Raw genomic sequence first — 230,686 nt, 5'->3', positions numbered from 1 at the left:
CGCGCCGCAGCGCGCTGCTCGTCGACGAGGCGCATAACCTGCCGGACCGCGCCCGCTCGATGTACTCCGCCGCGCTGGAGAAGGATCCGTTCCTCGCGCTGCAGCGCGAGCTGAAGGCATCCGCGCCCGCGCTCGCCGCCGCCGCGAAGGCCGTGAACGCCGCGTTCATCGCGCTGCGTAAGGAGATGGACGCTGGAGGCGGGGGCGCGGCAGGGCTGCGGCCGGCCGGCGGCGGCGCGTTCGCCGCGGACGAGGCGCCGGCGGAGCTGCTGGCCGCGGCGCGCGGCTTCCTCGAGGCGGCGGCCGAGACGCTGGCCGCCGGAGGAGCGCCGGCCGCCGGCGTGCCGAGCGGCGAAGCGCCGGCGGGCGCGGCGGACCCGGCGGCGGGCGATGCCGGCCCGGCCGGGCGCTCCGGCGAGGCGACGCTCCGGCAGGAGGCGCGCGCGCCGGCGGACGGGCAGCAGCGGCTGCTCGACGCCTACTATGCGGCCAAGGCGTTCGTCGCGGCCGGCGAATGGTTCGACGAGCGGTTCGCGCTCGTCCTGGAGCGCCAGCGCGGCTCGTCGGTCAAGGCGACGCTCCAATGCCTCGACCCGTCCGCGCTGCTGCGCCAGACCGGCCGCCAATACGGCGGGCGGGTGTTCTTTTCGGCGACGCTGTCGCCGCTGCCTTTTTATATGGATCAGCTGGGCGCCGAGGAGGAGGACCGCTCGCTGACGCTGCCGTCGCCGTTCGACCCGGCGCAGCTGGAGGTGCGGGTGCTGCCGCTGTCGACGAGGTACGCCGACCGCGCGCATACGCTGCAGCCGCTCGCCCGCGCCCTCGCGGACGCCGCGCTGGAGAAGGGCGGGCATTGGCTGGCCTTCTTCCCGTCCTATGCGTACATGAATGCTGCCTACGGGCAGCTGCGCGCGGAGCTCGGCGGAGAGCGGGAGCAGGCGGACGCGCGGCCGGAGTCCGGTCCGCCGGACGAGCCTGGCCGTCGGGACTGGAGCGGCGAAGCCCCGTCGGCTGCGCCGGACGGGCCAGGCCGCCGTGAACGGGACGGCGAAGGCTCGCCGGCCCCGGCGGCCGGCGCAGGAGGCGCCGGCGAGCCGGATGCTCCCGGCGGGGAGCGGGCGTTTCCGCTGCCGGACGGCCGGGAGCTGCGGCTGCAGCTCCAACGGCCGTCGATGACGGACGAGGACCGGGACCGGTTCCTGGCCGCCTATGCCGAGCCTCCGGGCGAGGACGGGCCGATCCGGCTCGGCTTCGCCGTCATGGGCGGCATCTTCTCCGAGGGCGTCGATCTGGCGGGCGACCGGCTGACCGGCGTCGCCGTCATCGGCGTCGGCCTGCCCCAGCTCGGGCCGGAGCGCGACCTGCTGGCCGCCTACGAGCAGCGCCAGGGCCGCAGCGGCTTCGACTACGCCTACGTCTATCCCGGCATCGGCAAGGTGCTGCAGGCCGGCGGGCGCCTCATCCGCAGCGAGTCGGACCGCGGCACGCTGCTGCTCGTCGACGACCGCTACGCCCAGCCCCGCTATCGGCGGCTGCTGCCGGAAGAGTGGCTGGCGGCGGAGCCGCGTTGATTGTCCCTCCATAGCCTCGGTCCGCTTCGGCGGACGGGGGCTATTGCTTTTGGGCCCGATTGCCGAATGCCGCCATGCTCGCCAGCCTCCTCCGCCTATCCAGAGCGACGATGTGCGAGGACGGATCCCCGTTCTGTCCGTACGGCCCGGCCGCATAGAAATAAAGGACAAGACCATGACGAAGAATGATTGAAAAATTATACCGATGGGTTAATATTAGTAGACGGGCTCTGTCCCTTTCCAGGCCTTGAGCCGGGCTCGGCCAACGAAACGAAGGAAGCAGGTGGGGGAAGTGGGGAAACGAATCAAGGCGGCCGTCGTCGGCGCCGGTCCGGGAGGCTTGGCCGCCGCGATGCTGCTGGCGGCTCGCGGCCACGAAGTGACGCTGCTGGAGAAGCAGGCCTACGTCGGCGGGCGGACCTCGGCGCTTCGCATCGGCGCTTACACATTCGACCGAGGACCGACGTTCCTGATGATGCTGCCGGTGCTGGAGGAGCTGTTCGAGCGGGCCGGCCGCGACGTGAGGGACTACCTGGAGCTGAAGCGGGTCGATCCGCTCTATACGCTGAAGTTCGGCGAGATCGAATTCTCTCCCGGAGGCAGCCACGAGGAGACGGCCCGCCGGGTGGAGGAGCTGTTCCCGGGCAACGGCGAGCGCTATCTCCGCTTCATGAGCCGGGAGCGGGACAAGCTGAGCCGCGTGCTGCCGCTGCTGAAGCGGCCGTTCGGCTCGGCCCGCAGCTATTTCGCGTCCGACGTGCTGCGGGCTCTGCCCAAGCTGGATGCCGCGGACACCGTACATAAGCGGCTCTCGCGCTATTTCACCGACGAGCGGCTGCGCTGGGCATTTTCGTTCCAGTCCAAATACCTCGGCATGTCGCCGTGGGAATGCCCCGGCACGTTCACGATGCTGAGCTTCCTCGAGCATGAATACGGCCTCTACCATCCGATCGGCGGACTGAACCGCATCAGCGAGGCGATGGCGGACGTCGCCCGCGAGCACGGCGCCGCCATCCGCGTCGGCGAGGGCGCGCGCCGCGTGCTGACGGACGGCAGGCGCGCCGTCGGCGTCGAGCTGGAGAGCGGGGAGCGGCTGGACGCCGACGCGATCGTCATCGGCGCGGACTTCGGCCATGCGATGACGACTTTATTCGAGCCCGGCACGCTGAAGTCCTACACGCCCGCCAGGCTGGAGAAAAAAAAGCTGTCCTTATCCACCTTCATGCTCTACCTCGGCATCGGGGCGGAGCTGCCGACGCTGCCTCATCACAAGATCGTCTTTGCGTCCGACTACCGGCGCAACGTCGACGACATGACGAAACGGATGACGCTGTCGGACGATCCCTCCCTCTACATCCATCATCCGTCGCGGCTCGACCCGACGCTGGCTCCTCCGGGAAAGTCGGCGCTCTACCTGCTGATGCCCGTCCCCAACAACCGCTCCGGGCTCGACTGGCGCGAGGAGGCGCCGCGGGTGCGCGCCGCGATGCTGGAGCGGCTGGCGGCGGAATGCGGCCTCCCCGGCGCGGCCGCCGTCGAGGCGCTCATCGAGGAGGAGCGGATGTATACGCCGGAGGACTGGGAAAAGCAGTCGTACGTCTATCGAGGCGCGACGTTCAACCTCGCGCACAGCCTGGACCAGATGATGCATCTGCGGCCCCGCAACCGCTTCGAGGAGCTGGAGGGCTGCTATCTCGTCGGCGGAGGGACGCATCCCGGCAGCGGGCTGCCGACGATCATCCAGTCGGCGATCATCAGCGCGCAGCTGCTGGAGGAGGAGCAGCGGGAGCGGTCCGGGCGAAGCGGCGGAGCCGGACGCGGCCGCTGGAGCGGCTGGAGGCCAGGACGACGCGGCGGAGCGGCTGGAGCCGCCGGTCCCCCGGCAGCGGGCGGCTCGGAGACTCGCGGAGCGCGCGGTGCTGCTGCCGCTCCGCCGGAGGTCCGCTCATGAAGGCCGCGATCATCGGCGCCGGCGTAGGCGGCCTCGTGACGGCGCTGCTGCTGCGGCGGCAAGGGCTGGAGGTGGACGTTTACGAGAAGGAGGCCCGCGTCGGAGGGCGGCTCGGCTACGAGGAGGACGGCACCGGCCGGTTCCGCATCGACCAGGGGCCGACGATCGTGCTGCTGCCGGACCTGCTCCGCGACATTCTGGCGGAGGCCGGCGTGCCGCCGGAGGACATCGAGCTGGAGCGCATCGACCCGCTGTACGACTTCTACTACCCGGACGGCTCGCGCTGGACGAAGTGGTAGGACGCCGGGCAGCAGGAGCGCGTGCTGGAGGCGGCCTATCCCGGAGGGGCGGAGGATTTCCGGCGGTACATGCGGGACATGGAGGGGCTGTTCGACTACGGCTTCGAGGCGTTCCTCTCGCGTACGTTCCCCGGAGCGCGCTCGTTCCTGACGCCGGCCAACCTGCGCTTCCTCTATCGCTCGCGCGCCTGGCGCGGGATGCATCCTTGGACGTCGGCCTATTTCCGCGACGAGCGCATCCGCGAGGCCTACTCGCTGCAGTCGCTCTACATCGGCGGCTCGCCGCTGCAGGCGCCGGCGCTGTACGGGCTCATCCCCTACAGCGAGCACAAGCACGGCATCTGGTATGTCCGGGGCGGATACGGCCGGCTGGCCGAGGCGCTGGAGCGGGCCTGCCGCCGCTCCGGCGTGCAGATCCGCCTGTCGACGCCGGTGGAGCGCGTGCGGGTGCGGGACGGGCGCTGCGAGGGACTGTCCGCCGGCGGCGAGGAGCAGGCGTACGACGCCGTCGTCTACAACGGCGACTACCCCGCCCTGGCGGGACTGCTGGACGGCTGGCGCAGCCGGCCGAAGCGCTGGATTCCTTCCTCCGGCTGCCTGCTCGTCTATCTCGGGCTCGAACGGCGCTGGGAGGAGGCGGGAGTCCACCAGTTCTTCCTGTCGGACCGGCATCTCGACCATATGAAGGATGTGTTCGGCCGCGGACGCATCAGCCGGACGCCTTCCTTCTACGCGTTCAACCCGGTCGCGGCGGATGACGGAGCGGCTCGTCCGGGAGAAAGCGTGCTCTATTTCCTCATCCCGGTGCCCGCGGACGAGCGGCTGGACTGGGACGGGGCGGGAGTGGAGCTGGTCGACCGCGTGCTGGAGCGCGCCGAGGCGCTGCGCTTTCCCGGGCTCCGGGAGGCGATCCGCTGGCGGAGCGTACGCACGCCGCGGGACGCCGCCCGGTCCGGCCTGTACCGCGGCGGCAGCTTCGGCATCGCGCCGGTGCTGAGCCAGTCCGGCGGCTTCCGGCCGCAGGTGAAGCCGCTCCCGGTCGAGCGGCTGTACGCGGTCGGAGCGTCGGTCCATCCGGGAGGAGGCATTCCGATCGTCATGCAGGGAGCCCGCCTGCTCGGGCGAATCATCGCAAAGGAGTTGGGGACATGAACAACGGCACGACAGGACTGGATGCCGCCCTCGCCGCGGAGTGCGAGGCGGTCATGAAGCGAAGCTCGGCCAGCTTTTACGAGGCGTTCCGGCTGCTGTCCTCCCCTCGTCGGGAGGCGGTATTCGTGCTTTACGCCTTTTGCCGGATGATCGACGACAGCGTGGACGAGCCCGATACGAGCCCGTACACGCTGGATGAGCTGGAGGAGCGCTTCGAGCGGCTGGAAAGCGCGGAGGGGCACTTCATCTGGCCGGCGCTGCGCTGGCTGCTGGCGAGCTTCCCGATCGGCAAGGAGCCGTTCCGCACGCAGATGGGCGGACAGCGGATGGATCAGGTCCGCACGCATTACCGCAGCATGGAGGAGCTGGAGGATTACTGCTACCGCGTCGCGGGCTCGGTCGGCGAGATGCTGCTGCCGGTGCTGCATGAGCGGCCGGGAGCGGCGATCACCGAGGCGGGCGTGTGGCTGGGCAAAGGCATGCAGATCGTCAACATCATGCGCGATGTCGGCGAGGACCAGCGGCTCGGCCGGCGCTACGTGCCGCTCGAGCTGATGGAGCGCTGCGGCTACAGCGAGGAGCAGTTCGAGCGGGGCGTCGTCAACGAGGCGTTCCTCCGCGTGCTGGAGGAGCTCGCCTCCGTCGCCGCGGAATGGTTCCGCCGAGGACTGGAAGGCATCCACACGTATCCGGCGGACAGCGCCTTCTCGATCCGCCTGGCAGCCGCCTATTACGGCGAGATCGTGGAGGCGGTGCGGGCGATCGGCGGCGAGGTGTTCACGCGGCGGGCCTATGTCGATGACGAGGGGCGGAAGCGGCTGCTGCGCGCGGTGCTGCAGGGCATGGCGGCGGCCGAGACGGCGCGCGGCGGCGAGCGGAGCCCCGAGGTCGAGGCCGGTCGAGGCGCCGGCGGCCTGGACGGGGACGAGGCCGAGCCGTCCCGGGTGGCGCTGTGAGCCGCAGCGGCGAGGCGGGGCAGGATCAGGCCGAAGCGGCTTCCTCGCCGCCGGGCGCAGCATCCCCGCTGCGGCTCGCCGAGCTCCCGCCGCCGGTCGCCCCGGCCGCTGCGCGGCGGCCCGGTCCGCCGCTGCTCGCCCGCATCGGCCTCGGCGGCTTGCCGCTGACCGCGTTTTTCCTCGTCTGGTATGCGGTCGGCTTCGTGCTGCAGGTGTTCGCGGAGGTGCCGCCCGCGCTGTCGTTCGCGAGCGGCGTCTTCCTCGTCCTGTACGCGCTCAGCGGGCTCGAGCTGCTCGCGGTCCGTACCGGCTGGCGGCGCCTGGCGGTCCCGGCGCTGCTCATCGCCGCCGGCACGTTCGCCGTCGAGTGGGTCGGCACGCATACGGGCTTCCCGTTCGGCGAGTATGTCTACACCGACGAGCTCGGCCGCATGCTCTCCGGCGTGCCGTGGACGATGGGGCTGGCCTGGATCGGCGTCATCGCGGGAGGCGCGCTGCTGTCCGGGCGGACGAGCCGGACGCGGCGGGCGCTGGAGACGGGCCTGTGGGTCGTGCTGCTCGACCTCGTGCTCGATCCGGTCGCCGAGGCGCGCGGCTTCTGGGACTGGGCCGGCGGAGGCTTCTACTACGGCATCCCGACCGCCAACTTCGTCAGCTGGTTCATCGTCGGCGCGCTGCTCAGCCTGCTGCTGCCGGCCGTCTCCTGCGGCGCGCGCGAGCGGCGGCTGGCGCTGCGGCTGTACCAGCTCATGCTGCTGCTGTTCGGCCTGCTGGCGCTGCGCGCCGGACTGACCGCCGCGTTTGTCCTCTCCCTCTTTTGGATCGCGCTCGCCGAAGGGAGGGTCCGCCTTGATTCCCGCCGCCAAGAGCGTTCCGTTTAGACGGCTGTTCGCGCTCTACCAGAGCCTCTATCTGTTCCCCCGGCATCTGCACGGCGTCTATCTGTGGGGCGAGCTGGAGCCGGAGGCGAGCGCAGGCGCGGACGCGGCTGGCGTCGGCAAGCTGCCGGTCGTGTATGCCGCCAACCATGTGTCCTGGTGGGACGGGCTTGTCCTGTTCCAGCTGACGGAGCGGCTGACGCAGTCGGATCCGTACATCCTGATGGATGAAAAAGGCTTGAGAGAATACCCGTTCTTCCGCCGCCTCGGGGCGTTCTCGGTGAACCGGGACCAGCCCCGCGACACGCTCGCCTCGCTCGCCTACGCGGAGACCAAGCTGCGCGCCGGGCATCCGCTGTGGATCTTCCCGCAGGGCGCGATCACGCCGCCGGATCGGCCGATCGAGGCGCTCGGCGGCATCGGGCATCTGCTGCGGCGGCTCGGCCCGGCCGAGCTGCGTCCGGTGACGCTGCATTATGCGCTCGGCGACCACCAGAAGCCGGCGGCGACCGTCATGGCCGGCGAGCCGATCCGGCGCGATTGGTCCGCGCTGAGCCGGGACGAGGCGGCGGCGCTCGTCGCCGGGCTGCTGCAGCGCCAGCTGGAAGTCCATCGCCGGGAGCTGACGGATCGGCCGCTTCCGGACGGAGGGCGCTTCCGGCTCGCGCTGCGGGGAGGGCGCTCCACCTCGGACCGCTATCGCGGGTGGAAGGAGGGATGGCGCGGATGGAAGCCATTTTCGCGCTCGTAGCCGCAGCGCTTTTGCTGCAGCTCGTTTTCATTGTATGGAACACTCGGTATTACCGACCGCTTGGCGACAGGGGGAAGCGGGCATTTCCCGCACCCGGAACGGCAGAGAGGAAGGCGGAGGCAGAGAAGGATTCTCTTCCAAACGCGCTCCATCTCTCTGAATCGCGGGATTTTAATCGAAGTAATCCTGAGAATGACATTGTATTACCAAGTGATATTTCCGTTCTCATCCCTGCCCGCAACGAGGAGCGGAACCTGCCGCGCTGCCTGGAAAGCCTGCTCGCGCAGCGCGGCCGGCCGCGGGAAATTCTCGTCCTCGACGACCGTTCGGACGATGACACGGCGGACATCGCCCGGCGATTCGCCCGGCTGCCGGACTCGCGTATCCGGCTGCTGGACGGCCGCGAGCTGCCGGAAGGCTGGCTCGGCAAGTCTCATGCCTGCGCCCAGCTGGCGGCGGAGGCGTCGGGCAGATGGCTGCTGTTCCTCGATGCCGATGTCGCGCTCGAGCCGGAGGCGCTGGAGGCGGCGGCCCGCGAGGCTTCCGCGCAGCGGAGCGGACTCGTCAGCGGCTTCCCCCGGCAGGAGACCGGCACCTGGATGGAAAAGCTCGTCGTGCCGATGATGCTGTTCACGATCCTCTGCCATCTGCCGCTGCGGCTCGTGAGCCGCTCGCGCGATCCGCGCTTCGCGGCGGCGAATGGCGCGTTCATCCTGATCGCCGCCGACAGCTACCGGCGGATCGGCGGACATGCCGCGGTCCGCTCGTCGCTGCTCGACGACATGGAGCTGATCCGTCTCGCCAAGCGCGGCGGGGAGCCGGCGCGGCTCGCCCGCATCGACGCGCTCGCCTCCAGCCGCATGTACCGCGGCGCCGCCGAGGTGTGGACCGGCTACCGCAAAAACCTGTTCCCCGGCCTCGGCCGCAGCCTGCCGCTGCTGCTGGCGGTGAGCGCGGCTTATGCGGCGCTCTACCTGCTGCCTGCGGCGGGGCTGCTGGCGGGGCTCGCGGCGTGGGCGGCCTCAGGCCAGCCCCCGGCGTGGCTGCCGGCGGCCGCCGCGGCATGGGCGCTCGGCGCGCTCGTCAAGCTCGCGGTCGACGTCCGCGGAGCGGTGTCGGCCGCCTACTGCCTGCTGCTGCCGGCGAGCATCGCGCTCGTGCTGCTGATCGGGGCGGACTCGGCCCGCTGCCATTACCGCAAGCGGGGCTACGAATGGAAAGGAAGGCGATACGCATGAACGACGGGTCCAGACTCGGCCGCGGCCCTGAGCCGCCGCCCGCGCGCCCCGCAGCCTCGAGCTCCGGCCGGACCGGACGCCGCATCGCCGTCGTCGGAGGCGGGCTCGGCGGCCTGTCCTGCGCGATCCATCTGGCGGCCCGGGGCTGCCGGGTGACGCTGCTGGAGAAGGAGCCGGAGCTCGGCGGCAAGCTGCAGCGCGTCGAGGAGGGCGGCTACCGCTTCGACAACGGGCCGAGCACGCTGACGATGCAGCCCGTATTCGACGCCGTATTCGACGCCGCGGGGCGGAAGCGCGAGGACTACGTGCGCTTCCGGCCGCTCGATCCGATCGCGCGCAGCCGCTTCGCGGACGGGTCGGTCGTCGACCTGACCGCCGACGCGGAGCGGATGGAGGCGCAGATCGCCGCCTACAGCCCCGAGGATGCGCGGAGCTACCGCGCCTACATGCGGGAGAGCGCGCGGCTGCATGCGCTCGCCGAGCGGGAGTTTCTGAGCGGGCTCATCCTCGACTGGAAGGACCGGCTGCGTCCGTCGCTGCTCGCCGGCTTCGCCCGCATCCGTCCGCTCGCCTCGATGGACCGCGTGCTGCGGAGCTATTTCCGCCACCCGAACACGCTCGCGATGTTCGGCCGCTATGCGACCTACGTCGGCTCGGCTCCGCGGCAGACGCCGGCCGTCTTCAACATGATGGCGCATATCGAGGCAGGAGACGGTGGCGGCAGCGGCGTATTCGCCGCGGACGGCGGCAGCTACGCGATTGTGGAGGCGTACGCGCGGCTCGCCCGCGAGCTCGGCGTGGACATCCGCACGCGGGCCGAGGTCCGGCGCATCGCCGTCCTGCACGGCCGAGCGGCCGGCGTCGAGACGGACGGCGGCTTCGTCCGGGCCGACGCCGTCGTCCTGAACGCCGATCCGCTCGAGGCGCTGCGCCGGCTCGTGCCGGAGCTCCATCGCCCGTCGACGCCCGATCGGAGGCTCGACCGGCTGGAGCCTTCGGTAGCGGGCTTCGTGCTGCTGCTCGGACTGCGCGGAGAGCTGGGCGGCCTGCTGCATCACAATGTCTTTTTCCCGGACGACTACGAGGCGGAGTTCGACGACCTGTTCGGACGGCGGGAGCTGCCGGCCGATCCGGCCATTTATGTGTGCCGGTCGGGCGGCGGGGCGGCGGCGGGAACGGTCGGCGGCAGCGGGCGGACGAGCTTGTTCGCCCTCGTCAACGCGCCGGCCCAGCGGGACGGGCTGGACTACGAGGCGCTCAAGGACGCCTATGCCGAGCGCATCCTCAGCCTGCTCGAGGCCCGCGGCCTGAGCGGCATCGCGGAGCGGACGGACCCGCAGGCGGGCGGCCTGCGCCGCGTGCTGACGCCGGACGATCTGGCCCGGCGGACGGGCGCCTGGCGCGGAGCGATCTACGGCATGTCGTCGAACCGGCCGAGCCAGGCGTTCTTCCGTTTTCCGAGCCGGGACCGCGACATCCGCGGCCTCTGGTATGCGGGCGGCTCCGCCCATCCCGGCGGCGGCACGCCGATCGTCACGATCGGCGGGCGGCTCGTCGCGGAGCGGCTGCTGGAGGAGCTGGGCGATTAGCGCGAATTCCAATATGCGGGTGAAACTTTTTTCCAGATTGAGCCGTATCCATCTCCAGCATCATTCCCCGGCCGGCAGTCCTGAAGCGGACCCGTGGGCGAGCGGAATGAGCAACTATCGGTCAGGGAGCGTGGGCGGCATGTCCTTCTTCAAAAACATGATGGCTTCGATGGGAATCGGAGCGGCCAAGGTCGAGACGGTGCTGGAGGTGCCGTACAGCGGCGTCCGTCCCGGAGACGAGATCTCCGGGCGGATCCTCGTCGAGGGCGGAGCGGTTCCGCAGCAGATCAACGGCATTGAGCTCGTGCTCATGACGAGCTATATCAAGGAAGTGAACGACAGCAAGGTCAGAGAGAACGTCGCGCTGGCCCGCCTGCCGCTGCGCGAGTCGTTCCAGATCGGCGCCGGCAGCCGCGAGGAATTCGACTTCCGCTGGGTGCTGCCGCAGCATACGCCGATCACGGCCGGCGGCACGCAGGTGTGGATCAAGACGTCGCTCGACATCGCGAGCGCCCTCGATGCGGCGGACAACGACTACATCAAGGTGCTGCCGCATCCGCTCGTCGCCAGCGTGCTGGAGGCCGTCGAGCGCCTTGGCTTCCGCACCCGCGAGGTGGAGTGCAAGCATGTCGGGCATTCGCGCTACGGAGTGCCGGTGCTGCAGGAATTCGAGTTCGTGCCGCGCACGCGCGAGTTCGGCCGGCTCGACGAGCTGGAGATGGTGTTCCTCCCGTCCCCGGGCTACGTAGACGTGATGATGGAGGTCGACCGCCGGGGCGGCGCCTTCTCCGAATGGCTCGGCACCGACGAGACGCGCGCTTCGTTCCGCCTGCACGAGGCGGATGTGCGGCGCGGCCCCGATGCGCTGGCGCGGGAGCTCGGCGCCCGCATCCGCAGCTATATGTAGCGACGGCAAAAAGCCTCCTTTCCGACCTTCGGCCGGAAAGGAGGCTTTTTTCATGCGATGCGGGCTCCGCTCAGGCGGACGCCCGCTCGCTCGCTCGCAATCAGCGCTGGCGCGTCAGCTCGGCGTAGCGCGCGTGGATCGCGCGCGCGACCGGCCCCGGCGAGCCGGAGCCGATCGGACCGCGCCCATGGACGCCGGCGATCGGTACGAGCTCAATGCCGCTGCTCGTCAGGAACGCCTCGTCGGCGGCCAGCAGCTCCTCCGGCCCGAACGCTTCCTCGATGAACGGGATGCCCTGCTCCTCGGCGATGCGGCGCACGGCGATGCGGGCGATGCCGCCGAGGATATGGTTGGTCGCCGGATGCGTGCGGATCGCGCCGTCCCGGACGAGATAGGCGTTGGAGCTCGAGCCCTCGGTCACGAAGCCGTCCCGCACGAGCACCGCCTCGAAGCAGCCCGCCTCCACGGCGGCCTGCTTGGCGAGGATATTCGGCAGCAGGTTGAGCGACTTGATGTGGCAGTTCAGCCAGCGCTCGTCCGGATGGAGCAGCACCTGCACGCCTTGCTCGCGGACGCCGGGGGCGAGCTCGCGCCACAGCTTGATCGTCATCGTCAGCGAGGACGGCACCGACGGAAAGGCGTGGTTGCGCGGCGCGACGCCCCGCGTCACCTGCAGGTAGATGTCGCCGCTGGCGAGGCCGCTGCGCGTGACGAGCTCGTCCATGATCGCGCGCAGCTCGTCGCGGTCCGGCGCGATGTCGATGCGGATCAGGTCGGCGCTGCGGTACAGCCGGTCGAGATGCTCCTCCAGCATGAACGGATGGCCCTCGTACACGCGGAAAAATTCATAGACGCCGTCGCCGAACTGATGGCCGCGCTCCTCGATCGGCAGCACCAGCTCCTCCAGCGACACGAAGCGTCCGTTGATATAGCCGAGACTTGTCATGCTTGCTTCCTCCTTCGGATGAATGCGTTCTTCCTGCGGCACGCCTATGGGCCCGGAGCCGTCCGCCAGCCGGACGAGCGGCCAGCGCTCCAGCCAGCCCTTGGCCGCCACCCGCCGCGCGAACAGCGACGGATCGCGCTGCAGCGGGCTCGGGCGCAGCTTCATGGCGAACAGGTCGCTCAGCCCGTGCGGGGCGAGCGCCTCGACCTGATCGTCCGACGAGAGCCGCAGGGCGACGGCGGTGGCGGTCTCGGGCCAGCGGCTCATCGCGTCCGCCACGCCGGCGAACGGCTCGTCCCCGTTGATCGGGTGCATGCGCGCCTGGTTTTTGACCGACCAACGCAGGCCTGGCCTGGCCGCGGCGAGCGCCTGCTCCCACGGCTTTTCGGCAGCCTCGTCGGGGCAGGCGGGATCAAAGTAGACGACATCGGCGTCGTCCAGGGGCGTGCGCTCGGCGCGTCCGTGCAGACGGTCCCAGACGAGGTTGCGGACATAGCCGGCGGCGAGCCAGGCCCCGGGCGGACCGTGCTCGCGGACCTGCCGCAGATCGGCGAGCAGCTCCGGCTCCGAGGCCGCGAAGTCCAGCAGGCGGCGCAGCAGGGCGGCCTCGGCGTCGCGGCCGGGCGCGTTTCGTTCGGATTCACAGGCATCGGATCGGTTCGTCAGAGATCGGCCTCCTCCCGCATCGGAATCGTGATCAGCATTCAGCATACTGCGGACAGAGGGGCGTGCACAACCTCGCGCTCACGATTCGAAGCGGGCTTCGCGATTCGACTCGCTCACCTCGTAGAGCAGCTTGCCGTCCTTGTCGTACGCCTGCAGCTCCACCTGTCCTCGGTAAGGCGGCTCCCCGTCCTTCAGGGGCGTCACGTGAAAGGCTTGGTAGAATCCTTCGGCAAAAACGGGCTCCGAGCTGTTCCCGTCCGGCCAGGCGATGCGGATCGAAGCGATCCGTCCATCGCCGATCTGGCCCGCCAGCATATAGGTGCTTTTGCGGCGATCGTTGTTGATGCTCCAGAGCATATTGACGGCAATGTCCTCGTCCATCGGATGGGAGATGCCGATGGCGGAGCCGCTCCACAGCACGCCGAGGATGCGCTTCAGTTTTACCTGGTGAATCAAGCCGTGCTCGCGGTCGAGCAGCAGCGCCGCCTGCACGCGGTCCGGGCCGGCCAGGGAGGAGACCAGGGACGCCGGCGGGTACTCGAATCCGTAGAGCAGCCGATTGGCCGCGCCTTCCGGCGTGCGGGACCAGCCGCTCCAAAACGGCGAGAAGGAGAGCGCCGCGAGCAGCAGGATGACAATCCAGCGGATCAAATGGCCTTTCCAGAGGGGACGGGATGAGCGGGCTTCGGGCTGCGGGGACGAGAGGTCATGCGTCATGGGGAATCCTCCTTCGCCAGCGGAATGTGGAATGCGGCCGACTGGCCGTAGGACTCGGCGATGACGTCGACCGACTGGGCCGACTCCGGCAGGCCGCGGAAGACGAGTCCGCCCCGTTCAAGCCAGAACGAGCTCGTGGCGGCCCCGCTTGAGCGGGTGAGCACGGTGCCGTCGTCGGCTTTTACGAGAACATCTCGGGGCAGTCCGCTTCCATAGAAAAATTTCCAGGAGGTCAGATAGATCCTGATGTCCGAGCCGTTCACGGACGCCCCCTCGACGCGGAGCCTGGAGCCGTAGTAAGGCCGGTACGATGGGTCCGAGGCGGGGAAATAGCGGCCTTCGCGGTCAGCGGTCTTTTGGCCGAAGTCCTTGAAATAGGTCTCCGGCAACGGGATCAGCTGAGCGAGCAGGAAGAAGGAGAGCAGCAGGATCAAGATGGTTTCCAGAATCTTCAGACTGTAGAGCAGGCGGGATTTCAAGCGACGAGTCTCCTTTCCGAATCGCGATAGCGAATGATCCCTATCATACCAGCGCTGGGCATGAATGGAAACCGGATCGTTCCATCGCAACCTTCGCTCGATCCGGCTCGTCCTAAGGGCAGCATCGGCCCGCGCAAGAGCGGGCAAGCGGGAGAAGAGGAGGCGAGGGAATGGGCGCCATCATCTGGATCAACGGAGCGTTCGGCTCCGGCAAGACGCAGACCGCCTGGGAGCTGCATCGGCGGCTGCCGGGCTCGTTCGTGTTCGACCCGGAGAACGCCGGGTACTACATCCGCGAGAACCTGCCGGCGGAGCTGGAGGCTTCTTTTCCATGAGCGGGCTCTTCCCGAGCGGATGCCGGTCTTGGCTGCCAAGGGAACAACCGCCGCCGAGAGCGGTTGAACCAGGAAAGAAACGAAGCCGAATCGGCTTGCGGTTCGTACCCAGTTCCATGGAAACGAAACGAGGGAAAGAGGAGGAGAACCGATGAAGAAACGCGGACGCTGGATTTGGCTCGCCGTGACGCTGGCGCTGCTGGTCGCGATCGGAGGCTGCACCGCCTGGTATTTCAGCACGGAGAACGGCTCCAGGCAGCTGAAGACCTGGAAGTCGAACAATGCCGGAGGACTGGAGCGGACCGTCAAGGTGTACGACCAGAACGGAAATCTGCTACAGCAGTATGAGGGACGCATCGACATCCAGGACACGGAGTACGGCAACAAGGTGCTGTTCGACCTGAACGGCAAGCGCATCGTGATCTACAACGCCACCGTCATCGTCGAGGAAAAATAACCGGTCCCCGCCGCGCGCGGCCAGGTTTCCCCTTACTTCGACACGGGGGCTGGGTTACACTGGGTATGCCTGTACCGGCCTATGGTCCGGCTCCGTCCGCACCGGCGTCCGACAACAGCTGACCCGGCCCGACAGACGCCAGCCGACGCCAGCTTCGTTCGAAGAAGGAGGAAGCCGATGGAAACGCTTGCCGCCTCGCTGTTCTTTCTCATCTACGCGCTCGTCGCCGGAGTGCTGGTGTACCGGCTGCGCAAGGGCACGTTCCGCCGCCTGCGCAAGGAAAACGCCGGACTCGTCGCGCTCGTGCTGCTCCAGCTGCTTCTCCTGAACGGCACGGCCGCGCTCAAAACGGTGCTCGGAGCGGCGATGGCGGCGCTGTTCGCGGTCGGCTGGCTGCTGGCGGACAAGGCCCGGCAGCGCGGACAGCCGTGACGATTGCCCAGGAAATATTCCCCTGAACGGGGAACAAGCTGTGAACTTGCCGGACTACGGAAGGAAAACCGCTGCCCCTGTCGAATGATATTACCAGGCAATACCGCCTGGCCGTGAACAGGGCGCGCCCGCGCCCGGCCGGCCGAGGCCGGCCACAACCGCTCTCCCGAGCCGAGAGACGAGGAGGAACCGAAACATGAAGGTACATTTTCAGGTAGGCAACGACAACGGCAACAGCGAGCATGATCTGTTCGTCGACGGCAAGATGATCCGCCAGCCGAACGTATGCTGCCGGGTGGACAAGCTTCCGTGGAGCGACGAGCTGCCGCCGGAGAGCTTCATCCGCAACCTGCAGGACCAGCTGATCGTCACGATCGATTCCCCGGCGGCGCGCCCGGGCATGTACTATATCGGCAAGTTCGCCCTGATGAGCGGCGAGCTGCTGGAGAATCTGCAGATCGGCATCGACAACAAGGCCGACATGGATCTGCCCATCATCAACACGCTTGCGCAGGTCGCGGCGGTAGCCGTGCAGCGCGCCTACGACGAGGCCAAAGGCGTGCCGAGCGAGCCGATCGAGGTGACGGTCGACATGGCGACGGCGCTGCCGGTCACGCAGCATACCGACGAGAACGCGGCGAAGTTCGAAGCCAAGTTCACCGAGGGCACGCACCGCGTCACCGTCCACCTCAACAAGATGCGCGTGCCGGTAAGCATCGTCTTCGACTACGTCAAGGCGATTCCGGAAGCGACTCCGGTCGTATTCGCCCTGCAAAAGGACCGCGAGGGCGCTTGGCGCTCGGGCGACATTTTCGCCGAGTTCGTCGAAGCGTACGAGCTGGGGTCCAAGTTCAACGGCTCGTACTTCAAGGACAAGCGCGTGCTGCATACGGACATCGGCGACGGATCGACGGAATATCCGATCACCGAGGGCAACAAGTTCCTGCGCCAGTTCGTGCACGGCAGCCATCACGGCGCCGGCTACGCGATCGAGGAAGCGCTCGACGACTTCAACCGGCTCGTGCATCTGCCGGACAGCCCGCGCCAGTTTTTCAGCGACGTCATCAAAAACCCGCAGCATAAATACCATAGCCGCGCGATCCAGACGCTGCGCCGTCCGCTCGAGGGACAAGCCCGCCATATCGTGCAGAACCTCCGCAAGCAGCTGACCAAGGCGCGTAACGAGATCGACGTCATCTGCGTGTACGGCGGGGGCAGCGTGCTCATGAAGCCGATCCTGCAGCCGATGCTCCAGGAGCTGTGCGAGGAGCGCGAGATCAAGCTGCTCTACATTCCGGCCGAGCATGCGGTGACGATGAACGCCGAGGGCCTCGATGCCTTCGTGCGCGGCAAGATCTTCGAGGCGCTCAAGGCCAAGGGCCCGAAGCAGCCGGCCTGAGGCCGGCACAGAACGACAGCAGGCGAAGGCGCACAGGGGGTGAGGCCGGGTGAAGAAGATCAAGCAGCCCGGAGAGAATATCAGCCTGAAGACGAAGAAGAACGAGTCGCCCGAGGTGATGGACTGGATCAACGGCCAGTCGAACCTGATGGACTCGATCCGTTATCTGGTTGAAAATGAGATCCGCGCGAACGGCGTGCGGAATCTGCAATTGTTCATTCCGGCCGAGAGGGGCATCCTCGTGGCCGGAACGGCGGGCGGCGGCGCGGCCTATGCCGCCTCCGCAGGCTTGACGGCGCCGACGGAGCTTGCTGCCGCGGCCGGCGAAGCGTCGGCGGCCGCGGGCGAGGCGGCTGCGGCCGCTGAGGTTGAGATCGAGCAAAATCGCTACGCTGACGCTGAAGAAGAAGGCGAGGAAGGCGGCATCGCTGACGCCGCTAGTGCCGGCGGCATTGGCGAGGAAGGCGACGTCGCTGACGCCGCTAGTGCCGGCGTCGATCTTGAGGGAGACGATATCGACGATGACGATATCGACAGTTGGATGTAGCAGCCGCGCGGTTTTTGCGCATCCGGCTGTGCTCCGACCAGGAGCCGGCTTTGCCGGCTCGCCTATGGTTTTAGCGCATGGAACCGCTCGAGCGGTTCCATGCGCTTTTTTTACGCCTAATCCGACAAGGCCCGCATGATGTTGGATTTCGCCTCTGCCGCAATCGCTTCATTCCCGTCATCGACCGCTTGCATCAAGATCAGGATGGGGATGTATACCGCGATCAGCCGCGCCAGCAGCTTCGTTTCCTCGTCCGCTCCTCCGTACGTCTCGAAAAACGCGCCGCGAGCGCAAGGCGGCAAAAAGCTATAAGCAACGCTCAAATCGCAAGCCGGATGGCCTACGTTCAGATCGCCCCAATCAATGATGCCGGAAACGATCCCGTTCTCATTCACAAGCATATTTTTGAAATGAAGATCGCCATGCAGCAGCACATTCACCGACTCGACACGGTCCTTTTGCAGCCTGCCCATATACGCTTCGATCGCATCGGACTCCTCCGGCGACAAGTGTTCAACCACCTTCGATAGAAATCCCGTCATTTGCACTTTGCGCGACGCGATGTCCGTCAAGTTTCGATGATCTTGCCGAGCTCCGCCCTTCAGCGCCGCCTGCACGGGAAACTCATGCAATCTGCGCAAAAATTTCGCCAGCTTTTCTACCGATAAAGCCCGGCGTTCTTCCGTCAAGCCGATGGGGAAATCTCCTGGCACGTAGGCATAGCCAAGAAATGGCGCCGGGTATTCGTCACTTGCTTCGCCGTAAAACAATGGTTTCGGATAGGGAATGGTCATATAGGGCTCCAGCTTCGGCAGCAGCTTCCCTTCTATACGAATCGTGCCGATTGCAAATGTTCTTCTTGGAAACCGGAACACGTACTCATCCCCGATGAGAAAAACCGTATTGTCCCAGCCCCAGCCCAAACGCTTCACTTGCTTCGATGACAGCAGAGGGAATTGTCTGCCGATCAGCGTCCGCGCCTGCTCCTCGTCGACCTCCCACTCCGCATCCCATAAATTCGTTCCCCCCATGAATGGTCCGCCTCCTCGTTCCTTATGTTATTTAGATGTCTACATTCCCTAAAAGTTACGCATGACGGCCCGTTAGCTTAACAAGCGGCCCCGAGCCGTGTCCGCGCCGGCAATCGCCTCGCGCAAATCTGCCGCCCGCCGGGAAATGGCGCCATTTTTCCGGATGGCGTCTGCGGGGGCGCATAAAACGCTTGCGGCCTGTAAATTCTGTCGAGGGAATCCTCATTTTTCTTTTGCAGTTCCGTCGTTTAAGTTGTAAACTTACGTGTAGAAGTTCCGGGCCGTTTACGGGCCGACAACGCAAAGACCGGGAAAGCGACCGACCCTCGTCGTTCGCGGCCGGGTGCAGCAGGTCAGCGGGTACGGGCAAGATTTTGCGCCTTGTTTTGTGAAATTTGGTACAAAGCCGTCCCGGCCCGCGAGCCTGCCGATCCCGCAGCGAAGCGAATTGCCTCCCCGACCGGCCGTCCAGCGGCCGCATGGGGGCGGAACCGCATTTCCAGAGTAAAGGAGGAAGTATTTCCATGTCCGACAACCAAACCACTCCAGCGGTGGCGACGCAAGAGCCGGCCGCCGCGCAGCAGCGCGACATTCTTGACCAGCTCATGAAGCCGGAAGTGCAGCAGTCCCTTACGGTGCTCGTCGACAATCTTCCGAAGCTGGCCGAAATCGTGACCCTCATGACCAGCTCCTATGACGTGGCCAAGTCCCTCGCTACCGACAAGGTGCTGCTGAGCGACTTCGGCGGCGGCCTGGGCGAAATGGTCAAGCCGATCGTCGACAAGACGAAAACGGTCGCTCAAGCAGCGATCGAGGCAGGCGACCACGCGGCCAACGAGTCCAACACGGTCGGCCTGTTCGGCATGCTGCGCATGCTCAAGGATCCGAACGTGCAGCGCACGCTGCGCTTCACGCAGGCGTTCCTCGAAGCGCTCGGCGAAAAGGAAAAGCAGAAGAACTAGAACGAATCCCGTCCTCCCGCGCGGAGGCCGATAGAACGTGAACGGAGGATGAACATGGCCAAGCATATTCTTATCCTGGGCGGCGGCTACGGCGGACTTCTCGCTGCCACGACGGCGCGCAAGCATTTTACGCCGGAGCAAGCCCAGATTACGGTCGTCAACCGCATCAATGCGCATCAAATCATCACCGAGCTGCACCGTCTGGCCGTCGGCAACCTGTCCGAGGGCAACGTCGCGCTGCCGCTCGACAAGCTGCTGCGCGGCAAGGACATCGACCTGAAGATCGGCGAAGTGACCGAGATCAAGCCGGACGAGAAAACCGTCAAGCTCGGCACGGGCACGACGCTGTCGTATGACGCGCTCGTCATCGCCCTCGGCACCGAAACGGCCTTCTTCGGCATCCCGGGCCTGCAGGAGCACAGCTTCACGCTCAAGTCCGTCGCCGATGCCAACAAGCTGAAGGCGCATGTCGAGGCTTCCGTGGCGAAATACAAGCAGTCCGGCGACAAGGCCGACCTGACCTTTGTCGTCGGCGGCGGCGGCCTGACGGGCATCGAGCTCGTCGGCGAGTTCGCCGACATGCTGCCGGGCCTCGTGAAGCAGCACGGCATCAGCTACGATGACGTGTCCCTGTACTGCGTCGAAGCCGCTCCGACGATCCTCCCGGGCTTCCCGGCCGAGCTGGTCGAGCGCGCGACGACTTCTCTCGAGAAGCGCGGCGTCGTCTTCAAGACGGGCCTGCCGATCACCGAGATGAAAGGCAAGACCGTTTCCCTGAAGGACGGCAGCACGATCGAGTCGAGCACGGTCATCTGGACCGGCGGCGTGCAAGGCACCGCTGTCGTGGCGAACTCGGGCATCGAGGTCAACCGCGGCCGCGCGACGGTGACGGAAGGACTGCAGTCGACGTCCCACCCGGATGTCTTCATCGCCGGCGACAGCGCCGTCGTCATGGGTCCGGAAGGCCGTCCGTTCCCTCCGACGGCTCAGCTGGCCTGGCAGATGGGCGAGCTCATCGGCTACAACCTGCATGCCTACTTCAACGGCTATCCGCTCGATACGTTCCAGCCGGTATTTTCCGGTACGCTGGGCTCGCTCGGCCGCAAGGACGCGATCGGCACGATCGGCGGCAACCAGACTCGTCTGAAGGGCCTGCCGGCTACGCTGATGAAGGAAGCCTCCAACATCCGCTACCTGTCGCATATCAACGGCCTGTTCTCCCTGGCTTACTAAGCGATTCGGCAAGCAGCCGCGCGGCAAGGAATTCCGATTCCTTCCGCGCGGCTTTTTCGTTCTCAGAGCCTTGTCCGAGGCGGGCGCGGCTCTTTGCCGGGCTGCGATTCGTTTATCGCTTTCCCGTTCCGGGTAAGAAGAACCAGATGCCGCAAGGCCACCCTTACCGAAAAGGAGCGATCAGACATGGCAGATGGACTGAGCGATAAAGTAAAAGGCGCCGTCAACAAAGCAAAGGGCGAGGTCAAGGATCAATGGGGCAACGCGACGGACAATCCTCGCCTGCAGGCGGAAGGCAAGATCGACAAGGCGAAGGGCGAGGTGCAGGAGAAGATCGGCGAGCTGAAAGACCGTAGCTAGCAAGGCGCGTATCGCGCGCCGCCAGTAAGGCGCGGTCCGGCAGAGCGCCGCCAGTAAGGCGCGTATCGCGCGCCGCCAGTAAGGCGCGTATCGCGCGCCGCCAGTAAGGCGCGGTCCGGCAGAGCGCCGCCAGTAAGGCGCGTATCGCGCGCCGCCAGTAAGGCGCGTATCGCGCGCCGCCAGTAAGGCGCGTATCGCGCGCCGCCAGTAAGGCGCGTATCGGCAGAGCGCCGCCAGTAAGGCGCGGTCCGGCAGAGCGCCGCCAGTAAGGCGCGGTCCGGCAGAGTGCCCGCCTGAACTGCCGCCGCTCGACTCGGCAAGTCATTCCCGATCCCACCCGACAAGCTTCCCTGCTGCGCAAGCAGCGCGGCGGAGCTTGTCTTTTTTGTTCCGCTGCAAGCGGAGCTGCGCTCGGCTTGCGGCGTCATGCCGCCGCCTGGCTGCCTGGCTGCCTGCTGTCGGCCTGAGCGGCGCCATTTGGAGCGGGCGAGCCGTTCGTTCGGGAGGAAGAGGCGATTTTCCGCCCTGCGTTTGAAATGAGGGTTTTGAAGCGGGATATTCCGCATTATTGTTTGGTGGACCTCTACAAATGTTCGGTTTATTAGCAACCTCTCCCTCTTTTTCGACCTTTTCTTGACCAAAAAAGCCCAATCGGACGGATTTATCCGTTCGATTTCGTCGTTCTTCGCTATTTTATGCGGATTTCCTTTGATAAGGGCCATTTTTCGCACGGCGCCCGAGCCTTCGGCGTCCGCTAATGCGGTGCCTGCCCGCTGCTCCTCGGCATGCTTCGTCGCATCGAGCACGGTTGAATCGCGCCGGCTGAACGTCTGAATTCGGCGGCTGGCCGCACCCGGCCGCTCGTCCAACCGCCAACCCGGATCGTGCGGACCTGTCCTTCCTTCGTTGAGAATTGCTGCGCCGCGTATTCTATTTCGCCTAACCGGTTCGCGCGCCGCTCCATGTTTAGCGCCATTCCATTCCGCTTGCTGTCGCTTTCCCTTCCGGCTGCTTGCCGCGCCTCGCAGCGAGCCGCAATCCAACCAAACCGAAATAAGCCTCCCCATTACGGCAAGTCGGCTTTATTGACGCATGTTTCTGATCATAAAATTGTACATATCAAACCCGTTTTATTCGTGGGAACGGAAGGGGTTTTAATTGGATAAGTTTAAAATGATCAAAAAAAGAACGCCCCTAGGGGCGTTCTTTTGGCTGAGTGCGATCGCTGCTGCGAAGAAGCGGGTTCGGAAAGATCTAGTACAGGAAAGCGCGGCTGATGATGACCAGCAGAATGAAGAGAACCAGAATGGCGCCCGTGCTGGAGTAGCCGAAACCGCCATAGCCGCAACCTGGACCGACGCCTGCTCCTCCGACGGCTCCGCCGCCTACACCGTAAGACATGTGCAAATCCCCTTTCAAGTTGGATGGATTATTTCAAGTTGAATCGGTTTACGATTTCTCGATCGAGCCGGCAGGATGCCGCTCGCGGGAGTCCGCGATCCGCTCTTCGAGCGGGCTCCTTCTGTGCGAACTAGTAGAGGAACGCCCGGCTGATGATTACCAGCAGAATGAACAGAACGAGAATCGCTCCCGTGTTCGTCCAGAGACCGCCGTAACCGACTCCGCCACAGCCTGCTCCGACTCCACCTACACCGCCAACGCCGTATGACATTTGTCAAATCCCCTTTCGCTTGAGATAAGACATCATACGCATGGGACGGCCGGGATGTTTGGGCAGGGAGGGCATTCGCGCATAAATGGGCATAAGCCGAGATGGCCGGCTGCAAGGGCGGAAAAAGCACGGAGAGGCATGGGGGAGGGCGGCCGTTCGGCCGTCCTCTCTCATGGCTGTTCCGTTGTCTCCGCCGGGGGCTGCGCAGCAGCCGGCGGGACGGCTGGCGTTCGTTTCAACCTACACGAAGAAAACGCCGGAAATGACGACCAGCAAAATGAACAGGACGAGGATGATGCTGGTCGAGGAAGGACCGCGCGAAGCCGAGGCGACTCCGACGCCTTCGACAAACTCGGACATGGGGCAATTCTCCTTTTCTCGTAAGTTACCTCAGCATATGCGAGATTCGCCGGGACGTTCGGACAGGGCGGACAAATGTGCGGTTGCCGCCACGCTCTTGGTGGCGTGCGGTCCGGATCGCTGCCGCCGCTGCAAGAGCGGACGGCCCGCGTCACTGCCGCCGCTGCAAGAGCGGACGGCCCGCGTCACTGCCGCTGCTGCAAGAGCGGACGGCCCGCGGCGCTGCCGCCGCTGCGAGGCGGAAAGGAGCGCATGCAAAATCCCCCGCGGCGGCTGCCGCGGGGGAACTTCGCTTCAAGTTGGATCAAGCCGCGATTTTGTCAGGTAGTACTAGCAGAGAAATGCGCGGCTGATAATGACCAGCAGGATGAAGAGAACCAGAATGGCTCCGATGCTCGAGTAGCCCCAGCCGCCGACGCAGCCCGCGCCGACACCACCAACACCGCCAACTCCATAAGACATGGTGTCAATCCCCTTTCTTGTGGTATGCGACATCATACGAAGCGGGAGGGCAGGGCGATTGGGCCTTCGGTACAAATGTGCAGGAGCGCAATTCCAGCCATCGCCCATTCGGGTCAAGCCAGACCGGCATAGGAGCCTGGCCGAGGCGCCGAGGCCGCATCCCGGCGTTCCGGAAAAGCGGCGCCGCCGCCTGCTCGAGCGAGCTTCGGCGCCGTCGGGGAGCCGGCTTCCTAAAGCGTGGCGGACGCGGACCGCATATCGGGAGCGCCTCCCCGCATACACTGTAGTCCGCGAAGGACAAGGGGGGGACGGAGCATGGATATTTTCCGGGAAATAATTCAGGAGTCGCATGAGCAGGTCATGCTGTGCCACGATGCGCCAAGCGGGCTGAAGGCGATCGTCGTCCTGCACGATACGCGGTCCGGCCCGGCGCTCGGCGGCTGCCGGATGAAGCGCTACGGCTCCGAGGAGGAGGCGCTGCGGGATGCGATGAGGTTGGCGAAGGGCATGACCTATAAAAACGCAGCCTACCGGCTCCCGTACGGCGGAGGAAAGGCTGTCGTCTGGCAGGACGATGGAGATCCGTGGAAGGCGGGAGAGACGGACGAGGCCGCGCGCACGCGGCTTTTTCAAGCGCTCGGCACTCAGATCGAGCGTCTTGGCGGACGTTATGTCGCCGGCCTCGATCTCGGCACGACGATCCGCGACATGGATGCGATCCGGACGCGGACGAAGCATGTGACCGATACGACCGGCACGATCATGGCCACCGACGAATTCACGGCGGAAATGACCGCGTACGGCGTCTACCTGGCGATGCGCGCCGCAGTGAAGAGGGAGATGAACCTGCCGACGCTGCATGACCTGAAGGTGCTCGTGCAGGGGCTCGGCAAGGTCGGCCGCCGGTTATGCCGCTATTTGTACGAGGATGGCGCGCGGCTCCTCGTCTCCGATCTGAATCCAAAAGCCGAAGCGGAGGCGATCCGGCTTTTCGGGGCGAAAAGGGTCAGGACCGAGCACGTCGCCGGCACGGCCTGCGACATTTATGCGCCGTGCGCGGCAGGCGGCGTGCTGGACGACCGGACGATCCCCCGGCTGAAATGCCGGATGGTCGTCGGCGCGGCCAACAACCAGCTGCTGATGGAGCGGCACGGCGAGCTGCTGCACGAGCGCGGCATCCTGTATGCGCCGGACTTCATCGTAAATGCCGGAGGCATCATCATCACGGCCGGCGAGCTGCAGGGGCTCGGCAAGGCGCGGCTGAAGCGAAACGTGGAGGCCGTCGGGCAGACGCTGCTCGACGTGCTCGATCTGGCCGAAGAGCGCGGCATTCCGGCATCGGAGGCCGCCCTGCGGCTCGCGGAAGAGCGGCTCTCGGGCGGGTGACGGCAAGAAAAAAGCCTCCTCCACCGCAGAGTGCGAGTGGAGAGAGGCTTTTGGAGCTTCCGTTCCGGTAACGCCATGCAAAAAGGCTTCGCCCGGCCGGCGCCGGTCCCGTAAGGCTCGGCGTGCCACAGCGGCTCAGCCGCCGAGGCCGCGAGCCATCGCCGCGATCAGCCGTCCCGTCCGGTCGAGGCCGTACTCCCAGAACATGAGGCCGCCGAGACCGCGCTCGGCGATGTAGGCGCACTTGGCTGCGATGGACTGCTCGTCGTCATAGGAGATGAACGTCTGCCCGTCGAACAGGTACGGCGCCTGGGCATCCTCGTCCCAGTAGCGCTCGAAGCCGTTCTTTCCGATATACGCCTCGTCGAGCTCGGTGAAGTCGGGTCCGTATCCGCCTGTCGTGGCCGCCATCTGATGCAGGCCCTGCTGCCGGTCCGGCACCCCGCGCCAGAGACGGGAATAGAACGCCGCTCCGAGCACGAGCTTCTCTCGCGGCACGCCGGCGGCCTCGAACAGCCTGGCCGAAGCGTCGGCGCTGATGCGGAACAGGTCGCCCGGCGGCGTGAACAGGTTCGTGTGATGGCCGGTCAGCACCTGGAAGCCGCCGCGCATGTCGTAGGTCATGAGCTGGATGAAATCCAGCAAAGGATGGACCTCGCCCATGTCCGTGCCGTCCAGGTAGTATTGGTCCGCTCCGGCGGCGATCGTAAGCAGGTACGTCCGCCCGTCCGCCCGGCTCTTGGCGTCGAGCGCCTCGCGCAGCTCCCGCAGCAGCAGCGTGAACGTCCGCTTGTCGTCCCGATGGCCTGCGATGCCGGCGACGCTGTAGCTCGGGTACTCCCAGTCGAGGTCGATGCCGTCCAGCGGCAGCTGCTCGAGCGCTTGCAGGGCGGAGGCGGCCATGCGGGCGCGGCCTTCGGCCGTGGAGGCGGCTTCGGAGAACCCTCCGGCGCTCCAGCCGCCGACGGAGAGCAGAAGCTTGAGCTGCGGGTAGGAGGAACGGATTCGGAGCAGCGCGTCGACGTGGCGCAGATGCGAAGTCTGGATCGCGTCCTCCCGCACATGGGCGAAGGCCAGGTTGAGATGCGTCAGCTGCGCCAGATCGCGGTCCGTCAGCAGCGGCAGATGATGGTCGTTCACATATCCCGCGCGGATATAGCTTCTTGTCATGCCCCGCACTCCTCCCACAGCCGCCGCATGTTGTCCATCGCGATGCGCGATGCCGCCCGGCATTCCTCCATGCCCTCGAACTCCACCGTAATGTAGCCGTCGTAGCCGGAAGCGCGGATGAGGCGGATCAGCTTGCGGATCGGCAGGTCGCCGTGGCCGACGATCGCGCCGCGCAGATACTTGCCGTGCGAGCTGCGGAACCAGACGCCGCCGCCGGGGTTCTCGTCCTCGGGACGGACGTAGAAGTCCTTGAAGTGCACGAAGGAGGCATAGGGCAGGTTGTTCATGACGCCGACGACCGGGTCCTCGTCGACGCACAGGAAGTTGCCGACATCGAGCGTCGTGCGGAAGTTCGGCCGGCCGACGGCTCGCAGGATGCGCTGCACCCGGTCGCTCGCCTGGGCGCTGAAGCCGTGGTTCTCGATCGTCGTCGTGATGCCGAGCGGAGCGGCATAGTCGGCGATGCGCCGGGAGCCCTCGACCATCTCCTCGAAGCGGTCGTCGAACCAGCCGATGCCCATCTGCTCCGCCGGAATCGTGAACGCGGTCACGTCATGCCGCATGTGGCGCACGCCGAGTCGGGCGCACAGGTCGACATGCCGCTGCACGCGCCGCACCTCCTCCTCGAACGCCTCCGGCGTCTCCTGCGCGAAGTTGGCCGGCAGGCAGTAGTTGGACAGCTCGATGCCGCGCGCCGCGGCCTTCTCCCGCACGGCGTCCGCCAGCTTTGGATCGTCCACGAGCGTGTACCCGTACGGCACCATTTCCATATGCTCGCCTCCGTTGTCCGCGATCCAGTCGATCGCGTCCAGCACGGTCATTTCTCCCGCCTTGATCGCGTTCAGCAGGCTGTACGTGCTCAGTCCCAGCTTCATCTCATTGGCCTCCTTCTTGGGCTCCGGTCAGTCGAAAAACGAGCGCGAGCGGATTCGGCTCCGAGCGCAGGCGCTCGGGCACCGTCAGCGTCCAGCCCGCGCCGCTGCGCTCCAGCGGCGCGGGAAGCGGATCGCCGGCAGGGCCGGCGAGAGCCTCGGCCGAGACGAAGCCGCTCGGCCCCAAGGCGTCGGCGGCCGGCCCAAAGCCGTCCCGCGCCGAGGCGTGCGCCCCGACCGGCGCTCGGTCCGTCGCGGACGAGCGGCCCGCAGCCGGGCCGCAGCCGATGCCGCCCGGCAGCTCCGGCAGCTCCAGTCGCTCCCCGACCGCCTCTCCCTCGGCATAAAGGCGGATCGCATAAACGAAGCCCTGCTTCGCGGTGAAGAACCAGCTGCCGTCCCCGTAAGGCGCGATCGGACGCGTGCCGTAGATCGCCTCGCCGTTCGAGCGAAGCCACGCGCCGAGCCCGTTCATGCGCTCGATCGCCGTGCGCGGCAGCCTGCCGTCGGGCTGCGGGGCGACGTTGAGCGCCAGGTTGCCGCCTTTGGCGACGATCTCGACGAGCAGATGCACGAGCTCGCGCACGCTTTTGTACTCGTCCTCGTAACGGAAGCTGAACGCCGTGCCCATCGTGATGCAGCTTTCCCAAGGAATGAACATCGGGCGCTCCGGCAGCGTCTGCTCCGGCGTCACGACGTTCTCGTACGGTCCGCCGATCGTGCGGTCCGCCGACAGCAGCCAAGGCTGCCGCAGCCGCGCCCGCTCGACGGCCTCGCCGAGCCGGATGTCCTGGCCGCTGCGCGGGCCGACCCAGCCGGCGTCCAGCCACAGCATGTCGATCCGGCCGTAATGCGTGAGCAGCTCGTCGAGCTGCTCATGCGTGTAGGAGACGAACTTTTCCCACAGCGAGGGATGCTCGGCCGGATCGTAGGACGGCCCGCGGCTCGTGCGCTCGCGCGGCATGTCGGGCGACCAGTAGTACGGCGTATGCCAGTCCGCCTTGGAGAAGTAGGCGCTGATCGCCAGCCCGCGGGCGCGGAAGGCGTCGAACAGCGCGCGGCAGACATCGGCGTAGGGATGCGTATGGAAGGGCGTGTCGCGGCCGGTGACGGAGTAGCCGGTCGTCTTGGTGTCCCACATGCAGAAGCCGTCGTGATGCTTGGTCGTGAAGTTCAAGTAGCGGAAGCCGTTGTCGGCGGCAAGCTCCGCCCACCGCTCCGGCTGGAAGCGGAGCGGGTTGAACGTGCGGTTCAGCCCCGCGACCTCGCGCTTGATGCGCGCCGGATCGTCGGTCCAATCGACGCTTTCGCGGGACCATTCGGCGTCGACGTCGTCCAGCGCCCACGACTCGACGATGCCGAGCTGGGAGTAGGGCCCCCAGTGCATCATCAGGCCGAGCTTCTGGTCGCGGAACCATTCCAGCCGCTCGCGCAGCAGCGGTTCGTCCGGCCAGACATAGTCCTCCTCGCGGCTGTAGTTGTGGACGCCCTCCTGGACGTCTCCGTCCTCCAGGGCCTCAAGCGGGAGGCCGGCTGGAAGCGGCTCCGAGGGCTCGGATGCCGCGCCCGAGCGGGCGCTCGGATCGATTCCGAGGGTCAGGCTCGCTTCGGAAGGTCGGTCGTTCATAGGAATTCCTCCTTCGGTTCATTCGGATCGGCAGGACGGAAAGAGCGTTCAAATCGGCTTGCGGCTCTGTTATGATGAAACGGCAACCCTAGTTTGGTTCAGTTAGGCTGTTAGGTCAATTCAGGGCGAAAAGGGAGAGGCCGGCGAAAAAGGCAACCTGCATCCGGGAGGGCGGACCGTACTCATGAGCTACCTGAAATCGCGTTTGTTTCTGAACTATGCTTTGTCCTATCTGCTCATCCTGCTCGTGCCGCTGCTGCTGTTCGCGGGAGCCATCTCGCAGAGCGCGACGGGCAACCTGCAGCGCGAGGTGGAGCGGGCCCACTACAATCAGCTCGCGCAGGCTCGCCATACTGTGGACTCGAGGATGCGCGAGCTCTCGATGATCGCCACCCGCATCGCCTACGATACCCGGCTGACCAACTACCGGACCCATGACCCCTATTACGGCAGCGAGGCGATCCAGGCGCTGGACCAGTACATGGCGACGAGCGCCATGATCGGCGAGCTGTTCTTGTATTTCCATGGCGACGACCGGATCTTCTCGTCGAAAGGCATGTCCGGAATGGACGTCTTCCACGAGCGCTACGCCTTTCACAACTGGCCGTCCCGCACGGTGGAGACGGATCTCGACGAGGCGAAGTTCCCGGCCATGCGGCCGGCGGATCTCGTTCAGCGCACCGCCGGCCTCCAGCAGTCGATGCTCGCCTATATGGTGCCGATCACGCCCGGCAGCCCTAATCCGCATGCCACCGTGCTGTACCTCATCGAGGAGTCTCAGCTCGGCGGCCTGATCGCCTCGATCCTCGGCAGCTACCAAGGCTCGACCTTCGTATTCGACGACAAGGGCCAGGTGCTGACGGCGACGCGGCGGGGAGAGTCGCTCGGCCCGGACGACATCCGCCGCCTGTTCCGCCAGCCCGAAGGGACGCACAGCCTCGAGCTGAACGGCACGAAGCACTCCGTCGTCTCGGTCAAGTCGGAGCAGAACGGCTGGACCTATGTGACGGCGGTGCCGAGCAGCCAGTTCTTCTCGAGCGTCGTCGAGCTGCGCAACATTCTCGTGCTGCTGCTCGGCGCGGTCGCGGCGGGCGGGGCGGGCCTCGCGCTGATCATGGCGCGGCGCCACTACGGCCCGATCTCCGATCTGGCCGCCTATGCCAGCTCCAGCGCCCGGCAGCCCGGCGCGGCCAAGGCGGCGGACGAGCTGGGCCGGATCCGCAGCGTGCTGCAGTATTCGACCCGCATGGCGGATCTGCAGGAGCCGTATGCGCGCAATCATTTTCTCCTCATGCTGCTCAAACACGGCGGCTCCGGCAGCGTCGCGCCCGAGCTGCTGCAAGCGCTTCAGCTCGGATTCGACCGGGAGCGCTATGCGGTGCTCGTCGCCGGCTGGGAGGAGGAGCAGCCGGAGGCGGGCTCCGTCTACGGAAGGCTGCGCAGCCTCTCCATCCCGGAAGCGGATGCGGCCGTCTACGGCGTGGAGCTGCCGGAGCCGCGGCGCATGGCGTTCATCGTCGGCATGAAGGGGCCGGACGGAGAGCGGTCCGATCCGCTCGGCATTGTGCTGGGGAAGCTGCGGCCGCTGCTCGAGGACGCAGGCGCGATCCGGCCGACGATCGGCGCGGGCCGGCTGTACGAGGGGCCGGGGCCGCTCAGCCAGTCGTACATCGAGGCGCTGTCCGCGTTCGAGTCGGCCCAGGCCGCCGGAGCGGGGACGGCGCAGCGATTTGATCTCATTCCCGAGCTGCGGGAGGAGGCGAGCTGGCTGCCGGCCGGCCCGCTGCTCAAGCTGGCGCAGGCGCTCAAGCAAGGCAGCTACGAGGTGGCCGCGGCGACGATTGCCGAATGCGTGGCCGCCATCCGCGCCAGCGTCGCCTCCGCTCCGCTGCTGCGGGCGATGGGCTACGAGGTGCAGGGCACGATGCTGCGCTCTGCGCCCGAGCTCGGCCCGCTGGCTCGCCAGCTGCCTCCGCCGTCGGCTTTCCGCTCGCCGGACGCGCTGGAGCAGGCGCTGCTCGGCCTCGCCGCGCAGATCTGCTCGCAGGCGGAATCCCGCTCGCTCACGGAGGAGCGCTCGCTGATGGACCGCGCCGTGCAGCACATCCATGAGCGCTATGCCGACCATTCGCTCAGCCTCGAGTCGGTCGCCGACGAGCACGGCATCTCGCCGTCGCACTTCAGCCGCTCCTTCAAGGAGAAGACGGGCCTCAACTTCACCGCCTACGTCTGGCAGCTGCGGATCGACGAGGTCAAGCGCCAGCTCGACGCTACGGCCGATCCGCTCAAGGACATCATCCAGCGGGTCGGGTACCTCGATACGCCGAACTTCATCCGCAAGTTCAAGAAGGAGACCGGCATGACGCCGGGCCAATACCGCAAGCGCGGCGAGCCGGGAGGCGGCGCCGGCGCGGAGTAGCCCGCTCGGGCGAGCGCGTCGGCGGGCTGGCGGAACAAGGGAAGAAGTTCCCTTGTCGGAGCGCCTTGCGAGTGGGCGGCCATGGAGCCCGGCAAAAACAAGCAAGCCCGGACGAACGAAGCAGGAGCAGCCGCTGCTTGGTCCCTCCGGGCTTGTTTGCGTCCCGAGTCGCTTTTCTAACGAAACAGAGCGGCGCTATTTTGCTGAAAATCGCCGTTCGGATTTTTTAACGAAACCCACAAACGTTATTCCGTTGATAAAGCGGGTTTTTCAGCGACTTATCGCCCCATAACGCGGGTCAGTTTCGTTAGCTTTTGCATTCGCCCGATTCGGAGCGAATAGCGTCTTGTCGCCGCGCCCGCGCCTAGCGGAACGCCGCGCCCGCGCCTCGCGCCTTACTTCGAGCCGTTCCAGCGGTCGTAAGCCGCCTGGTAGATCTCGACGATGCGGTCGCTGCCCATCTTCTTCAGCTGGGCGGCGTACTTGTCCCAGCCGGAGAGCGGCTCCTGGCCGGTGATGAACTTCGCTTCCATCTGCTCGACGTACGGGTTCATGTCGGACAGCATCGCCGTCACCTCGGACTGCTCCTCTGGCGTCAGGAACACGTTCGGGAACGGAATCTTGCCGATCGGCACGAGCTTCTTCTCGTTCTCCTCGGCGATGAAGGCGTCGAAGTCCGACTGCAGCCCCTTGTTGTTCTCCGGCAGGTTGACGCCCGGAGGCAGGATGCCGTAGTTCGGCGTCAGCGTGCCCTTGTAATCGTCGCGGCTGCCGCCGCCCGGCACTTCCAGCGGCTCCTTCGTGAGCGTCGCCTTGTCGCTGTATTTCCACAGCACGTTCTCCGGGCCCTGGCTGAACAGCAGCGAGCCCTCGTAGCCGTACTGGTAGTCGGCCCAGCGCATCGTCGCCTCGGGGTTCGGGTTGGTCTTGGAAATCGCGAACACGCCGTTGGCCGACTGGCCCGGATGCTTGCCGTACACCGGCGTGCCGGCGATCTCGCTCTGCAGCGGCTGCATCATCGGATGCTCGCGGCTCGGCTCGCCGCCCATCGTGAAGTACGGATAGTAGTCGTTGAATACGGCGACCTGGTTGTTCTTGCCCTTGGCCTTCTTCTGCTCGTCGGTCTGCGAGAACGTCTCGTGGTCGAGCAGCTCCTCGCTCCACAGCTTGTTCATGAACGTCAGGTAGCCTTTGTAGCCTTCCTCCTGCGGAGAGTAGTGGACCTTGCCGTCCTTGTCGGCGTAGATGACTTCGTCGTACATGCCCCAGAAGCCGAAGAAGAACATGCGCAGGTCGTCGAGCTTCGTGCTCGTCAGCGGGATCTCGTCCGCCTTGCCGTTGCCGTTCGCGTCCTCCGCCTTCACGCGCTTGAGGTAGGCGTAGAATTCGTCGGTCGTCTTCGGCAGCTCCGAGACGCCGAGCTTCTTCAGGAAGGAGCCGTTGTACCACATCGGGCTCCGGTACCAGACGGCCGTCAGATCGACGTTCGGCAGCGCGTAGATGTGGCCGTCCGGGGTCGTGATGTTTTTGCGGATCTGAGGGTTCTCATCGAGGATCTTTTTCAGATTGGGCGCGTAGCCGCCGTCGATCAGTCCTTCGAGCGGGATGAGCACGCCCTGCGAGCCGTACGTCACCTGCTCCGCCGGCTTGAGGTCGGCCGCGTAGAAGATGTCCGGGTAGCTGCCGCTCGCGAAGACGAGGTTCTTCTTCGTCTCGAAGCTGTCCTGCGGCGCGTTCTGGAACGTCAGCTTGATGTTCGTCAGCTTCTCCATTTCCTTCAGCACCGCCATGTCCTCCCACTTGGCGTGGCCGACGTCCGGCGCCATCAGCGACAGCGTGATCGGCTCCTGCACGATCGGCATGCCTTCCTTGGCGACGGCCGAATCGGCCGCGCCGGCGTTGCCGGCGGAGCCGCCTTGGCCGGCCGAGCCGTTGTCCGCGCCGGAGTTCGTGCCGGAGCAGGCGGCCAGGGAGCCCGCCAGCAGGCTCATGCCGATGGCGGTCGTCAGCAGCTTGCTGAGGTTGGTGCGAGGTTTGGTCCACATCGTCGTATTCCCCCTTGAATGTAGTATAACGCTTTCTTGCGGCTCAGCCTTTGACCGAGCCGATCATGACCCCTTGCACGAAATAGCGCTGCAGGAACGGATAGATGACGATGATCGGCAGCGTGGCGACGATGATGACCGCATACTTGACGAGCGCGGCGATCTCGGCCTTGTTGTTGAGCGCCGAGGCGGTAGAGGCGTCGATCATGCCTCCGCCCGTCTGGGCGGACATCTCCTGCAGCACGAGGATCTGGCGCAGGATGATCTGCAGCGGGTACTTCGTCTCATCGTTGAGGTAGATGAGCGCCGAGAAGTAGCTGTTCCACTGGCCGACGCCGTAGAACAGCGCCATGACGGCGACGATCGGCATCGACAGCGGCAGCACGACGGTGAGGAACAGGCGGGTCGTCGAGGCGCCGTCGATCTGGGCCGCCTCCTCGAGCTCCCTCGGGATGGTGGACATGAAGAACGTGCGGGTGACGATGATGTTGTAGATCGAGGCGGCGCCGGGCAGGATGATCGCCCAGATCGTGTCGATCATGCCCAGATCCTTCACGAGCAGGTAGGAGGGGACGAGGCCGCCTCCGAAAAACATCGTGACCATGAACATCGCCATGAAGAAGTTCCGGCCGACGAAGTCGCGGCGCGCCAGGGCGTAGGCCGCCGGCAGCGTCACCGCGAGGCTGACGAGCGTGCCCGTGACGGTATAGAGGATCGTGTTGGCATAGCCGCTCCAGATCCGGTTGTCCTGGAACACGCGCTCGTAGCCCTCGAAGGTAATGCCCTTCGGGAAAAGCCACATCTCGCCCGAGCCGACCGCCTGCGGACTGCTGATCGAGGCGCTCAGCATGTAGAGGACCGGATAGGCGACGATGACGAGCGCGATCAGCAGGTACAGGTAGTTGGCGACGAGGAAGACGCGGTCTCCGCGCGATTCCTTGATCGCTTGGCTGGTCATGGACGGCAGGCCTCCTTTCGGCGGAATCGGATTCGCGTCACCACAGGCTGTTCTCGCTCGTGCGGCGGACGATCTGGTTGATGGCGACGAGCAGGATGCAGTTGATGACGGAGTTGAACAGGCCGACGGCGGTCGAGAAGCTGTACTGGGCATCGACGAGGCCCGCCTTGTACACGAACGTCGCGATGATGTTCGACGCTTCCATGTTGAGCGGATTCTGCAGCAGCAGAATCTTCTCGAAGCCGACGCTGAGCAGGCTGCCGATGTTCAGGATGAGCAGGATCGTCATCGTCGGCACGAGCGTCGGGATGTTGATGTGCCGCAGCCGCTGGAAGCGGCTCGCGCCGTCGATAATCGCGGCCTCGTGCAGGCCGGGATCGACTCCCGACAGGGCGGCGAGGTAGATGATCGTGCCCCAGCCCGCTCCTTGCCAGACGCCGGAGAGGACGTACATCGTCTTGAACCAGCGCGGATCGGTCAGGAAGTCGGGCGGATCGAGCCCGATCCACTCGAGCATGTGGGTGATGATGCCGGTCGACGGCGACAGGAAGGTGATGATCATGCCGGCCATGACGACGACGGAGATGAAGTGCGGCGCGTAGGTGACGGTCTGCACGGTCTTTTTGAACCAGCCGTTCTTCACCTCGTTGAACGCGAGCGCCAGGATGATCGGAATCGGGAAGCCGACGGCCAGCTCGTACAGGCTGATGCTCAGCGTGTTCCAGATCAGGTCCCAGAAATAATAGGAGTTGAAGAAGCGGGTGAAGTGGTCGAATCCGACCCACGGACTGCCGGCGAAGCCAAGCGTCGGCACGTAGTTCTTGAACGCGATCTGGATGCCGTACATCGGCCCGTAGGCGAAGATCAGGAAATAGAAGAAAGCCGGGGCGATGAACGCGTACAGCTCCCAGTTGCGCAAAATCCGCCTCCAGCCCCGGCGCTTTTGCGGCTGGGCCTGCGTCTGCAGGCCGGCGGCGGCGTTCGTCGTTCCCATCGTTGAACCTCCCTTCGAGTCTAGTTTAAGTGAGGAAAGATGACGCCACATCCCTCGTCAGGCCCGATCGGAAAGAGTGGCAGCGGTCGATCCGACAGCGGCGCATCGGGGATGAAGCGTTTGCATCAGCATAGCGGGATGCGGCCGGAAGCGTAAATATGTCGTTTCGGGAGCGGCGCCAGCCGGTCTCCGATTGGCCGAATCTGCTCGGGAAAAAGCCGGGAATGCCGCGCCTGGAGCGGTTCCCGCCTGCAAGATGTCATTTCCGCCCTGCGCCTGTCCGAGGCGGCGAAGCAGAAATGACTATCGTCGAAGCGCCAAAACGGATAAGCGCTTACAGGCATGTCAGATATGAGTCATCTTTCCGAGGGCTTGTGGGAAAAAGGATGACGCTTGTTACGAATGACATATTTACGAGGCGCGACGGCCGCCCCTAGAATGAAAGCGGTAAACCGAACCGAAAGGCGGGAAGGGCATGCAGAAGTGGTTTGAGGAAGCGAAGCTCGGCATCTTCATTCATTATGGCATCTATGCCGTGGACGGCGTGGCGGAGTCGTGGTCGTTCTACAACGGGCGGCTGTCGTACGAGGACTATATGAAGCAGCTGGACGGCTTTACGGCGTCGAGGTTCGACGCGGAGCGCTGGGCGGAGCTGATCGAGCGCTCCGGCGCGAGGTATGCCGTGCTGACGACGAAGCATCATGACGGCGTCGCGCTGTGGGACACGCGGCAGAGCGAGCTGAACGTCGTCAAAAGGACGCCGGCGGGACGGGACCTCGTCCGCGAGTATGCGGACGCGATCCGCGCGCGGGGCATCCGCTGCGGCCTGTACTATTCGCTGATCGACTGGTCGCATCCGGATTACCCGAGCGTCTTCGAGGGCGGGCGCGCGCCGGACGACCTGTCCGCCGTCAACCGCTTCTCCGCCCCGGCGGACGGCGTGCAGCGGCCGGAAGCCTGGGAGCGGTTCCTCGCGTTCAACGACGCCCAGCTGCGGGAGCTGCTGACGGACTACGGGCCGGTCGACCTGCTCTGGTTCGACGGAGACTGGGAGCGCAGCGCGGAGCAGTGGGGGCTGCCGGCGTTCAAGCAGCGGCTGCTGGAGCTGCGGCCGGAGCTTATCGTCAACTCCCGGCTGCAGGGCTACGGCGACTACAAGACGCCGGAGCAGGGCTTGCCGATCACGAGGCCGGAGGGGCCATGGGAATTCTGCACGACGATCAACGCGTCGTGGGGGTATGTGCCGACGGACCATAAGTACAAGTCGGTCGGCCAGATCATCCGCATGTTCTGCGACTGCATCGCGATGGGCGGCAACATGCTGCTCGACATCGGGCCGCGCGAGGACGGCACGATCGACGAGCGGCAGGAGGCGGCGCTGCTCGGCCTCGGCGGCTGGATCCGCGACCACGAGGAGGCGGTGTTCGGCACCGGTGAGGGCGTCATGACGCGCTACTATCCGGGCGGCAGCACGCTGTCCGCGGACCGGCGGACGCTGTATTTGTTCGTGCGCGACGAGCCTAAGGAGAGCGTCTGCCTGAAAGGGCTGTGCAACCCGATCCGCCGGGCGAGCGTGCTGCACAGCGGCCAGGAGCTGGAGTGGGAAATCCACGGCGGCGTGCCGTGGTTCGACATTCCCGGCACGACATGGATCGGCCTGAAGCCGGAGCAGACGCATGAGCAGGTGACGGTCATCAAGCTGGAATTCGACGACGAGATCGATATATACGGCGGCTCGGGCGCCGTCGTCACCCATAATTGAACGGACAGGGAGAGTGGCGCGGATGAACCGGAGCGGAGTGCCGGAGCCGGCGATCGGGAAGTATGAGCCCAAGAGCTACCGCTGCGAGCGGGCGAGCGGCCCGCTGGAGCTGGACGGACGGCTCGACAAGCCGTTTTGGGCGGCGGCGGCGTGGACGGACGATTTCGTCGACATCGAGGGGGACCGGCGTCCCCGTCCGGCGAAGCGGACGCGGGCCAAGATGCTGTGGGACGACGAGTGCTTCTATGTCGGGGCGGAGCTTGAGGACGATGAGATCTGGGCGACGCTGACGGAGCGCGACTCGGTCATTTTCCAGGACAACGACTTCGAGATCTTCATCGATGCGAACGGCAGCACCCATGGCTACTACGAGTTCGAGATCAACGCGCTCGGCACGGTGTGGGACCTGCTGCTGCCGAGGCCGTACCGCGACGGCGGGCCGCCGGTGAACGGCTGGGACATCGCGGGGCTGCGCACTGCGGTGCATGTCGAGGGCGAGCTGAACCGTCCCGGAGCGGACAACCGGCGGTGGAGCGTCGAGGTCGCGATGCCGTGGGCGAGCCTGAAGGAGTGCGCGGCGGAAGGACGGCCGCCGGCTGCGGGCGACAGCTGGCGGGTCAACTTCTCGCGGGTGCAGTGGCAGGTCGACGTCGCGGACGGCCGCTACGTCAAGCGGCTCGACCCGGAGACGGGTCGGCCTTGTCCGGAGGACAACTGGGTGTGGTCGCCAATGGGCCTCGTCAACATGCACTATCCGGAGCTGTGGGGCTACGTGCAGTTCGCGGAGGCGGACACGCCGGCGTTCGAGCTGGCGGAGGACGAGCGGATCAAATGGCAGCTGCGGCGGCTGTACTACCGGCAGCGCAACTATTATGAAGCGCAGGGCCGATTCGCGGCCGACGCGGCCGAGCTCATGACCGGCGAGGGCTGGACGATCTCGCCGCAGGTCGAGACGACGAGCGGGCTGTTCCAGCTGTCGGCGCCGTCGGAGGACGGGCGGTCGCGGCTGTGCATTCGCGAGGACGGCCGTTTGTGGAAGGAGGAGTTGCGATGAGCGGCAGAGCAGGCGGTTCGCGCTCGCCTGAGGAATCGGGGGGAGCGGACGCCGGGCGGCAGCGGGAGAGGCGGCGGGAGCCGGCCCCCTGGTCGCCGGGAGAGCGGGAGAAGGAGGGCATCGCGCGCAGGCTGGAGGAGCGGAGGCGGCTGGCGGCGGCGCGGGAGCGGGAGCTGTTCGGCGCGCTCGTCGAGGCCCGGGACGAGGAAGAGGCGTGGGCGCTCCGGCTGCTGCTCGCCTCGATGCCGGTCGGCGATCTGGCCGACTATGACGGCGCGATGCTGCTGGAGCATGCCCGGCAGTCGCTGGCGATCCGCCGCGCGATGCCGTGGGGCGGGGAGGTGCCGGACGAGCTGTTCGCGCACTTCGTGCTGCCGTACCGGATCAACACCGAGGACATCGACGGCTCGCGCGGGCTGCTCCACGCCGAGCTCGCTCCGAGGGTGCAGGGGAGGAGCATGGAGGAGGCGATCCTCGAGACGAACTACTGGTGCCACGAAAAAGCGACGTACGCCGGCAGCGACCTGCGCACGGCGTCGCCGCTGACGACGATCCGCGCCGCCCGCGGCCGCTGCGGCGAGGAGTCGACGCTGGCGGTGGCGGCGCTGCGCAGCGTCGGCATCCCCGCCCGCCAGGTGTATACGCCGCGCTGGGCGCATTGCGACGACAACCACGCCTGGGTCGAGGCGTGGGCGGACGGCCGCTGGCGCTATTTCGGGGCATGCGAGCCGGAGGCGCGGCTCGACCAGGGCTGGTTCACGCCGCCGGCGCGGCGGGCGATGCTCGTCGACACGCGGGTATTCGGCGGCTATGCCGGCTCGGAGGAAACGACGCTGGAGCGGGACGGCTATGCCGAGCTGAACCTGCTCGCGACCTACGCGCCGACGCGCGTCCTGGACGTGTCCGTGCGGGAGGAGGACGGCTCGGCCGCAGCCGGAGCGCAGGTGCGCTTCGAGCTGTACAACATGGCCGAGCTGCATCCGATCGCCGTGCTGACGGCGGATGCCGACGGACGGGCTTGGCTGCGCGCGGGGCTCGGCACGCTGCTCGTGCGGGCGGCCGGACGCGGCGGCCGCTGGGACGAGCGGCTCGTCCACGCGGGCTCGCCGGACGCGCTGGAGCTGCGGCTCGCGCGGCGCGGACAGCCGCAGGCGCCGGCGGAGCTGGACTTCGTGCCGCCGCCGGAGCGGGACGGCGAGCCGCTGCCCGAGCTGCCGGAGGCGGCGCTGCGCCGCCATGAGGAGCGGCTGCGCGAGGGCTCGGCGCGCCGCGGCGAATTCGAGGCCGGCTTCCTCGGGGAGCCGGAGGCGGCGGAGCTGGCGCGCGCGAGCGGACTGCCGGCGGAGCGGCTGCTGCCGCTGCTGGCCGGCGCGCGCGGCAACGGCGCCGAGATCGCCGCGTTCCTCGGCGAGCAGGCGCGCGCCGGGCGCGGCGCTTGGGCGCTGCGCCTCGTCGAGACGCTGAGCGCCAAGGATCGGACCGACGCGATGCGGCCGACGCTGGAGGATCATCTGCTCGGCGCGCTGGCGGCGCTCGGCGAGGCGCCGCCAGCGTCGTCGACGGATGCGGAGGACGAGCGGGAGCGGTTCGACTCCTATGTGCTTTGTCCGCGCGTGCTGCATGAGCGGCTGGCCCCTTATCGCGGCTTGCTGGCGGCGGCGTTCTCCCGCGAGGAGCGGGAGGCGCTGCGCCTCCGCCCGGCCGGGCTCGCGGCGCAGCTGGAGCGGCGGTTCGCGCTCGCCGATACGGTGCCGAACCTGCGCGGCAAGGGCACGCCGGCCGGCGCATGGAGGCTGGGCCGGGGCGATCGGGAGACGAGGGACATCCTGCTCGTCGCGCTGTACCGCAGCCTCGGCATTCCCGCCCGGCTGCAGCCGGGCTCGCATCGTCCCGCCTTCTGGCAGGACGGCTGGCGGGAAGCGCGCTTCGCGGACGAGCGCGAGCCGATGCCGGATGCGGCGGGTCGGACAGGCGACGGCGCCGGCAGCCGGCATGCGGAGCTTCGCCTCGCCGCCGTGCCGGGCGCGCCGGCAGCCGTCTACGGCGTCACGATGACGCTGGCGAGGCTGCAGGACGGCGTCTACCGGACGCTCGCCTATCCGCATGGCAGCACGGGCTACGAGGATCGGCGGCTGCGGCTGGAGCCCGGCGAGTACCGGCTCACGACCGGAACGCGCCTCAAGGACGGCACGGCGCTGGCGCGCCTGAGCTACGCCGAGCTGCGCGCCGGGGAGCTGGCCGAGCTGGAGCTGGCGTTCCGGTCGGCGGACGAGGCGGTGCCGGTGCTCGGCGAGCTGCGGCCGGCCGGCGAGCTGTGGCCGCTGGACGGCGGCGCTCCGCTCGGCTGGACGCAGGCGCTCGGCGAAGGCGCGGCGCTCGTCGCCTGGCTGGAGCCGGAGCGCGAGCCGAGCCGCCATCTGCTGCGCGAGCTGGCCGAGCAGGCCGAGCCGCTGCAGGCGGCAGGCGCGGCGGTGCTTCTGCTGCTCGCGGAAGGAGCCGCAGACGGCGGTCCGCGCGCGGCGGCGACGGCTCGGCAGCCGGACGGCGGCGACAGCCTCGCCGCCAGCGCCGTGCCGGCGGGCGGGAGGCTCGCCCGCGAGCGCGGCGGCTCGTCGCTGCCGGCGCTGGCGCAGGCCGCTTCGGCGGCAGAGGCGGGCTGTCCGCATCTGTTCGTCGTCGACGCCGAGCGGCGCATCCGCTACGCCAGCTCCGGCTACCGGATCGGCGCGGCCAAGGAAGCGCTGGAGACGCTCGCGGCGCTGCGCCGATAGGAGCCTCTTCGCCAAAGCAGCCCCCGGCCCGAATGCGGGCGGGGGGCTGCTTTTTGTGCTAGGCCGAGCGGCAAGCGCCGACGAAGGCGGCGAACAGCGCGCGGCTCGACGGCTCGCTCTCGTAGCTGAATTCGGGATGCCACTGCACGGCGGCGACAAAGGCTTTGCCGGGCAGCTCGACCGCCTCGATCAGGCCGTCGTCCGCCTTGGCCGCCGCGGCGAGGGACGGAGCGAGCGCTTTGATCCCTTGATGATGATAGCTGTTGACATGCAGGCGGTCGGACCCGACCAGGAGGCGCAGCTGCGAGCCGGGCTCGACCTGCACCGGATGGGCCGGGTTGTCGTAAGGGGGGCGCTGCTTGTGGCCGATCGCCGAGTCGAAGCCGGCCGCGCTTGGAAGATCCTGATGCAGCGTGCCGCCCAGCAGGACGTTGAACAGCTGCAGGCCGCGGCAAATGCCGAAGGCGGGCTTGTCCAGCTCCAGCGCCAGCCGGAACAGCTGCGCTTCCATGCGGTCGCGTTCTCGGCACAGCTCGCCGCAGGCTTCCGCGATCTCCTCGCCGTAGAGCGCCGGATCGACGTCATGGCCGCCGGTGAACAGGAATCCGTCCAGGCTGCGGGCCAGCGCGGCCAGCGCCTGCTCCTCGCCCGTCAGAGGCAGCATGACGGGGATGCCTCCCGCCTGCTCCACGGCTTTCATATAGCCCGGCAGCATCCAATAGCTTTCTTTCTCCGAATCGTACAGCGGCAAGATGCCGATCAGCGGCATGCTCATGATGACCCCTCCATTCGGGCGGATGGCTTTCCGGCCCTCGTTGTTCCTCCATTGTATCCGATCGCCGCAGCAGGATGGAAGAAGCCCCGACATCCGGCTGTGCCGGAGTTCGGGGCTTCTTTCGGTTCAATATTTGTACCGCTTGGAGAGCAGCTGGCTGTCGACGCGGACGACGCCCGCGATCGGGTACAGCCTGTCCTGCAGGAAGACGTCCATTTCGTCCAGGTCGGCGAACAGCGCCCGCACATGCAGGGCGCTCGGTCCGGTCAGCCGGCACACCTCCGTCACCTGCGGCTCGGCGGCCAGCCGCTCCGCCGCTTCATGCAGTCGGGGCGGCTCCACCTCGACGAGGAAAAACGCGCTCGCGCCGAGGCCGATCTTGTCCGGGCGCAGCGTGAGCGTAAAGCGCTCGATGACGCCGGACTCGGACAGCGCGTTCACGCGGGCCTGGACGCCGACGCGCGAGATGCCGACTTCCTTGCTGATATCGGTATAGGACATGCGCGAGTTGGCGCGCAGCAGCTCCAAGATGCGGCGGTCGATCTCGTCGAGCCGCGTCGCCGGGATCGGGTAGCGAGGCCGCTCGGGCGGGGATGACATGGCGATCGTCTCCTTTGGGCAGGCGGTCATCATCGGCATGGAAGAGCCTGGCAGTATCCCCTAAATGATAGCTTGAATCCGGCATCGTTGCAATGCCCGATGCAGGCGCTACAGCGACGTCAGCCGGGCGAGCGCCTCGACGAGCGTCGGCCAGCGGCCGGAGGCGGCGATGGCGGCGCGCTGCGCCTCGAAATGCGCCCGCTCCGCGCTGCCGGGCGGGCAGCCCGCATGGGCAGCCAGATGGGCCGGCTGCTGGCCGTGGCGCAGCAGGTAGCCGGCCGCCTCCAGCATGGAGCGCATCGTGCCGAGCAGCGGCAGGTAGATGCCGGCGCTTTCGGCGTCGAGCCGGTAGACCTCGTCGAGCACGAGATGCGCCTGGTAGAAGCTCATCGGCACCGGAAGATACAGGAGCAGCAGGACGAGCAGGCTGATGTCCCGGTATTTCTGCTGGAAGCGGAAGAAGTTCTCCTGCGCCTCCCGGCCGACGGAGGGCGCTACGGGATGCTCCTGGTGGTAGACGGCGGGCTCGCGGATATGCGCGAAGCGGTAGCCTTGGCGGAACAGACGGTAGCCCAGCTCCAGATCGTCCCAGCCGTAGCCCTCGTACTCCTCGAACAGCCCGCAGCGCTCGAACGCCGCTCGCCGCACGGACAGATTGCCGGTATGGCTGATCAGCCAGGGCAGATGGAAGCCCGTCAGACGGTCGCCGAAGCGCTGCAGGATCTCGGCCTCGAACACGGCCTCCATCGGCTTGGCGAACGACAGCTCCACGTACGCCTCGGCGTGGATGTCCTCCCGCCCGAGCAGCAGCTGCGGTCCGCCGCCGCCCATGAACGCCTCCCAGGCGGCATGATGGCGGGGGCGGGGAAAAATCAGGCTATACGCCTGCTGCACCTGCTCGGCCGAGAATCCGGGATGCAGATGCGTATAGGCGCCTTTCATCGTCAGCACGCCGGAGGCGAGCAGCTGTCCGTCCTGTTCGTGCAGGCGCAGATGGGACTCGACGAAGCCCGGTCCGACGAGCACCTCGGCGTCGAGAAAGATCAGCACCTCCCCCTCGGCGATGCGGATGCCCGCGTTGCGGGCGGCGGGCCGGCCGAGGCCGGCCTCCGAGCGGAGCAGGCGCAGCCGGTAAGGAAAGCTCCACGCGGCGGGGATGCCCGGCGTCGCATCCGACGAGGCGTCGTCCACGAGAATGACCTCGTAGCAGTCCGGCGGCACGGTCTGACGCTCCAGCGCGAACAGCGTCAGCAGCACGAGCGGATGCTTGTCGCGGCAGGGCAGGATGATGCTCGCCCGGATGCTCATCGGCTCCGCCTCCTTTCCTGCTTCTAGTCCTACCAGTCTATGGGGCCGGCCGGGGACGGGGCTGGCCGCCTGCCCGGCGGCATGCGCCTGATTTGCCGCGAGCGGAGGCGTTTGCCGCATCGGGAGACTTTGCCCGGCATAGGATGGACTAGACGAGCCGGACCGGCCGAAGGAGGAGCCATCATGATTCAACGAACGGCAAGCAAGGACTTTCTCGGGTTTTTGAACGGCATGATCGCGGGCGCGGACACGCTGCTTGACGTCGGCTGCGGACCGGGCGTCCTGCTGGGCGCGCTGGACGCGCGCAAAATCGTCGCGCTCGACGTGCATCGGCCCTACCTGGCGCATGTGGCCGCCCATTCGCCGCTCGTCATCCCGATCCATGCCGACGCGCTCGAGATCGGCCGCCTGTTCGTGCCCCGTTCGTTCACGGCGGTGACGATGGTCGACGTGCTGGAGCATCTGGACAAGAAGGACGGCTACGAGCTGATCCGGCAGGCGGAGTCGATCGCTCGCGAGCGGGTCATCCTGTTCACGCCGCGCGGCTTCTTCCCGCAGGCGAGCATCGACCACTACGGCCTGAACGGCGAGCAGCACCAGACCCATCGCAGCGGCTGGGAGCCGGAGGAGCTCGAGGCTCTCGGCTACGACATCCTGCTCATGGAAGGCTTCCACGACCGCTCCAACATCGCCTTCGTCGAAGCGTTCGGAGCGGAGCATCCTCCGATCGACGCGATGATGGCGATCAAGAGCCTTATTTAGCGGGCTCGCCGCCCGTCATTCGCTCGATTCGCCCGCGTCCGCGCTCCCTGCTTCGGCAGAGGGCGCGGACGTTTTCCTTTTCCGAGGGGACAGGCGGCTGCAAGTCACGAGTATTCAGATGCCGGCAAACGCATACCTATGAGCAGAACGAAGGGGAGGGGAGCGGGGAGATGGAGGATGGAAACAAGGGGCGCTTGCCGATCGGCGCCCGCAGGCCGCATAAAGGGTCCGACTGCAAGGTTTCGAAAAAGACGGGCGCCACTTGCATCGTGCCGTTCCGACCGGAACAGGCAGACCGGATGGAGGAGATCCTGGAAGGAATCGATGCCGCGCTGGCGTCTCCGGCGTCATCGCCGCCGGCCGGACGGCTGACGGCAGAGCTCAGGCAGCTGCATCAGCTGGCGGTCGATCTGGCGATGCCGAGACGGGAAAAGGCGCGTCTGCTCGCTGCCGTGGAGCTGGCGATCGGAACGGCGGAGCGCGCGGGGAGCTGGACGGATCCTGTCATTGCGGCCGTGCAGCAGCTGCTCGGGGAGCTGCTCGCGATCGTGCTGCTAAGCTGCGTGTCGAACGCGGTCAAGGACGGCTGGGTCGCGCGGCTGAGGCTTGCCGCCCTTGAAGCGTCGTCGATTCCGACCGGCGGGGGCGGCGGACCGCCGGGACCTCCCGGACCGCCAGGGCCTCCAGGGCCGCCAGGATCGACGGGCTTGCCCGGGCCGGCAGGGGCGGCCGGCGCTCAGGGGCCGGCGGGCTCGGTCGGCCCGGCGGGACCGGCAGGGGCGCCGGGACCGGCGGGTGCGCCGGGGGCGGCCGGCGCGACGGGGACGACGGGAGCGGCCGGGGCGATAGGAGCGACCGGGCCGACGGGCGCAACAGGCGCGACGGGAGAGGCGGGACTGTCGGTGACCGGAGCGACCGGCGATACCGGAGCGACCGGAGCTGCGGGAGCGCTAGGGACGACCGGTGACACCGGAGCGACGGGGGCGACGGGCGACACTGGAGCGACCGGGCCGACGGGCGTCACCGGAGTAACCGGACCGACGGGAGCGACCGGGCCGACGGGAGCGACCGGAGCTGTGGGAGCGCTAGGGGCGACCGGCGACACTGGAGCGACGGGGGCGACCGGAGCGCTAGGGACGACCGGCGTGACCGGAGCGACCGGGGCGCTGGGCACGACCGGAGCGACCGGGACGACCGGCGTGACCGGAGCGGCCGGAGCCGGGGCGATCCTTCCTTTCGCATCCGGCCTGCCTGCGGTGCTGACCACGATCGCGGGAGGACTCGTCGGGACGACTACGCTTGTCGGCTTCGGCAGCTCCGCCACGGGCGTGAGCGTCGTCGGCAATACGATCGACTTGACGGGCGCGGCGGGAACGCTGCTCAACTTCGCCTTTTCCGTTCCGCGCGACGGCACGATTACGGCGCTGTCGGCGTATTTCAGCACGACAGCCGCCCTCAGCCTCGTCGGCTCGACGATCAGCATTACGGCGACGCTGTACAGCTCCTCGACGCCGGACAACACCTTTACTCCGATTGCAGGGACCGAGGTGACGCTCGCCCCCGCGCTGACCGGCGTGATCTCGCTGGGGACGATCTCGAACGGCATCGTCACCGGCCTGGCCATTCCGGTCACGACGCAGCAGAGGCTGCTGCTCGTATTCAGCGCGACGGCAAGCGGGCTTACCCTGGTCAATACGGTGGCGGGATATGCAAGCGCCGGACTGTCCATCTCGTAAAGCGCGATCGAAATGCAAAGGGAGAGGGAGGCAAATTCAGCCTCCCTCTTTTTGACGCGCTCCGGCTGTGCTATGATAGACCAGGTTTTTTCGGCAGGCGCAAGGCGATCAGCGGCAGGAAGGATGCCGCCGCCCGCGACTACAGCTGCCGGACGCGGTTCGTGACCATCCCGCGTGACCAAAACTAGGGAGGAATCATGTTCAACTTCTATTGGGGCGTCTTTTTCGTCCTGGTCAACTTCGTGCTGTTCCTGGCCTGCTTCCGGCTGTTCGGCAAGATGGGCCTGTACGCCTGGATCGGCTTCGCCACCGTCATCGCCAACATCCAGGTGACCGAGACGATCCAGATGTTCGGCATCGTCATGACGCTCGGCAACACGATCTACGCCTCGCTCTACATGACGACCGACCTCATCAACGAGCGCTACGGCGGGGCGGAGGCGCGCAAGGCGGTGTGGTTCGGCTTCTTCACGCTGCTCGCGACGACGGTGCTCATGCAGATGGTGCTGGCGTTCGATCCGGCCGAGGGCGACTTCGCCCATGAGCCGCTGAGCGTCATCTTCGGCCTGATGCCCCGGCTCGCGCTCGCCTCGCTCAGCGCGTACCTGGTCAGCCAGTTCCTCGACGTGCGGGTGTTCTCGGCGCTGAAGCGCCGCTTCGGCGGCCGCAGCCAGTTCTGGATCCGGATCAACGGCAGCACGATCCTGAGCCAGTTCGTCGACTCGCTCGTATTCTGCACGATCGCGTTCGCCTTCCACCCCGAGTACCCGTGGGACATCTGGATCCAGATCTTCCTGACGACCTACGTGCTCAAGTTCGTCATCTCCGTCGCGTCCACGCCGGTGCTGTACGCCGCCCGCTCGTTCCGCTTCAAGGACGAGTGAGCGCCTGAGCCGGGATGCAGGATTTCTCGAGCCGTCCGGCGAAAAGAAAGGGAACTTTCTTGTCGAAGGGCGGTTTTTTCATGGACAAAAGACCCGATCCGGCCACCGTGCCGACGTACCAGATTCCGTACCTCAATCGCGTGCCGGAAGGCGACCTGATCGCGCATCTGGCGGAGCAGAAGGAGCGCACGCTGGAGCGGCTCGGCGCGCTGAGCGAGGAGCAGGCGGACCATCGCTATGCTCCGGAGAAGTGGAGCGTGCGCCAGATGGTCGGCCATCTGGCCGATACCGAGCGCATCCTGAGCTTCCGGCTGCTGTCCATCGCGCGTGGAGACCGGGCGCCGCTGCCGGGCTTCGAGGAGGATGCGTATGTCGCGGCGGCTCCGTTCGAGAGCTGGACGCTGCCGCAGGCGCTCGCCGACTATGCCGCGGTGCGCGAGGCGACGCTGTCGCTGCTGCGCGGGCTGGCGCCGGGCGACTGGGAGCGCGAGGGGACGGCCAACGGGCTGCCGCACGGCGTGCTGCAGCTCGGCTGCGTCATCGCCGGGCACGAGCTGCATCATCTCCACGTGCTGACGGAGCGTTACGGCATCGCATAGGCCGGACGGAACGGCAAAAAAGGACGGAAGCGGCAGTTGCCGCCTCCGTCCTTTTTTTGGCCTGCGTCCGCTGGGCGGCCGGTCCGTGCTGCGAGGCTCCGCAAAGACGCGGCCAAGGCGCAGCGATGCGCGGGCACGGCGGCCTTGTCACTTCTGCTCCGGCCGGCCGCGGCGGGCGGATAGCGCCGCTTGAGCGCGTACACCAGCAGCAGGCTGATGATGACGAGCAGGAACCAGCTGCTCAGCTTGCCCCAGTGGACGAGGCTCCAGCCGAGCCGCTGGTCGGGGTAGGCCCACGCGCCGAGGAACGTCGACACGTTCTCGGCCAGCCAGATGAACAAGGCGATGAGGGCGAAGCTGAGCAGCACCGGCATCTTCAGCCTTTGTCCGCCTGCCGTGTAGGACACGCCGGCTTTCCAGAACGCCGCGAAGATCGCCGCCGTCAGCCACCACCGCAGATCCGGCAGCCAGTGATGGGTGAAGAAGTTGGCGTAGACGAGCAGCGCCAGCCCCGTCGACAGCCGCAGGTCGGGCCAGCCGCGGAAGCTCAGATCGAGCCTGCGCCACGCCTGGCACATGTAGCTGGCGACGCTGGCGTACATGAAGCCGCTGTACAGCGGCACGCCGCCGATCTTGCTCCATGCCTCGCCCGGATAGCTCCAGGAGCCCATCCGCACCTTGAACAGCTCGAGCGCGAGCCCGATGAGGTGGAACAGCAGCACGACCTGCAGCTCGCGCGCCGTCTCCAGCCGCAGCAGCAGCATGGCCGCCTGGATGGCCAGGCAGAGCAGGAGGAGCAGGTCGTAGCGGGCGATGCCGGGGACGTCGACCAGCTTCGTGAAGCCGAGCGAGGCGAAGATCAGCACCGGGAACACGCAGCTGAGCGCCTGCTTCCGTCCGAAATCCAGCAGCATCGCCGCCTTGAGCCGCAGCGGCCGCTTCGCGCCGGACAGCGTTTCTTCCATCGTCGCACGCTCCTTTCAAGATCACCTATCCAAGAGAACGAGCGGGCGCGGAGAAAAGCTGGGGACAGGCCGCTGCGATGCGGACGGCGCCGGAACGCAGGCCGGCCCGGAGTCAGGCAGGCATCCGAAGGCCGCTCAGCGCCCTGCCGTCAGCAAGGCCGCGAAGCGCTCCAGGTGGATGCGGTCGGTCTCGTCGAACCGGTCCGCGGCGGGGCTGTCGATGTCGAGCACGCCGAGCAGCCTGCCGTCCTCCGCCAGCAGCGGCACGACGATCTCCGAGCGGGAGGCGGCGTCGCAGGCGATATGGCCGGGAAAGGCATGCACGTCCGGCACGACGACCGTCTCCTTGCGCTCGGCGGCCGTCCCGCAGACGCCGCGGCCGACGGGGATGCGGACGCAGGCCGGCAGGCCTTGGAACGGACCGAGCACGAGCCCCTTTTCCTCCAGCAGATAAAAGCCGACCCAGTTGATCTCGGTCAGGAACTGGCCGAGCAGCGCCGAGGCGTTGGCCAGGTTGGCGATCAGGCTCGGCTCGTCTTCGATGAGCGCCTGCAGCTGGCGGGTGACCGTCTCGTACTGCTGCTCGCGCGTGCCTTCGTAGGCCGTCGTATGGAACATGGGAATCTTCCTTCCTCTATAAGGCTTGATGGGAGCCGGTTTTTCCTACGATACCATATCCGGCGCCGGACGGGGTAATCCGCCAGTTCCGTTTAGGCCAATTTAGGCATTGACGGCCCCGGAGCGGCTGAAGTAGAGTTACGGAATGGAAGGAAGTGTTCGTGTGGAAGGGGAACAAAAAGACGGTCGGAAGATCGGCGGCTGGCACGTCTACCGCGAGATGCTCGGGCGCTACGTGCTGCCGCAGAAGCGGCTGCTCGGCTGGCTGGCCGCGCTGCTGCTGCTGTCGATCGGACTGCAGCTGGTCAACCCGCAGATCATCCGCTATTTCATCGATGCCGCCCAGGGGGACGGCGATCTGACGGCGCTGTACTGGGCCGCCGGCTTCTTCATCCTGTTCTCCCTCGTGCAGCAGGGCGTATCGGTGGCCGCGGCTTATTTCAGCGAGAATCTCGGCTGGTCGACGACGAACCGGCTGCGCGCGGAGCTCGCCGAGCATTGCCTGTCGCTCGACATGAGCTTCCACAAGACGCAGACGTCGGGCTCGCTGATCGAGCGGGTGGACGGAGACGTGAACGCGCTGGCGAACTTCTTCTCCAGCTTCATCATCCACCTCGCCGGCAACCTCGTGCTGATGGTCGGCATCCTGGCGCTGCTGTTCCGCGAGAACGTATGGATCGGGCTCGTCATGACCGCCTTCGTCATCGGCGCGGTCTACGTCATCCAGTGGATCCGCCGCTTCGCCGTGCCGGTCTGGAAGCGCTGGCGCGAGATGAACGCCGAGTTCTACGGCTTCATCGGCGAGCATCTGGAGGGCACCGAGGATACGCGCGCCAACGGCGCGGCCGGCTACGTCATGAACCGCTTCTACGAGCTGACGCGCCGCATGCTGCCCGTGCGGGTGCGGGCGTTCTTCGGCTTCTGCATGATGTGGAGCACGACGATCCTCGTCTTCGCGCTCGGCAACGCCGCCGCGTTCCTCGTCTGCGCCTGGCTGTGGAAGAGCGGGCAGGGAGCGCTGACGATCGGCTCGATCTATCTCGTGTTCTACTATACCGAGCAGCTCGCCAAGCCGATCGAGAAGATCCGCACCCAGCTGGAGGATCTGCAAAAGGCCGACGCCAGCCTGCTGCGCGTGCGCGAGCTGCTGGCGACGCAGCCCAAGATCCAGGACGGCCCCGGGGCGGAGCTGCCGGCCGGGCCGCTGTCCGTCGAATTCCGCGACATGGAGTTCGCCTACGAGGAGGGCGGGCGCAATACGCTGCACCGCCTGCAGCTGACGCTCGAGCCCGGCCAGACGCTCGGCCTGCTCGGCCGCACCGGCAGCGGCAAGACGACGCTCGCGCGGCTGCTGCTGCGCTTCTATGATCCGCAGGCCGGCGGCATCCGGCTCGGCGGCGTCGACCTGCGCGAGCTCAAGCTGCACGAGCTGCGCCGCAAGGTCGCGCTCGTCACGCAGAACATCGAGATCCTCGAGGGCAGCGTGCGCGACAACCTGACGCTGTTCGACGACTCGATCCCAGACGCCCGCATTTCCGAGGTGCTGCACGAGCTCGGGCTCGGCGCCTGGCACGACTCGCTGCCGGACGGCCTCGACACCGTGCTCGCCTCCGGCGGCGGCAGCCTGTCGGCCGGAGAGGCGCAGCTGCTCGCTTTCGCCCGCGTGTTCCTGACCGATCCGGGGCTCGTCATCCTCGACGAGGCGAGCTCGCGGCTCGATCCGCTGACCGAGACGCGCATCGAGCAGGCGATCACGCGCCTGCTGCAGGAGAAGACCTGCATCATCATCGCGCATCGGCTCGCGACCGTGCAGCGCGCCGACCGCATCCTCATCCTGGAGAACGGACGGGTGCTGGAGAGCGGCGGCCGCGAGCAGCTGGCCGGCGACCCCGATTCGAGATTCAGCCGCATGCTCGCGGTCGGCATGGAGGAGGTGCTCGCATGAAGACAAGACAATTTTTCATCTCCTTGATCCGCTACCGGCCGGGGCTGTACGCGCTCAACCTGATCGCCTGGTCGCTCATCCATATGGCTCCGCTCGTGCCGGGCCTGCTCACCAAGGCGTTCTTCGACGATCTGGAAGGCAGCTACGACTTCCCGTACGGCGTCGGCGCGATCGCCGCGCTGCTCGTCGCCGCCGCGCTCGGGCGCATCGGGCTCATCTACGCCGGCTTCCTGACCGACGTCAACGTCCGCTACCGGGTCAGCATGCTGCTGCGCCGCAACATGCTCGCCCATGTGCTCAAGGAGCCCGGAGCGAGGGCGATCCCGGTGTCGCCGGGCGAAGCGATCAGCAACTTCCGCGACGACGTCGACCATAGCGAGGAAGCGTTCAGCTGGTCGGTCGACATGCTCGGCCTCGTCGGCTTCGTCATCGTGGCGAGCTGGATCCTGCTGTCCATCGACGCGCAGATGACGGTGCTCGTGTTCGTGCCGCTCATACTCGTCGTCACGGCCGCCCAGATCGGCACGGCGCGCATCCAGAAGTACCGCGCCGCCAGCCGCGAGGCGACGGCCAAGGTGACGGGAGCGATCAGCGAGATGTTCGGCAACGTGCAGGCGATCCAGGTCGCCGGCGCCGAGAAGCGCGTCGTCGGCCGGTTCGTGGAGCTGAGCGAGCGCCGCCGCCAGACGATGGTCAAGGACAAGCTGATGACCGAGGCGCTGTCCTCCGTCTTCGCCAACTCCGTCAACCTCGGCACCGGCCTCATCCTGCTGCTCGCCGGCTACAAGATGCGCGCCGGCGGGTTCACGGTCGGCGACCTGGCGCTGTTCGTCTACTACCTGACGTTCGTGACGCAGCTCATCGGCAACGTCGGCAACTTCATGACCTACTACAAGCAGATGGCCGTCAGCTTCAGCCGCATCAAGTCGATGCTGCAAGGCGCGCCGGCGCAGCTGCTCACGAGGCCCGCCTATATCGGACTCGGCCGCCGGAAGCCTCGGGGCGGCGGACAGGCGGAGGGAGCGGGAGCCTCGGCAGGCTCGCCGCAGGACGCGGATCGCTCCGCTCCGCCAGCGGACGACGGCTTCGCGCCGCCGGTCGTGGCCCCGCCCCTGCAAGCGCTGGAGGCGCGCGGCCTGACGTACCGCTTCCCGGAGACGGGACGCGGCATCGAAGGCATCGACCTGACGCTGCGGGCCGGCTCGTTCACCGTCGTCACCGGCATGATCGGCAGCGGCAAGACGACGCTCGTGCGGACGCTGCTCGGGCTGCTGCCGGCCGAGGCGGGCGAGATCCGCTGGAACGGCGAGCTCGTCGAGCGGCCGGCCGACTTCTTCGTGCCGCCGCAGAGCGCGTATACGGCGCAGATTCCGCGCCTGTACAGCGACCGGCTCCGCGACAACATCCTGCTCGGCGAGCCCGAGCGGCCCGGCAGCGTGGAGGGAGCTCTCCATGCCGCCGTCATGGAGGAGGACATCGGCGGGCTGGAGCACGGCCTCGACACGATGGTCGGCCCGCGCGGCGTCAAGCTGTCCGGCGGACAGGCGCAGCGGACGGCCGCGGCCCGCATGCTCGTGCGCGACGCGCAGCTGTACGTGTTCGACGACCTGTCGAGCGCGCTCGACGTCGAGACGGAGCGCCGGCTCTGGGAGCGGCTGTTCCGGCAGCGGGGAGACGCGGCTTGCCTCGTCGTCTCCCACCGCAAGGCGGCGCTCGCGCATGCCGACCATATCATCGTGCTGCATGGCGGCCGCATCGAGGCCGAGGGCAGCGCCGAGGAGCTGCTGCGCACGAGCGAGAGCTTCCGCCAGCTGTGGCATGGCGAGGAGACCGGCTGAAGGCGCGGGCGAGCCGGCCGGCTTCCGCGGCTTCGCGGAGGCCCAGGGCAGCAAGCCTGAACATGCAAATAAGGGGCAGCCTTGCCGCATCCAGCGGAGGGCCAGCCCCTTTCCTTTTTCGCATCCGCTCAATGCAGATACGTATAGATGTACGTCTTGCCGCACATATGGCGCTCATCGGCGTCGTAGACGCGGATGCGCAGCAGCTCGCTTACGGTCAGCGAGTGCAGGTAGGCGTTCAGCTCCGACTGACGGCGGAACACCAGCTCCTGCGGGTCTTTCTCGCCGCCGGCATAGCGCAAGGTCCAGGTCGACATGCTCATTCCCTCCACGTTCGCTTCGTTCGCCTTTCGGCGAAGGGCTTAGGTTCATTGTATCCTTTTCGGCAGCGGCTAATCATGGGCGGCGGCGGGCTGCTGCGGATGGAGCCTCCGCAGCTCGCTCTGCACGAGCTCGCGCAGCTGCAGCTTCTCCTCCGGGGGCAGCTCCTCGCAGAGCCGGGCGGCGGCCAGCGGGAGCATCCACGCCTCCAGCTCCCTGGCTTCCAGCCCGCTGAGCCGCAGGTAGGCGCGGCGGTACTGCCGCAGCAGCATCGAGCGGATCGCGTCCAGAACCAGGCCCGAGAGGCGGGACAGCTCCGCCGGCAGCGCCGCCATCCGCAGCAGCAGCAAGGTGCGCGCGGCGTCCGCGGCCGGGTGGCCGTAGACGGCCGTCATCCAGTCGATGACCCACGGCTTGCCGCCGCTCAGCAGGACGTTGCCGGGATGGAAGTCGCCGTGCAGCAGCTGGCGGCCGGCCGGAAGCTTGCCCAGAGCCGCGATGGCGGCCGCCTTTTCGGGCTCGGAGAGCAGGGGCGCGGCTTGGATGCGGCGCTTGAGCATGTCGGACAGGCACGGCAGGCCGGAGTCCGGTCCGGCTCCCTTGCGATGGATGGAGACATGCAGCCGGGCCAGGCCGGCTCCGCTGGAGGCGATGCGCCATGGCTGGCGGAACAGGGCGGCGAGCATCGACCGGCCCTCGATCCGCTCGAAGGCGATCGCCGGACGGCCTTGCCATTCCGACAGGAAAAAAGCTTTCGGCACGGGCAGTCCGGCCGAGGCGGCGAACCGGGATGCCGCAAGCTCCTGCTCGGCGGCGGGACGGGGGATGCTTTCCTTGAACCATTTCAGAACCTGGCCGGCGCCATAGCTGCAGATCTGGGCGGTGCGGCCCTGGGCCGTGACCGGGCCTGGAGCATGTTCCATGATGTCGGCTCACTCCGTTCTCGAATGTTCCTCGCGAGTTCGATTCCTAATTCTGCAAGCGGTGCGAAAAATCCTGCCGAGGCCGCGCATCGCATGCCGCTGGCGCGGGCAGACGCGCTGTGGTACGCTGGAGTCCAGATGAAGCGGAGGAGGTGAGATCATGCTGGACGTGCATGAGCTGCTGTCTTGGATCTGGTCGATCGGCCTGGCCTGCTCGGCCGCGTATTATTACATGGCGTGGCTGCATGCCGGATCGCGCAGCGCTTCCATGCTGCCTGCGGCGGCCGAGCTCGGCTCTCCTTGCGTGATCCGGCCCGCTGCCGCCAGCCGTCCGATCGGCCAGAGGCTGGTCCGGCTGAGGAAGCGCAAGGAATCGCCCGACGACGACGCCTCCGCCTGCCCGTCCCTTGTCGCTGTCGCTTAGACAAGACAAGGGAGGACCATTATGTTCACCATGATTCCGAAGCCGAGGCTCGGATCGTTCGCCAAGGGCGCGCTTGCCGCGACCGCCCTGCTGCTGCTCGCCGGCTGCGGCGCGCACGGCACGATCGATGCCGGTACGCCGGGGCTGTTCAACCACTACGTCGTCTTTCCGCTGGCCTGGCTGCTGCGCGTCCTCGCCGGAGGCCTGCATGACAATTACGGCATCGCGCTCATCCTCGTGACGCTGCTCGTGCGGCTCGCGCTCATGCCGCTCATGCTGCGGCAGTACCGCGGCCAGCAGGTCATGAAGGGCAAGATGAAGCGCATGCAGCCGGAGCTCGAGGCGCTCAAGGCGCGCCATGCGGACGGCGGCAAGACGCCGGAAGCGATGCAGAAGCAGCAGAAGGAAATGATGGAGCTGTACAGCAAGCACGGCTACAACCCGCTGGCGATCGGCTGCCTGCCGCTGCTCATCCAGCTGCCGATCCTGACGGGCCTCTACTATGCGATCCGCATGAGCCCGGAGCTGTCGAGCCACAGCTTCCTCTGGTTCCAGCTCGGCCAGCCGGACCTCGTCCTGCCGCTGCTCGCGGCGGCCGTGTACTTCGTGCAGGCGAAGCTGTCGCAGCGGGGCATCGAGCAGACCGACATGCAGAAGCAGATGGCCTGGATGGTCTATCTGTCGCCGGTCATGATGGGCCTGTTCTCGTTCACCGCTCCGGCGGCGCTGCCGCTCTACTGGACGGCGGGCGGCCTGATCCTCATCGTGCAGACGCTGCTGGGGCAGCGGCTGTACCGGCATCTGGCCGAGGGCGAGGAGCCCGCGCCGACCCGGGGCCGCTCAGGCGCCGCCGCCAAAGGCGCTCGCTGACGTCACGCGATGCAAAGAAAAGCCTTTCCGACTGCCGCCGGCGGTCGGAAAGGCTTTTTTGGCTTGCGATGGAAAGGGCCGGGAGCTACACGTTGACCTCGATCGGCTCGTCCTTGCCCTTGAGCTTCACGCGCATCATCTCTACGTTCTGCGAGCTGCCGAGGTTGACGTTCTTGGAGTCGAACTCGATGCTGTCCTGCACCTCGAGGCGGCCCCCGTCCTCCACGGTCTTGCCGATCGTCTTGCGCAGGGAACGGTCCGGATCATTCAGCAGCAGGTTGCTCTTGAGGATGGGCTCGACCCATTCGACCTCCTGCGCGGAGCCGCTGACATTCTCGAGCGTGACGCGATAGGTGAGGTTTTTCCAGTTGTCCTTGCCGGGCACGATATCGAGACCCTCGCTGGCGACGCGGGATTTCCAGCCGTCGGTCACCGGAGAGGTGAAATTGCAGCCGCCGAGCAGCAGCGAGCAGAGGAGGACGAGCAGCGCGAGCAGCTTGAGCGGACGGACGGCCGCAGGGCGGCCTGGCCAGGTAGTCATCGGGCGACAGCTCCTTGTACGCGATAGTCGGGCCGTCGCGGAAGGCGGCCCTTTCCTCCATTGTAGAGAACGGCGCTTGCCGGAGCAAAGGACATTCCGTGACAATTGCGGCGGCTCCCGGCCGGATGTCTGCCGCATCCGGGAGAAGGAGGCTTTCTTGGCATAGGCTTTCTATGTAACGGAACCATCAATCTCTTAGTGATTGTAAAACATCCATGAAGACGTCATGAATTAGGCCTGTCTCGCCTGCTATATTGCTGTTCTTATTAATTTGGTAATAAAAAAAGACAACACTCAAGAAAAAATGAGTGTTGTCTCTTTTATGATGTTTTACACAGAATAGTACAAAGTTTGATCGAATGGCTTCCTTGCATATACATCAGTTGAAGTTCCATAAGTAAACGAATATCCAAACGATTCAAGTACAGAGAGAGAGAGTTCACCAGATGCGTTTTGAGTAGTCTTAACCGTAATCGTACCGGAACCAAGGGAGGAGATTTCTGTTGCAGGGAATTTGCCTGTTCGAGAAGCTGTATATGCAGATGTGCCCTCCAGGCTTGCTGCATTCGAGTTAATGATCCGCAGCGCTGTGTTATTTACCTTGTTGATTTGTCTGAATGAACCAGAAACAGCAACTTCAAGGTCGGCCTGCAATCTTGTTGTTACAGGTCCACTTGCCTTGTCACTATATGCTATTACAAGGGTCACGGCAGAACTTGCCAAAGGGGTAATCAAGGAATTCTTTATCCGAGAATCTATTTGGGGAGAGAGTTGTCCTTTTTCAATTTCTCCGTATGTCTCTAAAAGGGAGCCGGTTTCTTTATCAAATATTTTTACTTCTGTTGTATTTCCGCTTTCGGATTTCACCAGATTGACGTCTTCGCTGTCATATGGGGCTGTAAAATAGAGATTATCTACTTTAAATTTGATTTCATCTACAGGGCTTGATTGGTTTCCAATTGCTGCTGCAGAAACAGGGGCAACCACAGAGGCTGTCAGGGCAGTCATCAGTGCAACAGAAAGAAATTTTTTCTTCGATTAAATTAACTCCTCTAATGATGTATTTTTACTACAATGGAAAATATATCATACATAACGATGTGTACAAAAGGTCCCGATGACCTATTTAAAAACCAGGACTATTTTGTTATATTTATTCTTATTTAGGGGGTGTGGAAATGAATGAAGAGGAAATTAAAAAGATAATTGAGAATCTTGGGAAATCATCTAGTGCTACATCTGATGTAGCGGGGCAAATTAAATTTTCGGTTGTGTCGCTTGACAATATTGCTAACGAAATTGATCAATTGAATTCTAATGCAACAATATTAATATATTTTCTTGGCGCGATTACGTTGCTGTTAGGAATTATGTTGGTAAAGTCGTTTTTCAATAAATAATCTTAATAGTAAAGAAAAGAAACCACCTCCGCTTGTTATCTTAACTAATAAAGAGTCAATCCCTATACTTATGGGATTGACTCTTTATTCATATGTGTATTGTGTATTAACTAAAGTATCGTAATAGGTGGACTGTATAGTAATCTCGTGAGTTAAATTCCTTTATCGTAATCTTCACCGTATCTCCGTTTCAAAATACCCTGTAGTTTTTTTACCTCGGCTTCTAATTCTTTAATACGCTTGTTTTTTGATGCAATAAGGACATCTTTACTTTCATTCGTCATTTCTCTTTTCACTTGTTTTGGAGATTGTAAACCTTCCTGTTGTTTTCGCAAATCATTTATACGATCATATTGGTGGTCATAAAGGTATTTTTTCGAGACACTGGATTTTTCTGCTACAGTATTGAAGTTAATCTTTTCTTTATCCTTTATGAGTTGTTGAATCGCCTTGTCCACTCGTTCTTCACAACTTTTGGATCTTCTATCCCTGGCTAACTTCAGTCCCTCTGTATTGCGAATCCATGTATTCGGTTGTTCTATTTCTTTAAGCATTAACCCGTTCCTCCCCGACAAGTTCACGACCCTTTTTACCAGACTTATGATGAATTTTGCCTGTTTTTAATACCCCTAAAATCTCCTCGTAACGATCCAAAAGAGTTTGGTTTTTCTCAACCCAAATATTTTGACCTTGAGCTTTGCCTCTTTGAATTAGAGCTTTTGTTTCTTGGATTTCAAGCTCATACTGAGGGATAAAATCAGGTGTAGTACAAAGATTTCTACAAGTAAGGCATGGATTTAATTGGGTTTGACACTCCAATTTCTTTGGCTTCATGCAATATCCAAGTGGCATTCTTACCGCATCGAGATTTTGGCGAATATATTCCCATTCAATGACATCTTCATTTTGAATGTCAGTAACATCAATTTTTTTAATTACACCGTTCTCGCCAATTTTGAATAACCCTTGCTGATTAGCTTCCTCCCATGACTTACGCATGGTCGTATCAAGAACTTTAGCGTATCTAAGGCTCATTTCAGGCGAAGCATGAGCCAGCCATTTTTGGACGTGCAATATTGGCATTCCATTGTTTATAAGCTCCACAGCTTTTGTATGCCTGAACGCATGATTGCCAAAATGAAAGACGTTCCCCTGGTAATCAACAATATGGTGATTTTTCGCAAGACGATTAAGTGCTTTTCTGATATATGCACCATCTGGACAACGACCTTTTCTTTTTCCATCATATCGAACAAATAATAAATGATTCGGGTTATTATTGGGTGTACTTTTTACTTTTACTTCCTCAACTACTGCTTTTACAACGGCATAGACTTCATCCGTTATCGGTACACGGTGGTTTATGACTTGTGTTTTCGGTATATCTCCGCAAAGATACCAACCTTGTGAGGTTCTATCTAAACAGGTATCATATCGTAGATTTAAGATGTCAGATATTCTCCATCCACTTGCCCTTAACAGAATCACAATCGGAATGTATTCGGAAGGCGACAAATGTTCCAGATTTTCTTCCAATTGTTGAAGAACTCCTTCTGAAATATATTTAACATCCTCATCAGTCCTTTGCGGTTGTTTAGGAATGTCCTCTTTGAATAATAGGCATACAACAGGCAATTCAGGTGCTTCTGGAAACATCGCTTGTTGGCTGTATTCAAGGAATTTTCGTAGGGAAACAAGGCATTTAATGTGCATCGCCACCATTCCCTCAGTATGACCCCTGTACCAAGCTAAATAGTTTTCCATGTGCTTTCTTGTTAGCATCGTTAAGTCTTTCCAAGTCGGCTCTTGGCTATGAATATGGTTGAAGAATAATCGTAATGCCACAATATCGACTGTACATTGATTTTGTGAATTATTTGTTGTCCTGTATTTTATGTACCTTTTAGCCAACTCTCTGAATTCTAATGGTACATTTGAGAAATCAAGTAGATATTGCGATTTGTTTTCTGTAATCTTAGCTCCTGGAATATTGCGACAATCCCATACATCCTTTTCGTATTCATCACGAGTATCATAGAGGTTTACAAAGAAAGAATATAGTTGATTAAAGATTGCCTTGTAATGGCTAGTTAGTTCGCCCTTATCGTTGATTTTGATGCCCCTATCGATCAAAAAGGAACGCCATTGCAATAGAACTTTAGCGTGGGGAATCTCTGCAATACTGGTTATATGAGGATACTGTTTACTAAGGAATTCAGCAAAGTGCTTTAAAGCTACTCCATATGAAAAAACTGTAGTGAGCTTTATTTTCTCTTCTTTTAACTGATAAGCATACATGTACTTAATTTCATTTCGGATAGATTGACGAAACCCAGAAAAGTCAATTGTTTTTTTGGGGAAATTCCATTTTTCAGATCTTAAACTATCAAAGAATGAGTCTCTGCAATCCCACACATCGTTGCCCCAATACCCACTCAGCAACTCGCTGATTTTATTTTTTTTCTCAACCGTTGTTTGAGTTGAATATGCTATACTCATTTTATTTGCCCCCATTAGCATTTTGTTTGATCGTGAAGTTTTCGAATAGTACCGTGAATCAGTTTTCCTTGAAGATAGATTGAAGCTCTTCTTCAAGGGATTCAGATGTTCCCTTATTCAGCTTCATAGTTGTTTCCGACTTTTTCCAGCTCTCGTACATTTCCTCTTCATCAGGATGTGAATATATCTGTATGGGGGTCTGTACATTTGACCACCCTCCACGAACTCGAATCTTGGAGAAATCCCATCCTTGTTTTCGGAGAGTATTAAAGTGACTGTGACGAAACATGTGGGGAGTTACATCTATTCCTGTTTTCTTTCGCAATCTCAAAAACAGGGAAGTAACATCAGGATACTCCATAGGTTGATATTTGTTCTGTCCTGAAAGCTTGATAAACACATGGTTGGTATCAACCTCGTCCGTGTGACATTCAGCAATATAATCCATATACATGTTGATTAAGTCAGAAGACACATCAATTTTCCTTGGGCTACATACTGTCTTAATCTCAGCTCCGTTGACCAATTCACCTCTGTCCTTTAGGTCAATTTTCCTTTGATCAATTAGAAAATCTCCGATCCAGAGAGATAAACATTCTCCAATTCGAAATCCTGACTCCCACAGTAATTGTAGAAGGAATTGATCCCGTAAATTGGAACATGCACCTTGTAATGTAGCGATCTTATCCTTGGAGATTGTTTTGGGTCGCTTTTTAGGAACTTTAAGTTTTAGAATCTTGGAATCAAAGTCTCTATCTTTGTTGATGTGGTAGAGGAAGTCCTTAAATCCCTTACGGAAACCTGGTAATTGCTTTTTCATCTTTTGAGATAGCTTCAGGGAGTAATCGTCATGCCTCATAAGGTAATCGTAGAACTCAGTTACAGTCCCAATGTAGGTGTTAATGGTACTTGCTTGCAGACCTACCCCTATAGGCTTTAAAGTGGCTACTTTCACGTCTCGGTGAGGTGTCTGTAACCACCTGATGAATTCTGCCATTTCGTCTAATCCAATATGACGATAGTCATATTCTTTCTGCTGTAAGAACTCAAAGAAATGCTTCAAATGATAGCAATAGGCTCGAAGAGTGTTTCTTCCTTTTCCCGCATTGTCTTTATATCTAAGGAACATAAAGACAGGTTCTATAGGTTCACCTTCGTCATCCACAAGAAGATAGCGTTTCTTGCTTTCTGGTGTCTCGATTTCTTCAACTCTCATTTCATTTACCTCCGAACGTAAAAAAAGCATTTTATATTACGCAAACGGACAGAAAAATCCCTTTGCGAATATATAAAATGCTTCGTTGGTCCAGAAGTGGTTGGACTAAACTAAATGTTAAAAAGGTTATATACAAAAAGTTATATAAAAGTATATTGAGTATAGTGCATTTCCATGTACTTGTAAATACTGGTTTTCATTTTATACTGGTAGCCCATGACTTTCTTCGATATTATCCTTGATTGTAGATTTGCGAGCAAAAGAAAAACCGCCAAATTATGGGTTCATTCTGAACTATCGTGTCCCGTTAGTTCAATGGAATGACGATTTACTTTTCTCTAAACGTTAGTGCACGAATTGCGAATTTAGGTAAGATCAACTGTCGCTTCCATCTTGAAGGTTGTTGAATCAACCTGTAAAGCCATTCCAAGTTTAGCCGTTTCCAGCTTTCTGGGGTCTCCTTTACTTTTCCTGCAATTACATCAAGACTACCTCCAACACCAATAGCAATCCTCGCATTTAGTTCTGATTTATTCTTATGAATCCATCTTTCTGCATAGGGTGCTCCAATTGCAACCACTAAAATATCAGGCTTTAAAGTTCCAATTTCTTTGACAATCTTATCTTCTTCAGTTTGTTTAAAGAAACCATGGTGTCTACCTAATATTGAAAGGGCAGGATACTTTTTACGTATAACCTCACACACTTTTTCATTAGTTAGTGGATCTGCACCCAGAAAATAAAAGGACCATTTCTTTTGGTTCCCAGAATCGAGTAACCTTAATAACGTGTCGTATCCAGTAACCCTTTCGGGAAGATTCCCACCTCTTAGACGAGACACCATTACAATTCCAATACCGTCAGCTGTAATCAGACCTGCTTCATCAATTATTGAGCGTAACGATGTGTCTTTTTGACAAGCCATAGTGATCTCTGGGTTAACCGTTATTACATGAAAGAGTTCGGGTCTATTCTCTTCAATTACATCAGTGAGAACTTCTATTGTACGGTCTAACGTCATCTTTGGGAAATTAACTCCCATGACTTTGGCGTATTTCTCCATAATGGTTTGTCCACCCTCATAAAATATGTTAACTACATTTTAACATGGATATGATTCCCAAACTATCCTGCCCGTTAACGTAACAAAGACTGCCGACAAGTGCCGACAGTCAATGGTCTTGTTACACGATTTGAAGTAAGCGTATTATTTCACCATCTACCACTTCTTCACTGACTTTTTTAAATCCTAAAGATTCATATAAGCCCTCAGCAATTTGATTATTTGGTCTATGTCCAATCATCATTCTCTTGCAGTTCATCATACTCATTAATTCAATCAACTTTTCCATTGCTGCTTTACCGTAGCCTTTGCCTTGATGCTTCTCATCGATCATTATGGCAGGTATCCAGTAGTTTTCGTCCTTATCAGGTTTCATACAAAAAACGATAAAACCGACTAAATCATCATCCCAATAAACAGCACGCAATTCAAAATCATCAACATATTTAGATTCTGCAATCCAGTAAACAACTGGTGCTGGAAAAACATTAAGTTGCTCTGTCTTTACTTTAAGCTGTGTACACTCATACCAGTTCTCAACAGACACTGGCTTTAGATTAATTACCATAGACAATTCCTCCCGAAGTTTACTTCACAGAGGAATTTTAGGTCTCCTCTGTGACTAAAACAAAACTCTTCCAGTGACAACCACCAAAGCTTGGATATTTTTCATACCACATCACTCCCTTCGAAAATGAAACAAATGCCAATCTAATCATATTCGACTGATTTGAGAAAATCCCTTTTTCTCACAATGTGAATTAATCTAAACTAAACTGCCCGTTAGGTTAATGAAATCAATGATAACCAAGATAATCAAACACTGAACTATAACTGAGCCACAATCAAAGTAAGCCATACACAGAATACTATGTATACTTTATTTAGTAAGTATTGTTTAACAGTGTACAAAGTATAAAAAGAAAAGGTAGACCATACACAGGGTACTATATAGTCTACCTATTACTATAGTTTAGTTAATAATTGGAAGTGGTTTCTTTTGGTTTTAAATCTTCGTAAATTTGTTTTTACTAATAATAAACTGCTAGCTGGTTATTGATGACCGCTTGCAGTTTTTAAATAGCAAACTATTGTGCATCATTATCAGTGTTGCCTGTTTGACCTCCACGTCCGGTAAAAATCCGTCCTGACTTCCATCGTGAGCAGTTTGCAGATTATAAGTAGGAGCAAATTATTAGAGAAAATAAGATCGGCCGCCAAGGGCCGATTTTAGGCTAGCATTCCAGCTCAAAGAGCCCGTACGTATACTCTCCCGCCGTGCGTCTCCGCGATGACCGGCGCCTCGAAGAACTCGGTCAGCGTCGCCGAGTCGAGCACGTCGGCGACCGGTCCGCTGCGGAAGATCTGTCCCCGTCGCAGCAGCAGCGCATGGCCGAGCTCCGGCACGATCTCCTCCGTATGGTGGGTGACGTAGATGAGGGTCGGCGCGTCGGGCCGGCGGGCCAGCTCGGAGATGCTCCCCAGCAGCCGCTCGCGAGAGAACAGGTCGAGCCCGTTGCAGGGCTCGTCGAGGATGAGTACCCGCGGCGAAGCCATGAGGGCGCGCGCGATGAGCAGCTTCTGCTTCTCGCCCTGCGAGCAGGTGCCGTACTCCCGGTCCCACAGATGGATGCAGCCGAGCGACTCCATATGTCCCCGCGCCCGCGCCTCGTCCTCCTCGGAGACGGCGTCGTAGAGGCCGATCGTCGCATGGATGCCGCTCAGGACGACGTACTGAGCGCGGTCGGTCTTGTACAGCTTGTCCTGCAAGGAATTGCTCACCCATCCGATCGACTTGCGCAGCGCGCGCAGGTCGACCTCGCCGAACTTGCGGCCCAGCACCGACACCTCGCCCGACGTCGGCCAGATGTAGCCGCAGACGATGTTCAGCAGCGTCGTCTTGCCGGAGCCGTTCAGGCCGAGCAGCGCCCAGTGCTCGCCGGGCTGCACGCGCCAGCTGACGTCGTCCAGCAGCGTCCGCTTCTCCCTTTTCCACGTCACATGCTTCAGTTCGATCATGATGATTCCCCTCCCGATTCGATTGACCTGTAGTTCGTTCTATTCTAAAGGATTCGCCTCCGGCTGGCCTATACAAAATCTTTAGAATTCGGTGACGGGCCCTTTACATCGTCTTGATAAGCTCGCTAGCAGGACAGACAAGCTGACGAGGGGGACGAACGAGATGGATCGAAAGAAGCGGAACTGGATGCGCGCGGCAGGACTGGGGCTGAGCCTGACGACAGCGGCGGCTGCCCTGATGCCGGCAGCGGGCCAGGCGACGGCCGCAGCGGCTGCGGAGGTGAAGGCGGCGGTCGCGGCGGATACTTCGACGGTGCCGCAGCAAGCTTACGCGGATGCGTTCGCCATGACCAAGATCGGCGAGTACCGCGTCGGCATGGCGAGCGAGGACGGCGGCGTGGCCGAGATCGTGAAGTACAACCGCGACAACGAACGGTTCTATGTCGTGAACGGCTCCGCCGTCCCGCCGAGCCTCGACATCGTCGAGCTGAAGGCCGGGGAAATGCAGCTTGAGCGCAAGGTCGACGCGAAGCTTCTGGCCGAGTCCGAGAGCGGCTTCGCCTTCGGCGATCTGACGAGCGTCGACGTCAACACGGCGGCGAAGCGCGTGTTCGTCGCCGTGCAGGCGGCCGGGGCGAACGACGCGGGCCGGGTGCTGGAGCTCGATTACGACGGAAAGCTCGTGCGCGCCTATCCGGCCGGCAAGCAGCCGGACATGGTGAAGTCGACGCCGGACAGCCGCTTCGTGCTGACCGCGGATGAAGGCGAGCCGCGCGGCGGCGCCGGCGCTCCCGATCCGGAGGGCAGCGTCACGATCATCGACCGGAGTACGGGCTTGTCCCGGCAGATCGGCTTCGGCGACGAGTCGATCCTCGATGGCGGGGTCCATCTTCGCGGCGCGGTCGACGGGAACGGCCAGATCGTCGGCAAGGGGCCCAAGTCCAAAGCCGTCACCGACCTGGAGCCGGAGTACATCGCGCTGTCGGCGGACGGGCGCACGGCTTATGTCACGCTGCAGGAGAACAACGCCGTCGCCGAGCTCGACATCGCGGCGGGACGATTCACGGCCGTGCGCGGCCTCGGCCTGAAGGATCTGAGCCTGCCCGCGAACGCGCTCGATCTCGACGGCAAGGACAAGCAGTACAAGCCGGTGACGGCCGACGCGTACGGCGTCTACATGCCGGACGGCATCGCTTCGTTCCAGGCAGGCGGACGCCTGTATCTGGCGACGGCCAATGAAGGAGACGCGACGGAATGGCCGGGCATGACGACCGCCTCCAAGGTGAAGTCGCTCAAGGACAAGCTGGCGCCGGGCTCGGCCGCGGCGGCGTTCTTCGGGGCGACGAAGGCGTACGACGACGTCGAGGCGATGAGCGACTGGGGCTCGGACGCCATCTATCTGTACGGCGGCCGCTCGTTCTCGATCTGGGACGCCGCGGACCTGAAGCAGGTGTACGACAGCGGCAGCGCGTTCGAAGCGATCACCGCGGAGCGGCTGCCGGACGTGTTCAACGCCTCCAACACGAACAAGAAGATCGACTCCCGCAGCACGAAAAAAGGACCGGAGCCCGAGGACGTCCGGGTCGGGCAGGTCGGCGAGCGGACGCTGGCGTTCACCGGCCTGGAACGCATCGGCGGCGTCATGGCCTATGACGTGACTTCGCCCGCGGCAGCGCGCTTCGTCAGCTATGTCAATACGCGGGACTTCGGCGAAAGCGGCGGCGAGAACGCGATGAACACCGATTCCGCGCCGGAGGGGCTCGAGTTCATCGCGGCGGCGGACAGCCCGACGGGACAGCCGCTGCTGCTGGTCGCCCATGAGGTCAGCGGCACGGTCGCCCTTCTGCAGCTGGAGACGACGCGCGTGGAGCTGGCCCGGCGGGAGCTGGCCTTGACGGCGGGAGAGGCTGCGGCGCAGCTGGAGGCCAAAGCCGTGCCCGGAGCGGGAGCCCCGACGGTCGCGGCGCTGACCTATTCGTCCACCCGGCCGGACATCGCCTCGGTCGACGCGGACGGCAAGGTGAAGCCGCTCCAGGCAGGCAGCGCCGTCATCCGCGTCGTGAGCTCCGACGGCTACGGCGTCGCCGAGCTGGACGTGACGGTGAAGGCGGCCGCCGAGCCGAGCGTCTCGCCGAGCCCGAGCCCGACGCCGAGCGCTTCGCCGAGCCCGACACCGGCGCCGACGCCGGTCGGAGGCGGAGGCGGCATCGTCGTGCCGACGCCGAGCCCGAGCGCCTCGCCGAGTCCGGCGCCATCGCCTGCGGCCGCGGCCGTTCAGGTGAGCGTGAGCGGCGGCGTCGCGCACGGCGTGCTGAAGCTGGCTGCCGGAGCGGATGGCTTCGCCGAAGCCGATGCAGCCGAGGCCGGGCAGGCGCTGGAGCAGCTGCAGGCCGCCGGAGCGGAACGGCGCGAGCTGGAGCTGCTTGCGGCAGCCGGCACGCCTTCCGCGGCCGGGCTGCGGCTGACGGCCGATGCGGCCGCGAAGCTGGCGGCGGCGGGCCTGGAGCGCGTGGTGCTGAGCGCGGCCGGACTGGCTTCCGCCGAGTGGAGCGGCGACGCGTTCGCTGCGGCGGTACGAGCTGCCGGAGGCGGCGCGCTGTCGCTGGAGGCGAAGCGCGCGGCGGGCGGAGCGGTCCGCGTATCGCTGGCTGCGGGCGGCAAGGAGCTGAGCGGCGAGGATGCCGCGGCGATGCGGCTGAGCCTTCCGTATGAGCCTGCTGCCGTAGAGGCTTCCCGGCCGGAAGCGATCGTGGCGCTCGATGCGGCGGGACAGCCGGTCGTCCGCAGCGTCTACCGGGACGGAAGGCTGATCCTGGCCGGCAGCGGCTCCGGCTCGTACCGGATCGGGTACGAAGCTGCGGCTTACCGCGATACCGCCGGCACCTTCATGGAAGCGCCGGCCGCGTTCCTGACGGCCCGCGGCATCGTGCAGGGCACGGCTGACGGCGTCTTCTCGCCGCAGCGGGCGCTGACCCGCGCCGATCTCGCGGTCATGCTGAGCCGCCTTGCGGGGGCGGGCGCGAGCTTCGGCATTGGCACCGACAGAGCAGCGGCGCCGGCGTTGGGCGGCGGCAATGGAAGCGCGGGAGCGGCTGCTTCAGCCGCCGGCAGCGGCTTCGCGGACGTGCCGGGAGGCGCTTATTATGCGCCGGCAGTCGCCTGGGCGGCGGCCGAAGGCATCGCGGGCGGAACCGGCGGCGGACGCTTCGAGCCGCTCGCGCCGGTGACGCGGGAGCAGCTGGCCGCGATGCTTGCGCGCTTCGCGGTCCGCGCCGGCTGGGCGCTGCCGTCCGGCAGCGCGGGCGCCTATGCGGATGCGGCCGCCATCTCGCCGTTCGCGCAGGAGGCGGTGAGCGCTTTGGCCGGGGCCGGCATCGTGAGCGGACGCCCGGGCGTGGACGGCCAGCCGCGCTTCGCGCCGCAAGCGTCCGCTACGCGGGGCGAAGCGGCGGCGATGCTCGCTTCGTTCGTGCAGGCTTCCGTCCGCTAGACGGCAGCCGGTCCATTCGGTCCGGACGCATGCTGCGTCTGGACCGAGCCTATACTCTGGGCAGCACAAAGACCTTTACTCGGCATCGATGCGAGTAAAGGTCTTTGTGCTGCGGCGCATGTCCCGGCTTCAGCGGATCGCCAAGCGCAGGATGAGCTGTTCGCCGAGCGGACCCATCCGGCGCCTTCCCGTATCCGTGAACCCGGTGCGCGCATAGAGCTGCCGAGCGGCATCGTTTTTGCCGTTGACGGCAAGCACGACTTCGTCCATCTCCGGGAATTCGGCGGACACCCATGCCGGCAGCAGCTGGAGGCCCCTTTTGGCGTAGCCGCGGTTCTGATAGGGATGGGAGATGGAGAAGGCGGTGAGCAAGAGCGATCGGGGATGGTCGGTATACTCGCGCGTGCGCTCCCCGGCGTGCAGAAGAAAAAAACCGACCGGCTCCTCGTCGGCGAGAATGACGACCGGATAGCGCGAAGGAACCTCCTCGAGCAAGCCCTCGGCCGGAAGGGCCGTGAACCGGGCCTGCTCTTCCGGAAGCTCGAAGGCGGTCAGCGCCCCGACATGGGCGGGAGCGAGGCGCCCGAGGCGGACGGAGGTTGCGGATGTCGGCTGTGTCATGGATGTCAGTCTCCTTGATCGTAAAATCCGGCTACCCTCGCATGCGCGAGAGGAACTGGTTCATGAGCAGCGGCAGCGAGATGAGGATCGGCGGATCGTCGGGGCGAGGCTCGTGCAGCAAGGCGTGCTGGAAAGGCGCGGGCAAGGACGGGCCGACCTCGATCGGCAGGCGGGCGCGGGTGCGCAGCGTCGTCTGCGGCAGCAGCATGTCCATCGCCCCCATCCCCCAGGAGAGCGTCGTCGCCATCAAATAATAGGTGCCCGGGCGGACGCCTGCGAAGCGGAAGGCCCCGGGACGGGGAAGCAGCGTCCCGTGGATCGGCATGCCCTCCGGAATCGGCTTGGCGAACAAGCCGACCAGGACGAACCCGTCGAAAGGCAGGACGGGCTCGATCACTCCGCTCACCTCCGACCAAGCCGGGGAGGACGGAGTCTGGACGGCCGGATCTTCCCAGCTGTCCAGCGCCTGCAGCTGGCGGGCCTGGTCGCCGACAACGGAGCGGGACTGGCGGAATTCCGACGGCGTCAGCCCGACCCGCTGGGTGAACCGCGTCGTGAACGTGCCGAGGCTCTGCTGGCCGACCTCGAGGCTGATGTCGCGGATGGTGTAGTCGGTCTTGAGCAGCAGATCCTTGGCCCGGCTGAGCCGCAGCGAGGAGACGTAGTAGAGCGGCGTCAGCCCGGTGCGCTCCTTGAACAGGCGGGCGAAGTGAGAAGGGCTGTACGAAATATGCTTGGCCAGACGTTCCAGAGGCATAGGGTCGAACAGATGGCCTTGGATGAAGTCGATGACTTGATCCATCTCATCTTGCGGCACGAGGCTCCTCCTTTGCCCGAAGCGCCGTCCTGCCCGCGCCGGGCTCTGCGATAAGAACATTCGTTCTTATTATAGCCCGTATGGATGAGATTGGCAAGAACGGATTGCCGGTCGGGCTCCTCTTCAGCGCCGGGCGTTCAGCTGGCTTTTCCACAGCACGAAGCGATGGCGGTCGCGCTCCGCTCCAAGCCCGCGCAGCGCGTCGGCCGCCGGCGTCTCGTCCACCGGACGCCCGTTCCACTGCTCGACGGCGATCTTGGCCAGCCCTTGGCGGGCGGCGATCGACGCGAGCGCCTGCTGGAGCGATGCGGCGGCCGGCGCCTCGTCCCGCGCCTCTCCCTTCGGGCCGAGGCTGCGGATGCGGCGGCCGTTGCTTTCGACCCAGAAGCGCCATTCGCCGTCCTCCAGCACGAGGAAGTTGCCGGGCTTGCGGGCGAAGCCGCCCTCGCCTTCGCCGGGCCAGTCGGCCAGCAGGCCGAACGGATTGGCCGGATCGGCCGCGCTCAGCACGGTCAGGCCGCCGTCCTCGCCGGGCAGCGGCTGCCGCAGCGAATCGGCGATCTCCCGCGTCGTGAACTGCATCGCGGGCACGCCTTCGATCAGCTGGCCGCGCACGAGCACGCCCCATTCCTCCAGCCGCTTCAGCACAGGCAGCAGCTCGTCCCAGGCGTAGGGAGACATCGCGGCCGCCAGGTCGCGCGACACGATGCCGTAGACGTCGAGCAGCCGGTCGATCCAGCGCAGCATCGGCGATCTCTCCTCGGAAGGAGATCCGTTCGCGAGAGCCGCGCCGTCCGCATGGAGCGGGCCTGAGGGAGCCGCAGGCGTCAATAGGGAAGCGCGCGAGCCGGATGCCGGATTCGCGCTTTCCGCGGCCGCGGACCGCTCCGAGCCGCTCTCCTCCGCCGGGCGCAGCGATCCGGTCCAGAACCAGCGGCCGAGCCCGGAGCCGCCCCAGGCGCCCCGGCCGGGACGGGAGCCGCGCGAGCGGGAGGCCGGCGCCGGGCCGCGCAGCGGGGCGAACTGGTCGTTCGACACCTGGCCTTGCCAGACGAGCTCGAGCAGCTCCGCCTGCACGTCGGACGGCTGCCGGCCCAGCTCGCGGGCGAGCGGGGCGAGGAACATCGCGCCGCCGCGCTTCAGGCGCTCCAGCAGCTGCGGACAGGCGGCGGGCGCGTCGTCCGACGGCAGCCAGGAAGCGATCAGGTCGCGGGATTCCGGGAGGAAGAAGGCGACCTTTCCTTCCTTTTCCCCCTCGCCCTTGCGTCCGAGCCACAGCACCTCGCCGGAGGCGCACAGCAGGTCGAGCTCCTCGGGCCGGTAGGCCGCGAGCCGCGAGGGCAGCAGGAACGACTCCCAGTACGACAGCGGGAAAAAGAAGCCCTGCAGCTGCTCCAGCACCCGCAGCAGGCCGTGCTCTCCTTGCAGCTGCGTGCCCTGGAGCGCATGCTGCCTGCCGGCGATGAGGCGGCACCAGCGGACGGCGTCCGCCGCCTCGCTGCGTCCGCGCGCCGCCTGCACGGACAGGCGGACGACGCGCGCGGCGGTCAGGGAGGACGTGTACAGGAGCTCGTCCTCCTCGGCGAAAGGCGCGAGCTGGATGCGGTCCGCCTCCAGCAGCCGCGAGATCAGGCTCCGCGCGCCGTCCTTGCCGAGCGCCGGATAGCGGGCGGCCAGCTCCTCCGGCGTGAAGGCGAGCCGGCCGGCGATCCAGCGCTCGACGACGAAGGATGCGGCGCCGTCTTCCTGCGGGAAGCGGCCGTACAGCTCGGCCTCGTCCGCGCAGACGAACCGCTCGGAGAGCCCGCCGCCCGGCTCGTAGACGGCGATCCGCCGCTGCTCCCGCAGCCCGCGCAGCCAGCCGGCTGCCGCTTCCGCAGCGGCTTCGGCGGCAGCCTCTTTCCCGCCGGTGCCGGGCCCCCTGCCGGTGCCGGCCGCGGGCAGCGCGGCTTCGCCGCCGACCGCCGTTCCGGCGGCCTCCGCCTCGGCCCGGGCGGCCGCCCGGACGGCGGCGAGCAGCTCCGGCTCGGCCAGGTCGCCCCGCTGCTTGAGCAGCCGGTAGAGCTCTTCCGCGCTGCCCGGCGCGGCGGCGGCGGGCGTTTCGAGGCGCCTGCGCTCCGCTTCGAGCACCTCCGGGTCGACCGCTCCGCGCAGCGCCTCCTGGCCGAACAGCTCGCCCGCGAGCTCGCGGCTCATCTGCAGCAGCTGCGCCTGGACGGCGCGGTCGAGGCCGTCGCCCTCGTAGATGCGCATGTTGACGTAGTCGGCGGCGAACTGCGAGGCGAGCGGGGAGGGCAGGTCCCGGTAATGGACGGCCATCGCGATCCGTCCTTCCTGCATCCGGCCGAGCAGCTCCTTCAGGCGCGGCTCGTCGAGATAGTCCCGCAGGCACTCGCGCATGGCCTCGCCGAGATAGGGGAAGCGGTCGGCATAAGGAAGAGCGGCCCGCAGCAGCTCCTCCCCGCGCAAGCGCAGCTGCCACATCGGCGTGCGGCCGAAGCTGCGCTTCAGCAGCAGCGACGTCTCGGCGATCCGCCGGAACGCCACGGAGAGCAGGGGCGAGCCGGGCAGCGCCTCGACGAGCAGCTCCCGCAGGTTGTCCGGCGTCACGGAACGGACCGCCTGCAGCCAGGACGGGTCCCACTCCGGCAGCACGAACTCGATCCCGTTGTCCTTGGCGTTGCCGTACAGGCGATGCGGCAGGGCCGTCTCGAACTTCCGCTCGATCGCCAGCTGCCAGGTGCGGTTCACCCTGCGGCCCCAGGCGTTGTGGATGACGATATGGGTCTGGCCGGCGATGTCCTTGTACACCTCCACGGCCAGGCGCGCGGCGGTCGGAACGACGCCCGTCGCACGCTGCGCGCGGACGAGGGAGACGAGGCTGCGCGCCGCCCGGTCGTCCAGGCGGTACGGCTCCTGCAGGTCGCGGATGACCGCTTCCTCCGCCGCGCTGAAGGGAGCGTCCGCTTCGTCGGCGGCCGGCGGCGCAAGCGCGGCCTCGCTGCCGGATGCGTGCGGCGGCAGGGAGAGGGGAGGCGCGGAGTCCGATCCTGCCGGCAACGCCGGATGCGCTTCGTCGGAAGCCGCATCGCCATGCGACGCATCGGCGGCTTCCAGCCGCTCCAGGAGCTCCGTCCACAGCTGCGCGACGCGCTCGCCGAGCCGGTAGGAGCGGGAGCCGGCCTCGTTGCGCCAGAACGGAACCTCGCTGAAGCGGTTGCCCGTTTCCTTGACATAGACGCGGTCCTTGCTGATGCCGGAGATCATCCAGGAGCTCGTGCCGAGCTGGAACACGTCGCCGACGCGGCTCTCCTGCACGAACTCCTCGTCGAGCTCTCCGACATGGGAGCGGCTGTCGGCGTGGTGCACGGGATAGGCTCCGCTCTGCGGAATCGTGCCGGCTCCCGTCACGGCGGCCATGCGGCTGCTCGGGCGCGGTCCGACGGCGTCCGCCTCGCGGTCCCACTCCAGCAGCGGACGGGCGAACGGGTACAGTCCGGCCAGCACCGCGAGCATGTCGAGCAGCCGCTGGCGCGGAAACGTCCGGTAGCTGTCGCTGCCGAGAATGAGCCGGTACATCCGCTCCACCGGAACCGTATCGAGGGAAGCGATCGCCACCGCCTGCTGCGACAGCACGTCCAGCGCCTCTCGCGGCACCTCGATCGGGTCGATGTCCCGCTCGGCGATCATGCGCCCGAGCACCGCGATCTCCGGCAGCGATCCGCGCTGCCGGGCCAGGATGACGCCGCGGCTCGCCTGGCCGACGCCGTGGCCCGCGCGTCCGATGCGCTGGATGCCGGCCGCCGCGGACAGAGGAGAGTCGAGCTGCACGACGAGGTCGACATGGCCGACGTCGATGCCGAGCTCCAGCGAGGAGGTGGCGACGATGCAGCGGAGCCTCCCTTCCTTGAGCAGCCGCTCCACCTCGAGCCGCCGCCCCCGGTCCATGCTGCCGTGATGGGCGCGGCACATCTCCTGGCCGGTGTAGTCGTTGAGGCGGAGGCACAGCCGCTCCGCCATGCGGCGGCTGTTGACGAACACGAGCACGGAGCGGCTGCCTTCCATCAGCTGCAGCAGCCGGTCCATGATCGGGAACCAGACGGAGTCGCGGCTGTTGCCGAGCCGGACGCGCCCGGGCATCGTGACGAGGACGTCCATCGTCTTGGCCATCGCGCTCTCGATGACGGCGACCGGGCGGGGGACGAAGCCGAGCGGATGGACAGGCGGCGGCTCGGCCTGCGCCTCGGTTCGGGCCGTCAGCGTCCGGGGAGGCGTATGGGCGGAGGATGAGGCGCGCGAAGCGGCGGCGCGCAAAGGAGCGCCGGCCGGAGCTTGCGCCGCGACGGCTTCGGGCGGCGCCCAGCCGCCGAGGAAGCGCGCGACGCGCTCCATCGGCTTCTGCGTCGCGGACAGGCCGATGCGCTGCAGCGGAGCGCCGCGCCAGGCTTCGAGCCGCTCGAGCGTCAGGGACAGGTGGGAGCCGCGCTTGTCCGCGGCCAGATCGTGAATTTCGTCGACGATGATCTGCTCGGCCGTCTGCAGCATGAGGCGTCCTTTTTCGGAGCCGAGCAGGATGAACAGCGATTCCGGCGTCGTCACCAGCACGTCGGGCGGACGGCGGAGCATCGCGGCGCGCTTCGAGGAGGGCGTGTCGCCCGTCCGGACGGCGCAAGTCATGCCGGGTACTTCTTGGTGCGACCCGCGTTCCATCCGCTCTGCGATCTGCGCGACGAACTCCGTCACGTGGTCGTAGATGTCGTTGTTGAGCGCCTTGAGCGGCGTCACATAAAGGACGCGCACCCCCGGCCGCCAGACGGGTGCCGAAGGGCCGGACGAGGATGCCGGAGCAGAGGCGGCTGCGAGAGCGGTCCGGGGGGAAGGGGCGGGTTCGGTCCCGGACGCGGATTCGGCTGCGGCAGCCGATCCCGATCCGGATGCATCCGGCGAAAAGGCGGCTTCCTTGGCCCGCAGCACGCGGTCCAGGCAGGGGAGCAGGGCCGCCAGCGTCTTGCCGGAGCCCGTCGGAGCCGCGAGCAGCGTGTGGGCGCCGCCGAGGATGGACGACCAGGCGCTGCGCTGCGCGTCGGTCGGCGTCCCGAACGAGTCGGCGAACCAATGGGCCAGCACGGGGTGGAACGGCTCCAGCGCCGGATCAAGACCATGCGGCCCGTCGTGCCCTTTATCCGGCCCGCCTTTATCTCCTCGAGCATTCATGCTTTCAAGCCTCCTCATTTGTCGGCAGCCTTTTTCCTTAGCATACACCATTGGCCCGGCCGCTGCCCGATCGGCCGCCAGGCGGCGGGGGCCCAGAAGTTTCCATCGCCCGCAACTCTATCAATCTTCCATTCGTCTAAAAGAACAGGTAAATCATTCCGGAACTCCGCTCGAACCGGCCGGAAACTCCGAAGGAGGAAGTCCTACCATGTCCGTATCCCCGTCCCGCCGTCTGACCGCCGCCGCGCTCGCCTCCGCCTTGCTGGCCGGAGCCGCCTTGTCCGGGCCGGCGGGAGCAAGCGCTTCGCCGATCGGCCCGGCCGCATCGCCTTCCGCCGCCGCCGGCGCCGCCTCGCCTTCCGCCGCCGCCGGCGCCGCCTCGGCGCAGGCGCCGAGCCTGTTCGCGTCAACGCCCGCAGCCGTTTCGACCGCGCCTTCCGCAGCCGCTTCGTCCGAACCCTCCGCTACGAAGCCGTTCCCGCTGCCGCTGGCGGCCGGGTCCGCTGCAGCCGCTTCGCCCGCGCCGAGGCTTTTCCCGCTCGGGTCCGGCGCCATGCCCCTCGGAGCCGCTGCCGCTCCGGCGCCGCTGGCGGCCAAGCTGTACGCTTCCGTGCCGCTGGCCGCGCCTGCGGCCGCCGTGCCGTACGCCTCCGCCGCCGCTTCGGCGACGATCCTGCTCGACGGCTTCCCGCTCGCTTTTCCCGCGGCGCCGCAGCTCGTGAAAGGCACGACGATGGTGCCGTTCCGCGCCATCGCCGAAGCCCTGAACGTGCCGGTCGTCTGGGACGCCAAGGCCAGGACCGTCACCGCCGTCAAGCCGCTGGCGGACGGCAGCCGGCGCTCCGTGCTGCTGCGCGTCGGCAGCAAGCAGGCGCAGCTGGACGGCCAGGCGGCCGCGCTCGCCCAGGCCCCGGTGCAGAGCGGCGGCAGCGTGCTCGTGCCGCTGAGCTTTTTCAGCAGCGCCTTCGGCGCTCAGGTGAGCTGGGACGGCGCGGCCAAGACCGTCCGCATCCTGTCGCCGGCCGAGCGCGTCTACGTCAAGGGCTATTATGCGATCAGCTCGTTCTCGCAGGTGAAGGTCCTCGACCGCTTCGACTCGGTCGCCTTCGGCTGGGGGCGGATCGGCGAGGACGGCAAGCTGACGCTCAGCGGCAAGGACTTCTACTGGCCGAGCGCGAGCGGCGCCACGACGCCCGAGAGCATCGTCGCGGACGCCTCCGCGGCGGGGGTCAATACGCAGTTCATGGTGTTCGGCGCCGACGGGCGAGGGGAGCTGACCAAGCTGCTGGGCGACCCGGCGCTGCGGACGGAGGCGATTCGGAGCATCGTGTCGACGGCTTCGATCGGCGGCTTCCGCAGCATCGCGCTCGACTTCGAGGGGCTCGGCCTGACCGGCGACAAGGCGGCGGCCAAGCAGTCGTTCACCCGCTTCGTCACCGACCTTCGGACCGCTTCGCAGGAGGCGGGGCTCGGCCTGTCGCTGGCGCTCCACCCGCTCAACGGGGCCTTCGGCGGGTATGACTACAAGGCGCTGGCCCGGCAGACGGACGAGATCGTCATCATGGCCTATGCGTACGAAGGGGAAAAAGGTCCGGAGCCGCTCGTCCGCGTGGACGAGGCGATCCGGCTGGCGCTGAAGGAGACCGACCGCAGCAAGCTGCTGCTCGGCATCTCGATGGGCAGCGAGACGGCCGCCTCGCTGCGCGGGCCGGCCGGGCTCGCCAAGCGCTACGGCCTCAAGGGCATCGCGCTCTGGCGCCTCGGCGCCGGACTCGTCGACGCCGGCTCGCTCCGGGCGCTCGAAGGCACCGTGCAGCTGCGCAAGCCGGTGGAAGGGTAGGCGCGCGGCAAGTCTGCTCGAGCGGCCCGTCCTTGCCCGGCTGCCCCGGGCGGCGCAAAAAAAAAGGCTTTCCCTCGGCGGGAAAGCCTTTTTCGCGCTTCTCAGCTCTTGTCCTCGACCAGCGCGAGATGGTGGCCTGCCGGCGTTTGGACGATGGCGAACCATCCGGTATCCGGGATGTCCGTTTTGGGCATCAGCACCCGGCCGCCGCCCCTTACGGCTTGCTCCAGCGTGGAGTCGAACCGGTCGGCCTTGAGGGAGAAGTTGGGCACGACGGACTTCCGGTACCCCTCCCGGACGGCGGCTTCCTCCAGCTTGCTCGCATCCATGAATCCGATCGAAAGGCCTTTGGCATCGGTGAGCGAGGTGTAGGTGTCGGACTCGAAAGCGACGTCCATAGGGAGCAGATCGGCGAGAAAGGCAAGGTCCTTCCTGCGGCTGTCGCCGTCGGCAAAGGAGAAATCAAGAATGGCTAGATGGGACATGGTCGTACCTCCTTGAAGGGAATGGGGATGAACCTAAAGAAACCGGGTATCCGGGACGGGGCGGACTCAGCGCCGAGACCGGGCGACCGGCACCAGGACCTCGGCCCGACGATGCCCTCCCGGTACCGGACCGCCGGGCGAGGGCAGGTAGCGTTCCAGCTCGGGACCGCCGGCATGCTCCCAGTCGGAAGAGGGAAACCAGCGTCCGAACGCGTCCTCCCAGACGCCGCGCACCGCCCTGCGCAGCTGCGGCGGAGATTCGGCCTCCACGGCGAAGACGGCATGCAGCCCCGGAGGAAACGCGCGTGAGACCAGCCCCGGCGGCGGCGCGTCCGGTCCTTGCGCCTCTATGCCATGCAGGCGCGTGAATGCGGACGAGCCGGCCTGAAGATCGGCGTAGACGACAAGCTCGGCCTGCCCGTCCGCCTGCTGCAGCAGAGCGGACAACGCCTCGGAAGCGCGCCGGCCGGCTGCCTTCTCCGTTTCCTCGAAGCTCTGCAGGCGCACGGCCTCTCCGATCCAGAGGAAGCCGGGCCGCTGCTCGATGCGCGGCTCGGGGCAAAGCCGGCTGCCGCTCCGTTCCGCCAAGCGATGCAGGTCAAGCGCCGGAAAGGGAGGCGCTTCGCGCCCTTGCCTGCGGAACTCCCGGGGAGCGAGGCCGTACCGGCGCTGGAACGCGCGGCAGAACGTCTCATGGGAGTTGAAGCCGGCGGCGAAGGCGATGTCCACGATTTTTGAGCCGCTCCGGACGAGAGCCTCCGCAGCCTGGCTCAGCCTGCGCTTGCGGACATAGTCCATGACGGTCTCCCCGGAAGCCTCCTGGAAGACGCGGTGAAAATGGTAGTCGGAAAATCCGGAATAGCGGGCCAGCCCGGACAAGGTCAGCGGCTCGTCCAGGCAGCGCTCGATATGATCCACGGTCCGCTGCAGGCGACTCCAGTAGGCTTCGGACATCGGCGGCACCTCCTTGCTTGAGCAGGATACGGCCTGCTAGACCAGCATAACGGCTTCCCGCATCCCTTTCTTGACGATTCTTGCGGGATTCCGAGTCATCGCCTTGCCCTCATCGTTCCAATCCCGGCGATGCATGATTCGAGCCGTGCTCCTGCGGATCCGTTCCCTTCCGCGCATTCGCGGGGCGGAGCAGGAGGATGGTAGAATGGACAGAGAACCAAAAGGAGGCCTCCCGTCCATGCAAGAAGCCGCATCATCGCCGCTTGACGGCTCATCCCGCCGCTCGAGCCGCTCATCGGAAGGCAGCGCGCCGCGGGCCGGCTGGCGCGACTTCATCCGGCTCATCGCCGAGACGAAGCCGCCGCGCGGGCTGTCCGCGGCCGCGCTGGCGCTCAGCCTGCTGGCTACGATCGCCGGGCTGGTCGTGCCGCTCGCCACCAAGCAGTTCATCGACGGCTTCAGCCTGAGCGAGCTGAAGGCCGGCCATATCGCGCTGCTGGCCGTCTTTTTCCTGCTGCAGGCCGCCGGCGGGGCGTACTCCAGCTACCTGCTCGCGCGCATCGGCCAGCATGTCGTCGCCCGCCTGCGGGAGCGGCTCTGGCGCAAGCTGATGGCGCTGCCCGTGCCGTACTACGACCGCCACCAGACCGGCGAGACGGTCAGCCGCATGACCAGCGACACGCTCGTCGTGCGCGGCCTCATCACCGACCATCTCGTCGGCTTCGTCACCGGGCTCATCTCGGCGGCGGGCGCGCTCGTCCTGCTGCTGCTGCTCGACTGGCGGATGACGCTCATCCTGCTCGTCGCGATCCCGCTGCTCGCCGGCATCATGGTGCCGCTCGGCATCCGCATGCACCGCATCGCCAAGGCGACGCAGGACGAGACGGCGGGCTTTTCCGGCCATCTCAACAACGTCGTCTCCGAGGTGCGGCTCGTCAAGGCGTCCGGCGCGGAGCAGCGGGAGCTGCGCGAAGGGCTCGCGGGCATCCGCCGCCTGCAGGCGCTCGGCGTGCGCGAAGGCGCGACCGGCGCGCTCGTCGGGCCTTCGATCTCGCTGACGATCATGACGATGCTCGTCGTCATCATCGGCTACGGCGGCGTGCGCGTCTCCTCGGGCGCGATTACGGCGGGCGACCTCGTCGCCTTCATCCTGTACCTGATGCAGATCATCCTGCCGCTCAGCCAGGTCGCCGTCTTCTTCACCCAGTTCAACAAGGCGATGGGAGCGACCGAGCGCATCAACGGGATGCTCGCCGAGCCGGAGGAGCGGTTCGGGCAAGGAGCGGAGCTCGGCCGGGCCGACCGGCCGATCGTCGCGGCTGGGCTCGGATTCGCCTATGCCGGGGGAGAGCCGATCCTGAAGGACATCGGCTTCACGCTGCAGCCGGGGCAAGTGACGGCGATCGTCGGGCCGAGCGGAGGCGGGAAAACGACGCTGTTCTCGCTGCTCGAGCGGTATTACGAGCCGACCGAAGGAACGCTGCGGCTCGGGGAGCAGCCGATCGGCTCGTACTCGCTGGCGAGCTGGCGCGCGCGCATCGGCTATGTCGCGCAGGAAAGCCCGCTGATGGCCGGCACGATCCGCGACAACATGACCTACGGCATCGAGCGCGACCCTTCGCTGGAGGAGCTGCGCGAGGCGGCGAGGCTCGCCTATGCGGACGAGTTCATCGACGCGCTGCCGGACGGCTACGATACGCAGGTGGGCGAGCGCGGCATCAAGCTGTCCGGCGGCCAGCGCCAGCGCATCGGCATCGCCCGGGCGCTGCTGCGCGCGCCGGACCTGCTGCTGCTCGACGAGGCGACGAGCGCGCTCGACAGCCAGTCCGAGATCGTCGTGCAGCAGGCGCTCGGCAACCTGATGGAGGGCCGGACGACGGTCGTCATCGCGCATCGCCTGTCGACGGTCGTGGACGCCGATCAGATTCTTTTCGTGGAGAAGGGCCGCATCACCGGGAGAGGCACGCATGAGGAGCTGCTCGCCTCGCATGCGCTGTACCGCGAGTTCGCCGAGCGGCAGCTTCGTACGGCAGCCGATGCGGGCGGCGGGCGGCAAGAGCAGGCTTAGGCGCGCGGGAACGGCCGCCGCCGGAGAGGGCGGATCGGCCCCGCAGCCGAAAGGGCTGAAGCCCGGTTGACCCTTTTTCAACAAGATTCTATACTTAGGGCATCGCCATCAGGCCAGGGAGGAAGGCCTGGGCACGGCCTATCGCCAGGAACCAGCTGAGGCGGCACGACCCGCCGAAGAAGACAGAGAGACCCGGACCCCCGGGAAGGATAGAGAGGACTCATCCTCCGAGCGTCGGAGGAGAGGGGAGGAGATTGGATATGCCGATGATTTTCAGCGAGGAGGACCTGCAGCGGATCGGCGAGCCGCATCTGCACGGGCCTGAAGCCGCCGGCTTGGCGGAGGCGGCCGGGGAAGCGCTCCGCGGCGGCGTGTCCGGCATGGCCGTGGAGGCTCCGTCCGCATGGCCGCGATCCGAATCGTCGCCCGCTGCCGGCGCGCTGGGCGAGCGCGAGCTTCATGAAGCGCCTGCCGAAGCGGGGCCGATCCTATGCGCCTCGACCCGCCGCATCGTGCTCATCAGCCCGTATCCGAATCTGCTGCATGAGCTGATCCGCGACCTGTCGGCCGCCTGCTACGACGTGCTCGTGTTCCACCGCGTGGACGATCTCGTCCTGCACAGCCTGCAGGCGGACCTGTACCTGCTCGACGCGGGGGCGGCCAACGTGCTCGGCTCGGACCCGGGCTTCCGCACGTTCATCGCCGACCCGGCCAAGCGCCGGCGGACGCTGGCGATCAAGCCGCAGCGGGGCCAGGCGGCCTACGGCGGCAAGGCCGCCCGCCAGGCGGCGGAGTCGTGGCAGCTCGCCGCCGCCGCTCCGCATGAGATGCTCGAGCGAGTCGGCCAGCACCTGCTGCGGGAGCTGTCCGCGGAAGCGGCGGACGAGGGCATGCCCGGCTTCAAGGACCTGGTCATCGACACGAAGCGCATGGCCGTCTTCCGCTCCGGCTCCCGGGTCGACCTGACCAAGACGGAATACGAGCTGCTGCTCCACTTCATCCAGGCCGAGGGCGCGGTGCTCACCCGCGACCATCTCATGGAGGAGATCTGGGGAGCGGCGTTCTTCGGCAACAGCAACGTCGTCGACGTGCATGTCAAAAGCTTGCGGCGCAAGCTCGGCGACAGCGCCGTCCGCCCGAGCTACATCGAGACCGTGCGCGGCGTCGGCTACCGGCTGGCGGACTAGCGTCCGGCCGCTCGCGCCAGGCATAAGGACGGCAAGCAAAAAGCGCCTCTATCTAAGGCGCTTTTTTTGCATGTCCGATTCGGGCCTGCCGGGCTGGACGGCGGCGAGAGCATCGTTGAGCGGCACATGGACGACTGCCGTCACCAGGAACGAGCCGATCAGATAGAACAGGGAGCCCGTAAGCGCGAGCGCCGTGCCCGGTTCGCCCCAGCGGAGCAGCGATTGGACGGCGAGGATGACGCTCAGCAAGGTTGTTCCCATGAACACGCCCAGGAAGAGCGGATTCAGCACATGGATGTTGATCGACTGCATGGACGCCATGCCTTGGTGGGACGGGAGCTTGGACAGAGCGGTCATGACGAAGGCCGAAAAGGCGAAGAATAGGCCGGCGATCAGCCCGGAGCCGAGCGCGGACAGGAAAACGAATGCGTTCATCAAGCGGATCAAAGCGGGTCCTCCTCGTTCGTCGAATGTCGTCATCGTTCCAGCCACCAATTCGGCGAAGGCGGATGCGATTCCTTCCGGCCCGAGGGATGGGACCGGTTTGCCGGCTCGCCGCCACGGGTAAGAAGGAGAACTACTGCCCTAGCGGGCAGGACGGAGGCGTTGGAAGATGGGAATTGCAACGGGATTGATCGGCTACGGGCTTTCCGGCGCGGTATTCCATGCGCCGCTGATCGCGGCGGAGGAGGGCCTGACGCTGACCGGCGTCGTCACCTCGCAGAAGGAGAAGGTGCTGGAGGACTACCCGGAGGCGCAGGTCCATGACGATGTCGAGTCGCTGCTCGCGAGCGGCGTCGAGCTGGTCGTCGTGGCCAGTCCGAATACGTTCCACTACGAGCATGCCCGCAGCGCGATCCTTGCCGGCAAGCATGTCGTCGTCGAGAAGCCTTTCACCAACACGTCGAAGGAAGCGGAGGAGCTGATCGCGCTTGCGCGCGAGAAAGGCGTGCTGCTGAGCGTGTTCCACAACCGCCGCTGGGACAATGACTTCCTCACCGTCCAGCAGGTGCTCGCCTCCGGCGGCATCGGGCGCGTCTCCGTCTACGAGGCGCATTACGACCGCCACGCGCCCGAGGTCGAGGTCGAGACGGCGTGGCGCGACCAGCGGCTGCCGGGCTCCGGCATCCTGTACGATCTCGGCTCGCATCTGATCGATCAGACGGTGCAGCTGCTCGGCATGCCGGAGAGCATCTGGGCCGATCTGCGGCTGGACCGGGAGGGAGCGGTGACGGTCGACTATTTCCACCTCGTGCTCGGCTATCCGCAGTCGCGGGCGATCCTGCGCGCCGGCACGCTCGTGCGCCAGGCCGGTCCGCGCTACATGGTGCACGGGGAGCAGGGCAGCTACATCAAGTACGGGCTCGATCCTCAGGAGGACCAGCTCAAAAGCGGCCGGCGTCCCGGTGACGAAGGCTGGGGCGCCGACAAGCCGGAGTGCTACGGCGAGCTCACGACGGCCGTCGGCGAGCTGACCGTGCGCACGAAGGTCGACACGCTGCACGGCCGCTACGAGGACTTCTACCGCGGCATCGCCGAGGCGATCCAAGGCGGCGCTCCGGCGCCGGTGCAGCCGGAGGACGCGCTCGGCGTCATCCGGCTGATCGAGGCGGCGCGCCGCAGCGCCAAGGAGAAGCGCGTCATCGAGCTGGCCGAGGACGCGGTCATGGCTTGACGGCGCGCGTGCCGCGGAGGCGAAGGTTCCGTGCGGCGCGGCTGAGCGAGCGCCCAGCGTGAGCGGAGCCTTTCGGCAAGAGGATTCGGCAAAAAGGCTGCCCCGAGGTCCGGCAACGGACCTCGGGGCAGCCTTTTTTTCAAGCCGATCTTACCTGGCCCCGGCGCCGCGGCGCGCGCGCTCGCGGGCGGCGAGCAGCCGGGCCCGCTGCGCGTCCGGCTGCCGCTGCGCCTGGCCGGCGCGCAGCAGCAGCGCGAGCGCGCCGGCCGCCGCGGCGGAGGCGGCCATGACGCCGAGGAGCAGCGGCACGGAGCTGCGCAGCAGCAGCGAGGCGACAGGCGGCCCGGCCGCCACGCCGACGAAGCGCATGCTGCTGTAGAGCGAGGTGATCGTGCCGCGCTCCGCTTTGGCGATGCCTTCGGTCAGGAAGGCGTCGAGGCAGGGCAGGGCGGCGCCGATGCCGAGGCCGGCGGCGCTCAGGCAGGCGACGCGCGCTGCCGTCGCCTGCAGCGGCAGGCAGGCGGCGATGCCCGCCGCAGCCAGGAAGCAGCCGCCGGCGATGGTCCATTTCATCGCCGGCTTGTGCTTGCCGATCGCCTTGCCGGCGGCGAACGAGGCCGTGCACAGCACGGCCAGGGGGATGGCCAGCACGAGCCCTTTGCGGATGCCGTGCAGGCCGTGTTCTTTTTCCAGCGTCTCCGACAGGTAGAACAGCAGGCCGAACAGGATGAACATGGCAAGGCCGCCGATCAGGAAGAGGGCGGTCAGCCAGCGCGCGCCCGAGCGGTACAGCCGCCATGCCTGGGCGAGGAATTCGCCGGCGGGCGGAGGCGGCTTCGACGAACGGGCGGGCACGCGCACGAGCGTGAGGAGAAGCAGCAGGGAGACGGCGCACAGCGCCGGAATCGACCAGAACGGCGCCTGCCAGGCGAGGATCGCCAGCGCGGAGCCGAGAATCGGGCTCAGCACCTTGCCGAACGTATTGGCCGTCTCGATCAGGCCGAGGCCGGCGCTCACCTGCGCCTCGCTGCGGAACATGTCGCCCACGAGCGGCAGCACGATCGGCATCGCGCCGGCCGCGCCCATGCCCTGCAGCAGCCGGCCGGCCAGGATCCAGCCGTAGGCGCCGTCGCCCGCGCCGGTCCAGGCGCCTTCCCAGCCGCCCGCCCAGCCGCAGATCGCGCCTCCCGCCCCCGCGAGGATGAGGCTCGGGACGATGACCTTGCGCCGGCCGACGCGGTCGGACAGATAGCCGGCGATCGGGATGAGCAGGATCGCCATGACGGAATAGACGGTGATGAGCAGGCTGGATTGCAGAGGCGTGATGCCGAGCGCGGCCTGGATGCCAGGCAGCACCGGGATGAGCATGGAGTTGCCGAGCGTCATGATGAGCGGCACGGAGGCGAGGGCCAGCAGCGCGGCCTTCTGCCCCCGCGCTCGGGATGACAGACGTTTCAAGCGAGCCACCGGCACCTTTCTCGTCCAAAAATGCTTGCCCGCGAGTCGCGAGGAGGCAAGGAACGCCTTGCTTACTATGCGGCTCGCGGTCCCGTTTCATACGGCTTGGCCGTCTGCCGAAGCTTGGGGGAATTGGCGCTCGTACAAGCTCCGGTAGCGGCCGGCGGGAGAGGCCATCAGCTCGTCATGCGCGCCGCTCTCGACGATGCGTCCCGCCTCCAGCACGACGATGCGGCTCGCGCTGCGGACCGTCGACAGCCGGTGCGCGATGACGAGGCAGGTGCGGTCCTTCAGCAGAGCGCCGAGCGCCTCCTGGATGAGCGCTTCGGATTCGGTGTCGAGCGAGGCGGTCGCCTCGTCGAGCACGACGAGCCGCGGGTCCGCGAGCAGCGTCCGGGCGATCGCGAGCCGCTGCTTCTGGCCGCCGGAGAGGCGCACGCCGCGCTCGCCGATCTCGGTGTCGTAGCCCAGCGGCAGCGCCTCGATGAAGCCATGGGCGAAGGCGGCCTCGGCGGCGGCGACCATCTCGCGCTCCCCGGCGTCCGGCCGGCCGTACAGCAGGTTGTCGCGCACGGTTCCGCTGCGCAGCATCGTCTCCTGCGTGACGATGCCGATCTGGCGGCGCAGCGAGGCCTGCGCCACGTCCCGCACGTCCTGGCCGTCGACAGCGATGCGGCCGTCCCATACGTCGTAGTAGCGCAGCAGCAGATGGGCGATCGTGGACTTGCCCGCGCCGGACGAGCCGACGAGCGCGGTCGTCCGTCCCGGCTCGAGGCGCAGGCTGAAGCCGTCCAGCAGCGGCGCGTCCGTCCCCGGCTCTCCATAGCCGAAGCGGATCCGCTCGAAGCGGACCTCGCCTTCGCCGAGCCGAAGCTCGCGGGCGCCGGGACGGTCGCAGACGTCCGGCTCGGCGCTCATCGTCTCGACGATCCGGTCGTACGCGGCCGCGGACTGCTGGACCGTGCTCATGAGGCGGCTGAAGCGGCGGACCGGATTTTGCAGCAGCCTCAGGTAGGCCAGGAAGGCGACGACCTCGCCGGCCGTCATGTCGCCGCGCATCGCCTGCCACGAGCCGAAGGCGAGCACGAACGCCATGCCGGCGTACTGGAGCAGGTCGATCGCCGGTCCGAACAGGGCCGAGAAGCGGGTGGCGGCCAGATTGGCCTCCTGATTGGCCCGGCCGAGCTCGGCGAAGCGCTCGTTCTCGCGCTCCTCGGCGGCGAACGCCTTGACGAGGCGGACCTGCGAGAGGCTGTCCTGGAGCTGTCCGCTCATGTCGGCGACCGTGTCCTGCACGCGGCGGTAGCTGCGGCGCAGCCGGCCGCCGTACACGCGCGCCGCCAGCAGCATGAGGGGGAACAAGGCGAGCAGCGCCGCGGTCAGCCGCATGTTCTGATGAAGCATGAACGCCGCGATGGCGGCGAACGTGACGGCGTCGGTCAGGATGCCCATCGTGCCGGCGCTGACCATCTGCTGCAGCTGGTTCACGTCGCTCGTCAGCCGCGACATGAGCTCCCCGGTCCGCCGCCGGTCGAAGAAGGCCATGTCGAGGCTCTGGAGATGGCGGAACAGCGACGTGCGGATGTCCAGCACGGTCCGCTGACCGGCCTTGGCGAACGCGTAGCTGCTGACATAGCCGAAAGCGCCGAGCAGCGCCGCCGTCGCCATGATGCCGCCGGCGAGCGGCAGCAGCATGGCGTAGTCCCGCTCGGGAATGATATGGTCGATGGCATGCTGCGTCAGCCGCGGGATGACGAACTGCAGCGCGGCGATGCAGCCGGTGGCCGCCCAGGCGCCCAGCAGCAGCGGCCACTGGCCCTTGATGGACAGGAACAGCCGGCGGAACATCGGCCAGAGGGGCGCTTTGGCCGCCGCTTCGGCTCGCGGACGCTTCGGCGCGGATGGGGTGGCTTGGCTCATGCGGCCTCCTGTCTGCGCAGCAGCCGCCTTCGCGCCTCTGAGAGGGGCGGGGCGGCTGCCGGCGCGGCTTTAGTGGATGATGCGGCTCTCTCGCGCCTTGGCGGCGAGACGGGCCGCGATGCCGTTCAGGCGGCGCTTCAGCAGCAGGCCCGCCGCCAGCGCGGCGAGGCCGAACGCGAGCAGCAGCAGCGCGTCGCGAAGCGCCGCCTCCGGCAGGATGCCTCCGACCGCTTCCCGCAGCAGGCGGGAGGCATAGGTGAACGGCAGGAACGGATAGACGGCCTGGAAGACCGGATGGGTGAGCTGGATCGGGAACGTCCCGCCGGAAGCGGCCAGCTGCAGGACGAGCAGCACGATGGCCGCCGCCTTGCCGACGTTGCCGAGCAGCGAGACGAGCGTGTAGACGATCGTCATGAAGACGAGGCTGATGCCGAGCGAGCCGAGCACGAACAGCAGCGGAGAGGCGGCGTCGACGCCGAGCAGCAGCAGGTCGCCGAGCGCGGCCAGCAGCGTCTGCAGCAGTCCGACCGCCGCGAACGTGAGCAGCCGGCCGACATAGGCCGAGCGCGCCCCGGGAGCGGGCTCGCCCGGCTCCAGGTGCACGTCCGTGCTCAGCATCGAGACGAGCAGGAGGGCGCCGACCCAGATCGAGAGCACGGTGAAAAAGGGCGTCATCGCCGCGCCGTACGTCGCGATCGGGTAGAGCCGCTCCGTCTTGATCTCGACCGGCTTGGCCAGAAAGGCGGCCTTGCGCGCATAGTCGCTGCGAAGCAGCCGGATGGCGTCCTCCAGGCTGCCCTGCTCGCGCAGCTCCCGCAGCTTGGCGGCGAGCCGGGCGATGCCGCGCTCGGCCGCAGGCAGCTCGGCCGACAGCTCGCCGAGCTTGCTCTTGCCGAAGGCGACGCCGCGCTCCGCCTCGGCCAGCAGCGCCTCGGCCTTGGGCAGCTCCGCGGAGGCGAGGGCGAGCGCGGCAGATGCTTCGCGCACGGCCGTCTCGGCTCGCTGCGAGGCCGCCTCGATGCGCGGCAGGAGCTCGCTGTCGAAGCGCTCCAGCAGCCGCGCCGGCGTCTGCCCGGCGAGCTCGGCCGCCTTGGCGGCGCGCTCCGCCAGCCCGGCCTCTGGAGCCGCGCCGGCCGCCAGCGCTCCCGCCGCGCCGAGCAGCGGCTCCGCCGTGCCGGCCAGCCTCTCGGCCAGCGCGCCGGCCTCGCGTCCCGCCGCGGCGAGCGGCCCGGAGCCTCCGCCGCTCTCCAGCCGCGGCAGCAGCGCGGCGAGCGCCTCCGCGGCGGCCCGGCCGGCCTCCGCCTGCTCCGCCGCCGCCCGCAGCCGCGCGGCCGCCTCGGCCGTGCGGCCCTGCGGCTCGGCCGCCGCGCGCAGCGCTGCGGCGGCGTCCGCGAGCGGAGCGGCGCTCTGGCCGGCCAGCAGCAGGCTCTGCCGCACGGCCGGCGCGAGCGCGCGCCGCAGCTCGGCGCTGCGCTGCAAGTAGCGCTCGGCTCCCGCCGCGGCGGGCCCGCCTTTCGCGGCGAGCCCGCGCAGCAGCGGCAGCGCCTTTTGCGCCGCCGCCGCGACTTCCGCGGCGCGGTCCAGGTCCTTGCCGGCCCGGACCGTCGCCTGCCGGATCTGCGGCATCTCGCGCTCCAGCCGGTAGACGAGCTGCTCCGTCCTTTCCAAGGCCGGGCGGTCCCGCGCCAGCTCGCCGCCGATCCGGTCGAGCAGCCGGAACAGCACCTCGCTCACCGTCCCGGTGAACTGCTCGTTGAACTGCTGCAGCATGCCGCTCGCGCCGGAAGCGGTGATCTTGGGGGCGATGGCGTTGAGCTTGTCGTTGACCCGATAGAGGATCTCCGCCCGCAGCGGCTCGGCGTCCAGCACCGTCGAGAGCTTCTCCGAGAAGTCCTCCGGAATCGTCAGGCTGGCGTAATACGTCCCGTCCCGCACGCCGGCCAGCGCCGCATCGGCGGAGACGAAGCTCCAGCCGATGGCGCGGTTGCCGCGGAGCGCCTCGACGATCTCCCGGCCCGCTTCGAGCCGGTCGGGAGCGCCGGCCGTGGCGGCCGGCTTCAGCTCCTGGCCCCGGTCGAGGTCGACGACGGCGAGCGGCAGCCGGCCGGTGCGGCCGTACGGATCCCAGGAGGCCAGGATGTTGAACCAGGCGTACAGAGACGGCAGCAGCGCCAGCCCGGCGATGATGACGCAGGCGGTCCAGCTGCGGCCGATGCGTCTCCAGTCGTCCGTCGTGATGCGCCAGGCTTCCTTCATGGGCGGATCGCCTCCCGAAATGATCTCGGGGTTAGCATGCCAGATCCCGGCTGGAAACATGTAGCCTAGGCGGACGTCGGACGGGGAAGCCCCGCGCTCGTCTCCAGCGCGGGCAGCGATACGGCGACTTCCGTGCCCTCGCCGATCTTGCTCCGCACGACAAGCGAGCCGCCGTGGTTGTTCACGATCCGCTGGCTGACCATGAGGCCGAGGCCGTTGCCCTTCGCCTTGCTCGTGTAGAAAGGCTCGCCGAGCCGCGCGAGCTGCTCTTCGGAGATGCCGACGCCTTCGTCGCGGATCGTGACCACGGCCTGCCCAGGCAGCGGGCAGCGGAGCGTCACGCTCAGCCGGCCGCCGCGCTCCGGCATCGCCTCGATGCCGTTCTTCATCAGATTGAGGAATACCTGCTTGAGCTGGTTCGGCTCGCCGGCGACGACCGGATCGCCGCCGAGCTCCATCCGCACGCGCACGTCGTTCAGCAGCGCCTCCGGCTCGATCAGGGCGGCCATATCCTCGAGGATCGCCTTGAGCCGGCAGTCCTGGAAGCGGTCGGCCTGGGGCTTGGCGAGCACGAGGAACTCGCTCACGATGAAATTGATGCGGTCGAGCTCCGCCAGCATGATCGTATGGTAATACGGCGCGAGCGTCTTGCCCTCGAGCTGCATCTGCACGAAGCCGCGCAGCGTCGTCAGCGGATTGCGGATCTCATGCGCCACGCCGGCGGCGAGCTGTCCGACGATCGACAGCTTCTCGGCGCGCCTCAGCAGCTCCTCGGTCTGCTTGCGGCTCGTCATGTCGCGGGTGATGCACGATACGGCGATGATTTCGCCGTGCTGGTCGCGCACCGGCGAGGCCGTCGTGCTGACATCGATGCGGCGGCCGTCGCGCGTCTGCATCCACGTCTCCGCGTCGACCCAGGGCACGCCGAGCAGCACGCTTTCGATCATGCGCTCGAGATTGCAGCGCTGCTCTTCCGGCAGCACGGCCATGCCGCCGGGAGCCTTGAGCTCCGCCTCCGTCCAGCCGAACATCGCTTCATAGGCCCGGTTGGCGCTGATGAGTCCGCCCCTCAGATCGTAGCTGTGGATGGCGTCCCTCGTATGAGTGACGAGCGATTCGAGATATTCCTTCGTCCGGCGCAGCTCCTCCGCGGAATCCTTGAGCCGGTTCGTATAGGAGTCGAGGCTCGTCGCCATGACGTTGACGCTGGAGGCGAGCTCGCCGATCTCGTCGTTTGAGCGGACCGTGACGGGCTGGCTGAAATTTCCGGCGGCGAGCTGATTGACGCGGCGCACGACAAGCTTGAGGCTGCGCACGGCGACGCCGGCGAGCGCATAGCTGACGATGACGGTCATGACGACGAGCATGAGGGAGATGGCGAAAAGCAGCAGCAGCTGCTGGCGCAGGTCGCGGCTGAATACCGATTTGTCGATCGTGACGATGAGCGCGTAGTCCCGGATGTTGTCGACCGAGTACGGAATATATCCGCGCAGCGCCGGCATGTCCCCGATCGTCGTGTCGACGGTGATCGGCTCGCCGGAGCGCACGGCCTGACGGATGTGGCCGTAGTCCTCCGGAGCGGCCAGCCGGTAGCTGCCGAACTCCAGCGCGCTTGAAAAATCCAGCCGGCCGTCGTCGTCGCCCGCGCCGCCGGAGCCGGGCGGGGGAATGAGGCTGTAGTTGAAGCCGCTCAGCTCCACCAGCCCGGGGATGCGGACAAAGGAGCTGCCGAGCTGAAGCTCTCCGGGCTGCTTGCCGCTGCGGATGGCCGCCGAGCTTTCCAGGGTGAGGCGGATCAGGTAATCCATCGTGCCGTCGTAATAATAGCTGGTCATGACGGTCCTGCCTTCGTCGAGCACGGTCGCGCCGCTCGCCCAGAAGTCCTGCAGGCTGGTGCCTCCGGGCAGCGTGACGTAGCGGCTGCGGTAAAGCTGCCGCAGCGCGTCGTAAGGCGGCGCGACGGCGGACAGCGTCGTTCCCGCCTCGCCGGGGCGGGTGCTTTTCACGATCTGCATTTCCCCGTCCACGGGAAGGATGAGCGCGATATTGTCGAGGCCGAGCTTGCTGCGCGACTCCTCCAGCCGGGCGGACTCGGCGGCGCCGGCTTTGTCTCCGATCAAGGCGCGGACGGCGATCGAGGCGACGCGCAGCCGCTCCGACTGCCCGAGCTCCAGGTGGTAGTTTTCCTTGAGGACGGGCGTCAGCGAGCCTCGGATCTGGTCTCCGGCGGAGAGCAGCTGGCGCTCGGCCGCATGGCGGCTCTGGTTGCCGGTATACAGGTAGAAGACGAGGAGATTGAGAGCCAGCATGATCGTCACGACGGCAAAAATCAATGCGGACAGCTTGAGCTTGATGGACATGCCGGTATCCCTCTCTTCGACTGGAGCCTGGGGGGTCGGTCCGTACATGGCGCCGTCCCTCGCCGCTAGCCGACGCCGGTCCAGAACATGTCCATGATCGGTCCGGCCAGCTCGGACGGAGAAGCGTACATGTTCTTGGCGGCCTGGCGGTTGCCGATCATGAGCAGGGCGGTATAGGAGTGGGCCATGAGCATCGGATTTCCTTTTCGGATCTCTCCGCCCTCGATCGCCCGTTCAAAATGGATGGCAAGCAGGTCGTGCAGCTCCTGCTCGGCTTCCCGGATCGCCGTCCGCTGTCCTTCGTCGAGGTAGTGGGACGCCTCGCGCATGAGCGCTTCGAACTCGATGTGCTGAATCCGCGACAGCCTCCGTTCGGCAACCTCCAGCAGGCGCTGGCGCAGGCTCTTGCCCTCCTGCTCCAGCACGCGCAGCGTCCCGGCGAGAGCGAGCTGCAGCATGCGGATGACGGCAGCCGTGAACAGCGCCGGCTTGCCCTCGAAGTGGTAGTAGACGGAAGCCTTGGTCACGCCGCAGCGCTCGGCGATGCCGCTCAGCGAGACCGCTTCGTAGCCTTCCTCCATGAACAGGACGGAAGCCGTCTTCAGAATCTCGTCCCGCACCGGCATGCGGTCCTCCCGGCGGGGACGCCCGGGGGAGCGGCGCTGCGGCTCGCGGGACTCGGCGCCGGGACGGACGGCTCCGTCAGGCGCGGAATCATGGGGATGGGACATGGGCTCGTCCTCCTTTTCCTTGTCGTCTGTTGAATATTAACCATTGGGTATATATAATGATCTCAATCGGACCGGTCGCTTCTTTTACCCGTGAAATGGGGAGAAGAGGAAGAGCTGTCTTGGAGATTACATTTTACCATGAATGCGGCTGGAATGGATGAAGGGCAAGCCGGGCGAGGGAGAGATGGAACATGGCAAGACCAAGATCATGGATCGCTTGGACGACGAGCCGCCGGGGGCGCCGGATCACGCTGGCGGCGTGGGCGGCGGCCGCCGCGCTGCTGATGCTGCTGCTGCCGGGAGTGCGGTCGCAGGCGGACAGCAACGCGCCGAACTTCAGCGCGGACAAGCCCTCGGTGCAGGCCGAGAAGCTGCTCGCCGAGCAGTTCCAAAACGAGGAAGGCACGCCGGCGCTCGTCGTCTGGCATCGGGCGGGAGGGCTGTCGCCGGACGATCTGAAGGCGATCTCGGCGATCTCGGCCGACGTGGCCGCCTCGCCGCTGCCGGGACAGCGCTCGGCGCTGCCTCTGCATGAGCTGCCGCCGCCGGCGCTGGCCGCGCAGCTGTCGGAGGACGGCAGCACGCTCGTCTGGCCGGTGGTGTTCCAGCCGGACGCGCCGACGGAAGAAATCAAGCAAGGCGCGGAGCAGTTGAAGGAGCGAACGGAGAACATTTCCGGATCGCCGGCGTTCGAGGCGGACACCGCGGACGGGGCGGCGCTGAGCGCCCGCCTGACCGGGCCGGCGGGCATCTCCGTCGATGCGACCGAGCTGTTCGGCAGCGCGGACGTGTCGCTCATGATCGCCACCGTCGTGCTCGTGCTCGTGTTCCTGCTCGCGATCTACCGCTCGCCGGTGCTGGCGCTGATCCCGCTCGTGGCGGTCGGCTTCGCCTACGCCGTCACCGATCCGCTGCTCGGGTACATGGCGTCCCAAGGCTGGATCGACGTCGACTCGCAGGCGGTGGCGATCATGACGGTGCTGCTGTTCGGGGCCGGCACGGACTACTGCCTGTTCCTCGTCAGCCGCTACCGCGAGCTGCTGGCCGAGGAGCGCAGCCCGTCGGCTGCGCTGCGGGCCGCGCTCGGAAGCTCCGGCGGCGCGATCGCGATGAGCGGCCTGACGGTCGTCATCGCGCTGCTGACGCTGCTGCTCGCGCAGTACGGCGTCGTCAAGCGCTTCGCCGTGCCGTTCAGCCTGTCGATCCTCGTCATGGCGCTGTCGAGCCTGACGCTGCTGCCGGCGCTGCTCTCGATTTTCGGCCGAGGCTCGTTCTGGCCGTTCGTGCCGCGCACGCCGGAGATGGCGGAGGAGCGGGCGCGCCGCAAAGGCAAGCCCGCTCCGAAACGGACCGGGCGCAAGGGTCCGGGCTTCACCGGCCGCCTCGTCGTGCGCCGTCCATGGACGGTCACGCTCGTCTCGGTCGCGCTGCTCGGGGTGCTCGCCCTGTTCAGCACGCAGGTGAAGTTCACGTTCGACATCCTGTCCTCGTTCCCCGAGGAGATGGAGTCGCGGCAGGGCTTCGCCCTGATCGGCGACAACTTCTCGGAAGGCACGCTTGCTCCCGTGACCGTGATGGCGCAAGGGGAAGCGGGAGCGATTCCGCCGGTCGCCGAGAAGCTGCAGGCGCTCGGCTCGGTCGCCAAGGTCGGCGAGCCGGCGGAGGCCGCCTCGCAGCCGGGCCTGCGCGCCTGGAAGGTCGAGCTGGCGATGAATCCGTACTCGCAGGAGGCGATGGACGCGCTGCCGGCGATCCGCGAGGCGGCGGAGCAGGCGATCGGCGGCGCAGACGCGGCGGACCGCGTCTGGCTGGCCGGCCAGACCGCCGTCCAGTATGATACGCGCGAGGCCGAGGCGGTCGACCAGCAGGTCATCATCCCTCTCGTCATCGTCCTCATCGCCGCGCTGCTGCTCGTCTACCTGCGCTCGGTGACGGCGATGGTCTACCTGATCGGGACGGTCATCCTGTCCTACTTCGCCGCGCTCGGGCTCGGCTGGCTCGTGCTGCACGAGCTCATGGGCGTCGATGCGATCCAGGGAGCGATCCCGCTGTACGCCTTCGTGTTCCTCGTCGCGCTCGGCGAGGACTACAACATCTTCATGGTATCGAGCATCTGGAAGAAGCGCCGGAAGATGCCGCTGAAGCAGGCGATCGCCGAAGGCGTGAGCGAGACCGGCCCGGTCATCACCTCGGCCGGCCTCATCCTGGCGGGCACGTTCGCCGTGCTGGCGACGCTGCCGATCCAGGTGCTGCTGCAGTTCGGCCTCATCACCGCGCTCGGCGTGCTGCTCGACACGTTCGTCGTGCGGCCGTACCTCGTGCCGGCGCTCACCGCGCTGCTCGGCCGCCGCGCTTTCTGGCCCGGCGAGCTGTCGCGCTTGCCGGAGGACGAAGTTCCGGCCGCCGCAGGCGCTGCGGCCGCAGCGGCAGCCGCCGCGAAGCGGGGCTGACTCGCCGATGTAGCGCGGCGGGTGGCCCGTTGCTGTAGCGCGGGTAACCGGCCGCTGAAGTGCAGGTGACTCGTCGCTGAAGCGCGGGTAACCGGCCGCTGAAGTGCAGATGACTCGTCGCGAAGCGCGAGTGTCCCGTCGCTGTAGAGCGGCTGAACGGCCGCTGAAGTGGGCCGACCGGCCAGCAGGCCGTGCTTTTCGCCTCCAACCCCCCTAGGGAATTTTCTGAGCGGGGGTTTTGTTAATCCGCAGGCTGCCGTCCTTGTACGAGTCCGACTCTAGTTATGGACAGCCAGGGCTGGAACGTTCTATAGACGCATGTGGTTTAAAGCGTGTGAATTCGAGAAGGAGATGCGCGGAAAAACCGAGCAACTCGGCACGAACAGGCGGTCCAACGGGGGAGATGCGCGGAAAAACCGAGTACCTCGGCACGAACAGGCGGTCCAGCGGGGGAGATGCGCGGAAAAACCGAGTACCTGTTAGGGAACGTGTGCAGGCAGCAGCGCTCGGACGTATCCGATTAGCTAAACCAGCCGGCGCTCGCGCTGCTCTTCGCAGGAGAAGCGCGTGCAGAGAGGTACAGCCGCCGAGAAGGGCGGCGAAACAGAAAAAATAGCCGAAAAATCGGCTATCTCTCCAGCCGCATCGGCCGCATCTTCAGTCCATCTCATAAATCGACCCCGACTTGCTGGCGAACAGCTCGGCGTACACCTTCTCGGCGTAGGCGTCGGTCATGCCGGCGATGTAGTCGGCGACGAAGCGCGGCCAGCTCCACTTGGCGCTGTGGCGCTCGTAATTCTGCAGCCAGTCGGTAGGGATGATGAGCCGGCCGGTCTCCGGCCGGATGAAGCTGTCCCACAGCCGCTGGATCATGATCTCGCTGCGCATCTGCAGCCGTTGGACGCGGAAGTCCTTGATGAGCGTCACCCAGGCGAGCTTTTTCAGAATCTCCATCGTCCGCAGCAGCTCGTAGTCGCATGCCCCGTCGCGCACGAACGTGACGCGCTTCCAGCCGCCCTCGTCGATGATGCCGATCCGCCCGGCGAACGTGCTCACCCAGCGCGCCTTGATCTCGCGGCGGGTCCGCGACGACTCGCGGCCGCAGGCGAGATAGATCTCTTCCCACTGGCCGATGAACGCGTCCAGCACGCGGCGCACCATCGCGGGGATGTCCACTTCCTCCCAGTGGAAGTCCTGATTGCCCTCGTCGTCGACGATTTCCTGGACGAGATGCGTCTGCAGGAACTCGCTTTCGAAAAAGCTGCGGTTCATGTCGATCTTGCCCGCACGGATGCCATCCTCGATGTCATGCGTCGAGTAGGCGATGTCGTCGCACAGGTCCATCAGCTGCGTCTCGAGCGTGCGCGCGCCCTCCGGCATTTGCCAGCGCTCGCGCAGCTCGCGGATGACCTCCCACTCGGGAGCGTAGGCGCCCTTGATGCGGCCGGGCTCGTCGAGGTTGTACGGATACTTGTTGACGGCCAGCAGCACGGCGGCGGTCAGGTCGAGCCCGCTGCCGCTGCCGGCGCGCTTTTCGAGGAACATGAGGATGCGGAAGTTCTGGGCGTTGCCCTCGTACTTCATGCCGTACTGTTCCTGCAGCAGCCGGTTCAGCACCTCTTCGCCCCGATGGCCGAAAGGCGGGTGGCCGAGGTCATGCGCGAGCGCCGCGCATTCCACGACGGCCGGACTGACGACCAGGCCCGGATGCTCGCCCTGCTCGACGAACGGATAGTGCTTGGCCAGCCGGCGCGCCGCCTCGCGGGCGATCTGCGACACCTCGAGGGAATGCGTCAGCCGCGTCCGGTAGTAGTCGCCCGATCCGGCGCCGAACACCTGCGATTTGCCTTGCAGCCGGCGGAATGCCGGCGATTGGATGAGCCGCGCGTAGTCGCGCTCGTATTCTTCCCGTTCCTCGCTGAAGGTGCCAAGGGCCGGTTCGTCCAGTCTCATATGCCGAATATCCATCTGCTGCCGCGTCCCCCTTGGCCGTGCCGAGTATTTTGCAAATTGTAGCATGAAGCGCGGGCGCTCCGGTAGAGCAAGCTGTCCCGCAGGACAGCCGCCATGGGAGCCCTGCCGTGCGGCGCAGCCAGCTCGCCATGCTGAAGAAGCCCTGCCGTGCGGCGTGGCCGGCCCGCCTGTGCCGCACTCCTTACAGCGCCGGCAGCCTCGCCATCGTCTGGCGCACGATCGCGCAGGAGCGCTCGAACAGCTGCCGCTCCGCCTCGTTCAGCCGCAGCTCCAGCACCTCCTGGATGCCGCCGCGCGAAAGGATGGCCGGCACGCCGATGCCGATGTCCCGCTGCCCGTACTCCCCGTCGAGAATGGCCGACACGGCCATGATCCGATGGTCGTTGTTCAGGATCGAGCGGGCGATCGCGGTCAGCGCGGCGGCGATGCCGTAGTGGGTGGAGCCTTTGCCGAGCAGGATCTCCCAGCCCGCATTGCGCGTGCGCAGCGCGATCTCGTCGAGGCTCAAGTCCCGGAACCGCTCGGGGTGCTGGGCCAGGATGTCCGCGAGCGGCTTGCCGCCGACCGTCACATGCGACCAGACGGGGAACTGGGACTCCCCGTGCTCGCCCATGACGTAGCCGTGCACGCTGCGCGGATCGACCGGCAGATGCTCGGACAGCAGCGTCTTCAGCCGGGCGGTGTCGATCGAGGTGCCGCTGCCGACGACGCGCTCGCGCGGCAGGCCCGACAGCTTCCAGACGACGTAGGTGACGATGTCGACCGGATTGGCCGCCACGAGGAAGATGCCGTCGAAGCCGGTTCCCATGATGCGCTCGATCATGCCCTGATACAGCCCGTAGGAGGAGTCGAGCAGATCGAGCCGCGTGCGGCCGTCGCCCGGATTCTCTCCCGCGCAGAGGAGGATGAGGTCCATGTCGCCGCATTCGTCCAGCGATCCGGCCCGCACCTTCGTGCGCGAGTGGCTGAAGTCCACGCAGTGGGAAAGGTCCAGCGCCTGGGCTTGCGTCCGCTGCTCGCTCCGGCCGACGAGCAGGATCTCGTCGCATACCGACTGGTTGAGCATCGCGTAGGCGCAGCTCGCCCCGACCTGACCGGCTCCGATGATGGCGGCCTTGCGCAGTTTTCCCGTCATGTCCATCCGCTCCTTCGCTCGGCTTCGGAGCCTCGCCCCGATTCGCCGGTATGGAACAAAATATGCCCGATCGCCCGTCCAGTGTCAAATAAATGTTAGCATAGATCACATAATCATCGAAAGGCCCGTACATAGCCGCGCCCGTGCGGCCGACCGGCCGCCGTCATCCAGCGAGGCGCCGCGCGCTGGGAGCTGCGCGAGGCGGATACGAGCCGGAGTCAAAAAGGCATCCTCCGCGTCCAGTCACGCAGAAGATGCCTTTTTTGGAACGGACTCGTGCCTCGCGCGCAAGCAGCCGCGCCTCTCGCAACGACTCTCGGATCCAGCCGCGGCCCGCGGAGCCGCGCCTCCGGCTCGCATCGGCCCTCCGCTTACCCCCGGCGCTCCGCCGCGTCGCGGATGAGCCGGTGCAGCAGCGGCAGCGGATCGGCCGGAGCGGCCGCCGCCATGCGGGCGTCCAGCTCCGGGCCGCTGTCCGCAAGAGCGCGCAGCTCCTGCATCAGCGTGACGGTGGACAGCTTCTCCTCCGGCAGCACCCGAGCCAGACCGGCCGCCTCGAACGAGGCGGCGTTGCGGATCTGGTCGCCGCGGCTCTGCGCCAGCGTCAGCGGCACGAGCAGCATCGGCTTGCGCAGCGCGAGCAGCTCGAAGATCGCGTTGGCTCCGGCCCGCGAGAGCACGGCGTCCGCCAGCGCCAGCACGTCGGGCAGCTCCTCGGACAGGTACTCGAACGAACGGTAGCCGTCCGTGGCCTCCATCAGCTCGGAGCCGCCGCCGTCCGCTTCCTCGGAGCCGCCCGTCCCGGCCGGCCTCGATGCCTCTGCGCCTGTCGCGGAGCGTCCGTCCGCCGGAGCCGCCGGCCCCAAATCTCCGCCTGCGGCGGGGGCGATCGGCGCGCCGCCGATGCGGACGATCGGCCCGCTCGGCTGGAGGGCCGGATCCCGCGGAGCGGCTCCCGCCGCCGCTTGAGCCGGCGCCTGCCCTTTGCCGCGCAGATGCACGACCTGCCAGCGCGGCAGCAGCTCCGGGAGCGCCTCGTAGATCGCCTCGTTGAGGCGGCGCGAGCCGAGGCTGCCGCCCATGACGAGCAGCACGGGGCGGCTGCGGTCGAAGCCGCACAGCCGCCGGCCGCGCTCGGCGTCGCCGCTGTACAGCTCCGGACGCACGAGCGGGCCGGCCTGCACGACCTTGGCGCTTTTGATGTAGGCGGCCGTTTCCGGGAATGTCGTGCAGACGGCCGTCGCGCACGGAATCGCGATCCGGTTGGCGAGGCCCGGCGTCACGTCGGACTCGTGGATGATCGCCGGCACGCGGTTCAGCTTGGCGGCCAGCACGACCGGCACGCTGACGAAGCCGCCCTTGGAAAAGACGACATCCGGCTTCAGCTTCCGGATAAGCGAGGCCGCCTGCACCAGCCCCTTGCCGACGCGCAGCGCGTCGGTGACGTTTTTGCGGTCCCAGTAGCGCCGCAGCTTGCCGGTCGAGACGGAGTGGTACGTCACGCCGTCGATCGGCTCGATCAGGGAGCGCTCGATGCCGTCCCGCGAGCCGATGTAGTGCACGCTCCAGCCGTCCGCGAGGAGGCCGGGGATGAGCGCCAGATTGACGCTCACATGGCCCGTCGTGCCGCCGCCGGTGAGCACGATGCGCTTGCGCTTGCCGCGGCTCGGCAGCGCCGTTCCGCCCCGATGGCCGGCTTCATCGCGCTCGGCATCCGCGCCCCGGAGCTCCATGTCGGCGCGCTCCGCCTCCGCGACTGGCGCGCCCGCCGCTTCCTTTCGGTTGTGCTCCATGCGCTAGCCCCGTTCCCAGGCTTCGCGCCGCAGGACGCGCACGCCCTCCGGTCCGGCGATGTAGGCGGCATCGGCCATGCCGACGAACAAGCCGGTCTCCAGCACGCCGAGCAGCCCCTTGAGCTCGCGGTCGAGCGCGCCGGGATCCTCGATCAGGCCGAAGTCGCAGTCGAGCACGTAGTTGCCGTTGTCGGTGACGACCGGCTGGCCGTCCCGCTCGCGGCGCACGGCGCGGCAGCCGGCGGCCTCGACGCGGCGCGCGGTCGAGCGCCAGCCGTACGCGGCGATCTCGACCGGCACGGTGAACGCGCCGAGCTTGCCGACCGCCTTGGACTCATCGGCGACGATGACGAGCCGCTTGGACACGGCCGCCACCATCTTCTCGCGGAAATGCGCCGCGCCGCCGCCCTTGATGAGCGCCAGCTCCGGCGTCACCTCGTCCGCGCCGTCGATCGTGACGTCGAGCGGCTCGAGCTCCGACAGCTCCGCAAGCGGAATGCCGAGCTCGAGCGCCAGCTTCTCGGTCGCGTCCGAGGTCGGCACGCCCGTGAAGCGCAAGCCTTCCTCCTTCATGCGCCGTCCCAGCTCCAGAATCGTATAGTAGACGGTCGATCCCGTTCCGAGTCCGACCTTCATGCCGCTCGCGACCGCTTCGGCCGCCTGGATGCCCGCCGCCTGCTTGAAATTCATCGTTTCGTTTCCTCCCGATTCGTTGGTCTGTCCGCACGGGTCAAGCTCTTCGCGCGTCACCTGTCTCTTTCGCACATTAGACGGTTCCGAAAGCCTTGTCAAATGCGAACAAGCCCTTTTGCCGCCGCCCGCGCGAACTTTTTCTGCGGCGGCCGGCCCGCGGCCCCTGCTATCCGGCCGGCCAAGTCTGGTATACTGGAAGATGCCGGCTTCTCCCGCCTTCCGCGGGCTGCGGAGCCGCCACTTGAATCTCCAGACAGGCGGGTGCCGAGTTGATCTACTTCCAGCAGGCCTATTCCCTTTTTTATGTGCTCAATATCGTTCTGGCCATCGCGGTCATCTTCCTCGAGAGGCGCAACATCGCCTCGACCTGGGCATGGCTGATGGTCCTTTATTTCCTGCCCGGCATCGGCTTCGTGCTCTATCTGCTGCTCGGGCAAAACCTCAGCCGCCGCAAGATCTACAAGTTCAAGCTGAGCCAGCTCAAAAATGCCCGCCAGCGGCTGAAGACGCAGCAGCGCATCGTCGAGAAAGGATTGTATTCCTTCAACGACCCGCTCATGACCTATTACCAGGATATGGTCTACATGAACCTGGTATCGAGCGACGCGCTGTTCACGCAGGACAACGAGGTCGAGGTGTTCACCGACGGCGAGCGCAAGTTCGACTCTCTGCTGCGCGACATCGAGGAAGCGACGCATCATATCCATCTGATGTATTACATCATCCGGGCGGACAAGCTCGGCAAGCGCGTGCTGCACACGCTTTGCCGCAAGGCGGAGGAGGGCGTCGAGGTGAGGCTCATCTACGACGACATCGGCAGCATCCGGCTGAATAAGAAATACTTGCGCATGCTGCTCCGGGCCGGCGGCCAGGTAGGCGCCTTCTTCCCGTCGAAGATCTTCTTCATCAATCCCCGGCTCAACTACCGCAACCATCGCAAGATCGTCGTCATCGACGGCAAGATCGGCTATGTGGGCGGATTCAACATCGGCGACGAGTACGTCGGCAAGGTGAAGCGCTTCGGCTTCTGGCGCGATACGCATCTGCGCATCCAGGGCGGGGCGGTGGCGCAGCTGCAGGGCCGGTTCCTGCTCGACTGGAGCCTCGCCTCGACGCAGCCCTTCCTGACCGACAGCCGCTACTATCCGGCGCCGGAGGCGGGCGGCAGCGTCGGCATGCAGATCATCTCCAGCGGCCCGGACTCCGAGTGGCAGCATATCAAGAACGGCTACATCAAGATGATCAACTCGGCCAAGATGTCGGTGATGCTGCAGACGCCGTACTTCGTGCCGGACGACAGCCTGCTCAGCGCGCTCAAGATGGCCGCTCTGTCCGGCGTCGACGTCAAGGTGATGCTGCCGAGCAAGCCCGACCATTTCTTCGTCTACTGGGCGTCGCACTCGTACTTCGGCGAGCTGCTCTCGGCGGGCGTGAAGTGCTATCTGTACGAAAACGGCTTCCTGCACGCCAAGACGCTCGTCGTGGACGGCAACATCGCCTCCGTCGGCACGGCGAACATCGACATCCGCAGCTTCAAGCTGAACTTCGAGGTCAACGCGTTCATCTACGACTCCGCGACGGCCATGCGGCTGCAGCGGATTTTCCAGGACGACCTGCTCCATTGCCGGGAGCTGTCGCTGGAGGATTACGATTCCCGCTCGCTCTGGAACAAGTTCAAGGAATCGGTCAGCCGGCTGCTGTCGCCGATCCTCTGACGCGAGGTATGGTATAATAGAGTCTTATCCACAGAAAGGATGGTTCCCATGTCCCTGGACGTTACCGCCGTCGGCAAGGCCATCCTGGATCAAGAAGACCGCCTTGCCGAGCGGATCACCCGCCTGCAATACGAGCGTCAGCCCGAGCTGCAGCAGAAATTCGGCGAGATCGGCTGGATCAAGACGAAGCAGGATACATCCTATACGCTCAAGTACCTCGCCGAGAGCATCCACCTCGAAAGCCCGCTGCTGTTCTCCAGCTACATGACCTGGCTGAGGGTGCTGCTGCAGCAGTACCAGGTCTGCACCGAGGACCTGTACGTCAACATCCTCTGCTTCCAGGAAGTGCTGCGGCAGGAGCTGGACGAGGAGACGTACCGCTATGCCACCCCTCATCTCGAGGCGGCGCTGCGCCAGCTCGGCTCGGATGCCGAGCAGCAAGGCTCCTATCTTGAGGAGAGCGGCATGGCCGCGGAAGCGACCGCCTATACCGAGCTGCTGCTGGAAGGCCGCCGGGCCGAAGCGAGCCGGCTCGTCATGGATCTCGTCGATGGCGGCGTGCCGCTGCAGACGATCTATCTGGACATTTTCCAGCAATCGCAGTACGAGATCGGCCGGCTCTGGCAGACGGGCCGCATCACGGTCGCCCAGGAGCATTACTGCAGCGCGGCTACGCAGCTCGTCATGTCGCAGCTGTTTCCTTACCTGTTCAACCAATCCCGCAAGGGACTGAAGCTCGTCTCGGCCTGCGTCGGGGGCGAGCTGCATGAGATCGGCCTGCGCATGGTGACGGACATCTTCGAGCTGAACGGCTGGGATACGTACTATGTCGGGGCCAACGTGCCGGCGCGCTCGCTCATCGAGCTGCTCAAGGACTACAAGGCCGACGTGCTCGCGATCTCCTGCACGATGACCTATCACGTCAGCCTCGCCCGCGAGCTGATCGCCGCCGTCCGGCAGGATCCGGACATCGGCGGCATCGTCGTCCTGGTCGGGGGCTATCCGTTCAATACCGACCGGGAGCTCTGGCGCGCGATCGGCGCGGACGGATATGGCCGCGACGCCGAGCAGTCCGTGCGTGTGGCGACGGAGCTGACCGGCCGAAAGGGGCGATCAGGCGCATGCCAGGCATGAATGCGGCTCCGCCGCAAGACCATCGGGTTGTCTCCCTGCTGTGCAAGCGCACGGGAGAGATCGCGCAGATCATCCGGGACGATTTCGGGCTTGCCCCTCATCTGGACGGGGGAGGCAGCGTCTTTTCCTTGATGGACGAGCAGAACCGGCTCAAGTTCCAGGATTTCCTGCTCCGGCTGGAGCGGGACAAGGCCGTCTACAACTGGGAGCTCAACCTGACGCTCGGAGGGCGCACGGAGCTGTTCTACTTCAACGGCGGCGTCGTGGACGACCGGCTGCTCGTCGTCGGCGCGACCTATCATCCGGGCTACTCTTATTTCTACGACGAGCTGACCAAGATCAACAACCAGCAGATGGTGACGCTGCGCGAGACGATCAAGAAGCTCTCGGGCCAGGTCGTCGAAAAGATGGAGCAGGAGCTGCGCGCCTTCGACGAGTTCTCGGCGCTCAACAACGAGCTCGTCTCGGTGCAGCGCCAGCTCGCCAAGACGAACATCGAGCTGAAGCTCGCCAAGGAAAGCGCCGAGCAGGCGAACCGCTCCAAAAGCGTGTTCCTCGCGACGATGAGCCACGAGATCCGTTCTCCGATGAACGGCATCATCGCGATGAGCGAGCTGCTGGCGCAGACCGAGCTGAGCGGACAGCAGCGGGAGTCGGTGTCGATCATCCTGGACTCCGGGCAGCTGCTGCTGACGATTCTGAACGACATCCTCGACCTGTCCAAGATCGAGGCGGGCGAAATGAGGCTCGATCGCGCCGAGTTCGACCTGCGGGCGGCGGTCCAGCATACGCTGGGGCTGCTGCAGTCCCGGGCGAAGCTGCAGCGGACGGCGCTGCGGACCTACATCGATCCGCGCATCCATCCGGAGGTGCTCGGCGACGGGGGACGGTTCCGCCAGATCCTGCTCAACCTCGTCGGCAACGCGGTCAAGTTCACGCAGGACGGCGAGGTGGAGACGCGCCTGTTCCTGCTGTCGCGCAGCGGCGGCCGGCAGCGGCTGCGGCTCGAGGTGCGGGATACCGGCATCGGCATTTCCGAGGAGCATGCCGGCAAGCTGTTCACGCCTTTTTTCCAGGTCGACCATTCCCTCACCCAGCGCTTCAGCAGCACGGGCCTCGGGCTCTCGATCACCAAGCATCTCGTGGAGCTGATGGGCGGGCAGATCGCCGTGGAAAGCAAGCTCGGCGAAGGCTCGGTGTTCGGCATCGAGCTGGAGCTGGAGCAGGCCGCCTCCCCTGCGGAGCCGGCGAACGGAGGGCGCTCCGCGGCGCGCAGCCGGCTGAAGGCCAAGGACAGCCGCTCCGTCATCCTGCTGGCCGAGGACAATCCGGTCAACCAGCATGTCGCTACGCTTCAGCTGCGCAACCTCGGCTTCGAGACCGTCGTCGTGGCGTCCAATGGCGAGGAGGCGATGGAGCTGTGGCGCCAGCATGAGCCGAGCCTCATCCTGATGGACAACCAGATGCCGCTCATGAGCGGCTTGGAGGCCGCGGCTGCCATCCGCGAGGAGGAGCGGCGCCAAGACATGCCGCGCGTGCCGATCGTCGCCTTGACGGCCGGCGCGCTTGCCTCCGAGCGCAGCAAGGCGTTCGAGGCCGGCATGGACGCCTTCCTGACGAAGCCGGTCACGCTCGACAAGCTGGCCGCCGCGCTGCTGGAATGGCTGCCCGATGCCCAAGGGCAGCAGGAGCTGCGGCAGCCGGGAGCGGACGAGGCCGAGGGGGCGGAAGCGGCGGAGCTGATCCACGTTGCGACGCTCGAGGACATCGCTCCGCGGCCCTGGAGCGCGGACGACCGCTCGATGCTGGAGCATCTGCTTGCGCTGTACGAGCAGGATACGCCGGCCAAGCTGCAGCAGCTTCGCGAGGCCGCCGCGCTGGACGAGCACGACCTCATGGAGCGGCTGGCGCACAACGTCAAGTCGGCCTCGCTCAGCATCGGTTTTGCCGGCGTGGCGAAGCTCGCCCTGGAGCTGGAGCAGAAGGCGAAGTATGGAGCCGGCGGCTACGAGCCGGAGCTTGCGCTGCTGGAGCTGCGCTACGGCGAGTCTTGCGCGGCTTGCCGGGGGCTTTTGGAAGAAGCATAGAAATGGATTGCGGCGCCTCCGATCGGGGTAAGTCTCTACCAAGAGACCCGACAAGGAGGCGTTTTTCATGGCGATTCGATATGTAGGGGTGTATGAGCGGGATGCGCAGGCCGAGCAAGCGCTCGGCGAGCTGCAGCGCGCGGGGTTCAGCCGGGACGAGCTGTCGGTGCTGACGCGAGACAGGGAGCGGTATGACGGCGTGCTGGACGAATCCGGAACGATGGCGCCCGAAGGCATCGCCGCAGGCGTGACGACCGGCGGCCTCGCCGGCGGCACGGTCGGCTTGCTGGCCGGCCTCGGGGCGCTGGCCATCCCGGGCATCGGCCCGATCATCGCGGCCGGTCCGATCGTCGCCGCTCTTGGAGGCGCGGCTGTCGGCGCGAGCACGCTCGGCATCGTCGGCGGGCTCGTCGGCATGGGCTTCGCGGAGAGCGAGGCCAAGCGCTACGAGAAAGAGGTGCAGGACGGACGCATCCTTGTCTTCGTCGAAGCGGCTCCGGAGGATGCGCGCGATGCGATCGGCATCCTGGGCGCTGCCGGCGCGCTGCGCACCGAGCGCGTCGACGACGAGCCGCGCGCCGGCGGCGATGTGACGCTGCTCTGATCGCCGGAGCGGAGGCGGCAGCGATCGCACGAAGCTGAACAGGGCTGTCCGAAGATCTCCATCCTGAGATCTTTGGACAGCCCTTTTTGCGAGCAGGATCGGGTAGGAAGACGAGATTACATGGCTTGCAGCCTCTCCGAGCCGGACGCTGCAGAAGGATTGCGTTCGCGCTCGAGCAGCTGCCGGACGCTGCCTCGACCTTCTCGCCTACGGCCGCCGCACAGAGCCGTCAGTCAGCTCTACGCCTTCGGCGCTTCCAGGTTGACGACATCCCCGCTGTAGGACACCGTCGCCTTGAGCAGCTCGGTGAACAGCGCGAGCGGCACGGTCAGCCGGCCTTTGCCGTCTACGACAGGGGCCGCCCCGAGCCGGACCGGAGCCGACTTGTCGACGCTGTAGCTGTCGAGTCCTTTGGATACGGCGGTCCACGTGTCGCCCTTGCTCAGCTCAAGCGTGCTCGTCGCGGCGGTCCACTTCGTCTTGTAGCCGAGCGCTTCGGCGACCTGGCGCGCCGGAATCATCGCGACGCCGTCCTTGCTTTGCGTCACGCCGATGCCTTCGAGAGGCTGGCCCTGCACCTGAACGGCGAGCACGGGCTCGGGCGAGCCGGCTTCCGGCAGCGCGATCGGGAATTCCGGAGCTCCGGTCGCATACGGCGCGATCTCATAGGGCTGGAACACGACGCGCGCCTTGCCGCCCGAGATGTAGAACGGCTGCTCCTCCTTCACGCCCGCGAATCCGTCCTCGAAGTACAGCTCGGGATGGGCCGCGATCTGGCGCTTGATCTCCTTGTCGACATGCTCGGCGTAGTCCTCTCCGTAAAGCGTCGCCAGCGTCATGTACGAAGCCTCGGCGCCGTTCGCGACGTTGTACGTATCGATGCGGCTGATGCCATGGGCGCCTCCGCTATAGATGTAGGTATTCAGCTTCAGGGAGAGGAAGCCCCCGTCCACGAGCGACTCGCTGCGGGCGGCGGAGAACTGCAGCTTGATCTCATGCTTATGGAATGGATAAGATTCCTTCTGCGACGAAGCCCGATCCTCCTCCGCCTGCCTGGCCACCGCCTCGAGGTCTTTCAGCGCGGCGCTTTCGAGGATGCCGTTCAGCTGCTGCTGGAACTTGGCGTCCTTCAAGCCGCTCACGACCGGGATGTACAGGGAGGCCTCGTAGGCTTTCGTGCTGCGGACGATCTTCTTGACGGAAACGGCCGGGTGGACGGCTGTCTCGGCCGGCGCCGGCGTCGCGGCTGCGGCCGCGGCAGACGGGGCGTGGGAGCCGAGCGCCGCGCCTCCGAACAGGGCCGTTCCGGCCAGAGCGAGCATCAGCCTCCGGGCATGCTTTCCTTTTTGCGTACGAACGTTCATGATGCATTCCTCCTCCAACCGTGGTTGCCTTTTCTTTTCTTCTCTTCTTTTATCCTAGACTGCTTCGGCCGCCATAAGGTTACAGAAGGGTAACGTTTTGTCGAACGCCGTCAGCGAGGATCGGTCGAGGCGCCGCTTGCGCCGCGCGGCGTTCGGTTCAGATGGGGCGCGGAAGGGTAAAGTAAGGCTGTATCTTAGGAACCTTCAGGCAAAGGAGAGAATCATCATGGCAAAGGTAGCTTTTTTGCTCGGACCCCAGTTCGAGGACAGCGAGATGCAGGCCCCTTATGAGGCGATCCGGGCGGAAGGTCACGAGACGGTAATCATCGGCCTCAAGGCCGGAGAGAAGCTTGAGGGCAAGCAGGGCAAGGCCAGCTATACGACGGAGCTCGGCATCGCCGACGCGAAGCCGGAGCCGTTCGACGCGGCGGTCATTCCCGGGGGCTCCTCTCCGGAAGCGCTCCGCAACGACCCGTCGATCCAGTCGTTCGTACAGCGGCTCGACGAGGAGAAGAAGACGATCGCGGCGATCTGCCACGGACCGCAGATTCTCATCAGCGCCGGTCTGGCGAAAGGGCGGACGCTTACCTGCTATCCGCCGCTGCGGGACGATCTGGCGAATGCCGGCGCCCACTATGTCGATCAGGAGGTCGTCGTGGAAGGCAATTTCGTCAGCTCCCGCACGCCGGAGGACGAGCCGGCCTTCATCCGCGAGACGCTCAAAAGCATCGGCTCCCGCGTCAAGCAGTCGTCGCGCTGAGCATGCGCATTCCCGCCGCCGGACAAGCCGCTTCCTGCTGCTGTCCGGCGGTTTTTCGCGTTCATTTGCATGGAGGAGGCATTTTGGGTACGATGGAGAAAGCTGTAGAGGCGCGGCCGAAAAGCAAGGCTGGCGCGCCTATTTTCCAAAGGGAGTGCCGATGCCCGTATGAACCTGTCGATCCAGATCTCGCCGCTGTGGTCCTTGCTTATCCCGTTGCTCGGAGGGCTGGCGGTCATCATGGTGCGCGTCCGTTCCACCCGCAAGCCGACGACCTTGCGCAAGATCCTCATTCCGCCCCTCGGCATGGCGACCGGTTTTTTGATGTTCGTCGTGCCCGAGACGCATATACCGCTCCTCTGGGCGCTTTGCGCTTTCGCCGTCGGCGCTCTGCTGTTCTCCATCCCGCTTATCCTGACGTCCAAGATGGAGTTTGTCGGCGAAGATGTCTACTTGCGCCGCTCCAAGGCGTTTTTCTTTCTGATCCTTATTCTGCTGGCGATCCGTCTGGTGCTTCACGACGTCGTCGAGCAGTACGTTTCGGTGCTGCAGACCGCCTCGCTGTTCTTCCTGCTGGCGTTCGGCATGCTCGTGCCTTGGCGGCTCGCGATGGCGTACAAGTTCCGCCAGCTCCACCGGGATCGTGCCGGCGCTTCGCTGTCCTGACTGCGGCGGCGTCTGCTCCTGCAAAGGACGAGGCGGGCCCTGTCCGGTTCCTTCCGAGCCGATCGCCTGGGACTTGCCCGGGCAGGCCGGGCCGTGCTTTTCTGGATTTCAGAAAAGCACGGCTTTTTTCATCGGCGGACAGCGCCGCTCGGGACAGCCGGCAGCGGTTTGCCCTGGGCGATCCATGCGGCTTCGACATCCGGGGCGATGCGTTCGGGCTCGAAGCCGAGATCCTCGAGCATGTCGAGATCGCGGCTCCACTCCTGACCGGCCGTCGTCAAGTAGTCGCCGAGGAAGATCGAGTTGGCGGCGTATAGCGCCAGCGGCTGCAGCGAGCGGAGCGTCAGCTCGCGTCCTCCGGCGACGCGGATCTCCTTGTCCGGACAGACGAAGCGCAGCAGCGCCAGCAGGCGCAGCGCATCTGCGGGAGAGACGCGCTCGCTGCCGCCCATCGGCGTCCCTTCGACCGGATGGAGGAAGTTGACCGGAATCGAGTCCGCCCCAAGCTCTCGCAAGGCGAATGCCATCTCGATCCGATCGTCGATCGTCTCGCCGAGGCCGGCGATGATCCCGGAGCAGGGAGAGAGGCCCGCTTCCCGGACTCGGTCCAACGTCTGCAGTCGGTCTTCATAGCTGTGCGTCGATACGACCTGGCCATGATGCGCGGCGCTCGTATTGAGGTTATGGTTGTAGCGCTGCACGCCCGCCTCGCGCAGCTCTGCGGCCTGCTCGGCCGTCAGCTGGCCGAGGCAGGCGCAGATCTTGAGCGGCAGCTCCGCCTGGATGGCCCGGACCGCCTCGGCTACCCGCGCCGTCTCCCGTCGGCTTGGGCCGCGGCCGGAGGCGACGATGCAAAACGTGCCGACGCCTTGGGCATACGCTTTGCGGGCGGCTTCCAGCATCGCCTCGGGGCGGAGCAGCGCATAGCTGGCGATGTCGGCGCTTGAGACGATCGACTGGGAGCAGTACCCGCAGTCCTCTGGACAAAGCCCGCTTTTTGCGTTCAGGATGCGGTTCAGCTTGACCTTCCGGCCGAAATGATGGCTGCGAACGCGGAAAGCGGCCTGGAGCAGCGGCAGCAGCTCCAGGCGGTCGGCTTCCAGGACAAGGCGCGCCTCCTCGCGCGAGGGCGGACTCCCGGCAAGCGCTTTGTCGGCGAGCTTTTCCCAGAGGGACGGGCCATCGGCAGCGGAAACGGGATGCGGCATGTGGGGGAACCTCCTCTTTTGGTTAACCATATTGATTTATAATGTGGTTTACTAATAGGAGCTATTGTAGCAGTATCTTCCATAACCTGTAAAGGCGTCGATTGACTTTAGGAGGCTTGAATGCTAAGCTGAAGTCAACGTGTTAGATTGTATGCAATGTATAGAGGGGGAGTCCATCCCATGACACCTTCACGTCCGCCGCGCCCGAGCGCCGATCAGCCAGGCGCGGCGGGCCGGGCCCCGAGCCCTTCCTCGGAAGGGCTTGGAACCGGCACAGCAGCAGGAGCGCTCCCGCTGGATCTCCAGCTCTGTTTCGCCCTTTACGCCTGCTCCAAAGAAGTGACGAGGCTGTATCGTCCGCTCCTGCAGGAGCTGGGCATCACGTACACCCAATATGTGACGCTGCTGGCGCTGTGGGAGCAGGACGGGCTGCCGGTCAAAGGCCTGGGCAGCCGGCTTTATCTGGACTCGGGGACGCTCACGCCGCTGCTCAAGAAGCTGGAGGCGGCCGGGCTCGTGAATCGGATTCGGGACGGAGCGGACGAGAGGGTGCTGCGGGTGTACTTGACGGAGCAGGGACGGGCGCTGCAGATGCAGGCCGCGAACATCCCTCAGGAGCTGTGCCGCGTGCCCGGCATCGATCTGCAGGAGCTGGAGGAGCTGAGGGTTCGGCTGCAATCGCTCCATGGACGGATTCATCATCAGGTTGAGGAGGAGAGTTCAGATGGCTATCATCACGAACCATAAGCTTGAAACGCTCGGAGGAGAACCGGCGCAGCTGGCCGACTACGAAGGCAAGGTGCTGCTCGTCGTCAACACGGCCAGCAAATGCGGGCTGACGCCGCAATACGAGGGGCTGCAGGCGCTGTACGAGAAGTACAAGGATCAAGGGTTGGTCGTCCTCGGCTTTCCAAGCAATCAGTTCGGCGCTCAGGAGCCGGGCTCCTCGGATGAGATCGAGGGCTTCTGCAAGGTGAACTACGGCGTCAGCTTTCCGCTGTTCGCCAAGACGGATGTCAACGGCGCGAACGCCCATCCGTTGTTCCGGCAGCTGACGGCGGCAGCTCCGTTCCAAGGCTTCGACGACTCCGACAAAGGCCGCCGCTTCGCCAGCATGTTCAGCCCAGAGCAGCTGGAGAGCGACGACGTGAAGTGGAACTTCACCAAGTTTCTGATCGGTCGCGACGGCTCGATCGTCGGCCGCTTCGAGCCGAGCGTGCAGCCGCTGGATATCGCCCCGGCTATCGAGGAGCTGCTTTAGGCGGACGAGCCGACGCTTTGCTTTCGAGGCTCCGCTCTGCGAATCGAGCCGCGGATGCCGGCACCGATCCGCGGGCCGACTGGACCTTCGGGCGCGCTCAAGAGCAATCCGGACGTCCGGACGGATGGTCTTGCATCGCCCTGCCCCCTTATATCAGGGGGCTTTTTTGTGTACAATAGTAGGATATAGGTCATAGAAAGGTTGGGTGGTCGCATGGATCCGAAAAATCCTCCGATTTCTAATTTCATACGCGCAATCGTCGCTGACGACGTGGAGAGCGGCCGCACGCAGCAGGTCGCGACCCGATTTCCGCCGGAGCCGAACGGTTATCTGCATATCGGCCATGCCAAGTCCATCTGCCTGAACTTTGAGGTCGCCGATGAATTCAAGGGACGCACGAATCTGCGATTTGACGATACGAACCCAGTCAAGGAAGACACGGAATATGTCGAGTCGATTCAGGAGGACGTCCGCTGGCTCGGCTTCGAGTGGGAGGAGCTTCGGTTCGCGTCCGACTACTTCGAGGAGTTCTACGAACGGGCGCTGCTGCTCATCCGCAAAGGGCTGGCCTATGTCGACGATTCGACGCCGGAAGAGATGCGGGAGCTGCGTGGCACGCTGACGCAGCCTGGGCGCAACAGCCCGTACCGAGACCGCAGCGTCGAGGAGAACCTGGACCTTTTCGGCCGCATGAGGGCAGGCGAATTCCCGAACGGAGCCCGCGTGCTGCGCGCCAAGATCGACATGAGCTCGCCGAACATCACGATGCGGGATCCGGTGCTGTACCGAATTTCCCACGCTCATCACCATCGGACCGGCGATGCCTGGTGCATCTATCCGATGTATGATTTCGCCCATCCGCTCAGCGATGCGATCGAGGGCATCACGCATTCCATCTGCACGCTCGAGTTCGAGGATCACCGTCCGCTGTACGACTGGGCGATCGAGCAGTGCGAGATGGAGTCGCGGCCGCGCCAGTACGAATTCGGCCGTCTCAATCTGACCAATACGGTCATGAGCAAGCGCAAGCTCAAGCAGCTGGTCGACGAAGGCATCGTCGACGGCTGGGACGATCCGCGCATGCCGACGATCAGCGCGCTGCGCCGCAAAGGCTTCACGCCGGAGGCGATCCGCACGTTCTGCCGCGAGATCGGCGTCGCCCGCGCTTACAGCATCGTCGACGAGCAGATGCTGGAGCATTTCATCCGTGAGGATCTGAAGCTCAAGGCTCCGCGCACGATGGCGGTCGTGCGGCCGCTGAAGGTCGTCATCACCAACTACCCGGAAGGGCAGGTCGAATGGCTCGAGGCGGAGAACAACAATGAGAACGAAGAGATGGGCACGCGCCAGATTCCGTTCTCGCGCGAGATCTACATCGAGCAGGACGACTTCATGGAGAACCCGCCGGCCAAGTACTTCCGCCTGTTCCCAGGCAATGAAGTCCGGCTCAAGCACGCCTACTTCATCAAGTGCGAGGAAGTCGTGAAAAATGAAGCCGGCGAAGTCGTCGAGCTGCGGTGCACCTACGATCCCGAGACGAAAAGCGGCACCGGGTTTACCGGCCGCAAGGTCAAGGGCACGCTTCATTGGGTCGAAGCCTCGCATGCCGTTTCGGCGGAGTTCCGTCATTTCGAGCCGCTCATCACGAGCGAGGCCGAGGAGGGCGACAAGACCTTCCTGGAGTGCATCAACCCGGATTCGCTGCAAGTGCTCGGAGGCTTTGTCGAGCCCGGCATGAAGGAAGCGGCAGCCGGAGACAAGTTCCAGTTCTTCCGTCACGGCTATTACAGCGTCGATCCGAAGCTGACGACTTCCGAGCGTCCCGTTTTCAATCGCGTCGTCTCGCTGAAAAGCTCGTTCAATCCGGCGCAAGCCTGATCTTTCCAACATGATGAAGAAGCCGTCCTTTCCCGCGATGAAGCTTGCGGCGATCGGGCGGCTTTTGGTTATTCGCGGCGGAAGCCTCTGCTCTCTAGAGCAGAGGCTTCCGTTTCTTCTCTCCATGAGAGGGTCTAGCTTTCTCCTCTGAACATGAAAAAGCGGCCCCGAAGGGCCGCTTTTTTGCTGGCTAAGGAAGGATTAGTTCGAGAGGCCAGCGATCGGCAGATAGCGTGCGATCATCGTTGCCGCTTCAGCACGGTTAGCAAAGGCGTTTCCTGCGATCGCAGTCGAGGATTGGCCGTTCACGATGCCGGCTTTCACAGCAGCGGCGACCTCAGCTTTTGCCCATCCGAGGATTGCCGTATCCTTGAATCCAGCCAGAGCTGCGTTTGCATCCGCATCCGACAGCTTGATGGATTTTCCGGCGTACTCCGTCGCGCGAACGACGATAGCGGCTACCTCTTTACGAGTGATTGGCGCGTTCGGGTTGAAGTTGCCTTTCTCGTCCCCAATGACCAGGCCGATTTCAGCAGCAGCAGCTACCGTGCCGGCATACCATTTGGTGGAGATGACGTCGTTGAACTTGTAGGTCGACGACGTTACAGGCTGTACTCCCAGCGAACGGATGACCAGCGCTGCGAATTCCGCACGCGTGATGCCGCGTTTCGGCTCGAACAGGTTTTTGCCCGTACCTTCAACGATCAGCTTCTCGGAGAGGGACTCGACAGCGTTCTTGGACCAGAACGGCAGCGCGTCATTGAAGCGAGCCGTCTTGCCTTGAATCACCGTGTAGATGGAGGAACCGTCACGCTTCAGCGTAGCGATCGTCTTGTCGTCTGCCTTGGCGAACGTGCTAGGCACGAAGCTCAGCTCTTTCGCGGTCGGGTTGAACAGGACGCCTGCAGCGCTTGGCGTAGCGGCCGAAGTCAGAGGAATCGTACGTTGTACGAGTTGTCCGAACTTCTCGATCGGGAGCTCCTTGCCGCCGCCGACAGCTACAACTTTGAAGTCGTAAGCGTCAGCCAGCTGCGTCGCGCCGACTGCTTTCACGGCATCGTTGACGGCTTTCGCCGCATCGCCTTCAAGCTTCTTCATTTCCACGCGGATGACCAGATCTTTCAGCTCGACCCCGAGGGATTTCGCCAGATCAGCCAGTTTCAGCGCAGCAAGCGGAAGCGTGATGGATACGCCGGCATCGTTGTAGATGGTCAGCGTCTTGCCGCTCAGCAGAGCGTCAGCAGGCAGATAAACCGTGTCCGTAGTCGTTTTGATACGGGCGTTTTCGTCTGCTGCCAGAGCTGCGATCAACCGGTCGCGGTTAACTTTACCGTCAGCACCGATGATGTCGCCCGTTGGAGGAGTGATGCCGCCGCCCCATCCGCTGCCACCGCTCATGATGTTGTCTACACGACCGTATACGACACCTCCAACAACGCTTTTGTCAGCGTATTGAAGGCTGTAGTAAGTCGAGTTTGCAACGGTAGAATCGATGGTGTAATGATAGCGACCATTGGTGTATGTACTGTACGTCGCATACACCGTGGTTCCAACCGTATCGTTCTCGCCGTAGACTTGAATCGCGATGCGGTTCAGCCCATCGACGTACACATCGCCGTTCACATAAGTATCACGGTCGACATACACGGTACCTGTTACGCGGTTGTCCTTAGCGGAAAGACCGGTAAAGTTAGAAGCCGCGAATGCTAGAATCGGAGACAGAGCGGATACCATCATCATGAAGACGAGCAAAGCCGCAGTCTTTTTTGTTACAAGCTTTTTCATAATTTTCATTTCACCTCCTTTCGAGAAAATAAATGGAAATCAAAAGGGCAGTAAGAATCCTTGTGATTCTGCGCTTGCAGATCACTGTTCTTGAAGCTATGCAACTCGTTTCCCTCCTTAATGCCTTTAGTAGAACTCTTTCTCGGGAGTCCTGCAGAGATAAAAGTTATTATAAGCAAGAATCCCGAGAAAGAAAAGGGTCTTTGTGGTAATTTTGTAAAACTATCGGGTATTCGGTAGTATCCTGTCGATGAGTGTAAAAATCAGGACGCTATGAGCTGATTAACCAGCTTTTCCTCGTTTGAATCCGCTTGAATCAATTTCTCTTTCAGAGCGTCATCCTTCTGTCCCAGCTTTTCCAAGGAAGCAATGTAATAGCGGACAGCAGAGCGCGAGGTTCCCGCAGCCGTCTGAGCTTCTTGAGATTCATCGGCTGGGGTGAGAGCATCGCCGATAGACGGTTTCAATACTTCTACCGCTTCTGCAAAACGTCCGGAGTGGAAGTCGACTTGTCCCATCGCTTGGCGGATGGTCGTCGAGATGTCGAAGCGGCGGCCTTGCAGCTGCTCCGGCGGCAAATCCTTGAGCTTGTCGGTCCTCGATACGACTTCCTCGTAAAGCTCGGAGGCGCGACCCCAGCTCTGTTCGTAAGCAGGATCTTCATTGCCGTGTTCATTCAAGCCGAGATCGGCATACTGCTTGATTCCCATTTCGTAAAGCGTAATATCCCACGGGAACTTGACCAATCCGTCCTCGATGATCGCGATCGCTTCCTTTACGTTTCCGGCCAAAAGACGGTTGTTGTATTCAGCCTGTATGATTTGACGCTCGTACGGGTCATGAAGTTGCGCTTTTTGAAGATTTTTTTTAGCTTGGTCTAAATAGTCGGCATTTTGCGTCTGCTGATAGACTTGCGTCAGCCAATCGGCCTTGACCAAATAGTATTGGGTATTGGAGGGAGAAAGCGAGATCGCTTTGTCCAAAGCCGGGAAAATCTGGTCAATCGACGCTTGTTGCTGAGCAAGGGCGCGAGCCTTGTCGAACTGGATATAGGAAGCATAGAACCGGTAGGCGAATACGCCGACAAGAATGGTCAAGGCAGCCAATACAGTCGGATAGAGTCGATTGAAGGCGGTCTTTTTCAAAGCGAGTTTAGGCAGGGACAACTCCTTGTCGTAGACGCCGATCATGCTGCCGAGAGAGAAGAAGACGATGGCTGCGATGGAAATATAGCTCATGTCGAAGTCGAAGAAGCTATGAAGCAGGATGGAAACGGTGAAAATATAGTAGATGAGCTGGCTGCCGCGCTTCTCCGGATGGCGGATCCAGCTGCGGACGAACAGGAAGTAAGCGAGCGCGAACACCGCGAGGTGAAGAAGCAAGCCGATCCAGCCTGTTTCGACGAGCAACTGAATGAGATAGCTGTGGGCCTGGTTGCTGGTATAAGGGTTCGACTGATATTGCTGGTAAAGGGCTTGCCAGCCGCCCCCCCCTGCTCCGAACAGCGGATAATCGGCCGCGATGTCCAGACCGTTTTCATAAAACGTCGCCCGCTCGAGCACGCTATGCTGCTTGAAGCTGATGTTCTCCAGGCGGTTGGCCAGGTTGGCAGGGAGCAGGTCCCGCACAGCGGAACTGGACAAGACGAGCGCGGCACCGATGACGGCTAGAACAATCATTGCGGCTGGAGCGGCGAGATAAGAGATCTTGCGCTTGGAGAATGATTCGAGGCCGCGTTCTAAAGCAGGCTCGATCCAACGATTGACTGCGAGCACAAGGAGCATGGCGACAAGAGAAGCGCCGAGGAGAGCGCCCCAGCCCGCCAGAGCTTCCGAGCTGAAGAGCGGCATCAGCTTTTCAGGTGGGATTTGAGATCCGCTTTCGTTGAAACGGAGCACTTGCTGGGCGATCGTGAAGGCTTTTGACTCGATGACGCCCAGTACGGCAAAGGAAACGCCGACGGTGATGAAAAGATGCAAGACATAGACAAGCTGTTTGCTGACCTTCAGAAACGGCATCGTCAGCAGGACGGCTGCCGGAATGACGACCAGCGCGGCGCGCGAGTAGGTCAGCATGAACGACACGAATACCGGGACGAGCATGAACGCATGGATTCCGATCCAAAGGCGTTTTTTCGCATGAGTCGTGTAATAGGCTGCCGCCAGCAGGATGGCGATCAGCAAGGCGGCATATGTATTCGGATACTGGAAGACAGAGGTCATCCGATAAGTGCCGAGCTGGAACCAGAGCGCGTCGGGGTACCAATATTGGCCGAACAGGTTGAGGATGCCGAACCAGACGAGCACGTAGCTGGTCAGGATCAGAATGGTCTCGAGCGCAACTCTCGTAAAGCGGTTGTCGTTATAATAGAGACCGAAGACAAAGAAGGAAGCGAGCAGGCAGCTGACCATCATCATGATGTTGGCTGTATTGTCGGAGGCGGCTCCGATGGAGGAGATGGCGAAGCTGAGCGGGAGCAGCCAGATGGCGATGGAAAGGATCGCTTTCCAGCTGTTCATGGTCCAGACCTTGAATAGGTGCACGGACATGAGGAGCACGAAGCAGAGGGAGTAGATTGAGGCGCCGATCAGCTTCTTCTCGAAGTTGAAGTCATACCCGTTGAATAAGCCGGCTTTGAACGTATACATCAGGAAGAAAATGGCCGCCATGAGAATCGCTGCCCACTTTAGCAGGGATACGTCAGATTCTTCCTTTTTGATGTACTTGGGTGGTGAAGGTTGTCGATTCATGGTAAACTCCTTTAATAGTATTACACGTATTTTATCGGTTTTATAGAGTAATTACAAAGCTAAATCTTGAGTGTGAGAGGGGCAGGGATCCATCCAAACTTAACAAAAAATTGATGATGATTTTATACATAGAAAGGAACAATGAAATGGCGATTTACTGGCAGAATTTTATTAAATATAGATATCTTTTAAAAGAACTTGTTTTCAATGAAATCAAATTGAAGTATAGAAGATCCGTGCTAGGCATCGTTTGGAGCATTCTTCAGCCGTTGATGATGATGATTGTCCTTACTCTGGTATTTTCCAGCGTATTCAAAAGCGATATTCCCCATTTCGCCGTCTACGTCCTGACTGGAAGAATCATTTGGGACCTGTTTTCCCAATCTACGATTCAATCCATGAATGCAATTGTCGACAACGCTTCGCTGATAAAAAAAATGTATGTTCCCAAGTATATCTTTGTATTGTCAAAGACCATATCATCATTGGCGAATGTTCTTTTCTCGATAGTAGCCCTCTTCCTAGTTATCCTATTGACGGGCGTTAAACTGACGCCTGCAATTTTGCTTCTGCCTCTTCCCATTCTATATACATTCCTGTTCGCTACTGGCTTGGGCCTTCTGCTTTCAGCCTACAATGTCTTCTTTCGAGACTTAGGGTATCTGTATGAGGTTTTTCTTACGGCATGGATGTACTTCACCGCCCTTTTTTACCCTGTGAGTATCATTCCGACTGAACTCCGATTTCTTCTCGACTTCAACCCGGTCTATCAGATGCTGAAGATATTTCGTGATATTACTATGTATGGTACAGTTCCAGGATTGGAGCAGCATCTGATTTGCTTGCTCATAGGGAGCGTCAGCCTCGTGATTGGCCTGTATGCCTTTAACAAAAAGCAGGACAAATTTATCCTCTATATCTAAATCTAATAGGAGCCCAATATGAATGAAGAGTATGCAATTGAGATCGAAAATGTATCCATGATGTTTAACCTTAGCACCGAAAAAGTCGACAACATTAAAGAGTACATTGTCAAGATTATGAAAAAAGAATTGCTGTTTCAGAAATTCATGGCCTTGCAGGATATATCGTTTAAAGTGAAGAAGGGAGAGGTGTTTGGCTTAGTCGGATTGAACGGGTCTGGCAAAAGCACGCTGCTGAAAGTTATTGCTGGGGTCATGAAGCCTACGGAAGGAAAAGTCGTGACCCGAGGTTCCATGGCGCCGCTCATTGAACTTAGTGCTGGATTCAATCCGCATTTGACCGGAAGAGAGAACATTTACCTAAACGGTTCTGTACTAGGGTTTTCCCGCGCCTTTATGAATGAAAATTATGACGCCATTATCGAGTTCTCGGAGCTCCATGACTTCATCGATGTGCCTGTGAAAAACTACTCTTCCGGCATGCTGGCTCGTCTAGGCTTCTCGATTGCAACCGTCATCAAACCTGATATTCTCATTGTTGATGAGGTGTTGTCTGTAGGAGACTACAAGTTCCAGGAGAAGTGCGAGCATAGAATTCGCGAACTTCTAAAAGAGAATACGACCGTGCTCTTTGTCTCCCACTCGGCCCAGCAGGTGGAGGATCTGTGCGACCGCGCGCTATGGCTAGAAAAAGGCGAAATGAAACTACTCGGCATGACGCCTGAGGTCATGGCCGCGTACAGCGGAGCCTGACGCATGGCCTCGGCCGGGTCCTCAGGAGTCGTCTCCATTCTCGTGCGAACGATGGGCAGGAGAGAAATGCTTCTAAGCCGTGCTTTGCGAAGCATCGCTTTCCAGACTCACCCGAATTGGCAGATTATCCTAGTCAACAACGGTGCGGCTAGGGAAGAGCTGGAGGCGTTCTTGGAGCGCGAGCATGCCTCCTTGCTGCCTCGCATGCGGTATATCCATCTTCCGCAAGCGCTTGGGAGAGGCGCTGCATTGAATGCGGGTCTAGATGTCTGTGAAGGCGATTTCGTCACCGTGCTGGATGACGATGACAGCTGGCACGAGCGTTATCTGGAAGCTTGCGTCCAAGCACTAAACCTCGAGACCGGGGCAGCTGCGGCGATTTGCCGCAGCAGGATTGTGCTCGAGGAGTGGAGAGATGGAGAGCTGAAGTTGCTCGAATCCGTCTCGTTCAATTCCCGGTTGCGCCGACTCAGTTTGCATAGCCTTGCCCGATGTAACAAGTTTACTATTCATGCCTTGCTTTACCGCCGAAGCATACTAGAGGAGATAGGCAACTATAACTCTTCTCTAGAGGCGCTGGAGGATTGGGAATTCAACCTGCGTCTCTTCCTTCGCTTTCGATCCGTCGTTGTCCAAGAAGAACTGGCTTACTACCATAAGCGCCCCTCGGCTTCAGACATTACAGCGAATTCTGACATGGGCGAGCATACTAGATCGGATCGCTGGATTCGTCGCCACTACTTGCGTTCTCTGCGAAGCGGAGGGCGCGAGAGGCTCTTCGGCCTGCTACTCGCTTATTTTGGATGGCAGAATCGACTGACCCAATGGGGCAGAGCCTTGCTCCGAAAGCCCAGGCTCTAAATCGCAAGTTCGCAAGGAGAATGCCAGAATGAATTTCCGATACGATCAGCAGCCAGGAAGGCTGGCCGCAACACGCAAGGCAGCATATGGACAGCCCCCAAGGCTGACCATCGTGACTCCATACTACCGAGCGCTGACCACCATAGACCAGACCGCCCGGTGCGTGCTCAACCAAACGTTTCCGTATTGGCAATGGATCATTGTGAATGACGGTTCCGACAATGCCGCTGATCTGGCCAAGCTCGGCGAATTGGAGACTATGGACGAAAGGGTTCGCGTTCTCACCCAGTCTCGTTCCGGCCCTTCGGCCGCCCGCAACAGGGCGATTTCACAGGCGGAGACGGATATTATCGTCCCGCTGGACGCGGACGATCTGATAGAGCCGACCTATCTGGAATGTATCTACTGGACGCTTGAGCGTCATCCAGAGGCCGACTGGGCTTATACGGACAGCGTTGGATTCGACCAGCAGGAGTATGTGTGGAAACGCAGTTACAACCCCAAGCAAATGCTTCGAGAAAACCTCCTCACCTGCACTGCAGGCATCCGCAGGCAAGCCCTTCTGGACGTCGGTGGATACGGCGAGGAAAAAGCATTCCAATACGAGGATTGGGCACTCTGGCTGCGTCTGATGGGGCAGGGGCGCTACCCGGTCCATATGAATTGGGTCGGCTTCTGGTATCGCAAGTCGGCTGCTGGCGTTCTCGCATCGACAATCTCCGATAATGAGAACCATCGAGAGGCCATGAACATCATCCGCCGCCATGCGTCGCAGGTAAGCCGCTTTCCGGCCGCCATCGAGTTTCCACGACTGCAAGCGCCAAACTTTCAAAAGCCGCAGGCGTGGGGAGGTGCTTTCCCTCCGCTGCAAGCGACAATAGAAGTGGATAAGATCCGTGTTCTACTCCTGCTTCCTCATATGGTCATGGGCGGAGCGGATTTGTTTAATCTGGATCTCATGCGTGGACTGGATCGTTCCCAATACGATATTTCGGTCCTTACGACCAATCCGGGCGATTCGACCTGGCGGCAGATGTTTGAGGAGATTACTCCTGAAGTGTTCGATCTGACGACTTTCCTCGATATAAAGGACTGGGCAGGCTTCATTCACTATTTTATCAGTACGCGTCGAATCGACATCCTTTTCCTTTCCAACAGCTACTATGGCTATCATCTGCTGCCGTGGCTTCGCAAGGAATTCCCCGATATGGCGATCGTAGATTACGTCCATATGGAAGAGATGGGATGGCGCGCAGGGGGGTATGCCCGCACCTCGGCGGCCGCTCGCGATATTCTGGAAAAGACGTATGTATGTAATGAACACCTGCGCCAATTGATGATTTGGGAATTCGGCCGCCGGCCCGAGGACGTGGAAACAGTCTATATTGGAGTTGACACGCAAAGTTACGATCCAGCTACCATGCCTAAAGGGATGGCACGCACTCGGCTAGGCATCGATCCCGACCGCCCTGTCGTCCTGTTTCCTTGCCGGATCGCTGAGCAAAAGCGCCCGTTCCTCATGCTGGAGATCGCCAGGCAAACGCGCAAGAGCATCCCGAATGTGGTCTTCTGCGTTGTAGGTGACGGTCCGCAGGAGGCTGAGCTACTCAATCGCATCCGACGGGAGGGGCTGGAGAGCACGATTGTTCTCGCCGGCAGGCAAGACGATATGAGGCCTTGGTATGCCGACAGCCAGCTGACGCTCATCTGCTCCATCCGGGAAGGGCTCGCATTAACGGCTTACGAATCACTGGCCATGGGGGTGCCGGTCATAAGTTCGGATGTCGGAGGTCAGCGGGAGTTGATCGATGATGAGGTGGGCCGGCTGCTGCCCTTAATCGATCGACGTCCTGATCATATCGACATCGAAACCGTTACCTCGTATAGTCCGGGGGAAGTCGGACAGTATGTCTCGGCTATATGCGAGCTGCTGGCGGATCATGAGGCGCGCACGCAGGCGGGCCGCAAGGGCCGCGAGAGAATTCTACAAGGTTTTGGCATGCAAGCGATGCAAAAGCGGTTCAACCATATATTTGTAGACTTCAAACAAGGAAAAGGGGCGGATCAAAGAAGGCAGGTGCATGGGGCTATCTCGATGCTTCCTCATTTGGCCGAGGACTATGCCACGCTCTATGCGGAGTTCGAGGTCATCGCTGTGCATTCCAGCCGAGCAATAAGAGTCGTGGGATATATGAAGGAATTGCTGGGACTGCGCAAGTCTCCTCCGGAGATCTGGAGGGACTTCATAAGACTGGCGGGGAACGCCGTCTTGAGCCGATACATGGAGAGAGCAAAGGCAACCTTGCCGGGAAGGGCGCTGCGGAAAGCTAGAATGCACTTTGGCAAGAAAGGCCGCTCCTGAGAAGGAACGGCCTGAGGACTGTGCATAGATGTGCGTGCATCAAGTTGGCGCGTTGGCTTTTCTCAACTGCTCCTCCAGCCATGTCTTTCCTTCTTCCAGCTGACGAATCCAGTCTTTAAGCTCTTGGATCGTGTCTTCTTTGGCCTGGTTGCTTGTTACAAGCCATGCTTTGGCTTTTTCCAACTCATCTGTCCAACTCTTTTGTTTGGCAAGGGAGGTTTGCTGCTCCGCATAGCCACGCTCAAGCCAATTTTTCGACTCCTGCAGCTGCTGGCTCCATTTTTTCTGCTCCTCCAGCGCTTGATGGGATTCCAGAAGAGAGGTTTCGAGTCCCTGGTTTTCCTGCTCTAGCGTCTGGCACCGGTCTCTGAGCTTGGACTGAATGTAGCGGACATATCCTGCCTCGATGCTGCAGCGGAGCAGGGCATTCCATTCCGGTGACCGTTCCTGCAAGAAATCTGAATCCATGCAGTCATCTAGGTAATCGGGGGATGCGGCAGGAGCTGGGTGCAGCGCAAGCTTGACGAACTTCGTTTTGGGGGAGCACGTTTTGAGCCAAGGAATTAATTCGTAGACGAGCTGAAATTCCGAGATGTAGGCCGTGTCAATCGAACGGGAGGCCAGAAAGTAATGGATGAAAGCGGGCCATTGCTCAATATGCAGGAAGGAATCGAGCTCATAAATGGATATCATCGGCATCCTAGTTTCGAGCTGCTTTCTCACCTCGCAGCTGGTTTGCTCGAGTGCGATGACCGTGGCCTCCCTGAAAAGGGCGGGGGTTTCGATGTCGAGCAAGTAGTCCAGACGACCGACCACATGCAGGATGCGGCCACCCGAAGACATGACACCCAACTCCGAAAGCAGCAAGCTCCAATCCGCCGTTGCTTTGGCCGCTGCGGAAGGTGCTACGGGATAGTTGATGCCTGGCGCGGAAACGTCGATTTGGGAGACTACATCCTTTATCAATTTCATGGCATTTTCATGGTTGCCGGTCCTCACCTTGTCGAGCACGCCTTCGTCCGTCCTGCGGTACCATGCTCCGCAAAAGCTCATGCGCACTGGATAAAGTCCTTGCCGGACGTATTTCAGCCATAGATGCCAGTCCTCATAAAAATATTTTTCGGATTCATCGTAGCCGCCGACCAAGAGAAGAGCCTCTTTACGCATCATGGCAATTTCAATTAAATAATTTTCTTTTTGCAGTAAAACGGGGTCATATGGCTTTTTCCATACGTAATTCTGCTTGCCGAAGCCGAAGGAATCCGAATAGCACCAGCTCGCATGAGGATTTGTGTAAAGGGTCAGAAATCCGCATTCAAGAAAAGTCGGCTCAATTAGATCATCAGCATCCAATGAAACAATCAGGTCGGTTTCCGCGTTTTTGATGCCAAGATTGCGGGCGCTGGAAATCCCCCCGTTTTCCTTGCGAAAGACCCTTACTCGCGGATCAGCTTCCTGAATTCTCTCCAGGAGCTCAATATCGGCTTGAACCGTGGAGCCGTCATCCACAATGATCCATTCAAAGAATGGAAATGTTTGGGAAAAAACAGAATTTGCCGTATCTCGCAGGTAATTCCCTGAATTGTAGAAGGGAGTAATGATGGAAATGAGCGGATTATCGGTAGTACCCATGTTTTTTGCCTCCGGCGCGCTAGTGTCGGGACGGCTGATGTAGTCTAAGTCCACAAGAAGCTCTCCTTTCAAGATCAGGATATGAAATTTACATTCATCAAGGAGTGAAGAATGGTGTTCGATTTCAAACAAGAACCAGGGAAGGTGAGATCCAGCTCCAAGCGCAGGCCCTTCGGAGAACCGCTTGTCAGTATCATCACTCCTTATTATTTAGCAAGCACGTACATAAATCAAACCGCCCTCTCGATTTTCAATCAGACCTTCCCTTACTGGGAGTGGATCATCATTGATGACGGAAATCCCGAAGCCGAGCTAGCCGTGCTGAACGAGCTGGCCGCACAGGACGGACGCATTCGGCTGTTGAGCCAGAATAATCAGGGACCGTCCATAGCACGCAACCTCGGCATCCGAACCGCCTCGTCGGATATCATCATCCCGCTGGATTCCGATGACCTAATTGAGCCGACCTATATTGAATGTCTTTATTGGACGTTGCAATGCAATCCAGATGCAGCTTGGGCCTATACCGACAGCGTCGGGTTCCAGAAACACGAGTATCTGTGGAAAAAGTCCTTTAGCGCGGAAGCGATGAAAAAGGAAAACCTGCTGACCTGCACAGCGGCGATCCGGAAGAAGGATCTTCTGGAAGCGGGATTGTACGGCTCGGATGAGAAGCATTACTACGAGGATTGGGCCTTGTGGCTGAAGCTGCTCGCGAACAATAAGTTTCCCGTACATGTCGACTACTACGGGTTCTGGTATCGCAAGACGGAATCTGGAGGGTTGCACTCGACACAGCAGAACAAGGACCGCCACAAACGGGCTATGGAAATCGTAAGTGACCTGAGCTCGCGAATCGATACATCGGACATTCAGCCGATTGAATATCCGCGATATAAGGGCATCAACTTCGCACCCCCTAGAAAGTGGGAATGGAATCGTCCTCTTATTTCCGACAAAGAGGGAAAGCATCGGTTGCTGCTCTTGCTTCCCCATATGGTCATGGGGGGGGCTGACCTGTTCAATCTCGATCTAACAGCTCGGCTGGACCGGGAGCAATTCGAAGTTTCCGTCATTACGACCAGTTCAAGCGATTCGGGGTGGAGACAGCGTTTTGAAAAACAGACGGACGAAGTGTTTGATTTGACGACTTTCCTCGACGTCAAGGAATGGAGCTCATTCATTCACTACTTCATCCACACCCGCGGCATAGATACGTTGATGGTTTCCAACAGCTACTACGGATATTACCTGCTGCCTTGGCTTCGCAAAGAATTTCCTGGCCTAGCTATTGTGGACTATGTCCATGCCGAAGAGATGGGATGGAGAGCAGGGGGGTTTGCCCGAACATCCGCCGCCGCAAGTGACATTCTAGAAAAGACGTACGTTTGCAACGAGCATTTGCGGCAGTTGATGATTCATACATTCGGCAGAAGGCCGGATGATGTAGAGACTATCTACATCGGAGTGGATACGGAAGAGTACGATCCCGTTGGAACGCCAGCCGGAGCGATAAAATCAACAGCCGGACTTTCGAGCGGCCAGCCGGTAGTGTTGTTTCCTTGCCGAATTACGGAGCAGAAAAGGCCTTTCCTCATGCTTGAGATCGCGAAAAAGGCGAAAGTTCGCTTGCCTGGCATCATATTCGCTGTCGTAGGAGATGGACCTCAACTGGATAGTCTGCGTGATTGCGTGTACAAGGAGAGGCTTGAGGACACTGTCTTGTTGCTTGGCCGTCAGGACGACATGAGGCCATACTATAGAGACAGCGACCTCACCCTCATATGTTCTATACGTGAGGGGCTGGCATTGACTGCATATGAATCTCTGGCCATGGGTGTGCCGGTCATCAGCTCGGATGTAGGTGGCCAAAGTGAACTGATCGATGACGCGGTAGGCAAGCTGCTTCCGCTCCTGCAGAAGCGTGAGCGAGGGATGGATATCGAGACGGGAACCGAGTACAGTGATGCAGAAATTGAGCAGTACGTAGAGGCCATTTTCGAGTTGCTGGATGATCCTGTTCGCTACCGAATGATTAAAGAGACTTCCCGCGATAGAGTCGTGAAAGGATTTGGAAAATCACATCTGATAGAGGCTGTTTCCATAGCTTTACAAGGGTTGCACGAACCGGAAATGAAGCAGTGCCGAATCAAAAAGTCGGTTGACCTGGCCAATTTCCCTCGCCTTGTGGACGATTATGTTTCACTCTACTGCGAGTTTCAGCAGTTGGATCTAGATATCAACTGGATTCTGAATCAACCGTTTGGGCCTCAAGTCGGCTCTCATAGTTCTAGCGATTCTAGCTCGTTATTTCAGAGCCGAGGTTGGCGTCTTTTCCAGAAGTATCGCAACTTCATGGATAATACAAAAATAGGTAGACGGATAAGTCTGCTAAGGGATTTAATTGTAAATAGGGGTGGGTAAAAATGGCTTATGAGCAGTTGAAGAAATATAGAATTGGGATCCTGCTGCTATCATTTTTAGTAAGTGTCACTTTCTATATAGTTTTTTTATATCCACATTTTTCTGTAGACAGCTACAATTATACAGGTCATTATCCTGTAGTGAATTTTTTTACTAACGGTAGGCCAATTACTTTTGCCTTCTTGAATATTTTAAGTTTTATCAATCTGGATTATGAGGTTGCATTCTTTCTTTCCACTTTTCTTGCGATTGTTATCATATCAATTTCCTCTTATGTTGTTTTCTTGACCTTGTTGAGCAGAAAAGAAAAGTGGTCAAAACTTAATGTGGCTATACTGGTTTTGTCTGTGATTCTTCTATTCAACAACGTTTTTATGGGCGCTTTATTCTTATTTCCAGAAGTGATTTTGCCGTACTCGTTCGGTATCTTATTGTGCTCACTTGCTTTTAGGAGAGTGGTCAACCACGGTGTCACTCTAAAAAATAGCTTTATTCTTTTCCTATACCTCTCCATGGTACTAGCAATTTACCAGAGTTTTGCACCGTATTTTCTTCTGTTGACTTTTGCCGTGATCTTTCTATTTCCTAAAGCATCCAAGCAAAATAGATGCATTTCATTTTTTTGGACACTAGGCATTTATTTTGTTTCTCTATTGACCAACTTTATCCTTATGAGGTTCAGCGATGGGCAACGCACAAACTTCAATTTAACCGTCATTAAAGATAATTTGGTGAAAATAGTTAAGAGTCAAGAATTTCTCGTTTTACATTCGGACAATTTACTGACTAGTTATATTTATGTAATCACCTTGCTCGTTCTAGCGATAACATTTGTCTATTGGTGCTTAAGGAATGCGCAAAAAACAAGCGTGCTAATTGGCGCCGGGTTTTTTATCCTAATTTATCTTTCGATCCTTTCTCCATTCATTATTGCAAACGATGGTTTTATTACTCCTCGCTCAATAGTTGTCTTTATGGGATTGCCATCCTTCCTTGCTGTCATTGTCTCTTTATTGCATGAAGATAGGCTAGACAAAACTTTAAATTTTTTTAAAATTATCAGTTCTGGTCTTTTGATAGTGTTAGTCCTTAGCAACTTTGCATCGAACCAGTTTCTTTTCGCAAACCAACTTGCTACCAATAGAATGGACAAGGAAATCGTTTTACAAGTCCAGAATGTTATTAATGAATATGAAGATTCGGTGGGAATCAACGTAAATAAAATCTCATTCATACAAGATGATGCTCCTACATGGTCATATGTAGAGGCAAATAGCTATGACGTTCTTCCTAGAAGCATGGTTGTGGACTGGTCTATCATGTCTTTATTCAAATTTTATACTGGTAGGGATTATACTCGAGTCGACATGGACTCTAAAGTGCATGAGAAGTATTTCAAAAACCAGAATTGGTCTCAATTTAGTTTGGAACAATTAAAAATAGTGGGTGATACCATTTACATAGCCCTATATTGAAACCAACCTACTTGCTCAATTTTATTACAAATTAATTCGCCGCTTGATCTGAAACAGATTATCTTTATCTCTCGTGTTTAAAAATCAGCAATTGAAAGGAATGCACAGGATGTCGAAAGAATACCCAGTCGTCTCCATTGTTGCTCCTATGTACAATGAAGGCTCGAATGTTCAATATTTTTATGAACGAGTTTCTGCGGTCTTGCAAAGACTTCATTTAGATTACGAAATCATATGTGTAAACGATGGAAGCAAGGATGACACTTGGAATCGCTTGAAGCAGCTTTCTCTTCAGGACACCCGAATCAAAGCAATCGACTTGTCTCGAAACTTTGGAAAAGAGTTGGCAATGACAGCTGGGATTGATTTCAGTCGTGGAGATATTGTGATTCCTATTGATGCCGACCTGCAAGATCCGCCGGAACTGATTCCCGATATGATTACTAAGTGGCGAGAAGGGTACGACGTGGTTTACGCCACACGCATTAAAAGAGAAGGCGAAACACGCATGAAGAAACTGACCGCGCATCTCTTCTATCGAACGATTAGAAAAATGACCCAAATCGATATCCCTGCAGACACAGGCGATTTTAGATTAATGTCTCGTCCTGTTGTTGATGCTCTAAAGCAACTTAAGGAACATCATCGGTTTATGAAAGGTCTTTTCAGCTGGGTTGGATTCAAGCAAACGAGCATACCCTACTTAAGGGATTCGAGACATTCAGGAAAGAGCAGTTTCAATTTTTGGAAACTGTGGAATTTTGCCATTGAGGGGATAACATCGTTTACTTTTGCTCCATTACAGCTTTTTACGTATTTCGGTGTAACGGTATCTTTGGCTAGTTTCCTCTACGCTATCTTTATGGTTATCAGGACGACGCTTTACGGAAATCCTGTACCAGGATATCCATCTCTTATGGTTGCCATTTTATTTTTTAGCGGAGTGCAACTTATGACTCTAGGTATCATTGGAGAATATATAGGCCGAATTTATAATGAATCGAAAAGAAGGCCTTTGTATTTGACTAGAGAAGCAGTGGGAATGGAAGAAGAAAATCAATCCAAGGACTATGCTCAAAAACTGATAAAAATCAAATAACCTTTAAGGAAAGGACTGACTCATCCTGAAAGGCATCATACTTGCAGGCGGGACTGGTTCCCGCCTGTTTCCTTTAACCAAAGTGACCAACAAGCATCTCCTGCCTGTCGGCAAATATCCCATGATCTACTACTCCATCGCCAAGCTCAAGGAAGCCGACATTAAGGATATCCTCATCGTCACCGGCAAAGACCATATGGGAGACGTCGTCAACCTGCTCGGCAGCGGACACGAGATGGGAGTCAACTTCACGTATAAGGTCCAAGACCAGGCGGGTGGCATCGCCCAGGCTCTCGGCCTGGCGGAGCACTTCGTCGGAGACGACCAGATGGTCGTCATTCTGGGAGACAACGTGTTCTCGGACACGATCGCCGACTACGTGGAGAACTTCCGCAAGCAGCGCGATGGTGCTAAGATCCTCATCCAGGAAGTGCATGACCCTCAGCGCTTCGGTGTGGCGGAGCTCGACGGAGGTCAGATCGTATCCATCGAGGAGAAGCCGGCGGCGCCGAAGAGCAGCTATGCAGTGACCGGCATCTACATGTACGACAGTCGGGTGTTCGATATCGTCAAGAAGCTCCAGCCATCCGGGCGTGGAGAATTGGAAATTACCGATGTGAACAATGCCTATATCTCTTTGAAAAGTTTGACATATGATATATTGGAAGGCTGGTGGACTGACGCAGGTACCCATGCCTCTCTGACGCATGCCAATGAACTCTCCAAAGAGATTGTGCTCGGAGAAGAGTTTGGAAAGCTCAAGCTTTAAGAGGGAAAAGGAAGGAGGGTCACGGGATGAACGTGTATGGCACCAAGCTGCCTGGCCTGAAGCTCATCGAGCCTGCCATCCATGGAGACCATAGGGGCTTCTTTGTCGAAAGCTACAACGAGGTGCGATACGTCCAAATGGGCATCACGACAAAGTTCGTTCAGGATAACCATTCCCTGTCGGTCGAGGCCGGCGTGCTGAGAGGCCTGCATTACCAGATGAATCCCAAGGCGCAGACCAAGCTAGTTCGCTGTACGGCAGGAGCCATCTACGATGTTGTGGTGGACATCCGCAAAGGTTCTCCTACTTTCGGCCAGTGGCAAGGATTTATCCTGAGCGCTACCAACCATCGTCAGCTGCTCGTGCCGAAGGGCTTCGCGCATGGCTTCTGCACCTTGGTGCCGAACTCCGAGGTTCAATACAAGGTGGATGAATTCTATTCGGCGGAACATGATCGCGGCATTGCATGGAACGATCCAGCGCTCGGAATCGATTGGCCGGTTCGTAAGCCGGTGCTCTCTGATAAAGACGGGAAGCATCCGATACTGGCCGATGCCGATATCAATTTCGCCTTTGAAGGCTGATTCCAACGAGAAAGGAACGTTGCCATTGTGAAGCTGCTCGTTACCGGCGGAGCCGGATTCATCGGGAGCAATTTCGTGCTGTATATGGCCGAAAAGTACCCCGACTATGAAATCATCAATGTCGATGCTCTAACCTATGCAGGAAATTTGGAAAACCTCAAATCGGTGGAAGGCAATCCGAAGGTCCGATTTGTAAAAGCCGATATTACGAAGCGGGAAGAACTGGAGCCGCTGTTCCAAGCCGGAGTCGATGTCGTGGCGAACTTCGCGGCGGAGTCCCATGTCGACCGCAGCATTCTGGAGCCGGATGTCTTCATCAAGACGAATGTGCTCGGCACGCAGACGCTGCTGGAGCTGGCCAAGCAATACGGCGTGAAAAAGTTCGTGCAAGTCTCGACGGACGAGGTGTACGGCACGCTCGGAGAAACGGGCCTCTTTACCGAGGAGACGCCGCTCGCCGCCAACAGTCCTTACTCGGCCAGCAAGGCGGGAGCCGATCTTCTGGTGCGCGCTTACCACGAGACATTCGGGCTTCCGGTAAACATCACCCGTTGCTCGAATAACTACGGACCGTTTCAATTCCCCGAAAAGCTCATTCCGCTTATGATTCAAAACGCGCTGCAAGACAAGCCGCTGCCTGTCTATGGCGACGGACTGAATGTACGCGACTGGCTGTATGTGGAGGATCATTGCAGCGCGATCGATCTCGTCATCCATAAAGGCGCCGACGGCGAGGTGTACAATGTCGGCGGACGGAACGAGCGGAACAACCTGCAGGTCATCAAGACGATCCTTCAGGAGCTGGGCAAGCCGGAAAGCCTCATCCAGTTCGTCAAGGATCGGCTTGGACATGACCGGCGTTATGCGATTGACGCCGACAAGATCCGCAGCGAGCTTGGCTGGACGCCGAAGCACGACTATGAATCCGGCATCCGAGCGACGATCCGTTGGTACCTGGACAACGAAGCATGGATGAATGGCGTGCTCAGCGGAGCTTACCAGCAGTATTTCGACACGCAATATGGAGATCGGCTGCAGCAGCCGAATGACAAGGCATGAGCGCTGGCACGCAGAAGCCATTGAACATCCTAGTCACCGGCGCGAATGGGCAGCTGGGAAAAGAGCTTGCGCTGTGGCAACCGGAGGATGGGCTGAACATCGTCGGTCTTGGCCGCGACGAGCTCGATATTACTTCGCTGGAGCAATGCCGGAAGGCCATGGAAGAGCACAAGCCGGACGTGGTCATCCACTGCGCCGCTTACACGGCTGTCGATCAGGCCGAGACGGATCGGGACGGCGCTTATCGGGTCAACGCGGCTGGGACTCGCAACGTCGCTTTGGCGGCGAAGGAAGCGGGAGCCAAGCTCATTTATGTCAGCACGGATTATGTGTTCGATGGTCAAGCAGAGCGTCCTTATGAAGAGTACGATCTGCCGAATCCCAAGACTGTGTACGGAAAATCAAAACTGGCCGGGGAGCAGCTGGTGCAGTCGCTGCATGACCGCTGGTTCATTGTCCGGACGTCGTGGGTGTACGGCAAGCATGGCGCTAATTTCGTCAAGACGATGCTGCGGCTCGGGGTGGAAAAGGATCGCCTTTCCATCGTGAGCGATCAGTTCGGTTCGCCGACGTATACGAAGGATCTTGCCGCGCTCCTGCTGGAGCTGGCGCGCTCGGAAGCTTACGGCATCTACCATGCCTCCAATACGGGCAGCTGCTCCTGGCTTGAGTTCGCACAGGCGATTTTCGAGGAAGCCGGTCTGAAGGCGCAGGCCGATCCGTGCACGACGGAGGAGTTCCCGCGCCCGGCGCCGAGGCCGAGGTTCTCCGTCATGGATCATGGCGCGATACGCGTCAACGGCTTCAACGATCTGCCGGAGTGGCGAGAGGCGCTGCGTTCTTTTTTAGCGGAGATTAAAGAGTAAAGAAACTCCCCGATTCGATGAACTCGGGGAGTTTCTTTATTGAAGCATGCTTTAATGTTGAACCAGCCGCTCCTTTTCCAGGATATCTTTAAGATAACGAAGCGTCTCTTCTCTAAGTTCAGGATGCTGCAAGGCGTAATGAATCGTCGTCTGAATAAATCCGTTTTTCTCTCCGACATCATGTCTTTGGCCTTCAAAACTATATCCGTAAATGGACTCTCTTTGTTGCAGAAGAGAAAGGGCATCGGTGAGCTGAATCTCTCCGTTGACACCAGCGTCTTGCTCGCCGAGAAGATCGAAAATGGCGGGAGTAAGGATGTATCTGCCCATAATGGCAAGATTGGAAGGAGCCTGGTCTGTTTTTGGCTTTTCGACGAGTCCATTGGCTTTGAACAATCGGTCGGAGACGGGACTGGAGTCAATGACCCCGTAGCGAGAGACGTCGCTCCACGGAACCTCCTGTACCCCTACGACTGAGGAATGGAACTGGTCGTAGACATGAATCAACTGCTTTAGACAGGGAGTAGTCGATTCGACGATATCGTCCCCAAGCAAAACGGCAAAAGGTTCGTCGCCAATAAATTTGCGAGCGCACCAAATGGCGTGACCTAGCCCTTTCGGTTCCTTTTGGCGTATGTAATGGATGTCAGCCATATTGGAAGGCTTTTGTACAGATTCGAGAAGCGCCCACTTTTCCTTGCTGGTCAAATGATGCTCCAACTCGAACGAGTAGTCGAAATGATCTTCGATCGCACGCTTTCCTTTGCCCGTTACAATAATGATATCTTCGATTCCCGAAGCGACAGCTTCTTCGATGATATACTGAATGGTCGGCTTATCGACAATAGGAAGCATTTCTTTGGGCATAGCTTTTGTAGCAGGGAGAAAGCGGGTTCCGAGCCCGGCTGCAGGAATGATAGCTTTGCGAATGGTCAATGTTAAAACCTACCTTTTCAAGATTTCTGTATTATAGGTAAAGATTATATCATACGATTTCCGTGTTTTTACATTTCAGGGTTTGGAAGTTTTATGGAGGTGGTTTCGAAAAAGATGCTAGAGTTCTTTTCATGGATACGATCAAATAAAGACTTGTTCCAATGAGAAGAACTAGATTTGCCGCGCTGATGCCGATCGCCAATGCATGTTCCCAGCCGCTTAGCAGGCCTGAGGCGAAGCCGCCGCCTTGAAATGCATTGCTGTAGGCATCGTCGCGCCAAGGGCGGGCGCGCATTTCCCCGCCGAAGCCGCCCTCCCTTCCATTTTCGCCGCCCAGCCATTTCCCGCCCATCCCGCCGTTCAGCACCATCCAGATGTTGAGCGCGGTAGAGAGGGTGAACCAGCCGGCGGCAAAAGACCAAAGGCGGCGCGGCGTCCAGCGACGTAGAGGATGGGGTGAGCCGGTGCCGGCGGCTGGTTCCGGGACAAGGACAATCCTCGGACTGGCCGTTGTGTCGAAAGCGGACGTTGTCTCGCGTCCCATCAAAAATGGAACCAGCACCAGGAACAGCATCGCCGGAACACCGTACCGCTCGTGGATCTCGGTCGGGAGCATGAAGAAGGCCAGGTTGATGAAGGCGGAGGCCATCAGCAGGTGAACGGTGCGAAGCTGCTTCAGCAGCAGGACGTAGGCGGCGACGAAGGCGCAGGCCAGGCCGAGCAGGAGGAAGCCGAACGTCTTGTAGCTCATCCCGGCCGCCAAGGTGGTCGTGTCGTTCAAGGACGGATCTGTAAACAGGTGGTACCACAGGTTGAAGGCGTTCAGCGACAGCTGCGGGTACATGTCGGTCGCGCTCAAGTAGGCGGCCTGGACCATGTCGTCCAGCGTGCCGTTGGCGCTGAAACAGGCGGCTGTCAGCGCAAGCGGAGCCAGAAAGCCTGCCGCAAGCAGCAGCGGATGGGCAAAGTCCCGCCGCAGCATCCGGCGCAGCGCATACGCTCCGATAACAGGCGCGATGACGATCGCCTGGAACTTGCTGAGCAGAGCGATGCCGAGAAGCGCTCCCGCCAGAAACGGCTGGCCGACGAGCGCGAGCACGCCCAGCGCCATGAGCAGGCTATGGAAGACGTCAATTTGACCCCAGATCGCCCCGTCGGCGAGCAGCGCCGGATTCAGCGCCAGCGCTCCAAGCAGGAGCAGCTGCGAGCGCCGGGATAGCCGGCGGCGCAGGACGAGGGGCAGGATCGCCATGGCGAGCAGATCGAACAGGATCGGAAGCGCTTTGGAGGTCAGATGGGCCGTCTTGATCTCCAGCCCAAGGGCATTCAGCACATGGCCATAGCCCTCCAGGATCGCGATGAAAACGGGAGGGTAATTCTGCATGTCCGCATGCACGTAGGAAAGGCGGACGCCATGCTCCATCGCGCCTTGCATCCAGCGGATGAAGTACATTTGGTCGCCGACATAGCCGTTTGTATAGAGGCCGAGGAGCAAGCGAGCGGCAAGTCCGGCCAGGAACAGCCCGGCGGCCCATAGGCCGAAGGTCCGTGCGGACATCGGCTCGGCTAGAGAAGCGGCAGAGGAGGAAGAGGACAAGGGCGGGGGCCCTCCTTTCGGCAGGAAGTGGAGATGTCCAAGAATCCGGCTTATATGTCGGCATCCGGAATTCGGCATCCGGCATCCGGCATGTGGAAGCCGGCATCAGGTACCCGGCATCAGGTACCCGGCATCCGGATGCCGGGTACCTGATGATGTCGGAGAAAAAACGCGCGATGAATCCCTACTCCCGCCTCCGGTAAGCCCCGGGCGGCACGCCGTACTTTTCCCGGAACACCCGGTGGAAGTAGGTGTAGCTGCCGAAGCCCGCCTCGTCGGCGATCTGCTCGAGCGTGAGCTGGCTGCCGGCCATGAGCCGCAGCGCCAGCGCGAGCCGGACCTGCTGCGCGTACTGCATGATCGAGCCGCCGGTCTCCTGCTTGAACAGATGCACGGCGCGCGTCTTGCTGATGCCGACATGGGCCGCCGCCTCGTCGAGCGTGAACGCCCGCGTCGCGTGGGCTTCGACGAAGTGCTTGAGCTTCATCGCGAGCAGCGCGCCCGGACCGCCTTTGGCCGGCGCTTCGCGGATCGCGCGCTCCAGCAGCAGGCACAGCGCCTGCAGCAGCGCCGACAGGATCTCGGGGCTGCCCCCGTCGAGGCGCCGGCTCTCCAGCGCGAGCTGATGCCAGATGCCCTGGATCTTGCCGTCGTCGGCGATCCGGGCGCGGCGCGGGCGTGCTTCCTGCTGCCACCAGCGGTCGAGCCACGACCCGGTCGCCATGAAATAATAATCCGCGCTCGCTCCGTGGCCGGGCTCATCCCCACCAGGGACGATGTCGATCTCATACGCCTCGCCCGGCGGAAAAAGCAGCAGCTCCCCCGGCAGCACGGTCTCCATCCGGCCGCCCAGCAGGACGGACGCCTGGCCTTCGATCTGCAGACGGAACAGATAGCACTCGAGCCCGCCGCGCATCGACTGCTGGAACGGCTGCTCATGCCGCGAATAGTCGCACAGGACGATAGACACCGCGGGCGCATCCGCAGGCGCCAGCGGCTTGACCGCAGGCGCGCCGGGAGCCGGGAGCGGTCCGTTGTACCAGGACATGGCGGGCAGCCACCTTTCTCAGGTAGGATTGGAGCGCCGAGCCGCGAGCGGCTTCAGGCTGGGGAATGCGGCGGCAGGCAAGGGCGTGGACGCGGAATCATCCGGTCGACCCTCTCTGGAATCGGTGGACGCCGTCGGACGAGAGGCCGTCGAAAGGATCCGTCCGGCCTGGGTCATAGCCGCATCTGCGCGAGCTCTCCTTCCAGACGGCGCAAGCCGGGAATTTGTTTTGGACAAGGCTTATTCAGTATAGCCGATCCAGATGAATCCCAGATGAACGGCGGCGAGATTCTTCGAGATGACCAGATCGTTGAGGTTCCTAGCCAGATTGTTTCTACAAAGGATAAGGGCTCTCCTTTTATAATAAGGGCATAGGTTGAGGAAAGGATGAGCCCGATGAACGAGCAGGCTGCAAGCGCATTCTTAACGACGGAGGCCGGAACGATCCGTCTCGTGCAGACCGCGAAAGACACCGGCGAACGGCTCGCCGAGCAGCCACGGCTGAGCTTCCGCGCCGACGAGAACGGCCACGAGAGCCAACTGATCAACATTTACGACGACATCTCCTACCAGACGATCGAAGGCTTCGGCGGAGCGCTGACAGAGGCGTCTGCCGTGACGATCGCCAAGATGAGCCCGGCCCGCCAGCAGGAGATCATCGACGCGTACTTCGATCCGGAAAAGGGCATCGGATACACGCTCTGCCGCTCGCATATCCAGAGCTGCGACTTCTCCCTCGGCAACTATGCCTATGTGGAGGACGGCGACGACGAGCTCGCCACGTTCACGGTCGAGCATGACCGCGAGCAGATCCTGCCGCTCATCCGCCGCGCGGCTCAGAAGGCCGGCCGCGAGTTCAAGCTGTTCTCCTCGCCGTGGAGCCCGCCTCCGTTCATGAAGACGAACGGCCAGATGAACCAGGGCGGCCAGCTGAAGCCGGAGTACCGCCAGGCGTGGGCCGACATGTTCGTGAAGTACGTGCAGGCGTACGAGGCGGAAGGCGTCAAGATCTGGGCGCTCAGCGTGCAGAACGAGGCCAAGGCGGTGCAGACCTGGGATTCCTGCGTGTATACGGCCGAGGAGGAAAAGGACTTCGTGCGCGACCATCTCGGTCCCGCGCTGCAGCAGGCTGGCTACGGCCACATCAAGGTGATGATCTGGGACCACAACAAGGAGCGCGTCTATGAGCGCGCGGTCGCCGCTTTCACCGACCCGGAAGCGTCGAAGCAGATCTGGGGCATCTGCTTCCACTGGTACTCCGGCGACCACTTCGAGGCGCTCTCGGCGGTGCATGACCGCTTCCCGGACAAGGCGCTGTTCTTCAGCGAGGGCTGCCAGGAGGGCGGCGTCCAGCTCGGCTCCTGGGCGACCGGCGAGCGCTACGGCCACGACATCCTCGGCAACCTGAACCACTGGACGACGGGCTGGACCGACTGGAACATCGTGCTCGACGAGCGCGGCGGTCCGAACCATGTCGGCAATTTCTGCGACGCGCCGATCATCGCCGACACGACGACCGACGAAATCACTTATGAAAGCTCGTTCTACTACATCGCGCATTTCAGCCGCTACATCCGTCCCGGCGCGGTTCGCATCGGCAGCTCCCGCTACACCGACAAGCTGGAGCAGACGGCGTTCCGCAATCCGGACGGCACGATCGCACTCGTCGTGCTGAACCGCACCGACGCCGAGCTGCCGTACGTCGTGCGCCATCGCGGCCAGCTGGCCGACAGCTCGATTCCGGCGCACGCGATCCAGACGCTGCTGTTCCGCTAGCCCGTTCGGACTTCGTCCGCAGAAGAAGCCCGGCACTGCGGCATCAACCTACTTGATCAGGAGGAATTCCTATGGCACGCATTTCTTTCCCGAAAGACTTCGTCTGGGGCACGGCGACCGCCTCGTACCAGATCGAGGGCGCTTATGACGAGGACGGCCGCGGCCTGTCCATCTGGGACACGTTCGCCCGCACGCCCGGCAAGGTCGTGAACGGGGACACCGGCGACGTCGCCTGCGACAGCTACCATCGCTACGAGGAGGACATCGCGCTGCTCAAGCAGCTCGGCGTGAAGTCCTACCGCTTTTCCATCGCCTGGCCGCGCATCTTCCCGCAGGGCACGGGCGAGGTCAACGAGAAGGGTCTGGACTACTACCGCCGCGTCATCGACGGCCTGATCGCCGCCGGCATCGAGCCGGCCGTGACGCTCTACCACTGGGACCTGCCGCAGGCGCTGCAGGACAAGGGCGGCTGGGACAACCGCGAGACGATCGATGCGTTCCTGGCGTATGCGGAGATCGTGTTCAAGGCATTCGGCGACAAGGTGAAGTCGTGGATCACGTTCAACGAGACGTGGTGCGTCTCGTTCCTCTCGAACTTCATCGGCGTGCACGCTCCGGGCCACACCGACCTGCAGCTGGCGACGAACGTCGCGCATCATTGCCTTGTGGCGCACGGCCGCGCCGTGCAGCTGTACCGTAGCCTGAACCTGCCGGGCCAGATCGGCACGACGCACAACCTGAGCTGGTCCGAGCCGTATACGACGCGGCCGGAGGACGTGGAGGCGGCGCGCCGCTCGCGCGCCTGGGGCAACGAGTGGTTCCTCGAGCCGACGCTGAAGGGCTCCTACCCGCAGTTCATGGTCGAGTGGTTCCGCGGCAAGGGCATCGAGGTGCCGATCCTCGAAGGCGACATGGAGACGATCGGACAGCCGATCGACTTCATCGGCGTGAACTTCTACACCGGCGGCTACACGCGCTACAAGAAGGACAGCGGGCTGTTCGACAGCGAGGACGTGCAGGTCGGCTTCGACCAGACGTTCATCGGCTGGAACGTATACCCGGAGGCGCTGTACAAGGTGCTGAGCTGGCTGCATGAGGAGTACGGCGACATCCCGATCTACATCACGGAAAACGGCGCCTGCACCGACGACCATGTGGCCGAGGACGGCGGCGTGCACGACGCCCAGCGCGTCGACTACTACCGCAAGCACTTCATCCAGTGCCAGCGCCTCATCGACTCCGGCGTGCCGCTCAAGGGCTACTACGCCTGGTCGCTTCTCGACAACTTCGAATGGGCCGAAGGCTACGCGAAACGCTTCGGCATCGTCCATACCGATTACGAAACACTGGAACGCACGCCGAAAGACAGTTATTATTTTATACAGAAGGTCATTTCGGAAGGCGGGTTCGACGTTTAAATGAACATCCAGGATTCGGCGGCGCAGGCGTCGCCGTCTCCGGACAAGGGCGGCAGCGGGGCCTCGCAGGGCTCCGCTGCCGCTTCTGTCCGGGCGACAGTGAGCGTGCATATCGTGACATACAACAGCGTGGACGACATCGAGGGCTGCCTCGCCTGCGTCCGCGCCCAGAGCTACCCGATCGAAAAGATCGTCGTGCTGGACAACGCGTCCGACGACGGCACCCCGGAGCTCCTCGGCCGCATCGGCGAGGGGCTCGACGTCGTGCTCAGCCCGGTGAACACCGGGTTCGCCGGAGGGCAGAACCGGGCGCTCGCGCGTTCGGACGCCGACTATGCGCTCGTGCTCAACCCGGACGTGCGGCTGCATCCGGATTATGTGCGGCGGCTCGTCGAGCGTCTGGAGCGCCGCCCGGAGGCGGGCAGCGCGACGGGCATGCTCGTGCGGCAGCCGGCAGAGGGGCTGGCCGGCGCCGGGCGCAACGGTGCCCCTGGCATGGGGGTCGCCGAGGGCGGAATTGCGGCGCCGGGCGCGGCCGGCGACGGGGAATCGCCGCCGGCGGTCCAAGCCTGGCTGGACCGCCTGCCGGCGGAGGCGCTCATCGACAGCACCGGGCTGGCGATGGACGCGGCGCGCCAGGCGCGCGACCGCGGCGCCGGCGAGCCTGCGTCCGCCTGGCTGGAGGCCGGCGAGACGTTCGGCGTCTCCGGCGCGGCGGCGCTGTACCGCCGAAGCATGATCCGGCATGTCTCCCTCGGCGGGGAGTTTTTCGACGAGACGTTTTTTGCCTATAAGGAGGACGTCGACGTCGCCTGGCGCGCCCGCCGGCTCGGCTGGGTCGCGCTCTACGCGCCGGATGCCCGCGCGCTGCACGCGCGCGGCTGGAAGGAGGGCGGACGGACGTCGGTGTCGGCCTTCGTCCGCCGGCATTCCTATCAGAACCGCTTCTACACGCTCGTCAAGAACGAGCGCGAGTGGAGGCGGCTGCCGGCGATCGCCGCGATCGAACTCGCCAAATTCGGGTATATCCTGCTCAGGGAGCGCGATCTGCTCCGCTGCTGGCCGGAGATCATGCGGAGGCTGCCGGAGATGCGCGCGAAGCGGCGCGAGCTGCGCAGCCGGCCGGGACGCGGGTGAAATCCATTCTTTTCTAGCAACATTTTGTTGCAACTCTCGTCTAACGAATAGATGGGAGTCTCCTTTTTTGGTACAATGTGAGAGAAAAGAACGACTATATTGCACGAGCGGTGATGCGAATGCTTCGAAGAAACCAGCGTTTTCTGACGCAAATGTACGTGCTGTCCGATCTGGCGGTCATGCTCGGCCTGTTCCTGGGCGCCTACTGGATCAAATTTCATAGCGGGCTGCTCGTCTACTACAATACCGTGCCTCTCAAAACTTATCTGGTATGGAGCACCGTCTACGCGTTCGCGGCCGTGCTGATCGGCTTCTATACGAGCTTCTACACGCCCAAGCGGCGCAAGAAGTTCTCCCATGACCTGCTCAAGATCTTCCAGGTGCAGACGCTGAGCCTGCTGCTGCTGCTCAGCCTGCTGTTCATCACCAAGGAAGTGCATATCTCCCGCGAGTTCCTGGCGATCTTCTTCGCCTTCAACCTCGTCGGGCTGGGGCTTTACCGCTACGCGCTGAAGCGGACGCTGACCGTGCTGCGCCGCCGCGGCCTCAACAAGCGCTACGTGCTCATCCTCGGGGCGGGCAGCGTCGGCCGCAGCTTCCATGACCAGCTGAGCCTGTACCCGGATCTCGGCTACGAGGCGTACGGCTTCCTCGACGACTTCCACGAGGAGCACGACGCGGCCGTGCTGCGCCGATACGCGGGACGCCCGCTTGCGCCGATCGTCGGCCGGCTGGACGAGCTGGAGCGGCTGCTCGCGGACAATCCGACGATCGACGAGGTCATCCTGGCGCTGCCGCTCGAGGCGCATTCCAAGTACGGCGAGCTCATCCAGACCTGCGAAAAGGCCGGGGTGAAGACGCTGATCATCCCGGACTACTTCGACCTGCTGCCGGCCAAGCCGTTCTTCGACAACTTCGCCGGCATGCCGCTCATCAACATCCGCGACGTGCCGCTCGACGAGATGGGCAACCGGATCGCCAAGCGCACGTTCGACATCGTCTTCTCGCTGACGGCGCTGATCGCGCTCTCGCCGGTCATGCTGCTGATCGCCCTCGGCATCAAGCTGACGTCGCCGGGACCGGTGCTGTTCCGCCAGGAGCGGGTCGGCCTGAACCGCCGTTCGTTCGCGATGCTCAAGTTCCGCTCCATGCGGGTGAGCACGGACGCGGACGCGAGCCGCACCTGGACGGTGGAGAACGATCCGCGCCGCACGCGCTTCGGCACGTTCCTGCGGAGCACGAGCCTCGACGAGCTGCCGCAGTTCCTCAACGTGCTGCGCGGCGAGATGAGCGTCGTCGGCCCGCGGCCGGAGCGCCCGTTCTTCGTCGACCAGTTCCGCGAGGAGATTCCGCGCTACATGGTCAAGCACCACATCCGTCCCGGCATTACGGGCTGGGCGCAGACGAACGGCCTGCGCGGCGACACGTCGATCGACGAGCGCATCCGCCACGATCTGTTCTACATCGAGAATTGGAGCTTCTTCTTCGATATCCGGATTATTTTCAAGACCGTGCTGAAAGGACTCATCCATAAAAATGCATACTGAAATCCAGCAGACTCCGGGCGGCATCCGCTCCCCGGAAGCGCCTGGTTCCGAAGCAGCCGGCCCCGTGCCGGCTGCTTCTGTAGGGGACCGGGTATCCGTCATCATTCCGACGCGCAACGCCGGGCCGGACCTCGAGGAGCTGCTGTCGCGGCTCTCGCGGCAGACGCTGCCGCCGTACGAAATCATCGTCATCGACACGGAGTCGACCGACGGCACGCCCGAGCGGGCGATTCGCGCCGGCGCCCGCCTGCTGTCGATCGCCCGCTCGGAATTCGACCATGGCGGAGCGCGCAACCGGGCGGCCGCCGTGGCAAGCGGCTGCATCCTGCTGTTCATGACGCAGGACGCGATGCCCGCCGACGAGCGGCTCGTCGAGCAGCTCGCCCGCTCCGTCGGAGATCCGGGCGTCGGCTACGCCTACGCCCGCCAGCTGGCCCGGCCGGAGGCCGACCTGCTGGAGCGCATGTCGCGGGAGCATAATTACCCGGCGCAGTCGAGGCTCAAGAGCCGCGAGGACCTGTCCGAGCTCGGGCTCAAGACGTTTTTCTGCTCCAACGTCTGCGCGGCGACGCGCCGCGAGACGTTCCGGACGATGGGGGGATTCGCGGAGCCGACCTTTTTCAACGAGGATCTGTTCCTGGCCGGGCGCATGGTGCTGAAGGGCTACCGCATCGCCTACAACGCGGAGGCGCAGGTCGTCCACTCCCACGCCTATACGCCGGGGCAGCAGTTCAAGCGATTTTACGACAACGGCACGTCGATGGCCGAGCAGGCGTGGATCCTGCCGTATGCCGGCGTCGGCAAGGAAGGCTCGTCGCTCGTCAAGGCGCAGCTGAAGGCGCTGGCGCAAGAAGGGCAATGGGGAAAAATGCCGCGGCTGGTGGCGGACAACGCCGCCAAGCTGATCGGCTACAAGCTCGGCATCCATCATCGGCGCCTGCCGGAGCGGCTGAGGCGGGCGTTCAGCATGTACCGTCCGGGCTGAGGACGCCCGTGACGCTCGCAAGGGCGCCGGGAGCGGAGAAGAAGGAGCGTTGGCGATGGAAGAAGACATGAGGGAGCGGCATGCGGCGCGCATCCAAGGCGAGCTGCTGCCTGGCTTGGATGTCGTCAGCGTGAAGAGCTGGGAGCCGGTGCAGGTGCGGCGCGCGCCGCAAGGGTGGAAGACGCTCGGCTGCGGCAATTATGCCGCCGTCTTCGCCTATCCGGGCGACAGCCGGCTGGCGGTCAAGGTGTACGCGCCCGGCCGGGACGGCTGGGAGGCGGAGCGGCAGGTGTACCGTCTGCTTGGCGAGCACCCGGCGTACGGCCGCTGCTTCGCCTCCGGCGAGCATGGCGGCAAGCGCTGGCTGCTGCTGAGGCGGCTGCACGGCAAGACGCTGTACGACTGCCTGCTGCAGGGCGTGCCGATTCCGGAGCAGGCGATCCGCGACGTGGACGCCGCGCTCGACTATGCGGTCAGCCGGGGGCTGCGGCCTCACGACGTGCACGGAAAAAACGTCATGGTGCAGGACGGACGGGGCATCGTCATCGACGTCTCGGATTTTCTCAAGCAGGAGAGCTGCGAGATGTGGAGCGACTTGAAGCGGGCCTATCGCTATGCGTACAAGCCGCTGCTCGGGCGCAAGCCGTTCCCGGTGCCCGGCTGGGCGATGGACGGCCTGCGCTCCGCTTATCGTCGAATCCGCCGCCGGAGCAAGGAGCAGCCATGCCGCGATGTCCTGGACGAGACAAAAGCCCCTCCGGACGGAGGGGCTGTGTCGAAGCCATGAGCCGAGGCGGCTGCGCAGGGGGACTGCGTCGCCGCTCTTAGGTGCTGGCGGCAGGAAGCGGCTAGCCGAGCAGCTGGCCGAGCCTCCGCAGCAGAAGCAGCAGCTCGGAGTGGGGATAGGCGCCGGAGAGGGCGTACTGCCCTTCGAAAACGAACAGCGGCACGCCGCCCTGGCCGATCCGGCGGCCGAGCTCCAGCATCGCCTCCATCTCCACCCGTCCGTCGCCCTGCTCGAGCCGGTCGGCCAGTCCGTCGGCCTCCCAGCCGGCCGCTGCTCCGGCTTGAGCGACGATCTCCAGCTCGCCGATGTTCTCGCCTTCCTCGAAGTAGCGCCGGGACAGCTCGTCCACGAACGGGCCTTGCGCGGCGGCGGGCGTCAGCGCCAGCGCCTGATGGGCGAGGCGCGTCGAGGGCAGCGTGGCGATGCGCTCGAAGCGAAAGTCGAGGCCGACCGCCTGGCCGTCGCGCGCGACATGGCGCAGCGTGCGGGTGAGCGCGGCCTGGCCGCCCCCGAGGCGCTGGGCCATCGCCTCGCGGAAAGGCAATCCTTCCGGCGGCACGGAGGGATGAAGCAGGTACGGACTGAAGCGGACGGATGCCTCTCGGCCTTCCGGAGGCTGCCACTCTCGCAGCGCCAGCTCGAGATGGCGGCGCCCGATGCGGCACCAAGGGCAGAGAAGGTCATGGTAGACTTCGATGAGCAAGGGCGGCCTCCTTTCCCGGGGCCGGCGGCCCGCGATCGTTCCTTCTAGTATGAACCAAGCGGACGGCGGCTTCAATGCTTGGCCGCCCGGAAGGTGCGCGAGCGGCGTCATGCGGGCTCGTCTGGCCTGCTTGTGAGCGTCGGGTCAGCGGGGACGGGAGGGCAGACGCCGTTGGCGTCGTTCCTGCCGGTCGAATCGAGAGGCGCAGCGGCAGACAAGCGCAAAAAGACCCCGAAGCCCGCCGCCGTAAAGCGGTGGACGAGGTCCTTTTGCCGCTGGAGCCCGGTTCGGAACCGGGACTCCGCCATCCGATAAGCGATTGCTGCCGGAAGCCGGACTGCGGAAGGAGCGCGGCGCGGACTCAGCCGGTCTCTTCCTCGTACGCCTCCAGCAGCTCCCGGCCTTGCTCCAGCTGCTTGCGCAGGACGAGCAGCCGCAGATGGCCGTCCTCCTCCGCGGTGCGCGTGCGCACGCCGTTGCTCTTCAGATGCGCCTCCAGCCGGTACAGCTTGTCGATCCTCGCCTTGCTCTCGCTGCGCAGCAGCGTCCAGCGCTTGCCGGACGCGATCGCCGCGTACACGACCGCGCCCGCCGCCAGTACGATGATCGCCGCCCATACATACGTCATCCGATGCACCACCTCGATCGATAGGGATCCGTCCTACACGGTTATTCTATTCCGGTAGAGGGTCCAGACATGACAACGCTCTGCCGCCAGGCGGAATGGAAGGAGGAGAGGCCTATGATTACGATCGGACTTGCCGGCTGGGGCGACCACGACTCGCTGTACCGGACGCGGGAGGCGGCCAAGGCCAAGCTCGCCGCATACAGCCGGCTGTTCGGCACCGTCGAGGTGGACAGCAGCTTTTATGCCGTCCAGCCGCAGCGCAACATGGAGAAATGGACAGCCGAGACGCCGGAGGACTTCCGCTTCGTCGTCAAGGCGTACCAGGGCATGACCGGGCATAGCCGCGGGGCGATTCCCTATCCGGACGAGGAGGCGATGTTCGCCGACTTCAAGCTGGCGCTGACGCCGATGCGGGAGAGCGGCAAGCTGAGCTGCGTGCTGTTCCAGTATCCGCCGTGGTTCGCCTGCACGCGCGAGAGCGTCGAGACGCTGCGCAAGGCGAAGCGGCTCATGGAGGACATTCCGTGCGCGCTGGAATTCCGCCATCAAAGCTGGTTCGTGCCGCAGATGCGGGAGCGCACGCTCGGCTTCATGCGCGAGGAAGGCTGGCGCCACAGCGTCTGCGACGAGCCGCAGGCGGGCGAGGGCTCGATCCCGATCGTCGAGGCCGCCACGGACGAGAGCCATACGCTCGTCCGCATGCACGGCCGCCACGCGGAGGGCTGGCATTCCTCCGGACAGCCGAACTGGCGCGAGGTGCGGTACTTGTACCGCTACAGCCGCCAGGAGCTGGAGGAATGGGCGGAGCGGCTGCGCCGGCTGGAGGCGCAGAGCCGGACGGTGGAGGTCATTTTCAACAACAACTCCGGGGGAGACGCCGCGGACAACGCCCGCGAGCTGATGGCGCTGCTCGGCCAGACGCCGCCGCCGATTCCCGAGGAGCCGCCGGAGCGCGATCCCGGGGTGGAGCAGCTGGAGCTGTTCTGAGGCGGGGGCGGTTTGCTCGGGCATCGGCTTCGAGGACAGGAGGGAGGAAGGCTCTCGGCATGATTTTGCCGAGAGCCTTTTTTCGTCGCCCTTGCGGCTGGCTGAGACGCTGCGGCGGACTGGGCGTAGTTTGACGAGGGGGCTGTCCGGGCAAGCTGGAGTCTGTCGCATGAGCTTTCGGCACGGCGGAGCAGGCAGGTCTATACGAAGCTGCTATCCTGTGTTATCCTATGTGCCAGTTGTTAGCGCTTGCAACGCTAACGGGAGCTAACAAACCTAACAAAACGGACGGCTTAGGAGGGATCTACATGGCGGAACGAGTCACGATGCAGGACATCGCCGATTATGTCGGGATGTCCAAATTCGCCGTCTCCAAGGCGCTTTCCGGCAAGGGCGGCGTCAAAGCGGAGACGCGCGAGCGGATCATCAAGGCGGCGATCCAGCTCGGCTACCGCTTTCCGCCCAAGGCAGCAGAAGGAGCGGAAGCAAATTCGAGATGGCCGGGAGCCTCCGGCGCGGGCAAGGGCGATGGCGAGGACCTGGCGCGAAGCTGGCCGTTCGGCCCAGCTGCCGCCATGGGCCATCCAGAGCCGTCCGGCGCCTCCGCTGCCGGCGGCCTGCCGCGCGGAGCCTCCGGCAGCGGCCAAGCATCCGGCGCCGCTGCCATCGGCGGCCAGCCGGGAGTGCCCGGCTTCCCCGCCGGCGAGGCGGGCCGCTTTTCGCCGGCGAGCTCCCGCGCGGCCTCGAACCCGGCCATGACGCAAGCCGCGTCGGACGGGCTCGGCAGCCAGGTGATCATCCTCGTGCCCAACGTGCGCTTCCAGACGCGGCTGTCGTACTATTGGGGACGCATCATCGAAGGCGTGCAGGAGGAGCTGGAGGAACGCGGCATCGGCTCGATCCTCATCACCGAGCAGGGCACGACGCGCTTCTCCTCCCTCATCAATCCCCGCGGCGTCATGGGGCTCGTCGGCGTCGGGTTCATCTCCTATCCGGTGCTGCTGGAGATCCGCAACCTCGGCATCCCGACGGTGCTCATCGACCACGAGGAGCCGCTCGTGCCGACGGACGTGCTGTCGATGAACAACTTCGAGTGGATGCGCCGCGTAGCCAAATATCTCTTCGGACTCGGCCACCGGCGGCTGCAGTTCGTCGGCAACCTGACCTACTCGCGCAGCTTTTACGACCGCTGGTTCGGCTTCCGCGCGATGATGGAGGAGCATGGCCTCAGCACGGACGGGCAGCATGACGGCCTGCTGACCGTGCGCGGGCACAACCGCTCCGAGATGACCGAGGCGCTGGAGCCGATGCTGCAGGAGCTGCGCCGCGAGGGAAGGATGCCGACGGCGTTCGCCTGCGCCAACGACTCGATCGCGATCTGCATCATGACGATCCTCGCGCGCATGGGCGTGTCCGTGCCGGAGGACGTTTCGGTCGCCGGATTCGACGACATCGAGGACGCGGCGCTGTCGAGCCCGACGCTGACGACGGTGCATGTGCACAAGCACGGCATGGGCCGGCGCGCGGTCGAGGCGCTGCTGCGCCGCGTGCAGCAGCCGTCGAGCCCGGTCGAGAAGGTGCTGCTGACGGGCGAGCTCGTCATCCGCGCCTCTACAGGAGCGGCGCGCGCCGATGGCTAGGCTCTGGAGCGCGCTGCGCCAGCAGCTGGAGCCGCTGCTGCATCGGCTGGAGACGAGGCTGCTGCTCGTCTACTTCCTGCTCGTGCTGCTGCCGATCGCCGTCATCACCTACGTGTCGGCTTCGCACAACTTTGCGACGATCGAGCAGAACACGGTCACCTACGCCTCTCAGGTATCGGACCGGATGCTGAACTCGCTCGACGATTACATCCACGACATGAAGCAGATCGCCATCATTCCCGCCTATCTCGACGAGATCCAGAGCGGGCTCGAGCGGTCCAACCAGTTCTACGCCACGCGCGCGAGCGAAGGGGGCGGCGCGGACCCGTGGCTCGAGGCGGGGCTCAAGCTCAGCATCCAGCGCGAGGTGGAGAGCAGCATCTATTTCATGAATAACCTCAAGAAAGGCTCCAGCAACGTCTATCTGTTCGACCGGCAAGGCAATCCTTATACGGCGGTCAAGAGCGGAGGCGTGCGCAGCGACCTGAAGGAGGTGTACGAGCGCTGGCGCCAGCTGGCCGAGCCGAAGAACGGCACGCCGGTGCTCGTCAGCACGCAGGCGGTCACGAGCAGCGCGAACAGCAGCAAGCAGTACGTGTTCACCGTCGTCCGCGACATCATCACGACGTCGTTCCGCTCGGTCGGGCTGATCGCCGTCGACGCCAACATCAGCGTCATCGAGGACATGGTGCGCGACCTGGACGAGGCGACGCGCGGCACGACGATCATCGCCGACGAGGGAGGCACGGTCATCTACGACAGCGAGAAGCGCTACCTGGCGGAAAACCTCGGCTCGGCGCCGCTGCTCGCCGAGGCGCGGGGCAGCGCGGGCAGCTACCGCACCTCGGTCGACGGCGAGGAGCAGCTCGTCATCTACCGGCAGTCGCCGGACACCGGCTGGAAGCTGCTCATCACGATCCCGCAGCGGCATCTGGTCGAGGACGCGGTGCGCAACCGCAACTTCAGCCTGATCGCCGCCGGCGTCGCGATGGCCGCGGCGATGGCGCTGACCGTCGTGCTCATCCTGGCGCTGACCAAGCCGCTGCGCTCGCTCGTCAGCCTCATGAAGCAGGTGCAGGGCGGCAACTTCGAGGTCAGCTTTCCGGTGCGCCGGCGGGACGAGGCGGGCATGGCCGGCCAGGCGTTCAACCGCATGATCGCCCGCACGCGGGAGCTGATCGACAACATCTACCGGATCGAGCAGCGCAAGACCGAGGTGCAGCTGGAGAACCTGCAGCGGCAGATCAACCCGCACTTCATCTACAATACGCTGGAATCGATCCGCATGACGGCCGTGCTGAGCGACGCCGACGAGGTCGGGCGGATGGTGCAGCTGCTCGGCGAGCAGCTGCGCTACAGCCTGCATGCCGGCTCCGCCGCCGTGCCGGCCCAGCGCGAGTGGGAGCATCTGGAGCAGTACGTCGAGCTGATGAACTACCGCTACGGCGGCGAGCGCTTCCGGCTGACGCTGAGCGCCGAGGCGCGAGCGGCGGACGCGAGCGTCATGAAGCTGATTTTCCAGCCGATCGTGGAAAATGCCGTGCTGCACGGCTACGACGACTCGCGCGAGCGGCTGACGATCGAGATCGACAGCTGGATCGAGGGCATGGACCGGGTCGTGCGCATCCGCGACGACGGCCGCGGCATGCAGCCGGAGGTGCTCGCCCGCGTGCGGGCCGAGCTGGCGTCGGCCGCGGCCCCTTTGGACGAGGAGTCCGGCGGCATCGGGCTGCGCAACGTGCAGGAAAGGCTGCAGCTGCGCTACGGCCCGGGCTACGGGCTGCAGCTGGCCAGCGAGCCGGGCGCCGGCACGACCGTCACGATGAGGATTCCCCAGATTCAGGCTATGGACGCTCCGGCAGAAGGAGAGAAGAGAGGAGAGGGAGCCGATGCTTAAGGTCGCCGTCGTGGACGACGAGGAGAAGATCCGCCTCGGCCTGGCGAAAATCATCGAGCGCACCGGCCCGTACGAAGTTGTCGGCGTCTGGGCGAGCGCGCGCGAGGCGCTCAGCAACCTTGACGCCTCCGGGGCGGAGCTGCTCATCACCGACATCCGCATGCCGCAGATGGACGGGCTGCAGCTGATCGACGAGCTGCGGGAGCGCGGCAGCCAGATCGCGGTCGCCGTGCTGAGCGGCTACAACGACTTCGCCTACGCGCGCGAGGCGCTGCGCGGAGGAGTGGAGGACTATCTGCTCAAGCCGGTCAACCAGGACGAGCTGGCGCGGCTGCTTGAGCGCATCGCCGAGAAGGTCGGCGTGTCGCGCAGCCGTCAGCCGCTGCATGCGGAAGCGCTCATCGAGCTGCTGCTCGCCGCCGATGCGAAACGCATCCCGGAGCCGGTCATGCAAACGGCCTGCGCCCAGCTCGACGAGCTCGGCTCCATCCGCGGCATGTATGCGTTCGTCGTGCTGCACGCCGCGCCGATGCCGGACGGCGAGCGGATTGCCGAGGCGCTGGCGGCGCTGCGGCGCGAGCATCGCCTGCTGCTGCGCGAGGCCGGCCCGCCGGCCGTGCTGCTCGCGCTCCGGCACGGCGACCACGCCGACACGCCGCGCGAGCTCGCCGTCACGCTGCTCGGCCGGCTGCCGCTATCGGCCGAGCCGAGGGGCGGCATCAGCGGCGTGCACTCCGGCGCCGCCGCGCTCGCGCGCGCCTACGGCGAGGCGGAGGCGGCGCTGCTGCAGGCGTGGTATGCCGGCAGCCCTGCCGGCACGGCCGTATCCGCGGCCGCTTCGACGCCGGGCCGCATGCCGGCGGCCGCGCAGATGCCCGGCGCCGCGCGGCCCGACGAGCAGGAGCTGCGCGCCGTGCTGCAAGCCGCCGATCTGGAACGCGCCGCCGCCATCGCCGAGGAGTGGCTGGGCGCGGCGGAGCAGCGCCGCCTGAGCTGGGCGGAGCTGGATGCCGCCGCCGCCACGCTGCTCGGCGTGCTGGACGACAGCCTCGCGGGCCAGCCTGGTCCGCAGCCGGGCAGTCGGCCGCAGCCGATCCGCAGCCGCAGCTGGGACGCTTATGCGGCCGCGCTGCGCCAGGAGCTGCAGCAGCGGCTGGCGCTGCTCGGCGAGCTGAAGCATCAGAGCCGCGCGGTCGAGGCGGTCAAAGCTTATTTGCAGGAGCATTATGCCGATGAGCTGGACCTGCAGCGGCTGGCCGAGCTCGTCCATCTGACGCCGAGCTATCTGAGCAAGCTGTTCCGCAGCGAGACAGGCGAGACGATTACCGACTATGCGATTTCCGTGCGGATCGAGGTCGCCAAGCGGCTGCTCAAGGACCGCCCCGAGCTGAAGACCTATGAGGTGGGCGAACGGTCCGGCTACGCGGACCCCGCGTATTTCACCAAGGCGTTCAAGCGCGTCACGGGCAAGACGCCGAAGGAGTACCGGGACAGCGCGCGCTAAGCGGCGGTCGCTGCGCAAAAGAAGCTGCGCGGCGAGCGTCCGCAAGCGGCAGTCGCCTCAAGTATGCAAACAGTAGGAGTTAACCTTGCAAAGACCCTGGATGGGACAGGCGAAGCCTCCCTATACGGGGTCTGTTTACATATACGGTCAAACTTTGCGATTTCAAAACACGTTCCAGTTCCAGTCGATTCGAACGAAGTAAAAATGGGTTCGTGGCAAATCAGGTCAACCGGCATCCTCTCCGCGCCACCCGCAACTGCAAGCCGCCTCGTGGGAGCGCTGCCGGTTCGCTGATGCTGCCAGATTCTAACGACTTAGCAGGCGTCGTCAGCTTTTGTGAGGGGCAGCTATAGAGCGCCTAACGAGCTGATTCGTCGTAAGCTTTCGCAGCCGCCGATGCTGCCGCGCTTGCCGCGAAGCTACTCGGCCGAGCCGCCTATTCTGCAGCCGCGATGCCTCCGCTCCATCCCGATCTACAGCTAACAAACCACCCCGGCATGCTAACAGCCGCCTCCTGTTAGCACAATACAAGACAAAAAAACGAAACGCCGTCCATTCAGGACCCGCCGAGACGGGGCGTATAATGATAAGCACACTGAAAGCGGTCCCAACACCGGATGGAAAGCGAGGAACAACGGATGAACCAATTAAGCTATAAAGCGCAGCGGCGGCTGATCCTGTTCGGATTCCTGATCGTGCCCGTGGCGCTGTGCCTGACCTTCAGCTATTATCCGGCCGCGTCGCTGATCTACTACAGCTTCACGGACTGGACGGGAACCGGCTGGGACATGAACTGGGTCGGCCTGGACAACTACAAGCAGATCTTCACCGAGCCCGAGGTGTTCCTGGCGCTCAAGAACAACGCCTATTACTTCGTCGGCGGCCTGATCCAGGTGGCGCTGTCGCTCTGGTTCGCCGTCATCCTGACGAGCCGGCTCAAAGGCCGCTACGGCTTCCGCGTCATGCTGTTCCTGCCGTACGTGCTGCACAGCGTCGCGACGGTCATCATGTTCAAGAACGTGTACCACCTCGACTACGGCTCGCTCAACTCCCTGCTGCGGACGATCGGCCTGGAGTCGTGGCAGCAGAGCTGGCTCGGCAACCCGCATCTGGTCAACGTCTCGCTGGCGTTCATCTCGATGTGGAAGTACATGGGCCTGAACATGGTCATCTTCATCGGCGCGCTGCAGTCGATCCCGAGCGACCTGTACGAGGCCGGCTCGATCGACGGCGCCTCCGGCTGGCAGAAGTTCCGCTACATCACCGTGCCGAGCATCAAGAGCGTGCTCTCGCTCATGCTGCTGCTGACGCTGACCGGCGCGCTCGAGGCGTTCGACATCCCGTACATCATGATGCTCGGCGCGAACGGCACCTCGACCTTCGTCGTGCAGACCGTCGACACGGCGTTCAAGTACCAGAGCTTCGGCCTGGCCTCCGCGATGGCCGTCGTGCTGCTGATCATCGTCATTTTCTTCATCATCATCCAGCGCAAAGTGCTGTTCCGGGAGGAGAGGTAATCGATGGATACGACCAAAAGCCCGCCGCTCTTCACGGCGTTCAAGTACCTGACGCTGCTGCTCGCGCTGTTCGTCGTCTTCTTCCCGATCTACTCGGTGTTCGTCGGCGCGTTCAAAACCCAGGCGGAATTCTACCAGAGCTCCGCGCTGGCGTTCCCGGCCGATTTCTTCCACTTCGACAACTTCAAGCGCGTCTATGAGGTCGGCGATCTCGGGCTCGGCTTCCGCAACACGCTCGTCATCCTCGTCTGCGCGGTCGCCGGCAACGTCGTGCTCGGCACGATGGTCGCCTATGCGCTTGGCCGCTTCGACTTCAAGCTGAAGACGCCGATCATGGGCATGTACCTCGTCGCCCAGGTCATCCCGATGGTGACGACGCAGGTCGCGACGTTCAGCATCATCCAGAACCTCGGCCTGTACAACACGATGGGCGCGCCGATCCTGCTCTACCTGGGCGCGGACGTGCTGCAGATCGTCATCTACCTGCAGTTCGTCAACAGCATCCCGAAGGATCTCGACGAAAGCGCGATGATCGAGGGGGCGTCGCTGTTCCGCATCTACCGCTCGATCATCTTCCCGCTGCTCGGCCCTGCGACGGCGACGCTCGTCATCCTCAAGACGATCTCGATCTACAACGACTTCTACACGCCGTACCTGTACATGCCGTCGCAGAAGCTCAAGGTCGTCTCGACCGCGATCTATTCGTTCGTCGGACCGAACGCGGCGCAGCTCAACGTCATCTCGGCGGGCATCCTCATCATCTTCATCCCGACCGTCGTGCTGTTCCTGTTCCTGCAAAAATACATCTTCGCCGGCGTCACGAACGGCGCGGTGAAATAAGAAGCGGCTTCTCGGCCGCGCCACAAGGAGGCTTCATCCGATGACGACACAAGCGAAGGCGGCCGGTTCGGCCGCCGCAGCGGCAGAGCTCGGCTACATCGCCGGCATGACCTGGGGCTGGACCGGCGTGCGAGGCACGTGGGAAGGGCCGGAGGCCGACTTTTCCCTGAGCGAGATGGCCAAGCTGAACGTCGGCTGGACCGCCGTCACGCTCGGCGCCCTGCAGGCGACCGCGCAATCGACGGAGATCGAGTATTGGAACGAGCCGACGGTCGCCGACGACGAGGTGCGCAGCGCGATCCGCCGCGCCAAGGCGCTCGGGCAGAAGGTCTGCCTGAAGCCGGTCGTCAACGTCGCCGACGGCACCTGGCGGGCGCACATCAACTTTTTCGACATGGATATCCCCGGCGAGCCGACCTGGGGCCAGTGGTTCGAGTCGTATGCGCGCTTCATCCTCCACTATGCGGACATCGCCCGCGAGGAAGGCTGCGAGATGCTGTGCATCGGCTGCGAGATGGTGCAGGCCGACAAGCGCGAGGCCGAGTGGCGGGCGCTGATCGCCCAGGTACGCGAAGCCTACTCCGGCCTCGTCACCTACAACTGCGACAAGTACCAGGAAGGCAACGTCAAGTGGTGGGACGCGGTCGACCTCATCTCCTCCAGCGGCTATTATCCGATCGACCAGTGGGAGGAGCAGCTGGACCGCATCGAGGCGGCGGTCGCGCCGTATGGCAAGCCGTTCTTCTTCATGGAGGCGGGCTGCCCGAGCCGCGACACGTCGCCGGCGCGGCCGAACGACTGGTCGTTGGCCGGCCGCCCGGACGGAGAGGCGCAGCGCGCCTACTACGAAGCGATGTTCGGGGCTTGCGGCCGGCGCGAGTGGGTGCGCGGCTTCGTGCTCTGGGACTGGCCGGCGCGGCTGTACGCGGCGCCGGACGCGGCGGCGAACGACGACTACTGCATGTACGGCAAGCCCGCGGCGCAGACGGTGAAGGACTTTTACGGCAGCAGGAGGGAAGGCTGAATGGACAAGCAGGCATGGCTGCATGAGCTGCAGCAGGAGCTGCAGGACAACATCCTCGGCTTCTGGCAAACGCATGCGCTCGACGAGCTTCATGGCGGCTTCATCGGCGAGATGGACAGCTCCGGCAAGGTGAATCCCGAGGCGGACAAGTCGCTCGTGCTGAACGCGCGCATCCTGTGGACGTTCGCGGCGGCGCATCGGCGCACGAAAAATCCGCAGCATCTGGCGCTGGCCGAGCGGGCGCTGGAGCAGCTGCGGACGGTGTTTTACGACGAGCTTCACGGCGGCTTCTACTGGATGGCGACGCCGGACGGACGGCCGAGCGAGGACAAGAAGCAGGTATACGGCCAGTCGTTCGTGCTGTATGCGCTGGCGGAGTATATGCTGGCGACGGGGAGCACGGCCGAGCTGCCGCTCGCCGAGGAGACGTACCGGCTGCTGGAGCGCTGGGCGCATGATCCGGTCCACCGGGGCTACATCGAGGCGCTCGCGCGCGACTGGAGCGAGACGGACGACCTCAGCCTGAGCGGCAAGGACCTGAACGAGCGCAAGTCGATGAATACGCATCTCCATGTGCTGGAAGGCTATACGAACCTTTATCGCGTCTGGCCCTCGGACGGACTGCGGGATCGGCTGCGCGAGCTGATCGAGCTTCATCTGGAGCGGATCCTCGACGGGGAGACGGGACATTTCAAGCTGTTCTTCGACGACGAGTGGAATTCGGCGACGCGCGACGTCAGCTACGGCCACGACATCGAGGGCAGCTGGCTGCTGTGCGAGGCCGCGGAGGCGCTCGGCGATCCGGAGCTGCTGAAGCAGACGGAGCGGGCGGCGCTGCAGATGGCCGAGGCGACGCTGCTTGAAGGCGTCGACGAGGACGGCGGCGTGTTCAACGAGCTGCATGAGGACGGGCGGCTCGACGACAGCAAGGACTGGTGGCCGCAGGCGGAGGCGATGGTTGGCTTCCTGAACGCCTTCCAGCTGAGCGGCGAGGAGCGTTATGTGCAGGCGGCCGAGCGCAGCTGGAGCTTCATCCGGCAGCATGTGCGGGACGAGGACGGCGGCGAATGGCATTGGCAGGTATCCCGCGACGGCCGGCCGGATCGGACCCAGGTCAAGATCGGCGCCTGGAAATGTCCGTACCATAACGGACGCGCCTGCCTGGAGGCGCTGCATCGTCTGGAATCGCTAACAAAGGAAGATGCGTTAGCATAATCGGAAACAAGAAATGACAATGGAGTTCATTTTTCGGCCTGGAGCCAGGCGGTACAATGGACTTGTAAGCGATAACAACATAGCGAACCGATAACCAATCCTTACGACTCAGGGGGAAAACGAGATGAAAAAACCGCTTCTGGTTACGATGACGGCAGTCCTGTCCCTGTCCATGCTGGCCGCTTGCGGCAGCAACAACAACGAGGGCAATGCGAATACGGCGGGCAATACGTCCGGCAGCGCGAATACGGCCGCGAACGAAGGCGGCTCCGGCGGCGAGGCGAAGCTGAGCGGCACAATCAAGATGCTGACGCACCGCACGGACTACATCAACGACGGCACGATGGAGCGCTACCTGAAGAAATTCCAGGAGAAGTATCCGGACGCGAAGGTCGAGTTCGAAGGACTGACCAACTACGCGACCGACATCAAGACGCGCCTGACGACGGGCGAGACGGGCGACGTGCTCATGATTCCGAGCGGCATGCCGGCCTCCGACCTGCCGAAGTACTTCGAGCCGCTGCCGGACAGCATGTTCGACGACGTCTACTTCGCCGACAACTCGGCGTTCGAGGGCAAGCGCTACGGCATCACGACCGGCGTCAACACGCAGGGCATCGTCTACAACAAAAAGGCGTTCGAAAAAGCCGGCATCGCCAAGGCGCCGACGACGCTTGACGAGCTGTATGACGCCGCCAAGAAGCTGAAGGAAGCCGGCATCATCCCGCTGTACATGAACTTCGGCGCGCAGTGGCCGATGGGCTCGTGGGGCGACGGCTCGGCGTTCTACGTGGCCGGCGACGCCGACCTGACGACCAAGATGGCCGCCGATCCGGCGCCGTTCCAGGAGGGCAACGCCTGGGGCATCCTGGCCAAGATCGGCCGCGACTTCATCAAGAACGGCTGGGTCGAGAAGGATCTGTACACGAACAACTGGGAAATGTCCAAAGGCGAGATCGCTTCCGGCAAGGCGGCGATGTACTTCCTCGGCAACTGGGTCATCCCGCAGGTCATCGGCGCCGGCGCGGCGTCCGAGGACATCGGCTTCGTGCCGTTCCCGTATGACAACAGCGGCAAGCTGAACGCTCCGCTCGGCGGCGACTACATGATGGGCGTGAGCGCGAACAGCAAGAACAAGGAGCTGGCGATCGCCTGGACGGACTTCTTCGTCAAGGAATCCGGCTACGTGGCCGACTCCGGCTTCATGCCGATCCTCAAGTCGGAGAAGGCGGAATCGCCGCAGCTGGCCGAGTTCCAAGCCGCGAACCCGACCTTCATCGAAGGGCTGCCGAACAATGACAAGTTCGCTGAGATCGCCAACAAGGCGCAGATCGGCATCGGCACGGGCAACTACATCCAAGATCTGCTCCTGTCCAAGGACCTGAAGGCTGGCCTGGATGAGCTGAACAAGAAATGGGCGAAAGCGAAGACGGATCTCGGGTATTAAGAGCTCCGAAAGAACGGAACCAAAAAGCAAGCAGCGGACCGCGCGGTCCGCTGCTTTTTCGTTCGAATTGATCCGCTTGCGTCCGCTGCGAAGACGACGCTTTGTCGTTCGCATCGTCAGTTCTGCCCACGGCTAAATCGCAGCAGGATGCTTGATCGAGCAGCAGGGGGGTTTACAAAGTTGTATACGGTTGAAAGAAGTTGTGTATAATAAAGGTAACTTAAACGAAGAGAGAGCGCGCCAACGCTCTCTCCGTGCACAAACTTGGATGGAAATCCTCCAGTAACTGCCTTGCCAGAGAATAACCCGTTAACCAGGCGCTAACTTGGACGGGTTATTTTCGTTTTAAGTAGGTGAGCAGAGCGAGGAGAAACATCCCCAGCATGGTCACTTCCTGAAGCGAAAACATAGGCATCACCTCCCGACTGGAGGCTACCTTTTCCGTCCAAGCGTTGTGCTTCCAGCCAGATGACTGATGCCGCCGAATTTGTTTGATTCCGCCCTCCGGTGGTAAAATATAGAGGCGATAAACGGCAGTGAAAACAAAGCGCAAGGAGGCGTTCTCATCGTGACGGTACGACTTCAAGGGCTTGGCGATACGGTCGAGCTGCACAACGGCGTGCGGATGCCGAGGCTCGGCCTCGGCGTCTGGAAGGTGACGGAGGAGGGCCAGGTCGAGCAGGCGATCCGGGACGCGGTCAAGGCCGGCTACCGCAGCATCGATACGGCCAAGGCTTACGGCAACGAGGAAGGCGTCGGACGGGCGATCCGCGAGTGCGGGGTGCCGCGCGAGGAGCTGTTCATCACGACGAAGGTGTGGAACAGCGATCAAGGCTACGAGAGCACGCTGCAGGCGTTCCAGGACAGCCTGGACAAGCTGGGCCTCGACACGCTCGACCTGTACCTGATCCACTGGCCGGTCAAGGGCAAGTACAAGGACACCTGGCGCGCGCTGGAGCAGCTGTACAAGGACGGCAAGGTGCGCGCGATCGGCGTCTGCAACTTCCACGTCCATCATCTCGAGGATCTGCTCCAGGACGCCGAGATCAAGCCGATGGTCAATCAGGTCGAGTACCATCCGCTGCTGACCCAGGTCGAGCTGCGCCAGTACTGCCAGGACCAGGGCATCGTGCTGGAGGCGTGGAGCCCGCTCATGCAGGGCAATCTCGACGTGCCGCAGATCCAGGAGCTGGCCGCCAAGCACGGCAAGACGCCGGCGCAGATCGTGCTGCGCTGGGATCTGCAGAACGGCGTCGTCACCATTCCGAAGTCGACGCATGAGAAGCGCATCCGCGAAAACGCCGATGTGTTCGACTTCGAGCTGTCCCACGAGGACATGGCGCTGCTCGACGGGCTCGATCAGGGCAAGCGCTTCGGCCCGGACCCGGACAACTTCAATTTCTAGAACGGCCGATGAGCAGCGAGCCGGGGCGGGATCGAGGAGTAGCCGCGGCCCCCGGCGAGCATGCTAACGGAAAGGGAGGGCCTATTGACAGCCTCAACTGTAACTGGTATTATTACAGTACGAAACGGGGTGGCCGTCTCGCATGAACAGTGAATTCACGATTGCCGTCCACAGCCTCGTCTATCTGGCTTACGTCCCGGAGCGCAGCGCCTCGAGCGAGGCGATCGCCGAGAACGTCTGCACCAATCCGGCGAGGGTCCGCAAGGTGATGGGCTACCTGAAGCGCTGCGGCTACGTGGCGACGAGGGAGGGCTCCGGCGGAGGCTACCGCTTGACGGCGGAGCCGTCGCAAGTGACGCTCAACGACATTTACCAGGCGATCGCGCGCGGCTCGCTCATGCCGAACTGGTGCTCGGGCGATCCCGATTGCGAATGCCTCGTCGGCTCCAACATGCAGGAGGTCATGAACGGCATCTTCTGCGGAGCGGAGCAGCGGCTGGAGAGTTACTTCCAGGGGCTGACGATCGCCGGGGTGCTGGAGCGGATCCATCGCTGCGAAACCTGCTGAGGCTTGGTGAGAGCTGCTGTGGGCGGAGAACCGACTTTATTTTTTCAAATCGAAAGGATGATCGAACATGGCAGTAGCCCTGACGAAAGAAACCTTCAACGAGAGCGTACAGAACGGCGTCGCGCTGGTCGACTTCTGGGCCCCTTGGTGCGGACCTTGCAAAATGCAGCTTCCGATCGTGGAGGAGCTGAGCACGGAGCTGGAAGGAAAGGCGACGATCGCCAAAATCAACGTCGACGAGCAGCCTGAGCTCGCTTCCCAGTTCGGCGTCATGAGCATCCCGACGCTGATCCTGTTCAAGGACGGCCAGCCGGTCGACAAGATGGTCGGCGTGCAGAGCAAGGACGCCCTGAAAAACAAGATCCAAGGCCAGCTGTAAGCATAGCCTGATCGGGCGGATGCATGCCGCTGTGCGACGGCTCCAGCCGAGCTCGGCGGACGGAAGCTCCGCCTGCGATACATCAAGCCCCCGCGGCACGCCTTGAGGCGACCGCGGGGGCTTTTTCGGCTTTTGTCCTAACCCGAGGGCGATACATGCGCCGCGATCAAGGCGCAGGGCCTGACGCTGCGGCGGCCGCCGAACGGGATTTGCCGGGGCGCAGCGCGGCGAGCCTTGGAAGGACGAGCGCGTCGAGTCCGAAGCGCCCGGCGTTGCGTCCGCCCGTGACGAGCAGGAAGCCGATCAGGATCAGCCATGGGTTGAGGCTGAGCGCGCCGGCGAACAGGAACGAGAAGTTCATGACGAGGCCGAAAAACGCCCCCGCCGTCGTGAACAGGCCGAGCAGCAGCGACAGGCCGACGAGCAGCTCCCCCCAGCTGACGAGCAGGCTGAACAGCCCGAGCTGCGGCGATACGAAATGTTTCAGGAACGAGACATAGGTCGGATAAAGCGCCTCGTTCGTGCCGCTGCGCAGGACGGGATTGGCGATCGCATGCCGCACGAAGCCGCCGGCGCTGAACGCTTCGTCCCCGGTCAGCTTGCCCCAGCCGGAGCGCGTCCAGCTCCATCCTGCGTACAAGCGAAGCAGCAGCAGCGCGGCGGCTGCCGCCAGATTCGTTCTCCACCATCGAAATGCCATGAATAGTCCCCTTTCATGATGCGGCTGGCGAGCCGCGTCCATTTCGGCCTTTGAAGGCCGTCACTTCCGAATCCTCACCTCCATGGGCTTCATCGTATCATCGAGGCGCATGGGGAAAGGACGGGGAAAAAGCTCGGATTTCGGGTGCAATTTTATTCATATCGAAGAAGATGAGTGCGAGAAATGTCGAAATTGACTTCATGTATCGCGATATTCGGTCGCGCATGCACAAAAAGGCCCGCCGGAAGGGGCGGGCCTTGTCGTTCCGTTATTCGGTTCCGCTAAGCCTGGATCGGACTGCGCTTCAGCAGCCGCTTGATCGCGCGGTCGGCTTCGTGCAGAGTGACGTCCTTATCGACGGTAAGCATGACGCCGCGATCCATGACGATGCGGCCGTCGACGATCGTCGTCTCTACGTCGGCCCGGGTAGCCGAGTAGACGATGCGCGAGATCGGATCGACGTCGAACGAAGGAAACGTATGGAACTGGTTCAGGTTGAGGATCGCCAGATCGGCCTTTTTGCCGACCTCGAGGCTGCCGATCTCGTCCGCCATGCCGACGGCGCGCGCGCCGCCGATCGTCGCCATGCGGAACACGCTGCGCGCGTCCATCGCCGTCGGGCCGTGGCGCGGCTTGTGGATGAGGGCGGCGAGGCGCATCTCGTTGAACATGTCGAGGTTGTTGTTGCACGGAGCGCCGTCGGCGCCGAGGCTGACGCTGATGCTCGTGTCGATCATCTCCGGCACGTCCGCGAAGCCGGAGGCGAGCTTCATGTTGGAGCCCGGGCAGTGGCTCACATGCACGCCGCGCTCGCGGATGATGCGCTTCTCGTTGTCGTCGAGCCAGATGCAGTGCGCCAGGATGAGGCGGTCCGTCGCGAGTCCGATGTGGTCGAGATAGGCGATGTTGCGCATGCCGGTCATCTGCTCGACGAGCTCGATCTCGCCCTGGTTCTCCGAGGCGTGCGTATGCACGTTGACCTGATACTGGTCCGACAGGCGGGCGACCTCGCGCAGCAGCTCGTCGGTGCAGCTGATGACGAAGCGCGGCGAAAAGGCGTAGCGGATGCGGCCGTTGTCGTGGCCATGCCATTTTTCCAGCAGGTCGACGCTCTCCTGCAGCGACGCTTCCGTCTCCTCCTGCAGCGGCAGCGGGATGTCAGCGCCCTTGCGGTCCATCATCACCTTGCCGGAGAGGGCGCGGATGCCGCTCTTCGCGATCGCCTGGAACGCCGAGTCCGTATGATGGACCGTCTCCATGTCGACGATCGTCGTCGTGCCGCTCTGCAGCAGCTCGCCGAGCCCCAGCATCGCCGAATAGTAGATGGATTCCTCGTCATGCGCCGCCTCGAGCGGCCAGATGCGCTTGCGCAGCCAGTCGAGCAGCTCGAGGTCGTCGCCTTTGCCGCGGAACAGCGTCTGGCATAGATGGATATGCGTCTGGATGAAGCCGGGGATGACGACGCGGCCGCTCGCGTCGATGACGCGGTCCGCCTGGGACGGATCGAGGCTCGGACCGATCGCCGCGATGCGGTCGCCCTGGATGAGCAGGTCGCCGTGCATAATCTCCTCGGTGCGGTTCATCGTCACGATCTGAGCGTTCTGAATTAGGATCGTTGGGGACATAGCAGCTACCACTCCTTGGTCAAAAAAAATAGCCGCGAAAAATACGCCGAGGGCCTATTTTTCGTAGCTAGAAATTTACGGTTTCCGGTAGAGACCCTGAGCCCCATTGCTCAGGATATACGAAAGGATGCGCATTTATGCGGTTGTGGAACCAGAATACTTCATCGGCCGCTGGACTGTCAAGGGAGTGTGAGGTAAGCTGACGCCGCTCCGCGGCCGCTCGCCGATCTTTTTCCAGCTTCATGAACGGCCGATCCGGTTAAAGACGATCAACAACCAAAATCGACTCCAGACAGGGGGAATCGCTCCATGCCGTTTCTGGCCGTTCTGCTCATTCTCGTCGGACTGTTCTTCGGCATCGGCGGGCTGTTCGACTTGTTCGTCGGCACGCTGAAGCTCGTCTTTTATGTCATCGCGATCCTGTTCCTCGGCGGCGGCATCATGATGCTGCTGCGCAAAATCCGCAGCTGATCCCGGGCCGTCCCCTGCAGCGGGACAGGCGGACAGAGAGCTTTCTTCGCCGCATGAGACGGCGAGGGAGGCTTTTTTTCGTTTCCAGGACGATCCAATCTATCCATCTCTAAATCCGCGATGATAGAATAGGAGGGAAGATGGTAGACGAGAGGAGCCGATCCTAGATGAATAGCAAGAGACAAGCCGCTTGGGCGGCGAAGCTGGGCCTCGCGGCCCTGCTGCTGGCCGCTCCCGGCGTCGCCGGAGCCGCCGCGGCGTCGGCCGCGCCGCCGGCTGCTGCCGCGGAGTTCCAGCTGGTGGCGCTGGGAGATTCCATTACGGCCGGATTCGAGCCGAACGTCGATTATGCGAAGCAGCAGCCGTACGGCTATGCGGACCGCCTGTACGAGCAGTCGCTGCTTCACGGCCGCGCTTCGTTGGCCAACTACGGCCTGGTCGGCTTGAAGTCGGAAGGGCTGAAAGCGTTCGCCCAAGCGGTGGCCGCAGGCCAGCCGATCGCCGGAGAGGCGATCCAGAGCGGGCTGCCGGACTATCGCGCGGACGAGTTCGGACAGAAGGCGTCCGAGATCCGGGCCGAGCTGGCCGGCGCCGACGCGGTCGCGGTGACGATCGGCGGCAACGACGTCTCCTCGCTGCTGAACGATGCCGCCTCGATGACGGATGAGGCGCTCGAGGCCAAGGTCGCCGAGCTGCTGGGACAGTACAGCCTCAACGTCTCGGCTTCGATCGACGCGCTGCTGTCGGTCAACCCGTCGCTGCGCCTCTACATCGCGGATCAATACCAGCCGGTGCCGATGCTGGCGGGCAAGGATCTGTACGCCAAGCTGAACAAGGCGACGGCCGCGTTCACGGCCAACCTCGACGCGCTGGCCGCCGGCTACAAGGCCAAGGGCGCGAATGTGACGGCGGTGCATGTCGCGGACGACTTCGCCGGCCGCGAAGGCATGCTTACGCATATGGTGTCCGCGCGCGACTTCCATCCGACGCAGGCGGGCTACGCCGTCATCGCCGGGGAGTTCGGCCGCGCGGTGTGGGGCTCCTATACGGAGCTTGCCGCTCCGGCAGCCGGCTCGCCGATGAGCATCTACGTCTCCGGCAAGGCGCTGAACACGCCGTACAAGCCGGTGCTCAAGCAAAGCGTCAACTATGTCGCCATCCAGGACATCGTGAACGCCGTCGGCGCGACGACGGCATGGGATGCCAAGACGTCGACCGCCAACATCAAGTACGGCTCCCGCACGGTCGGCGTGAAGATCGGATCGCCGACGGTGACCGTGGACGGCGCGCCGGTCAAGGTAAGCTCTCCGGCCTACATGCAGAAGGTCGGCGCCGAAGGCAAGACCTATGTGCCGCTGGCGACCGTCGCCCAGGGACTCGGCTTCTCGGTCGTCTACAGCCCGAAGCTGAAGACGGTGTTCATCAATCCTTAAGCGGCGGATCGCCATGATCGCCGGAACGTGAAGTCCGCCCCGCTTTTCCTGGCTGAAGGAGAGGAGGGGCGGACTTTTTGGCCGTCCTGATCCGATTCATGCCGTCCGTCGTTGTCCATCAGGAAGAGAAGCTTGCCGAAAGAAAGGGGTGCAGCAAAATGCGCGGACGCGTAAAGGGGATGCTCGCGGCATGGCGACGGCGGCATGGGCGGAAGCTCGCCTGGCTCCATTCGTGGAACGGCTGGCTCGTGCTGCTGCTCGCGCTGTCGGGCTTGATGCTGCTTGGAGGCTGGTGGAGGGGCGTGCTCGGCGAGGGCCGGGTCTGGCTCAAGGGAGCCCATATCGGACTTGGACTCGCGCTGCTGCTGCCGATCACCGGCTACATCCTGCTGCTGCCGAAGCACTGGAGGCAGCTGCGCGGCAAGCCGGGGCAGCGGGCCAACGTCGCGCTCGTGCTGGCGCTGCTCGCCGGCTGGATCGGATCCGGCCTCGCGCTGTGGGCGCATCGCCTGCTCGGTCCGGGCTGGGCCAATCCCGCCCTGCTCGTCCATGACGCGCTCACCTGGATCGGCCTGCCGTACATCGCGTACCATTCCATCACGCGGCTCAAGTGGCTCAAGGAGCCGGCCCGCCGCACGGTGAAGCCGCCCGAGAGCAGCTCGGCCGGCCGCGGCGGGCTGCATCCGGCCGCCGCGCCATCGCCGCTGCTGACCCGGCGGGCCTTCCTGCGCGCGGCGATCGGCGCGGGACTGGCCGTCGCCGCAGGGCCGTCGTTCCTGCAATGGGCCGGCCGCGCGCTCGGCTCCATGGGCGGCAGCTCGGCGGGCGAGCTTGCCCGGCAAGACGGCAATCGGCTGCTGCCGGCGCCGGAGCCGCAGCCGGGCTCGATTCCTTTGCCCGGAGGCGGGGCGAAGGGGACTTTCCGCGTCTATACCGTGACGCCGCTGCCGACGTTCACCAACGCGGACTGGTCGTTCCGCATCGACGGCCTCGTCGACCGGCCGGAGAGCTGGACATGGGAGCAGTTCGTGCGGCTGCCGCGCGACGTGCAGGTCAGCGACTTCCACTGCGTGACGGGCTGGTCGGTCTACTCCAACACCTGGGAAGGCATCCCGCTGCGGAGGCTGCTGGAGCAGGCGGGCGTGCGGAGCGGAGCGCGGACGGTGAAGCTCTACTCCGGCGACGGCGTCTACACCGACTCGCTGACGCTGGAGCAGGCGATGGAGGAGGACGTGCTCGTCGCCGTGCTGCATGACGGACAGGCGATCCCGAGCCCGCTCGGCGGCCCCGTGCGGCTCGTCGTGCCGCGCATGTACGCCTACAAGTCGGTCAAATGGCTGAGCCGGATCGAGCTCATCTCCGGCGAGCATACCGGCTACTGGGAGGAGCGCGGCTACAGCAAGGACGCCTGGGTGTGAAAAAAGCCTTCCCGAAGGGAAGGCTCGATGCGCGAAGAATGAGGGCTCTTCGAGGAGGTCAGCGCTTCGTGGAAAGCTCGATGCTCCGGCTGTCCGCGGAAACAATGGATGCCCCGGCCATGCCGGCTGCGTAACGCAGGGGAACGTAATAAGCCCCTTCGATTTGAATGGCCTTGAATCCGGAGAACCCCGCGCTTCCGTTGATTTTCCGCGTTTGCGCTTCAATCTCGAACGCGGTCTTCTTCTGCTTGACGACAGACACTTTGGTCTTGGCGACGTCGAGGCTGAACCCGAAGAGGCGGGAGAAGTCCCTCAGCGAAATATAATTCGTCTGCTGGAGGCTGACGATGCCTTTGTCCAGGGCGGCGAGTTTTTCGTCTACATAAAGCGAAAGGGAGGTCTCTTCATATTTGGCGCCGCTGTCCGTCGATTTCCGGCAGTCCCAAATCCGTTCATAGTACCGATACTGCGACGAGCTTCCGGTCAGCACATCGCTTACTTTCGTGCAATGAGCCTGAGGCTTGGCTTCATTCGCGATTACGCTCCGGACCGTCGTGGACTTTTTGGAGGATGCCGCGGTCGAAGAGGATGTGGACTCGCTGGACGAACTGCTGGACGACCCGCCGCCGTTATGATAGTGATAGCCGGTGCACAAGCCCTTTCGGATCGATTTCTCGGAGCAGTTGTGCCCTCCGCTGCTGTCGGTTCTCCCGGAGTGAGCGGAAGCGGACAACGGCAGGGACAACAGGGAGAGGAGCAGGATGATCACGACCGCCGGCCGATGGAGCTTTTTCATATCAAGACCCCTTTTCTATCGTTTTCAACTCCATCATAGATGATCCATCCTAAATATGGAATGCATAGAAAAACAGCGGCTCTCCGGTCTGGAGCCGCCGCTGTTTCATCGCTTGCGCCGAGGCGGACGGACGGGGGAATCCTCAGTCCGTCTTCTTCTTTTTCTTGCCGGTGAAGTTGGTCACGGACTTGACATCCTCCACGACATCGTTGACGAATTCCATACTTTGGTTCTTTGCATGCATGGAGGCCGTTCCTTTATAGTTACCTTGATGAGTCTTGTTCTCCATCGCTGTTCACCTCCCCTGCCGGTAGTATGGTTCGGCGGGAGGGCGAAGATGCAGGCGCGGCCGCACGGCCCGTTGCCGGACAGGCTTGGAGCAGGCTTCATCAGGAAAGGAGAGTGCAGCATGAATCCGACCCCGATTCCATTCCGCAAGGAACAACCACATACCGCGTCGGCCGCTCGCCCAGAGGCGGGTCCGCTGCGCCGGACCGCGCTCGCCGCCGGGCTGCTCGCCCTGCTGCTCGCGGCAGGCTGCTCGAACGCAGGCGGAGACGGAGCGGCCACGCCGCAGCCGGCCACGCCGAAGCAAGCCGCCTCGGCGCCCGCCGAGGAAGGCGCGCCGAGCGCCGAGCAGGTGCTCGGCCGCGCCGCAGAGACGATGGCGGACACGAAGAGCCTCGAGCTGTCCATGGAGCTCAAGCAGGACATGGAGACGGACGGCCAGACGACGTCCATGTCGATGACCAACGAGGGGCGCATCATCGTGCAGCCGCTCGCCCTCATGCAGAAGACGGTGAACGACTACATGGGCGAGTCGTCGACGCTCGATTCCTACCTGACCGACAGCGGCTATTATATGTACGATTATTCCAACGAAGCGTGGAGCCGCATGCTGGCGGACGAGGTGCCCAAGATCAAGGCGACGCTGTCCGATTTCCAGATCGCCCCGGCCAAGGAGATCGAGAAGATCGCCGAGCATGCCGCCGCGTTCCGCAGCGGACTCGAGAACGGCGAGCAGGTGCTCGTCTACGCGGGCAGCGGCAGCGACGAGGCGGCCGAGGCGCTCGTGCGCGACCTGCTGCGCAGCACGATGGGACTCGACGACATGGAGGCGCGCGTGCGGGATTCCATCCAAGTGAACGCGCTCGATTACCGCCTCCGCTTCGACGAGGCGACGGGACGGCTGACCCGGCTGGAAGCGACGGCCGACGTCTCGATCGAGTACGATCCGGGCAACCCTTCCCGGCTGAGCCAGACGTTCACGCTCGGCTACAGCGGCTGGAACGAGGCCGAGCCGGTCGTCGTGCCGGATGAAGCCAAAGACGCGCCCGAGGTGATGCCGGCCGACCAAGGACTGCTGGACGCTCTCGGCGAGGATGGACTGGAGGAGCTGGAAGGGCTGCAGGAGCAGCCGTAAGGCCAGGCGAGGCCGCCAGAAATTCCCTTTGCATAAGAACGTACATTCGGGTATATAATCAATATACGAATGTATGTTCTTTTTTGATCGCGAAGGGAGCGGCCCGCAATGAATCTGCGCAAATGGATCGGACGCGACGTGGAATTGATCTATGCCGACGCGGACGGACGGCTGACGCGCCGCCTCGTGAGGCTGGCGCGGGTGGAGGCCGACTACGTCTACGGCTTCGACCGGGAGAAGCGTCTCCCGCGCACGTTCCGGCTGGACGGCATCCTCGCGGCGCAGCCGGCAGACGGCCCCGGCGGCCGGGCCGGGAGGCGGCTCGGCTGAGCGCTTTCCTTTATCATTGCGCCCGCGTCATGTATAATGGCACCTAGATGATTCAGAGAATGTGAAGGAGTTGTTCCCATTGGCGCTCTCATGCGGCATCGTCGGTCTCCCGAACGTCGGGAAGTCGACGCTTTTCAATGCAATCACCCAGGCGGGAGCCGAGTCCGCCAACTATCCGTTTTGTACGATCGACCCCAACGTCGGCGTCGTGGAAGTGCCCGACGAGCGTCTCGATAAATTGACCGAGCTGGTCGTGCCCAAGCAGACCGTGCCGACCGCCTTCGAGTTCGTCGACATCGCGGGCCTCGTGGCCGGCGCGAGCAAGGGCGAGGGACTGGGCAACAAGTTCCTCGCGCATATCCGCGAGGTGGACGCGATCGTCCACGTCGTGCGCTGCTTCCAGGACGAGAACATCACCCATGTCTCCGGCAAGGTCGATCCGCTGGGCGACATCCAGACGATCAACCTCGAGCTGATCCTCGCGGACATCGACTCCGTCGACCGCCGCATCGACCGCTCGCGCAAGAACATGAAGGGCGGCAACAAGCAGTACGCCCAGGAGGTCGAGGTGCTCGAGCGCCTCAAGGCGGCGCTTTACGAGGACCGCGCGGCGCGCAGCGTCGAGCTGACCGAGGAGGAGCGCGTGCTCGTGCGCGACCTGCATCTGCTGACGATGAAGCCGGTGCTGTACGCGGCCAACGTGAGCGAGGAAGAGGTGGCGGACGCCGAGGGCAACCCGTACGTCAAGCTCGTGCGCGAGTTCGCCGCGGCCGAGAACGCCGAGGTCGTGCCGATCAGCGCCAAGGTCGAGGCGGAGATCGCCGAGCTCGAGGGCGAGGACAAGGCGATGTTCCTCGAGGAGCTCGGCATGCAGGAGTCGGGCTTGAACCGCCTCATCCGCAGCGCGTACAAGCTGCTCGGCCTGTACACGTACTTCACGGCCGGCGTGCAGGAAGTGCGCGCCTGGACGATCCGCAAGGGCATGAAGGCGCCGCAGGCGGCCGGCGTCATCCACACCGACTTCGAGCGCGGCTTCATCCGCGCCGAGGTCGTCGCCTACGACGACCTGGTCGCCGCAGGCTCCATGAACGTCGCCCGCGAGCGCGGCCAGCTGCGCCTCGAGGGCAAGGAGTATGTCGTGCAGGACGGCGACGTCATGCACTTCCGCTTCAACGTCTAGGACGGCCGGGCGCCGGACGAGACTCGGCCTCGCTGGAGCCCCGGCTCCCGCGGGGCTTTTCGCATGACCGTTTATGTTCTCCCGTCATATATGGTATAATGAAGGGCAAGGCATTTATCCAAGAACCTACGATACGCAATCCCATACAGAGGTGAAGTCTGGTGTTGGACCGATTACAAGCGCTGGCCGACCGATACGACAAGCTGAGCGAGCTGCTGTGCGATCCGGATGTATCCAGCGATCCTAAGCGGCTGCGCGATCTTTCCAAGGAGCAGTCGGATCTGCAGGGCGCATACGACGCCTATACGGAATACAAGCAAGTGCATGCCCAGTACGAGGACGCCAAGGCGATGCAGGCGGAGAAGCTCGACGACGAGATGCGCGAGATGGTCAAGATGGAGCTCGAGGAGCTCGGCGCGCGCCTCGAGCAGCTTGCCGAGGAAGTGCGCGTCCTGCTGCTGCCCAAGGATCCCAACGACGACAAAAACGTCATCGTCGAGATCCGCGGCGCGGCCGGCGGCGACGAGGCGGCGCTGTTCGCGTCGGATCTGTACCGCATGTACACCCGCTTCTCGGAATCCCAGGGCTGGCGCGTCGAGCTGATGGACGCGAGCGAGAGCGATCTCGGCGGCTTCAAGGAAGTCATCTTCAAGATTTCCGGCAAGGGCGCCTACAGCAAGCTCAAGTTCGAGAGCGGCGCGCATCGCGTGCAGCGCATTCCGGTAACGGAGTCCGGGGGGCGCATCCATACGTCGACATCGACGGTGGCGGTCATGCCGGAGGTCGAGGAGGTCGAGGTCGAGATTCTCGACAAGGACATCCGCGTCGACACGTTCTGCTCGAGCGGCGCGGGCGGCCAGTCCGTCAACACGACCAAGTCGGCCGTGCGTGTGACGCATGTGCCGACCGGCATCGTGGCGACCTGCCAGGACGGCAAGTCGCAGAACGAGAACAAGGCCAAGGCGCTGCAGGTGCTGCGCGCCCGCATCTACGACATCCATCGCCAGGAAGAAGAGGCGAAGATCGCCGGCGAGCGCAAGAGCAAGGTCGGCACGGGCGACCGCAGCGAGCGCATCCGCACGTACAACTTCCCGCAGAGCCGGGTGACGGACCATCGCATCGGCCTGACGTTGCATCGCCTCGACTCCGTGATGAACGGCGACATGACGGAGATCATCAACTCGCTGTCGGTGGCGGAGCAGGCGGAGCTGCTGGAGAAGGAAAACCTCGCCTGATCGAAGCCGCCCGGAGCATCTGACGGCGCAGGCCGGCGGCGATGATCCGAGCAGGCGCGCAAGCGAAGCAAAAAGCTTCTCCCGTCCGGGAGGGGCTTTTTTGCGATCAGGACTCCTCGCTCGAGCGTTCGGGCGGAACGGAGCCGGAGTCGAATTCTAAAGGACAAGGGAAACGGAAAGGGGCGGCGGGCATGGAGCATCGGGAGCTGAAGGACGCAGCGGAGGGCGCTGCGCTTCGGGAGGAGATGGAGTCAGCCAGGGAATACCGGCTGCCTGCGGCAGCGACGATCGCCGAGGCGAAGCGCCATGCGGCGGGCTATTTGGCGGAGCGCGGCGTGGACGAGCCGGAGGACAATGTCTCGCTGCTGCTGCAGCATGTGCTCGGCCGCAGCCGGACCGAGCTGATGCTCGGGGCGCGCGAGCCTTTCCCGGCGGACCGGGAAGCGGCGTGGACCGACGCGATCCGGCGCAAGGGCCGAGGGGAGCCGGCGCAGTATATCGCCGGCGAGCAGTGGTTCTACGGGCGGGCGTTCGCCGTGTCGTCGGCCGTGCTCATCCCGCGGCCGGAGACGGAGCTGCTCGTCGAGGCGGTGCTGCAGGCGGCCGACCGGCTGTGGCCGGAGGCGAAGGGCTCTGCCCGTGCGGCGGAGCATCCGCCGGCTTCGGGGCAAAACGGCGCTGCGGCCGGGACTGGCGGCGAGGCGGGGAGCGCCGCTCATGGCGCGGCCCGCGCCGTGCCGCCCGCCGGGCCGATCGCGCTGGACGTCGGTACCGGCAGCGGCGCGATCGCGCTGACGCTGGCGTCCGAGCGTCCGGGCTGGCAGGTGTACGCCTCCGACCTGTCGGCGGCGGCGCTGGCTGTCGCCCGCGCCAATGCAGAGAGGCTCGGAGCTCCGGCGCGAGGCTTCGCGGAAGGCGATCTGCTCGCCCCTGTCCTCCCGGGCAGCGGCTCGCCGTTCGAGGGGCTGGCGGTCGACATCCTCGTGTCCAATCCGCCCTATATTCCGGCTGCGGACCTGGCCGGGCTGCAGCCGGAGGTGCGGGACTACGAGCCGCGCCTCGCGCTGGACGGCGGAGCGGACGGGCTGGACCCGTACCGCCGGATGGCGGAGCAGCTGCGCGGCATGGCGTCTCTTCCGCGCATCGTCGCCTTCGAGCTCGGCATCGGCCAGTCCCGGCAAGTCGCCGGCCTGCTGGAGGCGTTCGGCTGGTGGGACGACATCCGGATCGTGACCGACTACGGCGGCATCGAGCGCCATGTCGTGGCGGCGCGCACCCGCTAGCCTGGGAGCCGGGCCGGACTCGAATCTCTTTTTCAATCTGCTAGTTTAAAAGAATCGCGGGCGGACATACTGAAGGTAGAAAGCGTTCCGGAACGCAAGCGGCGGTGCCGACGGGTGCCCGAGAGGAGCTTGTGTCATGCTTGGATCATCCCTTTCCTATTCTTCCGTATCCCGCACTTCTTCCTATTCTTCCGTCCGCCGCCCTTATGCCGCTGCGCCGCATGCGTACCGCTTCCCGTTCCGCCTCTCTCACCTGTACCTGCTCGTCAGCCTGGCCGTGCTGCTCATGAGCTGGGAGTCCGTGCGGGAAAACGCGGCGATCGCGCCGGGCGGAATTCCGAACGAGGCGATCCGCCTCCGCATCCTCGCGAATTCGGATTCGGCGGTCGACCAGGCCGTCAAGCGCGCTGTCCGCGACGCGGTCGTCGCCGAGATGAACGGCTGGGCCGCCGGCCCGCAGACGATCGAGCAAGCCCGCGCGGCGCTCCAGGCCCGCATGGGCGACATCGAAGCGGTCGTAGCCCGCAAGCTGCAGGCGCGCGGCTTCGACTATGGCTTCAAGGCCGAGCTCGGCCTTGCGGAATTCCCGACCAAGATCTACGGGGAAAAGGTGTATCCCGCCGGGGACTATGAAGCGCTGCGGATTACGCTCGGCGCAGGCGACGGTCAGAACTGGTGGTGCGTGCTGTTCCCGCCGCTCTGCTTTGTCGACTCGGACTCCGGCGAGGCCGTGCCGAAGGCGGAAGCGGCCGCCGCCAAGGGCGGTGCCGTGCAGGCGAGCGCATCCGTACAGGATGGAGCCAAGACGACGGCAGCGGCCCCGGCGGAGCCGGGCGAGGCTCCGCAAGCGAAGTTTTTCGTATGGGAGCTGCTGGAGTCTCTGTTCGCCTTCCTGCGCGGCTTGTTCGCCTAAAGGAAAATGAGGTCGGGCGCCGCGGTCGCGGAGTCCGGCCTTTTCGGTTCCGGTTCCGAGCGCAGCGTCGGCCGATCGTCGTTTTTCCGCTGCGGATCGCGAAGCGCTGCCTTGGTTTTCGCTTGCCGCGGCCCTCGCCGCTGCAGGGGCGAGCTTGGACGGAGCCGGCGATGAAGGGTATACTGGTACCATGCAAAATGCAGCGGATGGATGGGATGATCGCATGTCTGACAAGCTTCACGAAACGAACCGGCCGACGAAGCGCTGGCCCTCTGCGGAGGGCGGGGCGCTGACGGAGGCCGAGCTGAACGAGGCGGCCGCGCTGCTGGCTGCCGGGGAGACGGTCGCCTTTCCGACCGAGACGGTATACGGGCTGGGAGCCGACGCGCGCAGCACCGAGGCGGTCGAGCAGGTGTTCCGGGCCAAGGGGCGTCCGTCCGACAATCCGCTCATCGTGCATATCGCCGGGATGGAGCAGCTGCGCGGGCTCGTCCGGCCGCTCGGCGAGGCGGAGCGCCGGCTGGCGGAGCGGTTTTGGCCGGGACCGCTCACGCTCGTCCTGCGCGCCGTGCCCGGCGCCGTATCTCCGCGCGTGACCGCAGGGCTGGATACGGTCGCCGTGCGCATGCCGGACCATGAGGTGGCGCTGCGGCTCATCCGCGCGGCCGGCTGTCCGGTAGCGGCCCCGAGCGCGAACCGCTCGGGGCGTCCGAGCCCGACGGCCGCGCAGCATGTGCAGGAAGACCTCGGCGGCCGCATCGCCGGCATCGTGGACGGCGGGCCGACGGGCGTCGGCTTGGAGTCGACCGTCGTCGAATGCGCCGGTCCGGACTCGGTCCGCATCTTGCGGCCGGGCGGAGTGACGCCGGAGCAGCTGCGGGCCGCGGGCTTCAAGGTGCTGCTGGAGGCGGACGGCGCGGGCGGGCACGCCGATCCGGCGCAAGCGTTTGAGGAAGGGATGGGCTCAAGCCCTGGCGGCGCTTCTGGAGAAGGCGCGCTTGCCAGGGATGCTGCCGCAAAGCTTGCCGAGGCGCCGCCGACCGCTCCGGCCTCCGCAGCGGCCGCGCCTGCCGCCGCCCCGCGTTCGCCCGGCATGAAGTACGCGCACTACGCTCCGCGCGGCGAGATGCGGCTGATCGCCGGCGATCGCGAGCGGGTGCGCGCGGCCGTCCAGGCTGCGGCCGACGAGGCTCGCGGCCGGGGGCGGCGCGTCGGCATCCTCGCTTACGAGGAGACGGCGGCGGCCTATCGGGCCGACATCGTGCTCGCCTGCGGCTCGCTGGCGGCGCCGGAGACGGCGGCGCAGTCGCTGTACGCCGTGCTGCGCGAGTTCGACGAGCGAGGCGCGGAGGTCATCTGGGCAGAGGGCTGCCCGACGGACGGCATCGGCCTCGCGCTGATGAATCGATTATCTAAGGCTGCGGGGGGCAGAGTCGAGCATATCGACTGACGTCCCGCAGCCAGCCGGAGGCGAAGAAAGGCTGCGGGGGGCAGGGTCGAGCATATCGACTGACGTCCCGCAGCCAGCCGGAGGCGGAGAAGGGCTGCGGGGGGCAGGGTCGAGCACATCGACTGACGTCCCGCAGCCAGCCGGAGGCGAAGAAAGGCTGCGGGGGGCAGAGTCGAGCATATCGACTGACGTCCCGCAGCCAGCCGGAGGCGGAGAAGGGCTGAGGGTGGCAGGGTCGAGCATATCGACTGACGTCGCGCAGCCAGCGGAAGGCGAGCAGGAGCGGAGGGGACGGAATCCTCTTGGAGAAGCGCCAGCGGTTCCCTTGAAGGCCGGGTTCCTTCCATATTGGAAAGGAAGATCAAAGGAACCTGGGCTTCAGCGGAATCGGAAAGAGGATCCGTCCGCGGAGCGGCGTTTGCGTAAGTCCTCCGGCACACGTCTACATAGCGGCGTTTGCGTAAGTCCTCCGGCACTCGTCTACATAGCGGCGTAACTCCTCAGCAACACGCCCCTACGCCACCGCCCCTGCGCCACCGCCTCTACGCGAACGCAGGCCAAGCCAATCATATTCCGTTCCCTTGTCCGCATAGGCTGGATAGAACAAGCCATCGGACAAGGGGAGATCGAGACCATGTTGGAAGCTACTCTGCACGAAGGACAGCTGCTCACGCTCCTGATCATGGCGCTCGCGCTCGGAATGGACGCGTTCTCGCTCGGAGTCGGCATCGGCATGCGGGGCATCCGCCTGCTGGACATCCTCAAGCTGAGCGCGGTCATCGGACTGTTCCACGTCCTCATGCCGCTCGTCGGCATCGCGGCGGGACAATACATGAGCCTGCTGCTCGGCCATGTCGCGACGCTGGTCGCCGGGCTGCTGCTCCTTCTGCTGGGGGGGCATATGCTGTTCGTATCGCTGCGCGGCGGGGAGGAGCTCGGTCCCTCCTTCGCCGACCACCGCACGACGGGCGGCCTGCTGCTGTTCGCGCTCAGCGTGAGCGTGGATTCGTTCTCCGTCGGCATCTCGCTCGGCATGTTCGCCGCCGACGCGCTGCTGACGATATTGCTGTTCGGCCTCGCCGGCGGACTGATGTCCGTGCTCGGCCTGCTGGCCGGTCGGCGCATCGGCCGCAGCCTCGGCAGCTATGGAGAGGCTGCGGGCGGCGCCATCTTAATGACCTTCGGCATTCTCTTCCTGCTCTAGGGGGGGGCCGGGGCAAAAGGAGGGGTGAATCCGATGAAACCGGTTCGCATCTTGTTCGTGTGCACAGGCAATACCTGCCGCTCGCCGATGGCCGAAGCGCTGCTTCGCGCCGAAGCCGCAGGCACAGGCATCGAGCTCGAGGTGCGCTCAGCCGGCGTGGCGGCCTCCGCGGGCATGTCGGTGTCGCGCCATGCGCGGGAGGCGCTGCGCCGTGCCGGCATCCAGCACGAAGGCTCGTCTTCCCCGGTGAGCGGAGAGCTGGTCCGCTGGGCAGACCTCATCCTCGCGATGACCGGCTCGCATCGCCGGACGCTGCTGCAAGCCTTCCCGCAAGCGGCGGACAAGCTGCATACGCTGCTGGAGTACGCCGCCGGCGATCGTTTGGCGGAGCTGGACCGGCTGTATGGGGAGCGCGAGCTGGAGCGCTCGCTCGGCAGGCCGCCGGAGCCGGAGCTGGAGCGGCGCATCGCGGAGCTGGAGCGGACGGTCCGCGGCGACATCGCCGATCCGTTCGGCGGCCCGCTGGAGGAGTACGAGGCCTGCGCGGCGGAAATCCGGCAGGCCGTGCGCGCCGTCCTGCGCCGGCTGAGCGAGGAGCGGCGGGACTGAGCCTGGGCGGCCCTCTCCCGGCTCGAAGCTTCCCCCGGCTGTCCCGCGAGCGGGCTTGGAACGAGCCCGCCCGAGCCGCTGCCGGCTGCTCGCGGAGCCTCGCGTCGCCGGCTCCGTCCGGAGCTCCGAAAGGCCGCTTCGCGGCCGCTCGCGAGCATTGACAGTCCGCTTTCCGATAGGCTATGATGAGGGCAAGCAACAACGGTTTCCGATGTGACTGGCGACGAAGTGGGTCCAACCACGATGGAGCATCGGAACATACGGCCGGTCGCCTGGGCAGAGAGCGTGTGCGCGATTTTTTCGCGCGCAGAGCTCTCTTTTCGTTTTTTCAGACCTCTCGTCTAAAGGGAGCCCGTTTCGGTATAATAGGACACGAACGGCATCCACGGTCAGGAGGGATAGCATCATGGACAGGAATGCAGCATCGCCGGAGGCGATCGCCTCCGGCGTCGAGACGCTGATCCGCGAGCTGGCGGCCGGCGGCCGGCTGCTGCCGGGACAGCTGCTCGTTTTCGGCGTCAGCACGAGCGAGGTGCTCGGCCGCCGCATCGGCACCTCCGGCAGCGGCGAGGCGGCCCGGGCCATTTTCGCGGGCATGGAGAGAGCTCGAGCCAATCTCGGCTTCGTGCCGGCGTTCCAGTGCTGCGAGCATCTCAATCGGGCGCTCGTGGTGGAACGGTCCGCCGCCGAGCGGTTCGGCCTGGAGCCGGTGAACGCCGTGCCGGTGCCCGGCGCGGGCGGCTCGATGGCCGCCCACGCGTTCCGCCGGCTGGCGGATGCCTGCCTGGTCGAATCGGTGCAGGCGCAGGCGGGCATCGACATCGGCGAGACGCTGATCGGGATGCATCTGAAGCGCGTCGCCGTGCCGGTCCGTCCTTCCGTACGGACGATCGGCGAGGCTCGCGTGACGATGGCGTACGCGCGGCCGAGGCTCATCGGCGGCCCGCGCGCGGTCTACGAGCTGCCGCCGGACGCCGGGACGGAGACGGGCAGCTGCGACTAGAGGGAAGCAATCATCATTTACCATAGGGAGGACTTATCGATCATGGACCAACTCCGCAAGCAAGACCCTGAAGTGCTCAAGGCAATGGGACTGGAGCTGAAGCGCCAGCGCGACAACATCGAGCTGATCGCATCCGAGAACATCGTCAGCGAGGCGGTGCTCGAGGCGATGGGCACCGTGCTCACCAACAAGTACGCCGAAGGCTACCCGGGCAAGCGCTACTACGGCGGCTGCGAGCATGTCGACATCGTCGAGGACATCGCGCGCGATCGCGCGAAGGAGCTGTTCGGCGCGGAGCATGCCAACGTGCAGCCGCACTCCGGCGCGCAGGCCAACATGGCCGTCTACCTTGCCGCCCTCAAGCCTGGCGACACCGTGCTCGGCATGAACCTCGCCCACGGCGGCCATCTGACCCACGGCAGCCCGGTCAACGCCTCCGGCCTCTACTACAACTTCGTCGCCTACGGCGTCCAGGAAGACAGCTTCACGATCAACTACGACGACCTGCGCAAGGCCGCCTTCAAGCATCGTCCGCGCATGATCGTCGCCGGCGCCAGCGCCTACCCGCGCATCATCGACTTCGAGAAGATCGGCCAGATCGCCAAGGACGTCGGCGCGCTGTTCTTCGTCGACATGGCCCACATCGCCGGCCTCGTGGCGGCGGGCCTGCATCCGAGCCCGGTGCCGCACGCGCACTTCGTCACGACGACGACGCACAAGACGCTGCGCGGACCGCGCGGCGGCCTCATCCTGACGACCAAGGCATGGGCGGCGGCGATCGACAAGGCCGTCTTCCCGGGCTCCCAGGGCGGACCGCTCATGCACATCATCGCGGCCAAGGCCGTCGCTCTCGGCGAGGCGCTGCAGCCGGAGTTCAAGACGTACGCGCAGAACGTCATCTCCAACGCCAAGGTGCTGTCCGAGGAGCTGATCGCCCGCGGCCACAACATCGTGTCCGGCGGCACGGACAACCATCTCATGCTGCTTGATACGCGCGGCTTGAACATCACCGGCAAGGAAGCCGAGCATGTGCTCGACTCCGTCGGCATCACCGTCAACAAAAACGCCATTCCGTTCGATCCGACGAGCCCGTTCGTCACGAGCGGCATCCGCATCGGCACGCCGGCGGCGACGACGCGCGGCATGGACGCCGACGCCATGCGCACGATCGCCGAGGTCATCGACCTGACGCTGCGCAGCCCGCAGGACGAGGCGGCGCTGGACAAAGCGCGCGGCCTCGTGCGCGATCTGACCGCGCGCTTCCCGCTCTATCCGAGCATCCAATACTAAAGCGGATCCGCTCCGCCGCAAGCCCCTTTTCCTTCCCGATCCAGCGGGAGGGAGGAGGGGCTGCTTCGGCATGCGGACGGCCCCGCTCCTTTTTGCCGGTTCGTGACGATGCTTGATGCGCCGCCCTGCTGGGAATGCTATAATAGTTGGGATTATGCCCCGGGACGCCGGGGACAAGCAAATTCAAGCGAATACCAGGAGGGCAACCCCCATGAGCAATCTGGTCGTCTGTGACCATCCACTCATTCAGCACAAGCTGACGTTCATCCGCGACAAGGACACCAAGACAAAAGACTTCCGAGAGCTTGTCGACGAGGTCGCCACATTGATGGCGTACGAGATTACGAGGGACATGCCGCTCGATACGATCACGGTCGAGACGCCGGTCGCGACGGCCCAGTCCAAGGTGCTGTCCGGCCGCATGCTCGGCATCGTGCCGATCCTGCGCGCAGGCCTCGGCATGGTCGACGGCATCCTCAAGCTGATTCCTGCCGCCAAGGTGGGGCATATCGGATTGTCGCGCGACCATGAGACGCTCCAGCCGACCGAATATTATATGAACCTTCCGACCGACGCCACGGAACGGCTGCTCATCGTCGTCGACCCGATGCTCGCTACGGGGGGCTCGGCCAACGCGGCGATCGGCTCGCTCAAGAAGCGCGGCTGCACGCAGATCAAGCTGATGGTGCTGATCGCCTCGCCGGAAGGCGTGCGCGCCGTCCAGGAGGCTCATCCCGACGTGGACATCTACGCCGCCGCCGTCGACGAGAGGCTCAATGAGCTGGGCTACATCATCCCGGGGCTCGGAGATGCCGGAGACCGGATGTTCGGCACGAAATAATTTTCTGATGGGAGAGGTATAAGTTGGACAAGCTGAAAGTGATGACCATATTCGGGACGCGTCCCGAGGCCGTCAAGATGGCGCCGCTCGTGCTGGAGCTTCAGAAGCATCCCGAGCAGATCGAGTCGATCGTATGCGTCACCGCGCAGCATCGCCAGATGCTTGACCAGGTGCTGGAGCTGTTCCGCATCGAGCCCGACTACGACCTCAACGTGATGAAGGACCGCCAGACGCTGACGGAGACGACAGTCCGCGTGCTCGAAGGACTCGAGCCGGTGCTGCGCGAGTCGCAGCCGGATATCGTGCTGGTCCACGGCGATACGCAGACGACGTTCCTGGCCAGCTATGCGTCGTTCCTGCAGCAGATCCAGGTCGGCCATGTCGAAGCGGGGCTTCGCACCTGGAACAAGATGTCTCCGTATCCGGAGGAGATGAACCGTCAGCTGGCCGGCGTGCTGTCGGACGTGCATTTCGCGCCGACGGAGTGGTCCGCAGGCAATCTCCGCAAGGAGAACAAGTCCGAGGCGTCGATCTACGTCACGGGCAACACGGCGACGGACGTCTTCCAGTATACGGTCGACCCTGCCTTTACCCATCCGATGCTGGAATGGGCGGCCGGCAAGCGTCTGATCCTCATGACCGCGCATCGCCGCGAGTCGCTTGGAGAGCCGCATCGCAGCATCTTCCGGGCGGTGAAGCGCATCGCTGACGAGTTCGACGACATCGCGATCGTCTACGCCGTGCATCCGAATCCGGCCGTGCGCGAGCCCGCGCAGGAAATTCTCGGCGATCATGAGCGCATCCGCCTGATCGAGCCGCTTGACGTATTTGAATTCCATAATTTCTATCCTCACGCGTACATGATCCTCACGGATTCCGGCGGCATGCAGGAGGAGGCGCCGAGCTTCGGCGTGCCGACGCTCGTGCTGCGCGATACGACGGAGCGTCCCGAAGGGATCGAGGCCGGCACGCTGGAGCTGGTCGGCACGGACGAGAGCCGCGTCTACGATCGGACGAGAGCGCTGCTGACCGACAGGGGAACGTACGAGCGCATGAGCCAGGCCGCCAATCCGTACGGAGACGGGGCGGCGTCGGAGCGGATCGTGCGCGCGATCCTGCATCATTTTGGCAGGGGCGAGCGGCCCGATGCGTTCACACAACGTTCATAGTTTTTGCGAGGCGGCGGTCAAGTCCAACAACAGCCTAGCATACAGTTCTACTGTATGGTTTGGAAGTTCGCCAAATCCCGTCAAATCAACGTTTTTTATCCCAAGTTCACGGAAAGTTTGCTATTATCAAAATTGACAAACCTTCGGCGGCTTGGATAAAATGATGAAGGTTGATGGGGGACACTCATGACCAAAAAGGGCAAGGGAGAGGACCCGCTGAAGGCGCTTGCGCTTGTCGGCGCTCTCGGAATCGACGTGGCGATCTGCACGCTGATCGGCTACTGGCTTGGAGCAAGGTTCGGAGGAACTCCGGGATGGATCATCGCGGGGGTTTTGACGGGGCTTGCGGCAGGCATCGTTTCGGTCGTCTTCATTGTAAGAAAGGTTTTGGAGGACAGCAATGAATGAAGTGCTCAAGATGACCAGGTCCGTCGTCGTGCTGCTCTTCGCCATCAGTCTGCTGATCTGGGGCATCGTTCCCGATTGGCGCGCGGCGGCGGCCGGATGCATGCTTGGCATCGCAGCAGGATCGTTCAACGCCTTTCTCCTGCGCAGGCGCGTGGATTGGATCGGTGTCATGGCTCAAGGGGACAAACCCCGCCGTGCCGGAACGGGCATGGCCGGCAGGCTCGCGATGGTGCTGCTCGCCGTCATGATCGCCTACCGCTATCCCGAAGACATCAGTCTCCCCGCTACACTGGCTTCATGTTTTGCGGTGCCTTTTGTCATACTGGTATGCGCTTTCTTCAAGCTTGGCCGACCACGCAGTGGAAAGGGGTGAAACATTAAGGTATGCACAAATTTCCGATTTACACTTGGAATGGAATCGACTTCGATTTATCGGCCATCATTGCGATTACGATCTCGGCCATCCTGACGTTTGTGTTGGCTAGGCTGCTCACGCGCAAGCTGTCGGTTGCCAATCCGTCCAAAACACAGAACTTCATGGAATGGGCCGTGGATTTTGTCCATTCGACGATCGCAAGCACGATGCCGCTCAATCGGGTTCGGCCCTTCCTCGGCCTTGGCTTGACGCTTATCCTGTTCATTTTCATCTCGAACCTGCTCGGTCTTCCATTTGGCATCGTGACGTACGTCCATGAGCCGATGCTCGGCATCACGGCCGACGACATCGCGCATGGACATGCCGAACTCGCTTGGTGGAAATCTCCGACAGCAGACTTGTCCGTCACTTCCGGGCTTGCGCTGATCGTGTTCCTGCTGGTCCATTTCCTGGGCATGAAGCAAAACACCAAACATTATTTCCAGCATTACTTCAAGCCTTACCCGATTTTCTTCCCGCTGAACATCATCGAGACGATCGCGAAGCCGGTCACGCTGGCTCTTCGTCTGTTCGCCAACATCTTCGCGGGCGAGGTGCTGATCTCCACCATCCTCATGCTTGGCGTTATCGGTACGCCGTTCATGATTGCATGGCAGGGCTTCAGTATATTCGTAGGCGCCATCCAGGCGTTCCTGTTCACGATCCTCACCATGGTGTACATCTCGCAAGCCGCCATCCATGACGATGACGGCGCGCACTAGATCCGCAGCAGTTCGTGCTGGACGCGAGGCAATTCGCCCGCTCGTTCGGTGTTAGACATATTCCACTCACTACCCAATTCAGAGGAGGATTTTAAACAATGGAAGTATTGGCAGCAGCTATCGCAGTTGGTCTGGGCGCAGTAGGCGCAGGCGTAGGTAACGGTCTGATCGTCAGCAAAACGGTAGAAGGCATCTCCCGCCAGCCGGAAGCAGCAAGCAAGCTGCAAACGACGATGTTCATCGGCGTAGGTATCGTCGAGGTCGTGCCGATCATCGGCGTCGTTATCGGCTTCCTCGCGTTCTTCAGCTAATTTCAAGAAACCTATTCGTATGGCGGGGAAGGCCAATTGCCCTCCACGCCTTCGTTTTAATTGAGTGTGAAATGCATGTGAAAGGAGTGCCGTTATGGATTGGAAATGGACGTCTTTTGTATACGCGATCGTGGCGTTTCTCATTCTTTACTGGCTTCTGAACCGATACGCTTTCAAACCGTTGTTCTCCATCATGGAGCAGCGCCGCCAGATGGTGCTTGAGCAGATGAACGCTGCGGAGAACAGCCGCAAGGAAGCTTCCGCCGAAATGGAAGCGCAGAAGCAAGCGCTGGCGCAAGCCCGCCAGGAAGCGAACGAGATCATCGAGAAAGCCCGCATCACCAGCACGAAGCAGGCCGACGGCATCGTCGACACCGCCCGTGCCGAAGCGGCCCGCCTCAAGGAAGAGGCCGTGCGCGACATCGAGAGCGAGAAGAACAAGGCCATCGCTTCCCTGCGCAGCGAAGTAGGCAGCATCTCCGTCGCGATCGCTTCCAAGATCGTGGAGAAGCAGATCGACGAGAAATCGCAAGAGCAGATCGTTGATCGCTATCTGAAAGAAGTCAGCAGCAAATGAGCCGCGACAACGTCATCGCGAAAAGATATGCGCAGGCGCTGTACGAAGTCGCGGGCACTCAAGGGATCGTTTCCGAGGTGCGCCAGCAGCTGCAGCTTGTCTCCGAGGCGCTGAACGGCGACGCGGACGTGCTGCGCTTCCTCGGCACTCCAGGCATCGAAGCCTCCGAGAAAACGGAGCTCGTCAAAAAAGCGATCGGGGACCGCGTGTCCTCTATTGTTCTGAATATCGTCACGCTGCTCATCGAGCGCGGCCGCTACGCGGCCATCGGCGAGGTGTATGCGGCCTACAGCCGGATCGCGGACAAGGCATCCGGCGAATCGCGCGCCACGATCTATACGGCCCTCCCGCTGTCGGCGGTTGAGCTTTCCAAAGTCGTTCAGCAGTTCAGCTCCCTGTCGGGCAGCCGGATCATCGGCGAGCAGGTCGTAGATCCATCCCTGATCGGCGGCGTGAAGGTGCGCATCGGCGACAAGATTTACGATGGCTCTCTCTCCGGCAAGCTGGAGCGGCTGAGCAAGCAAATGAATTCCCAAGCACTGTAGACAGGGGTGAAGAAGTTGAGCATCAGACCTGATGAAATCAGCACGCTGATCAAGCAGCAGATCGAACAATATAAATCCGACATCCAAGTAGAGGAAGTCGGCACGGTCATTCAAGTCGGCGACGGCATTGCGCGCGTCCACGGCCTGGAAAACGCGATGGCGGGCGAACTTCTCGAGTTCGCGAACGGCGTCGTGGGCATGGCACTCAACCTCGAGGAAAGCAACGTCGGCGTCGTCATCCTCGGACCTTACACGGACATCCGCGAAGGCGACACGGTAAAGCGTACCGGCCGCATCATGGAAGTGCCGGTAGGCGAAGCGCTTCTGGGCCGCGTCGTCAACGCGCTGGGCCAGCCGCTCGACGGCAACGGACCGATCGCTACGACGGCGACTCGTCCGGTCGAATCGCCGGCTCCTGGCGTCATGGCTCGTAAGTCCGTCTTTGAGCCGATGCAGACCGGCATCAAGGCGATCGACGCGATGATCCCGATCGGACGCGGCCAGCGCGAGCTCATCATCGGCGACCGCCAAACGGGCAAAACGCAAATCGCGATCGATACGATCGTCAACCAAAAAGGAAACGGCGTCATCTGCATCTACGTGGCTATCGGCCAAAAGCAATCGACCGTCCGTACGGTCGTCGAGTCCCTCCGCCGCCAAGGCGCGCTGGACTACACGATCGTCGTTACGGCGAGCGCATCCGAGCCGTCCCCGATGCTCTACATCGCTCCGTACACGGGCTGCTCCATGGGCGAGTACTTCATGTACAACGGCAAGCATGTCCTCGTCATCTACGATGACCTGTCCAAGCAAGCCGCCGCTTACCGCGAGCTGTCCCTGCTGCTCCGCCGTCCGCCGGGCCGCGAGGCTTACCCGGGCGACGTCTTCTACCTGCACTCCCGCCTGCTGGAGCGCGCGGCCAAGCTGAACGACGAGCTCGGCGGCGGTTCCCTGACGGCGCTGCCGTTCATCGAGACCCAAGCGGGCGACATCTCCGCCTATATCCCGACAAACGTCATCTCCATCACGGACGGCCAGATCTTCCTGGAGTCGGACCTGTTCTACTCCGGCCAGCGTCCGGCGGTCAACGTCGGCAACTCGGTATCCCGCGTAGGCTCCTCCGCCCAGACCAAGGCGATGAAAAAGGTTGCCGGCACGCTCAAGCTTGACCTCGCCCAGTACCGCGAGCTGGCGGCATTCGCCCAATTCGGCTCCGATCTGGACAAAGTCACGAAATCCCGTCTGGACCGCGGCGAACGCACACTGGAAATCCTGAAGCAAGGCATCAACCAGCCTATGCCTCTGGAGCGCCAGGTCGTGTCGCTGTACACGGTCACGCGCGGCCTCGTGGACGACATTCCGGTTCAGGACGTCCGCCGCTTCGAAGGCGAGCTGCTCAGCTTCATGGATGCCAACAAGCCGGAAATCCTGGCGTCCATCCGCGATACGAAAGACCTCAACCCCGACAACGAGAAGGCTCTTGCAGCGTCCATCCAGGAGTTCAAGAAAGGCTTCTCCCGCTCGGTCTAATAGCTAGGAACGATGATGCCGGTCCATGTCCGGGCTCGGACATGGACCGATAAGTAAGGTGGTGACTACCAATGGCAAAAGGCATGCGGGAGATCAAGCGCTCGCTCAAGAGCAAGCAGAATATGAAGCAGATCACCAAAGCGATGGAAATGGTCGCTGCGGCGAAGCTTCGCCGCGCGCAGGAGGCGGCATTATCGGCTCGTCCATACACCGACAAGATCCGTGAAGTCGTCTCCAGCATCGCCGCTGGCGCAGGCAGCATCCGGCATCCTATGCTGCAGACTCGCGAAGTGAAGCGCACCGCTTACCTGATCATCACGTCGGACCGCGGTCTCGCGGGCGGCTACAACATCAACGTACTGCGCAAGCTGATGGGCACGATCGCCGACAAGCACCGGTCCAAGGACGAGTACGAAGTTCTCGTCGTCGGCCGCAAAGGCAGCGCCTATCTGAATCGCCGGGGCATCAACATCGCCGAGGAAGTGACGGGCATCTCGGACTCTCCGAAATATGGGGACATCAAGCCGGTCGCTTACAAAGCGGTGCAGGGCTTCGAGGATGGACGCTACGACGAGGTCTATATCGTCTACAACCGTTTCCTCAATGCCATCTCCCAGGTTCCGACGATGAAGAAGCTGCTTCCGCTGAGCTCCGACGAGTTCACCGGCGCTGCGGCGCAGTACGAATACGAGCCGGACGCGGAGTCCGTGCTCAGCGTCCTGCTGCCGAAATATGCCGAGACGGTCGTGTACAGCGCGATCCTCGAAGGCAAGGCGAGCGAGTTCGGCGCCCGGATGACGGCAATGGGCAACGCGACGAAAAACGCGACGAAGCTCATCGGCGAGCTTACGCTCTCCTACAACCGCGCCCGTCAGGCCGCGATCACCCAAGAGATCGCCGAGATTGTCGGCGGCGCCAGCGCCCAGCAATAAGAAACAGCCGATTTGGAGCAGGCTGCGGCCTGCTCGCCGCATAGACATGCAACTATCTTTACTACAGGAGGGACCCCCATGAGCAACGGTCGCGTTGTCCAGGTACTGGGGCCGGTCGTCGACGTTGAGTTCGACAACGGCCATCTGCCTGAAATCTTGAACGCCATTAAGATTGAACAAAAAGCTCAGAGCGCTTCCGAGCAGGACGTGAAGCTGACTCTCGAAGTGGCCACCCACCTCGGGAACAACACGGTCCGCTGTGTCGCCATGTCCTCCACGGACGGCCTCGTGCGCGGAACGGCTGCCATCGATACCGGAGCTCCGATCACGGTTCCGGTTGGACCGGCCACGCTCGGCCGCGTCTTCAGCGTCGTCGGCGATCCGATCGACGGCAACGGCGATGTGGACCGTAGCGTAGCGCTGCCGATCCACCGTCAGGCACCGGCATTCGAAGAGCTCTCCACCCAGCAGGAAATTCTGGAAACCGGCATCAAGGTCATCGACCTGATGGCTCCGTACGCCAAAGGCGGCAAAGTCGGCCTGTTCGGCGGCGCGGGCGTCGGCAAGACCGTTACGATGCAGGAGCTTATCCACAACATCGCATCCGAGCACGGCGGCATCTCCGTCTTCGCCGGCGTCGGCGAGCGTACTCGTGAAGGCAATGACCTGTACCACGAGATGAGCGACTCCGGCGTCATTGAAAAGACGGCGATGGTATTCGGCCAGATGAATGAGCCTCCAGGCGCGCGTCTGCGCGTAGCCCTGACAGGCCTGACGATGGCGGAGTACTTCCGCGATCAAGAGAACCGCGACGTGCTTCTGTTCGTCGACAACATCTTCCGCTTCACGCAAGCGGGCTCCGAAGTATCCGCCCTGCTCGGCCGCATGCCGTCCGCGGTAGGCTACCAGCCGACGCTGGCAACCGAGATGGGCCAGCTTCAAGAGCGCATCACTTCGACCAAAAACGGCTCCGTCACGTCGATCCAGGCGATCTACGTGCCTGCCGATGACTACACCGACCCGGCTCCTGCGACGGCGTTCGCCCACTTGGACTCGACGACCAACCTGGAGCGCAACATCGCCGCCATGGGCATCTTCCCGGCCGTCGACCCGCTGGCTTCGTCCTCGCGCGTCCTGACGCCGGAAATCGTCGGCGAAGAGCACTATCAAGTGGCTCAAAGCGTGAAGAAGCTTCTTCAGCGCTACAAAGAGCTGCTCGACATCATCGCCATCCTCGGCATGGACGAGCTCTCCGAGGAAGACAAGCTCGTCGTCCTTCGCGCCCGTCGCGTCCAATTGTTCCTGTCGCAGCCGCTTCACGTTGCCGCGGCGTTCAACGGCATTCCGGGCCTCTCGGTACGGATTCAGGATACGGTTCGCGGCTTCAAGGAAATTCTTGAAGGCAAGCATGACGATCTTCCTGAGCCGGCCTTCCACAACGTCGGAACGATCGAAGACGCCGTTGCCAAGGCGAAGAAACTCGCTCAAGAGGTTTAATCCTCGGCGGATGGAGGGATCGTATGAGCACCTTACTGCTTGAAATTGTAACGCCTGAGCGGACGGTCTATGCCAAGGACGTCAATATGGTCATTCTTCGCGGCGTCGAGGGCGAGATGGGCATCCTGCCTCATCACGTCCCGACGGTAACCCCGCTGAAGATCGCCGCCGTCGTGGCGAAGATCGGCGGCAAAGAGGAGAAGATCGCCGTCAGCGGCGGCTTCGCCGAAATCCGTCATGAAAAGGTCGTCATTCTCGCCGAAAGCGCCGAGCTTCCGGATGAGATCGACCTCGACCGTGCCCAGCTGGCCAAAAAGCGCGCCGAGGATCGTCTCCGCGGCCGCAAGGACGAGGTGGATTTCCGCCGCGCCGAAATGGCTTTGCAGCGTGCGATGAACCGGATCAGCCTGCGCGGCTGATGCTCCGGATCGATTTAAAGCCCAGTCTCCGTTCAAGGAGACCGGGCTTTTTTTTCATGCCGTCGATCGAACGGAATCTGGGGATAAACGAATGGTCATGGGGATGGAATGGGAGTGGAATGTGAATAACGAGTGGATATGTGGATAAGTTGTTCGCATCCCTCCTTTTATTGAGGATAACCCTGTGAATATCCTGTGAATAGAAATCGAATTTCGAAAAATGAAGCCTAGGCAGGATGACGATCGTCTAGGGTTGAATGAATAGGGAGCCAATTCATGGGAAAGAGGGGCATGAACCGATGATCGACATCCATACGCACATCCTGCCCGGCATCGATGACGGTGCGCGTCACCGGGAGCATTTGCTGGAGCTGGCGGAGGCCGCAGTGGAGGAAGGCATTACCGACGTGATCGCGACCCCTCATCATGCCAACGGCGTCTACTGGAATCCAGCCTCCCGCGTGAAGGAGCTCCTGCAAGAGTCCCAGGCGGTTTTAGAGGCGCATGGGCTGCCTTTGCGCCTGCATCCCGGACAGGAGATTCGCGTCCACGGCGAGCTGCTCGACCACTTGGAGGCAGGCGAGCTGCTGACGCTGGCAGGCACGCCTTATCTGCTGCTGGAGATGCCGGCCGAGGAGATGCCTGCCGAGATGCTCGAGCTCGTCTACGAGCTGACGCTGCTCGGCATCCGTCCGGTCATCGCCCATCCCGAGCGGAACCTCGAGGCGCTGCGCGAGCCGCGCAAGCTGGAGGAGCTGATCGCGCTCGGAGCATGGACGCAGGTGACGACGCATTCCCTTCTGGGCCTTTACGGCAAGACGTTCGAAAAAGGCGCGTGGTCGCTCGTGCGGAACGGACTGATCCACCTCGTCTCGTCCGATGCCCATCATGCCCGCCGGCGCGGGTTCAAGCTCGCCGATGCGTACTCGCTGCTGGAGACCAGGCTCGGGAGGCCGGCGCGGCTTTATTTCGAAGGGAATGCCCGGGCCTTGCTCGCGGGAGAGGAGCTGGCGCCTTCCGGCGACATGCTCGCCGAAACAAAAGCAGCAGCCGGCAAAGGGCTGCTGAAGGGCTGGTTCGGACGCAGAAGCTAGGGCTGGGGCAATAGAAGAGGAAGCAGGAAAACGGGGCCGGCCGCGAGCAAGCACGGTCAAGAATGCCGCCGGTCGCAGCCGAAACGGCTAGTCGTCGTAGCGGCCATAGCTGCGGGCGAAGCTCGCCATTCGATTGTAGGCGGCCCGGTCGAGCTTTTTCACCGGTCTGAACTGGGGATGGTTCGTATTGACCTCGAGCACCCACAGCTTCTTGCTGCGGTCGATGGCGAAGTCGATGCCCATTTCATGCATGCCCTTGTAGCGGCGAGACAGCGAGCGGCTGACCGCGAGCGCCTTGCGCTCGATCAGGTCGGTGTTGGCCCTGGCGGCGGAGGCCGGCAGTCCTTGCATCTCCCACAGGCTGGACAGCATGACGAGCTTCGCGCCTTGATGGACATTCGTCACGATCTTCGAAGGAGAGGCGATCTTGGCCGTGAAGGCGGTGCAGGTCCAGGGGCCTTTCGGCCGTCGCTGCACCATCGCGCGCAGATCATAGGGCCTGCCTTCGACTTGATCGAGCGGTATGCCGCGCTGGATGAGCAGCTTCTTGCCCGACTTCCGCCGCTTCAGATGCCGATAGACGGCGTCGATCGTGCGAAAGCTGCGCGTGGTCTGCTTGCGCGACAGGACGGAGGCGAGCTCGTAGTCTCCGGACGCGGTGCGGCGCAGGCGATGGACGCCCATGCCGAGCGAGCCGATATTCGGCTTGATATAGAGCATTTCGTAGCGGGAGGCCATTTGAGTCAGCCGCTCGAGCGAGAAAGGCTTCGCGGCCGGAACAAGTCCAGCCGTCGCCGGATCCTTTTTCAGCATGCGGCTGACCCGCAGCTTGCCCCAGAGAGCGCGGGATTTATATCGTTTGACATACTTCTTGACGGATGGCATGCGGGTCACCTCCCCTTACCTTATGAAGGGCGGGCGGGGGAGAATTGTGCGAATGGCGCGATGACAGAAAAAGGGCTCGGGCCGCATAAGGGAGCGCGCGCAAGCGCAACCTGAAAGAGATGGGCCGCGCTGTTTGTTTGTTCGCGGACAAGGGTAAAGAAACCGTAGATGCTTCTCCGCAAGCAAGCCTGATTGCCAAAGCGAGAAAGGGGAAAACGACAATGGCTACTTCATCCGCAAGCCGCGCCGCAAAAGCAAACGTCAAGACGCAGGAGGCGCTGAACAAGCAAGTCGCCACGCTCGGCGTCCTTTATATGAAGCTTCACTCGTTCCACTGGAACGTGACCGGACCGAACTTCTATACGCTGCATGTCAAATTCGAGGAGCTGTACAACGCCGTGACGCTCATGTTCGACGAAGCGGCGGAGCGCCTGATCGCGATCGGCGGCAAGCCGGTCTCGACGATGAAGGGCATGCTGTCGCAGTCCGCGATCAAGGAAGCGACGGAAAAAGAAGATGCGGACGCGATGGTGCGCGCCGTCATCGACGACTTCGCGACGATCGCCTCGGAGATGAAGGAGGCGGCGGAAGCGGCGGAAAAAGAAGACGATGCCGCGACGGCCGACATTCTGACGGGCATGGTCGAGCAGCTCGACAAGCATCGCTGGATGCTGGAGAAATTCCTCGGCTGATCCGTTTCCCGGCAGCCGAACGATGAAGCCCCTGCGCCCCCGCGCGCAGGGGCTTGTTTCGTTTCGTCCGGGCCTTGCCGCTGTCTGCGGGCGAGCGGAAAGCGACCGGAGAAGAGGAAATCGGCTGTGCGAAAGCGAATGAGTAGAGAGTGGAATTCCCGGTTTCCGGCGGAAGGGATAGAAGCGCGGCTTCGTCATAGGATAGATACAGAGCAAAGGATTTGAGGCTCATGAATAGATGGCATATCCTCGCGGCGACGCTTCGCCGCAAGCGGCTGGCCGCCGTGGCGTCCGCCGTCTTCCTGACGTCCGTGCTCGGCGCGGGGCCCGCGCACCCGAACGAACCGGTTCGGGTGCTAAGCGCGCGGAGCGCATCCCCGGCGGAAGCGGCGGCGACGGGACCGGCGGGAGCAAGTCCGGCAGCGGCCGCGCAAAAGGAGCAGCAGGCCTATCTTCGTCAGATCGGAGCGCTTGAGGTCCAGTCCGCCAGGAAGCAGTCGAGCGGTCTGACGGTCGCGATCGTCGATACGGGCGTCGATCTGCAGCATCCGGCCTTGAAAGGGCGCCTGCTGCCGGGCGTCAACCTGCTGCAGCCGGGCAAGCCGCCGCAAGACGACAACGGCCACGGCACGAGCGTGGCTGGCGTCGTAGCGGCGCTGCTGCCGCAAGCGAAGCTGCTGCCGGTGAAGGCGCTCGACGAGAACGGCTACGCGGAGGAGCGCGGGCTCGGCGAGGGCATCCGCAAGGCGCTGGACAAAGGAGCTCGCATCGTCGTGCTGTCCGTCGGGCTGTATCATTCTTCGCCCTATATGGCCGATATCGTCAATCGCGCGGAGCGGACGGGCGTGCTGCTCGTCGCGGCGGCCGGCAACGACATGCAGCGGTTCGGCGGCAAGACGACGGTCAAATATCCGGCCGCCTACCCGACCGTGCTCGCTGTCGGAGGCGTCGCTGCGGACGGAGCTCCGGAAAGGCGCTCGAGCCGCGGCAGCGAGATCGACGTCGCCGGGGCGTGGCGCGTCTTTACGGCGCAGCTGGGCGGCGGGTACCGCTACGAGGAAGGCACGTCCATGGCCGCTCCGCAGGCGGCCGCGGCGGCCGCCCTGCTGTGGAGCAAATACCCGGCGCTCAAGCCTTACGAGATCCGCTCGTTCCTGCGCCAGACGACGAAGGATACGCTGCCGGCCGGCTTCGATCGTGCGACCGGCTACGGACTGCTGCGGATGGACCAGTCGCTTGGCGGCAAGTACAAGGCCGATCCGCATGAGCCGAACGATACCCGCGCGCTGGCGGCGGCGCTGCCGCTCGGCAAGCAGCTGTCCGCGGAGCTGGCGGGGGGCGGGGATCGCGACTGGTACGTCCTCGACTGTCCGCATGACGGCAGCGTCAAGCTGCGGCTGCAGCAGCTTCTCTCTCCGGACGCCGCTCCGGCGCCGCTCGACGTTCTGCTGGAGCAGGACGGGGGCACGGTTGAAAAAAAACTTGCCGCCAGCAACAACGTGCTCGTCTGGCGCGTCAAGAAAGGAGCGAACCGGCTGCGCATCCAGCTGCAAGGCGCCGGCATGGAAAAAGCGGCTCCTTATTTGCTGAGCAGCGTATTTTCCATGCGTCCGGACGACGGGGAGCCGAACGGCAGCGCCGAGGAGGCGACCGCGCTTCCGGACCGCAGCCAGACGGTGAAGGCGACCTTCCACGAAACGGGCGACTCCGACTGGTACAAGATCCAGGTTCAAAAGGAGGGCAGGCTCCGCCTTCAGCTCGAGCCCGGCACGATGCGGATGGACCCGGCCTTCGCCTACCGCCGCGCCGGATCGCCGGAGACGGCGGTCGACGAGGCAGGGGAAGGTGCCGCGGAGGCCTCCGCTTCGATCCGCGTCTCTCCAGGCACTTATTATGTGCGCGTCTGGGATGCCGCGGAGCTTCCCTATGCGCCGCCCGAAGGCTATTACACGCTGTCGATCGAGCGGAGCTGAGCCCGCCGGGCGCGGAGGCGCGGGGAGCCGGCCAAGCGCTTCAGGAAGGCTGCCCTGCTGCCGATGACTATAGGGAGCCGATCCGATGGAGCGCCTGGCGGAACGACAGATTCCTGCTGCGAAGGGCAGCAGGGGTTATTGCAATGTCGATCGATTTGTCAAGATGCATATTTTACCGTTTATCGGTATGGAATCGGGGTTATTAAATGAACAGCAATCAGGGAATCAGAGAGGCGTTCACCTCGCTCGGGCTCGTCGGCCTGTTCTCCATCCTCGTCACGATCCTCAGCATCCTGCTGGCCTGGTATCTGCTGCAGGAGCTGAAGCTCGACACTTGGTTCAAGCATCCGCGCGGTCCAAGGGCGCGCGTGCTGATCGCGGTGCTCGCCGTCATCCTCGGCCATCAGTTCGCGCGCTTCATCCTCGATTACTGGTCCTGGACGAACATGCTCAAGCTGATCTAGGCCGGAGCGCTTGCCAGCTCCGCTCTTCGCATAAGCCGGGGAGCGATTGCAGACACTAAGCTCAAAACACGGTCCGAAAAGAAAAGCGGCTCCCGAATGCTATAAGCTGCAGCAGACAAATTTCGATCTTCTTCTCCGGAAGGAGCCAAGAACGGCCCGCTGCAAATTAAACCTTGTCGATTTCTGTAGACGAGTGTTAATATGGTCTGTGGTATTCTGGGTTATACTCGTCCTTTTAACCGGAATTCCCTCTGAATCCCAATGAGGAATCAGCAACGCCCGTCACTCGAATCGAACTTCAATCCTGATTCAAATAGAAGAAACGCATGAAGAAAATGCAGCGTCCGGAGGGAACGGTATATGAGCAAAATTGTCGTTAGAGGAGGCCGCAGGCTGGAAGGAACGGTGCGCGTCCACGGAGCTAAAAATGCGGTGCTGCCGATTCTGGCCGCCTCCCTACTCGCCACGGAAGGAGAAAGCGTCATTTGCGACGTTCCCCTCCTCGATGATGTCCTGACGATCCGCCAGGTGCTGGAGACGCTCGGCGCAACAGCGGTCATCGGAGAAGACTGCATGACGATCTCGGCCGAACGGCTGACCTCCTGCGAAGCTCCGTACGAATGGGTCAGCAAGATGAGGGCTTCGTTCCTCGTCATGGGTCCGCTGCTTGCCCGGCTCGGCAAGGTCCGCATCTCGATGCCCGGCGGCTGCGCCATCGGCACGCGTCCGATCGACCAGCATCTCAAGGGCTTTGAAGCGATGGGGGCGGAAATCACGATCGGTCAGGGCTTTGTCGAAGCATCCGCGCCGGACCGCCTGAAAGGCGCCAAGATCTACCTCGACGTCGCCAGCGTAGGCGCGACGGAAAACATCATGATGGCGGCGGCTCTCGCCGAGGGCACGACAACGCTGGAAAATGCCGCCAAGGAGCCCGAGATCGTCGATCTCGCGAACTACCTCAATGCGATGGGCGCGCGCGTGCGCGGCGCCGGCACGGGCATGATCCGCATCGAAGGCGTCGAGAAGCTCGTCGGCGCTCGCCATCACGTCATTCCGGACCGCGTGGAGGCCGGCACGTTCCTGATCGCCGCGGCGATCACCGGCGGCGACGTCTTTGTCGAAGGCGCGATCAGCGACCATCTGGGGCCGGTCATCGCCAAGCTGCAGGAGATGGGCGTCCAGCTGACCGAAGAAGATACGGGCATCCGCGTCACCGCCGGCCGCCCGCTGCGCGGCGTCGACGTCAAGACGCTCCCGCATCCGGGCTTCCCGACCGACATGCAGTCGCAGATGATGGCGCTGCTGCTCGTATCCGAGGGCACGTCGGTCGTCACGGAGACGGTGTTCGAGAACCGCTTCATGCATGTGGACGAATTCCGCAAAATGAACGCCAACATCAAGGTGGAAGGCCGATCGGCCATCATCACCGGCGGCGTGCCGCTGTACGGCGCCAAGGTGACGGCGACCGACCTGCGCGCCGGAGCGGCGCTCATCTGCGCCGGACTCGTCGCCGACGGCGAGACGGAGGTCGGCGGCTTGCATCACGTGGACCGCGGCTACGTCGACATCGCCGGCAAGCTGGCCGCGCTCGGCGCGGACATCCGCCGCACGGAGCCGGTCGAGCCCGCTCAGGAGCTACTCGAGCCGATCGTTCTTCCGTCGCTGCGCGAGCCGGCCGAGACCGAAGAAGTTCAGGTCGCCGCGGCGGCCGCATCGGAGGAAGACAGCTACAAGGCCGAGCAGGAAGTGGCGATCGAGGACGTGGAAGCGACGCTGGCTTGACCGTTTCGTTTAGCGGCCGCCGAGCAGCGCCTCTCGCAGGCGCGGCGCGTGAAGGCCGACAGAGATAAAGGGAGTGGAGCGCCGGTTGCCGGGGCTCTTTTTTTACGTTCATTTTCGGTTCATTTGCCTATGCTACGCTTCCCCGTGTGAGGAAGGGGAGGAGTGGCGAAGTGAGAAAATGGATGGTTGTGCTTGGAGTGCTCATTCTGGCGGGCGGAGGCTACGCCTATTATGCCTATCGCTCTCAGGATCAGGCACCCGCCGCGGCAGCGGCGACAGCCCGCACCGTGCAGGCGACGCAGGGCAGCATCGAGACGAGCGTATCGGGTAGCGGCACGGTGGCGGCGGCCGATCCGACCGTCGTGCGCACGGGCCGCCAAGGCACCGTGGAGAAGGTGCTCGTCCAGGAAGGCGACGAGGTGAAGGCCGGCCAGACGCTGCTGACCTTTGAAAAGAAGGACAATGCGCTGAGCATTCGCCAGAAGCAGCTGGAGCAGTCCAAGCAGGAGCTGTCGCTGCAGCAGCTGAAAATCCAGTATTGGCAAGAGGGCGACGAGGACAAGCAGGACGAGCTGATGCTGCAGATCGACAGCGCCAAGCTGTCGCTCGAGCAGCTCGCAGCGGACATCGCCGACTTGCAGGCGGAGCAAAATGCCGACGGCAAGGTCGTCGCTCCTGCAGCGGGCACGGTGACGTCGGTCGCGGTCGAAGCCGGCCAGGAGGTGAACGGCAGCGTCGAGGCGGTGACGCTGACCGACTACAGCGAGCTGACGTTCACGATGAGCGCGGATGAGCTGGACGTGCCGAAGCTGAAGGCTGGCCAGCCGGCGGAAATCGTGCTGAACGCGCTGCCGGACGAGACGTTCGAGGGCGAGATCACGGAAATCGCCCGCGCAGGGACGTCCAGCAACGGCGTCGCCTCGTACCCGGTGACGATCCGCATGACCCGTCTGGACGGCGTGCTGGCCGGCATGTCCGGCTCGGTCAAGATCGTGACGGAATCGGCGGACAACGCCGTGCTCGTCCCGGTGGACGCCGTCGTGACGATGGCCGGCAAATCGTATGTGCGCGTGCCGGCGAGCGGAACGGATGCGGCCGCGGGCGGCGCCGGAGCTGCTGGAGCCGACGGCGCTTCCGGCCAAGGCCAAGGCCAAGGCCAGGGCCAGTGGCAGGGGCAGCGCGGCGAGCGTCCGGCCGGAAGCGGCCAAGGACAGACGGGGACCGGAGCGGCAGGACAAGCCGGAGCGGCAGGCCAGCCTGGGGCGGCAGGGCAAGCTGGATCGGCAGGGCAAGTCGGAGCGGCAGGCCAGTCTGGAACGGCGGCCGGCCAGTCCGGCAGCAATCGCGCCAATCGAATGGCGCTCGGCGGCCAGCTGCAGGAGGTCGAGGTCGGCCTCATCAGCGAGGACTATGCGCAGATCGTCTCCGGCCTGTCCGCGGGCGACTCGGTGCTCGTGCCGTTGCCGACCGGCACGGTCGGCGGCTCGACCGGGCAATCCACGCAGCAGGGCGGCTTCGGCGCAGGAGGAGGCTTCGGCGGCGGAGCGGCCGGATTCGGCGGCGGCATGCCGGGCGGCATGGGCGGCGGAGGCGGCTTCGCCGGCGGCATGGGCGGAGGCCGCAACTGATGGGGCGCGGGCGAAGAACGGCCGCTGCGCACGGCGACGTATCGCTGACGGCGACGCTGCCGCCAAGCTCGGAGAGGGCTCCGCTCATCTCCATCCGCGACGTGCGCAAAAGCTACCGGATGGCCGGCGAGGAGGTGCCGATTTTGAAGGGAGTCGATCTGGAGGTGATGGCGGGCGATTTCCTCGCGATCATCGGCCCGTCCGGCTCCGGCAAGTCGACGCTGATGAACGTCATCGGCTGCCTCGATACCCCGACCTCCGGCAGCTATAAGCTGGACGGCCAGGAGGTCGGCGGGCTGAGCGAGAACCGGCTGGCCGAGGTGCGCAACCGGGGCATCGGCTTTATTTTTCAGAGCTTCCACCTGCTCCCCCGGATGACGGCCCGCGAAAACGTGGAGCTGCCGCTCATCTACCGGGGCTTGTCCGGCAAGGAGAGGCGGGAAGCGGCCGAAGCGGCGCTGGCCAAGGTCGGCCTCGCCGACCGGATGGACCATCGGCCGAACCAGCTGTCCGGCGGCCAGATGCAGCGGGTGGCGATCGCGCGGGCGCTGGCCGGGCATCCGCCGATCCTGCTCGCCGACGAGCCGACGGGCGCGCTCGACACGAAGACCGGCGCGGAGGTGCTCGGACTTGTGCAGGAGCTGAACCGGCAGGGCCATACGATCGTGCTCATCACGCATGATCTGGACGTCGCGGCCAAGGCCGGACGCATCGCGTTCATGAAGGACGGTCTGCTGACGGAGGAAGGAGGGGACGCGCGTGAAGCTTTCGCAAGGCATCCGCATGGCCTGGAGCAGCATTCTCGCTAACAAGCTTCGCACGGCGCTGTCGATGCTCGGCATCCTGATCGGCGTCGCGACCGTCATCTCGCTCGTGGCGATGGGCCAAGGCTCGGCCAACGAGGTGAGCGCGCAGCTGCAGGGCCTCGGCACGAACATGCTGTCGGTGAACGTCACCGGCCGCGGCAGCAGCACGACGCTGACTCTTCCGCAGGCGGAGACGCTCGGCGACGGGATCGACGGGATCGACGGCCTGTCGCCGACGGTCAGCGGAAGCGCGGCCGCGCGCTACGGCAGCGTGCAGACGGAGTCGTCCGTCACCGTCGAAGGCGTGACGCCCGATTACGAGGACGTGCAGGACTTCCACCCGCAGGAGGGACGATTCATCGCGCCGCTCGATCTGGAAGCTTACAGCAAGGTGGCGCTGCTCGGCATCGACACGTCGGAGGAGCTGTTCGGCCCCGGCGTCAGCCCGGTCGGCGAGACGATCCTGCTCAGCGGCGTGAAGTACAAGGTCGTCGGCCTGCTGGAGCCGAAGGGCACGTCGCTCGGCGCTTCGAACGACGAGAAGATCCTCGTGCCGATCACGACGGCGCAGCGGCTGTTCCAGTCGGAGGGCGTGCGGACCGTCGCGGTCAAGGCGGCCTCGGAGGAGACGATGGACGCGGTGACGGCGGCGCTGGAGGCGAAGCTGTCGGCTATTTTCCGGGGCAATACGAACAGCTACCGCATCACCAACTCGGAGGAGCTGAAGGAGACCGCCACGTCCGTGTCGAAAACGATGTCCACGATGATGGCCGGCGTGGCCGCCATCTCGCTGCTCGTCGGCGGCATCGGCATCATGAACATCATGCTCGTGTCGGTGACCGAGCGCACGCGCGAGATCGGCATCCGCAAAGCGCTCGGCGCGCGCAAGCGGGACGTGCTGTTCCAGTTTCTCGTCGAGGCGGCCTCAATCAGCAGCCTCGGCGGCGCGCTCGGCATCGCGGCGGCGTTCGGCGCGGCCGCCATCATGGAGCGGACCGGCACCGCCACGCAGATCGAGTCCGACATCGTGCTTTATTCGTTCGTCTTCTCCGCGCTCGTCGGCATTGTGTTCGGCTTGTTCCCCGCCAACAAGGCGGCTTCCCTCAAGCCGGTCGACGCGCTGCGCCATGACTGACCGCTTCTAATCTGGAGGTATGCCGCATGAAATCCCCGTCGATCCTGCTCATCGAGGACGATCCGCTCATCACCGACCTGCTCGAGCTTTATCTCGAGCGCTATGGCTTCCGCTTCTCGGTCGCGCATGACGGCGCGGCGGGCCTCGCCCGGTTCTACGACCAGATCCCCGATCTGGTCGTGCTCGACGTCATGATGCCGGGCCGGGACGGCTGGAGCGTCTGCGAGGAGATCCGGAGCGCCAGCAAGGTCCCGATCATCTTTCTCACCGGCAAAGGAGAAGGCTACGACAAGCTGAAGGGTTTCTCCCTCGGCGCCGACGACTACCTCGTCAAGCCGTTCGATCCGAAGGAGCTGATCGCGCGCATCCGCGCGGTGCTGAAGCGGACGCATCCGACGCTGTACAAGGACAGCGCGGAGTTCCCGGATCTGGTCGTCGACGCGACCGAATACCGGGTGCTTGTCCGCGGCAAGGACGCCGGCTGCGCGCCGAAGGAGGTCGAGCTGCTGTACTGCCTCGCCTCCCGGCCGGGCAAGGTGTTCTCGCGCGAGGAGCTGCTGCAGGCGGTGTGGGGGATGGATTATTTCGGCGACTCCAACACGGTCGACGTGCATATCAAGCGGATCCGCGACCGGATCGGCGAGCATCCCGCCTGGCGGATCGGCACGGTGCGCGGCGTCGGCTACCGCTTCGAGGCCGGGGCGTCATGAGCGCCGGCGGCCTCAAGGACGCTGCCCGGCGGCTCGGCGAAAAGGCCGCCGCTGTCGCGAGGCGGCTCGGCGTCGGCGGCATTTTCGCGAAGCTGCTGCTCATCTCGCTGTCGACGCTGGCGGTCACGTTCCTCGTCTACAACCTGCTCTCCTCGCAGCTCGTCGGCCGGGACATGCTCGACCGCAGGCAGGGGGTCGAAGGAGCCGAGCTGCGCCGCACGATCACGCTGCTGGAGACGGCGGCCCGGGACGGCTGGAGCGACGACTCGATCCGGACCGCGCTGCAGCTCGTCGTGCCGCCGCAGATGAAGAGCATCCTCATCATCGACCGCGGCGGACGCTACATGCAGATCGGCCAGGTGCCGCTGCCCGAGTCCGACATCCGCGAGCTGATCGCCTCGGCCGGCATCGGCCGGAGTCCGGAGGCCCGCACCGAGATGGTCGAGAACGACTCGGGCAAGTACATCGTCAGCTCCCAGTACGTGCCGTCGCTCGATCGCTACGTCGTCTCGCTGTCGACGGGCTTCCAGCGGGAATTCCGGCGGGTGCAGAACCTGAACGCGCTCGCCATCGGCATCGCGATCGCCGTATCGGTGCTCGTCTCGTGGGCGTTCTCGCGGTACATGACGCGCCGCATCCGGCGGATGAGCCTGGGCGCCGAGCAGTTCGCCAAGGGCCGCTTCGAGACGAAGATCGCCGACCGCTCCGCCGACGAGCTCGGACAGCTGGCCGGCTCGCTCAACCGGATGGCGGGCGATCTCGGCGCGCTGGAGCAGATGCGGCGGGACTTTTTGGCCAACGTCTCCCATGACCTGCGCTCGCCGCTCACGTCGATCCACGGCTATCTCGAAGCGATCCTCGACGGCACCGTTCCGCGCGACAAGGCGGACCGCTACCTGCGCATCACGCAGGACCAGACGGCGCGCCTCATGAAGCTCGTCAGCGACCTGCTCGACATGTCCAAGATCGAGGCCGGCCAGTTCGACGTCGTGCCGGCCGAATTCGATCTCGCGGAAATGATCCGGCTGCTGCTCTCGCGCATGGAGTCTACGTTCAGCCATCACAGCGTACGGTACGAAATTGCCGGGCTGCCAGGAGGGGAGCGGCGCGAGCGGGCGGAGCCGGAAGGGGCCGAAGCGGGCATGGCCGGGACGGCTGGCGCGCCGCGAGCCGCGGAGCCGGGCGAGGTGCTCGTCGTCGGCGACCCGCACCGGCTGGAGCAGGTGATGGTCAATCTGCTGCAAAATGCGATGGCGTTCTCTCCGCATGGCTCGACGGTTCATGTCACGCTGGAATGCGGGCCAGACCGCGCCTGCGTCTCCGTGCGGGACGAAGGCATCGGCATGAGCGAGGAGCAGGCGCGCCGCATCTGGGAACGCTTCTACAAGAGCGACGAAGCCCGCGGCGGCCGCGGCGGCACCGGCATCGGGCTGTCGATCGTCAAGCATATCCTCGACGCGCACGGCTCGCGCATCGAGGTGCGGAGCGAGCCCGGCCAGGGCAGCGAGTTCCGCTTCTGCCTCGTGCGGGCGGGCTTGGCCGGTTCCGACGAGCAATACCGCGAGTCATCCGAGAAATAGGGATGACTCGCGGCTTTTTTGCATTGTTGGCGGCCGCGGGCTGGCAGCAGCCAGCCAGGCGGCAGGTGCAGCAGGTGCAGTGCGAATGCCAAGCTCCCATAAAATCTCCGGGAGATTCGCACCTCGAAAGTTGTCGAATCCCATCGAAAAAATGTTATCTTGATTTTTGTCAAGTCAAAACTTATGCTAAATTCAGAGCAACAGTAGAAGCTGGCATCCCCTTTCAAGGCTGGAAGCGCTGTTATTCGCTGTCGCTCCCCGCTGGGGAGCGTGGATTGAAACCACGGAGGAAGCTCGGAGCCCGACTCCTGGGCGGTCGCTCCCCGCTGGGGAGCGTGGATTGAAACAAGTTTGTCGGCAGGTACACGTCCACTGTCCAGGTCGCTCCCCGCTGGGGAGCGTGGATTGAAACCGTTTGGCGCTCCTTCGCGATGTTGTTCAGGTGAGGTCGCTCCCCGCTGGGGAACGTGGATTGAAACTGTAAGGTTCTGTGAATTTCTTTACCTTTTGATCTGTCGCTCCCCGCTGGGGAACGTGGATTGAAACTCGCCTAGCTCAATCAACCTTTTGGTGATTGTACCGCGTCGCTCCCCGCTGGGGAACGTGGATTGAAACCACTCCGATTTCATATCTTCGAGTCGTGAAAAAGTCGCTCCCCGCTGGGGAACGTGGATTGAAACAAGCGGAGCCGGTCGGACGTCGCCATTTTGATTAGTCGCTCCCCGCTGGGGAGCGTGGATTGAAACTCGTAGCGCCCAACCGTAAGTACCGCGTTATAACGTCGCTCCCCGCTGGGGAGCGTGGATTGAAACGGATCTGATCGTCCAGGTCGTTGACGAGGTCCTGTCGCTCCCCGCTGGGGAGCGTGGATTGAAACCAGGCCGCCGCGCTTGTAGTGGTCGGGGCGTACGGTCGCTCCCCGCTGGGGAGCGTGGATTGAAACCACACGATATAGCCTCTCGACGAGGTGTTCGATTGTCGCTCCCCGCTGGGGAGCGTGGATTGAAACCGTACATGAGCGAATAGCAGACGCATTGCTTGACGTCGCTCCCCGCTGGGGAGCGTGGATTGAAACGGCGGTTGGTAGGCCGGCCGGCTGCCGGGAGCCGCGTCGCTCCCCGCTGGGGAGCGTGGATTGAAACGCCCCGCTGATGCCGCCCATGATCGCCCCGATGCCCGTCGCTCCCCGCTGGGGAGCGTGGATTGAAACCGATAAGTGGGGAAGCCGCATACAGTTGCCCCGGTCGCTCCCCGCTGGGGAGCGTGGATTGAAACCATAGTGTTTTTCGTCGCCTCGAACTGCTTGCGCGTCGCTCCCCGCTGGGGAGCGTGGATTGAAACGGGTGCGTGAGCAATCGCGTCAGGACGGTGTTGGGTCACTCCCCGCTGGGAGCATGAATTGAAACGCGATTCGCGCGTCTCTGCCATCTGCTCCGCCGAGTCACTCCCCCGGTATGGAGCGTAATTGGAAGCCTAATTCCGTAGCCTTTGGAACGGCGAGGAAATCTTCCCCTATTAGGAGCCTGAAAAACTAGGCGAGCGCTTCTCCTCACGAGAAATCATAAATAAAACAGCTGATAAAAGCACAAAACCAACCCCCTCCGCGCGAGGGGTTGGTTTTGTGCTTTTTCACAGGCAATTTTCCCCCGCCTTCGCCCTGGGAGCCATTTCAAGCCTCTTTCCAGACTCGTTTCGGCTGACCCTTCCTGTTCTATTCTATAATTCCCCTCTCATACTCTATAACGATGAGATGGAAGTAGAAGAAGACTCCGTCTACGGCGGGAAAGGGGACATGTGGAGATGCGGCAGGAAAGAGAGCGGGCGCGCTGGACTTGGGACGAAGCTGTCCAAAGGACAGAGGGGACCGAGCCGGAATCGGACCCGGTGATTGCGGCGAGAGATCGGTCTTTGCCGGCCGGCGAAAGCAGGAGCGAGGAAGTCCGGCAGACGAGAGATTCGCCGCGAGAAGCAACGTTGGCTGAAGAAACGAAGCAACAACGAACGTTGCAGCGAGATGCGCAGCAAGACAGCACGTCGCAAGAGAACGCCATGCAAACAAACACATCGCATGAAAACACATCGCTACATCAATCGCCGCACCGGGACGAGCCGCCAGTGAAGAAGCTTCAAGAGAAAAGGTCTAATGAACGGACGGTTCAGCCAGAAGCTCCGCGGGAGGTGAAGCAGCAGCAACACGCGCCGCAAAGGCAAGCGATGCGACGAGAAGGCCCTTCTGCCGGAGCGCTGAAAGGAAGGGGCGGGAGCGGATACGGCGCAGAGGAAAGCCGGCGGGGAAGGGTGCCCGTCAAAGGCGCCGCCGATGCGGTTAACCGCCGAACGCCGCCGACGCCATCGCCATGGACGCTGGCGGCGCTCGGCGCGCTGACGGCGGCGGCGATCCTGCTGCCGGGCCTGATCGCGCACCGGCAGGACGAGCCGGAGCGGGCGGCCGTGGACGGGCCCGGCGGCTATGAGGCATCGGCTGTTTTCACGGAGCGCCAGCCGACGTTCACGACTTCCGCGGGCAAAATCGTGCCGCTGCTGGGCGGCGCCCCGGACGTCCCGTCCCCAGGCGACGGCGGGACGAGCTCCGCCGCAGGCGGACAAGCCGCCTCCGCCTCTGCCCCCGGGGCATCGGACACCGCCGGCTCCCCGCCGTCCGGGCGCGAACAAAAGCCGGCCGAAGCCGGCCATGCCAAGGCGGAAGCGGAGCCCTCCTCTCCTTCCTCCGCCTCCGCGAACGCAGCGCCCGCCGAGCTTCCGCCGCTCGGCGAGCTCGACCGGATGCTCGTACGGGTTTATTTGACGGAAGAAAAGCGGGTGGAGAAGGTGCCGATGGAGCTGTACGTCCGCGGCGTGCTCGCCGGGGAGATGCCGATCGGCTTCGAGCCGGAGGCGCTCAAGGCGCAGGCGATCGCCGCGCGCACCTACATCGTGAAGCGGCTCGCCGCGAAGGACCGCTCCGGCGTGCCGGGCGGAGCCGCCGACGTGACGGATACGACGGCGCATCAGGTGTACGTGCCGCTCGCCGAGCTGCAGAAGCGCTGGAGCGGCGAGGAGCGCGAGCGCAACCTCGCCAAGCTGAACGCGGCGGTGCAGCAGACGAGAGGGCAGATCGTGACTTATGAAGGCAAGCCGATCGAAGCGCTCTTTTTCAGCACGAGCAACGGCTACACGGAGAACTCGGAGGATTACTGGGACGCCAGCCTGCCTTATCTGCGGAGCGTGGCCAGCCCGTGGGACAAGACGATCAGCCCGGAATACAAGGAGACGACGACGATGAGCCTGGCGGCGTTCTGGCGCAAGCTCGGCGTCAGCTCGAAGGCAGGCGCCCGCAGCCTGCGCGTGCTCGATACGACCGACGGCCGCCGCATCCGGAAGCTGGCGGCAGGCGGGCAGGTGCTTACGGGACGGGAGGTCCGGGAAAAGCTCGGGCTGCCCTCCACTCAGTTCACCTGGAAAGTAGAGGGCGGCGACATCGAGATCACGACGTACGGCTACGGCCACGGCGTCGGCATGAGCCAGTGGGGCGCGGACGGCATGGCCAAGGCAGGCCGCTCGGCCTACCAGATCCTCTCTCATTATTACACCGGCACGGAGGTCGTGCGGACGGCTTCGCTGCCCCGCAATCCCGCCTGAGCCCCGGACGGCCTGAAAGGGGAGGCCCGGCGTCCCTCTCAGGCGCTCTTGCAAATTCTCTATCGCCTCACGTATAAAGCCATCCAATCCGGCAACAATGGCTAGTGAGGTGATGAAAGATGAATGAACAAGATCAGAAGAACGCCAAGCAAGACCCTCCTAAAAATCAACTGGGAGGAAGAAAGCCCGCTTCAACCTACAAGAAGACCCTGTCGCGCAAATGGATCTCTCCGGCCATCTTTGTCGCAGCGGCAGCCATCATCGTAACCGTCATGTGGCTCTATCAAGGAGACGAGCAGAAGACTTCGACTACCGAGACTCCCGAGAGCGTGCAGACGGAGCAAGGCGGACAGGAGCAGATCCAAGAGACGGTCAAGCCGGTTCCGGGCGAGACGGCGCTGTGGCCGGTCGCCAGCGTCGAGGACGTGCTGGTGAAGCGGGGCTACTTTGACCGCAATGCCAGCGCGGCCGAGCAGGAAGCCTCCCTCGTGGAGCAGGGCAATACGTACAAGGGCAATACGGGCATCGACCTGGCCCGGGCCGACGACCAGCCGTTCGACGTGCAGGCCGTCCTGAGCGGCAAGGTAACGCTCGTGCAGGACCAGCCGACCAACGGCACGGTCGTCGAGATCGCGCACGGCAACGGGCTCGTCTCCGTCTACCAGAGCCTGAGCGGCGTCACCGTCAAGCCGGGCGACGAGGTCAAGCAAGCGACCGTCATCGGCAAAGCGGGCCGCAACGATCTGCAGAAGGAGCTCGGCGTGCATCTGCACTTCGCGCTGCTGAAAAACGACGAGCATGTCGATCCGTCCTCGCTGCTGCCGGCCGCAGCGCCCCAGCTGCAGACGGCGGCAGCCCAGCCGGAGGCGGGCAGCTCCGCAGCACCGGACGCGGCCGAGCAGACGGACGCGGGAGCGGCGGACAGCGCCGGCGCCGCGGACGGCGCTCAGCCGGACGACGCCGAATAAGCTTTTCGCAGGCGGTCCCATACGCCGGCCTTCCCCTCGGGAGGGCCGGTTTTTTTTATGTCCGCGCAAGGTCCGATTTCGGTTCTAGAAGCATCGGGAGTCCTATTTTCAGCCAATTGGGACGGAATTCCGGCTTAGGACTTGGCCATAAAGAATATCTGCCCGACCCCCTCATATAATGTACCAAACTTACAAACAGTCAAGGAGGCGGGAACGTGCACGATTACATCAAAGAGCGGACCATCAAGATCGGCCGGTGCATCGTGGAGACCAAACATACGGTGCGTACGATCGCCAAAGAGTTCGGGGTGTCCAAGAGCACGGTGCACAAGGATCTGACCGAGCGGCTGCCGGAAATCAACCCGGACCTGGCCGATCAGGTGAAGCACATCCTCGAGTACCATAAGTCCATCCGCCACTTGCGGGGCGGGGAGGCCACCAAGATCAAGTATAAAAAAAGCACCAAGCGGCGCGAGGTGCTGGCGGCCGGAAAACGCTAATTTTTTTCAACAAAATCAGAGGAAAAACGAGGTTTTCAGCGAATAATGGGTAATGGGCTTCCACACTATTCGTTAGGGGACTTCGGACGTTATGCTGAGCAAGGATATCGGAATCGATCTGGGCACCGCCAACGTGTCCATTCATGTAAAAGGGAAGGGCGTCGTGCTTGACGAGCCCTCTGTCGTCGCCGTTGAGACCGACACCCGCCGGGTGCTGGCGGTCGGCGACGAAGCCTATCGGATGGTCGGACGGACGCCGGGCAACATCGTGGCGATCCGTCCGCTTCGCGACGGCGTCATCGCCGACTTCGAGATTACCGAAATGATGCTCAAGGCGTTCATCGACCGCATCGGCGGGCGGAGCTGGTACAGCCGCCCGCGTATTCTCATCTGCGCTCCGACCAATATCACTTCCGTCGAGCAAAAGGCGATCCGCGAGGCGGCCGAGCGCTGCGGCGCGCGCGAGGTGTATATGGAGGAGGAGCCGAAGGCGGCGGCGATCGGCGCGGGCATGGACATCTACCAGCCGAGCGGCAACATGGTCGTCGATATCGGAGGCGGCACGACGGACGTCGCGGTGCTGTCGATGGGCGACATCGTCACGTCGGCATCCATCAAGGTGGCAGGCGACACGTTCGATTCGGACATCAGCCGCTACATCAAGGCGAAGTACAAGCTTCTGATCGGAGAGCGGACAAGCGAGGAGATCAAGATCCGCATCGGCTCGGTGCATTCCGGCGCGCGCAACGACGCGATCGACATCCGGGGCCGCGACATGGTGACCGGATTGCCGCGCACGATCAGCATCCATTCCGAGGAAGTGCGCGAGGCGCTGTCGGACTCCGTAGCGGCCATCGTGGCCGCGGCCAAGACGGTGCTGGAGCAGACGCCGCCGGAGCTGTCGGCGGACATCATCGACCGCGGCGTCATCCTGACGGGCGGAGGCGCGCTGCTTGACGGACTCGACCTGCTCATGGCGGACGAGCTCAAGGTGCCGGTGCTGGTCGCCGAGGATCCGATGCACTGCGTCGTCAAAGGGACGGGCTACATGCTCGACCACCTGGACCGCATGTCGCGTAAGAAAGCGCGTATCTAGCCCGCTATCAACCCGCCTGATTTTGGCGGGTTGATAGTCGGGAGCCCGCCAACCCGCCTGATTTTGGCGGGTTGATAGTCGGGAGCCCGCTAGCCCCCCGCCGTGTCCTAGGCGGGGGCCGGCGCTCGCTTGGCCGCTGCCGGAAGCAGCGGCTTTTTTGGCGCGTCCGCATCGGGGCTGCCGAACTATTCCGCCAGCGCTTGCCGGGACTCATCGCAGGCGGAATGCCGGCAAGTGGGCATCCAGCCCTATTCACAAGTCCTGGCGGCATGCCGATATAGACGACAGCAGAACACCCTCAAGGAGGCTCCTCCATGATCAGAGGCTTATATACCGCCGCGGCGGGCATGATCGCCCAGCAGCGCGTCCATGACACGGCGACGACCAACATCGCGAACCTCAATACGACCGGCTACAAAGCCTCCCATGCGCTGAACCGCTCGTTTCCCGAAATGCTGCTGTCGATGAGCGGCAAGAACGACGAGCCGGTCCGCCGGATCGGACGGCTCAGCACCGGCGTGCTCGCCGAGGAAAGCATCGCGCTGCAGGTCCAGGGCGACCTCAACAAGACGGACAAGCCGTCCGACTTCGCGATCCTCTCGGAAATCCAGGTGCCGGGCGTCACGTTCGACGCTTCCGGCAAGTCCGTCGCCGAGGACGGCACGGTGACGTATCGGCCGCAGGCTTACTTCACGGTGCTGAATGAGCAGGAACAGACGCGCTACACGCGCGGCGGAGAGTTCCACCTGACCGGAGAAGGCGCGCTCGTGACCTCCGACGGCTCGCCGGTGCTGGGGGCCGGAGGGCAGCCGATCGCCTTCGAGCCCGGCACGAGCCTGGACTCGCTGAAGCTGGACGGCAGCTTCCGCTTCGTCGACGCGACGGGAGCGCCGACGGGCCAAGCGCTGCTTATCACGCAGGTCGATCGGGTCGCCGATCTTGTCCGCGAGGGCGACGGCAAGCTGCGGCTTGACGGCGAGGGCGGCGCCGCGCCGGCGCAGCCGGGAGCGGGCATCGAGGTGCGGCAGGGCTATGCGGAGCGCTCGAACGTCGATCCGACGCAGACGATGCTCGATCTGATGGGCGCGATGCGCGCCTACGAAGCCAACCAAAAGGTGATCCAATTCTACGACAAGAGCCTGGAAAAGGCCGCCAACGAGATCGGCCGAGTGTAAAGGAGGGATGACCGGTGAACAATTCCATCATCAATGCGACGGTGTCGATGAGCGCGCTGCAGCAGCGGCTTGACCTGCTCGCCGAAAATATGGCCAACGTCAATACGGCCGGCTACAAGCGCAAGGAAGCGACCTTTCAGGACCTGCTCACGAACGCGAAGCAGCAGCCGGAGGCATTCCGCCGCGAGGGCCGCGTCGGTCCGCTCGGCTACAATCAGGGCTGGGGCGCGCGCTTCATCCAGATGGGGCCGGACATGACCCAGGGCAGCCTCAAGGAGACGGGGACTTCGACCGATCTGGCCCTCGAAGGGAACGCGCTTTTTGTCGTCGCGTCCGATGATGCCGGCGGCCGCGGCTACACCCGCAGCGGGGCGTTTCAGTTGACGGTGACCGGCCAGGGTGATACGATACTCGCGACAGCGACCGGGTATCCGGTCCTGGGTCAGGTGCCCGTGCAGACGGCGAACGGCGTCGTATTGCGCGAGGGCCCGATTGTCGTGCCGGAGGGCGTATCGCTGCAGATCAGCCCGGAGGGCGTCGTCGACGGCGTTCGCGCCGACGGCAGCCGGACTCGCCTCGGACAGCTGTCGCTGGTGCAGCCGACGCGTCCCGAATCGCTCGTCGCCGCAGCCGACAACCTGTTCGCCGTCGCCGCAGGCACCGATGCCGCCGACGTGCTGACGCCCGTCCAGGCGGGAGAGGGCGGCGCCGTCGCCGTGCGCCAAGGCTTCATCGAGCAGTCCAACGTAGACCTCGTGGAGGAGATGACCGAGCTGCTGAGCGTGCAGCGGGCCTATCAGCTCAGCGCGCGTGCGCTGACCTCTGCCGACACGATGGCCGGACTGGCCAACAATATGCGCGCTTGAGCCTTTCCTCCTGCAGCATGACGGGCGGGAGAGGGGCTCTGCCGCGCCGTCAAGGATGATGATCATGACCAACGATACTCAGGCTTCGTCGATGGGCGGAGCGCCGTCCCCGCGGGAAGGCGAGAAGAGCTCGTCTGCATCCGCAGGCGGCGCGGCGCGCCCCAAGGAAAAGCAAGCCGCGGCGTCCTCGGGCAAGCCGCGCAAGAAAAGCCGTTTTACCGCCTGGTGGTTCGCGCGCAAGCTGATCGTGCTCGCGCTGTTCGCCGGCGCGCTCGTAGGCGGTCTTTACCTCGGCTTTGTCACCGTAGGCGGAGGCAGCATGTCGGATGCGTTCGACATCGCGACCTACAAGCATATTTACGACCTGATCTTCTCGGATTCCTAGCCGGACCGGTTCCTTCGCGGAGCCGGTTTTTTGCACATCCGTCGGGAACCGGGGAGCCGTGCGCGAGGGCGCTGGCGGCAGCAGCCGGGCATGAGAAAAGGGACGAAGCCGAGATCATCTCGGCTTCGTCCCTTTTTTAGTGAAGCGGCCCGAAGGGCGGATGGGATCGAAGCGGCAGTGCCGCCTCGGAGTCCGATTTATTTGACCGTAACGCGCGCGGTGACCGACTTGCCGTCGAAGACGGCTTTGATCGTCGCCGTGCCTTTGGCGACGGCGCTCACCGTGCCGCCCTGCGTGACCGCTGCGGAGCTTTCACGGCTCGAGGACCAGAGGGAGGCTGCAGTTACTTCCTCATACGTTCCGTTGTCATAAAAGGCTTTCAGCTTCAGCTGAGCCGAAGCTCCCGGAGCAAGCTTGAGGCTTTTTTCGGAGAGCACGAGGCTCTTGAGCTTCGGCTTGACGGACAGCGATACGGTGACGCTCTTGCCTTGGTACGTGCCCGTCAGCTTGGCGCTGCCGAGCTTGAGCGCCTTGATCGTGCCGCGCTGCACGCTCGCGACAGCCGAAGCGTCCGTGCTCCAGTCCATTTTGGCCGCCAGGGAGACGGTAGAGCCGCTCTTGTACGTGCCGGTCACCTTGACCGTCTTGCTGCGGTTCGGATTGAGCGTGAGCGAGGACGGATCGACCGTCAGCTTGACGATCTCCTCCTCGATCGTTACCGGGAACGAGACGGTCTTGCCGAGGTAGGAGGCGGTCAGCGTCGTCTTGGCGCTGGCGAGGCCGCGCATCGAGTCCTCCAGCACGAGCAGGCTGCTGCCGGAAGCTTTCCAGACGGCTTTGGCAGTGACATCCTCTTCCTCGCCCGTCGTGTAGGTGATGGTGAGCTTCGGCAGCCCGACCGTCTTGCCGATGACTAGCGACAGGTTCTTCGTCTCGGACAGCAGGGCGAGCGGCTTGGCATTCACCTCGAACGGCAGCTCGACCGACATGTCGCCGAGCTCGGCCTTGAGCACGGCGCTGCCGCTCTTGCGCGCGATCCACTTGCCGTCCTTGATCTCCACGATATCGGAATCGCTGGACGTCCATTTGACGAGCTTCGTGACGCTGAACTCCGCGTCGTCGAGGCCGGCGGCGGTGATGGACGGCAGCTCGCGCGTCTCCTCGACGATCGCGGACAGCTTCTCTTCTGCTGCCTTGATGCGGACGGCGGTCGGATAGACCGTCACCTTGAGCGAGCGGCTGACGCCCTTGTATTCGGCCTTGATCGTCGAGGATCCGGCCGCCTTCGGCGTGACGAGTCCGCCGTCCGCGGTCGCCGCGTACAGGTCGGAGGACGTCCATGCCGCGAGCGCCGTCACGTCCTCGGCGCTGCCGGACGCGCTCGGGATGGAGGCGGACAGCTGCACGGGCGAGTCGGAGAGCAGCAGGTGCAGCTCGGCGGACGGAGACAGCTTGAGCACTTCATACGGCTGGCGCACGACGGCCTGCACCGTCGCGGTTACGCCGTGCAAGGAGACGGAGATCGTCGCCGTGCCGGGACCGACCGGCGTCAGGACGCCGTCCTTCTCGGCCTTCACGACCGTCGGAGCGGAGCTGCTCCAGACGGCCTTGGACGTGACGTCGAGGCTGGCTCCGCCGTCCTTCGGCTGGGCGGTCGCGCTCAGCCGGGCCGGGCTGCCTCCCGTCTCGAGCTCGACGAGCGACGTTTCGGAGAGCTCGATCGCCTTGTAAGGCGATTCGGCCGTCAGCGTCAGCGAGGCGGATACGCCGCGGTAGGAGGCCTTGATCGTCGTCGTGCCCGCGGACAGGATCTCGATTTCGCCGTCCTTGACCGTGGCGACGGCGGCGCTGGAGCTCGTCCAGTCGGCGTCCTCGGTCAGCTCGGTCGTCAGGCCGTTCTTGACGCCGAGGACATCGAGCTGAAGCTTGTCGCCGACGGCCGCCTCGAGCTTGGACGGGGCATTCTCGCCGCCGCGCTGCAGCTGCAGCTTGCTGTACGGATATTCGACCGTGACGGCCACGCTGGCGGAGTAGCCGCCGAACTTGCCGGTAATCGTCGCCTTGCCGGAGGCGACCGGCGTCAGCACGCCTCCGCTCACTTTGACGACCGAGGAGAGCGAGGTCGTCCATACGGCCGAGGACGTGACGTCTTTTTTAGCGGAGGAGCCGGAGTAGGAAGCCCACAGCACGAGCGCGAACGGGTCCTCGCCGTAGGTCAGGGACAGGCTGGAGCCGGCGTCGAGCGAGACGGAGGTGACGGCATCCTCGGCATGGGCCGCAGGGGCCAGCAGGGAGAGGGCCAGGACGGCCGCCAGCAGCAGCGACAGCAGCGTGCGGCCGCGCGGTGTAGCGTGTCGGGTCAACGGTAGACACTCCTTTTGAGTCGGGATTTTCGTCGGAATATACTAGTTAACGGCATATCGATGCGGAAAATGTAGGCAAAGGCTGGAAAATAGGAAGGGCGGCGGTTTTTTTTTCATTCGCCGGGAGGTATAATAACGGGGGCATGGCTAGGTCCCGAGGGTGACCGAACAGCCTCCGGAATCGACAAAAAGGACAAGCCCTTCGCGGATGTTCGTCCGGCGCGGGCCTGCCCTTATCTCAACCCCTGCGACCTGCAGGCTCGCGGGGGACAGTTCTAGTCTGGCCCGAAGCGGAGCGTTCCATGCGGATGCGGCCGCCGGGCCGGCGATACTATTTCCTCCGGGAGGAGACCCACAACTTGCTGAATATCAACGAAATCATGGACATCATTCCGCATCGCCAGCCCTTCCTGCTGATCGACCGCATCCTGGAGGTAGAAGAGGGCAGACGCGCCGTCGGCCTCAAGAACGTGACGATGAACGAGCCGTTCTTCGCCGGACACTTCCCGGGCTTCCCCGTCATGCCGGGCGTGCTCATCGTCGAAGCGCTCGCCCAGGTGGGCGCGGTCGCGATCCTCAAGCTGGAGGCCAACCGCGGCAAGCTCGCGATGTTCGCGGGCATCGACGAATTCCGCTTCCGCGGGCAGGTGACGCCGGGCGACACGCTGCGGCTCGAGGTGGAGATCACGCGGCTCAAGGGCATCGTCGGCAAGGGCAAGGCGACCGCCAGCGTCGATGGCAAGGTCGTGGCCGAAGGCGGCATCATGTTCGCGCTGACGGACCCGAGCTGATCCCGGCGAGGACGGCAAAACCATTCGGATAGGAAAATCGTCTTAGCGGGTGGACACTCCGCCCGCGGACGCCATACATAGACAAGGGAGAGATCAACGGATGTCCGTAACCGCAATCGCGACCGAACGCTATCATGCCTGGCTGAGCGATCCGCTCATCGACGAGGCGACGAAGGAAGAGCTGCGCGGCATCGCCGGCGACGAGAAGGAGATCACCGACCGCTTCTACCGCGATCTCGAGTTCGGCACGGGCGGCCTGCGCGGCGTCATGGGCGCCGGCACGAACCGGCTGAACGCCTACACCGTCGGCAAGGCGACCCAGGGACTGGCCCAATGGCTGCTTGCCCAGACGGATTCTCCGTCGGTCGTCATCGCCCACGACTCGCGCAACAACTCGCCGGAGTTCACGCTGGACGCGGCGCTCGTGCTGGCCGGCAACGGCATCAAGACGTATCTGTTCCCCTCGCTGCGGCCGACGCCGCAGCTGAGCTTCGCGGTGCGGGATCTTGGCGCGAGCGGCGGCATCGTCATCACGGCCAGCCATAACCCGCCGGAGTACAACGGCTACAAGGCGTACGGTCCCGAGGGCTGCCAGCTCGTCCCGCATGAGGCCGAGCAGGCGATCGCGGCGATCGGCCGGGTCGGCAGCTTCGCCGAGATCAAGCGGATCGGCCGCGAGGAGGCCGAGGCCAAGGGCCTGCTCGTCTGGCTCGGCGCCGCCGACGACCGCCGCTTCATCGAGGCGGTGGCGGCGCAGAGCCTGAACCGCGATCTGCTGAAGCGCGGCGCTGGCTCCGATCTCAAGGTCGTCTTCACGCCGCTGCACGGCACGGGCAACCATCCGGTGCGGGAGGCGCTGGCCGAGATCGGCCTCTCGAACGTGTCCGTCGTCCAGGAGCAGGAGCAGCCGGACGGCTACTTCAGCACCGTCAAAAGCCCCAATCCGGAGGAGCGCGAGGCGTTCACGCTCGCGATCCGGCAGGCGCAGGAGCAGGATGCCGACCTGATCATCGGCACCGATCCGGACGCCGACCGCGTCGGCGCGGTCGTCAAGAACAATCGCGGCGAGTACGTCGTGCTCACCGGCAACCAGTCCGGCGCGCTGCTCGTGAACTACGTGCTCAGCCAGCTCAAGGAGCGGGGCCAGCTGCCGGCGAACGGCGTCGTCGTCAAGACGATCGTGACGAGCGAGATGGGCGCGGACATCGCCAAGGCGCATGGAGCGGACGTCATCGATACGCTGACCGGCTTCAAATACATCGGCGAAAAGATGACCGAGTTCGAACGGACCGGATCGCATGCATTCCTGTTCGGCTATGAGGAAAGCTACGGCTACCTGACCGGCATGTACGCCCGCGACAAGGACGCCGTCGTCGCCGCCATGCTGATCGCCGAGGCGGCCGCTTATTACAAGCATCAGGGCAAGACGCTGTATGATGTGCTGCTGGAGCTGTACGACGAGTACGGCACCTATCTGGAGGGGCTGGAGTCGCGTACGCTCAAGGGACTGGACGGCGTGCAGAAGATCGGCGCCATCATGGACAGCTTCCGTTCGGCGCCTCCGGCAGAAGCGGGCGGCGTCAAGATCGCCGAGGTGCTGGACTACAGCATCGGCCTGGACGGCCTGCCCAAGGAGAACGTGCTCAAGTACCTGCTCGAGGACGGCTCCTGGTTCACGCTCCGCCCTTCGGGCACCGAGCCGAAGATCAAGGTATACTTCGCGGTGCGCGGCGAGTCGCAGCAAGCGGCGGGCGAGGCGCTGGACGCGCTCCGCTCCTCCGTCATGGAGCGCGTCGACGCGATGGCTTGAGGCGGCTGGCTCGCGAGCCGGGCAGATGCAGCCGATATAGATCGAACAGCCGCAGGGCGGGAGCGAGAGACGCCCCGCCCTGCGCGCCATAGAGGAACATGCAGTCAAGGGAGCGAGTGGACAAGTGTTGAAATGGCAGCAATGGAATCGGGGAGCCCGCAAGGTGCTGTGGGTGCTGGCGCTGGCATGCGTCGCCCTGTCGATGCCGATCGGAGCGAGCCGATGGCAGATGGAGAAGACCGCCGATACGGTGGAGTACGTATTCGATTATTCCGATCTGGTGCTGGTGGCCTCCTATCAGGCCAAGCCGGAGGAATTCATGAGCGCCGAGCTGGAAAAGCTCAAGGCCGCGGGCGTCGGCACGATGTCCGTATTCGAAAGCCGGCTCGACGAGCTGGAGATGGCCGGACGGCTCGGCTTGTACAGCGAGGCCGAAGCGGCGCTGCTGCAGAACAAGCCGGTTCCGGCCGATCGGAACTTCACCTACCTGCTGTTCGAAGGCGAAACGGAGCAGGCGGCGCTCGAGCCGATCATCCGCGCCCGCTTCGAATCGTCCGGCATCCGCGTGGACTCCTGGTCGTTCGACGGCCTCGCGGGGCTCGTGCTGGAGACGCCTTTGTCCGACGCGGTGCTCAAGACGATGGAGCCCGATCCGCTGGCGCTGGATCGGCTCACCCAGGCCGGCTTCCATCTGCTGCCGCGCCTGTCCGACCGGATTCCGTACGACCAGCAGCAGGCCGACGGCATGCTTGCCCGGTTCAAGGAGCTCGGCGTCACGCGCATCCTGTTCGACGGCAACGCCGTCAAAGGCGCGGCGGAGCAGGCGAACCTGCGCAGCCTCGACGGCTTCGCCGAGCTGCTGAACAAGTACGGCATCGGCCTGTCCGCGATCGAAAATCTCAAAAAGCCCCAAGAAGGGCTGAATACGCTTGCGTATAAGACGCACTATAATGTAGCGCGGCTCTACTCGTTGTCCGACAAGGATGCGGCTGCGCTCAAGCCCGATGTCATCGTGGACCGCTTCCTGCTGGCGGCCAAGGACCGCAACATCCGGATGTTCTACCTGAACGCCGCGCCCTCGGCCAACCTGGACAAGGGCATGGTGACCAACCCGCTCGACAATCTGTATGCCTCGATCGGGGGCAAGGACGGAGCGGTGCAGACGCTGGACCGCTCCGGCTTCCCGTCCGGTCAGGCGACGGCGTTCGAGCGCGACCAGCCGTCCTGGCACAAGGCGCTCAAAGGGGCGTCGGCGCTTGGCGCCGTCAGCTTGATCGCGCTGCTTGCAGGCGCGTTCTTCGGCGGATTGACCATTCCGGTGTTCCTGCTCGGCCTTGTCGGAAGCGCCGGCCTGTACGTGCTCAACAGCTCGCTGATGGAACAGGGCCTGGCGCTCGGAGCGGCGATCGCCGCTCCGACGCTGGCGATGGTGTGGGTCATCAATCGCATTTACGCCCATACGGACGGTCCTCGTCGCCCGGTAGGCGGCGAATGGAGCTCATCCGGCTCGGAGGCGACCTTCCAAGTGTCGCCGTGGAGCGCGATGCTCGGCGGCCTCAGCCAGCCGGGCACCCGCTGGGTGTTCCACGGCCTTTCCGCCGGCAGGAGGCTGTCGATGGCGCTCGCCATGTTCGTCGTGGCGACGCTCATCTCGCTGCTTGCCGTGCCGATCGTCGTCGGCCTGCTCAACAACATTACGTACAGCCTTGTCCTTCAGCAGTTCCGGGGCGTCAACCTGCTGGCCCTGGCGCCGATGGCGCTGACGGCGGCGTACCTGTTCCTGTTCACCGGGGGCAGCTTCTGGACGAGCCTGCGCCGCCTGCTCAGCCTGCAGATCACCATTCTGTGGATCGCGGCGGCGGCTGTGCTCGGCATCGTCGGCCTGTACTACTTGTCCCGGACAGGCAACGGCGGCACGGCGCCGGGCTTCGAGCTCGTCTTCCGCAATCTGCTGGAATCGACGTTCGGCGTGCGTCCGCGGACCAAGGAATTCCTGCTCGCTCACCCGCTCATGCTCCTCGGCCTGTTCCTGGCGCTTCGCTATCGGGCGGCCTGGGTATTGCTTGTTGTAGGAGCGATGGGCCAGCTGTCGATGGTCGGCACGTTCACCCACATCCACACGCCGCTGCCGATGTCGCTCATCCGCGTGCTGCTCGGTCTCGGCCTCGGCGCGATCATCGGGCTGGCGCTGATCGCCGCCTGGCAGATCGGCGAAGCGCTGTACCGCAAGCTGCGCAGCCGCGGAAAGGAGGCCACCCTTCATGGCTGAGATCCGGCAGGCAGGCGGCTCGCCGACATTCCGTATTGCCATTTCGGGTTATTACGGATTCCGCAACAGCGGCGACGAAGCGGTGCTGAAGTCGATTCTGCTCGCGCTTGAAGCAGAAGGACGCGAGCAGGGCGTCCGCATCGAGCCGGTCGTCCTGTCGGGGGACCCGGCCGCGACCGAGTCGATGTACGGCGTGCAGGCCGTCGGCCGCATGAGCCCGACTGGGCTGCTGCGGACGATCGCCGGATGCGACGGGCTCATCAGCGGCGGGGGCAGCCTGCTGCAGGACGTAACGGGCAGCAAGACGATTCCTTATTATGCCGGCATCCTCAAGCTGGCGCAGCTGCTCGGCAAGCCGACGTTCATCTATGCCCAAGGCGTCGGCCCCGTGCTGAACCGCCGCATGGACGGCCTCATCCGCCATGTCATGACGCGCAGCGCCTATGTATCCGTGCGCGATGCCGAATCCGCCGAGCTGCTCGGCCGGATGGGCGTCCCGCGCGAGCGGATCGGCATCGTGCCGGATCCGGTCATGGGGCTGCCGCTGCCAGCCGGCGCGGCGGACGCGGCGAGCGGCGGGGCGGACGACCGCACGCCTGTGGTCGGCATCTCCCTGCGCCGCTGGCGCAAGGACGGCGCCGACCTCGCCCGCGCCGCTGAGGCGCTTGGCGAGCTGGCGCGCCGCCGCCCGGTTCGTCTGCGCTTCCTGCCCTTCCATGTGCCGGCGGATGCGGAAGCTTCGCGCGAGACGATGGAGCGGCTCGGCGAGCTCGGTCCGGGCAGCAGCGCCGAGCTTGCCGAGCCCGGCGACGATCCGCAGCGGATGCTGCTCGAGGTGAGCCGCTGCGACCTGCTGGTGGGCATGAGGCTGCATGCGCTCATCTACGCCGCCGGCCAGCGGGTGCCGATGCTCGGCATCAGCTACGATCCGAAGATCGACCAGTTTCTCGCCAGGCTCCAGGAGCGCCCGGCTGCGACGACCGAGGCGATGGACGCTTCTGCATTCGCGGATGCGGCTGAGAGGCTGCTGGACGGCTCTGACGCCTGGCGGGCCGACAAGGCTCCGCTGATCGACCGGCTACAGCGCGAGGCGGCCTGGCCGGCGCAACATATCGTCCGCCATTTGCGTCAAAAAGCGAAGAGGTGAAGGTTCGACCCATGTCGACGAATATAGACTCGAACAACAAAATAACAGCGTCCCCGGCTGCCGGGGCCGAGGATGCCGATCCGCCGAGCGGAGCGGCGCTTCAATCCGACGCTCCGGAAGCGGTCCGGCTCGCGGAAGCGATGGAGGACGCTACGGATGCGACCGAGTGGCTGGAGAGCCGGCTCGTGCCGAAGGTGTCGATCTACGGCGTGCCTTTCTCCCGCATGGGGATGGACGAGACGGTCGAGTATCTGACCAACCGGATCGAGGCGGGGCGGCCTTCCCAGATCGTGACGGCCAATCCGATCATGGTGATGATGGGCTTGGAGGATCCGGCCTTTCACCGGATGCTCCGCGAGGCCGATCTCGTCGTGCCGGACGGCGCGGGCGTCGTCTGGGCGGCCGGCCATGTCGGCCAGCCCGTGCGGGAGCGGGTGCCGGGCTTCGATCTGATGCACCGTCTTTTCCTCGAGGGAGAAGAGCGGGGCTGGACGGCCTACCTGCTCGGCACGACGCAGGAGGTCATCGACGAGGCCGCGGCCAAGCTTGGGGAGAAGTACCCCGGCACCCGCATCGTCGGGACCCATCACGGCTTCTTCGGCGAAAAGGAAGACCCCGACGTCATCGCACGCATCCGGGCGGCCCGTCCGGACATGCTGTTCGTCGCCCGCTCGGCGACGACGCAGGAGCCGTGGATCGCGCGCTACAAGCAGGAGCTCGGCGTTCCGCTCGTCATGGGCGTTGGCGGCAGCTTCGACATCATCGCCGGGAGGCTCAAGCGGGCTCCCGTCTTCATGCAAAAGCTGCGCCTCGAATGGTTCTATCGTCTGCTGCAGCAGCCGACGCGGTTCCGGAGAATGCTCGTCTTGCCGCAATTCGCTTTAAAAGTGATCCGGGACAAGGAAAAGGTGACAAAACCCTACGAACTTCGATAATTCACCGATATTCGCTGTGAAATGACCGAATATTGGGGTTGGTGTTTCTTTTTCATGCGAGTTATAATTCATTCCGGTGAACTTAAGGGGAGTTGAATTCGAGTGAATGCCACAATGCTTTATATAACGGGATTTGCCGTCGCGCTCGTTCTGGCGCTAGGACTGACGCCGCTCGTCAAGCGCTTCGCCTTCAAGGTCGGCGCGATTGACAAGCCGAATGCGCGCAAGGTCCATACTCGCATCATGCCGCGTCTGGGCGGCCTCGCCATCTTCTTGGCGTTTATCGGCTCGTTCTTCATCGTGCTGCCGTTCATTCCGGACGGCTTGCTGAGCGCGTATGACCGCAACCTGATCCGAGCCATGCTGGCGGGCGGCACGATCATCGTGCTGACCGGCGCGCTCGACGACCGCTTCGAGCTGTCGGCCAAGGTGAAGCTGCTGCTGCAGCTTGTCGCCGCCAGCGTCGTCGTCTTCGGCTTCGGCGTCAAGATCGACTTGCTCAACATTCCGTTCGGCCAAAGCATGCAGGAGATCTCGGGCTGGATCAGCATCCCGCTGACGATCTTCTGGATCGTCGGCGTGACCAACGCGATCAACCTGATCGACGGCCTCGACGGCCTCGCCGCAGGCGTGTCCGGCATCGCCATTACGACGATCCTCGTCATGGCGTTCGTGCTCGGCTTCGAGCCGATCATCCTGATGAGCTGCCTGCTGCTCGGCGGCATCCTCGGCTTCCTGGTATTCAACTTCCATCCGGCCAAGATTTTCATGGGAGATTCCGGCTCGCTGTTCCTCGGCTTCATGCTGGCGACGCTGTCGATGATCGGCTTCAAGCAGGTCACCGTCGTCTCCCTGATCACGCCGCTGCTCATCATCGGCGTGCCGATCGCAGACACGTTCTTTGCCATCATCCGCCGCTGGGTCAACAAGCGGCCGATCTTCGCGCCCGACAAGGGCCATCTGCACCACTGCCTGCGCGAGCTCGGCTTCAGCCACCGCAAGACCGTCCTCATCATTTATGGGGTGGCCGCCTTCTTTGGCTTCGCGGCGATCGTGCAGTCCACTTTCGTCCAATCGCACGCAGCCAACTGGGTGACGTTCGTCGTCATCAGCCTGCTCGTGTTCTTCATGCAGATCGGCGCCGAGCTGATCGGCATCGTCGACAAGTCCAAGCGGCCGCTGCTGAGCTTGCTGGCCCGCATGAGGCTCAAGCCCGACCAGCAGCGCGGCAAATAGCTTTCATTAGAATCGAAGCCTGTCCTTCCACGCGGAGGGACAGGCTTTTTTACTATCTTCATGATAATAGAAGTTATCGTAAATCCGGCGCGCTCCTAACAATTTTCCAGTCATGGTCCGATAAATAACGTACACAAATTCCTATGCAACAGTATGGAGGAGGCTTCCCGTGTTCAAACGATTCAGCGCCATGGTCCTCATGCTGGCCCTCGTGGTCCAGCTGCTGCCGGTACTGCCTGCCCGGACGGCTGATGCGGCCGCGACCGGCTATTTCACATTCCCGAAGGAGACGAGCAGCTCGCTCAATCCCCGGGTGACGACGAACGGCCGCGTCAATCTGGAAGGCTCGGTCAGCAACATCGATCCGACGAGCATCACGTACAGCGTCCTGCAAATTGTGAACAACAAGAATACAGAAGATCCCGCCGACGACCAGATCGGCTCCAAGACGGAGAACGTCAAGGGCGGCATCTACCTGACCGGCTATAATCTGACGGCGAACAACATTGAACTATACTCCGGCCTCAACCGGATTACGTTCAAGGGCCTGCAGGGCGGCGCTGAGGTGTCGACCTCCATCTACATCATGTACCATGACGGCCCGGTGTTCTACAACCTGGCCGCTCGCCTGGACGGCAGCACGTTCCCGATGAAAGAGAACGCGACGACGGTCGTCTCCTCTGGAGCTTCGCGCGGCCGGACTTCGGCCGACATCGCCATCACCGGCAACGCGCCCAATGCGCAAAAGGTGACGATCGAGGTGAACGGCTCGAGCCGCAGCTACAATGTCTCCGCGACAAACAACTACGAATTCACGCTCTCGCCTTTGACGGTCAAAAAAGGCAAGAACCTCGTCACGATCAAGGTGACGAACAACAACCAGACCGTGGAAACGACGCGCGAGATCGCGTTCTACAACGGCGAGGTGACGTTCTATGACCTGAACCTCAACGAGCTGAACGGCACGACGATTACGAACAGCGCGGCGCTGGAATACTCGCCTGATTTCGGGACGAGCAAAGCAAATTCGCCAGCCGACCTCAGCGTGACGGGGACGGTCATCGTGCCGAACAACAAAAAAGTCGTGAACGGCGTGACGGTGCCGAATCCGGACCCGACGCAGCCGATTCAAATTACGCCTCGTCTGGATGGGACGGCGGCCGCGCCGGTCAATGCGATTCCGACTGTCAGCGCCGGTGGATACAGCCCGGAGGACGCCTTCTTTATTTATAAGGTCGACATCAAGCTCAGCCAGCTTCTATCCAGCTTCAGCTATGACCGCGCCTACTACCTCTCGCTGGAAGCGCTGAATACGGTCGCAGGCGAGTCTCAGGGCGTGTACAACCTCAAGTTCACGCTGCGCGACTCCTTGGCTCCGTTCATCAGCGAGATCAACTACATTCCGAACTATAAAACGACACAGGACCGCAACAATGAGAGCAAGCCGCTCTCGGGCGTGAATATCTACGACACGCCGCTGGCGGTCGAGGTGCTGATCGGCAACACGTCAGACACGACGCTTCCATTGACGGTATCCAAGATCACAGATATCAACGGCAACACGACGGACTATGAGTTGACAGGCGCAGTTCAACCGATCGATACGACACAGACCTATTCGACGACGGTGACCAAGACCGTCAACGGCGTTAACAAAACGTTCGTACGCAAGATTCTTGTCTTTACGAAGCTTCCCTATGAAGGAACGCAGACGGTCACGTTCAAGCACGACGCCAGCGCAACCGGCTCGGTCACGTTCAACATGCTGTTCGGACCGTTCCTCAAGTACGACAGCATCTATGATACGATGAAGATCGACTACGATTCGACCAAATTAACACAGCTCGATACGATCGTTTCCACGACGCTCAAGAACTTTGCTGCCACGCTGACCAACCTGAACGATCTGACGGACATTCGCTATGCTCCGGCTGGCGGCAAGCCGCAGACGATGTTTTTCTATATCAACAATGCCCCGATCGAGATCCAGCAGAATGGGGCGGTCAACTCGTTCCAGGCGACAGCAAACGGGATCGCGGCGGCCAAGGAGATCATGAAGTCCGCCGGCGCCTTCAATCTGAAATTCGTCTACAAGGGAAGCAAGAACAATTATGAGAACTCGATTACTATTTTCCTGAACCAAGTCAACCTCCCGGTCATTCCGGTCGAGGCCGACAGCATCTATCCGTACAGCAGCGACCTGCCGGCTCCGCTGGCCAATGATCCGAACTTCCCGAAATCGGGCAGCGTGTTCACGACGAAGGAACCGTATATGAACCTTCACGGCACATTCGACTTCGTCGATCTGGGCCAAGACATAAACATTGTCACCGATGCGCTCACCGATCCCAACAGCTCAATCGACAAGAGCAAATTCATCTTGAAGATCGAAGGCAGCAACATGAGCAGCCCGATCGTCTGGACGCTGGCTAGGGAGCTTCGCGTCATTGATACAGGTCTGCCTAAGGATCAGCAGACGGTTGGAACGATCAACACCGGCAATACCATCCCGGAGATTCCGAAACAAGGCGAGCGCGTGCCGAAGCTCGTCGTCACGTACGACCTCAAGACGCAGACATTCTCTTGGGTGCTGTCCAACCAGTACCTGAGCAAGGACGGCACGTCCAGCGTCTACAACTTCTACGTCTACAACAACGGCGAAGCCGGCGCGCGCGCCAGCTACCGCCTCGAGGTCGATCCGACGGCGCTGCCGTATAAAATTCTGCGCCCTCTGAACAGCAAGCGCATCGTCAACCAGAACTTCGTCGAGGTCATCATCGACGCGCCTAGCGCCAAGACGGTCACGGTCAACAAGCTGAACGCGGAGAAGATCGCCTATGACGCGGACAACGACGGCACGATCGACTACACGACCGCTTACCGCGTCGTCATCAGCGGGCTTAAGTCGGGCAAAAACGACCTGAAGTTTACGATCGCCAACGAGAACGACTCGATCAACGGCACCGTTACCGTCACTTACGCGCCGACGAATATTCCTGGCGCTGGCTTCATGGAAGAAATGAAGAGCTCGCACAAAATGTTTGAAGGCGAGCTGCAGCTGACCTTCCCGAAATCGACGACGCTTATCCGCCGCGACTACAACGTGCCGGAGAAGCTCAAGAACCAGGTGTTCACCGGCCATCGCCTGCTGTTCGGCATCGCCAACCCGACCGACGGCGTCGTCGACCGGCATGAGTTCGAAGTGCCGCCGGCCAACTTCGACCTGATTCTCGAGAGCCTCGGCAATATGTTCGAGAATACGTTCTCCACCAACTTTAACAAGGCGGGCAAGGTATTCTGGATCGACGCCGGCATGGCGGATGACCCGCAGACGGACAGCGTCAACGACCCGCTCACCTACGGCATCGATCCGTACCAGTATCCGACGGCGGACTTGCCTTCGTATGTGGATCGTCCGATCAACCGCGAGCTGGTGACGTCCAAAGAAGGCAGCCTGACGTTGTCGTATGACGCCAATATCGTCGATGCCAACGGCACGTTCATCACCGTGTTCCACTTCGATCCGAAAAAGCCGGAATGGGTCAACCTGGGCGGCGTTGTCGACACGAAGAAAAACACCGTGACCGTACCGTTCAAGGAATTCGGCTATTACGTCGTCGGACAGCTGAAGTATTCCTACCTGGACATCACGTCGCATCCTTATGCGCGCAACTACCTGGAGGCAATGTATGCCAAAGGCTTCATGAATGCGGCGGGGCTCGATGAGTTCGGCGCCAGCCTGTATACGTCGCGCGGCGAATTCGCCACGATGATGGTCAAAGCGCTCGGCGTGCAGCTCAATTACAATACCGATCCTTCCAAGCGGCTGTTCAACGACGTCGGCGTCGAGAGCACCGCGCTGTGGGATTACCGCTACATCGAGACGGCGTTCAACGAAGGCTATATCCGCGGCAAGGCGCCGAAGACGTTCGAGCCGACGAGCAACCTGACCCGCGAGGATGCGGCCGTCATCCTGGCCAGGGCCCTCAAGCTCAAGCTGGAGACCGATCCGGCCAAGATCGAGAAGGCATTGCAGAAAGCGTTCAAGGACTACAGCGGCATCGACTATTACGCCCGCGCCTCGGTGCTGGCGATCTACCAAAAGGGCTATATTCAAGGCTCTCCGGTAGACAGCACCAATCCGAAGAACGGGTATGTGTTCGAACCGAAATCGAACCTGCTTCGCTCCGACTCGGGCATCATTCTCGGAAAAGTGCTGGTCGGCCTGAAACGACTGCCGAAAATCAATTAAAGATTAGCTTTATAGTAGTAGAGAAAGACTGCAAAAGGCTTCCTTTTGCAGTCTTTTCTTCGCCTATTGGATGACCGTTCCGTTTTCGACAAAAATCGAGGGATGGAAAAAGTTTCGAGTCGACGGAGCCCGGTTAACCAAGTTATACTAGGAATGCAGCCAAGAAGTACGCATCAAGGCAATACATAGCAAAACAACAGGCAGGAAAAAGAAAAAAAGTTCCGACGGCTCGCAACTTTTCGAAACGCCCTGCGTTTAAGTACATGGAGTCGCACAGAACGGAATCCAAAGATGGCAGGGAAGCCGGTCCGGAACATCAATTCCTTTTGCTCCGGTAACTCCGATGGAAATGGAACATATTCTCATCTCCCTCTTTACTGCCTCTACTAGCCCATTGTATAATGGTTTAGTGGTTTGACAGGCTTCCATTATTTTCTACTTGATTTTACGAGTTTCTGCGACATGTTTTCACACGTGTCTACAGCATGAAGCAGACATTTTTCTATATTATACTGCTCCCACACTCTGGGAAGGGGGTGACACAACAGATGAGTACAAAGAGCACTCATAGTTCTACCAAACACTCTCACATACTTAAGCAAGTTAGAGGAGGAGACAAAAAGGTTATGAAGAAAAGTTTATCCCTGGTCGTTACTGGCGCACTCGTAACTTCCGTATTCGCAAGCTCCGCTTTCGCGGCTGAACTGTCCCCACAACAGAAATTCGACGCTCTGAAGCAAGCGGGCATCCTGACGGGCTATCCGGACGGAACGGCCGGCCTGACGAAGAACATCACGCGCGCTGAGTTCTCCAAAGTCCTCGTTCTGCTCAACGGCCTGACGGAAGACGCCGCTGCAGCCAATTACAAGGACGTAGCAGCAACTCACTGGGCGAAAGGCTTCATCGGCGCTGGCACGAAAGCTGGCTACCTGAACGGCCTTGGCAACAACCTGTTCGGACCTTCCCAGTCCCTGACGGTTGAGCAAGTAGCCAAAACGCTCGTTATCGCAGCAGGCCTGACGCCTAAAGCGGACGCAGCTGTTTCCGGCGCGGTAAGCGCTTGGGCAAAAGGCTACGTAGCAGCTGCTATCGAAGCCGGCCTGATCGATTCCGCCGCTTCTTACAAAGTAGCCGCTACTCGCGGTCAAGTCGTTGAAGCAATCTACGACCTTTCGGATGCAGCTGTATCCGTCAAGTCCGCTGTTGCTGTCGACGCTACGAACATCGAGGTTACTTTCTCCGACAACCAAGTCGTGAAGCACGCGCTGACGACTCCACTGGAAGTTGGCAAAGAAACGACGGTTTCCGTTTCCTACAACGGCAAATCCTACGATGTTAAAGTTACGCTTCAAGCTGTTAAAGCAACGGAAGCGGCTCAATCCGGCGCCAAAGCAATCACGGTTAAATTCAACCGCGCGCTGACGGCTACGGAAAAAACGTACCTGGATGGCGGCTACACGCTGAAATCCAACCTGTCCACGTTCCCTGTGACGGCTAAATACGCTGACGACAACAAATCCGTTGTTCTGTCCGCTGTATACCTGCCGGTAGGCGACTACACGCTGACGGTAAAAGGCACGGACGCTCCGTTCGCGGTTAAAGTTGCTGCAAGCGTAACTTCCTCGATCGAAGTAACGTCCCCTGCTCTTCAACTGGCTGACAATGTCGATCTCGGCGTTAAAGTCTACAACCAGTTCAAAGAGGATGTAACGGCTACGACTAGCACTTACATCACGGCTGTAAACACGACGAAGACGAATGCTGCTCTTACGGTTACAGGCGGCAAGGTCAACCTTAAGACGGCTGGAGCTGCTTCTGGCGATAAAGTCCTCGTGACGGCATTTGTCCCAGCTACGGGTCTTAGCACGAACAAAACCATTCCGGTCGTAACGGGCTCGACGGCCACTGTCCTGGAACTGGGCGAAGTTCAGCCGCTGGCTGGCAAAGTTCGTATCTCCGCTGGCGAAACGGGTCTTATCGTTCCGCTGACTCTGAAAGATGCAAGCGGTCAAGCGCTGACGCTCACGGCTGGCGATATCGACTTTAAAGCCGGCGTTGCAGCTGATACGTACACGAGCTGGAAAGAAAAAGACGGTCTGATCTTCTACAACAGCGACAACCGTGTTGTTGAGAAAATTACCGTGGACAGCAAAGGCGTTCTGAAATTCACAGCTAAAGCTGCCGGCTCCACGACGCTGACGGTTAGCAACCCGAGCGCCGGTCTTGCTAAGTCCATCGTTATCACCGTTGCAGGCAACTCGGTTGTGAAAGATATTCAACTGGGTGCACCAAGCTCGCTGGTCGTAGCCGGTGAAGAAGTGGTCTTCCCGTTCGTAGCTACCGATATCTTCGGTCAAGAAGTTAAAGGTACGGCTCTGAGCACGGACCAAATCGACATCTCCGGTGCAAACATTGCTGAAGGATACCCTAAGGTGAACGCTAAGGGCGAGCTCGTCCTGAAGTTCACGAAAGAGGGCTACTCCTACCTGGTTGCTCGTGGCAAAGTCGCTACTTCCGTACCTTCTACGCTTGGCGTGACGGTTCAAAAAGCTTCTAATGTCGTAGGCGTAAACGGCATTAAAGATGTCGTAACGACGCTGGAAGACAATGCTACGGTTACGCTGAAAGGCGATAACATCGTACTGGTTGATAACTATGGACGTACGAAGACGGCAACAGCTGCAGAAGCAGCCTATGATGTTGTCCTCTCCGAACAATCCGAAGCGAACCTGCTGACCTACAACAAAGCAACAGGCGAACTGAAAGCCGCTAACGGCAAATCCGGTTCGGCAAAAGTGACGATCTCTTCTGGATCCGCTGAAGTATACACCTTCACGGTAACGGTTGTTGATTCCGCTGACGTCAAATCCTTCTCGATCGATTCGATCGGTGCAGCATTTGCAGCTAAGACGGCTGGAGCTTACTCCAAGACGATCAAACTGTCGGGTAAAACGGCTTCCGGCGAAGCAGTCGCACTGGCTAAAGCTTCTGCTGACTTCGTAACCAGCTCCGAGCCTACTGTGCTGAAAGTTGAGTCTGACTTTGCACTTACAGGTCAAAAAGCGGGTAAATCGACGGTTACTGCATATGTGGGCAACACAGCTGTAGCAACGCAAGAAGTGACTGTTTCCGAAGATGCTCCAGTGGCTAAAGAAGTAACGCTGAAGCAAAACGGCAACAAAATCACGGCTACGGTTAAAGACCAATATGGCATCGCGATCAGCCCAATCGGATACTTCTCCTCCTCGACGCCTTCGCTGGTAACGGTTGATCAAGCTGGCAACCTGTCCCCAGTCGCTGGTAAAAAAGGAACGGCTGTTATCACGTACACGACGAGCAACAACGTGTCCGGTACGATCACGGTTGAAATCGGCTAATCTAAGGCCTCATCCCCAAAGAGCAAGCAGGATTCCCTGCTTGCTCTTTTTTTGTTGCACAAAAGTTGGAGCAAGCGGTAAATAACAGAAACAAAGGAGACTCTCTCTGCGTCTAAATGCTATATGGATTCAGGAGGGTATGACGACGTGAAGCATAACTGGATGAAAAGCGGATTGACCGCATTGACTGCAGCAGGCTTGCTGCTGGGCGGTACGATAGCGGAAAGCGGAATGCAAGTAGCCTATGCAGCGAAGAGCGTTACGCTGTCGGGACAAGCAGTTGGCTTGACGGGAGGCTCGCTGAGCATAAGGGACGCCCATTTCCTCATGCAGGACAAGGGTAAAGTGTTAGCCTATACGGTCGTGATCACGAATAAAAGCTCGAAATCTATGGATCTGCTGGATTACTGGATTCGTGTCAAATCCAAGTCAGGCAAGTCATTCAAGGCTACGGTCGTTGAAGGAGACAAGGAGAAGACATCCGTTCCTGCCAACAGTACGCAATATATGACTTATTATGCGGTCGTCGATTCAGCGACCAAGCTTACGGATCTATCCTTTGACATCATCAAGTGGGATTTCTCTTCCTCCAACTATGAAAAAAGACTGGGCACGATTTCATATCCTTCCCAAGGCACCGACAGGATCGCAGCCTTTCAGCCAGGCGTCATGCTATACGGCAGCGGCAAGCTCAAAGGAGCGGTCAAGCAAGCCTACATATCCAAAGACAAGGACAATGGCTATGTCACCGTCAATTACTTGCTTGAGAATGTAGGACAACAAGTGATTGACTTATCCAAGCTGACGTTCAACATTCAGACGGAAAGCCTTTCGGTCTATAACGTTTCATCTCCCAGCCTGGAAACGATGACGATCCAGCCGAGAGAGAGGAAAATCATTACGCTTCGTTCGACGCTTCCTTTAGCTGTCGTCGCAAAGCCGCTGACTCTCGTTCCTTCCTTCAATGACGAGGCGACAAAGCTCAAGCTCCCGACAGGCGTCTTTCAATTGCCGGCGTTGAAAGTGCAGTCCGCTTCGACTGCGGGTCAGCCTCGGAGCATCTATTTAGAGGGACAGCCGGTCACGACGAAAGCCGGAAACGCCATCATCAGCCAAGATGCCGAGGGACAGTCCGTGTCGCTTGAGTTTTCGCTCACCAACACGGGATCGACTGCAGTCGCAGCGGGGGCCTTCGATTTCTATCTTGTGACTGGCAACGGCAAGAGCTATGCTTTGACTTATGCCAAAGAAGAAAACGCGAGCCTGCTGCCAGGGATCGGCAAGTCGTTGGCGCTGACGGGGACGCTGCCTGCGGAAGCAAGTCTGACTGGCGCCGAGCTGGTCATGAAATCGTTGGCGACGGATAAAGAAAGGTCGTATGTCATTGCCTCCTATGTCGTCGAAGCCGCCTCCTTGGAAGGCGGACTGGGAACTGCATTCAGCTATAAGGATTACAGCATCCAATTGAAAACCGTGACTCGAACTTCCGGAGTCGAGCAGGACAAGCTGGTCGCTGGCATCGCCATTACGAACAACAGCAAGGTTGCGAAGCAGATTCCAGCCCTCGGAGGCTACTTTATGGTCAACGGCGTCAAGATCGGAACCGAGCAGAAAGCGATCGGTCTGGATTCTACGCTTGTACTCGCTCCCGGATCCAGCTACGAGGCTGTCGTGGCCGCAGATATTCCGTACAGTACGTCCATCAGTCAAATCGCCTTTGTCGCCACGGAATCAGCCGCGGACAAGCCAGGCAAGATGCTGTATCAATTTACGGGACAGCAACTGTCGGAGATCCCGGTTATCGGCAATCTCACGGACTACGTCATCTCTGGAAGCGGGCAAAAAGCGACGATCAAGCTTAAACGCAATGCCGTTTATAAAGGCGTAGGCACTCAAACCTTCTATGCGGAGTTCGAGGGAATCAATCAGGAACCGCGAGCCACCGCGATCGCCAAGCTGGGCGGGTACCTGGTCGATAAAAACGGCTTGATCGTACCGGTCCAGTACGCCGAAGTCAAAGAGCGGATTAGTTCGGGAGGCAAGGCACTCGTCTCCGCATGGTCTGCCCTTCCGCGCGCCTTTGACGCCAGCGATTACAAGCTTGTCATCGGACAGGCGATCGGTACGGAGCCCGCCGCTCCACCTGCAGGGGAGAATGGAGGTTCGGGAACGGGCACGAACGCAGGCTCGGTCACCTCTCCGCTTCTGGTCAAGCCGGTTTCGTTCCAGCTCGGACAGACGAACGAGAGTGTGGCGGATCAAGTAAAAGAACTGAAAGTTGGCGGCTTCGGATTGTCGCTGGCTAAGACGAGTGCTTTCTATGATGTCAAAGATATGTACAACGTCGCCGGACTTAAACTGGAGACCGTCTACTCGCTCGGACGAGATGCAACTTATGAGGCCATCGCCGGAACGCATAAAATCAAAGTCGAATTTGTCAATCAGGACACCAATCAGCTCACTTATTCCAAAACGTTTGACCTTGCTGCGGCTTTGGAAGGGTCCCAAGACGAAGTACTGAAAGAGGGTACGGACATTCCTCTCAAAATATTGTTCAATGATCCGGAGATTCAAAACAAAGTCCGCACCAATAGCAAATTCAAGCTTAATATTTATGATGTTTTCCAGGGATCGTCGATTCTGATTGCTTCCCAGGAAATGAACTGGTTCTTGATCAACAATTAATGATTTGAGCGAAGCCGAAGAAGCCGTGCCTGAGCGCGCGGCTTTTCTGCTTGATTCCATCGGGCTCATAGACAATTCGACAGCCTTTTAGTAGAGTCGGGATATTGGCGGAGTCTGGTTTAGGAGGAGATTACATTGAAAAGAAGAACACAGGCAACAGCAGCGCTCGCATTGGCCGCAGCGATTGGAGTCGGTACCCAGTGGCAAGCCATTCTCAAGACGTGGAACGGAGAGGCCTTTGCCGCCTCTTCGAGCACCTCCGCCTCGGTCGGCACTGTGCCGGGCACGGCGGACGATCCGGTCGTCACCAAGAGCTATGTCGATCAAAAGATCGCCGAAGCGCTTAAGGGAGGAGCGACAGCTCCGACCAGCACGCCGTCGCCGTCACCGTCGCAGGCGCCGTCCTCGGCTCCGACGGCGACGCCGGGCGCAGGCGGAGGAAGCTCCGACGAAGGCGGCGTCAAGGTCATCAACGTGCCGCTGGGCAAAACGCTGATCGCTGCCGACGGTACGGAGGTCGTCGTGCGGGGCGGCAAGGCGGTTGCCTATAGCCCGGACAGCAACGGCATCGCCGACGTCACGGCAGGCATCGACATCAAGTCCGGCTCGAGCGTGCCGCAAAACCATCTGATCCTGTTTCCTCGGGGCGGGAGGGGCGTAGGCTCGGCGGACGGCATGAAAGTCGGCCTGACCGTCATGGTGCGCGGGGCTTATGAGATCAAGACGATCGAGAAGTAAGCGGGGATATTTTTCCCGAAGTGGCAACAGGTTATACGCGTAGCGGACGCGGCGCGGCGGCAAGCTACTAGCACATCCTTATCTATCCCAATCCTTTGGAGGTGCTTGGTGCAATGGCAAAGACAAACCGCGTCGTCGTCCCTGCATGCAAGGAAATGCTCAATCAGATGAAATATGAAATCGCCGGCGAGCTGGGCTTGTACTCCGCACCGGCTCCTGGCTCTGCGGATACGGAATTTGCTGGCGAGCTCGGCGCATCCGGACCGGCATCCGCTCCTGGCTCGATCCACTGGTCGTCGCTGGCGACTCGCCAAGCCGGCTCGGTCGGCGGCGAAATTACGAAACGTCTGGTCGCCAAAGCCGAGCAGTCGATGCTTGGCCTGTAAGCGGGAATTTCGGTGAGAGGCAAGGCGAGTTCACGATCTGTTCACAGCTGAACCCGCCTTGCCGCACTTGCCGCTCGAGTCCTTAGAACCAGGATCCGGCAAGGGATTCCGTCCATTGACACGATCCGACAGTTGGGCTATCATAGTGTCCTAGAAGAGTTGTCTACCCGACCTTTTCCAATGGGAAAAGGTTGATTTTTTGTTAAGACATCATCCTTTTCTCATTCCATGGTTCTAGGAGGTCGATCAGCTTGTCCCTTAAAGGAAGACACCTGTTTACTTCGGAATCCGTAACGGAAGGCCATCCCGATAAAATATGCGACCAGATTTCTGACGCAGTTCTCGACGCTTTCCTTGAAGTGGATCCCCATGCCCGCGTAGCTTGCGAGGTATCCGTAGCGACCGGTCTCGTACTCGTCATCGGCGAGATCAGCAGCCGCGCGGACTATGTCGACATCTCCGCGATCGCGCGCCGCACGATCAAGGAAATCGGCTATACCCGCGCCAAGTACGGCTTCGACTCCACGACCTGCGCCGTGCTGACCTCGCTCAACGAGCAGTCGGCCGACATCGCTCAAGGCGTCAACGCCGCGATCGAGACGCGTGAGGGCAAAGACGTCCATCAGGAAAACGAAGACATCGGCGCCGGCGACCAAGGCCTCATGTTCGGCTTCGCGACGAACGAGACGCCGGAGCTGATGCCGCTGCCGATCGCGCTGTCGCACCGCATCGCCCGCCGTCTGGCGGAAGTGCGCAAGAACGGCACCCTCGACTACCTCCGTCCGGACGGCAAGACGCAAGTCACGATCGAATACGACGAGAACGGCAAGCCGGTCCGCGTCGACACGATCGTCGTCTCCACGCAGCATGACGAGAAGGCGACGCTGGAGCAGATTCAAAAGGATATCCGCGAGCATGTCATCGCTCCAGCCGTGCCGGCTGAATGGCTTGACGCAGAGACGAAATACTTCATCAATCCGACGGGCCGTTTCGTCATCGGCGGTCCTCAAGGCGATGCGGGCTTGACCGGCCGCAAAATCATCGTCGACACCTACGGCGGCTACGCTCGTCATGGCGGCGGCGCATTCTCCGGCAAGGATCCGACGAAGGTCGACCGTTCCGCCGCTTACGCAGCCCGCTATGTGGCCAAGAACATCGTTGCCGCTGGCCTGGCCGACAAATGCGAGATCCAGCTGGCTTACGCGATCGGCGTAGCCAACCCGGTTTCGATCAACGTCGACACCTACGGTACGGGCAAAGTGGCCGAGGAGAAGCTCGTGGAGCTTATCCGCGCCAACTTCGACCTGCGCCCGGCCGGCATCATCAAGATGCTGGACCTGCGTCGTCCGATCTACGGCAAGACCGCTGCCTACGGCCACTTCGGCCGTACGGACATCGATCTTCCTTGGGAGCGCGTGGACAAGGCTTCCCTGCTCAAGCAGGAAGCACTGGTCTAAGCAAGATTGCAAGCAGAGCCTCTGTCTCCATTTCATGGAGCAGGGGCTTTTTTGCGTTCAGATGCTATCGCTTTCTCCATTTTTCCTAAACATTCCCTGCGCAGCGACCGACAAAGTAACTACGAATGTTCAATCGGGGAGTGGAAAATGGTCGTGGGAAAACGATTGTGGTTGAAAGGAATCGTCGCTCTGCTTGTACTGGCGCACACGGCTTTGCCTGCAGCCGGATTGACGGCAGGCACCGCGTACGCGGCCCAAGGGGGGCCGGTCGCAGCAGGCAAATATCCGGCTGAC

Annotated in this window: 190 protein-coding genes, 2 pseudogenes, 1 CRISPR repeat array and 2 riboswitches (2 of these 195 cut by a window edge); of the genes and pseudogenes, 132 read left to right on the top strand and 60 right to left on the bottom strand. The window is 63.1% G+C overall.

Translation table 11 applies throughout. The features are described 5' to 3' along the window. The 10 genes from NYE40_RS23015 to NYE40_RS22970 all read left to right on the top strand — a co-directional run. A protein-coding gene (locus NYE40_RS23015) for a helicase C-terminal domain-containing protein (RefSeq protein WP_194843472.1) crosses the window boundary here: on the top strand, positions 1-1,571 show its 3' portion. Its footprint begins 1,210 nt before the window's first position; the window shows 1,571 of its 2,781 coding nt (coding positions 1,211-2,781); the start codon falls outside the window, past its left edge; the stop codon is at positions 1,569-1,571. 292 nt (positions 1,572-1,863) lie between these two features. Next, the gene (gene crtI, locus NYE40_RS23010; protein WP_153784513.1) at positions 1,864-3,522 is read left to right on the top strand and encodes a phytoene desaturase family protein; all 1,659 of its coding nucleotides are present in this window, start codon (positions 1,864-1,866) and stop codon (positions 3,520-3,522) included. After that, complete coding sequence (locus tag NYE40_RS23005; RefSeq protein ID WP_339279026.1) at positions 3,519-3,821, top strand: NAD(P)-binding protein; 303 nt, start codon at positions 3,519-3,521, stop codon at positions 3,819-3,821. The genes crtI (NYE40_RS23010) and NYE40_RS23005 overlap by 4 nt, the downstream gene beginning before the upstream one ends. A gap of 21 nt (positions 3,822-3,842) precedes the next feature. After that, positions 3,843-4,973 (top strand): FAD-dependent oxidoreductase, encoded by a 1,131-nt coding sequence (locus NYE40_RS23000; protein WP_339279025.1) that lies wholly within the window; start codon positions 3,843-3,845, stop codon positions 4,971-4,973. Then, positions 4,970-5,929, top strand: a complete 960-nt coding sequence (locus tag NYE40_RS22995) for a phytoene/squalene synthase family protein (protein WP_153784511.1) — start codon at positions 4,970-4,972, stop codon at positions 5,927-5,929. The genes NYE40_RS23000 and NYE40_RS22995 overlap by 4 nt, the downstream gene beginning before the upstream one ends. Then, positions 5,926-6,810: a carotenoid biosynthesis protein gene (locus NYE40_RS22990; RefSeq protein ID WP_228551757.1), complete on the top strand. Its 885-nt coding sequence runs from the start codon at positions 5,926-5,928 to the stop codon at positions 6,808-6,810. Before NYE40_RS22995 ends, NYE40_RS22990 begins: the two co-directional genes overlap by 4 nt. Next, positions 6,779-7,558: a lysophospholipid acyltransferase family protein gene (locus NYE40_RS22985; RefSeq protein ID WP_339279024.1), complete on the top strand. Its 780-nt coding sequence runs from the start codon at positions 6,779-6,781 to the stop codon at positions 7,556-7,558. Before NYE40_RS22990 ends, NYE40_RS22985 begins: the two co-directional genes overlap by 32 nt. Then, positions 7,534-8,796, top strand: coding sequence for a glycosyltransferase family 2 protein (locus NYE40_RS22980; RefSeq protein ID WP_180968353.1), 1,263 nt, complete (start codon positions 7,534-7,536; stop codon positions 8,794-8,796). Before NYE40_RS22985 ends, NYE40_RS22980 begins: the two co-directional genes overlap by 25 nt. Then, entirely contained in the window at positions 8,793-10,385 is a 1,593-nt protein-coding gene (crtI, locus tag NYE40_RS22975; protein ID WP_101807572.1) for a phytoene desaturase family protein, read from the top strand. Before NYE40_RS22980 ends, crtI (NYE40_RS22975) begins: the two co-directional genes overlap by 4 nt. Before the next feature lie 139 nt (positions 10,386-10,524). Further along, a complete protein-coding gene (locus NYE40_RS22970; protein WP_028598865.1) occupies positions 10,525-11,292 on the top strand; it encodes a sporulation protein in 768 nt (255 codons plus the stop codon). Between the two features lie 100 nt (positions 11,293-11,392). Here the strand turns inward: NYE40_RS22970 and dat are convergent, their stop codons facing one another. Genes dat through NYE40_RS22955 form a run of 3 tightly spaced genes read right to left on the bottom strand, consistent with a single transcriptional unit; the run spans position 11,393 to position 14,100 of the window. Continuing rightward, positions 11,393-12,949 (bottom strand): D-amino-acid transaminase, encoded by a 1,557-nt coding sequence (gene dat / locus NYE40_RS22965; RefSeq protein WP_339279023.1) that lies wholly within the window; start codon positions 12,947-12,949, stop codon positions 11,393-11,395. A 33-nt stretch (positions 12,950-12,982) separates the two neighbouring features. Beyond that, positions 12,983-13,621: a hypothetical protein gene (locus tag NYE40_RS22960; RefSeq protein WP_101807574.1), complete on the bottom strand. Its 639-nt coding sequence runs from the start codon at positions 13,619-13,621 to the stop codon at positions 12,983-12,985. Continuing rightward, positions 13,618-14,100 carry a hypothetical protein gene (locus tag NYE40_RS22955; protein WP_101807575.1) on the bottom strand — a complete coding sequence of 161 codons (483 nt, stop codon included), beginning with the start codon at positions 14,098-14,100 and terminating at the stop codon, positions 13,618-13,620. Before NYE40_RS22955 ends, NYE40_RS22960 begins: the two co-directional genes overlap by 4 nt. A gap of 170 nt (positions 14,101-14,270) precedes the next feature. Between NYE40_RS22955 and NYE40_RS22950 the strand changes: the two are divergent. The 5 genes and pseudogenes from NYE40_RS22950 to NYE40_RS22930 all read left to right on the top strand — a co-directional run. Further along, positions 14,271-14,417, top strand: a pseudogene (locus NYE40_RS22950) (tunicamycin resistance protein); the annotation flags it as partial. 169 nt (positions 14,418-14,586) lie between these two features. Next, positions 14,587-14,892 carry a hypothetical protein gene (locus NYE40_RS22945; protein WP_028598867.1) on the top strand — a complete coding sequence of 102 codons (306 nt, stop codon included), beginning with the start codon at positions 14,587-14,589 and terminating at the stop codon, positions 14,890-14,892. 177 nt (positions 14,893-15,069) lie between these two features. Beyond that, positions 15,070-15,324, top strand: a complete 255-nt coding sequence (locus NYE40_RS22940) for a hypothetical protein (RefSeq protein ID WP_028598868.1) — start codon at positions 15,070-15,072, stop codon at positions 15,322-15,324. Positions 15,325-15,520: 196 nt separating this feature from the next. Further along, positions 15,521-16,723 carry a ParM/StbA family protein gene (locus tag NYE40_RS22935; protein ID WP_028598869.1) on the top strand — a complete coding sequence of 401 codons (1,203 nt, stop codon included), beginning with the start codon at positions 15,521-15,523 and terminating at the stop codon, positions 16,721-16,723. A 49-nt stretch (positions 16,724-16,772) separates the two neighbouring features. Further along, positions 16,773-17,270 (top strand): hypothetical protein, encoded by a 498-nt coding sequence (locus NYE40_RS22930; protein WP_228551756.1) that lies wholly within the window; start codon positions 16,773-16,775, stop codon positions 17,268-17,270. Between the two features lie 116 nt (positions 17,271-17,386). Here the strand turns inward: NYE40_RS22930 and NYE40_RS22925 are convergent, their stop codons facing one another. Next, positions 17,387-18,301, bottom strand: coding sequence for a phosphotransferase (locus NYE40_RS22925; protein WP_339279022.1), 915 nt, complete (start codon positions 18,299-18,301; stop codon positions 17,387-17,389). Between the two features lie 524 nt (positions 18,302-18,825). Here NYE40_RS22925 and NYE40_RS22920 point away from each other — a divergent pair. From NYE40_RS22920 to NYE40_RS22910, 3 genes are all read left to right on the top strand, one after another. Beyond that, entirely contained in the window at positions 18,826-19,263 is a 438-nt protein-coding gene (locus NYE40_RS22920) for a DUF1641 domain-containing protein (protein WP_028598871.1), read from the top strand. A 54-nt stretch (positions 19,264-19,317) separates the two neighbouring features. Further along, a complete protein-coding gene (locus NYE40_RS22915) occupies positions 19,318-20,496 on the top strand; it encodes an NAD(P)/FAD-dependent oxidoreductase (protein WP_028598872.1) in 1,179 nt (392 codons plus the stop codon). A 186-nt stretch (positions 20,497-20,682) separates the two neighbouring features. Continuing rightward, entirely contained in the window at positions 20,683-20,856 is a 174-nt protein-coding gene (locus NYE40_RS22910; RefSeq protein ID WP_084137222.1) for a CsbD family protein, read from the top strand. Here the strand turns inward: NYE40_RS22910 and NYE40_RS22905 are convergent. The 5 genes and pseudogenes from NYE40_RS22905 to NYE40_RS22885 all read right to left on the bottom strand — a co-directional run bounded on the left by NYE40_RS22905 (position 20,853) and on the right by NYE40_RS22885 (position 23,350). Continuing rightward, positions 20,853-21,662: a hypothetical protein gene (locus NYE40_RS22905; RefSeq protein ID WP_339279021.1), complete on the bottom strand. Its 810-nt coding sequence runs from the start codon at positions 21,660-21,662 to the stop codon at positions 20,853-20,855. The two genes, NYE40_RS22910 and NYE40_RS22905, sit on opposite strands and share 4 nt — an antisense overlap. Positions 21,663-22,110: 448 nt before the next feature. After that, positions 22,111-22,257, bottom strand: coding sequence for a hypothetical protein (locus tag NYE40_RS22900; RefSeq protein WP_164820184.1), 147 nt, complete (start codon positions 22,255-22,257; stop codon positions 22,111-22,113). A 130-nt stretch (positions 22,258-22,387) separates the two neighbouring features. Further along, positions 22,388-22,483 (bottom strand): annotated as a pseudogene (locus NYE40_RS22895) (YjcZ family sporulation protein); the annotation flags it as partial. 285 nt (positions 22,484-22,768) lie between these two features. Then, on the bottom strand, positions 22,769-22,888 hold the full coding sequence (locus tag NYE40_RS22890; protein ID WP_194843469.1) for a sporulation protein YjcZ: 120 nt from the start codon (positions 22,886-22,888) through the stop codon (positions 22,769-22,771). 330 nt (positions 22,889-23,218) lie between these two features. Then, complete coding sequence (locus NYE40_RS22885) at positions 23,219-23,350, bottom strand: sporulation protein YjcZ (RefSeq protein ID WP_084137223.1); 132 nt, start codon at positions 23,348-23,350, stop codon at positions 23,219-23,221. Between the two features lie 315 nt (positions 23,351-23,665). On the opposite strand from NYE40_RS22885, the gene NYE40_RS22880 reads away from it, so the two are divergent. Further along, positions 23,666-24,736 carry a Glu/Leu/Phe/Val dehydrogenase dimerization domain-containing protein gene (locus NYE40_RS22880; protein WP_028598874.1) on the top strand — a complete coding sequence of 357 codons (1,071 nt, stop codon included), beginning with the start codon at positions 23,666-23,668 and terminating at the stop codon, positions 24,734-24,736. A 135-nt stretch (positions 24,737-24,871) separates the two neighbouring features. Here the strand turns inward: NYE40_RS22880 and NYE40_RS22875 are convergent, their stop codons facing one another. The 3 genes from NYE40_RS22875 to NYE40_RS22865 are packed head-to-tail and all read right to left on the bottom strand — an operon-like array spanning position 24,872 to position 28,405. Next, positions 24,872-25,906, bottom strand: coding sequence for a glycoside hydrolase family 18 protein (locus NYE40_RS22875; protein WP_028598875.1), 1,035 nt, complete (start codon positions 25,904-25,906; stop codon positions 24,872-24,874). Next, positions 25,903-26,781, bottom strand: coding sequence for a sugar phosphate isomerase/epimerase family protein (locus NYE40_RS22870; RefSeq protein WP_028598876.1), 879 nt, complete (start codon positions 26,779-26,781; stop codon positions 25,903-25,905). The genes NYE40_RS22875 and NYE40_RS22870 overlap by 4 nt, the downstream gene beginning before the upstream one ends. Before the next feature lies 1 nt (position 26,782). Continuing rightward, a complete protein-coding gene (locus tag NYE40_RS22865) occupies positions 26,783-28,405 on the bottom strand; it encodes an alpha-L-fucosidase (protein WP_084137225.1) in 1,623 nt (540 codons plus the stop codon). 184 nt (positions 28,406-28,589) lie between these two features. On the opposite strand from NYE40_RS22865, the gene NYE40_RS22860 reads away from it, so the two are divergent. Continuing rightward, positions 28,590-30,824, top strand: a complete 2,235-nt coding sequence (locus NYE40_RS22860) for an AraC family transcriptional regulator (protein WP_339279020.1) — start codon at positions 28,590-28,592, stop codon at positions 30,822-30,824. A 395-nt stretch (positions 30,825-31,219) separates the two neighbouring features. Here the strand turns inward: NYE40_RS22860 and NYE40_RS22855 are convergent, their stop codons facing one another. The 3 genes from NYE40_RS22855 to NYE40_RS22845 are packed head-to-tail and all read right to left on the bottom strand — an operon-like array spanning position 31,220 to position 34,821. After that, positions 31,220-32,869, bottom strand: coding sequence for an extracellular solute-binding protein (locus NYE40_RS22855; RefSeq protein ID WP_228551754.1), 1,650 nt, complete (start codon positions 32,867-32,869; stop codon positions 31,220-31,222). A gap of 43 nt (positions 32,870-32,912) precedes the next feature. After that, a complete protein-coding gene (locus NYE40_RS22850; RefSeq protein WP_028598879.1) occupies positions 32,913-33,827 on the bottom strand; it encodes a carbohydrate ABC transporter permease in 915 nt (304 codons plus the stop codon). A gap of 37 nt (positions 33,828-33,864) precedes the next feature. Beyond that, positions 33,865-34,821 (bottom strand): ABC transporter permease subunit, encoded by a 957-nt coding sequence (locus tag NYE40_RS22845; protein WP_028598880.1) that lies wholly within the window; start codon positions 34,819-34,821, stop codon positions 33,865-33,867. A gap of 475 nt (positions 34,822-35,296) precedes the next feature. Between NYE40_RS22845 and NYE40_RS22840 the strand changes: the two genes are divergently transcribed. Genes NYE40_RS22840 through NYE40_RS22830 form a run of 3 tightly spaced genes read left to right on the top strand, consistent with a single transcriptional unit; the run spans position 35,297 to position 40,408 of the window. Then, positions 35,297-36,583, top strand: coding sequence for an alpha-L-fucosidase (locus NYE40_RS22840; protein WP_028598881.1), 1,287 nt, complete (start codon positions 35,297-35,299; stop codon positions 36,581-36,583). Positions 36,584-36,605: 22 nt separating this feature from the next. Beyond that, the gene (locus NYE40_RS22835) at positions 36,606-37,637 is read left to right on the top strand and encodes a carbohydrate-binding family 9-like protein (protein WP_028598882.1); all 1,032 of its coding nucleotides are present in this window, start codon (positions 36,606-36,608) and stop codon (positions 37,635-37,637) included. After that, positions 37,634-40,408: a transglutaminase-like domain-containing protein gene (locus NYE40_RS22830; RefSeq protein ID WP_101807577.1), complete on the top strand. Its 2,775-nt coding sequence runs from the start codon at positions 37,634-37,636 to the stop codon at positions 40,406-40,408. The genes NYE40_RS22835 and NYE40_RS22830 overlap by 4 nt, the downstream gene beginning before the upstream one ends. Positions 40,409-40,466: 58 nt before the next feature. On the opposite strand, the gene NYE40_RS22825 is transcribed toward NYE40_RS22830, so the two are convergent. From NYE40_RS22825 to NYE40_RS22815, 3 genes are all read right to left on the bottom strand, one after another. Further along, positions 40,467-41,183, bottom strand: coding sequence for a gamma-glutamyl-gamma-aminobutyrate hydrolase family protein (locus NYE40_RS22825; protein WP_028598883.1), 717 nt, complete (start codon positions 41,181-41,183; stop codon positions 40,467-40,469). Positions 41,184-41,309: 126 nt separating this feature from the next. After that, on the bottom strand, positions 41,310-41,783 hold the full coding sequence (locus NYE40_RS22820; RefSeq protein WP_043111307.1) for an Lrp/AsnC family transcriptional regulator: 474 nt from the start codon (positions 41,781-41,783) through the stop codon (positions 41,310-41,312). Between the two features lie 108 nt (positions 41,784-41,891). Beyond that, positions 41,892-43,091: a glycosyltransferase gene (locus tag NYE40_RS22815; protein WP_339279019.1), complete on the bottom strand. Its 1,200-nt coding sequence runs from the start codon at positions 43,089-43,091 to the stop codon at positions 41,892-41,894. Between the two features lie 183 nt (positions 43,092-43,274). On the opposite strand from NYE40_RS22815, the gene NYE40_RS22810 reads away from it, so the two are divergent. From NYE40_RS22810 to NYE40_RS22795, 4 genes are all read left to right on the top strand, one after another. Then, positions 43,275-43,853 (top strand): class I SAM-dependent methyltransferase, encoded by a 579-nt coding sequence (locus NYE40_RS22810; RefSeq protein ID WP_339279018.1) that lies wholly within the window; start codon positions 43,275-43,277, stop codon positions 43,851-43,853. 170 nt (positions 43,854-44,023) lie between these two features. Beyond that, a complete protein-coding gene (locus NYE40_RS22805) occupies positions 44,024-45,589 on the top strand; it encodes an exosporium glycoprotein BclB-related protein (RefSeq protein WP_339279017.1) in 1,566 nt (521 codons plus the stop codon). A gap of 197 nt (positions 45,590-45,786) precedes the next feature. Beyond that, on the top strand, positions 45,787-46,473 hold the full coding sequence (locus NYE40_RS22800; RefSeq protein WP_339279016.1) for a queuosine precursor transporter: 687 nt from the start codon (positions 45,787-45,789) through the stop codon (positions 46,471-46,473). 80 nt (positions 46,474-46,553) lie between these two features. After that, the gene (locus NYE40_RS22795) at positions 46,554-47,072 is read left to right on the top strand and encodes a DinB family protein (RefSeq protein WP_339279015.1); all 519 of its coding nucleotides are present in this window, start codon (positions 46,554-46,556) and stop codon (positions 47,070-47,072) included. Here the strand turns inward: NYE40_RS22795 and NYE40_RS22790 are convergent. Both NYE40_RS22790 and NYE40_RS22785 read right to left on the bottom strand, forming a co-directional pair. Continuing rightward, on the bottom strand, positions 47,057-48,037 hold the full coding sequence (locus NYE40_RS22790) for a DUF817 domain-containing protein (RefSeq protein ID WP_339279014.1): 981 nt from the start codon (positions 48,035-48,037) through the stop codon (positions 47,057-47,059). The two genes, NYE40_RS22795 and NYE40_RS22790, sit on opposite strands and share 16 nt — an antisense overlap. A gap of 135 nt (positions 48,038-48,172) precedes the next feature. Continuing rightward, positions 48,173-48,655, bottom strand: a complete 483-nt coding sequence (locus NYE40_RS22785) for a GAF domain-containing protein (RefSeq protein ID WP_339279013.1) — start codon at positions 48,653-48,655, stop codon at positions 48,173-48,175. Positions 48,656-48,875: 220 nt separating this feature from the next. Between NYE40_RS22785 and NYE40_RS22780 the strand changes: the two genes are divergently transcribed. Both NYE40_RS22780 and NYE40_RS22775 read left to right on the top strand, forming a co-directional pair. After that, the gene (locus tag NYE40_RS22780; protein ID WP_339280101.1) at positions 48,876-50,600 is read left to right on the top strand and encodes an ABC transporter ATP-binding protein; all 1,725 of its coding nucleotides are present in this window, start codon (positions 48,876-48,878) and stop codon (positions 50,598-50,600) included. Beyond that, positions 50,597-52,438, top strand: a complete 1,842-nt coding sequence (locus tag NYE40_RS22775; RefSeq protein ID WP_339279012.1) for an ABC transporter ATP-binding protein — start codon at positions 50,597-50,599, stop codon at positions 52,436-52,438. The genes NYE40_RS22780 and NYE40_RS22775 overlap by 4 nt, the downstream gene beginning before the upstream one ends. A gap of 128 nt (positions 52,439-52,566) precedes the next feature. Here NYE40_RS22775 and NYE40_RS22770 read toward each other — a convergent pair whose 3' ends face one another. Beyond that, on the bottom strand, positions 52,567-52,755 hold the full coding sequence (locus NYE40_RS22770; protein WP_339279011.1) for a hypothetical protein: 189 nt from the start codon (positions 52,753-52,755) through the stop codon (positions 52,567-52,569). Positions 52,756-52,830: 75 nt separating this feature from the next. Next, a complete protein-coding gene (locus tag NYE40_RS22765) occupies positions 52,831-53,682 on the bottom strand; it encodes an aminoglycoside phosphotransferase family protein (RefSeq protein WP_339279010.1) in 852 nt (283 codons plus the stop codon). A gap of 160 nt (positions 53,683-53,842) precedes the next feature. Between NYE40_RS22765 and NYE40_RS22760 the strand changes: the two genes are divergently transcribed. Both NYE40_RS22760 and yidC read left to right on the top strand, forming a co-directional pair. Next, complete coding sequence (locus NYE40_RS22760; protein ID WP_339279009.1) at positions 53,843-54,106, top strand: hypothetical protein; 264 nt, start codon at positions 53,843-53,845, stop codon at positions 54,104-54,106. A 21-nt stretch (positions 54,107-54,127) separates the two neighbouring features. Next, positions 54,128-54,976: a membrane protein insertase YidC gene (yidC, locus tag NYE40_RS22755; RefSeq protein ID WP_339279008.1), complete on the top strand. Its 849-nt coding sequence runs from the start codon at positions 54,128-54,130 to the stop codon at positions 54,974-54,976. Between the two features lie 85 nt (positions 54,977-55,061). On the opposite strand, the gene NYE40_RS22750 is transcribed toward yidC, so the two are convergent. Next, positions 55,062-55,517 carry a hypothetical protein gene (locus NYE40_RS22750; RefSeq protein ID WP_339279007.1) on the bottom strand — a complete coding sequence of 152 codons (456 nt, stop codon included), beginning with the start codon at positions 55,515-55,517 and terminating at the stop codon, positions 55,062-55,064. 330 nt (positions 55,518-55,847) lie between these two features. Continuing rightward, on the bottom strand, positions 55,848-56,525 hold the full coding sequence (locus tag NYE40_RS22745; RefSeq protein ID WP_339279006.1) for a hypothetical protein: 678 nt from the start codon (positions 56,523-56,525) through the stop codon (positions 55,848-55,850). A gap of 170 nt (positions 56,526-56,695) precedes the next feature. On the opposite strand from NYE40_RS22745, the gene NYE40_RS22740 reads away from it, so the two are divergent. After that, on the top strand, positions 56,696-56,917 hold the full coding sequence (locus NYE40_RS22740) for a hypothetical protein (RefSeq protein ID WP_339279005.1): 222 nt from the start codon (positions 56,696-56,698) through the stop codon (positions 56,915-56,917). 152 nt (positions 56,918-57,069) lie between these two features. On the opposite strand, the gene NYE40_RS22735 is transcribed toward NYE40_RS22740, so the two are convergent. The 6 genes from NYE40_RS22735 to NYE40_RS22710 form a co-directional block, all read right to left on the bottom strand. Then, positions 57,070-57,471: a DUF6262 family protein gene (locus NYE40_RS22735; protein WP_339279004.1), complete on the bottom strand. Its 402-nt coding sequence runs from the start codon at positions 57,469-57,471 to the stop codon at positions 57,070-57,072. Continuing rightward, positions 57,464-59,416, bottom strand: a complete 1,953-nt coding sequence (locus tag NYE40_RS22730; RefSeq protein ID WP_339279003.1) for a tyrosine-type recombinase/integrase — start codon at positions 59,414-59,416, stop codon at positions 57,464-57,466. Before NYE40_RS22730 ends, NYE40_RS22735 begins: the two co-directional genes overlap by 8 nt. Positions 59,417-59,474: 58 nt before the next feature. Then, entirely contained in the window at positions 59,475-60,632 is a 1,158-nt protein-coding gene (locus tag NYE40_RS22725; RefSeq protein WP_339279002.1) for a tyrosine-type recombinase/integrase, read from the bottom strand. Between the two features lie 328 nt (positions 60,633-60,960). After that, positions 60,961-61,695: a WecB/TagA/CpsF family glycosyltransferase gene (locus NYE40_RS22720; protein ID WP_339279001.1), complete on the bottom strand. Its 735-nt coding sequence runs from the start codon at positions 61,693-61,695 to the stop codon at positions 60,961-60,963. 121 nt (positions 61,696-61,816) lie between these two features. Next, positions 61,817-62,263, bottom strand: a complete 447-nt coding sequence (locus NYE40_RS22715) for a GNAT family N-acetyltransferase (RefSeq protein WP_339279000.1) — start codon at positions 62,261-62,263, stop codon at positions 61,817-61,819. Between the two features lie 680 nt (positions 62,264-62,943). Continuing rightward, positions 62,944-63,714 (bottom strand): ATP-binding cassette domain-containing protein, encoded by a 771-nt coding sequence (locus tag NYE40_RS22710; RefSeq protein WP_339278999.1) that lies wholly within the window; start codon positions 63,712-63,714, stop codon positions 62,944-62,946. Between the two features lie 163 nt (positions 63,715-63,877). On the opposite strand from NYE40_RS22710, the gene NYE40_RS22705 reads away from it, so the two are divergent. After that, positions 63,878-67,204 (top strand): choice-of-anchor I family protein, encoded by a 3,327-nt coding sequence (locus NYE40_RS22705; RefSeq protein ID WP_339278998.1) that lies wholly within the window; start codon positions 63,878-63,880, stop codon positions 67,202-67,204. 129 nt (positions 67,205-67,333) lie between these two features. Here NYE40_RS22705 and NYE40_RS22700 read toward each other — a convergent pair whose 3' ends face one another. The 3 genes from NYE40_RS22700 to NYE40_RS22690 form a co-directional block, all read right to left on the bottom strand. Next, positions 67,334-67,825 (bottom strand): GNAT family N-acetyltransferase, encoded by a 492-nt coding sequence (locus tag NYE40_RS22700; protein ID WP_339278997.1) that lies wholly within the window; start codon positions 67,823-67,825, stop codon positions 67,334-67,336. 31 nt (positions 67,826-67,856) lie between these two features. Then, positions 67,857-68,627 carry a helix-turn-helix transcriptional regulator gene (locus NYE40_RS22695; protein ID WP_339280099.1) on the bottom strand — a complete coding sequence of 257 codons (771 nt, stop codon included), beginning with the start codon at positions 68,625-68,627 and terminating at the stop codon, positions 67,857-67,859. 138 nt (positions 68,628-68,765) lie between these two features. Then, complete coding sequence (locus NYE40_RS22690) at positions 68,766-73,856, bottom strand: DEAD/DEAH box helicase (protein ID WP_339278996.1); 5,091 nt, start codon at positions 73,854-73,856, stop codon at positions 68,766-68,768. Positions 73,857-74,064: 208 nt separating this feature from the next. Here NYE40_RS22690 and NYE40_RS22685 point away from each other — a divergent pair, with 208 nt between their 5' ends. After that, the gene (locus tag NYE40_RS22685) at positions 74,065-75,696 is read left to right on the top strand and encodes a stalk domain-containing protein (protein ID WP_339278995.1); all 1,632 of its coding nucleotides are present in this window, start codon (positions 74,065-74,067) and stop codon (positions 75,694-75,696) included. Positions 75,697-75,797: 101 nt separating this feature from the next. Here NYE40_RS22685 and NYE40_RS22680 read toward each other — a convergent pair whose 3' ends face one another. Both NYE40_RS22680 and NYE40_RS22675 read right to left on the bottom strand, forming a co-directional pair. Beyond that, positions 75,798-76,181, bottom strand: a complete 384-nt coding sequence (locus NYE40_RS22680; protein ID WP_043111312.1) for a hypothetical protein — start codon at positions 76,179-76,181, stop codon at positions 75,798-75,800. A 66-nt stretch (positions 76,182-76,247) separates the two neighbouring features. Further along, on the bottom strand, positions 76,248-77,135 hold the full coding sequence (locus NYE40_RS22675; RefSeq protein ID WP_052333228.1) for a helix-turn-helix domain-containing protein: 888 nt from the start codon (positions 77,133-77,135) through the stop codon (positions 76,248-76,250). Positions 77,136-77,373: 238 nt separating this feature from the next. On the opposite strand from NYE40_RS22675, the gene NYE40_RS22670 reads away from it, so the two are divergent. Then, positions 77,374-79,203 carry an ABC transporter ATP-binding protein gene (locus tag NYE40_RS22670; protein WP_084137237.1) on the top strand — a complete coding sequence of 610 codons (1,830 nt, stop codon included), beginning with the start codon at positions 77,374-77,376 and terminating at the stop codon, positions 79,201-79,203. A 260-nt stretch (positions 79,204-79,463) separates the two neighbouring features. Then, on the top strand, positions 79,464-80,390 hold the full coding sequence (locus NYE40_RS22665; protein WP_052333229.1) for a winged helix-turn-helix domain-containing protein: 927 nt from the start codon (positions 79,464-79,466) through the stop codon (positions 80,388-80,390). 48 nt (positions 80,391-80,438) lie between these two features. On the opposite strand, the gene NYE40_RS22660 is transcribed toward NYE40_RS22665, so the two are convergent. Further along, complete coding sequence (locus NYE40_RS22660; RefSeq protein WP_240479019.1) at positions 80,439-80,837, bottom strand: anthrone oxygenase family protein; 399 nt, start codon at positions 80,835-80,837, stop codon at positions 80,439-80,441. Between the two features lie 166 nt (positions 80,838-81,003). Between NYE40_RS22660 and NYE40_RS22655 the strand changes: the two genes are divergently transcribed. Then, entirely contained in the window at positions 81,004-82,065 is a 1,062-nt protein-coding gene (locus NYE40_RS22655) for an oxidoreductase (RefSeq protein WP_028598904.1), read from the top strand. A 150-nt stretch (positions 82,066-82,215) separates the two neighbouring features. Here NYE40_RS22655 and NYE40_RS22650 read toward each other — a convergent pair whose 3' ends face one another. From NYE40_RS22650 to NYE40_RS22630, 5 genes are all read right to left on the bottom strand, one after another. Beyond that, positions 82,216-83,523: an MFS transporter gene (locus NYE40_RS22650; protein ID WP_240479020.1), complete on the bottom strand. Its 1,308-nt coding sequence runs from the start codon at positions 83,521-83,523 to the stop codon at positions 82,216-82,218. Between the two features lie 96 nt (positions 83,524-83,619). Further along, the gene (locus NYE40_RS22645) at positions 83,620-85,443 is read right to left on the bottom strand and encodes an ABC transporter ATP-binding protein (RefSeq protein WP_052333230.1); all 1,824 of its coding nucleotides are present in this window, start codon (positions 85,441-85,443) and stop codon (positions 83,620-83,622) included. A 69-nt stretch (positions 85,444-85,512) separates the two neighbouring features. After that, a complete protein-coding gene (locus NYE40_RS22640) occupies positions 85,513-87,699 on the bottom strand; it encodes a YhgE/Pip domain-containing protein (RefSeq protein ID WP_028598906.1) in 2,187 nt (728 codons plus the stop codon). Between the two features lie 65 nt (positions 87,700-87,764). Then, complete coding sequence (locus NYE40_RS22635; protein ID WP_028598907.1) at positions 87,765-90,059, bottom strand: ATP-binding protein; 2,295 nt, start codon at positions 90,057-90,059, stop codon at positions 87,765-87,767. A 65-nt stretch (positions 90,060-90,124) separates the two neighbouring features. Further along, complete coding sequence (locus tag NYE40_RS22630; protein WP_052333231.1) at positions 90,125-90,790, bottom strand: TetR/AcrR family transcriptional regulator; 666 nt, start codon at positions 90,788-90,790, stop codon at positions 90,125-90,127. A gap of 191 nt (positions 90,791-90,981) precedes the next feature. Between NYE40_RS22630 and NYE40_RS22625 the strand changes: the two genes are divergently transcribed. Then, on the top strand, positions 90,982-93,240 hold the full coding sequence (locus NYE40_RS22625) for an MMPL family transporter (RefSeq protein ID WP_052333232.1): 2,259 nt from the start codon (positions 90,982-90,984) through the stop codon (positions 93,238-93,240). Between the two features lie 657 nt (positions 93,241-93,897). Here NYE40_RS22625 and dgt read toward each other — a convergent pair. The 4 genes from dgt to rpiA form a co-directional block, all read right to left on the bottom strand. Next, a complete protein-coding gene (gene dgt, locus NYE40_RS22620) occupies positions 93,898-95,208 on the bottom strand; it encodes a dGTP triphosphohydrolase (RefSeq protein ID WP_028598908.1) in 1,311 nt (436 codons plus the stop codon). Positions 95,209-95,395: 187 nt separating this feature from the next. Then, positions 95,396-96,349, bottom strand: coding sequence for an L-lactate dehydrogenase (locus NYE40_RS22615; protein ID WP_028598909.1), 954 nt, complete (start codon positions 96,347-96,349; stop codon positions 95,396-95,398). Between the two features lie 371 nt (positions 96,350-96,720). Then, a complete protein-coding gene (locus NYE40_RS22610) occupies positions 96,721-98,142 on the bottom strand; it encodes a glycosyltransferase (protein ID WP_052333233.1) in 1,422 nt (473 codons plus the stop codon). Positions 98,143-98,145: 3 nt separating this feature from the next. Further along, positions 98,146-98,832, bottom strand: a complete 687-nt coding sequence (gene rpiA, locus NYE40_RS22605) for a ribose 5-phosphate isomerase A (protein ID WP_028598911.1) — start codon at positions 98,830-98,832, stop codon at positions 98,146-98,148. Positions 98,833-99,104: 272 nt separating this feature from the next. Between rpiA and cls the strand changes: the two genes are divergently transcribed. From cls to NYE40_RS22585, 4 genes are all read left to right on the top strand, one after another. Beyond that, positions 99,105-100,550 carry a cardiolipin synthase gene (gene cls / locus NYE40_RS22600; protein WP_028598912.1) on the top strand — a complete coding sequence of 482 codons (1,446 nt, stop codon included), beginning with the start codon at positions 99,105-99,107 and terminating at the stop codon, positions 100,548-100,550. A 48-nt stretch (positions 100,551-100,598) separates the two neighbouring features. Then, the gene (locus NYE40_RS22595; RefSeq protein ID WP_043111313.1) at positions 100,599-101,684 is read left to right on the top strand and encodes a cobalamin-dependent protein; all 1,086 of its coding nucleotides are present in this window, start codon (positions 100,599-100,601) and stop codon (positions 101,682-101,684) included. After that, entirely contained in the window at positions 101,672-103,771 is a 2,100-nt protein-coding gene (locus NYE40_RS22590) for an ATP-binding protein (protein ID WP_052333234.1), read from the top strand. Before NYE40_RS22595 ends, NYE40_RS22590 begins: the two co-directional genes overlap by 13 nt. A 67-nt stretch (positions 103,772-103,838) precedes the next feature. Then, the gene (locus tag NYE40_RS22585; protein WP_127464410.1) at positions 103,839-104,375 is read left to right on the top strand and encodes a general stress protein; all 537 of its coding nucleotides are present in this window, start codon (positions 103,839-103,841) and stop codon (positions 104,373-104,375) included. 239 nt (positions 104,376-104,614) lie between these two features. On the opposite strand, the gene NYE40_RS22580 is transcribed toward NYE40_RS22585, so the two are convergent. After that, positions 104,615-105,739 carry a DUF4163 domain-containing protein gene (locus tag NYE40_RS22580; protein ID WP_339278994.1) on the bottom strand — a complete coding sequence of 375 codons (1,125 nt, stop codon included), beginning with the start codon at positions 105,737-105,739 and terminating at the stop codon, positions 104,615-104,617. A gap of 226 nt (positions 105,740-105,965) precedes the next feature. Between NYE40_RS22580 and NYE40_RS22575 the strand changes: the two genes are divergently transcribed. Together NYE40_RS22575 and NYE40_RS22570 are read left to right on the top strand one after the other, a co-directional pair. Beyond that, complete coding sequence (locus NYE40_RS22575) at positions 105,966-106,499, top strand: type 1 glutamine amidotransferase domain-containing protein (RefSeq protein WP_339278993.1); 534 nt, start codon at positions 105,966-105,968, stop codon at positions 106,497-106,499. A gap of 168 nt (positions 106,500-106,667) precedes the next feature. After that, positions 106,668-107,165, top strand: a complete 498-nt coding sequence (locus NYE40_RS22570; protein WP_028598914.1) for a cytochrome c biogenesis protein CcdC — start codon at positions 106,668-106,670, stop codon at positions 107,163-107,165. A gap of 128 nt (positions 107,166-107,293) precedes the next feature. Here NYE40_RS22570 and bioB read toward each other — a convergent pair whose 3' ends face one another. Then, complete coding sequence (bioB, locus tag NYE40_RS22565) at positions 107,294-108,373, bottom strand: biotin synthase BioB (RefSeq protein ID WP_052333237.1); 1,080 nt, start codon at positions 108,371-108,373, stop codon at positions 107,294-107,296. Between the two features lie 180 nt (positions 108,374-108,553). Here bioB and NYE40_RS22560 point away from each other — a divergent pair, with 180 nt between their 5' ends. The 3 genes from NYE40_RS22560 to NYE40_RS22550 all read left to right on the top strand — a co-directional run bounded on the left by NYE40_RS22560 (position 108,554) and on the right by NYE40_RS22550 (position 111,512). Next, complete coding sequence (locus tag NYE40_RS22560; protein WP_339278992.1) at positions 108,554-109,120, top strand: MarR family transcriptional regulator; 567 nt, start codon at positions 108,554-108,556, stop codon at positions 109,118-109,120. Further along, complete coding sequence (locus NYE40_RS22555; RefSeq protein ID WP_339278991.1) at positions 109,098-109,634, top strand: glutathione peroxidase; 537 nt, start codon at positions 109,098-109,100, stop codon at positions 109,632-109,634. The genes NYE40_RS22560 and NYE40_RS22555 overlap by 23 nt, the downstream gene beginning before the upstream one ends. 213 nt (positions 109,635-109,847) lie before the next feature. Continuing rightward, positions 109,848-111,512 carry a glutamine--tRNA ligase/YqeY domain fusion protein gene (locus NYE40_RS22550; RefSeq protein ID WP_153784482.1) on the top strand — a complete coding sequence of 555 codons (1,665 nt, stop codon included), beginning with the start codon at positions 109,848-109,850 and terminating at the stop codon, positions 111,510-111,512. Positions 111,513-111,713: 201 nt separating this feature from the next. Here the strand turns inward: NYE40_RS22550 and NYE40_RS22545 are convergent, their stop codons facing one another. Continuing rightward, complete coding sequence (locus tag NYE40_RS22545) at positions 111,714-113,306, bottom strand: S-layer homology domain-containing protein (protein ID WP_052333238.1); 1,593 nt, start codon at positions 113,304-113,306, stop codon at positions 111,714-111,716. A 254-nt stretch (positions 113,307-113,560) separates the two neighbouring features. Continuing rightward, positions 113,561-116,047 (bottom strand): O-antigen ligase family protein, encoded by a 2,487-nt coding sequence (locus tag NYE40_RS22540; protein WP_339278990.1) that lies wholly within the window; start codon positions 116,045-116,047, stop codon positions 113,561-113,563. A gap of 146 nt (positions 116,048-116,193) precedes the next feature. Here NYE40_RS22540 and NYE40_RS22535 point away from each other — a divergent pair, with 146 nt between their 5' ends. Genes NYE40_RS22535 through NYE40_RS22520 form a run of 4 tightly spaced genes read left to right on the top strand, consistent with a single transcriptional unit; the run spans position 116,194 to position 120,946 of the window. Continuing rightward, complete coding sequence (locus NYE40_RS22535; protein ID WP_339278989.1) at positions 116,194-116,970, top strand: ABC transporter permease; 777 nt, start codon at positions 116,194-116,196, stop codon at positions 116,968-116,970. A gap of 18 nt (positions 116,971-116,988) precedes the next feature. Continuing rightward, on the top strand, positions 116,989-117,723 hold the full coding sequence (locus tag NYE40_RS22530; RefSeq protein WP_339278988.1) for an ABC transporter ATP-binding protein: 735 nt from the start codon (positions 116,989-116,991) through the stop codon (positions 117,721-117,723). Between the two features lie 3 nt (positions 117,724-117,726). Continuing rightward, positions 117,727-118,584 carry a glycosyltransferase family 2 protein gene (locus NYE40_RS22525; protein WP_339278987.1) on the top strand — a complete coding sequence of 286 codons (858 nt, stop codon included), beginning with the start codon at positions 117,727-117,729 and terminating at the stop codon, positions 118,582-118,584. Between the two features lie 28 nt (positions 118,585-118,612). Continuing rightward, positions 118,613-120,946 carry a glycosyltransferase gene (locus NYE40_RS22520; RefSeq protein WP_339278986.1) on the top strand — a complete coding sequence of 778 codons (2,334 nt, stop codon included), beginning with the start codon at positions 118,613-118,615 and terminating at the stop codon, positions 120,944-120,946. Positions 120,947-120,985: 39 nt separating this feature from the next. Here the strand turns inward: NYE40_RS22520 and NYE40_RS22515 are convergent, their stop codons facing one another. Further along, complete coding sequence (locus tag NYE40_RS22515; RefSeq protein WP_339278985.1) at positions 120,986-122,632, bottom strand: glycosyltransferase; 1,647 nt, start codon at positions 122,630-122,632, stop codon at positions 120,986-120,988. Positions 122,633-122,689: 57 nt separating this feature from the next. Between NYE40_RS22515 and NYE40_RS22510 the strand changes: the two genes are divergently transcribed. The 7 genes from NYE40_RS22510 to rfbD all read left to right on the top strand — a co-directional run bounded on the left by NYE40_RS22510 (position 122,690) and on the right by rfbD (position 130,854). Then, positions 122,690-125,002, top strand: coding sequence for a glycosyltransferase (locus tag NYE40_RS22510; RefSeq protein WP_339278984.1), 2,313 nt, complete (start codon positions 122,690-122,692; stop codon positions 125,000-125,002). 2 nt (positions 125,003-125,004) lie between these two features. Then, positions 125,005-126,477 (top strand): glucosyltransferase domain-containing protein, encoded by a 1,473-nt coding sequence (locus NYE40_RS22505; RefSeq protein ID WP_339278983.1) that lies wholly within the window; start codon positions 125,005-125,007, stop codon positions 126,475-126,477. Positions 126,478-126,586: 109 nt separating this feature from the next. After that, positions 126,587-127,576, top strand: a complete 990-nt coding sequence (locus tag NYE40_RS22500; RefSeq protein WP_339278982.1) for a glycosyltransferase family 2 protein — start codon at positions 126,587-126,589, stop codon at positions 127,574-127,576. A gap of 25 nt (positions 127,577-127,601) precedes the next feature. Further along, positions 127,602-128,345 (top strand): sugar phosphate nucleotidyltransferase, encoded by a 744-nt coding sequence (locus NYE40_RS22495; protein WP_339280097.1) that lies wholly within the window; start codon positions 127,602-127,604, stop codon positions 128,343-128,345. A gap of 26 nt (positions 128,346-128,371) precedes the next feature. Then, the gene (rfbC, locus tag NYE40_RS22490; RefSeq protein ID WP_339278981.1) at positions 128,372-128,929 is read left to right on the top strand and encodes a dTDP-4-dehydrorhamnose 3,5-epimerase; all 558 of its coding nucleotides are present in this window, start codon (positions 128,372-128,374) and stop codon (positions 128,927-128,929) included. A 27-nt stretch (positions 128,930-128,956) separates the two neighbouring features. Next, a complete protein-coding gene (rfbB, locus tag NYE40_RS22485) occupies positions 128,957-129,988 on the top strand; it encodes a dTDP-glucose 4,6-dehydratase (RefSeq protein WP_339278980.1) in 1,032 nt (343 codons plus the stop codon). Between the two features lie 20 nt (positions 129,989-130,008). Beyond that, the gene (rfbD, locus tag NYE40_RS22480; RefSeq protein ID WP_339280096.1) at positions 130,009-130,854 is read left to right on the top strand and encodes a dTDP-4-dehydrorhamnose reductase; all 846 of its coding nucleotides are present in this window, start codon (positions 130,009-130,011) and stop codon (positions 130,852-130,854) included. Positions 130,855-130,905: 51 nt separating this feature from the next. Here rfbD and galU read toward each other — a convergent pair whose 3' ends face one another. The 3 genes from galU to NYE40_RS22465 form a co-directional block, all read right to left on the bottom strand. After that, positions 130,906-131,790, bottom strand: a complete 885-nt coding sequence (gene galU, locus NYE40_RS22475) for a UTP--glucose-1-phosphate uridylyltransferase GalU (protein WP_339278979.1) — start codon at positions 131,788-131,790, stop codon at positions 130,906-130,908. Between the two features lie 91 nt (positions 131,791-131,881). Further along, on the bottom strand, positions 131,882-133,387 hold the full coding sequence (locus NYE40_RS22470; RefSeq protein WP_339278978.1) for a hypothetical protein: 1,506 nt from the start codon (positions 133,385-133,387) through the stop codon (positions 131,882-131,884). A gap of 184 nt (positions 133,388-133,571) precedes the next feature. Beyond that, the gene (locus tag NYE40_RS22465) at positions 133,572-134,435 is read right to left on the bottom strand and encodes an AraC family transcriptional regulator (RefSeq protein WP_052333241.1); all 864 of its coding nucleotides are present in this window, start codon (positions 134,433-134,435) and stop codon (positions 133,572-133,574) included. A gap of 396 nt (positions 134,436-134,831) precedes the next feature. On the opposite strand from NYE40_RS22465, the gene NYE40_RS22460 reads away from it, so the two are divergent. From NYE40_RS22460 to NYE40_RS22435, 6 genes are all read left to right on the top strand, one after another. Beyond that, positions 134,832-136,211 (top strand): glycoside hydrolase family 30 protein, encoded by a 1,380-nt coding sequence (locus tag NYE40_RS22460; protein WP_052333242.1) that lies wholly within the window; start codon positions 134,832-134,834, stop codon positions 136,209-136,211. Positions 136,212-136,282: 71 nt separating this feature from the next. Then, positions 136,283-137,629, top strand: coding sequence for a GH1 family beta-glucosidase (locus NYE40_RS22455; protein WP_028598928.1), 1,347 nt, complete (start codon positions 136,283-136,285; stop codon positions 137,627-137,629). After that, positions 137,630-138,766, top strand: coding sequence for a glycosyltransferase family 2 protein (locus NYE40_RS22450; protein ID WP_084137261.1), 1,137 nt, complete (start codon positions 137,630-137,632; stop codon positions 138,764-138,766). A gap of 119 nt (positions 138,767-138,885) precedes the next feature. Continuing rightward, on the top strand, positions 138,886-140,313 hold the full coding sequence (locus NYE40_RS22445) for an undecaprenyl-phosphate glucose phosphotransferase (RefSeq protein WP_028598930.1): 1,428 nt from the start codon (positions 138,886-138,888) through the stop codon (positions 140,311-140,313). Continuing rightward, positions 140,303-141,298, top strand: a complete 996-nt coding sequence (locus NYE40_RS22440) for a glycosyltransferase (protein ID WP_084137263.1) — start codon at positions 140,303-140,305, stop codon at positions 141,296-141,298. The genes NYE40_RS22445 and NYE40_RS22440 overlap by 11 nt, the downstream gene beginning before the upstream one ends. A 55-nt stretch (positions 141,299-141,353) precedes the next feature. After that, the gene (locus tag NYE40_RS22435; protein ID WP_228551739.1) at positions 141,354-142,085 is read left to right on the top strand and encodes a serine/threonine protein kinase; all 732 of its coding nucleotides are present in this window, start codon (positions 141,354-141,356) and stop codon (positions 142,083-142,085) included. 61 nt (positions 142,086-142,146) lie between these two features. On the opposite strand, the gene NYE40_RS22430 is transcribed toward NYE40_RS22435, so the two are convergent. Both NYE40_RS22430 and NYE40_RS22425 read right to left on the bottom strand, forming a co-directional pair. Continuing rightward, complete coding sequence (locus NYE40_RS22430; protein ID WP_028598932.1) at positions 142,147-142,788, bottom strand: DsbA family oxidoreductase; 642 nt, start codon at positions 142,786-142,788, stop codon at positions 142,147-142,149. Positions 142,789-143,149: 361 nt separating this feature from the next. Continuing rightward, entirely contained in the window at positions 143,150-143,416 is a 267-nt protein-coding gene (locus NYE40_RS22425; protein WP_028598934.1) for a hypothetical protein, read from the bottom strand. Positions 143,417-143,530: 114 nt separating this feature from the next. Between NYE40_RS22425 and NYE40_RS22420 the strand changes: the two genes are divergently transcribed. From NYE40_RS22420 to trxA, 12 genes are all read left to right on the top strand, one after another. Beyond that, a complete protein-coding gene (locus NYE40_RS22420) occupies positions 143,531-144,403 on the top strand; it encodes a DUF72 domain-containing protein (RefSeq protein ID WP_028598935.1) in 873 nt (290 codons plus the stop codon). Positions 144,404-144,711: 308 nt separating this feature from the next. After that, on the top strand, positions 144,712-146,043 hold the full coding sequence (locus NYE40_RS22415; protein ID WP_028598936.1) for a LacI family DNA-binding transcriptional regulator: 1,332 nt from the start codon (positions 144,712-144,714) through the stop codon (positions 146,041-146,043). Beyond that, the gene (locus tag NYE40_RS22410) at positions 146,036-147,940 is read left to right on the top strand and encodes a sensor histidine kinase (RefSeq protein ID WP_052333243.1); all 1,905 of its coding nucleotides are present in this window, start codon (positions 146,036-146,038) and stop codon (positions 147,938-147,940) included. Before NYE40_RS22415 ends, NYE40_RS22410 begins: the two co-directional genes overlap by 8 nt. Beyond that, positions 147,933-149,444 carry a response regulator gene (locus NYE40_RS22405; RefSeq protein ID WP_028598937.1) on the top strand — a complete coding sequence of 504 codons (1,512 nt, stop codon included), beginning with the start codon at positions 147,933-147,935 and terminating at the stop codon, positions 149,442-149,444. Before NYE40_RS22410 ends, NYE40_RS22405 begins: the two co-directional genes overlap by 8 nt. A gap of 638 nt (positions 149,445-150,082) precedes the next feature. Then, positions 150,083-150,961, top strand: a complete 879-nt coding sequence (locus NYE40_RS22400) for a sugar ABC transporter permease (RefSeq protein ID WP_028598938.1) — start codon at positions 150,083-150,085, stop codon at positions 150,959-150,961. 3 nt (positions 150,962-150,964) lie between these two features. Next, positions 150,965-151,801: a carbohydrate ABC transporter permease gene (locus tag NYE40_RS22395; protein ID WP_028598939.1), complete on the top strand. Its 837-nt coding sequence runs from the start codon at positions 150,965-150,967 to the stop codon at positions 151,799-151,801. Positions 151,802-151,841: 40 nt separating this feature from the next. Then, positions 151,842-152,825 (top strand): 1,4-beta-xylanase, encoded by a 984-nt coding sequence (locus NYE40_RS22390; protein ID WP_052333244.1) that lies wholly within the window; start codon positions 151,842-151,844, stop codon positions 152,823-152,825. Further along, complete coding sequence (locus NYE40_RS22385; RefSeq protein ID WP_028598941.1) at positions 152,826-154,040, top strand: AGE family epimerase/isomerase; 1,215 nt, start codon at positions 152,826-152,828, stop codon at positions 154,038-154,040. 124 nt (positions 154,041-154,164) lie between these two features. After that, a complete protein-coding gene (locus NYE40_RS22380; RefSeq protein WP_028598942.1) occupies positions 154,165-155,487 on the top strand; it encodes an extracellular solute-binding protein in 1,323 nt (440 codons plus the stop codon). 625 nt (positions 155,488-156,112) lie between these two features. Then, positions 156,113-156,892 carry an aldo/keto reductase gene (locus tag NYE40_RS22375; protein WP_052333269.1) on the top strand — a complete coding sequence of 260 codons (780 nt, stop codon included), beginning with the start codon at positions 156,113-156,115 and terminating at the stop codon, positions 156,890-156,892. A gap of 142 nt (positions 156,893-157,034) precedes the next feature. After that, a complete protein-coding gene (locus NYE40_RS22370; RefSeq protein ID WP_028598945.1) occupies positions 157,035-157,460 on the top strand; it encodes an Rrf2 family transcriptional regulator in 426 nt (141 codons plus the stop codon). Positions 157,461-157,527: 67 nt separating this feature from the next. Further along, entirely contained in the window at positions 157,528-157,839 is a 312-nt protein-coding gene (trxA, locus tag NYE40_RS22365; protein WP_028598946.1) for a thioredoxin, read from the top strand. A gap of 166 nt (positions 157,840-158,005) precedes the next feature. Here the strand turns inward: trxA and NYE40_RS22360 are convergent, their stop codons facing one another. Together NYE40_RS22360 and NYE40_RS22355 are read right to left on the bottom strand one after the other, a co-directional pair. Next, entirely contained in the window at positions 158,006-158,539 is a 534-nt protein-coding gene (locus NYE40_RS22360; protein ID WP_339278977.1) for a DoxX family membrane protein, read from the bottom strand. A gap of 281 nt (positions 158,540-158,820) precedes the next feature. After that, positions 158,821-160,164 carry a 5'-deoxyadenosine deaminase gene (locus tag NYE40_RS22355; protein WP_043111314.1) on the bottom strand — a complete coding sequence of 448 codons (1,344 nt, stop codon included), beginning with the start codon at positions 160,162-160,164 and terminating at the stop codon, positions 158,821-158,823. Positions 160,165-160,208: 44 nt separating this feature from the next. Next, positions 160,209-160,307: riboswitch (purine riboswitch) on the bottom strand. Between the two features lie 166 nt (positions 160,308-160,473). Between NYE40_RS22355 and NYE40_RS22350 the strand changes: the two genes are divergently transcribed. From NYE40_RS22350 to NYE40_RS22340, 3 genes are all read left to right on the top strand, one after another. Then, complete coding sequence (locus NYE40_RS22350; protein ID WP_339278976.1) at positions 160,474-160,635, top strand: hypothetical protein; 162 nt, start codon at positions 160,474-160,476, stop codon at positions 160,633-160,635. 167 nt (positions 160,636-160,802) lie between these two features. Beyond that, positions 160,803-162,068 carry a stalk domain-containing protein gene (locus NYE40_RS22345; protein WP_028598948.1) on the top strand — a complete coding sequence of 422 codons (1,266 nt, stop codon included), beginning with the start codon at positions 160,803-160,805 and terminating at the stop codon, positions 162,066-162,068. Between the two features lie 158 nt (positions 162,069-162,226). After that, complete coding sequence (locus NYE40_RS22340; RefSeq protein ID WP_101807700.1) at positions 162,227-163,486, top strand: molybdopterin-dependent oxidoreductase; 1,260 nt, start codon at positions 162,227-162,229, stop codon at positions 163,484-163,486. Between the two features lie 58 nt (positions 163,487-163,544). On the opposite strand, the gene NYE40_RS22335 is transcribed toward NYE40_RS22340, so the two are convergent. Continuing rightward, positions 163,545-164,282, bottom strand: a complete 738-nt coding sequence (locus NYE40_RS22335) for a YHYH domain-containing protein (RefSeq protein WP_101807613.1) — start codon at positions 164,280-164,282, stop codon at positions 163,545-163,547. Between the two features lie 409 nt (positions 164,283-164,691). On the opposite strand from NYE40_RS22335, the gene NYE40_RS22330 reads away from it, so the two are divergent. The 24 genes from NYE40_RS22330 (at position 164,692) to NYE40_RS22215 (ending at position 186,662) form a co-directional block, all read left to right on the top strand. Beyond that, positions 164,692-165,705 (top strand): DUF6612 family protein, encoded by a 1,014-nt coding sequence (locus NYE40_RS22330; RefSeq protein WP_028598950.1) that lies wholly within the window; start codon positions 164,692-164,694, stop codon positions 165,703-165,705. A 108-nt stretch (positions 165,706-165,813) separates the two neighbouring features. Then, entirely contained in the window at positions 165,814-166,035 is a 222-nt protein-coding gene (locus tag NYE40_RS22325) for a hypothetical protein (RefSeq protein WP_028598951.1), read from the top strand. Between the two features lie 79 nt (positions 166,036-166,114). Beyond that, entirely contained in the window at positions 166,115-167,215 is a 1,101-nt protein-coding gene (gene ychF, locus NYE40_RS22320) for a redox-regulated ATPase YchF (RefSeq protein ID WP_028598952.1), read from the top strand. A gap of 161 nt (positions 167,216-167,376) precedes the next feature. After that, positions 167,377-168,450: a peptide chain release factor 1 gene (gene prfA / locus NYE40_RS22315; RefSeq protein ID WP_028598953.1), complete on the top strand. Its 1,074-nt coding sequence runs from the start codon at positions 167,377-167,379 to the stop codon at positions 168,448-168,450. Positions 168,451-168,695: 245 nt separating this feature from the next. Then, positions 168,696-169,733: a HemK/PrmC family methyltransferase gene (locus NYE40_RS22310; RefSeq protein WP_339280095.1), complete on the top strand. Its 1,038-nt coding sequence runs from the start codon at positions 168,696-168,698 to the stop codon at positions 169,731-169,733. A gap of 136 nt (positions 169,734-169,869) precedes the next feature. Beyond that, positions 169,870-170,646, top strand: a complete 777-nt coding sequence (gene spoIIR / locus NYE40_RS22305) for a stage II sporulation protein R (RefSeq protein WP_084137269.1) — start codon at positions 169,870-169,872, stop codon at positions 170,644-170,646. Positions 170,647-170,869: 223 nt separating this feature from the next. Then, complete coding sequence (locus tag NYE40_RS22300; RefSeq protein WP_228551733.1) at positions 170,870-172,096, top strand: L-threonylcarbamoyladenylate synthase; 1,227 nt, start codon at positions 170,870-170,872, stop codon at positions 172,094-172,096. 634 nt (positions 172,097-172,730) lie between these two features. Next, positions 172,731-173,300: a manganese efflux pump gene (locus tag NYE40_RS22295; RefSeq protein WP_101807616.1), complete on the top strand. Its 570-nt coding sequence runs from the start codon at positions 172,731-172,733 to the stop codon at positions 173,298-173,300. A 33-nt stretch (positions 173,301-173,333) separates the two neighbouring features. Next, positions 173,334-173,909, top strand: coding sequence for a low molecular weight protein arginine phosphatase (locus NYE40_RS22290; protein WP_153784459.1), 576 nt, complete (start codon positions 173,334-173,336; stop codon positions 173,907-173,909). A 203-nt stretch (positions 173,910-174,112) separates the two neighbouring features. Then, positions 174,113-174,194, top strand: a riboswitch (ZMP/ZTP riboswitch). A gap of 121 nt (positions 174,195-174,315) precedes the next feature. After that, a complete protein-coding gene (locus NYE40_RS22285) occupies positions 174,316-174,912 on the top strand; it encodes a TIGR01440 family protein (protein ID WP_153784458.1) in 597 nt (198 codons plus the stop codon). Positions 174,913-174,954: 42 nt separating this feature from the next. Then, positions 174,955-176,202, top strand: coding sequence for a serine hydroxymethyltransferase (gene glyA, locus NYE40_RS22280; protein WP_028598960.1), 1,248 nt, complete (start codon positions 174,955-174,957; stop codon positions 176,200-176,202). 211 nt (positions 176,203-176,413) lie between these two features. After that, a complete protein-coding gene (upp, locus tag NYE40_RS22275; RefSeq protein ID WP_028598961.1) occupies positions 176,414-177,043 on the top strand; it encodes a uracil phosphoribosyltransferase in 630 nt (209 codons plus the stop codon). Positions 177,044-177,066: 23 nt separating this feature from the next. Continuing rightward, positions 177,067-178,212, top strand: a complete 1,146-nt coding sequence (gene wecB / locus NYE40_RS22270; protein ID WP_028598962.1) for a UDP-N-acetylglucosamine 2-epimerase (non-hydrolyzing) — start codon at positions 177,067-177,069, stop codon at positions 178,210-178,212. Positions 178,213-178,398: 186 nt separating this feature from the next. After that, the gene (locus tag NYE40_RS22265; protein ID WP_028598963.1) at positions 178,399-178,620 is read left to right on the top strand and encodes an AtpZ/AtpI family protein; all 222 of its coding nucleotides are present in this window, start codon (positions 178,399-178,401) and stop codon (positions 178,618-178,620) included. Next, entirely contained in the window at positions 178,613-178,993 is a 381-nt protein-coding gene (locus NYE40_RS22260) for an ATP synthase subunit I (protein WP_028598964.1), read from the top strand. Before NYE40_RS22265 ends, NYE40_RS22260 begins: the two co-directional genes overlap by 8 nt. An 11-nt stretch (positions 178,994-179,004) precedes the next feature. Further along, positions 179,005-179,757, top strand: coding sequence for a F0F1 ATP synthase subunit A (atpB, locus tag NYE40_RS22255; protein ID WP_028598965.1), 753 nt, complete (start codon positions 179,005-179,007; stop codon positions 179,755-179,757). A 98-nt stretch (positions 179,758-179,855) separates the two neighbouring features. Continuing rightward, positions 179,856-180,068 carry a F0F1 ATP synthase subunit C gene (gene atpE / locus NYE40_RS22250; protein ID WP_021880553.1) on the top strand — a complete coding sequence of 71 codons (213 nt, stop codon included), beginning with the start codon at positions 179,856-179,858 and terminating at the stop codon, positions 180,066-180,068. Between the two features lie 94 nt (positions 180,069-180,162). Further along, entirely contained in the window at positions 180,163-180,645 is a 483-nt protein-coding gene (gene atpF / locus NYE40_RS22245) for a F0F1 ATP synthase subunit B (protein WP_101807618.1), read from the top strand. Next, complete coding sequence (locus NYE40_RS22240) at positions 180,642-181,190, top strand: F0F1 ATP synthase subunit delta (RefSeq protein WP_101807619.1); 549 nt, start codon at positions 180,642-180,644, stop codon at positions 181,188-181,190. Before atpF ends, NYE40_RS22240 begins: the two co-directional genes overlap by 4 nt. 15 nt (positions 181,191-181,205) lie before the next feature. Next, positions 181,206-182,720, top strand: a complete 1,515-nt coding sequence (atpA, locus tag NYE40_RS22235) for a F0F1 ATP synthase subunit alpha (RefSeq protein WP_028598968.1) — start codon at positions 181,206-181,208, stop codon at positions 182,718-182,720. 71 nt (positions 182,721-182,791) lie between these two features. Next, positions 182,792-183,652: an ATP synthase F1 subunit gamma gene (gene atpG / locus NYE40_RS22230; RefSeq protein ID WP_028598969.1), complete on the top strand. Its 861-nt coding sequence runs from the start codon at positions 182,792-182,794 to the stop codon at positions 183,650-183,652. Between the two features lie 78 nt (positions 183,653-183,730). Further along, complete coding sequence (atpD, locus tag NYE40_RS22225) at positions 183,731-185,149, top strand: F0F1 ATP synthase subunit beta (RefSeq protein ID WP_028598970.1); 1,419 nt, start codon at positions 183,731-183,733, stop codon at positions 185,147-185,149. Positions 185,150-185,172: 23 nt separating this feature from the next. Then, positions 185,173-185,568: a F0F1 ATP synthase subunit epsilon gene (locus NYE40_RS22220; protein WP_028598971.1), complete on the top strand. Its 396-nt coding sequence runs from the start codon at positions 185,173-185,175 to the stop codon at positions 185,566-185,568. Positions 185,569-185,867: 299 nt separating this feature from the next. Continuing rightward, the gene (locus tag NYE40_RS22215; RefSeq protein ID WP_028598972.1) at positions 185,868-186,662 is read left to right on the top strand and encodes a CpsB/CapC family capsule biosynthesis tyrosine phosphatase; all 795 of its coding nucleotides are present in this window, start codon (positions 185,868-185,870) and stop codon (positions 186,660-186,662) included. 87 nt (positions 186,663-186,749) lie between these two features. On the opposite strand, the gene NYE40_RS22210 is transcribed toward NYE40_RS22215, so the two are convergent. Then, complete coding sequence (locus NYE40_RS22210) at positions 186,750-187,547, bottom strand: YheC/YheD family protein (RefSeq protein WP_043111315.1); 798 nt, start codon at positions 187,545-187,547, stop codon at positions 186,750-186,752. 221 nt (positions 187,548-187,768) lie between these two features. Here NYE40_RS22210 and NYE40_RS22205 point away from each other — a divergent pair, with 221 nt between their 5' ends. The 16 genes from NYE40_RS22205 (at position 187,769) to NYE40_RS22130 (ending at position 206,946) form a co-directional block, all read left to right on the top strand. Continuing rightward, positions 187,769-188,239 carry a Dps family protein gene (locus NYE40_RS22205; RefSeq protein ID WP_028598974.1) on the top strand — a complete coding sequence of 157 codons (471 nt, stop codon included), beginning with the start codon at positions 187,769-187,771 and terminating at the stop codon, positions 188,237-188,239. A gap of 230 nt (positions 188,240-188,469) precedes the next feature. Then, positions 188,470-190,212, top strand: coding sequence for a S8 family serine peptidase (locus NYE40_RS22200; RefSeq protein WP_052333247.1), 1,743 nt, complete (start codon positions 188,470-188,472; stop codon positions 190,210-190,212). 206 nt (positions 190,213-190,418) lie between these two features. After that, on the top strand, positions 190,419-190,676 hold the full coding sequence (locus NYE40_RS22195; RefSeq protein ID WP_028598975.1) for a DUF1146 domain-containing protein: 258 nt from the start codon (positions 190,419-190,421) through the stop codon (positions 190,674-190,676). A 360-nt stretch (positions 190,677-191,036) separates the two neighbouring features. Further along, positions 191,037-192,458 carry a UDP-N-acetylglucosamine 1-carboxyvinyltransferase gene (gene murA / locus NYE40_RS22190; protein WP_028598976.1) on the top strand — a complete coding sequence of 474 codons (1,422 nt, stop codon included), beginning with the start codon at positions 191,037-191,039 and terminating at the stop codon, positions 192,456-192,458. A gap of 170 nt (positions 192,459-192,628) precedes the next feature. Continuing rightward, entirely contained in the window at positions 192,629-194,086 is a 1,458-nt protein-coding gene (locus NYE40_RS22185; protein ID WP_127464416.1) for an efflux RND transporter periplasmic adaptor subunit, read from the top strand. 119 nt (positions 194,087-194,205) lie between these two features. Then, complete coding sequence (locus NYE40_RS22180; protein ID WP_052333271.1) at positions 194,206-194,895, top strand: ABC transporter ATP-binding protein; 690 nt, start codon at positions 194,206-194,208, stop codon at positions 194,893-194,895. Further along, positions 194,846-196,027 (top strand): ABC transporter permease, encoded by a 1,182-nt coding sequence (locus NYE40_RS22175; protein ID WP_028598978.1) that lies wholly within the window; start codon positions 194,846-194,848, stop codon positions 196,025-196,027. The genes NYE40_RS22180 and NYE40_RS22175 overlap by 50 nt, the downstream gene beginning before the upstream one ends. Before the next feature lie 26 nt (positions 196,028-196,053). Beyond that, a complete protein-coding gene (locus tag NYE40_RS22170) occupies positions 196,054-196,737 on the top strand; it encodes a response regulator transcription factor (protein ID WP_028598979.1) in 684 nt (227 codons plus the stop codon). Beyond that, positions 196,734-198,317: a HAMP domain-containing sensor histidine kinase gene (locus NYE40_RS22165; protein WP_028598980.1), complete on the top strand. Its 1,584-nt coding sequence runs from the start codon at positions 196,734-196,736 to the stop codon at positions 198,315-198,317. Before NYE40_RS22170 ends, NYE40_RS22165 begins: the two co-directional genes overlap by 4 nt. Positions 198,318-198,567: 250 nt before the next feature. Further along, positions 198,568-199,723: direct repeats of the CRISPR family, unit length 32 nt; unit sequence GTCGCTCCCCGCTGGGGAGCGTGGATTGAAAC. Between the two features lie 892 nt (positions 199,724-200,615). After that, positions 200,616-201,956, top strand: coding sequence for a stage II sporulation protein D (gene spoIID / locus NYE40_RS22160; protein WP_339278975.1), 1,341 nt, complete (start codon positions 200,616-200,618; stop codon positions 201,954-201,956). 119 nt (positions 201,957-202,075) lie between these two features. Beyond that, complete coding sequence (locus NYE40_RS22155; protein WP_084137277.1) at positions 202,076-202,924, top strand: M23 family metallopeptidase; 849 nt, start codon at positions 202,076-202,078, stop codon at positions 202,922-202,924. 215 nt (positions 202,925-203,139) lie between these two features. Next, positions 203,140-203,424 carry a sporulation transcriptional regulator SpoIIID gene (gene spoIIID, locus NYE40_RS22150; protein ID WP_021880270.1) on the top strand — a complete coding sequence of 95 codons (285 nt, stop codon included), beginning with the start codon at positions 203,140-203,142 and terminating at the stop codon, positions 203,422-203,424. Positions 203,425-203,515: 91 nt separating this feature from the next. Further along, positions 203,516-204,520, top strand: coding sequence for a rod shape-determining protein MreB (gene mreB / locus NYE40_RS22145; protein WP_028598981.1), 1,005 nt, complete (start codon positions 203,516-203,518; stop codon positions 204,518-204,520). A 314-nt stretch (positions 204,521-204,834) separates the two neighbouring features. Further along, positions 204,835-205,695, top strand: a complete 861-nt coding sequence (locus NYE40_RS22140) for a flagellar hook-basal body protein (protein WP_101807628.1) — start codon at positions 204,835-204,837, stop codon at positions 205,693-205,695. Between the two features lie 14 nt (positions 205,696-205,709). Continuing rightward, positions 205,710-206,561, top strand: a complete 852-nt coding sequence (locus tag NYE40_RS22135; protein ID WP_028598983.1) for a flagellar hook-basal body protein — start codon at positions 205,710-205,712, stop codon at positions 206,559-206,561. 64 nt (positions 206,562-206,625) lie between these two features. After that, positions 206,626-206,946 carry a DNA-directed RNA polymerase subunit beta gene (locus tag NYE40_RS22130; RefSeq protein WP_164820128.1) on the top strand — a complete coding sequence of 107 codons (321 nt, stop codon included), beginning with the start codon at positions 206,626-206,628 and terminating at the stop codon, positions 206,944-206,946. A gap of 197 nt (positions 206,947-207,143) precedes the next feature. Here NYE40_RS22130 and NYE40_RS22125 read toward each other — a convergent pair whose 3' ends face one another. After that, the gene (locus NYE40_RS22125; RefSeq protein WP_043111317.1) at positions 207,144-209,309 is read right to left on the bottom strand and encodes an Ig-like domain-containing protein; all 2,166 of its coding nucleotides are present in this window, start codon (positions 209,307-209,309) and stop codon (positions 207,144-207,146) included. Positions 209,310-209,668: 359 nt separating this feature from the next. Between NYE40_RS22125 and fabZ the strand changes: the two genes are divergently transcribed. From fabZ to NYE40_RS22060, 13 genes are all read left to right on the top strand, one after another. Next, positions 209,669-210,100, top strand: coding sequence for a 3-hydroxyacyl-ACP dehydratase FabZ (fabZ, locus tag NYE40_RS22120; protein ID WP_028598984.1), 432 nt, complete (start codon positions 209,669-209,671; stop codon positions 210,098-210,100). 100 nt (positions 210,101-210,200) lie between these two features. Continuing rightward, entirely contained in the window at positions 210,201-211,910 is a 1,710-nt protein-coding gene (locus NYE40_RS22115; RefSeq protein ID WP_028598985.1) for a phospho-sugar mutase, read from the top strand. A 124-nt stretch (positions 211,911-212,034) separates the two neighbouring features. Then, positions 212,035-214,179, top strand: coding sequence for a DUF5693 family protein (locus NYE40_RS22110; protein ID WP_028598986.1), 2,145 nt, complete (start codon positions 212,035-212,037; stop codon positions 214,177-214,179). Then, entirely contained in the window at positions 214,172-215,326 is a 1,155-nt protein-coding gene (csaB, locus tag NYE40_RS22105) for a polysaccharide pyruvyl transferase CsaB (RefSeq protein WP_339278974.1), read from the top strand. Before NYE40_RS22110 ends, csaB begins: the two co-directional genes overlap by 8 nt. 140 nt (positions 215,327-215,466) lie before the next feature. Beyond that, positions 215,467-216,261, top strand: coding sequence for a WecB/TagA/CpsF family glycosyltransferase (locus tag NYE40_RS22100; protein WP_052333272.1), 795 nt, complete (start codon positions 215,467-215,469; stop codon positions 216,259-216,261). A gap of 114 nt (positions 216,262-216,375) precedes the next feature. After that, positions 216,376-217,497, top strand: coding sequence for an MraY family glycosyltransferase (locus tag NYE40_RS22095; RefSeq protein WP_043111319.1), 1,122 nt, complete (start codon positions 216,376-216,378; stop codon positions 217,495-217,497). Between the two features lie 169 nt (positions 217,498-217,666). Further along, a complete protein-coding gene (locus NYE40_RS22090) occupies positions 217,667-221,749 on the top strand; it encodes an S-layer homology domain-containing protein (protein ID WP_339278973.1) in 4,083 nt (1,360 codons plus the stop codon). 626 nt (positions 221,750-222,375) lie between these two features. After that, positions 222,376-225,126 carry an S-layer homology domain-containing protein gene (locus tag NYE40_RS22085; protein WP_194843458.1) on the top strand — a complete coding sequence of 917 codons (2,751 nt, stop codon included), beginning with the start codon at positions 222,376-222,378 and terminating at the stop codon, positions 225,124-225,126. Positions 225,127-225,273: 147 nt separating this feature from the next. Further along, a complete protein-coding gene (locus tag NYE40_RS22080; protein ID WP_339278972.1) occupies positions 225,274-227,811 on the top strand; it encodes a hypothetical protein in 2,538 nt (845 codons plus the stop codon). 135 nt (positions 227,812-227,946) lie between these two features. Beyond that, entirely contained in the window at positions 227,947-228,549 is a 603-nt protein-coding gene (locus tag NYE40_RS22075; RefSeq protein ID WP_127464412.1) for a hypothetical protein, read from the top strand. A 113-nt stretch (positions 228,550-228,662) separates the two neighbouring features. Beyond that, complete coding sequence (locus NYE40_RS22070) at positions 228,663-228,935, top strand: alpha/beta-type small acid-soluble spore protein (protein WP_028598994.1); 273 nt, start codon at positions 228,663-228,665, stop codon at positions 228,933-228,935. 251 nt (positions 228,936-229,186) lie between these two features. Further along, positions 229,187-230,392 (top strand): methionine adenosyltransferase, encoded by a 1,206-nt coding sequence (metK, locus tag NYE40_RS22065; RefSeq protein WP_028598995.1) that lies wholly within the window; start codon positions 229,187-229,189, stop codon positions 230,390-230,392. Positions 230,393-230,545: 153 nt separating this feature from the next. After that, positions 230,546-230,686, top strand: partial view of an Ig-like domain-containing protein gene (locus tag NYE40_RS22060; RefSeq protein ID WP_339278971.1) — the 5' portion only. 4,233 nt of this gene lie beyond the right edge of the window; only the first 141 of its 4,374 coding nucleotides appear in the window; its start codon is at positions 230,546-230,548; its stop codon lies off the right edge, out of view.

This window comes from Paenibacillus sp. FSL W8-1187 (assembly GCF_037965485.1).
GTDB lineage: Bacteria > Bacillota > Bacilli > Paenibacillales > Paenibacillaceae > Paenibacillus_O > Paenibacillus_O pasadenensis.
The sequence above is the reverse complement of the archived record's forward strand: the minus strand, read 5'-3'. Positions and strand labels throughout refer to the sequence as shown.

Bases quoted from the DNA above. Each gene is read 5' to 3' on its own strand.
- NYE40_RS22195 (WP_028598975.1), top strand. From the start codon at position 190,419: ATGAACAGCAATCAGGGAATCAGAGAGGCGTTCACCTCGCTCGGGCTC.
- NYE40_RS22375 (WP_052333269.1), top strand. From the start codon at position 156,113: ATGCCGAGGCTCGGCCTCGGCGTCTGGAAGGTGACGGAGGAGGGCCAG.
- NYE40_RS22860 (WP_339279020.1), top strand. From the start codon at position 28,590: ATGAGCTACCTGAAATCGCGTTTGTTTCTGAACTATGCTTTGTCCTAT.
- NYE40_RS22865 (WP_084137225.1), bottom strand. From the start codon at position 28,405: ATGAACGACCGACCTTCCGAAGCGAGCCTGACCCTCGGAATCGATCCG.
- NYE40_RS22460 (WP_052333242.1), top strand. From the start codon at position 134,832: ATGAACGAGCAGGCTGCAAGCGCATTCTTAACGACGGAGGCCGGAACG.
- NYE40_RS22180 (WP_052333271.1), top strand. From the start codon at position 194,206: ATGGCCGGCGAGGAGGTGCCGATTTTGAAGGGAGTCGATCTGGAGGTG.
- NYE40_RS22130 (WP_164820128.1), top strand. From the start codon at position 206,626: ATGACCAACGATACTCAGGCTTCGTCGATGGGCGGAGCGCCGTCCCCG.
- NYE40_RS22875 (WP_028598875.1), bottom strand. From the start codon at position 25,906: ATGACAAGAAGCTATATCCGCGCGGGATATGTGAACGACCATCATCTG.
- NYE40_RS22420 (WP_028598935.1), top strand. From the start codon at position 143,531: ATGATTACGATCGGACTTGCCGGCTGGGGCGACCACGACTCGCTGTAC.
- NYE40_RS22850 (WP_028598879.1), bottom strand. From the start codon at position 33,827: ATGACCAGCCAAGCGATCAAGGAATCGCGCGGAGACCGCGTCTTCCTC.
- NYE40_RS22290 (WP_153784459.1), top strand. From the start codon at position 173,334: ATGAAACCGGTTCGCATCTTGTTCGTGTGCACAGGCAATACCTGCCGC.
- NYE40_RS22555 (WP_339278991.1), top strand. From the start codon at position 109,098: ATGGCTATCATCACGAACCATAAGCTTGAAACGCTCGGAGGAGAACCG.
- NYE40_RS22395 (WP_028598939.1), top strand. From the start codon at position 150,965: ATGGATACGACCAAAAGCCCGCCGCTCTTCACGGCGTTCAAGTACCTG.
- NYE40_RS22840 (WP_028598881.1), top strand. From the start codon at position 35,297: ATGCAGAAGTGGTTTGAGGAAGCGAAGCTCGGCATCTTCATTCATTAT.
- NYE40_RS22880 (WP_028598874.1), top strand. From the start codon at position 23,666: ATGGATATTTTCCGGGAAATAATTCAGGAGTCGCATGAGCAGGTCATG.
- bioB (WP_052333237.1), bottom strand. From the start codon at position 108,373: ATGCCGCATCCCGTTTCCGCTGCCGATGGCCCGTCCCTCTGGGAAAAG.
- NYE40_RS22915 (WP_028598872.1), top strand. From the start codon at position 19,318: ATGGCCAAGCATATTCTTATCCTGGGCGGCGGCTACGGCGGACTTCTC.
- NYE40_RS22610 (WP_052333233.1), bottom strand. From the start codon at position 98,142: ATGGAGCACAACCGAAAGGAAGCGGCGGGCGCGCCAGTCGCGGAGGCG.
- yidC (WP_339279008.1), top strand. From the start codon at position 54,128: ATGTTCACCATGATTCCGAAGCCGAGGCTCGGATCGTTCGCCAAGGGC.
- NYE40_RS22980 (WP_180968353.1), top strand. From the start codon at position 7,534: ATGGAAGCCATTTTCGCGCTCGTAGCCGCAGCGCTTTTGCTGCAGCTC.
- NYE40_RS22825 (WP_028598883.1), bottom strand. From the start codon at position 41,183: ATGAGCATGCCGCTGATCGGCATCTTGCCGCTGTACGATTCGGAGAAA.
- atpE (WP_021880553.1), top strand. From the start codon at position 179,856: ATGGAAGTATTGGCAGCAGCTATCGCAGTTGGTCTGGGCGCAGTAGGC.
- NYE40_RS22800 (WP_339279016.1), top strand. From the start codon at position 45,787: ATGTTCAACTTCTATTGGGGCGTCTTTTTCGTCCTGGTCAACTTCGTG.
- NYE40_RS22740 (WP_339279005.1), top strand. From the start codon at position 56,696: ATGAATGAAGAGGAAATTAAAAAGATAATTGAGAATCTTGGGAAATCA.
- rfbC (WP_339278981.1), top strand. From the start codon at position 128,372: ATGAACGTGTATGGCACCAAGCTGCCTGGCCTGAAGCTCATCGAGCCT.
- NYE40_RS22295 (WP_101807616.1), top strand. From the start codon at position 172,731: ATGTTGGAAGCTACTCTGCACGAAGGACAGCTGCTCACGCTCCTGATC.
- NYE40_RS22640 (WP_028598906.1), bottom strand. From the start codon at position 87,699: ATGAAGGAAGCCTGGCGCATCACGACGGACGACTGGAGACGCATCGGC.
- NYE40_RS22835 (WP_028598882.1), top strand. From the start codon at position 36,606: ATGAACCGGAGCGGAGTGCCGGAGCCGGCGATCGGGAAGTATGAGCCC.
- trxA (WP_028598946.1), top strand. From the start codon at position 157,528: ATGGCAGTAGCCCTGACGAAAGAAACCTTCAACGAGAGCGTACAGAAC.
- upp (WP_028598961.1), top strand. From the start codon at position 176,414: ATGAGCAATCTGGTCGTCTGTGACCATCCACTCATTCAGCACAAGCTG.
- NYE40_RS22310 (WP_339280095.1), top strand. From the start codon at position 168,696: ATGGAGTCAGCCAGGGAATACCGGCTGCCTGCGGCAGCGACGATCGCC.
- NYE40_RS22790 (WP_339279014.1), bottom strand. From the start codon at position 48,037: ATGGAAGAAACGCTGTCCGGCGCGAAGCGGCCGCTGCGGCTCAAGGCG.
- NYE40_RS22560 (WP_339278992.1), top strand. From the start codon at position 108,554: ATGACACCTTCACGTCCGCCGCGCCCGAGCGCCGATCAGCCAGGCGCG.
- NYE40_RS22535 (WP_339278989.1), top strand. From the start codon at position 116,194: ATGGCGATTTACTGGCAGAATTTTATTAAATATAGATATCTTTTAAAA.
- NYE40_RS22360 (WP_339278977.1), bottom strand. From the start codon at position 158,539: ATGGCATTTCGATGGTGGAGAACGAATCTGGCGGCAGCCGCCGCGCTG.
- NYE40_RS22445 (WP_028598930.1), top strand. From the start codon at position 138,886: ATGCTTCGAAGAAACCAGCGTTTTCTGACGCAAATGTACGTGCTGTCC.
- NYE40_RS22910 (WP_084137222.1), top strand. From the start codon at position 20,683: ATGGCAGATGGACTGAGCGATAAAGTAAAAGGCGCCGTCAACAAAGCA.
- NYE40_RS22260 (WP_028598964.1), top strand. From the start codon at position 178,613: ATGAATGAAGTGCTCAAGATGACCAGGTCCGTCGTCGTGCTGCTCTTC.
- NYE40_RS22710 (WP_339278999.1), bottom strand. From the start codon at position 63,714: ATGATCGAACTGAAGCATGTGACGTGGAAAAGGGAGAAGCGGACGCTG.
- NYE40_RS22155 (WP_084137277.1), top strand. From the start codon at position 202,076: ATGAATGAACAAGATCAGAAGAACGCCAAGCAAGACCCTCCTAAAAAT.
- NYE40_RS22595 (WP_043111313.1), top strand. From the start codon at position 100,599: ATGTCCCTGGACGTTACCGCCGTCGGCAAGGCCATCCTGGATCAAGAA.
- NYE40_RS22545 (WP_052333238.1), bottom strand. From the start codon at position 113,306: ATGAAAATTATGAAAAAGCTTGTAACAAAAAAGACTGCGGCTTTGCTC.
- NYE40_RS22465 (WP_052333241.1), bottom strand. From the start codon at position 134,435: ATGTCCTGGTACAACGGACCGCTCCCGGCTCCCGGCGCGCCTGCGGTC.
- NYE40_RS22510 (WP_339278984.1), top strand. From the start codon at position 122,690: ATGGTGTTCGATTTCAAACAAGAACCAGGGAAGGTGAGATCCAGCTCC.
- NYE40_RS22585 (WP_127464410.1), top strand. From the start codon at position 103,839: ATGGCGATTCGATATGTAGGGGTGTATGAGCGGGATGCGCAGGCCGAG.
- NYE40_RS22920 (WP_028598871.1), top strand. From the start codon at position 18,826: ATGTCCGACAACCAAACCACTCCAGCGGTGGCGACGCAAGAGCCGGCC.
- NYE40_RS23005 (WP_339279026.1), top strand. From the start codon at position 3,519: ATGAAGGCCGCGATCATCGGCGCCGGCGTAGGCGGCCTCGTGACGGCG.
- NYE40_RS22715 (WP_339279000.1), bottom strand. From the start codon at position 62,263: ATGGTAATTAATCTAAAGCCAGTGTCTGTTGAGAACTGGTATGAGTGT.
- NYE40_RS22580 (WP_339278994.1), bottom strand. From the start codon at position 105,739: ATGAACGTTCGTACGCAAAAAGGAAAGCATGCCCGGAGGCTGATGCTC.
- NYE40_RS22970 (WP_028598865.1), top strand. From the start codon at position 10,525: ATGTCCTTCTTCAAAAACATGATGGCTTCGATGGGAATCGGAGCGGCC.
- NYE40_RS22575 (WP_339278993.1), top strand. From the start codon at position 105,966: ATGGCAAAGGTAGCTTTTTTGCTCGGACCCCAGTTCGAGGACAGCGAG.
- NYE40_RS22995 (WP_153784511.1), top strand. From the start codon at position 4,970: ATGAACAACGGCACGACAGGACTGGATGCCGCCCTCGCCGCGGAGTGC.
- NYE40_RS22425 (WP_028598934.1), bottom strand. From the start codon at position 143,416: ATGACGTATGTATGGGCGGCGATCATCGTACTGGCGGCGGGCGCGGTC.
- NYE40_RS22785 (WP_339279013.1), bottom strand. From the start codon at position 48,655: ATGTTCCATACGACGGCCTACGAAGGCACGCGCGAGCAGCAGTACGAG.
- NYE40_RS22805 (WP_339279017.1), top strand. From the start codon at position 44,024: ATGGAGGATGGAAACAAGGGGCGCTTGCCGATCGGCGCCCGCAGGCCG.
- NYE40_RS22520 (WP_339278986.1), top strand. From the start codon at position 118,613: ATGAATTTCCGATACGATCAGCAGCCAGGAAGGCTGGCCGCAACACGC.
- NYE40_RS22405 (WP_028598937.1), top strand. From the start codon at position 147,933: ATGCTTAAGGTCGCCGTCGTGGACGACGAGGAGAAGATCCGCCTCGGC.
- NYE40_RS22900 (WP_164820184.1), bottom strand. From the start codon at position 22,257: ATGTCTTACGGTGTAGGCGGCGGAGCCGTCGGAGGAGCAGGCGTCGGT.
- atpG (WP_028598969.1), top strand. From the start codon at position 182,792: ATGGCAAAAGGCATGCGGGAGATCAAGCGCTCGCTCAAGAGCAAGCAG.
- NYE40_RS22400 (WP_028598938.1), top strand. From the start codon at position 150,083: ATGAACCAATTAAGCTATAAAGCGCAGCGGCGGCTGATCCTGTTCGGA.
- NYE40_RS22385 (WP_028598941.1), top strand. From the start codon at position 152,826: ATGGACAAGCAGGCATGGCTGCATGAGCTGCAGCAGGAGCTGCAGGAC.
- NYE40_RS22745 (WP_339279006.1), bottom strand. From the start codon at position 56,525: ATGACTGCCCTGACAGCCTCTGTGGTTGCCCCTGTTTCTGCAGCAGCA.
- NYE40_RS22665 (WP_052333229.1), top strand. From the start codon at position 79,464: ATGCCGATGATTTTCAGCGAGGAGGACCTGCAGCGGATCGGCGAGCCG.
- NYE40_RS22890 (WP_194843469.1), bottom strand. From the start codon at position 22,888: ATGTCCGAGTTTGTCGAAGGCGTCGGAGTCGCCTCGGCTTCGCGCGGT.
- NYE40_RS22635 (WP_028598907.1), bottom strand. From the start codon at position 90,059: ATGTCCATCAAGCTCAAGCTGTCCGCATTGATTTTTGCCGTCGTGACG.
- NYE40_RS22500 (WP_339278982.1), top strand. From the start codon at position 126,587: ATGTCGAAAGAATACCCAGTCGTCTCCATTGTTGCTCCTATGTACAAT.
- NYE40_RS22370 (WP_028598945.1), top strand. From the start codon at position 157,035: ATGAACAGTGAATTCACGATTGCCGTCCACAGCCTCGTCTATCTGGCT.
- NYE40_RS22615 (WP_028598909.1), bottom strand. From the start codon at position 96,349: ATGACGGGAAAACTGCGCAAGGCCGCCATCATCGGAGCCGGTCAGGTC.
- NYE40_RS22265 (WP_028598963.1), top strand. From the start codon at position 178,399: ATGACCAAAAAGGGCAAGGGAGAGGACCCGCTGAAGGCGCTTGCGCTT.
- NYE40_RS22215 (WP_028598972.1), top strand. From the start codon at position 185,868: ATGATCGACATCCATACGCACATCCTGCCCGGCATCGATGACGGTGCG.
- NYE40_RS22355 (WP_043111314.1), bottom strand. From the start codon at position 160,164: ATGTCCCCAACGATCCTAATTCAGAACGCTCAGATCGTGACGATGAAC.
- NYE40_RS22815 (WP_339279019.1), bottom strand. From the start codon at position 43,091: ATGAGCATCCGGGCGAGCATCATCCTGCCCTGCCGCGACAAGCATCCG.
- NYE40_RS22300 (WP_228551733.1), top strand. From the start codon at position 170,870: ATGTCTGACAAGCTTCACGAAACGAACCGGCCGACGAAGCGCTGGCCC.
- NYE40_RS22655 (WP_028598904.1), top strand. From the start codon at position 81,004: ATGGGAATTGCAACGGGATTGATCGGCTACGGGCTTTCCGGCGCGGTA.
- NYE40_RS22525 (WP_339278987.1), top strand. From the start codon at position 117,727: ATGGCCTCGGCCGGGTCCTCAGGAGTCGTCTCCATTCTCGTGCGAACG.
- NYE40_RS22845 (WP_028598880.1), bottom strand. From the start codon at position 34,821: ATGGGAACGACGAACGCCGCCGCCGGCCTGCAGACGCAGGCCCAGCCG.
- NYE40_RS22675 (WP_052333228.1), bottom strand. From the start codon at position 77,135: ATGTCCGAAGCCTACTGGAGTCGCCTGCAGCGGACCGTGGATCATATC.
- NYE40_RS22720 (WP_339279001.1), bottom strand. From the start codon at position 61,695: ATGGAGAAATACGCCAAAGTCATGGGAGTTAATTTCCCAAAGATGACG.
- NYE40_RS22380 (WP_028598942.1), top strand. From the start codon at position 154,165: ATGAAAAAACCGCTTCTGGTTACGATGACGGCAGTCCTGTCCCTGTCC.
- atpF (WP_101807618.1), top strand. From the start codon at position 180,163: ATGGATTGGAAATGGACGTCTTTTGTATACGCGATCGTGGCGTTTCTC.
- NYE40_RS22505 (WP_339278983.1), top strand. From the start codon at position 125,005: ATGGCTTATGAGCAGTTGAAGAAATATAGAATTGGGATCCTGCTGCTA.
- NYE40_RS22770 (WP_339279011.1), bottom strand. From the start codon at position 52,755: ATGTCGACCTGGACCTTGCGCTATGCCGGCGGCGAGAAAGACCCGCAG.
- NYE40_RS22725 (WP_339279002.1), bottom strand. From the start codon at position 60,632: ATGAGAGTTGAAGAAATCGAGACACCAGAAAGCAAGAAACGCTATCTT.
- NYE40_RS22945 (WP_028598867.1), top strand. From the start codon at position 14,587: ATGAAGAAACGCGGACGCTGGATTTGGCTCGCCGTGACGCTGGCGCTG.
- murA (WP_028598976.1), top strand. From the start codon at position 191,037: ATGAGCAAAATTGTCGTTAGAGGAGGCCGCAGGCTGGAAGGAACGGTG.
- NYE40_RS22625 (WP_052333232.1), top strand. From the start codon at position 90,982: ATGGCAAGACCAAGATCATGGATCGCTTGGACGACGAGCCGCCGGGGG.
- NYE40_RS22760 (WP_339279009.1), top strand. From the start codon at position 53,843: ATGCTGGACGTGCATGAGCTGCTGTCTTGGATCTGGTCGATCGGCCTG.
- NYE40_RS22115 (WP_028598985.1), top strand. From the start codon at position 210,201: ATGTCCGTAACCGCAATCGCGACCGAACGCTATCATGCCTGGCTGAGC.
- rpiA (WP_028598911.1), bottom strand. From the start codon at position 98,832: ATGAATTTCAAGCAGGCGGCGGGCATCCAGGCGGCCGAAGCGGTCGCG.
- NYE40_RS22085 (WP_194843458.1), top strand. From the start codon at position 222,376: ATGAAGAAAAGTTTATCCCTGGTCGTTACTGGCGCACTCGTAACTTCC.
- NYE40_RS22960 (WP_101807574.1), bottom strand. From the start codon at position 13,621: ATGACGCATGACCTCTCGTCCCCGCAGCCCGAAGCCCGCTCATCCCGT.
- dat (WP_339279023.1), bottom strand. From the start codon at position 12,949: ATGCTGAATGCTGATCACGATTCCGATGCGGGAGGAGGCCGATCTCTG.
- NYE40_RS22795 (WP_339279015.1), top strand. From the start codon at position 46,554: ATGGACAAAAGACCCGATCCGGCCACCGTGCCGACGTACCAGATTCCG.
- NYE40_RS22095 (WP_043111319.1), top strand. From the start codon at position 216,376: ATGCTTTATATAACGGGATTTGCCGTCGCGCTCGTTCTGGCGCTAGGA.
- NYE40_RS22685 (WP_339278995.1), top strand. From the start codon at position 74,065: ATGTCCGTATCCCCGTCCCGCCGTCTGACCGCCGCCGCGCTCGCCTCC.
- NYE40_RS22925 (WP_339279022.1), bottom strand. From the start codon at position 18,301: ATGGGGGGAACGAATTTATGGGATGCGGAGTGGGAGGTCGACGAGGAG.
- NYE40_RS22325 (WP_028598951.1), top strand. From the start codon at position 165,814: ATGAATCTGCGCAAATGGATCGGACGCGACGTGGAATTGATCTATGCC.
- NYE40_RS22750 (WP_339279007.1), bottom strand. From the start codon at position 55,517: ATGACTACCTGGCCAGGCCGCCCTGCGGCCGTCCGTCCGCTCAAGCTG.
- NYE40_RS22220 (WP_028598971.1), top strand. From the start codon at position 185,173: ATGAGCACCTTACTGCTTGAAATTGTAACGCCTGAGCGGACGGTCTAT.
- NYE40_RS22340 (WP_101807700.1), top strand. From the start codon at position 162,227: ATGCGCGGACGCGTAAAGGGGATGCTCGCGGCATGGCGACGGCGGCAT.
- NYE40_RS22285 (WP_153784458.1), top strand. From the start codon at position 174,316: ATGGACAGGAATGCAGCATCGCCGGAGGCGATCGCCTCCGGCGTCGAG.
- csaB (WP_339278974.1), top strand. From the start codon at position 214,172: ATGGCTGAGATCCGGCAGGCAGGCGGCTCGCCGACATTCCGTATTGCC.
- spoIIR (WP_084137269.1), top strand. From the start codon at position 169,870: ATGCTTGGATCATCCCTTTCCTATTCTTCCGTATCCCGCACTTCTTCC.
- NYE40_RS22690 (WP_339278996.1), bottom strand. From the start codon at position 73,856: ATGAATGCTCGAGGAGATAAAGGCGGGCCGGATAAAGGGCACGACGGG.
- NYE40_RS22670 (WP_084137237.1), top strand. From the start codon at position 77,374: ATGCAAGAAGCCGCATCATCGCCGCTTGACGGCTCATCCCGCCGCTCG.
- dgt (WP_028598908.1), bottom strand. From the start codon at position 95,208: ATGGATATTCGGCATATGAGACTGGACGAACCGGCCCTTGGCACCTTC.
- NYE40_RS22820 (WP_043111307.1), bottom strand. From the start codon at position 41,783: ATGTCATCCCCGCCCGAGCGGCCTCGCTACCCGATCCCGGCGACGCGG.
- mreB (WP_028598981.1), top strand. From the start codon at position 203,516: ATGCTGAGCAAGGATATCGGAATCGATCTGGGCACCGCCAACGTGTCC.
- NYE40_RS22210 (WP_043111315.1), bottom strand. From the start codon at position 187,547: ATGCCATCCGTCAAGAAGTATGTCAAACGATATAAATCCCGCGCTCTC.
- NYE40_RS22330 (WP_028598950.1), top strand. From the start codon at position 164,692: ATGAATCCGACCCCGATTCCATTCCGCAAGGAACAACCACATACCGCG.
- NYE40_RS22335 (WP_101807613.1), bottom strand. From the start codon at position 164,282: ATGAAAAAGCTCCATCGGCCGGCGGTCGTGATCATCCTGCTCCTCTCC.
- NYE40_RS22165 (WP_028598980.1), top strand. From the start codon at position 196,734: ATGAGCGCCGGCGGCCTCAAGGACGCTGCCCGGCGGCTCGGCGAAAAG.
- NYE40_RS22775 (WP_339279012.1), top strand. From the start codon at position 50,597: ATGAAGACAAGACAATTTTTCATCTCCTTGATCCGCTACCGGCCGGGG.
- NYE40_RS22390 (WP_052333244.1), top strand. From the start codon at position 151,842: ATGACGACACAAGCGAAGGCGGCCGGTTCGGCCGCCGCAGCGGCAGAG.
- NYE40_RS22415 (WP_028598936.1), top strand. From the start codon at position 144,712: ATGGCGGAACGAGTCACGATGCAGGACATCGCCGATTATGTCGGGATG.
- NYE40_RS22170 (WP_028598979.1), top strand. From the start codon at position 196,054: ATGAAATCCCCGTCGATCCTGCTCATCGAGGACGATCCGCTCATCACC.
- NYE40_RS22855 (WP_228551754.1), bottom strand. From the start codon at position 32,869: ATGTGGACCAAACCTCGCACCAACCTCAGCAAGCTGCTGACGACCGCC.
- atpB (WP_028598965.1), top strand. From the start codon at position 179,005: ATGCACAAATTTCCGATTTACACTTGGAATGGAATCGACTTCGATTTA.
- NYE40_RS22410 (WP_052333243.1), top strand. From the start codon at position 146,036: ATGGCTAGGCTCTGGAGCGCGCTGCGCCAGCAGCTGGAGCCGCTGCTG.
- NYE40_RS22780 (WP_339280101.1), top strand. From the start codon at position 48,876: ATGCTCGGGCGCTACGTGCTGCCGCAGAAGCGGCTGCTCGGCTGGCTG.
- NYE40_RS22435 (WP_228551739.1), top strand. From the start codon at position 141,354: ATGGAAGAAGACATGAGGGAGCGGCATGCGGCGCGCATCCAAGGCGAG.
- NYE40_RS22935 (WP_028598869.1), top strand. From the start codon at position 15,521: ATGAAGGTACATTTTCAGGTAGGCAACGACAACGGCAACAGCGAGCAT.
- NYE40_RS22570 (WP_028598914.1), top strand. From the start codon at position 106,668: ATGAACCTGTCGATCCAGATCTCGCCGCTGTGGTCCTTGCTTATCCCG.
- NYE40_RS22765 (WP_339279010.1), bottom strand. From the start codon at position 53,682: ATGGAACATGCTCCAGGCCCGGTCACGGCCCAGGGCCGCACCGCCCAG.
- NYE40_RS22885 (WP_084137223.1), bottom strand. From the start codon at position 23,350: ATGTCTTATGGAGTTGGCGGTGTTGGTGGTGTCGGCGCGGGCTGCGTC.
- NYE40_RS22730 (WP_339279003.1), bottom strand. From the start codon at position 59,416: ATGAGTATAGCATATTCAACTCAAACAACGGTTGAGAAAAAAAATAAA.
- NYE40_RS22440 (WP_084137263.1), top strand. From the start codon at position 140,303: ATGCATACTGAAATCCAGCAGACTCCGGGCGGCATCCGCTCCCCGGAA.
- NYE40_RS22550 (WP_153784482.1), top strand. From the start codon at position 109,848: ATGGATCCGAAAAATCCTCCGATTTCTAATTTCATACGCGCAATCGTC.
- NYE40_RS22240 (WP_101807619.1), top strand. From the start codon at position 180,642: ATGAGCCGCGACAACGTCATCGCGAAAAGATATGCGCAGGCGCTGTAC.
- NYE40_RS22680 (WP_043111312.1), bottom strand. From the start codon at position 76,181: ATGTCCCATCTAGCCATTCTTGATTTCTCCTTTGCCGACGGCGACAGC.
- NYE40_RS22940 (WP_028598868.1), top strand. From the start codon at position 15,070: ATGGAAACGCTTGCCGCCTCGCTGTTCTTTCTCATCTACGCGCTCGTC.
- NYE40_RS22810 (WP_339279018.1), top strand. From the start codon at position 43,275: ATGATTCAACGAACGGCAAGCAAGGACTTTCTCGGGTTTTTGAACGGC.
- NYE40_RS22645 (WP_052333230.1), bottom strand. From the start codon at position 85,443: ATGAGCCAAGCCACCCCATCCGCGCCGAAGCGTCCGCGAGCCGAAGCG.
- NYE40_RS22540 (WP_339278990.1), bottom strand. From the start codon at position 116,047: ATGAATCGACAACCTTCACCACCCAAGTACATCAAAAAGGAAGAATCT.
- NYE40_RS22455 (WP_028598928.1), top strand. From the start codon at position 136,283: ATGGCACGCATTTCTTTCCCGAAAGACTTCGTCTGGGGCACGGCGACC.
- NYE40_RS22735 (WP_339279004.1), bottom strand. From the start codon at position 57,471: ATGCTTAAAGAAATAGAACAACCGAATACATGGATTCGCAATACAGAG.
- NYE40_RS22205 (WP_028598974.1), top strand. From the start codon at position 187,769: ATGGCTACTTCATCCGCAAGCCGCGCCGCAAAAGCAAACGTCAAGACG.
- atpD (WP_028598970.1), top strand. From the start codon at position 183,731: ATGAGCAACGGTCGCGTTGTCCAGGTACTGGGGCCGGTCGTCGACGTT.
- NYE40_RS22350 (WP_339278976.1), top strand. From the start codon at position 160,474: ATGCCGTTTCTGGCCGTTCTGCTCATTCTCGTCGGACTGTTCTTCGGC.
- crtI (WP_101807572.1), top strand. From the start codon at position 8,793: ATGAACGACGGGTCCAGACTCGGCCGCGGCCCTGAGCCGCCGCCCGCG.
- NYE40_RS22450 (WP_084137261.1), top strand. From the start codon at position 137,630: ATGAACATCCAGGATTCGGCGGCGCAGGCGTCGCCGTCTCCGGACAAG.
- glyA (WP_028598960.1), top strand. From the start codon at position 174,955: ATGGACCAACTCCGCAAGCAAGACCCTGAAGTGCTCAAGGCAATGGGA.
- NYE40_RS22695 (WP_339280099.1), bottom strand. From the start codon at position 68,627: ATGGATCAAGTCATCGACTTCATCCAAGGCCATCTGTTCGACCCTATG.
- NYE40_RS22200 (WP_052333247.1), top strand. From the start codon at position 188,470: ATGAATAGATGGCATATCCTCGCGGCGACGCTTCGCCGCAAGCGGCTG.
- NYE40_RS22630 (WP_052333231.1), bottom strand. From the start codon at position 90,790: ATGTCCCATCCCCATGATTCCGCGCCTGACGGAGCCGTCCGTCCCGGC.
- NYE40_RS22830 (WP_101807577.1), top strand. From the start codon at position 37,634: ATGAGCGGCAGAGCAGGCGGTTCGCGCTCGCCTGAGGAATCGGGGGGA.
- NYE40_RS22345 (WP_028598948.1), top strand. From the start codon at position 160,803: ATGAATAGCAAGAGACAAGCCGCTTGGGCGGCGAAGCTGGGCCTCGCG.
- NYE40_RS22530 (WP_339278988.1), top strand. From the start codon at position 116,989: ATGAATGAAGAGTATGCAATTGAGATCGAAAATGTATCCATGATGTTT.
- NYE40_RS22140 (WP_101807628.1), top strand. From the start codon at position 204,835: ATGATCAGAGGCTTATATACCGCCGCGGCGGGCATGATCGCCCAGCAG.
- NYE40_RS22100 (WP_052333272.1), top strand. From the start codon at position 215,467: ATGGAGGACGCTACGGATGCGACCGAGTGGCTGGAGAGCCGGCTCGTG.
- NYE40_RS22700 (WP_339278997.1), bottom strand. From the start codon at position 67,825: ATGACACAGCCGACATCCGCAACCTCCGTCCGCCTCGGGCGCCTCGCT.
- NYE40_RS22590 (WP_052333234.1), top strand. From the start codon at position 101,672: ATGCCAGGCATGAATGCGGCTCCGCCGCAAGACCATCGGGTTGTCTCC.
- NYE40_RS22705 (WP_339278998.1), top strand. From the start codon at position 63,878: ATGGATCGAAAGAAGCGGAACTGGATGCGCGCGGCAGGACTGGGGCTG.
- NYE40_RS22070 (WP_028598994.1), top strand. From the start codon at position 228,663: ATGGCAAAGACAAACCGCGTCGTCGTCCCTGCATGCAAGGAAATGCTC.
- NYE40_RS22870 (WP_028598876.1), bottom strand. From the start codon at position 26,781: ATGAAGCTGGGACTGAGCACGTACAGCCTGCTGAACGCGATCAAGGCG.